Annotated in this window: 153 protein-coding genes, 2 tRNA genes, 4 pseudogenes and 1 riboswitch (2 of these 160 running past the window's edge); of the genes and pseudogenes, 92 read left to right on the top strand and 67 right to left on the bottom strand. The window is 45.2% G+C overall.

Annotated features, from left to right (window positions below; all coding sequences use genetic code 11):
• The 6 genes from ONT19_RS09150 to ONT19_RS09125 all read left to right on the top strand — a co-directional run.
• On the top strand, positions 1-115 hold the 3' end of the coding sequence (locus tag ONT19_RS09150; RefSeq protein ID WP_264952650.1) for a YceD family protein. The gene continues 404 nt to the left of window position 1, outside the view; the window shows 115 of its 519 coding nt (coding positions 405-519); the start codon falls outside the window, past its left edge; the stop codon is at positions 113-115.
• Positions 116-143: 28 nt separating this feature from the next.
• Positions 144-329 carry a 50S ribosomal protein L32 gene (rpmF, locus tag ONT19_RS09145; RefSeq protein WP_006848356.1) on the top strand — a complete coding sequence of 62 codons (186 nt, stop codon included), beginning with the start codon at positions 144-146 and terminating at the stop codon, positions 327-329.
• Positions 329-1,342, top strand: coding sequence for a beta-ketoacyl-ACP synthase III (locus tag ONT19_RS09140; protein WP_006848355.1), 1,014 nt, complete (start codon positions 329-331; stop codon positions 1,340-1,342). Before rpmF ends, ONT19_RS09140 begins: the two co-directional genes overlap by 1 nt.
• 146 nt (positions 1,343-1,488) lie before the next feature.
• A complete protein-coding gene (gene era, locus ONT19_RS09135) occupies positions 1,489-2,370 on the top strand; it encodes a GTPase Era (protein ID WP_006848354.1) in 882 nt (293 codons plus the stop codon).
• Between the two features lie 219 nt (positions 2,371-2,589).
• Positions 2,590-3,903, top strand: a complete 1,314-nt coding sequence (gene der, locus ONT19_RS09130; RefSeq protein ID WP_117694991.1) for a ribosome biogenesis GTPase Der — start codon at positions 2,590-2,592, stop codon at positions 3,901-3,903.
• Between the two features lie 39 nt (positions 3,904-3,942).
• A complete protein-coding gene (locus ONT19_RS09125) occupies positions 3,943-4,341 on the top strand; it encodes a hypothetical protein (RefSeq protein WP_264952651.1) in 399 nt (132 codons plus the stop codon).
• Positions 4,342-4,410: 69 nt separating this feature from the next.
• On the opposite strand, the gene ONT19_RS09120 is transcribed toward ONT19_RS09125, so the two are convergent.
• Positions 4,411-5,184 (bottom strand): ATP-binding cassette domain-containing protein, encoded by a 774-nt coding sequence (locus tag ONT19_RS09120; RefSeq protein WP_144155198.1) that lies wholly within the window; start codon positions 5,182-5,184, stop codon positions 4,411-4,413.
• A 3-nt stretch (positions 5,185-5,187) separates the two neighbouring features.
• A complete protein-coding gene (locus ONT19_RS09115; RefSeq protein ID WP_006848350.1) occupies positions 5,188-5,934 on the bottom strand; it encodes an MlaE family ABC transporter permease in 747 nt (248 codons plus the stop codon).
• A gap of 133 nt (positions 5,935-6,067) precedes the next feature.
• Between ONT19_RS09115 and lptB the strand changes: the two genes are divergently transcribed.
• The 16 genes from lptB to asnS all read left to right on the top strand — a co-directional run bounded on the left by lptB (position 6,068) and on the right by asnS (position 26,669).
• Positions 6,068-6,892 (top strand): LPS export ABC transporter ATP-binding protein, encoded by an 825-nt coding sequence (lptB, locus tag ONT19_RS09110; protein WP_022121319.1) that lies wholly within the window; start codon positions 6,068-6,070, stop codon positions 6,890-6,892.
• Positions 6,893-7,024: 132 nt separating this feature from the next.
• The gene (gene tig / locus ONT19_RS09105) at positions 7,025-8,383 is read left to right on the top strand and encodes a trigger factor (protein WP_264952652.1); all 1,359 of its coding nucleotides are present in this window, start codon (positions 7,025-7,027) and stop codon (positions 8,381-8,383) included.
• A 134-nt stretch (positions 8,384-8,517) separates the two neighbouring features.
• Positions 8,518-9,180: an ATP-dependent Clp endopeptidase proteolytic subunit ClpP gene (gene clpP / locus ONT19_RS09100; protein WP_264952653.1), complete on the top strand. Its 663-nt coding sequence runs from the start codon at positions 8,518-8,520 to the stop codon at positions 9,178-9,180.
• Between the two features lie 65 nt (positions 9,181-9,245).
• Positions 9,246-10,475 (top strand): ATP-dependent Clp protease ATP-binding subunit ClpX, encoded by a 1,230-nt coding sequence (clpX, locus tag ONT19_RS09095; protein WP_006848345.1) that lies wholly within the window; start codon positions 9,246-9,248, stop codon positions 10,473-10,475.
• A gap of 76 nt (positions 10,476-10,551) precedes the next feature.
• Complete coding sequence (gene recQ, locus ONT19_RS09090; protein ID WP_264952655.1) at positions 10,552-12,732, top strand: DNA helicase RecQ; 2,181 nt, start codon at positions 10,552-10,554, stop codon at positions 12,730-12,732.
• A 103-nt stretch (positions 12,733-12,835) separates the two neighbouring features.
• Positions 12,836-14,320 (top strand): IMP dehydrogenase, encoded by a 1,485-nt coding sequence (gene guaB / locus ONT19_RS09085; protein WP_022121322.1) that lies wholly within the window; start codon positions 12,836-12,838, stop codon positions 14,318-14,320.
• Positions 14,321-14,334: 14 nt separating this feature from the next.
• Positions 14,335-15,321, top strand: coding sequence for a peptidylprolyl isomerase (locus tag ONT19_RS09080; protein ID WP_218485079.1), 987 nt, complete (start codon positions 14,335-14,337; stop codon positions 15,319-15,321).
• A gap of 19 nt (positions 15,322-15,340) precedes the next feature.
• Positions 15,341-16,795 carry a peptidylprolyl isomerase gene (locus ONT19_RS09075; protein WP_006848341.1) on the top strand — a complete coding sequence of 485 codons (1,455 nt, stop codon included), beginning with the start codon at positions 15,341-15,343 and terminating at the stop codon, positions 16,793-16,795.
• A 50-nt stretch (positions 16,796-16,845) separates the two neighbouring features.
• Positions 16,846-18,447: an OstA-like protein gene (locus tag ONT19_RS09070; RefSeq protein ID WP_437181807.1), complete on the top strand. Its 1,602-nt coding sequence runs from the start codon at positions 16,846-16,848 to the stop codon at positions 18,445-18,447.
• Positions 18,448-18,489: 42 nt separating this feature from the next.
• Entirely contained in the window at positions 18,490-20,361 is a 1,872-nt protein-coding gene (mutL, locus tag ONT19_RS09065) for a DNA mismatch repair endonuclease MutL (protein ID WP_119229605.1), read from the top strand.
• Positions 20,362-20,512: 151 nt separating this feature from the next.
• On the top strand, positions 20,513-21,685 hold the full coding sequence (locus ONT19_RS09060) for an OmpA family protein (protein ID WP_264952656.1): 1,173 nt from the start codon (positions 20,513-20,515) through the stop codon (positions 21,683-21,685).
• 337 nt (positions 21,686-22,022) lie between these two features.
• Positions 22,023-22,097, top strand: a tRNA-Val gene (locus tag ONT19_RS09055).
• Between the two features lie 50 nt (positions 22,098-22,147).
• Positions 22,148-22,222: transfer RNA gene (locus ONT19_RS09050), tRNA-Val, on the top strand.
• A gap of 129 nt (positions 22,223-22,351) precedes the next feature.
• On the top strand, positions 22,352-23,698 hold the full coding sequence (purB, locus tag ONT19_RS09045; protein ID WP_117587393.1) for an adenylosuccinate lyase: 1,347 nt from the start codon (positions 22,352-22,354) through the stop codon (positions 23,696-23,698).
• Positions 23,699-23,794: 96 nt separating this feature from the next.
• Complete coding sequence (locus ONT19_RS09040; protein ID WP_264952657.1) at positions 23,795-25,225, top strand: pseudouridine synthase; 1,431 nt, start codon at positions 23,795-23,797, stop codon at positions 25,223-25,225.
• Positions 25,226-25,241: 16 nt separating this feature from the next.
• A complete protein-coding gene (gene asnS, locus ONT19_RS09035) occupies positions 25,242-26,669 on the top strand; it encodes an asparagine--tRNA ligase (RefSeq protein ID WP_117587394.1) in 1,428 nt (475 codons plus the stop codon).
• Positions 26,670-26,804: 135 nt separating this feature from the next.
• Here asnS and ONT19_RS09030 read toward each other — a convergent pair whose 3' ends face one another.
• Positions 26,805-28,361 (bottom strand): ATP-binding protein, encoded by a 1,557-nt coding sequence (locus ONT19_RS09030; protein ID WP_117728571.1) that lies wholly within the window; start codon positions 28,359-28,361, stop codon positions 26,805-26,807.
• 410 nt (positions 28,362-28,771) lie between these two features.
• On the opposite strand from ONT19_RS09030, the pseudogene ONT19_RS16395 reads away from it, so the two are divergent.
• A pseudogene (locus ONT19_RS16395) lies at positions 28,772-28,945 on the top strand (amino acid--tRNA ligase-related protein); the annotation flags it as partial.
• 53 nt (positions 28,946-28,998) lie between these two features.
• Here the strand turns inward: ONT19_RS16395 and ONT19_RS09015 are convergent.
• The 7 genes from ONT19_RS09015 to ONT19_RS08985 all read right to left on the bottom strand — a co-directional run bounded on the left by ONT19_RS09015 (position 28,999) and on the right by ONT19_RS08985 (position 37,927).
• A complete protein-coding gene (locus ONT19_RS09015; RefSeq protein WP_118082070.1) occupies positions 28,999-29,457 on the bottom strand; it encodes a DUF1573 domain-containing protein in 459 nt (152 codons plus the stop codon).
• Positions 29,458-29,460: 3 nt separating this feature from the next.
• Positions 29,461-30,606 (bottom strand): OmpA family protein, encoded by a 1,146-nt coding sequence (locus ONT19_RS09010; RefSeq protein WP_264952658.1) that lies wholly within the window; start codon positions 30,604-30,606, stop codon positions 29,461-29,463.
• A gap of 12 nt (positions 30,607-30,618) precedes the next feature.
• Positions 30,619-31,134 (bottom strand): hypothetical protein, encoded by a 516-nt coding sequence (locus tag ONT19_RS09005; RefSeq protein ID WP_117728576.1) that lies wholly within the window; start codon positions 31,132-31,134, stop codon positions 30,619-30,621.
• A gap of 80 nt (positions 31,135-31,214) precedes the next feature.
• Positions 31,215-35,036, bottom strand: coding sequence for a hypothetical protein (locus ONT19_RS09000; protein ID WP_264952660.1), 3,822 nt, complete (start codon positions 35,034-35,036; stop codon positions 31,215-31,217).
• A 463-nt stretch (positions 35,037-35,499) separates the two neighbouring features.
• Positions 35,500-37,080, bottom strand: a complete 1,581-nt coding sequence (gene tnpC / locus ONT19_RS08995; protein ID WP_264952663.1) for an IS66 family transposase — start codon at positions 37,078-37,080, stop codon at positions 35,500-35,502.
• Between the two features lie 101 nt (positions 37,081-37,181).
• A complete protein-coding gene (tnpB, locus tag ONT19_RS08990; protein WP_117588063.1) occupies positions 37,182-37,529 on the bottom strand; it encodes an IS66 family insertion sequence element accessory protein TnpB in 348 nt (115 codons plus the stop codon).
• A complete protein-coding gene (locus tag ONT19_RS08985; RefSeq protein ID WP_185914600.1) occupies positions 37,517-37,927 on the bottom strand; it encodes a hypothetical protein in 411 nt (136 codons plus the stop codon). Before ONT19_RS08985 ends, tnpB begins: the two co-directional genes overlap by 13 nt.
• Positions 37,928-38,665: 738 nt before the next feature.
• Between ONT19_RS08985 and ltrA the strand changes: the two genes are divergently transcribed.
• Entirely contained in the window at positions 38,666-40,072 is a 1,407-nt protein-coding gene (ltrA, locus tag ONT19_RS08980) for a group II intron reverse transcriptase/maturase (protein ID WP_264952662.1), read from the top strand.
• Positions 40,073-40,318: 246 nt separating this feature from the next.
• Here the strand turns inward: ltrA and ONT19_RS08975 are convergent, their stop codons facing one another.
• Entirely contained in the window at positions 40,319-41,365 is a 1,047-nt protein-coding gene (locus ONT19_RS08975) for a tyrosine-type recombinase/integrase (RefSeq protein ID WP_117728580.1), read from the bottom strand.
• A gap of 658 nt (positions 41,366-42,023) precedes the next feature.
• The gene (locus ONT19_RS08970) at positions 42,024-42,929 is read right to left on the bottom strand and encodes an Abi family protein (RefSeq protein WP_264963882.1); all 906 of its coding nucleotides are present in this window, start codon (positions 42,927-42,929) and stop codon (positions 42,024-42,026) included.
• Between the two features lie 727 nt (positions 42,930-43,656).
• Between ONT19_RS08970 and ONT19_RS08965 the strand changes: the two genes are divergently transcribed.
• Complete coding sequence (locus ONT19_RS08965; RefSeq protein WP_264952664.1) at positions 43,657-44,037, top strand: DUF4988 domain-containing protein; 381 nt, start codon at positions 43,657-43,659, stop codon at positions 44,035-44,037.
• A 145-nt stretch (positions 44,038-44,182) separates the two neighbouring features.
• On the opposite strand, the gene ONT19_RS08960 is transcribed toward ONT19_RS08965, so the two are convergent.
• The gene (locus tag ONT19_RS08960) at positions 44,183-45,136 is read right to left on the bottom strand and encodes an IS3 family transposase (protein WP_264952012.1); all 954 of its coding nucleotides are present in this window, start codon (positions 45,134-45,136) and stop codon (positions 44,183-44,185) included.
• Positions 45,137-45,141: 5 nt separating this feature from the next.
• Positions 45,142-45,489 carry a helix-turn-helix domain-containing protein gene (locus ONT19_RS08955; RefSeq protein ID WP_118067409.1) on the bottom strand — a complete coding sequence of 116 codons (348 nt, stop codon included), beginning with the start codon at positions 45,487-45,489 and terminating at the stop codon, positions 45,142-45,144.
• Positions 45,490-45,652: 163 nt separating this feature from the next.
• Here ONT19_RS08955 and ONT19_RS08950 point away from each other — a divergent pair, with 163 nt between their 5' ends.
• From ONT19_RS08950 to ONT19_RS08855, 20 genes are all read left to right on the top strand, one after another.
• Positions 45,653-48,838 carry a collagen-like protein gene (locus ONT19_RS08950; RefSeq protein ID WP_264952665.1) on the top strand — a complete coding sequence of 1,062 codons (3,186 nt, stop codon included), beginning with the start codon at positions 45,653-45,655 and terminating at the stop codon, positions 48,836-48,838.
• A 96-nt stretch (positions 48,839-48,934) separates the two neighbouring features.
• Positions 48,935-49,435: a hypothetical protein gene (locus ONT19_RS08945; protein ID WP_117695021.1), complete on the top strand. Its 501-nt coding sequence runs from the start codon at positions 48,935-48,937 to the stop codon at positions 49,433-49,435.
• A gap of 23 nt (positions 49,436-49,458) precedes the next feature.
• A complete protein-coding gene (locus tag ONT19_RS08940; RefSeq protein ID WP_264952666.1) occupies positions 49,459-51,402 on the top strand; it encodes an Ig-like domain-containing protein in 1,944 nt (647 codons plus the stop codon).
• 112 nt (positions 51,403-51,514) lie between these two features.
• The gene (locus ONT19_RS08935; RefSeq protein WP_203069454.1) at positions 51,515-52,567 is read left to right on the top strand and encodes a transposase; all 1,053 of its coding nucleotides are present in this window, start codon (positions 51,515-51,517) and stop codon (positions 52,565-52,567) included.
• A gap of 266 nt (positions 52,568-52,833) precedes the next feature.
• A complete protein-coding gene (locus ONT19_RS08930; protein WP_007896893.1) occupies positions 52,834-53,880 on the top strand; it encodes an IS110 family transposase in 1,047 nt (348 codons plus the stop codon).
• Between the two features lie 256 nt (positions 53,881-54,136).
• On the top strand, positions 54,137-54,931 hold the full coding sequence (locus ONT19_RS08925) for a hypothetical protein (protein ID WP_264952667.1): 795 nt from the start codon (positions 54,137-54,139) through the stop codon (positions 54,929-54,931).
• A gap of 18 nt (positions 54,932-54,949) precedes the next feature.
• Positions 54,950-56,095, top strand: coding sequence for an OmpA family protein (locus ONT19_RS08920; protein WP_264952668.1), 1,146 nt, complete (start codon positions 54,950-54,952; stop codon positions 56,093-56,095).
• A 185-nt stretch (positions 56,096-56,280) separates the two neighbouring features.
• A complete protein-coding gene (gene trpS, locus ONT19_RS08915; RefSeq protein ID WP_117695026.1) occupies positions 56,281-57,366 on the top strand; it encodes a tryptophan--tRNA ligase in 1,086 nt (361 codons plus the stop codon).
• Positions 57,367-57,554: 188 nt separating this feature from the next.
• On the top strand, positions 57,555-59,408 hold the full coding sequence (locus ONT19_RS08910; protein ID WP_264952669.1) for a transglutaminase domain-containing protein: 1,854 nt from the start codon (positions 57,555-57,557) through the stop codon (positions 59,406-59,408).
• Positions 59,409-59,443: 35 nt separating this feature from the next.
• Positions 59,444-61,594: a DUF3857 domain-containing protein gene (locus ONT19_RS08905; RefSeq protein WP_264952670.1), complete on the top strand. Its 2,151-nt coding sequence runs from the start codon at positions 59,444-59,446 to the stop codon at positions 61,592-61,594.
• 91 nt (positions 61,595-61,685) lie between these two features.
• A complete protein-coding gene (locus tag ONT19_RS08900; protein WP_264952671.1) occupies positions 61,686-62,981 on the top strand; it encodes an MATE family efflux transporter in 1,296 nt (431 codons plus the stop codon).
• A gap of 193 nt (positions 62,982-63,174) precedes the next feature.
• Positions 63,175-63,354 (top strand): tetratricopeptide repeat protein, encoded by a 180-nt coding sequence (locus ONT19_RS08895; RefSeq protein WP_006848323.1) that lies wholly within the window; start codon positions 63,175-63,177, stop codon positions 63,352-63,354.
• 69 nt (positions 63,355-63,423) lie between these two features.
• Positions 63,424-63,654: a 4Fe-4S binding protein gene (locus tag ONT19_RS08890; protein WP_006848322.1), complete on the top strand. Its 231-nt coding sequence runs from the start codon at positions 63,424-63,426 to the stop codon at positions 63,652-63,654.
• Between the two features lie 3 nt (positions 63,655-63,657).
• Positions 63,658-64,740, top strand: a complete 1,083-nt coding sequence (locus tag ONT19_RS08885) for a 3-methyl-2-oxobutanoate dehydrogenase subunit VorB (protein WP_153139915.1) — start codon at positions 63,658-63,660, stop codon at positions 64,738-64,740.
• A complete protein-coding gene (locus ONT19_RS08880; RefSeq protein ID WP_264952672.1) occupies positions 64,737-65,501 on the top strand; it encodes a thiamine pyrophosphate-dependent enzyme in 765 nt (254 codons plus the stop codon). Before ONT19_RS08885 ends, ONT19_RS08880 begins: the two co-directional genes overlap by 4 nt.
• Positions 65,502-65,555: 54 nt before the next feature.
• On the top strand, positions 65,556-66,101 hold the full coding sequence (locus tag ONT19_RS08875; RefSeq protein WP_006848319.1) for a 2-oxoacid:acceptor oxidoreductase family protein: 546 nt from the start codon (positions 65,556-65,558) through the stop codon (positions 66,099-66,101).
• Positions 66,102-66,375: 274 nt separating this feature from the next.
• Positions 66,376-66,657, top strand: coding sequence for a hypothetical protein (locus ONT19_RS08870; RefSeq protein ID WP_153073109.1), 282 nt, complete (start codon positions 66,376-66,378; stop codon positions 66,655-66,657).
• 617 nt (positions 66,658-67,274) lie between these two features.
• Complete coding sequence (locus ONT19_RS08865; protein WP_118067409.1) at positions 67,275-67,622, top strand: helix-turn-helix domain-containing protein; 348 nt, start codon at positions 67,275-67,277, stop codon at positions 67,620-67,622.
• A 5-nt stretch (positions 67,623-67,627) separates the two neighbouring features.
• Positions 67,628-68,581, top strand: coding sequence for an IS3 family transposase (locus ONT19_RS08860; protein ID WP_264952012.1), 954 nt, complete (start codon positions 67,628-67,630; stop codon positions 68,579-68,581).
• A gap of 254 nt (positions 68,582-68,835) precedes the next feature.
• On the top strand, positions 68,836-70,176 hold the full coding sequence (locus ONT19_RS08855; protein WP_218487894.1) for an ATP-binding protein: 1,341 nt from the start codon (positions 68,836-68,838) through the stop codon (positions 70,174-70,176).
• A gap of 91 nt (positions 70,177-70,267) precedes the next feature.
• On the opposite strand, the gene ONT19_RS08850 is transcribed toward ONT19_RS08855, so the two are convergent.
• The 9 genes from ONT19_RS08850 to ONT19_RS08810 all read right to left on the bottom strand — a co-directional run bounded on the left by ONT19_RS08850 (position 70,268) and on the right by ONT19_RS08810 (position 85,870).
• On the bottom strand, positions 70,268-71,041 hold the full coding sequence (locus ONT19_RS08850) for a glycerophosphodiester phosphodiesterase family protein (protein ID WP_022121559.1): 774 nt from the start codon (positions 71,039-71,041) through the stop codon (positions 70,268-70,270).
• 63 nt (positions 71,042-71,104) lie between these two features.
• Entirely contained in the window at positions 71,105-74,281 is a 3,177-nt protein-coding gene (locus ONT19_RS08845; protein WP_217326025.1) for a TonB-dependent receptor, read from the bottom strand.
• A 111-nt stretch (positions 74,282-74,392) separates the two neighbouring features.
• The gene (locus ONT19_RS08840) at positions 74,393-75,067 is read right to left on the bottom strand and encodes a hypothetical protein (RefSeq protein WP_022121557.1); all 675 of its coding nucleotides are present in this window, start codon (positions 75,065-75,067) and stop codon (positions 74,393-74,395) included.
• Between the two features lie 184 nt (positions 75,068-75,251).
• The gene (locus ONT19_RS08835) at positions 75,252-76,094 is read right to left on the bottom strand and encodes a CvfB family protein (RefSeq protein WP_264952673.1); all 843 of its coding nucleotides are present in this window, start codon (positions 76,092-76,094) and stop codon (positions 75,252-75,254) included.
• A gap of 114 nt (positions 76,095-76,208) precedes the next feature.
• Positions 76,209-76,958, bottom strand: coding sequence for an ABC transporter ATP-binding protein (locus ONT19_RS08830; protein ID WP_264952674.1), 750 nt, complete (start codon positions 76,956-76,958; stop codon positions 76,209-76,211).
• Positions 76,959-77,132: 174 nt separating this feature from the next.
• Positions 77,133-78,524 carry a rhamnogalacturonidase gene (locus tag ONT19_RS08825; protein ID WP_264901091.1) on the bottom strand — a complete coding sequence of 464 codons (1,392 nt, stop codon included), beginning with the start codon at positions 78,522-78,524 and terminating at the stop codon, positions 77,133-77,135.
• Between the two features lie 132 nt (positions 78,525-78,656).
• On the bottom strand, positions 78,657-79,784 hold the full coding sequence (locus ONT19_RS08820) for a glycoside hydrolase family 88/105 protein (protein ID WP_264952675.1): 1,128 nt from the start codon (positions 79,782-79,784) through the stop codon (positions 78,657-78,659).
• A gap of 27 nt (positions 79,785-79,811) precedes the next feature.
• A complete protein-coding gene (locus tag ONT19_RS08815; RefSeq protein WP_437183505.1) occupies positions 79,812-82,388 on the bottom strand; it encodes a glycosyl hydrolase in 2,577 nt (858 codons plus the stop codon).
• 374 nt (positions 82,389-82,762) lie between these two features.
• Positions 82,763-85,870, bottom strand: a complete 3,108-nt coding sequence (locus ONT19_RS08810; RefSeq protein WP_264952676.1) for a sugar-binding domain-containing protein — start codon at positions 85,868-85,870, stop codon at positions 82,763-82,765.
• A gap of 303 nt (positions 85,871-86,173) precedes the next feature.
• Here ONT19_RS08810 and rhaD point away from each other — a divergent pair, with 303 nt between their 5' ends.
• Complete coding sequence (gene rhaD / locus ONT19_RS08805; protein ID WP_264952677.1) at positions 86,174-86,983, top strand: rhamnulose-1-phosphate aldolase; 810 nt, start codon at positions 86,174-86,176, stop codon at positions 86,981-86,983.
• A gap of 128 nt (positions 86,984-87,111) precedes the next feature.
• Here rhaD and ONT19_RS08800 read toward each other — a convergent pair whose 3' ends face one another.
• The 4 genes from ONT19_RS08800 to ONT19_RS08785 all read right to left on the bottom strand — a co-directional run bounded on the left by ONT19_RS08800 (position 87,112) and on the right by ONT19_RS08785 (position 92,045).
• Positions 87,112-88,143 (bottom strand): L-rhamnose/proton symporter RhaT, encoded by a 1,032-nt coding sequence (locus ONT19_RS08800; RefSeq protein ID WP_264952678.1) that lies wholly within the window; start codon positions 88,141-88,143, stop codon positions 87,112-87,114.
• A gap of 123 nt (positions 88,144-88,266) precedes the next feature.
• On the bottom strand, positions 88,267-89,520 hold the full coding sequence (locus ONT19_RS08795) for an L-rhamnose isomerase (protein WP_117728593.1): 1,254 nt from the start codon (positions 89,518-89,520) through the stop codon (positions 88,267-88,269).
• Positions 89,521-89,564: 44 nt separating this feature from the next.
• Entirely contained in the window at positions 89,565-91,064 is a 1,500-nt protein-coding gene (gene rhaB / locus ONT19_RS08790) for a rhamnulokinase (protein ID WP_264952679.1), read from the bottom strand.
• 105 nt (positions 91,065-91,169) lie between these two features.
• Positions 91,170-92,045: an AraC family transcriptional regulator gene (locus ONT19_RS08785; RefSeq protein WP_264952680.1), complete on the bottom strand. Its 876-nt coding sequence runs from the start codon at positions 92,043-92,045 to the stop codon at positions 91,170-91,172.
• A 394-nt stretch (positions 92,046-92,439) separates the two neighbouring features.
• Here ONT19_RS08785 and ONT19_RS08780 point away from each other — a divergent pair, with 394 nt between their 5' ends.
• The 7 genes and pseudogenes from ONT19_RS08780 to ONT19_RS08750 all read left to right on the top strand — a co-directional run.
• A complete protein-coding gene (locus ONT19_RS08780; RefSeq protein ID WP_264952681.1) occupies positions 92,440-95,637 on the top strand; it encodes a SusC/RagA family TonB-linked outer membrane protein in 3,198 nt (1,065 codons plus the stop codon).
• Positions 95,638-95,675: 38 nt separating this feature from the next.
• Positions 95,676-97,712: a RagB/SusD family nutrient uptake outer membrane protein gene (locus ONT19_RS08775; protein ID WP_264952682.1), complete on the top strand. Its 2,037-nt coding sequence runs from the start codon at positions 95,676-95,678 to the stop codon at positions 97,710-97,712.
• Between the two features lie 68 nt (positions 97,713-97,780).
• A complete protein-coding gene (locus ONT19_RS08770; RefSeq protein ID WP_264952683.1) occupies positions 97,781-100,606 on the top strand; it encodes a SusC/RagA family TonB-linked outer membrane protein in 2,826 nt (941 codons plus the stop codon).
• 21 nt (positions 100,607-100,627) lie between these two features.
• Positions 100,628-102,406, top strand: coding sequence for a RagB/SusD family nutrient uptake outer membrane protein (locus ONT19_RS08765; RefSeq protein WP_264952684.1), 1,779 nt, complete (start codon positions 100,628-100,630; stop codon positions 102,404-102,406).
• A 70-nt stretch (positions 102,407-102,476) separates the two neighbouring features.
• Positions 102,477-103,517: a hypothetical protein gene (locus tag ONT19_RS08760; RefSeq protein WP_147468740.1), complete on the top strand. Its 1,041-nt coding sequence runs from the start codon at positions 102,477-102,479 to the stop codon at positions 103,515-103,517.
• 55 nt (positions 103,518-103,572) lie between these two features.
• Positions 103,573-105,255 carry a hypothetical protein gene (locus ONT19_RS08755; protein ID WP_264901068.1) on the top strand — a complete coding sequence of 561 codons (1,683 nt, stop codon included), beginning with the start codon at positions 103,573-103,575 and terminating at the stop codon, positions 105,253-105,255.
• Positions 105,256-105,412: 157 nt separating this feature from the next.
• Positions 105,413-105,952 (top strand): annotated as a pseudogene (locus ONT19_RS08750) (RagB/SusD family nutrient uptake outer membrane protein); the annotation flags it as partial.
• 79 nt (positions 105,953-106,031) lie between these two features.
• Here the strand turns inward: ONT19_RS08750 and ONT19_RS08745 are convergent.
• Positions 106,032-110,369, bottom strand: coding sequence for a hybrid sensor histidine kinase/response regulator transcription factor (locus ONT19_RS08745; RefSeq protein WP_264952686.1), 4,338 nt, complete (start codon positions 110,367-110,369; stop codon positions 106,032-106,034).
• Positions 110,370-110,709: 340 nt separating this feature from the next.
• Between ONT19_RS08745 and ONT19_RS08740 the strand changes: the two genes are divergently transcribed.
• From ONT19_RS08740 to ONT19_RS08720, 5 genes are all read left to right on the top strand, one after another.
• Positions 110,710-112,821 carry a rhamnogalacturonan lyase gene (locus ONT19_RS08740; protein ID WP_264952687.1) on the top strand — a complete coding sequence of 704 codons (2,112 nt, stop codon included), beginning with the start codon at positions 110,710-110,712 and terminating at the stop codon, positions 112,819-112,821.
• A gap of 75 nt (positions 112,822-112,896) precedes the next feature.
• Positions 112,897-114,507 carry a rhamnogalacturonan acetylesterase gene (locus ONT19_RS08735; RefSeq protein ID WP_437183504.1) on the top strand — a complete coding sequence of 537 codons (1,611 nt, stop codon included), beginning with the start codon at positions 112,897-112,899 and terminating at the stop codon, positions 114,505-114,507.
• Positions 114,508-114,588: 81 nt separating this feature from the next.
• Positions 114,589-117,603, top strand: a complete 3,015-nt coding sequence (locus tag ONT19_RS08730) for a DUF4450 domain-containing protein (RefSeq protein WP_264952688.1) — start codon at positions 114,589-114,591, stop codon at positions 117,601-117,603.
• A 138-nt stretch (positions 117,604-117,741) separates the two neighbouring features.
• Positions 117,742-118,998: a rhamnogalacturonan acetylesterase gene (locus tag ONT19_RS08725; protein ID WP_264952689.1), complete on the top strand. Its 1,257-nt coding sequence runs from the start codon at positions 117,742-117,744 to the stop codon at positions 118,996-118,998.
• An 81-nt stretch (positions 118,999-119,079) separates the two neighbouring features.
• A complete protein-coding gene (locus ONT19_RS08720) occupies positions 119,080-121,548 on the top strand; it encodes a glycoside hydrolase family 2 TIM barrel-domain containing protein (RefSeq protein ID WP_264952690.1) in 2,469 nt (822 codons plus the stop codon).
• Between the two features lie 61 nt (positions 121,549-121,609).
• Here ONT19_RS08720 and ONT19_RS08715 read toward each other — a convergent pair whose 3' ends face one another.
• The 4 genes from ONT19_RS08715 to ONT19_RS08700 all read right to left on the bottom strand — a co-directional run bounded on the left by ONT19_RS08715 (position 121,610) and on the right by ONT19_RS08700 (position 129,895).
• Complete coding sequence (locus tag ONT19_RS08715) at positions 121,610-123,739, bottom strand: cation:proton antiporter (RefSeq protein ID WP_264952691.1); 2,130 nt, start codon at positions 123,737-123,739, stop codon at positions 121,610-121,612.
• A 232-nt stretch (positions 123,740-123,971) separates the two neighbouring features.
• Positions 123,972-127,154, bottom strand: coding sequence for an efflux RND transporter permease subunit (locus ONT19_RS08710; RefSeq protein WP_264952692.1), 3,183 nt, complete (start codon positions 127,152-127,154; stop codon positions 123,972-123,974).
• 19 nt (positions 127,155-127,173) lie between these two features.
• A complete protein-coding gene (locus ONT19_RS08705; RefSeq protein WP_264952693.1) occupies positions 127,174-128,229 on the bottom strand; it encodes an efflux RND transporter periplasmic adaptor subunit in 1,056 nt (351 codons plus the stop codon).
• 445 nt (positions 128,230-128,674) lie between these two features.
• Entirely contained in the window at positions 128,675-129,895 is a 1,221-nt protein-coding gene (locus ONT19_RS08700; RefSeq protein WP_264952694.1) for a dicarboxylate/amino acid:cation symporter, read from the bottom strand.
• 236 nt (positions 129,896-130,131) lie between these two features.
• On the opposite strand from ONT19_RS08700, the gene ONT19_RS08695 reads away from it, so the two are divergent.
• The 4 genes from ONT19_RS08695 (at position 130,132) to ONT19_RS08680 (ending at position 135,022) form a co-directional block, all read left to right on the top strand.
• Complete coding sequence (locus ONT19_RS08695; protein ID WP_264952695.1) at positions 130,132-131,718, top strand: ATP-binding protein; 1,587 nt, start codon at positions 130,132-130,134, stop codon at positions 131,716-131,718.
• A gap of 474 nt (positions 131,719-132,192) precedes the next feature.
• The gene (locus ONT19_RS08690) at positions 132,193-132,336 is read left to right on the top strand and encodes a protein tyrosine phosphatase (RefSeq protein WP_153079932.1); all 144 of its coding nucleotides are present in this window, start codon (positions 132,193-132,195) and stop codon (positions 132,334-132,336) included.
• A gap of 3 nt (positions 132,337-132,339) precedes the next feature.
• A complete protein-coding gene (locus ONT19_RS08685; protein ID WP_264952696.1) occupies positions 132,340-132,573 on the top strand; it encodes a type II toxin-antitoxin system HicB family antitoxin in 234 nt (77 codons plus the stop codon).
• Positions 132,574-133,591: 1,018 nt separating this feature from the next.
• Positions 133,592-135,022 (top strand): leucine-rich repeat domain-containing protein, encoded by a 1,431-nt coding sequence (locus ONT19_RS08680; protein WP_264952697.1) that lies wholly within the window; start codon positions 133,592-133,594, stop codon positions 135,020-135,022.
• A 132-nt stretch (positions 135,023-135,154) separates the two neighbouring features.
• Here ONT19_RS08680 and ONT19_RS08675 read toward each other — a convergent pair whose 3' ends face one another.
• The 5 genes and pseudogenes from ONT19_RS08675 to ONT19_RS08655 form a co-directional block, all read right to left on the bottom strand.
• Entirely contained in the window at positions 135,155-137,119 is a 1,965-nt protein-coding gene (locus ONT19_RS08675; RefSeq protein WP_264952698.1) for an endonuclease domain-containing protein, read from the bottom strand.
• Positions 137,120-137,864: 745 nt separating this feature from the next.
• Complete coding sequence (locus ONT19_RS08670; RefSeq protein WP_264952112.1) at positions 137,865-138,896, bottom strand: site-specific integrase; 1,032 nt, start codon at positions 138,894-138,896, stop codon at positions 137,865-137,867.
• Positions 138,880-139,884, bottom strand: a complete 1,005-nt coding sequence (locus ONT19_RS08665; RefSeq protein ID WP_264952113.1) for a tyrosine-type recombinase/integrase — start codon at positions 139,882-139,884, stop codon at positions 138,880-138,882. The genes ONT19_RS08670 and ONT19_RS08665 overlap by 17 nt, the downstream gene beginning before the upstream one ends.
• A complete protein-coding gene (locus tag ONT19_RS08660; protein ID WP_264952114.1) occupies positions 139,877-141,085 on the bottom strand; it encodes a site-specific integrase in 1,209 nt (402 codons plus the stop codon). The genes ONT19_RS08665 and ONT19_RS08660 overlap by 8 nt, the downstream gene beginning before the upstream one ends.
• A 175-nt stretch (positions 141,086-141,260) precedes the next feature.
• Positions 141,261-141,935, bottom strand: a pseudogene (locus ONT19_RS08655) (transposase); the annotation flags it as partial.
• Positions 141,936-142,333: 398 nt separating this feature from the next.
• Here ONT19_RS08655 and ONT19_RS08650 point away from each other — a divergent pair.
• Both ONT19_RS08650 and ONT19_RS08645 read left to right on the top strand, forming a co-directional pair.
• On the top strand, positions 142,334-142,897 hold the full coding sequence (locus ONT19_RS08650) for a hypothetical protein (RefSeq protein ID WP_254969930.1): 564 nt from the start codon (positions 142,334-142,336) through the stop codon (positions 142,895-142,897).
• 183 nt (positions 142,898-143,080) lie between these two features.
• Entirely contained in the window at positions 143,081-143,512 is a 432-nt protein-coding gene (locus tag ONT19_RS08645) for a DUF1810 domain-containing protein (RefSeq protein WP_264952699.1), read from the top strand.
• Positions 143,513-143,671: 159 nt separating this feature from the next.
• Here ONT19_RS08645 and ONT19_RS16315 read toward each other — a convergent pair whose 3' ends face one another.
• Positions 143,672-144,001 carry a type II toxin-antitoxin system RelE/ParE family toxin gene (locus ONT19_RS16315; RefSeq protein WP_367399981.1) on the bottom strand — a complete coding sequence of 110 codons (330 nt, stop codon included), beginning with the start codon at positions 143,999-144,001 and terminating at the stop codon, positions 143,672-143,674.
• The gene (locus ONT19_RS08640) at positions 143,995-144,273 is read right to left on the bottom strand and encodes a hypothetical protein (RefSeq protein WP_153086657.1); all 279 of its coding nucleotides are present in this window, start codon (positions 144,271-144,273) and stop codon (positions 143,995-143,997) included. The genes ONT19_RS16315 and ONT19_RS08640 overlap by 7 nt, the downstream gene beginning before the upstream one ends.
• A gap of 222 nt (positions 144,274-144,495) precedes the next feature.
• On the opposite strand from ONT19_RS08640, the gene ONT19_RS08635 reads away from it, so the two are divergent.
• The 8 genes and pseudogenes from ONT19_RS08635 to ONT19_RS08600 all read left to right on the top strand — a co-directional run bounded on the left by ONT19_RS08635 (position 144,496) and on the right by ONT19_RS08600 (position 153,424).
• A complete protein-coding gene (locus tag ONT19_RS08635) occupies positions 144,496-145,278 on the top strand; it encodes a glycoside hydrolase family 25 protein (protein ID WP_264952700.1) in 783 nt (260 codons plus the stop codon).
• A 95-nt stretch (positions 145,279-145,373) separates the two neighbouring features.
• On the top strand, positions 145,374-146,024 hold the full coding sequence (locus ONT19_RS08630; RefSeq protein WP_264952701.1) for a murein L,D-transpeptidase catalytic domain family protein: 651 nt from the start codon (positions 145,374-145,376) through the stop codon (positions 146,022-146,024).
• A 12-nt stretch (positions 146,025-146,036) separates the two neighbouring features.
• Positions 146,037-146,723: a hypothetical protein gene (locus tag ONT19_RS08625; protein WP_264952702.1), complete on the top strand. Its 687-nt coding sequence runs from the start codon at positions 146,037-146,039 to the stop codon at positions 146,721-146,723.
• A 388-nt stretch (positions 146,724-147,111) separates the two neighbouring features.
• Positions 147,112-148,125: an aspartate-semialdehyde dehydrogenase gene (locus ONT19_RS08620; protein WP_117662130.1), complete on the top strand. Its 1,014-nt coding sequence runs from the start codon at positions 147,112-147,114 to the stop codon at positions 148,123-148,125.
• A gap of 106 nt (positions 148,126-148,231) precedes the next feature.
• Positions 148,232-149,293, top strand: a pseudogene (locus ONT19_RS08615) (AAA family ATPase); the annotation flags it as partial.
• A gap of 217 nt (positions 149,294-149,510) precedes the next feature.
• Positions 149,511-150,005, top strand: a complete 495-nt coding sequence (locus tag ONT19_RS08610) for a C-GCAxxG-C-C family protein (protein WP_264913076.1) — start codon at positions 149,511-149,513, stop codon at positions 150,003-150,005.
• A 12-nt stretch (positions 150,006-150,017) separates the two neighbouring features.
• On the top strand, positions 150,018-151,667 hold the full coding sequence (locus ONT19_RS08605) for a vWA domain-containing protein (RefSeq protein ID WP_264952704.1): 1,650 nt from the start codon (positions 150,018-150,020) through the stop codon (positions 151,665-151,667).
• A gap of 278 nt (positions 151,668-151,945) precedes the next feature.
• A complete protein-coding gene (locus ONT19_RS08600) occupies positions 151,946-153,424 on the top strand; it encodes an L-fucose/L-arabinose isomerase family protein (RefSeq protein ID WP_264952706.1) in 1,479 nt (492 codons plus the stop codon).
• Between the two features lie 199 nt (positions 153,425-153,623).
• Here ONT19_RS08600 and ONT19_RS08595 read toward each other — a convergent pair whose 3' ends face one another.
• From ONT19_RS08595 to ONT19_RS08580, 4 genes are all read right to left on the bottom strand, one after another.
• Positions 153,624-154,628 (bottom strand): TerC family protein, encoded by a 1,005-nt coding sequence (locus ONT19_RS08595; protein ID WP_264952707.1) that lies wholly within the window; start codon positions 154,626-154,628, stop codon positions 153,624-153,626.
• Positions 154,629-154,926: 298 nt separating this feature from the next.
• Positions 154,927-155,391, bottom strand: coding sequence for a copper resistance protein NlpE (locus ONT19_RS08590; RefSeq protein WP_006848274.1), 465 nt, complete (start codon positions 155,389-155,391; stop codon positions 154,927-154,929).
• A 149-nt stretch (positions 155,392-155,540) separates the two neighbouring features.
• Complete coding sequence (locus ONT19_RS08585) at positions 155,541-155,834, bottom strand: hypothetical protein (protein WP_117587460.1); 294 nt, start codon at positions 155,832-155,834, stop codon at positions 155,541-155,543.
• Between the two features lie 60 nt (positions 155,835-155,894).
• The gene (locus ONT19_RS08580; RefSeq protein WP_264952708.1) at positions 155,895-157,550 is read right to left on the bottom strand and encodes a carboxylesterase/lipase family protein; all 1,656 of its coding nucleotides are present in this window, start codon (positions 157,548-157,550) and stop codon (positions 155,895-155,897) included.
• A 433-nt stretch (positions 157,551-157,983) separates the two neighbouring features.
• Between ONT19_RS08580 and ONT19_RS08575 the strand changes: the two genes are divergently transcribed.
• The gene (locus ONT19_RS08575) at positions 157,984-159,009 is read left to right on the top strand and encodes a lysylphosphatidylglycerol synthase transmembrane domain-containing protein (RefSeq protein ID WP_264952709.1); all 1,026 of its coding nucleotides are present in this window, start codon (positions 157,984-157,986) and stop codon (positions 159,007-159,009) included.
• A gap of 156 nt (positions 159,010-159,165) precedes the next feature.
• Positions 159,166-160,434: an ATP-binding protein gene (locus ONT19_RS08570; protein ID WP_264952710.1), complete on the top strand. Its 1,269-nt coding sequence runs from the start codon at positions 159,166-159,168 to the stop codon at positions 160,432-160,434.
• Positions 160,435-160,541: 107 nt separating this feature from the next.
• On the opposite strand, the gene ONT19_RS08565 is transcribed toward ONT19_RS08570, so the two are convergent.
• The gene (locus tag ONT19_RS08565; protein WP_264952711.1) at positions 160,542-161,582 is read right to left on the bottom strand and encodes a carbohydrate porin; all 1,041 of its coding nucleotides are present in this window, start codon (positions 161,580-161,582) and stop codon (positions 160,542-160,544) included.
• Between the two features lie 315 nt (positions 161,583-161,897).
• Here ONT19_RS08565 and ONT19_RS08560 point away from each other — a divergent pair, with 315 nt between their 5' ends.
• Positions 161,898-162,371 carry a PaaI family thioesterase gene (locus ONT19_RS08560; protein ID WP_022121659.1) on the top strand — a complete coding sequence of 158 codons (474 nt, stop codon included), beginning with the start codon at positions 161,898-161,900 and terminating at the stop codon, positions 162,369-162,371.
• Between the two features lie 963 nt (positions 162,372-163,334).
• On the opposite strand, the gene ONT19_RS08555 is transcribed toward ONT19_RS08560, so the two are convergent.
• Together ONT19_RS08555 and ONT19_RS08550 are read right to left on the bottom strand one after the other, a co-directional pair.
• On the bottom strand, positions 163,335-165,320 hold the full coding sequence (locus ONT19_RS08555; protein WP_264952712.1) for a heavy metal translocating P-type ATPase: 1,986 nt from the start codon (positions 165,318-165,320) through the stop codon (positions 163,335-163,337).
• 238 nt (positions 165,321-165,558) lie between these two features.
• Entirely contained in the window at positions 165,559-165,996 is a 438-nt protein-coding gene (locus tag ONT19_RS08550; RefSeq protein ID WP_264952713.1) for an Hsp20/alpha crystallin family protein, read from the bottom strand.
• A gap of 324 nt (positions 165,997-166,320) precedes the next feature.
• Here ONT19_RS08550 and xyl3A point away from each other — a divergent pair, with 324 nt between their 5' ends.
• The 3 genes from xyl3A to ONT19_RS08535 all read left to right on the top strand — a co-directional run bounded on the left by xyl3A (position 166,321) and on the right by ONT19_RS08535 (position 173,562).
• Complete coding sequence (xyl3A, locus tag ONT19_RS08545) at positions 166,321-168,987, top strand: xylan 1,4-beta-xylosidase (RefSeq protein WP_264952714.1); 2,667 nt, start codon at positions 166,321-166,323, stop codon at positions 168,985-168,987.
• A gap of 225 nt (positions 168,988-169,212) precedes the next feature.
• On the top strand, positions 169,213-171,867 hold the full coding sequence (locus tag ONT19_RS08540) for a SusC/RagA family TonB-linked outer membrane protein (RefSeq protein ID WP_264953084.1): 2,655 nt from the start codon (positions 169,213-169,215) through the stop codon (positions 171,865-171,867).
• Positions 171,868-171,879: 12 nt separating this feature from the next.
• Positions 171,880-173,562, top strand: coding sequence for a RagB/SusD family nutrient uptake outer membrane protein (locus ONT19_RS08535; RefSeq protein WP_264952715.1), 1,683 nt, complete (start codon positions 171,880-171,882; stop codon positions 173,560-173,562).
• 74 nt (positions 173,563-173,636) lie between these two features.
• Here the strand turns inward: ONT19_RS08535 and ONT19_RS08530 are convergent, their stop codons facing one another.
• Positions 173,637-175,685, bottom strand: a complete 2,049-nt coding sequence (locus ONT19_RS08530) for a TonB-dependent receptor plug domain-containing protein (RefSeq protein ID WP_264952716.1) — start codon at positions 175,683-175,685, stop codon at positions 173,637-173,639.
• Between the two features lie 192 nt (positions 175,686-175,877).
• On the opposite strand from ONT19_RS08530, the gene ONT19_RS08525 reads away from it, so the two are divergent.
• The 3 genes from ONT19_RS08525 to ONT19_RS08515 are packed head-to-tail and all read left to right on the top strand — an operon-like array spanning position 175,878 to position 178,913.
• The gene (locus tag ONT19_RS08525) at positions 175,878-176,603 is read left to right on the top strand and encodes a hypothetical protein (protein WP_118080612.1); all 726 of its coding nucleotides are present in this window, start codon (positions 175,878-175,880) and stop codon (positions 176,601-176,603) included.
• Positions 176,604-176,643: 40 nt separating this feature from the next.
• On the top strand, positions 176,644-178,164 hold the full coding sequence (locus tag ONT19_RS08520; protein WP_264952717.1) for a sensor histidine kinase: 1,521 nt from the start codon (positions 176,644-176,646) through the stop codon (positions 178,162-178,164).
• Positions 178,165-178,181: 17 nt separating this feature from the next.
• Complete coding sequence (locus ONT19_RS08515; RefSeq protein WP_118140128.1) at positions 178,182-178,913, top strand: response regulator transcription factor; 732 nt, start codon at positions 178,182-178,184, stop codon at positions 178,911-178,913.
• A 15-nt stretch (positions 178,914-178,928) separates the two neighbouring features.
• Here the strand turns inward: ONT19_RS08515 and ONT19_RS08510 are convergent, their stop codons facing one another.
• Entirely contained in the window at positions 178,929-179,540 is a 612-nt protein-coding gene (locus ONT19_RS08510; RefSeq protein ID WP_264952719.1) for a hypothetical protein, read from the bottom strand.
• 33 nt (positions 179,541-179,573) lie between these two features.
• On the bottom strand, positions 179,574-179,849 hold the full coding sequence (locus tag ONT19_RS08505; protein WP_006846406.1) for a hypothetical protein: 276 nt from the start codon (positions 179,847-179,849) through the stop codon (positions 179,574-179,576).
• Between the two features lie 234 nt (positions 179,850-180,083).
• Here ONT19_RS08505 and ONT19_RS08500 point away from each other — a divergent pair, with 234 nt between their 5' ends.
• From ONT19_RS08500 to ONT19_RS08485, 4 genes are all read left to right on the top strand, one after another.
• Complete coding sequence (locus tag ONT19_RS08500) at positions 180,084-181,172, top strand: glycerate kinase family protein (protein ID WP_264952720.1); 1,089 nt, start codon at positions 180,084-180,086, stop codon at positions 181,170-181,172.
• Positions 181,173-181,223: 51 nt separating this feature from the next.
• Positions 181,224-181,862 (top strand): HAD family hydrolase, encoded by a 639-nt coding sequence (locus ONT19_RS08495; protein WP_264952721.1) that lies wholly within the window; start codon positions 181,224-181,226, stop codon positions 181,860-181,862.
• An 85-nt stretch (positions 181,863-181,947) separates the two neighbouring features.
• Positions 181,948-182,203: riboswitch (cobalamin riboswitch) on the top strand.
• A 106-nt stretch (positions 182,204-182,309) separates the two neighbouring features.
• Positions 182,310-184,415, top strand: a complete 2,106-nt coding sequence (locus ONT19_RS08490; protein ID WP_264964878.1) for a TonB-dependent receptor plug domain-containing protein — start codon at positions 182,310-182,312, stop codon at positions 184,413-184,415.
• 40 nt (positions 184,416-184,455) lie between these two features.
• On the top strand, positions 184,456-185,625 hold the full coding sequence (locus tag ONT19_RS08485; RefSeq protein ID WP_264952724.1) for a YncE family protein: 1,170 nt from the start codon (positions 184,456-184,458) through the stop codon (positions 185,623-185,625).
• A 581-nt stretch (positions 185,626-186,206) separates the two neighbouring features.
• On the opposite strand, the gene ettA is transcribed toward ONT19_RS08485, so the two are convergent.
• Entirely contained in the window at positions 186,207-187,904 is a 1,698-nt protein-coding gene (gene ettA / locus ONT19_RS08480) for an energy-dependent translational throttle protein EttA (RefSeq protein WP_117662098.1), read from the bottom strand.
• Positions 187,905-188,086: 182 nt separating this feature from the next.
• Between ettA and ONT19_RS08475 the strand changes: the two genes are divergently transcribed.
• Positions 188,087-188,740 carry an MgtC/SapB family protein gene (locus tag ONT19_RS08475; protein WP_264952725.1) on the top strand — a complete coding sequence of 218 codons (654 nt, stop codon included), beginning with the start codon at positions 188,087-188,089 and terminating at the stop codon, positions 188,738-188,740.
• A 116-nt stretch (positions 188,741-188,856) separates the two neighbouring features.
• Here the strand turns inward: ONT19_RS08475 and ONT19_RS08470 are convergent, their stop codons facing one another.
• The 6 genes from ONT19_RS08470 to ONT19_RS08445 all read right to left on the bottom strand — a co-directional run bounded on the left by ONT19_RS08470 (position 188,857) and on the right by ONT19_RS08445 (position 195,146).
• On the bottom strand, positions 188,857-189,582 hold the full coding sequence (locus ONT19_RS08470; RefSeq protein ID WP_264952726.1) for a class I SAM-dependent methyltransferase: 726 nt from the start codon (positions 189,580-189,582) through the stop codon (positions 188,857-188,859).
• Positions 189,583-189,773: 191 nt separating this feature from the next.
• Positions 189,774-190,436: a DUF4476 domain-containing protein gene (locus tag ONT19_RS08465; protein WP_264952727.1), complete on the bottom strand. Its 663-nt coding sequence runs from the start codon at positions 190,434-190,436 to the stop codon at positions 189,774-189,776.
• 191 nt (positions 190,437-190,627) lie between these two features.
• Complete coding sequence (locus tag ONT19_RS08460) at positions 190,628-192,331, bottom strand: acyl-CoA dehydrogenase family protein (RefSeq protein ID WP_264952728.1); 1,704 nt, start codon at positions 192,329-192,331, stop codon at positions 190,628-190,630.
• Between the two features lie 35 nt (positions 192,332-192,366).
• The gene (locus ONT19_RS08455; protein ID WP_006847062.1) at positions 192,367-193,389 is read right to left on the bottom strand and encodes an electron transfer flavoprotein subunit alpha/FixB family protein; all 1,023 of its coding nucleotides are present in this window, start codon (positions 193,387-193,389) and stop codon (positions 192,367-192,369) included.
• A gap of 13 nt (positions 193,390-193,402) precedes the next feature.
• Positions 193,403-194,272 (bottom strand): electron transfer flavoprotein subunit beta/FixA family protein, encoded by an 870-nt coding sequence (locus ONT19_RS08450; RefSeq protein ID WP_006847063.1) that lies wholly within the window; start codon positions 194,270-194,272, stop codon positions 193,403-193,405.
• A gap of 271 nt (positions 194,273-194,543) precedes the next feature.
• On the bottom strand, positions 194,544-195,146 hold the full coding sequence (locus ONT19_RS08445) for a riboflavin synthase (protein WP_117729289.1): 603 nt from the start codon (positions 195,144-195,146) through the stop codon (positions 194,544-194,546).
• A gap of 169 nt (positions 195,147-195,315) precedes the next feature.
• Here ONT19_RS08445 and pepI point away from each other — a divergent pair, with 169 nt between their 5' ends.
• Positions 195,316-196,197: a proline iminopeptidase gene (gene pepI, locus ONT19_RS08440; RefSeq protein ID WP_264952729.1), complete on the top strand. Its 882-nt coding sequence runs from the start codon at positions 195,316-195,318 to the stop codon at positions 196,195-196,197.
• Between the two features lie 11 nt (positions 196,198-196,208).
• Here the strand turns inward: pepI and ONT19_RS08435 are convergent, their stop codons facing one another.
• The 4 genes from ONT19_RS08435 to ONT19_RS08420 all read right to left on the bottom strand — a co-directional run bounded on the left by ONT19_RS08435 (position 196,209) and on the right by ONT19_RS08420 (position 200,314).
• The gene (locus ONT19_RS08435) at positions 196,209-196,529 is read right to left on the bottom strand and encodes an outer membrane beta-barrel protein (RefSeq protein ID WP_118154102.1); all 321 of its coding nucleotides are present in this window, start codon (positions 196,527-196,529) and stop codon (positions 196,209-196,211) included.
• A 141-nt stretch (positions 196,530-196,670) separates the two neighbouring features.
• On the bottom strand, positions 196,671-197,279 hold the full coding sequence (locus tag ONT19_RS08430) for a hypothetical protein (protein ID WP_147329672.1): 609 nt from the start codon (positions 197,277-197,279) through the stop codon (positions 196,671-196,673).
• Positions 197,280-198,181: 902 nt separating this feature from the next.
• Complete coding sequence (locus ONT19_RS08425) at positions 198,182-199,672, bottom strand: RNA-binding domain-containing protein (protein WP_264952730.1); 1,491 nt, start codon at positions 199,670-199,672, stop codon at positions 198,182-198,184.
• Between the two features lie 42 nt (positions 199,673-199,714).
• A complete protein-coding gene (locus ONT19_RS08420) occupies positions 199,715-200,314 on the bottom strand; it encodes an HU family DNA-binding protein (protein WP_118416613.1) in 600 nt (199 codons plus the stop codon).
• 504 nt (positions 200,315-200,818) lie between these two features.
• On the opposite strand from ONT19_RS08420, the gene ONT19_RS08415 reads away from it, so the two are divergent.
• Positions 200,819-202,075 (top strand): ATP-binding protein, encoded by a 1,257-nt coding sequence (locus ONT19_RS08415; protein ID WP_264952731.1) that lies wholly within the window; start codon positions 200,819-200,821, stop codon positions 202,073-202,075.
• Positions 202,076-202,356: 281 nt separating this feature from the next.
• Positions 202,357-203,364: a virulence RhuM family protein gene (locus ONT19_RS08410; RefSeq protein WP_220429172.1), complete on the top strand. Its 1,008-nt coding sequence runs from the start codon at positions 202,357-202,359 to the stop codon at positions 203,362-203,364.
• Between the two features lie 211 nt (positions 203,365-203,575).
• Here the strand turns inward: ONT19_RS08410 and ONT19_RS08405 are convergent, their stop codons facing one another.
• Positions 203,576-206,113: a glycosyl hydrolase 115 family protein gene (locus ONT19_RS08405; RefSeq protein ID WP_264952732.1), complete on the bottom strand. Its 2,538-nt coding sequence runs from the start codon at positions 206,111-206,113 to the stop codon at positions 203,576-203,578.
• Between the two features lie 209 nt (positions 206,114-206,322).
• Here ONT19_RS08405 and dnaG point away from each other — a divergent pair, with 209 nt between their 5' ends.
• Entirely contained in the window at positions 206,323-208,284 is a 1,962-nt protein-coding gene (dnaG, locus tag ONT19_RS08400) for a DNA primase (RefSeq protein ID WP_153092889.1), read from the top strand.
• Positions 208,285-208,353: 69 nt separating this feature from the next.
• A complete protein-coding gene (gene cls / locus ONT19_RS08395) occupies positions 208,354-209,778 on the top strand; it encodes a cardiolipin synthase (protein ID WP_264952734.1) in 1,425 nt (474 codons plus the stop codon).
• A gap of 48 nt (positions 209,779-209,826) precedes the next feature.
• Here the strand turns inward: cls and rsmD are convergent, their stop codons facing one another.
• From rsmD to ONT19_RS08380, 3 genes are read right to left on the bottom strand one after another with little or no spacing between them, the layout of a single operon-like run.
• Positions 209,827-210,396 (bottom strand): 16S rRNA (guanine(966)-N(2))-methyltransferase RsmD, encoded by a 570-nt coding sequence (gene rsmD / locus ONT19_RS08390; protein ID WP_264953085.1) that lies wholly within the window; start codon positions 210,394-210,396, stop codon positions 209,827-209,829.
• Positions 210,397-210,451: 55 nt separating this feature from the next.
• Entirely contained in the window at positions 210,452-211,261 is an 810-nt protein-coding gene (locus tag ONT19_RS08385; protein WP_006847081.1) for a DUF3822 family protein, read from the bottom strand.
• Positions 211,262-211,266: 5 nt separating this feature from the next.
• Positions 211,267-211,746 (bottom strand): hypothetical protein, encoded by a 480-nt coding sequence (locus ONT19_RS08380; RefSeq protein ID WP_117586237.1) that lies wholly within the window; start codon positions 211,744-211,746, stop codon positions 211,267-211,269.
• 77 nt (positions 211,747-211,823) lie between these two features.
• Here ONT19_RS08380 and ONT19_RS08375 point away from each other — a divergent pair, with 77 nt between their 5' ends.
• Entirely contained in the window at positions 211,824-213,353 is a 1,530-nt protein-coding gene (locus ONT19_RS08375) for an ATP-dependent DNA helicase (protein ID WP_264952736.1), read from the top strand.
• Positions 213,354-213,414: 61 nt separating this feature from the next.
• Here the strand turns inward: ONT19_RS08375 and ONT19_RS08370 are convergent, their stop codons facing one another.
• The 3 genes from ONT19_RS08370 to ONT19_RS08360 form a co-directional block, all read right to left on the bottom strand.
• Complete coding sequence (locus ONT19_RS08370) at positions 213,415-214,209, bottom strand: DUF6266 family protein (protein WP_153083755.1); 795 nt, start codon at positions 214,207-214,209, stop codon at positions 213,415-213,417.
• 204 nt (positions 214,210-214,413) lie between these two features.
• Positions 214,414-216,297, bottom strand: coding sequence for a DUF3987 domain-containing protein (locus tag ONT19_RS08365; RefSeq protein WP_264952738.1), 1,884 nt, complete (start codon positions 216,295-216,297; stop codon positions 214,414-214,416).
• A gap of 119 nt (positions 216,298-216,416) precedes the next feature.
• Positions 216,417-216,840 carry the 3' portion of a BT4734/BF3469 family protein gene (locus ONT19_RS08360; RefSeq protein WP_167529920.1) on the bottom strand. It continues 164 nt past the right edge of the window, so only the last 424 of its 588 coding nucleotides appear in the window; the start codon falls outside the window, past its right edge — the gene reads right to left on this strand; the stop codon is at positions 216,417-216,419.

Below are 216,840 nucleotides of genomic sequence, written 5' to 3'. Positions count from 1 at the left end.
ATGCAACCCTGCTATGATTGAAAAGCTCAATAAGCATTCTGCCGCCCGAAGCGGTGAGGAAGAAGAGGAAACTGTAGATCCACGCTGGGAAGCTCTATTGAAATTGAAAAAATAAAAATTAAAATTTTAAACATTTAAAAATTATGGCACATCCTAAAAGAAGACAGTCAAAGACACGTACACTTAAGAGAAGAACTCATGATAAGGCAGTAGCTCCTACATTGGCAGTTTGCCCTAACTGTGGTGCATACTATGTATACCACACTGTTTGCCCTACTTGCGGTTACTATCGTGGTAAGGTTGCAATCGTTAAGGAAGCAGCTGAATAATGGGTAAAATTAATGCTGTAATTACAGGTGTCGGTGGCTACGTGCCAGACTATATCCTCAACAACGAGGAATTGTCTCGCATGGTAGATACTACAGATGAGTGGATTACCACCCGTGTGGGTATCAAAGAGCGCCGCATCCTTACAGAGGAAGGCCTCGGAACCAGCTATCTGGCGCGTAAAGCTGCCAAGCAGTTGATTCAGAAGACTGGCGTTGATCCTGATACAATCGATGCACTGATTGTAACAACCACGACACCTGACTACAAGTTCCCTTCTACAGCATCTATCGTCCTCGGTAAGCTGGGCTTGAAGAATGCTTTTGCATTTGACTTCTCTGCAGCTTGCTGTGGATTCTTGTATACCCTTGATGTTGCTGCAAGCATGATTCAGAGTGGTAGATACAAGAAGATTATTGTGATTGGTGCTGACAAGATGTCTTCATTGGTAGATTACACAGACCGTGCTACTTGTGTTCTCTTCGGAGATGGAGCAGGTGCGGTTTTGGTGGAGGCAACTGAAGAGGAGAACGTTGGTGTTCAGAACTCATACCTTCGTACAGATGGACAAGGTTTGCCTTTCCTTCACATGAAGGCTGGTGGTTCTGTTTGCCCTCCATCACATTTTACAGTTGATCATCGCCTGCACTATCTTTATCAGGAAGGTCGTACTGTATTCCGTTACGCAGTAACAGATATGAGCAACGACGTGATGAAGATCATGGAAATGAACAATCTGAAGGCTGATGATGTGAACTGGGTAATTCCTCACGAGGCTAATCTCCGTATTATCGAGGCAGTAACCAAGCGTGCTGGAATTCCACTTGATAAGGTGGTTGTAAACATCGATCATTATGGAAATACTAGTGCAGCAACAATCCCATTGGCACTCTGGGATGCTGAAAGCCAATTGAAGAAGGGCGATAACGTCATCTTCACAGCATTTGGTGCAGGATTTGTACATGGCGCTTCTTTCTATAAGTGGGCGTATGATGGCGCTGCTTACGGAAAGTAATCTATAAAAATAGGATAGAATAATAATCTATATAAGGAAACGCATCTTTCTTATTTCTCTATAAATAAGTAAGGATGCGTTTCTTTAGCTTAAAAACAATAGAGCTTAACTTCTTGATAGTAAAATTTTGCTAAATTCAATTTTTTATGCATAAAGCTGGTTTCGTTAATATAGTAGGTAACCCTAATGTGGGAAAAAGTACCTTGATGAATCAATTGGTGGGTGAACGTATTAGTATTGCAACTTTTAAGGCTCAGACAACCCGTCATCGTATCATGGGTATTGTGAATACTGATGATATGCAGATTGTATTTTCTGATACTCCTGGTGTTTTGAAGCCTAATTACAAGATGCAGGAGATGATGCTTGCCTTCTCTGAGAGTGCATTGGCGGATGCAGATGTGCTGCTTTATGTGACTGATGTGATAGAAAACCCTGAAAAGAACATGGAATTCTTGGAAAAGGTTAAGAAAATGCAGATTCCTGTACTCTTGCTCATCAACAAGATTGATCAGAGTGATCCGAAGAAGTTGGGTGATATTGTTGAAAAATGGCACTCTTTGTTGCCTAATGCAGAGATTCTTCCTATCTCAGCGAAGAATAAATTCGGAACGGATATGCTCTTGAAGCGCATTAAGGAACTCTTGCCGGAATCTCCTGCTTTCTTTGATAAGGATCAGTTGACAGACAAGCCTGCCCGTTTCTTCGTTTCAGAGATTATCCGAGAAAAGATTTTGCTCTATTATGATAAGGAAATACCTTATTCTGTAGAGGTAAGAGTGGAGCGATTTAAGGAAGATGAAAAACGTATCCACATTAATGCGGTGATTTATGTTGAACGTGATTCTCAAAAGGGTATCATCATCGGGCACCAGGGTATCGCATTGAAAAAGGTGAATACCGAGAGTCGTAAGGCTTTGGAAAAGTTCTTCGACAAGAAAATCTTCTTGGAGACTTTCGTAAAAGTTGATAAGGATTGGCGCAGCTCTCAGAGAGAACTTGATGCCTTTGGATATAATCCGGAATAATTGATAGTTAAGAGTTAATAGTTTAAAGACGCCCTTTAACTATAAACTATCAACTGTAAACTATCAACTAAAATAACTCCTCCCTGAATGTAATCGAGGGAGTGACTCTCGCCAAAAGAGCGAGGGCCGGAGCAAGGTCAGCTTCGGCAAATTATTAACTTGGATGCAGAGACCACATCCTTGAATACCTCCTAAAAGGAAGGAGGATAATGACTGTTTATGGCAAATTTAGTAGCTATTGTAGGACGCCCTAATGTGGGTAAGTCTACTTTATTTAATCGTTTGACTCAATCACGTCGCGCTATCGTTAGTGATACTGCCGGTACTACTCGTGACCGTCAGTATGGTAAGTGCAGTTGGAATGGTAGAGAATTTTCTGTTGTTGATACCGGTGGTTGGGTTGTAAAATCTGATGATATTTTTGAAGATGCTATCCGCAAGCAGGTGCTTGTTGCTACCGAAGAGGCTGACCTGGTTCTCTTCCTGGTAGACGTTAACACGGGCCTTACTGATTGGGATGAGGACGTGGCGCTTATTTTGCGTCGTGCCAAATTGCCTGTTATCCTTGTTGCTAACAAGGTTGATAACAGCGCAGAGTATTATCAGGCTGCTGAGTTCTACAAGTTAGGCTTGGGGGATCCCCAGTGTATCAGTGCAGCTACAGGTGGTGGTACTGGTGATTTGCTTGATATGATTCTGGACAAACTTCAGGACAATCCTGAGGAGGCAATCGAAGAAGATATTCCTCGTTTTGCGGTAGTAGGTCGTCCGAATGCTGGTAAGAGTAGCATTATCAATGCTTTTATCGGTGAGGATCGTAATATCGTGACAGAAATTGCTGGTACTACACGTGATAGTATCTATACCAGATACGATAAGTTTGGTTTCGATTTTTATCTGGTTGATACAGCTGGTATCCGTCGTAAGAACAAGGTAAGCGAAGACTTGGAATTCTATTCTGTGATGCGTTCTATCCGTGCCATCGAGAATAGTGATGTCTGCATCCTGATGCTTGATGCTACCCGTGGTATCGAAACCCAGGATATGAACATCTTCCAGTTGATTCAGAAGAACAACAAGAGTCTGGTGGTTGTAGTAAACAAATGGGATTTGGTTGAGGAGAAGAATCAGAAGGTAATTGATACTTTTGAAAATGCAATCCGTAAGCGTATGGCTCCATTCGTAGACTTTCCTATCATCTTTGCTTCAGCCTTGACTAAGCAGCGTATTTTCCGAGTATTGGAAACAGCCAAGGAAGTTTACCAGAACCGTAAGGCTCATATTGGAACTTCTAAGTTGAATGAGGTGATGTTACCTATTATCGAGGCATATCCTCCACAGAGCATAAAGGGTAAGTATATCAAAATTAAGTATTGCACCCAGTTGCCTAATACAACGATTCCTTCGTTTGTGTTCTATGCAAACTTGCCTCAGTATGTCAAGGAGAACTATCGCCGTTTCCTGGAGAATAAGATTCGTGAGAACTGGTCATTACATGGCTGTCCTATCAACGTCTTCATTCGTCAGAAGTAAATAAATGAAGCGAAGAATGCAGAATCAAAGTGTATAAAAATGAAGAAACTTTTGATTTTTATGATATTCGTGATGGGATTGTTTTTTTCTTCCTGTGGGGAGGAAAAATCTGATCCTGGCTATCTTGCAGGTATTGCAGCCAAGGGATATTATGATTTGCTTTTAGAGGGCAAGTATAAGGAGTTTGTAGATGGTTACAATCAACCTTATCGGTTGCCAAATGGCTATCAGGATCAATTGCTGATGAATGCCAAAATGTTTGTTGAGCAGCAGCAAGATGAACATAAAGGTATGGTTAAGGTGAATGTTCTGAATGCAAAAGCTGATACAGCGCATCATGTTGCTGATGTTTTTTTGCAAGTGGTGTATGGTGACAGTACTAAAGAACAGATTGTGGTACCTATGGTAGAGGTAAAGGATGCCTGGAAAATGAGATAGTATTTATTTTGTAATAAAAAAGCCATCAGCCAGTTTCTGGGCTGATGGCTTTTTTTGAACGATACTGTTTTATTTGTTTTTAGCTTCTTCCAGCTCCACCTCCTTTACTTTGCGGAAGAGATCGGAAGCAAAGACTAAATCGTTGAGTTTCTCGTTTGTTGAGGTCATCACTTCATCTTTGTTGCCTTGCCATTCTTTATGACCTTGGTAGATAAAGCAGATGTTTTCACCAATGCCCATCACCGAATTCATGTCATGGGTGTTGATGATGGTAGTCATATTATAGTCTTTGGTGATGCCTGAAAGCAGTTCATCTATCACAAGTGAGGTCTTTGGATCCAAACCTGAGTTTGGCTCATCGCAGAACAAGTATTTTGGATTCATTACGATGGCACGTGCAATAGCTACTCGTTTCTGCATACCACCCGAGATTTCTCCAGGATATTTCTGCTGAGCCTCTATCAGATTGACGCGGTCAAGGCATTCCTGGGCCCGTTTTACGCGTTCCCTGTAATTCATAGTAGAGAACATATCAAGTGGGAACATGACATTCTCAAGTACATTCAAAGAGTCGAACAGGGCTGCGCTTTGGAAAATCATTCCCATCTCGCGGCGCATCAGAACTTTTTCTTTTTTCGACATCTGGGTGAAGTCACGGTCATCGTAGAGAACTTCGCCACTTGTAGGCTGAAGTAATCCTACGAGATTCTTCATGAGTACGGTCTTTCCGGAACCGCTCTGTCCGATTATCAAATTAGTCTTTCCTGTTTCAAAGGTGACGTTTATATTGTCTAATACAACCTTGTCGCCAAACGACTTGGTGAGATTTCTAACTTCTATCATAGTTTACGAGAGAATTTGAGTGAGGAAAACATCTGAAAACAGAATCAAAACACTAGAACAGACAACAGCATCGGTTGACGATTTTCCAACCTCAACAGATCCACCTTCTACGGTATAACCGAAATAAGAAGATACGCTGGAAATGATGAATGCAAAGAAAAGGCTCTTGATAATGCTCATCCATACAAACCATTGGTTAAATGAATGCTGCAAGCCGAGTGTCAGATCATCTGGTGGTAGGATATGCCCAATATATGCCGTTCCATAGGCGCCGATGATACCCATGCCAGAACTGAAGATAACCAGGAATGGCATGATGGTAACCAAACCGAGAATTTTAGGCAGAATGAGGTAACATGCAGAGTTCACTCCCATGATATCAAGGGCATCAATCTGTTGGGTGACACGCATTGTTCCCAACTCCGAAGCGATATTAGAGCCCACTTTACCTGCGAGAATCAGACACATGATACTTGATGAGAACTCCAAAAGCATGATTTCTCGAGTGGTGTAACCTGAAACCCATCGTGGCATCCATGGACTCTGAATGTTCAATTTCATCTGGATGCAGATAACTGCTCCAATGAAGAAGGATATCAGTAAAACGATACCAATAGAGTCAATACCCAATTGCGACATCTCCTTGATGTATTGTTTCAAGAACATGCGCATGCGCTCAGGACGGGAAAAAGAACGTCCCATCAATATGAGATATTTACCGAAGGTGGTAAGCCATTTTTCTATTAACATGCTATTATAAAACTGAATTTTGCTGCAAAATTAACCAAAATCCTCTAAAAAACTGCAATATTATGAATAGTTTTTGATTTTATAAGCGATATTTCCTTTATTTTTAGTATTTTTGCAGCCAAATTAGCTAATTATGGACGAAATTAACAATAACGAACAGCAAAATCAGAATTCTCTGGTTTTGCGAACAGAGGGATTGGTGAAGCGCTATGGTAAACGAACGGTTGCCAATGGAGTTTCTATCAATGTGAAGCAAGGAGAAATTGTGGGATTACTGGGACCTAATGGTGCTGGTAAGACAACTTCTTTCTATATGACAACTGGACTTGTTGTGCCTAATGAGGGACATGTCTTTCTGGGAGATCAGGAAATTACTGATTTTCCTGTATACAAACGTGCCCGTGCGGGAATCGGATACCTGCCTCAGGAGGCCAGTGTTTTCCGCAAGATGAGTGTTGAGGACAATATACTTTCAGTCTTGGAAATGACAGGAAAACCACGTAGTTATCAGTTGCAGAAGTTAGAGAGTCTTATTAGCGAGTTTCGTCTTAATAAGGTTCGCAAGAACAAGGGTGACCAGCTTTCCGGAGGTGAGCGTCGCCGTACAGAGATAGCCCGTTGCCTGGCTATAGACCCTAAGTTTATCATGCTCGATGAGCCATTTGCTGGTGTTGACCCTATTGCGGTAGAAGATATTCAGCATATTGTATGGCAGTTGAAGTATCGCAATATCGGTATTTTGATTACCGACCATAATGTACAGGAGACTCTGACCATTACAGACAGAGCCTATCTGCTGTTCGAAGGTAAAATCCTTTTTCAGGGCAAACCTGAGGAATTGGCAGAGAATAAGATTGTGCGCGAAAAGTATCTGAGTAACAGTTTTGTGCTCAGAAAGAAGGACTTTCAGCTCATAGATGAGCAAAAAAGAGCCAAAGAAGCAGCGACTGATGGTTAAAAAATCATTTTTTTCTCTTATATATTAGGTATATCCATTAAAAATGTGTAATTTTGCAAGCCAATTGCGGTTATACACGAAAACTGTAGAATTAAAGAAAATATTAACAATAATAAAATAACAAATATCAAGATGAAAATTTCATTTGAAAATCCTGACAAGATTAATGGTCTTTTGACCCTCGTTGTCGAAGAGGAAGATTACAAGAATGATGTCGAGAAGACATTGAAAGATTATCGTAAAAAGGCTAATGTTCCAGGTTTCCGTCCTGGTCAGGCTCCTATGGGTATGATTAAGCGTCAGTTCGGTCCATCTGTAAAAATGGAAGCTATCAACAAGCTCGTTGGTCAGCAGATTTACAAGTATGTACAGGACAACAATATCCAGATGCTCGGTGAGCCTCTCCCATCAGAGAAGCAGGAGCCAGCTGACTTGGAGAATGGTACTTCTTTCACATTTATGTTTGATATCGCTGTTGCTCCAGAGTTCAAGGTAACTCTCAATGGTCGCGACAAGGTTGATTATTATAACATCACAGTTGATGATAAGATTCTCGATCAGCAGATTGATATGTACGCTCAGCGTGCAGGTAGCTATGAGAAGGCTGAGAAGTACGAGGAGAATGACCTTTTGAAGGGTGACTTGCGTGAGCTTGATGAAAATGGCAATACCAAGGAAGGTGGTATCACTGTAGAGGGAGCTATCCTGATGCCTAGCTACATCAAGGTTGACGAGCAGAAGAATCTCTTTAACGATGCTAAGCTCGGTGATGTAATCACATTCAACCCTAAGAAGGCTTATCCAGAGAACGATACTGAGGTTTCTTCACTCCTGAAGATTGAGCGTGAAGCTGTTAAGGACTTGGAGTCAGAGTTCAGCTTCCAGATTACAGAAATCCAGCGTTTCAAGAAGCATGAAATCAACGAAGAGCTCTTTAAGCAGGTTCTCGGTGAGGATACTGACGTGAAGGACGAGGCTGCTTTCCGTGCTAAGATTGCAGAGGGCTTGAAGGCACAGCTCGTTAACGACTCAGATTATAAGTTCATTCTCGACGTTCGCGAGCACTGCGAGAAGAAGGTAGGTGAATTGCAGTTCCCAGATGCACTCTTGAAGCGTATCATGTTGGCTAACAACAAGGATAAGGGCGAGGAGTTCGTAGAGAAGAACTATGCTGAGAGCATCAAGGAGTTGACATGGCATCTTATCAAGGAGCAGCTTATCAAGGCTCAGGATATCAAGGTTGATGACAATGACCTGATGGAGACAGCTAAGGAGGCAGCTCGTGCTCAGTTTGCTCAGTATGGTATGAACAACATTCCTGAGGAGTACATTGAGAACTATGCTAAGGAAATCCTCAAGAAGGGTGACGCTACAGATGCACTTGTAGATCGCTCTATCGACCGTAAGTTGGCTGCAGCTCTGAAAACAGCTGTAAAACTCAACGAAAAGGAGATTTCTGTAGAAGATTTCAACAAGATGATGCAGGAATAACATTTTTTTGAAAAAAAACTTCAAATAAATACGAGGTTATCGACTTTTTTTATTATCTTTGTTCCACCGAACGAGAAATAAGGGTCGATAACCTCTTTTTTCGTATGGTTTAAGACGTAAAATACTATATAGATATGAACGATTTTAGAAAATATGCAACCAAGCATCTTGGTATGAATGGTATGGTGCTTGATGATGTTATTAAGGCACAGGCTCAGTATATGAACCCTTACATCTTGGAGGAGCGTCAGCTGAACGTTACTCAGATGGATGTATTCTCTCGCTTAATGATGGACCGTATCATCTTCCTGGGTACACAGATTGATGACTACACCGCAAATACATTGCAGGCGCAATTGCTGTATCTGGATTCTGTAGATAGTGGCAAAGATATTTCTATCTATTTGAATAGTCCTGGTGGTAGCGTTACTGCCGGTTTGGGTATTTATGATACCATGCAGTTTATCTCTAGCGATGTAGCTACTATCTGTACAGGTATGGCTGCTTCTATGGCTGCCGTGCTGCTTGTTTCTGGTCAGGAGGGTAAGCGTTCAGCTTTGCCTCATAGCCGTGTCATGATTCACCAGCCATTAGGTGGCGTTCAGGGTCAGGCTTCTGATATTGAGATTGAGGCTCGCGAAATCTTGAAGATGAAAAAGGAATTGTATACTATCATTTCTGACCATTCTCATACTCCTTATGATAAGGTTTATGCTGATAGCGACCGTAACTATTGGATGACAGCTGAAGAAGCCAAGGTATATGGAATGATAGATAATGTGTTGGTTCGTAAATAACGAATTGTTTTAAGTAAATATGCGTATATATAATAAGGTGCGCAAGAAGAGATAATAATTATAATATGCCAAAGAAAGTATGTAGCTTCTGTGGAAGATCAGAAAATGAAGTCAGATTACTCATCACGGGTATCAATGGCTTCATTTGCGAAGATTGTGCTAAGCAGGCTTATGAAATTATACAGTCTACAGGGGTATTGGCTCCTAAAGCTGGGGAGGGTAAGTTTGTTCTCAAAGAGGTGCCAAAGCCTGTAGAGATCAAAAAATACCTGGATGAATATATCATCGGTCAGGATCAGGCTAAGCGCAATTTGGCTGTCGCTGTATATAACCACTACAAGCGTTTGCAGCAGCCAAAGGATGAAGATGGTGTAGAAATCGAAAAGAGTAATATCATCATGGTTGGTAGTACCGGTACAGGTAAAACCTTGTTGGCGCGTACAATAGCTAAGATGTTGGATGTTCCTTTCACCATTGTTGATGCCACTGTATTTACTGAAGCAGGTTATGTGGGTGAAGACGTTGAAAGCATCTTGTCGCGTCTGTTGCAGGTTGCTGATTATGATGTGGCTGCAGCAGAAAGGGGCATTGTGTTCATTGATGAGATTGATAAGATAGCCCGCAAAAGCGATAATCCTTCTATCACGCGTGATGTGAGTGGCGAAGGTGTACAGCAGGGATTGTTGAAACTCTTGGAAGGTACCATGGTTAATGTTCCGCCTAAGGGTGGACGCAAGCATCCTGATCAGGATTATATCCATGTAGATACCAAGAATATCCTGTTTATCTGTGGTGGTGCTTTTGATGGTATTGAGCGTAAAATAGCTCAGCGTATGAATACGCACGTAGTAGGCTATAATTCGGTTCAGAATGTAGCTAAGATAGATAAGAAGGATTTGATGCAGTATATCCTTCCACAGGATTTGAAGTCTTTTGGCTTGATACCTGAAATTATCGGCCGTTTGCCTGTGCTTACTTATCTCAATCCGTTGGATAGGGAGGCTTTGCGCAAAATCTTGGTTGAACCTAAGAATTCAATTGTCAAGCAGTATCAGAAATTGTTTGAGATGGATGGCATCAAGTTGAAGTTTGATGAGGAAGCACTCGATTATATCGTAGATAAGGCGGTAGAGTATAAATTGGGTGCTCGCGGACTTCGTTCAATTGTTGAAGCTGTGATGATGGATGCTATGTTTGAGATTCCATCAGAGAAGGTTAAATCATTCACTGTTACGCTGGAGTATGCCAAGCAGCAGTTGGATAAATCTCATCTCGGACAGTTGGAAACAGCATAAATCAGTTGGGCTTTTCGCCCAATTGAATGCTATTTAATCGTATATATAGACATATATAATATAATAATAGGTGGATATGACAGAACAGGTTAATCTTACAGGACAGTTGAAGCATTATTTCGGCTTCGATTCGTTTAAGGGTGATCAAGAGGCAATCATCAGAAATTTGATGAGTGGCAATGATACTTTTGTATTGATGCCTACAGGTGGCGGTAAGAGTTTGTGTTACCAGTTGCCTTCGCTCATTATGGAGGGCACAGCTATTGTGATTTCTCCTCTGATTGCTTTGATGAAGAACCAGGTAGATGTTATTAATGGTTTGAGTGAAAGTGATGGCGTGGCTCATTATCTCAATTCATCATTGAATAAGTCGGCTATTGAGAAGGTGAAGAATGATATTCTCAATGGTACGACCAAACTCCTGTATGTTGCACCTGAATCTTTGACGAAAGAAGATAATGTTGAGTTCCTTAAAACAGTAAAGATTTCGTTCTATGCCATTGATGAGGCTCACTGTATCTCTGAGTGGGGACACGATTTCAGACCAGAGTATCGTCGTATTCGCCCTATTATTAACGAAATAGGTGTTGCACCTGTGATAGCGCTTACAGCTACTGCAACAGATAAGGTACGTACTGATATCAAGAAAAACTTAGGCATCATGGATGCCAAAGAATTCAAGAGTTCTTTTAACCGCCCTAACTTGTATTATGAGGTGCGCCCGAAGAACAAGGATATCGATCGTCAGATCATCATGTTTATTCGTCAACACAAAGGAAAGAGTGGTATTATCTATTGTCTCTCCCGTAAGAAAGTAGAGGAATTGGCAGAGGTATTGAAAGCCAATGAAATCAAAGCAGCTCCTTATCATGCCGGTCTTGATTCGGCTACCCGTTCTCAAACCCAGGATGATTTTCTGATGGAGCGTATTGATGTCATTGTTGCTACTATCGCCTTCGGAATGGGTATCGATAAACCTGATGTCCGTTTTGTTATTCATTATGATATACCCAAGAGCTTGGAAGGTTATTATCAGGAAACGGGTAGAGCTGGCCGTGATGGCGGTGAGGGCATCTGTATCGCCTTTTATGCCCGTAAAGACCTCAGAAAACTGGAGAAGTTTATGGAGAACAAACCTGTAGCAGAACAGGATATCGGCAGACAGTTGTTGCAGGAAACGGCTGCCTATGCAGAATCGTCAGTCTGTCGCAGAAAAATGTTGCTTCATTATTTTGGTGAGGAATATCATGAAGAAAACTGCCATAACTGCGACAACTGCCTGCATCCTACAGAAAAATTCGAGGCTAAGGATGCGCTGCTCGTTGTTTTGGAGTCTGTTGCTGCGGTGAAGGAGAATTTCCGCCAGGAATATATCATCGATTTTGTTAAGGGACGTGCTACTGATGATATCGTTTCTCACAAGCATGATGAACTGGAGGAGTTTGGAGCAGGAGAAGATATGGATGCTAAAGTTTGGAATCCTGTTATCCGTCAGGCGTTGATAGCCGGTTATCTCAAGAAAGATGTAGAGAATTATGGCCTTTTGAAGTTGACAGCTGCGGGTAAGCGTTTCATTAAGAATCCTGAATCATTCATGGTCGTTGCCGATAAGGAATTCTCTGATGATTTTGATGGAGCGCCTCTGAGCGAGCATAATACAGGTGCTTTGGATCAGACACTTTTCTCCATGTTGAAAGACTTGCGTAAGACAGTAGCAAAGAAGCATAAATTGCCGCCTTATGTTATTTTCCAGGATATTTCTCTGGAACAGATGGCAACGATGTATCCTGTAGATATGCAGGAATTGCAGAACATACAGGGAGTTGGAGCCGGTAAGGCAAAGAGGTATGGTAAGGAGTTCTGTAAATTGATCAATCAGTATTGTGAAGAGAATCTGATAGAGCGTCCTGAGGAATTACGTGTCAGGACAGTTGCCAAGAAATCAGTCTTGAAGGTAAGCATCATTCAGAGCATAGACCGCCAGATAGATCTTGATGATTTGGCAGAAGCAAAAGGTTTGGATTTCTCAGAATTGCTTGACGAAATAGAGGCAATCGTTTACAGCGGTACCAAGCTGAATATCGATTATTTCATAGAGGAAGTTGTGGATGATGACCATGTAGATGACATCTACGATTACTTCATGGAGAGCGATACTGATGATTTGAATGCGGCTCAAGATGAATTGGGTGAAGACTACAATGAAGACGAAATTCGACTCGTCAGAATCAAGTTTTTGTCCGAACAAGCCAACTAATCACGTTAAATAGCATTAATAAGGTAAGATTTTCGTGAAAAGCGAACTCTATCTGAGAAATTATTGCTAAATTTGCACGCAATAAATTTTTAAAGGTTACAATATGTCATCATTTGTTGCAGATAAAATTGTAATGGACGGTCTCACTTACGACGACGTCCTTCTTATCCCTGCGTATTCAGAGGTACTACCAAAACAGGTAGAGTTGAAAACCAAGTTCTCTCGTAACATCGAGTTGAACGTTCCATTCGTTACAGCAGCGATGGACACCGTTACCGAGGCTTCAATGGCGATAGCTATCGCTCGTGAAGGTGGTATCGGTGTAATTCACAAGAACATGACCATTGAGGAGCAAGCTCGTCAGGTTGCTATTGTGAAGCGTGCTGAGAATGGTATGATTTATGACCCTGTCACCATCCGTCGTGGCAGTACAGTGAAGGATGCTCTTGATATGATGCATGATTATCATATCGGTGGTATTCCTGTGGTAGATGATGAAAATCATCTTGTAGGTATTGTTACCAACCGTGATCTTCGTTTTGAGCGCCACATGGACAAGAAGATTGATGAGGTAATGACTAGCGAGAATTTGGTTACCACTCACATCCAGACCGACTTGGTTGCTGCTGCTGCCATCCTGCAGGAGAATAAGATTGAGAAACTCCCTGTAGTTGACAACGAGAATCACCTGGTAGGTTTGATTACTTACAAGGACATCACAAAGGCTAAGGACAAACCTATGGCTTGCAAGGATGCCAAGGGACGTCTTCGTGTGGCTGCCGGTGTGGGTGTTACTGTAGATACATTGGATCGTGCCAAGGCTTTGGTTGAGGCTGGTGCTGATGCTATCGTTATCGATACTGCTCATGGTCACTCTAAGGGTGTAATTGAGAAACTCAAGCAAGTTAAGGCTGCCTTCCCACAGGTAGATGTTGTGGTAGGTAATGTGGCTACTGGTGAGGCTGCCAAGTATTTGGTAGAGAATGGTGCTGATGGTGTTAAGGTAGGTATCGGTCCTGGTTCTATCTGTACTACTCGTGTGGTTGCCGGTGTTGGTGTTCCACAGTTGAGTGCTGTTTATGATGTATATTCTGCTCTTAAGGGTACTGGTGTGCCTTTGATAGCTGATGGCGGTCTTCGTTACTCAGGTGATGTTGTGAAGGCTTTGGCTGCCGGTGGTAGCTGCGTCATGATCGGTTCTTTGGTTGCTGGTACCGAGGAGAGTCCTGGTGATACCATTATCTTCAATGGCCGTAAGTTTAAGAGCTATCGTGGTATGGGTTCTTTGGAGGCTATGGAACAGAAGAATGGTTCTAAGGACCGTTACTTCCAGGGTGATACCAAGGATGTCAAGAAATTGGTTCCAGAGGGTATCGCTGGTCGTGTGCCTTACAAGGGAACTGTCCAGGAGGTCATCTACCAGCTGATTGGTGGTTTGCGTTCTGGTATGGGATATTGTGGTGCTGCTACCATCGAGAACTTGCACAATGCCAAGTTCGCTCGTATCACAAATGCAGGTGTGTTGGAGAGTCATCCACATGATATCACTATCACTAGTGAGGCTCCTAACTATAGCCGTCCTGAATAATATAATTAGGAAATATGAAGTTTTATGCACTTATAGCGGCAATGCTCCTTTCGGGGAGCATTGCTTTTGCTCATACCGACCCAATTGTTATGATTATTGATGGTCAATCTGTCAAGAAGTCGGAATTTGAGTACTTTTATCAGAAAAATCATTTGGGAAATACAGTTGATTCTAAAAGTGTCAAGGTGTTTACCGATGGCTTTGTTGATTATAAGCTGAAAGTGCAAGCTGCTAAGGATGCTCATCTCGATACTTTGCCTAATATCAGGCGTGTGTTGAAACGATATGATGATGTCGAGTCATGCGAGTTGATGCCCGATAAAGGCAGTGTTCATGTTGCACATATCCTCTTGAGATTGGGACAGAAAGCATCTTACCGGGAACAGGAGGTGGTGGAAAGAAGAATCGATTCTATTTATCAGGCTCTTTGCAAAGGTGCAGATTTTGCAGACCTGGCAAAAAAGTGTTCTGATGATAAAGGGTCTGCGGTCAATGGGGGGACTTTGGCATGGTTTACAAAAGGTCAGACTGTGCAGGCTTTTGAAAAAGTAGCTTTCTCTCTGCGAAAGGGTGAGATTAGTAGACCGTTTATGTCTGAGTTTGGTTATCATATCGTCAAGTTGCTGGATAAACATGATGATGGTAATCAGAAAAAATATGTTGCTGATGCTAAGGTAGAAAATTGGCGGGGAACCTACCAGCAGCAGGAGGAAGTAGAAAACCTTTTGCTGAATGAAATCTGCCAGCGTAATATTTGGGATAAGGCTGCTGCTGATAAAAAAGGTCTGGCTGCCTTCTATGCCAAGAATAAGAAAAAATACAAATGGGAAATGAAGCGCCTGAAGAAGATGAAGGTTAATCTGCCCCGGAATGGCGAATACCCGGATGTGGTACTTGCTGACTATCAAGACTCGTTAGAGAAACAATGGGTCGCACAATTGAAGAAGAAATATAAGGTGGTGGTTTTCCATAGCATGTTGACCACTCTCAATATACATTAATATATTATAGAAACAATACATGAATACTGGATATAAAATGACAATGGCATTTATAGCCCTGCTGATGATAGTAGGAATAAGTGCTAGTGCAACAAGAGCAAGCCGTAGTGCTTTGGCTCATGAGGCTGATTCTGCAAATATCAAGCAACAAGCTGCTGCCGATTCTCAGAAAATCAATGAGGGTAGTGTGGTTGATGAGGTAATTTGGGTTGTCGGCGATGAGGCTATCCTGAAGTCAGACGTCGAGGTAACCCGTTTGCAGGCTGAGGCTGAAGGTATTAAATATACTGGTGACCCAGACTGTTCTATTCCTGAGCAGATTGCCGTTCAGAAACTGTTTCTCCATCAGGCAGCTATCGATAGTATCGAAGTATCTGAGTCAGAAGTCATGAATGGTATCGACGAACAGATCAACAGTTGGGTTTCCATGATTGGTTCTCGTGAAAAACTGGAGGAGTATCGCAAGCAAAGTATCACCCAGATGCGCCAGCAGATGCATGATGATTTCAAAAACCAACAGCTGATTCAGAAGATGAAGCAGGAACTGGTGAAGGATATCAAGGTGTCTCCAGCTCAGGTACGTAAATACTTTAAGGATTTACCTGCCGACAGTATCCCTTTTGTTCCTACAGAGGTAGAGGTTGAGATTCTTACCATGCAGCCACGTATTCCTCTTGAGGAGATTAACCGTGTGAAAAATCAGTTGCGTGAGTTTACTGACCGTGTGAATAAGGGGGAGACTTCTTTTGCTACTTTGGCTCGTCTTTATTCTGAGGATCCGGGTTCAGCCCGTATGGGTGGCGAGATGGATTATATCGGTAGAGGTATGTTGGATCCTGCGTTTGCAAATGTAGCATTCAATCTTACCGATCCTAAGAAAATCTCAAAGATTGTTGAGTCTGAGTTTGGTTATCATATCATCCAGTTGATTGATAAGCGTGGTGATAAGATTAAGTGTCGCCATATCCTGCTCAAGCCTCAGGTTTCTCAAGATGCAATTGATAAGTCTATCGGCCGTCTGGATTCTATCGGTAATGATATCCGTGCCGCTAAGTTTACCTTTGAGCAGGCTGTTGAAGCATTGTCTGATGATAAGGATACCCGCAACAACAAGGGTTTGATGGCCAATGTTACTCCTGACCAGTCAAGAACTTCCCGCTTCCAGATGAAGGATCTGCCTACCGAGGTTGCCCGTACGGTAGATACAATGAAGGTAGGTGAGGTTTCTGCACCTTTCACGATGGTGAATTCCAAGGGTAAAACCACTTGTGCTTTGGTAAAACTGGTAAGCCGTGTTGACGGACATAGAGCTACTATTACCGAAGATTTTCAGGTGATGAAGGATGTAGTGTTGGCTAAGGAGCGTGCCCAGACCTTGCACGACTGGGTAGTCAATAAAATCAAGCAGACTTATGTTCGTATGAACGATCGCTATAAGGATTGTAAGTTTGAATATCAAGGTTGGATTAAATGATAAATAAAAGATTAAATAATCATATCAGAGGGCATAGAATCATATCGGTTATGGTTCTATGCCTGTTTGGGTTTTGTCTGATGCAAGCCATGCAGGCTCCAAAGAAGCATGCCAGAAAACGCCCTCATGGTGACCGCGTATATCTTTTGCATGCAGATGAATTGTACTATGATATGTTCGGTAATAATCCTGATGCCCAAATATTGAAAGGTAAGGTCTCTTTCTTGCATCAGGGCAGTCATCTTACCTGTGACAGCGCGTATTTCTATCAGGCTTCTAATTCCGTGAAAGCTTTCGGACATGTTCATTACCGGCAGGGTGACACCTTGTCACTCACTTGTAATAGAGCAGAGTATGATGGACAGATGCAGATGATGAGAGCACGCAAGAATGTGGTCTTGCATCATCGTCGGCAGACTTTGCGTACTGATAGCTTGGATTTCGACCGCTTGTATAATATGGCAAACTTCTTTGACGGCGGAACGCTGATTGATGGTAAGGATAAGCTGGTTGCCGATTGGGGTGAGTATCATACCGAAACGCGTGAGGCTAAGTTTGTCTATAATGTCAAGTTGCGCAGCGGCAAGGATGTTGTTACCACCGATACTTTGTATTACGATGTCCGTAAGTCAAAGGCTCACATGGTAGGACCTTCTAAGATTGTTTCCGGTGCAAGTGTTGTCAAGACCGAAAATGGGTATTATGATACCAAGACCGATAGAGCACAGCTTTACGGGCGCTCTACGGTTGTAGATAAAGACAAGACGCTTACGGGTGATACGCTCTATTATGTAAAGGATGGGGAGAGTACCGGATATGGCAATGTGGTTTATGTAGACAAGAAAAATAAAAATTCCCTGACTTGCAATTATCTGCGTTACAACGAGAAAACCGGTAATGGCTTTGCCACCCGCAATCCTGTAGCGATCGACTATTCGCAGAAAGATACCCTTTGGGTTCATTCTGATACCATGCGTATCAATACCTTCCATATCAATACCGATTCGGTATACCGTAAGGTGCATGCTTATCCTAAGGTCCGTGCCTATCGCCTGGATATGCAGGCCATCTGCGATTCCCTGGTTTTCAATTCTCAGGATTCCTGCATGACCATGTATAAGGATCCTATCGTCTGGAATGGAAACCGTCAGTTGCTGGGCGAGAAGATTCTGGTCTTCATGAACGACTCTACCGTTCGTTTTGCCCATGTCATCGGACAGGCGCTGTCTGTAGAGCAGATGCCGGATAGTGTTCATTTCAATCAGATCAGTTCTTCTGAGATGAAATCTTACTTTGAAAAAGGTGAGATTAAACAAGGAGAGTCTATCGGTAATGTGCAGACCATCTATTATATGACGGATGATAAGGACAGTTCGCTCATTGGCTTGAATTATCTGGAGACCGATACCATGCGCATGTATATGGGACCGGGCAGGAAGATGGAGAAAATCTGGACCAATAAGTTTACGTCTACCATGTATCCTATGACGCAGATTCCGCCGGCAAAATATAAACTTAACAATTTTGCCTGGTTCGAGGATTTGCGTCCTAAAGATAAGAATGATATCTTTGTATGGCGTGGTAAATCCAAGGGCTCCGAACTCAAGAACATTAAGCGTCATGAAGCTCCACTTCAGAAACTGACTGACTGATTATAATGAAGCATCATTTTCTTATATGATTAATATTTAGAGATGAGTGATATTATTCAACTTTTACCCGATTCTGTTGCCAATCAGATAGCAGCAGGTGAGGTTATACAGCGTCCGGCTTCAGTTATCAAGGAGCTGGTCGAAAATGCAGTCGATGCGGGTGCCAGGAATATCCATGTCACAGTTACCGATGCTGGTCGTACCAACATCCAGGTGATAGATGATGGAAAAGGTATGTCTGAAACAGATGCTCGTTTGGCTTTCGAACGTCATTCTACTTCCAAAATCCGTAAGGCTGATGATTTGTTTGCTCTTCGCACCATGGGCTTCCGTGGCGAAGCTTTGGCATCAATAGCTGCTGTGGCTCAGGTAGAACTGAAGTCACGACAGGCTACCGACGAGATAGGAACCCTGATACAGATTTCTGGTTCCCGATATGAGAAACAGGAGCCATGCTCCTGTGCTGTGGGAAGCATCTTCTCTGTCAGCAATATCTTTTATAATGTACCCGCGCGAAGAAAGTTCCTGAAGTCCAATTCTACAGAGTTGAACAATATTCTGACGGCTTTCGAGCGGATTGCATTGGTAAATCCTCAAATCACCTTTACTTTACATAGCAATGGTACCGAAGTATTCAATTTGCGTGCCGCTAATTTGCGTCAGCGCATTCTCGATGTCTTCGGCAAGCGTTTCAATCAGGAACTCCTGCCGGTAAATGTAGAAACCACTATGTGTAAGGTGTCTGGATTTGTGGGCAAACCGGAATCTGCCAGAAAGAAAGGTGTGCATCAGTTCTTCTTTGTCAACGGGAGATACATGAAACATCCTTATTTCAATAAGGCTGTGATGGCTGCTTATGACCGTCTGGTTCCTCAGGGTGAACAGGTGCCTTACTTTCTGTATTTTGATGTAGATCCGAAGGATATTGATGTGAATATCCATCCTACGAAGACTGAAATCAAATTCGAGAATGAGCAGGCTATCTGGCAAATCCTCTCGGCTTCGGTCAAGGAGTCCATCGGTATGTTCAATGATGTACCTACCATTGATTTCGATACCGAGGATAAACCGGACATCCCTGTTTATAATCCAGAGATGAGTACGGCTGCTGCGGCACCGAAGATCAGTTTGAATCCTGGTTATAATCCGTTCAAGTCTTCCTCTTCCACAGGAGCAGTTCCTATGGGAGCAGGCTTCTCTGTTCCTAAGTCAAAGCCTCAGGTGGATGAAAAATGGGAACAACTTTATGAAGGACTCAAAGATCAGGATGATGTGCAGGGGATGGAGCAGACCATGGTGTTTTCTGATGATTCTAGTCAGGATAATACGCCAGACAGTATCATTGCAGAGAAATCGCCAGCCCATTATCAGTATAAAGGTAAGTATATCATGACTGCGGTAAAATCGGGATTGATGATTATCGACCAGCATCGCGCCCATGTGCGTGTCTTGTTCGAACAGTATTTGCGCCAGTTGGCTGACCGGACCTTTCATTCACAGAAAGTCCTCTTTCCTGAGGTTGTGCAGTTCCCGATGTCAGAGAAGGTAATCTTTGAAAAGATCCTGCCTGAAATGGAATCGATGGGCTTTGAACTGGAAGATCTTGGAGGCGGAAGCTATGCCGTAAATTCAGTTCCTGGCGGACTTGAAGGATTGAATCCTCTTAAACTGGTACAGGACATGGTTTCTTCTGCAGTAGAAAAGGGCGTATCAGCCATTGATGAAATCAATCAGACTTTGGCTTTGAGTTTGGCTCGCCAGGCTGCAATACCTCAGGGGCAGATATTGAGTAATGAAGAGATGGAGGGGCTGGTGAATGATCTTTTTGCCTGCCAGAATGTCAATTATACGCCCGACGGAAAGTCGGTACTTTGTATCCTCCGTCAGCAGGAAATTGAGCATCTTTTAGGTTAAAAGCAGGGAAAAATCCCGTTTTTCTTAAAAAAGTTAACGAAAAATGCTATTTTTTTTAGAAAATGAAGGTTATTTCAAAAAATAGTATTATCTTTGCTCCGTCATTCAGAAGGTATATATATATATAAATTGATTTTTAAATTATAAAGTTATGAAAAAGTTATTAGCAGTGCTAGCATTGGCTAGCGTAACAATGGGCAGTATGGCTCAGGATGCAGCAACTACTGAGAAGTATAGCGTTGCAACAAATTCTTTCTGGAGCAATTGGTTTGTTCAGGCAAACGTTGCTGGTTCTGCATTCTGGGGCAACCAGGAAGAGGGCAATGGTTTCTCTAAGAGCCCACTCAAGGGTTTCAGAAACAATCTCGGTTTCTCTGTTGCAGTAGGTAAGTGGTTCACACCAGGTCTCGGTCTCCGTACCAAGCTCAATGGCGTTTGGGGCCGTACAGTAGTTTCTGAGAATAAGTCAACAAATGCAAATAAGTATTGGACTTTGAATGAGCAGGTTTTGTTCAATGTTAGCAATATGTTGTGTGGTTACAACGAGGCTCGTGTTTGGGATTGCATCCCTTACGCAGGTTTTGGTATTAACCGTAACATGAGCGCTAACTGCTATGCTCCTGTAGTTGGTGTTGGTATCTTGAACGAGTTCAAGATCAATAAGAAGTGGGCTGTCAACTTCGATGTAAACTATGCATTAGGTGCTAGCGACTATGATGGTTACACAGGTGTATTGGCAGGTGCTAAGCCTAGCACATCTCGCTCTATCGACAAGGTGATTGCAAGACACGACCGTTCTTTGAATGTTGAGGTCGGTGTTACATACAACTTGGGTAAGGCTACTTGGAACAAGGTTCCAGATGTTGACGCTATCAACGCTCTTCATCAGTCAGAACTTGACGCTATCAATGCTAAGTTGAACGATGCTAATGCAGAGAACGACCGTTTGAAGAATCTCTTGAACAACCAGAAGTCTGTAGAGGATAAGGCAGTTAAGGAGTATGTTGCTACTCCAGTTTCTGTATTCTTCAACATCGGCAAGTCTAAGGTTGCTTCTAAGAAGGATCTCGTAAACGTACAGGCTCTCGCTCAGTATGCTAAGGACAACAACGCTAAGTTGGTAGTTAACGGTTATGCTGACAGCGCTACTGGTTCTGCAGCTGTTAACCAGAAGATTTCTAAGGCTCGTGCTGAGAAGGTAGCTGATGAGCTCGTTAAGTTGGGTGTTGCTAAGGAGAACATCGTAGTTAAGGCTAACGGTGGTGTTAAGGATTTGACTCCTGCTTCTTACAACCGTCGTGCAACTGTTCAGGTTGGTGAGTAATTATACAGTATATATAATATAAGGTATAAAAATAGAATAGGGCATTCTTCCTCGTGAAGAATGCCTTTTTTGTTTCTTTGAATTTTTTAAAAAAGAACTTTTCTTTCTCAATAAGTACCTTTTGGGGTTGAATGAGGTTTTGCAGTCCCATCGTAAGTGCTTTCTCTTGGTTGGCTGTTTTTGGCAATTGAAATGCAAAAACTGACCGTTTTTACCCTGAAAATTGAGGAAAAACACCAGAAAATGCACTTTTTTGAAGAAAAAACGAAAAAAGTTGCTGAAAAATTTGGTGGAACCAAAAAATAGTCGTACCTTTGCAACCGCTTACGAAAAGTAAGGGCGCTTAGCTCAGCTGGTTTAGAGCATCTGCCTTACAAGCAGAGGGCCGGCGGTTCGAATCCGTCAGCGCCCACGGGGGTGTTCCCTGTGATTCACTTTTGTGGTTGCAGGGACTTTTTTTAAGGGCGTTTAGCTCAGCTGGTTTAGAGCATCTGCCTTACAAGCAGAGGGTCGGCGGTTCGAATCCGTCAACGCCCACAATGGTGAAGGTCTTTCAACAAATGTTGAGAGACCTTTTTTTATGCTTTTAAATTATTTTATCACTATTTTCTCTGTTTTCTCACGATAATTCATTAATTTTGCACCCTATATATAATACGTATTGTTATGAATTTAGATTTATTGACTGCCATATCACCAATTGATGGTCGTTATAGGGGAAAAACAGAGCAACTCGCTAACTACTTTTCAGAGTATGCTCTCATTCGTTATCGTGTACGCGTAGAGATTGAATACTTCATCACTCTATGCGAGTTACCTTTGCCACAGCTTGCTTCTTTCGACAAGTCGCTGTTCGAACGTCTGCGTGACATTTATCGTAATTTTGACGAAAATGAAGCACAGCGCGTAAAAGACATCGAGAAGATTACCAATCACGATGTAAAAGCTGTAGAGTATTTTATCAAGGAAGAATTTGATAAAATCGGTGGCCTGGATGCTTACAAGGAGTTTATCCATTTTGGTTTGACATCTCAGGATATCAACAACACAAGTGTGCCTCTCTCTGTAAAGGAGGCTTTGGAAGAGTGCTTCAATCCACAGGTAGAAGAGCTGATAGCCCAACTTCAGACTTATGCTGATGAGTGGAAGGATGTGCCTATGCTGGCTAAGACTCACGGACAGCCTGCTTCACCTACCCGCCTGGGCAAGGAAATCATGGTTTATGTTTACCGTCTTACCGAGCAGCTCAATTCTCTCAAGGCTTGCAAGATTACAGCTAAGTTCGGTGGTGCTACCGGTAACTACAATGCTCACCATGTAGCTTATCCACAGTATGACTGGAAAGCATTCGGTAACAAGTTTGTCAGCGAAAAACTCGGTTTGGAACGCGAGCAGTATACCACACAGATCAGTAACTATGACTACCTTGGCGCTATCTTTGACGCCATCCGCCGTATCAACACCATTATCATCGACTTAGACCGTGACTTCTGGATGTATATCTCTATGGATTACTTCAAGCAGAAGATCAAGGCAGGTGAGGTAGGCTCAAGTGCGATGCCTCACAAGGTGAATCCTATCGATTATGAGAACAGTGAAGGTAACCTGGGCATAGCCAATGCCATTCTTCAGTTCCTGGCACAGAAACTTCCGGTTAGCCGCTTGCAGCGCGACCTTACTGACAGTACCGTACTCCGTAACATCGGTGTGCCTCTCGGTCATAGCGTCATTGCTATCCAGAGTACATTGAAGGGCTTGCGTAAACTGATTCTTCACGAGGAGAAACTGCAGGAAGATTTGAATAATACATGGGCAGTTGTAGCTGAGGCTATCCAGACTATCCTTCGCCGTGAGGCATATCCACATCCTTACGAGGCATTGAAGGCGTTGACACGTACCAACCAGCACATGACTGAGGAAACTATTCATGAGTTTATCCAGGGATTGAATGTGAGTGATAGTGTTAAGGCAGAACTGATGGCAATCACACCAAGCAATTATACAGGTATCTAATATACACAAAGGAATTTTGTAGTTTTAGTACATATATATAAAAGTAAAAATTAGATTTATTAACCCAGCCGTGAGGCTATTAAGTATTTTAAGAAAATGGATTCAGAATTTGAAAACAAACCTCAAGATCAGTCTTCTGAGAATGAGAGAACCCGTGAGGGCTACAACCCAGCAGGTGGTTATCAGAAGAGTTATCGACCAGTAGGTCGCACACAGCGTCCTCGTATCAATTCACATCGCGCATACAGCAGCGACAGAAGTAGCAGTAACAGCGAAGGCGGTTTCCGTCCTGAAGGTTTTGGTGCTGGCTTGCAGAGTACAGGCGGCAGCGAGCGTCCACAGCGCAGCAGCTATCAGAGCCGTGGTGGTTATGGTAACAGCAACCGTGGTGGCTACCAGCCACGTCAGCAGGGAGGCTATCAGTCTCGTCCTCAGCAGGGTGGCTATCGTCCTCGTTACAACAATAATGATGAGCAGGGTGGTTATCAGCCTCGTCAGCAGGGTGGCTACCAGCCACGCCAGCAGGGCGGCTACCAGTCTCGTTCTCAGCAGGGTGGTTATGGCAACAACCGTGGTGGTTATGGTCGTCCACAGGGTGGCGGCTATGGCAACAACCGTGGTGGTGGCTATGGTCGTCCTCAGCAGGGTGGTTATGGCAACAACCGTGGCGGTTATGGCCGTCCACAGGGTGGTGGCTATGGCAACAACCGTGGTGGCGGTTTCCGTCAGCACACTCCTGGTTACGATCCAAATGCTAAGTATAGCATGAAGAAGCGTATCGAATATAAGGAGGAGAACATCGACCCAACAGAGCCATTGCGCTTGAACAAGTTCCTCGCCAATGCTGGTGTTTGCTCTCGCCGTGAGGCTGATGAGTTCATCCAGGCAGGTCTGGTAACTGTCAATGGTGAGGTAGTTACCGAGTTGGGTACCAAGATCCTTCGTACCGATGAGGTGAAGTTCCACGACGCTCCTGTAACTTTGGAGAAGAAGGTATACGTATTGCTCAACAAGCCAAAGGATTATGTTACAACCAGCGATGATCCTCAGCAGCGCAAGACTGTGATGGACCTCGTAAAGGATGTTTGTCCTGAGCGTATCTATCCTGTAGGCCGTCTCGACCGTAATACAACAGGTGTACTTCTCTTGACCAACGATGGTGACCTGGCTTCTAAGCTTACTCACCCTAAGTTCCTGAAGAAGAAGGTTTATCACGTTCACCTCGACAAGAACCTGACAGCTCACGATATGGATCAGATCCGTGAGGGTATCACCTTGGAAGATGGTGAAATCAAGGCAGATGCTGTAGAGTATGCTGATGATCGCGACAAGGCACAGGTTGGCATCGAGATTCATAGTGGCAAGAACCGTATCGTGCGCCGTATCTTCGAGAGCCTCGGCTATCGTGTTACCAAACTCGACCGTGTACAGTTCGCAGGTTTGACTAAGAAAAATCTCCGTCGCGGTGACTGGCGCTTCCTTACTGAGAAGGAGGTAGACATGCTCCGCATGGGTGCTTTTGAATAAAACAGAGTAATAAACAATGGAAAAAGTAAAAAGAACTAAAGTTGTAGACTTGCTCAAGAGTACAGCCTACGGCTCAATCGTGAATGTCAAGGGATGGGTTCGTACCCATCGTAGTAGCAAAGCAGTCGATTTTATCGCTCTTAACGATGGTTCTACTATTAATAATATTCAGATAGTAGTCGACCCATCAAAGGTCGATGAAAATCAGCTCCGTCAGATTACTACTGGTGCTTGTATCAGCGCCGTAGGTACGCTGGTAGAAAGCCAGGGTGCCGGACAGAGTGTTGAGATCCAGTGCGAGAGCATCGAAATTTACGGTCTCTGCGGCAGCGACTATCCTATGCAGAAGAAGGGACAGAGCTTCGAATACATGCGTCAGTATGCTCACCTCCGTCTCCGTACCAATACCTTTGGTGCCGTAATGCGTATCCGCCATAACATGGCAATGGCTATCCACACCTACTTCCATGAGCATGGATATTTCTATTTCAATACTCCGCTCATCACAGCCAGCGACTGCGAGGGGGCAGGTCAGATGTTCCAGGTAACTACCAAGAATCTCTACAACCTGAAGAAGACCGAGGATGGCAAAATCGACTATTCTGATGATTTCTTCGGCAAGCAGACTTCATTGACCGTTTCCGGTCAGTTGGAGGGTGAGCTCGGTGCTACAGCACTCGGCGCCATCTATACCTTCGGTCCAACCTTCCGTGCAGAGAACAGTAATACTCCTCGCCACCTGGCTGAGTTCTGGATGGTAGAGCCAGAGGTTGCTTTCCTGGATATGGACGGTTTGATGGAGTTGGAGGAAGACTTCATCAAGTATTGTATCCGTTGGGCACTGGAGCATTGCAAGGACGATCTTGCTTTCTTGAACAAGATGATTGACAAGGGTCTGATTGCCCGTCTGGAAGGCGTATTGAATTCCGACTTCGTTCATCTTCCATATACCGAGGGTATCCGCATCCTTCAGGAGGCTATTGCCAACGGTAAGAAGTTTGAGTTCCCATGCGAGTGGGGTGATGACCTGGCTTCAGAGCATGAGCGTTTCCTCGTAGAGGAGCACTTCAAGCGCCCGGTTATCATGACCAACTATCCTAAGGCTATCAAGGCATTCTATATGAAGATAGACGAGGAGGAGAGTGGTTTCGGTGGCAAGAGCGGTCAGACCGTTCAGGGTACCGACGTACTGTTCCCACAGATTGGTGAGATTATCGGTGGTTCTGTCCGTGAGGAGAGCTATGACAAGCTGATGGGTGAGATTGAGGCTCGCAACATCCCTATGAAGGATATGAACTGGTATCTCGATACCCGTAAGTATGGTTCATGCCCACACGCAGGTTTCGGTCTCGGTTTCGAGCGTCTGATTCTCTTCGTAACCGGTATGCAGAATATCCGCGACGTGATTCCATTCCCACGTACACCAAAGAACGCAGAATTCTAGAATAAATAAATGAAGCCTGTTTCGATGTCCTTCGAAACAGGCTTCATTGCTCTTCGCAAGTACTTGCGATGGTCAACGCAGCTACTTATGATTTTCTTTAATCTATTTCATCTATCTTCTTCTATCTTTTTTCATTTACTCTATCACCCAATCCTCTATGTTTCCCTTTGAAGAGTCGAAGTTGATACCAACTTTCGTTATAGGTTTGTTGCAGAGAGCGAAACGCTGGCGATAGTTTTTGAGATTGATTTGCTGCATTGCAGCCTGAGCACTCTTATCAAGTTTCAGTTCTATGATGTATAAATCTGTTCCAGTCAACAAAACGACATCTACCCTTCCCTTTGGAGTATGCACCTCTACATCTACCAGATAATCGGTGAGGAGCGAGAAGATGATGAAAAGCATCTGCTGATAATGCCCCTCATGATTGGTGACATTGCAATAAGGCACAGTACCCAGAAAATCCTGTAGCAGATGCAAAGCTCCATCCATGTCTTGCTTATCCAAAGCCTGTGCTATGCGACGAGCCGTATTGGTAGTAGCAAGCGTATTACCAGTAACATAAGACGGAATCAAAGCCTTGGTCAACCCTATCTTCACCTCCTTGTTAGGAATATCAAGCGTATAATAGTTGTAATCTCTGTTATAATCCTTGATGGTCAAATAACCACTCTGGTAAAGCAGCGGCATCATTGTAGTCATATCCTCTGTAGGTGCATCAAATTCACTCTCGTCAGCCTCAACACGCGTAATGCCTGTAGGAAGCACATGATATTTACGCATCATATTGATAAGATAGGTTGGCGTACCTGAGGCAAACCAATAAGAACCCAACTTACCCTGAGCGAAGCAATTGAACAGGCTGTAAGGGTTGAAGACATCAGGAGAATAAGCTGAAAAATGATATCCATCATAATTCTCAGTCAACTTATCTAAGGTCTGCTCCTTGGTAAGATGCATTTTTGTAGCCAGCACTTCTATATCTTCTGACAATTGCCCGCAAAGTTCTTCCTTAGTAATCCCCAACATACCAGCATATTCATCATACATGGATACATTGGTGACGTTATTCAATTCACTGAATATACTCACTTGCGAAAACTTAGTAATACCCGTAAAAAAGACAAAACGAAGATAGGCTTCACGCGCCTTCAGCGGGCTGAAGAAATTACGCATGATGTTGCGAAGCTTAACCAACTCCTCTTTTTCGTGAGCCACGTCCAGCAAAGGGGCATCATACTCGTCAATCAGCACTACCACCTTCTTGCCTGTAGTCTGATATAAAGACATAATGAGGTCTTTCAAGCGAAGATTTATATCTATCTTCTCATTATGAAAGCTAAATTTCCGTTCCTGTTCTTCCACCAAATCTATCAGATATCGTTGTAGCTGATCTTCAGACATATACTTTCCTCCACTCATATCCAGATGGATTACAGGATATTCTATCCATTCTTTTTCAAGCTGTTCCATGGCAAGTCCTTTAAACAAGTCTTTCTTACCTTCAAAATAACTTTGCATGGTCGAAACAAGGAGCGACTTTCCAAAACGGCGTGGTCTCCCCACGAAGAAATATGTACCATCAGAATGGGTCATGCGGTAGATATATTCCGTCTTATCTATATAGAGCTTGTCCTCCTTACGGATACGCTCAAAGGTCTGTATTCCCAAAGGATATTGTTTTATAGCCATAAGCGCTTATTTTTTAATACGTTGCAAAGGTACAACAAAATATTGAGAAACTGCAAGAAATGGTGAAAAAATAACAAAATTAGCGGGAGAAGAAAGGGATATCTGAAAGAAAAAACGGGGCATCCCTGAGGAAGCCCCGCCACCAATTTAGTAATTGGTTGTCGCATTATAAACTTACCGTACTACTTAGCGATCATGATCGTTACACGGTTCTCTGCGTTTTCAGCAAAAGGCTGCACACGTGCACCCTTAGATTCTTCTGTAATGCGCTCAGAAGGTATATTATATTTCTTTGTCAGCATCCAAACCACAGCTGCTGCTCGCTTGCCAGCAATGCGGTCGTTGATGACGTCATTGCCTGTACCCTTGTCAGCATAGCCGGTTACTACAACCTTTGCCTCTGTGTTCTTGTTCAGGAAGTCAACCTACTGTTCCCACAGATTAGTGAGATTATCGGTGGTTCTGTCCGTGAGGAGAGTTATGACAAGCTGATGGGTGAGATTGAGGCTCGCAACATCCCTATGAAGGATATGAACTGGTATCTCGATACCCGTAAGTATGGTTCATGCCCACACGCAGTTTTCTATAAAAGTTTATAATTTGATTGTTATTACATAATCAAACATCATGCGAAGAATCATTCTTCACTCTTATCAAAATAACAGCCCTTGATGCTCAACTCCATTGGCTTTTCTGAAGCATTTGAGTATATGTTGATGAACTTTCTAAAAGAACCGTTCAAAAAGCCATTTCCATCATATACTACAATGATAGAATCATACTCGCCTGGCATCAAAGGCTGTGGATTGAATTTGACTTGTGTGCAACCACAATCGCTCTCAGCCTTGTATATGACAAGTGGAGACTTGCCTGCATTCTTGTACTTGAAAGCGTATCTTTTCGTTTCCTTTTCTCGATATTCTCCAAAATCATGTTCTTTCTCAAGAAAGGCTATTGAATTTTTAGCACTTGTTGCATCATTGGCAGCCCCTTGTTTGGAAGGTTGACTGCAACATGTGGCAAGCGCAAGGATAGCTAGCAAGAGAATGGCAGAAATATATTTACCAAACATTTTCATATACATAGGCTTGTTCATACTTTATTTAGCAATCATGATAGAAACACGGTTCATGTTATTCTCAGCAAATGGCTGAACACGAGCACCCTTTGATTCCTCTGTGATGCGCTCAGCAGAAATGCCATAGCGCTTCTCCAACATCCAGACAACGGCAGCAGCACGCTTAGCAGCGATGCGGTCGTTGATGCGCTCGTTACCAGTACCCTTGTCAGCATAGCCGGTTACTACAACCTTTGCCTCTGGGTTCTTTCCAAGGTAGTCAACCACCTCACGGATCTTAGCATCCTCAGCAGGAGCAATCTTGTAAGAATTGATGGTGAAGAAGATATCACGGCGAATCTCCTCTACCTTCTTCTCTACAGGAGCTGGCTTAGGCTCTGGCTTAGGAGCTACATATTCCTGCTTAGGAGCTGGTGCCGGAGCAGGTTCCTCTACCGGCTTAGCCTTCTTGGTATAGCTCTTGCCCAGGTTGATGCGTACACCTGCCAGTGCATTGAAGTACCAGTCAGGGTTATCTGCCTTCTTAGAGTTGTACTTGTCTGAAATCATGTTGGCATTGCCTTCGAGCATGATGCTCACAGCCTTGCTTACCTTGAATTCCAGATCGATACCGGCTCTGCCGTATGGGCGAACCTTCTTTCCCTGCCAGAGATATTCCAGGTTGTAGTCGTTGAGGTTCTCAAGTGTGGCAGCGATGTCGTTTATCTCTTGGTTGCCGCCAGCCCAGTTGATACCACCGCCAGCGAAAGCACTTATATTAAACACACGGCTCGGGTTCCAGCCACAGAAAAGGTTGGAGAGGTTGAACATGAAATCTACACCAGGAGCTATATATTTAAACTTATATTTGGCGTTGTAAGGCTTTTCTCCCACTTTGGAGCGGAAACCAGCCCAGCCGCCCTTGCTCCAGAGTCCGTTCATCTGAGCACGGAGTCCGAAAACTGGAGAGAATTGATAGCCAATAGCTCCCTGAATATTAGGAGAGAGTAAGTCCTTGAACTTAGCCTCGCCCAGTGTATACTGTCCACCTCCCTGAATATCGAGGTAGAAATGCTTCTTAAACTGATACTCGTTTCCATCCTTGTCTGTATAGGTAGCCTGTGCCATGGAATTCATTCCTAAAGAAGCGAGAACGGCTGTTGCCAATAAATATTTATATGATTTCATAATTCTCTAAAATTAGTTTTGAATTTTGGTACCACCCATGTTGTTTGAGTCAGTGATATTGTCAACAGTTGTCAAATACCATCTGTTGTCTTTGCGGATAGGTTTGAGATACAGAGAAATGCTGTTAGGTCTTGTATCGCCTGGCTTCTTTTCAAACAACAAGATATTAACTTTTACGATATTGTCTTTCTCCTCGTTGAACACCAAACGGTCAACGGTGTATTTCACTCCCTGTGCATTGGCCAAGGCATTGCATTGACGCTTGACGAGTTCAGCAGGCAATGGTACAATATCGTTGCCATCTAGATAAGAAAGCATGGAGACAGCTGATTTGATGTCTTTTTGGTTGAGCTTGTCAATGAAGCTATTTACCAAGTACATAACTTCGGATGTGTCCTTGCCCGAAAAAGAATCAACAGGTTGAACGAGATATTGCTGCTCCAGCTGTTTTACGTTCTTTTCTTTTTGACCGCATGATGCGAACATCAAGGCAGCCAATCCGAAAATGAATAATACGATCTTTTTCATAATAATAAATGTTTATTAAGAATAAAAGGGGTGTCAATGAGTTGACACCCCCTCCTTATTTCAAAGATGATCTGTAAATTTTAGTGACGCTTTGCGCCAGAGTTTACAGTCTTGTTGACTGTGATGACAGCCCATACCTTCTGAGTGTAGTCAAGGTTTGTCTTAACACCAGAGGTCCGCAAGTTTGTGTCGCTGTACTTCACATTACCCCAAGCGTACTTCACTGCGATTGGTACGTAGATGTGGAAGATTTGTGCACCACCACCATTGTTTACATAGTTGATCTTACCATAGTTCACGTAATCACCAGCACCCTTAGTCCAGATACCGTTTGGTGATGTACCATGCTGCTCGCTGTTGAAGATCTCCTGGTTATTACCATTGTAAACCTTCAAGTAAGTTGCTGTAGTGATACCATGCTCCATTCTGTAGCTTGTCAAAGAAGGAACTTCGTCAACGATAGGCAACTGAGCGATTTCCTTAGCGTCGGTGAGAGCAGCTGCAGAACGTACAGAGATCGCTTCCATAGCGTCTGAACGGATTTCCTCACGAATTACTGCCAAGTCTGTGATGTTGTAGAACTCATAAGGAACCTGTGCGTTGGTGTTATCAGCGTAATTGCCATTTACCAATACGCTGTAGTCACGCCAATCCTTGATGCTAACCAAGTCTGTCAACTTAACTGACTCCTCCGCATTCAAAGCATCGGTCCAAGTTACATTCTTAGGAGCTACGTTGATTGGACGGAGGAAGCGAACGTTGAACAAGTTGTTCTCAACCAATGGCTGGTAGCAAGGGTCATCAGAGAGAGTTACCTCAAGATAAGCAGTGAATGTCTTATCAATGTTGTTTGTCAAGTAATCGTTCTTGATGTCATTGCCCTTTGCGTCACGACGACCCATGTTGTTGAGGAGGTCGGTAGCAGCGTTGTCATTGATACCCTCATCACCGTAGTAGTGGAGGATAGAGTACTTGCTGTCGTAAGTATTCTGACGAAGTTCAGCGACTGTCTCAGGGTGAGCCAATGCAACACCATCCTGCTCAATTGCAATAATCTTGTGGTTGCTGTCAGAAAGTTTCAAAGTCCAAACAGAACCAGAAGCACCCTTAACATCCCATGTGCCATTTACAGCATCTACAGTAGAGTTTACACCCTTCTTAGGCAATACGAAGCCGAAGTTCAACTCTGTCTTTGCGGTGCCGTCTGCATTATAGAATTTAGAGAACTTATCCTTGTTACCCTCAAGAGTTACAAGTACCTTCTTGTTTCTCCAGTACTCCAACAAGTCCTTGTCAAACTTGTCTGCTGTGAGAGCTATTTGACCATACTCTGCAGGAGTAGGAACGTTAGCGTGAACATCGAGGTCGTTCTCACCACCAGGAACGTATGTAGAGTTCAACTGGAACCAGTGGTGCAAGTCCTTGTTGGCAATCTTACCATACTCGAAGTGGAGCTTCGTAGGAGCGAAGTTCAACTTAACCCAGATAGAAGTACCGTTCAACTTGTGGACGAAGCGTACCCATGTATAGAGAGCCTTGGTATTCTCACCCTTAGAAGCGTAAGAAACGCCAGTTTCCTCCATCAACTTCTTGTAAGAAGCTGCATTCATCTTACCTGCATTAGCATCTGTTGTGAAGTTCCAAACCAATACGTTGGTCTGGTTATCCCAACCCTGACCGCCAGTAGCGTTGTCATGAGGTGTGTACCATACACGACCGTAAGAGTCAGCGTCGTTAACCTTCTTGGTCTTGTCTGCGTCAGAGTAACGTACTGCATACCACTTCTGTGCAGCATTGTACAATGTACCACCATTTGCAACTGTAGGCATTACCGTGTGACCACCCTCAGTCTCAAGATAGTATTCGTTCTCGAAAGTTTGCTTGGTCATACCGTCTGTACCCAACTTAGAGAGTATGAGGTTCTCAACCTGTGACCAAGTCATCTTGCCCTCATCACCACAGTTGAAGTACAAGTCGCCGAGGTTAACCTCAACCTTCATGTCAACAACTGGCTTCTCAACGATACGAACCTTGATGTAACCATAAAGTACGATGTTGCCTTCGCCATCAACCAAGTTTACACGAACCAATGGCTCACGCTCTACAGCTTCCTTAGTTGCAGTCTGGCCCTTGATGGTCTTACCGTCTGCATCAACAGAACGAGGAGCGAATACACCAGAAGTCTTGTCACCAATCTGCTCGAAGTGAGCGGTCTCACTAGTTGTCTCCTCACCGAGGTAATAGTCGATAGGGATGAACTCATAGTGCAAGCCGAGAGCCTCAAGCTCAGCATCGGTCATAGTCTGATCCTTATATGACTTGCCATACTTAGCGAATGTCTCGTAGTCGAAGTGAGTCTCTACGAATGGCTTCAAGTCGATGGTCTCATTATATACTACAGAGTGAGTAGCTGGCATTGTGATAACACCATGCGTCAGGGCATCTGCCGGTGTCTTACCATATTCCTCTAAATTAGTACCATACAAAGTTGTATAAAGGTGGTTGTCACCAATAACACCTGCATGTGGGGCACCGTTGATGAATGTGTTCTGGTCAAGAACTGTCTCAGGAGTGTTATCTGCGAGAGCCTTGAGGATGTACTTAGCAGGAGTTACAACAGCATAGTCAGATGTGATAGTTGTATCCTTCATCTGAGCCTGAAGAGCAATGAATGGCAACTTAGAGCCGTATGCCTGGTTGTCTTCAGCATCTTCCCAACCATTGTTAGGAATTACAGGGTCTATGATTTGATTGCCATTAGAATCCTTGCCCTTTGCCCATTCTGCGAACAAATCATTAACTTTCTTGGTATTGATAGTGAATGGAACGCTCAAAATACCATCAACAACAGTGTTCTTGCCATTGGCAACATATTTAGCCTCTTTTGGAGTAGCGATGGTCTCATCACCAGAACGTGTATATACCTCAGCAAGGTTTGTGAAGAAGCTGAATTGTGCACCTTCCAAGCTTGCTGTTGAAGGATTCATGTGATACTTAGCAATAGCACCGTTCTGCAAGTAAACTTTCTCGCCAGGTCTAGCTGGAACTTTATCGTTTACAGTAGCCTTGATAGTCTTGAATCCTACAGCTGTAGATACTTTGTAATTAAACTCGGTCTTATCACCGAAGGTGTATGTTGCAGGTTCTGCCCAAGGAGCCTCGATACCCTCAAGACCTTCCCAATAGAAGTCTGGTTTGAGAACCAAAGACTTAAGCTGCTTTGCTACCATGACAGTGATGACGTTTGCATCTGCTGCAACTTTGTCAACCTTCTTGCTGATAGCTTCCATTGTATCTTTCAGCTTTTTGATTTCTGTAACGTCACCTGCAGCAGCCTTAGCTTCGTCGATTCCCTTTTGCAACTCAGCAATCTTAGCGTTGTAAGCCTCCAAGTCAACTTTCTTGCCCAACTGGGTTTCGAGTGAACCAATCTTCTCGGTCAACTTGTCAAGAGTCTCCTTCTGCGTATCCAAGTTTGTTTGAGCAGCAGTCACAGCACCATCCAAAGTTTTCAAGGTAGTGCCGATTGTGTTGAGAGAAGAATCAATAGCATCGATTCTTGCAGCAAGCTTTTCGAGGTCAGCCTTGTCTGCCTTACCTGCGATAATGGCGTTCAAGTCATCGATGGCTTTCTGTAACTTCTCTGCAGTTACCAAATTTGCTACCTCGGTCTGAAGAGAATTGAGATCCGCTTTAGTAGCGAAGTTTGCATGTGCTGTTGTTGCATCATTCTTGGCTTGATCCAACGCAGTCTGCAAAGTCTTTAATTGTTCCTGCAAGTCCTTGATTTGCGACGTATTCATGTTGATGTCATCATCGTAGTCCTTACAAGAAGTAAATGTGCTTACCGAGGCAATTGTCAATGCACCCATAAGCAGCGCGCTAAAATACTTTCTTTTCATACGGTAATAATTTATAAAGTTATACGATTTTCCTAGCCTTTCGGCAGGAAGTTATTAATTAATTCTCTATATCGAATCAAGAGTCCCGTTTGATGAAAAGAGTCTGCACTCTTAGAAAAGTTCTTCGTTCTCTTTCAAAGGTCCTCTTAGAAAAGTTATTTTATCGTTCTTATATATCGTGTGGCTTTTTATCGCCACTCAGTTCTTATTGTTTTTGTGATATCTCCAGCCAGGAGATATGATATGGAATCGCAACCCTAAATATTTGTATAAGAGCCAAGTTTTTTTATCAATTTTATTGCCACATTTGCCACACGCATATTAACTTGCTGGTATACAATGGTTTAATGGTGGCAATAGACCCTATTTCTATTGTCACCTTATTGTCACCTATTGTAAGCGTCTCCGCGTTTATACCTTGCATAATTCAAAAAAGCAGTAACAGCTGATTAAACTAATGCTGTTACTGCTTTTTCCATCGGTCAGGAAGTAAGTTTCTATATTTTTCCAATGGGGTATTGGGTTGCCATTCTGCAGTCTTTTCTATTACGTTGCATATGTATTCAAATAGATTAATGCCATTCAGCCTGCATGAGATGGCGATGGAATATAGGATAGCCGCCCGGCTTGCTCCTTCGTGCGAACCAAAGAACATTGAGTTTCTTCTTGATAGTGATATGTACCTCTGGATTCTCTCAATATAGTTGTTATCGAGAGCCGTATCACCTCTTTTGAAGATGTCACAAATGGCATTATATTCATTAAGGGCATAACCGACCGCCTGCGCCAAGGTAGACTTGGGCAGCAAATCCTTTCTGGAAGATATTTCCTCCAGTTTCTCCAATAAATCCTGTAAAATGTCCGGTGCATATGACTGCCGATAGGCTAGATGGTCTTCAACGGTCCATCCATTTACCCCAACCTTATGTTTTTTGTCTTCTCGATAAAATCTGTTGAGGATATCTACGACTTCCTGAGCATCCTTGTCTTCCTTGCCGCAGTCGATGAAATCTCTCTTGACATGCTGTAGGCAGGCGATTCTCATAATGTCAGGATAAGCATCCGACTCCAGTTTCCGGTAAGGAGCATATGCATCACTCTGTATGGTACCTTTATAATCAGAGAATACGTTAAGTATGACCTGCTCAGAGCGTGATCCATCCTCATATACGAAGAAGACAAGTCCCAGTTCAGGCGCACTTACAGCCCAGAGGTAGCCTTTCTTCGACCCCTTGTCTGTAGGCTTTGTCTTGGCTAACAGCACTTTATGGTATGTCTCGTCTGCCGATACATAATCCTGCTGCAACACTACTTGGCAGATAGCCTTATAGAAGTTTTCCAGCACATCGGCACTTCTGGCAATCAGCTTGTTTGCCGTGGCTTTCCTTAACGTAAACCCATTGTCGGCAAAGTATTTGGTAATTCGCTCTACCGGCATGGAATAGATGTATCGCATCTCCAGGAGACCTGCTGCAAAGGAAGGTGAATAGGAAGAATTCAACAACAGAGCCGGCGGAGTCTTCCCCGGATACATGATACTTCCATCCGTATAAGTGTTTATGTGATACACGGTCTTGATGAACTTGATGGGTTCCATGCTGTAACGTATACAGGTACGAGTCCCGAAGAGACGCAACGTCTTCAAAAGCTCTGCATCCATGACTGGATCTATCGTAACATGCACCTCTTTCATCTCGTAATGCATGTCACGTTTGGCACCATTGTTTTTGCGTGCCTTTCTCTTTTCGGCCTGCTCTGTTTTCTTCTTGTCAAATTCCTCCTGGGTCATCGAGGCTTGTGGATTCTTTTCCTGACGTTCGGACTTCTTGCCTGAAACGAGCTTGCCGAGTGCCTTGTTCTGACGATTCGCTTTGTCAATGGCGATTCCTTTCTGGACAAGTAGTTCTTCTAATGACTTTATACGTTCAATGAGTTCGTTGACCTGTGTAGTCAACGAACTCACCGTAGCATTAGCTTGCTGAAGCTGCTCGTTTGCAAGCTGAAGCTGTTCCTTTAAAAGTACTATAATTTCGTCCTTTTTCATAGTGCAAAGGTACGAAAAAATATCGAGATATGCAAGGATTTTCAGATATTTATTTTTACTATCTTGCTGATATACAAGCTATTAAACGCAGTCTTACACACCTAAAGATTAAGCCGTTTTCTATATCTCATACTTTTCAGGCAAATTCCGCTCATGATGGCAGATAGCGTCTTGTAAGGCATTTTGCATTGTTTGCTTTGGGGATCAAAGAATGGTAATTCAAAGGTTCCTCGCTCCAGTCGCTTCTGATACAGCAGGAAACCGTCGCCATCCCATTTGAGCATTTTTACCTGCTGGCGGTTCTTTGAGAAGAAGATGAAGACGGCACCACCGAGTGGCGGCAGCTCCATCTCCGTCCTCACAATCTGGTACAGACCATTTATGCCCATGTTCATTCGGACATATCGCTGGCAGACGTAATACTGGGTATTTTCGTTTAGTCCAAACATAGCATATCCTCCTTTTCATAAAGTTTCATCAGATGCATGACAGATTTGGCGCTACCTTTCTTGATGGTGACTATCGTTCCATTTGGGAAGGTTAGGGTTATGCCAAAAAGATAGTTCTCTGGACAGACGGGTTCGGATGGCATTTCCATGGGAAGGAACATCATCCCAGTGTCCCTGGCTATTGCCTCGGAACATTCCTTACGGGCTTCGGCCTGAAGCAGACGAATCTGCTGTTTGGCTAACCTAACAGAATAACCTTTCTCTGACATCCATCTATGCATCGAGCGATGGCTTACATGCCGTTCCTTTAAAAAAGGAATCAAACTGGCTTTTGGATTATGATTCAAATGAATCTGGAAGGCATTCCATGCCCTCTCATAACGTTCTGTTGCTCTCATAATTTCGTTGCTTTTAAAATTATGGTGCAAAGGTAAGAACTTTTACGATAAAGGGCAAGGTATAAATGCGGAGCCGCTTACCACCTATTGCCACACCCCAGGTATGCCAAAATAGGCATAATTAGCTGATATTCAGGTGTTTCTTGTTTGCTTTTTGTTTTTCTATTCATTGTAACGCTTGGTGCATCGACTGAACAAAACAAGGTTTTTGCGTTCAATATAGCCCCTTTTTTCGTTTTTTTTTCACCAAAAATGGAAGTGAGGCTTACTTTAGATTCAAAAAAGGCTCTTTCGAACTTCAAAAGAGCCTTACTTGATAGTATGCTCGGCATGAGCATTGTCTAATGGGTGCAAGTCCCTAGTAAGCCCTAATAGCGGGAATTACCTAGCCAATGGCAAGGGTGTCCATCGTGAGTTGGAATCTGAAAGAAGCCGGCGGCAAACATCTGACCTAACGTACAGAAACTTCATACAAGGCATATGACCGTGGATTAGATTGCTATACAAATCAAAGTCCCATAGCTATTCGGAACGGTTGGTGTAAATGAAGTGGGTATAAGATGGAAAGACAATGCCCTTATCCGAGGAGGTCTCCCGGACTTGTCGAATAGCTATGTTGCGAAAGGCAAGGAGTAAAGCTAGCCGTGAGAAGTCAGCAGATGTCATAGTAGTGTGCTTTTCGATATAGCGCATGAAGGACAGAACCTATATTAAACGATAGTAATTGAAACATACCTTATGAAAGTAAGAACGCAGAAAACATTGGCAAAAGTTAATGGCTGCCCCCAAAGAGCTAGGACGGAATCCGAATGGTATGGGGGAGCGCAGACTTTCATGTGGATGTGTGAAGACAACATCGTGGAAGTACCATTCGACAAGGAGCACTTGTTGGAGCGAATCCTTAGTCCCGATAACCTGAACCAAGCCTACAAAGCGGTGGTTCGCAACAAGGGATGCGGCGGTATCGACAAGATGTCTTGTGAGGAACTCCTCCCTTGGCTCTTGGCTAACAAGGATTCTCTGATACGTTCCTTGCAGGACGGTTCATACCGTCCGAACCCAGTCCGTCGAGTAGAGATACCGAAGGACAATGGCAAGAAGCGTCTGTTGGGCATCCCCACCGTGGTTGACCGATTGGTGCAACAAGCCATCAACCAAACCTTGACACCCATCTATGAGCGACAGTTCTCGTCACGAAGTTACGGCTTCCGCCCAAGGCGAAGATGCCACGATGCACTTAGGGGAGCGCAGAAGATAATCGACAATGGCTATATATACGTTGTCGATTTAGACTTGGAACGCTTCTTCGACACGGTGAGTCATAGCAAACTCATAGAAATCCTAAGCCGAACCATCAAGGATGGGAGGGTTGTCAGCCTTATACACAAATATCTTCGCAGCGGTGTGATAAACAAGGGCTTGTTCGAGGCAAGTGAGGAGGGAACTCCCCAAGGAGGACCGTTGAGTCCACTGCTGAGCAACATCATGCTCAACGAGTTGGACAAGGAACTCGAACGCAGAGGTCTCCCCTTTGTTCGTTATGCCGATGACTCAATGATATTTTGTAAGTCCAAGCGAGCAGCAATGCGAGTCAAGGAGTCCATCACCAAGTTCATAGAAGGTAAACTATACCTCAAGGTGAACAAGGAGAAGACGGTCGTCTCGTATGTGCGTGGTGTGAAATACCTCGGCTACTCCTTCTATGTATCCAAAGGCAAATGCCAACTGACTGTGCATCCCAAATCCAAAGCAAAGATGAAAGCCAAACTAAAGGAACTTACGAATCGGAGCAATGGATGGGGATATGAAAAATGGAAGCAAAAGCTAGAGGAATACATACGAGGATGGGTGGGGTACTATCATCTTGCAAATATGAAGCAACTGCTCCTTGAAACGGACAAATGGCTGCGCAGACGAATACGCATGTGTATATGGAAGTCTTGGAAGAGAGTCAAGACGAGGATTGCCAACCTTGTAAGGTGTGGTATAGATAAATACCAAGCCTATATGTGGGGCAACAGCCGTCTTGGGTATTGGCGTGTAGCAGACAGTCCTATTTTGAAAATGGCTATCAGCAATGATAGTCTTCGTAAGACAGGGTATGTCACGCTGATGGGTTCGTATCTCGAATGGCACCCAAAGTAGGAACCGCCGTATGCGGAACCGCAAGTACGGTGGTGTGGGAGGTCGGTGAATGCGAAAGTAGGAGGTAAATGCCTCTTATGAGTAACATTTACCTCCTACCCGATTTGGGCAGGATGCTCCTGAAACTGCGTCACGACGTAGCTGTCACTGCGTCGGGACGTAGTTGTTGTTACGTCGTGACGTAGCTACTGCTACGTCGTGACGTAATTTCTCCAGCATCGTTGGCGGAAAAACTCTACCTCCCTCTCATATACTGATAGCTTCGATAAGCATATCGTTGTATCTGTCTATCACATCGTCATTGATACTTTTCAGATAGATGCGCGTGATTTTCTCTGAGTTGTGCCCCATGCTGTCACTTATCACGCTGATGGGGATGTTCTTCTCCTTGGCGATGGTAGCCCAGGAGTGACGGGCGCAGTACATCGTTACTTTCATCGGCATGCCGATGCGCCGGGCAAACTTCTGCAATGCCTTGTTCACCCTACATTGGCGGTAGTGATACTGTTTCCTGACATCGGTGACTATATTCTGGTTAACAATGCCCAGCAGATGTTTGCCGTCGAGTGAAGGGTGGCGGTCTGCAATCTCTTGCATGCAGGGGCGCCATGCTACTCTCAGTTCTTTACCCGTTTTCTTTCTCTTGTATATAAGTTGCCCGTCCTTGATGCTTCCCTTTTCAAGAAAGGCGATATCTACGAACGACATGCCTCGGGTATAGAAACTGAAGAGGAATAGATCTCTCGCCAGCGTTTCCTCCTCGGTGACGGTTGTTGCAGCGACTATCTGATGGATGTTTTCCGCTGTAAGTGCTCTTTTGGCAGTCGGAGGGTTCTTGGTGAAAGAGTGGGCGAAGGGTTTGCGGTCTTCCAGCCCATATTGCTCCAGGGCTTTGTTGTAGATAGCTCGGAGACGCTTCATGTAAAAAGAGATGGTATTCAGCGTGAGACCGTTCTTTCTCAGATAACTCTCGTAATCTTCCATGATGAGGCTGTCGAGTTGGCTAATCAGCAGGTCTTTCTCTTTCCGGAATCTCATGAAACTGCGCAAGGTGCACATATATATATCGGCAGACCGGTATTTGCCATTCTTGTAGAATCGCTGGGTGAGTTCCCTGACATATTCGCTCAGCATCGGACAGACATTCGTATCTTCTTTGGCTATTTGCAGCGCATCATGTTCGCTACCATTCTCTATGACATATCCCAGTGCATTGTTTCTGTTGTTTACTTTGATGACGATTTCTGCATCTTGCCGAATAAGTTCCTGTGGAATTTCTATTCTTAGTATCATTTTTATGTGAATATTATGTTGAATGAAGTGCTTTGTTGTATAACAAATTAGTAAACAGCCAACAAAGTTACGATTAATCTCTGGATTACCCAAAGCTTTTTCCGATATTCACATCAATGCCAGTATATATGATAAGGTATAATGGGCAGCCTGTTTAAGTAAGTAGATGAAATCATGTACGTCATTTAACAAGTTCATACGTTTCATTGAGTCGATAGATATGACTGCGTTGGGTTAAAGATACGACTGCGCTGGGCGGAAGATTCGACTGCGCTGGGTTAAAGATTCGACTTCGTTGGGTGGAAGAGTCAATTTCATTGGCTGAATAATATGGCTGCGTTGGCTGAACGAAGTAGCTCTGTTAGCTGAATGAAGCACTTGAGTTATCAGAATGAGGCGGCTTGGTGTAATACGACTCGCTAGTCTGTTAGGCGCTCGGGGCTTACTGTCCAGCCTTTATTAAAGGTAAAAGAAAGTGCGTCATGGACTGATGACACACCCTCTTTGAAATATTATACTTCTTTCCTATTCTTAAGCACCCAACCTCCGAATTGTATGAAGCTCCTATATATAATAAGGTGTAGGGCCGTTAATTAAAAAGCAGTCGATAGTGAAAAGTTCACTGCCGACAGACTAACTTGTTTTTGAGTCTGTAAAGTTATCTCCATAGGGGCTCGGAAATCCAATTTTCAGGAAAACCCATAGCTGTCGGATCTACCTGTGAATAAGAAGCGAGTAAGGATTTGAGCTTGTTCTTGAAGTCCAAGCCGTATCCCATGGAATCAAGCCAATATGCAATACAACAGGCTATAGCATATACTTTGTTTGCATCTACACCTTCTATGTTCACCCATGCACCACGTAAAGAAGCGCTCATTTGAGGAGCTGTAGAAAGATAACGGTTCCAGAGGCGTGAGTGGTGAGCGCAACAGTTTCTCAAGACAGTTACGCTACGCATCCAGCTTTCCAATACCTCATGCTGAGGAAGATTGAACTGACGAGCTACACGCTTCTTCAATTTCTTGTCACAGAAATTGTAATAGAGTTTTGAAAGCGTACCGAAAGATGCCAGTTCAAGAGTTTTCCATGCTGGTGGGAAAATTGGCTTGTCATAGTTGCGCCTATGCTCCTTGATAAAGTCCTCTTTACTACGTTGAAGCTCTCTGTCTATGGAGTTCATATTCTCAATAAACTTATGTTCGTCATCAGCAAGGCTTGTATCAAAGAACCAAAATGGTCCATGTTCCAATGAGAACTCTTGTATAATTTTTGTGCGCAAAGCTATCTCTAATCGGTGGATAGCTTTGAACATCAAGTCTCTCAACTCCATATCAAAGTTGTAGAGAGCTACGGCATCTTCAAATCTACTATTAAGCTTAAATTGATGTGAAGTTTTATCTGCCTCCATTGGACGAAGGTATTGAACAAAACGAAAATAACTGACCTCTCCAAGAAATTTTGCAGTCTTGGATGAATCAGCAATATTTAAGCCTCTACTTTTTAGTAGTTCTATTTGTTCTGAAATAGAAAGAGCCTGCTTAGTGTATAATCTTAATGTACTCATAAAAAGCAAAAGACCCGCCCTGGTTCGCTGTTCTAATGGGAAGCGTGGCGGATTCTGTTGCTGCAAAAGTACGAATAATCATTGACAATACAAACTTTTTAGCAAGAAAAATCATTCTAAAGTGGATTCTTTAACATATTTATATTTAATAATGCCAAATCTGATCATAGAATCACGTTTTGTCAGTGGAGAAAAGTTTCTAAAAATATCGCTTTGTTTTTTATCTCTTTCCTATTCTTTAGCACCCAACCTCCGAATTGTATGAAGCTCCTATATATAATAAGGTGTAGGACCGCCAATCTCCCCTATATATAATAAGGTGTAGGTTTTATATCGGCAAAATGGAGGAAAACAGGGAAAATGGACGGGTTAGAAGCCCAAAATGGGGGCTATTTTATAAAAAACATAAGAAAATTAGCCTTTTTTGAAAAAAAAATGCTCAAAAACTTGCAAGTTTCGAAAAATATACTTATATTTGCAACATGAAAAATCTCCTGGCTGGAGATATCACAAAAACAATAAGAACTGAGTGGCGATAAAAAGCCACACGATATATAAGAACGATAAAATAACTTTTCTAAGAGGACCTTTGAAAGAGAACGAAGAACTTTTCTAAGAGTGCAGACTCTTTTCATCAAACGGAACTCTTAATTCGATATAGAGAATTAATTAATAACTTCCTGCCGAAAGGCTAGGAAAATCGTATAACTTTATAAATTATTACCGTATGAAAAGAAAGTATTTTAGCGCGCTGCTTATGGGTGCATTGACAATTGCCTCGGTAAGCACATTTACTTCTTGTAAGGACTACGATGATGACATTAGTAATTTGCAACAGCAGATTGATTCTAATGCAAAAGCAATTGAGACCATTCAGAATTTGATTAAGGGTGGTGGTCTTGTTACCGGAGTAACAGAAACTAGTGATGGTATTACTGTAAAGCTCAGTGATGGAAAATCAGTCACTATTTCAAATGGTAAGGATGGCGCTCCTGGTACTGCATGGACTATCGGTGCCGATGGTTACTGGTATGAGAATGGTAAAAAGACAGACAACTTGGCTCGTGGTCCTCAGGGCGAGAAAGGCGAGAAGGGCGATCAAGTGTAGCAGTTCCCCAAAGTGGACACAAAAAATGATTATTAATTATTTATATTTTTAAAAGTACACATATCTATCAAATTTCGTTCCTTTTCATTTGCAAAAGTAGACAATCTCATCCATATTTGCAAGTTTTTCTTTATAAAAGTGAACATTATTCTTTATTTTTCTCATTTCCAGCCATTTTCTTCCGTTCTGTGACGAACTTCGGTGTAGCATTAGCCTCTCGCTTCCCAAAAGTGTCCTTTCTTGGAAGCTCCCCTTTATAAAACCTCTTCCTGTAATTATTTGGCGTATCATAGCCGATAGCACAACATGGTCTTTTCTCATTGTAATAATCCACGTATGCGTCCAAGGCCTCCTCGAACTCCTCTCTTGAATTACATGTCTCAATCTTGAAGTCTATGAACAATTCCTCTTTTATCCATCCGTTGAGGGATTCGTTCACAGGGTTGTCTGTAGGCTTTCCTGCCCTGGACATAGACCTCACAATCAACGTGTCCTTTATCAGCTCATTATAGGCGAGTGAAGCATACACGCTACCTTGGTCCGTATGAAGAACAGTTGGCTCATCTGTGCCCTTCAACAGGTTGATGACATCATTTAGCCCATCAATGTACTGGTCTCTATGTCCACGTCTCTCAGCCACATGCCACGTTAGGATTTCTTTCGTAAAGACATCGAAATACATGGTCAACTCAAAGAAGAACCAAGAGTATTTGATGACTGTCATGTCAGAGACGATAACTTGTCGAGGTCTGTCTACCGTGTCCCACGTGGAATAAATGAGGTTGGGGTACTTATCCTTTACCTTACGTGGTTTGTAATGTATCTTGTGTCTCGTTTGTGACTGAATACCAAGATATTGGAAGCATTTATAAGAGAAATTGTCGCTGATACTCAACTGTAAATTGATTCTTATGTACGCCGCCACCCACCTGTAGCCATGTGTTGGGTGTTCCGAGTGTATGTCCTCAACCACACCCACCATGAACTCACGATTGATCTCACGGGATGAAGGCTCTCTTCTAAGCCACTTGTAATACCCCGACCGACTTACTCCCATCATCTTGCAGATATCCTTGACAGGATACTCGTGCGATAGCATGTCCACTATTTTGAACTCTTCATTTTTAAACGAACATACTCCGTTTGCCCATCCTCGTTCTGCCTCACCAGATATTTTTTTTTGAGCCGTTCATTCTCAATACGCAAGCGTAGGATTTCTCGCTTATACCCCTCCTTGGTTTTGTCAATGCCCTCAGGAAGTATGTTCCCAATCTCAGCATCAGCACGAGCCAACCCCTCTATGCCTGCTTCTTCATATTGCTTCAGCCACTTCTTAAAAGAAGTTTCCGAGACATTGTTTGCCCTGCAGAAATCACCGAGCTTAACTTTGGAGTTTCCCTTGAACTTACGAATCAAGAACTCCTTTTCCAATGGATTTAAATGCTTTGCCATAAAAAGTTTCCTTTCTGGTGAATACTTGACGATAAGATAACCGTGCTTCGGCAAGTTGTGTGCCCTTACGTTCGGGCTACGCCCTCTCTACAGGGCACACAACTCTATCTGCTTGCAAAGGTAATCATTTTCCATCAGTTTTCCACCTTTCTGTGTCTACTTTTTGAGGGGCAGCAAAGGCGTCAAGGGCGACAAGGGCGATCAAGGCGTCAAGGGTGACAAGGGCGATCAAGGCGTCAAGGGTGACAAGGGTGATGCAGGCACAAGCGCATCCGCAGCATCTTATGAGTACTATGTTCCTGATGCAGAATCTGGTTACTTCGATATCTACAAGGATGGCAAGAAGGTAAGACGCAGTGACGTTCAGTTTGTTTCAGAAACTCCAAACTCTATCACCGCTACTTTGGATAAGCAAAACTTGATCCTCACAGGTGTTAAGGGTATTTCTGGTGAAAAGGTCGTTATTTCACTTACTGGTGATTTGACAGGCTTGGTATTCATGCCAAATCTCTACTTGGATGGTATTGAGACTTTGACTTATGACTACTTGCATGGTGAATACTTAGAGCATAAGGAAAATTTGACTGGTCTTAGCCGCTTGACTACTACTGGTGGTGCCCATAAGACAATCACAGGTCTTGATAACTATTTGCCAGACAGATTGAACAATTCGTCAGCCATTGCTCCAGCTACTGCAACTTTGTACAATTATGGTCCTGCTTGGGGTGTTAAGTATCACATGAATCCATCAAATGCTGATATGGCATACGAGGATATTGCGGGCTTCAATCTCCTTGAGCCAACAATCTTGAATTATCATACTCGTGCTACAGCTTCAGTGCTTGGAAATATTACTTCTCCAGAGTTGAACGATGCAGGTAAGGCTCTCTTCAATACTTCTAATGGTATTGTAACAGCAGGTTTGAAGATTCAGCATCCTGAAATGTTGGAACCATTCCCAACTGTTAAAGATAAGAATGAGACAGCTAATACGATTGCTTTGCAGGCAAAGACAGCTGCAAGTACAGTAGCTGAAGGCAAGGTTACTTCTGATTATGCTTTAATTCAGCCACAGAAGGCTTACCTCGAGGCTTTGTACTGGAGATTGAAACCTCATTATGCTGGATTAGGCTTGCCTAATACCCGTATGGGTGACGAAACTGGTATTCCTGTAGATAAGTACTTCGGCACAACTGCTGATGATGTTACCAAGAAGGTTCACGTTTATGACTCACCTCAGGAGGCTTTGGCAGATCCAGATGGTGCAGCTCTTGAACTTTACTATAACAGCGCTGAGGGTATTGATATTGCAAGCTACCTCGGACTCCACATGTTGGTAGAGGATGTTAAGCAGTTTACTCCTGGTACTCCTAATAAGCTTGGTGTTAACCTGAAGGAGATGTCATTAGAAGAAGGTAAGGAATGGGGCTTGACATATCAGTTCAACCTCGTTGAATACAAGGTAGACGGTAACGCAACAATTGATAGCCGTTATGCTAAGTGGGTTAACAAAGACGCTGGTATTCTCCGTGCATGGAATGTTGATGCAAGCGGTAATCCATCTTCAGAGTCTGCTACTTCTATCGACCGTGAGCCATTGGTTCAGGTACTCGTTAAGCGTGGTGACCAGGTGGTTTTGGATGGTTACATCTTGATTCACATTACACGTCAGAACCCTGAGGTTGCTCCTAATAAGGCAATTGATTTGTTGACAAAGGATGCTAAGTTCGACCTCTGCAATGGTATTGATGATTTGAAGACTACATGGGCTCAGTTCTCTGCAACTGTATTGACAGAGGGTCTTGAGAATATGACAAAGAAGGACTTCGATGAGCAGTATACTATTGATGATAAGGGTAATTTCGGTTCTGATGCTGCTGGTAATACTACTAAGGATCTGAAGATGTTCAAGGCTGCTCCTGAGAAGGGTGGTACATACGACGCTGCTGATGATCTTGGTCATATTGAGTACTTCGCTAATACAGAGGGTACAACTAACCATGCGTTTAAGTGGCATTTGTCTGCTGAAGATCTTGAGAAGTTGACTCATGATCAGGCTAATCCTGTTACTGTAACTCGCTATGTACGTTACATTGGTAATGCAAAGGCTAAGTATCCTTACATCTATGTTAAGTTGACTTACAACTTGTCACGTATCAATAAGAACCAGACATTCGGTGAGTTGATTCCTGAGTACTGGAAGGGACTTGATGGTTCTGCAAATGGCAAGGAAGCTGTTATCTTCGATGTTAAGGAGCCTACAGATGGTGGCGATATCTTAGGTATTAGCCGCAAGGTTACTTCTACTTTGAAGGGTAAAGTTGCTAAGTTAGTAGGTCCTCACAAGTATTACTTCGTTCCTGAGCCTGTTGTAGTTGGTGGTTATACAATCACTCCACAGAGCAGTGCTGCTGATACCAAGTGGAACAAGTTGTTCTGCAAGTATATCACTGGCGACTCTCACGTATTCAGCAAGGCTAAGTTGCAGGAAACTCTTGAGGGTTGTGCTATTGACTACGCAGATGGTGCATTCATGAATGAAGATCTCTATGCAGTAAAGGGTACTTCTTATGTTAAAATTGCAACATTGGATCCTGCTACTAGTGAGATTACATTGATAAAGAATGAAACAACAAAGGCTGTCTTGAATGCGATTGGTTATGAGCCTGCGAATGCTAATATCCAGAAGGAGCTCCGCTCTTGGGTAGGTGTTGTAACTAAGAATACTTGTGGTGTAGCTGAGTTTGTTAAGGATGGTATCTTCCTGACATCTTGGGAGCGTCCAATCAACTTGATTGATGTTGCTACAGAGCCACGTATCGATGCTAACACCAATGGTAACGTTATCTACGCTCTTGATCTCTTCAAGTTGTACGACTGGCGTGGTTGGAATACTGCTACTGTTTCTGAGGCAGGTTGTGTAGCTAACCAGAGTAATATGTGGGGTGACCACCTCTGGTTCTGGGGTTACTACAATGTGAAGTCTATTACGATCGATACTACACCTGCTAACGTTGAGACAACTCTTGGCGGCGGTCCTACAATGGATCAGATTAGTGAAGACGTTGAACTCAGATGCGGTAATCCAAACGGTATTGCTACAGCATATAAGAAAAAGGGTCTAGAAACTTACACCTTCGATTTGACACCTTACAACTCTGAAAGTAAGAATGCTGATTTGGCAACCTTCATGGAGGCTAATAAGGCTAAGTTCGGTACTATCTGGTACTACAACAATGGTGTTAACGTAGAAACCTTCAAGGTAAGAGTTCCTATCACTATCGCTTACGAGTGGGGTGAGTTTACTACTAAGGTTGAGTTCACTATCAAGTGTACAATTGGTGATTAAGACATTTATTGAAAAGAAAATTAATAATTAAGCTCTAATTAGAGGGTGTGCCTAAAAGAGCGGCGCACCCTCTTTTTATTTAAAAATGTGACGGGTATGAAAAAAACTATATTATATTCTCTCTTGGCTATATTGGTCTTCTCATTATGCTCATGCGGTGAGAAAAAGAAAAGTCGCGAACAGCAGGTTGATGAATTCAGAAGCGAATTGACTGAAGAAGATACGGCTGCTATGTTGAAACTTTGTGATGATGCCATGGCGCAACTCAAGGCAAAGGATTATAACGCAGTGCTTGCCAATTTGCATGAATATACCGATTCTACGCAAGAAGTGAAACCTCTCACAGAAGAAACAAGACAAAGATATCTTAACAAGTTTAAGATGTTCCCTGTATTGGATTATACACGCGTATATTACTCATTCCAGTTGCAAGGCTGCAATGATGTGAAATATGATGTTACCTTTGCAACGGCAAAACAGGCTGGAACCGCTGAACCGGCAAAGACAGCTTATATGTTCAATCCTGTGAAAGTAGACGGCACTTGGAAACTGTGTGTAAAGACGGCTACTGACGAAATAGATATGAACATGCGCTAATAAAACATTTAAACTTACCTATTATGAAGAAATCATTGTTTGTCATATTACTGGCTTGTGTGTCTGCACCCGGTTGGGCTCAGATACAGCGCACTGCTGTATTTGATTTCAGTCAGCCACTCAGCCTTACTCCTTCCATAACTCCACCTGAAGGTAATAGTAATGAAGTTCCCGTTACTGATAATGTTTTCTCTAATGGCGACATTACTATTGATTTTGAGTGGGGTAATCAGGGATTGGGTACAGCCATCGTTAACTTTACTAACATCTATACTCATGATATCTCCTATTATCTCAAAGTCAGTCAGCAGGCTTTGATGAAAGTGCATGCACCTGTTATCGGACGTCTTGACAGAGTATCTTTCTCCGAAGGTAGTACTGTAGGTGATCTTCGAGTGACAGACGATGAATTAGGAAGTCAGGAAGATGGATACAAGACATGGATTAATGATAAAAAGCAGGATATCCATGACTTAATATACAAAAACAGTTTTTCGAATGCTCAATTAAAAAAGATTACGGTACTCTATACCATGCCGTCTACCATTCTGACAGCTACAGGTGATTTGGAGAATAGCAGTGTTTTAGAGTACTTTGAAAACATGCATCTTACATTCGACCGCAACATGCTGGTTAAAGATGCATCCAAAATCACACTCTCTGATGGAACGAGCAGCCAAACGCTTTCGGCTACTGTAAAAGACAATGTGGTAACCTTATCTGCTGCTAGCCAGATAGCAAAGAATGGTACATATATACTTACGGTTCCTGCAAAGAGTTTTGTTGATAAGGAAGGCTTTGAGAACAAGGAAATGAAATTCTCTTTTGTCATCAAGGCTCCTTTGAGTCCTGTTTCGATTACTCCTGCAGCGGGAACCATTGAAACTTTACCTCTTACTATTGCCGTAGACTTCGGAGAGAAGGTTGGATATGTAGATGAGGCTGCCAGCGTGAAATTACTGAAAGATGGTAACGACTATCTGACAGCAAAGGCTGTCAAGGCATCTGATACGAAAGTTAATTTTGAAATACAGGGCGCTGCAGGTGCTATCTCAAAGATGGGTACTTATAAACTTATTGTGCCTGCTAATGTAGTTTGCAACGACAAGAAGGGCGATGCCGAATGGGAACGCTACAATAAGGCTTTTGATGTAGAATATGTTGTTGTCGGTTCTGCCGCATATTTGAAAGCTCTGAAATTGTTGCAGAATAATTCGGTGGGCTATCCTAAGGTTACCAGTGCCGCTTATGTCGCTTTGAACGAAGTTGTCGGGAATGAGGCATCAACAGATGCAGAATTCAAGGCTGCTATTGATGCTTATTATAATGAAACTGATGTTCTTCTTCCAGAGAACAAGAAGTGGTATAAGATAGCCAGTGTAAATAAGAAGAATGAACGAAAGTATCTTGCCGTAAGTAACAACCAGGTTCAATTGGTAGACAATATTGATGAAGCTTCTGCGTTTGAGGCGTTAGACCATAGTGGAGTCTTCACCTTGGGTGATGCTGATGACAATATGCTGAATGTCAATGGAGTGACAGCTGATGCAGGTGCAGAAGTAAGCAAACTTACAATTGCCAAACTGGATGGTTCTGCTGTACAACTCGAATCGGGGGATGTCTTTGATGCAGACAAAGCATTGGGTACTTTCTCATTCAAGGGATCTTATCCATCTGTAACGGGAAGTTCTAGCGTTGCTTATGCTTTGTGCAATCATGCAGACAAGAAGTATCAGACAGAAGCAGATGTTGCTGCTCCATATTGGCAAAGCAGTCTGACCAGTGCCTTCGAATTCGTTGAGGTTGAAAAACCGGCTGCTGCTATCAAGACCGTAGAGACAGCTTACAAGTTGACACCTGCAATAGTAGGAAGCAATGCCGATCTCCTGACTCTTTCTTTCTTTTACCTTTGCACCCAGGAATCTTTTACCTTTGCACCCAGGAATCAAGTTAGGATATTTGGTTAATGGGTGTTAAGGTGAACTATCTTTCTTTCAAGGTATGCCCTTTCTCATGTCATAGTCCTTATATAATCCAGCCAACTTTCTTGATTCCATTTAACTATTAAATGTCAAAATTATGGATAAAGAACTTTACATAGGCGTGGATGTCTCAAAGCAGACTCTCGACCTTGCTTATTATGACGGAGAAAGCATTGATTGGAAGAAAGCCCATATAAAGGTGAGCAACAACAATGCAGGTTTCAAGAAAATTGGTTCATGGGTGGCAAAGGTAAGCAAGGGGTTTGATATAGTCTTGTTCTGTATGGAATATACAGGACTTTACACCCAAAACTTTAGACTGTGGTTGGAAGAGAAACATTATATTTATAGGATGGTGGAACCTCGCAAGATGCATCGCTTTGAGCCAGACTTGGATGATGGACTGCGTTCGCTCGACCGCATCAAGACTGACGAGCTTGATTCTTTCCGCATAGCCATTTACTGTGAGCAGAACCACAGAAAGATTCTTCGCAACCCATCAAAACTTCCTCCTCCTGTATATTTTAAGTTGAAGAGGCTTTTGGCGGAACGCAAGCAGACAGTCAAGCAGTCAGTCCTTTACAAGCAGCAGCTTCATGATATATGTGCGTATGACACAGATTTGTCTGTGGAACGTAAGAATGGGCAACTTAAAACGCTCAATGATGCACTTAAAGGCATAGACAATGAAATTGACATGTACATAAAAGAAGATGCGGACATCAGCAAGAACTTTTCCCTGCTGACATCAATACCTGGTATTGGGCGTGTTGTCGCACTTGAAACCATTGTCTTGACCGAAAACTTCATGGCAATAGATAACCCACGTAAATACGCTTGCTATATTGGTGTCGCTCCTTTCAAGAAAGAATCTGGTACATCTGTGAGAAAAGGCTCGTCAGTCTCTAAGAAAGGTTTTAAACAGGCAAAGGCAGATTTGTCCATTGCCTGTTTGGTTTGCATGCAGCACATTCCGAACATCAGAGATTACTGGGAACGCAAGAGAAAGGAGAAATGCAGTGGAATAGTGTTTAATGCAATCAAGTTTAAGATGATACTCCGTATGTTTGCCGTTATAAAACGAGGTACTCCGTATGTGGAGACGGACAATTATCGAAATGGGAAAAACAAGCAACCAGGAGTGAACTAACAGTGTTTTAAGACCATCACTATACCATGATAGAGTCTCTTGGTTGCTTTTGGCACTACCTTTGCGAGGAATCCTCAAAAGGAAGGAACTCCAGACAGAGGTAGTGAACTTTTTAATCTTAGGCAAAGCCCTTTCCCTTGATATAGTCTCCTCTGCCCGAAATGTCAGACTCAGTGCCTTTTAGGGAATTAGCTGTCCGTCCCAGCTTTTAAAAGATTTGGCTTATCCTGACATAGAGAGTTCCTTTCGTAAAGCGGTGCAAAGATATGAAAAATAAATCATTTGTAGGCATTGACATCTCTAAAAATGTCATAGATGTATCTATATTTCGTGAGGATACCAACATCAAAATGTTCCCTCATGAGGTGTTCAACAACACTCGCAAGGGATTTGGCGATATGTGCTCATGGCTCAAAAAGAGCCGTGTGGTACTTTCCCAAGCCCTGTTTGGCATGGAATTTACAGGTTGCTACTCCTTGGACTTGGAAAAATTCCTCACGTCCAAGAATTACTCTTTCTGTATGCTTAGTACACGTATAGTAAAACATCATCCTATGGGGACAATAGATAAGCGAGACAAGAATGACTCTGCAAAGATAGCTGACTTCCTCTATCGTTATGATGGCACGGAATGTGCCAAGCCATACAAGTTGCCAAGCAAGGCTATGCAACAATTGAAGCAACTTGTCAATGAGCGTAAGTTCCTTGTGGAGCAACGGACAAACTTTATGAACCGAATGCAGATGTTTGAAACGAAAGAGGATTCTGCCATGTATGAGAGCTACATTAAAAAACTCAATCATGACATTGAGAAGATAGATCAGGAAGAGTGTGAATTAATGTCCAAGGAGGAAGATGTCTTTGACACTTTTCAGAATCTGTTGACGATACCAGGAATTGGTTTTGTCAATGCAACAAACATAATTGCCATCACACGAAACTTTACCGCTTTTGACACAGCTCGGCAATATGCGAGATATGTTGGCGTAGCTCCATGCAGTCACACTTCTGGTACCAGTGTGAAATGGCGTGCCCGACCTTCCGCACACTGTAACGGTCAAGTGAAAGCTGACCTGTCTATGGCGGCATTGAGAGCTGTTGAGTACGATGTGGAAATGCAAATGTTTTATAATCGAAAGTTAGGAGGCAGAAAAGATTCTGATACTAAGCGTAAGGCATTGAATGCCGTCAAGTTTAAGCTCATTTGCAGAATGTTTGCCATAGGCAAGCAAAAGAGAAAATGGGAAGTGTTGAACACCTCTGACGACAGAAAGAACTTACATATTGAAAAGTCCAAAGCAAGTGAACTATGACAATGTACCATTGTCTCTTATAGTCTTGTGAGGACAGATACGGATAACTAATTAGGAATCGAGCAAAAAGCTATTAAAAGAAAGAGTTCCGTATCGTTTTTTTTTTGTAACAGAAAAGTCAAAAAATGTCTTCTTCTGCTACAGGGGTAGGTATGACTATATGCTTTCTGGGGGCTATTTTGCTTATTTTAACACAAAAAAGCTCTCAAAAATTTGGTGATGTCTTAGGAATCATGAGTTGACTCATGTTACAGTAATGAGTGATGCTGATGCCTATATTGCTAATGAGAAGGGGGAGCGTGTGAAAGACGTTACCTTTACTCCGGTAACAGGAAAAGACAATCAGTTTACTGTTGCGTTGACTGACCTGGCAAAGGCTAGCTATCAGCTGGTAATCCCAGAAGGAACCTTCCATTATGAAAAGAATAATAAGGAAGTAAAGACTCAAGCTATCAAGGAAAGCTTTACGATAGGAAAGGGCGGCTCTCCTGAAAATCCAAATCTTAAATCAGATTATTCAATATACCAGATGTTGCCTGATATATCAGGTTTTGTCAAGGATGTTGCATTGAATGGATTCATGATTAAAAACATTGGATACTATGATGGCTTGGTTGCTAATCCTGATAGAGAAGTGAGACTTGCAGTTTACGACAACAACAAGACGATTCGTACAGGACACTTTGAAAGCTATGTAGATCCGGAAGATCCGACAACGCCGACATTGCTGTTAGTCTTTGATACACCGCTAAGAGAAGGTGAATTGAAAGCAGATCTTTACGCTATCGTAATTTTGCAGGGAACCTTCGGAGATACAAACTTTGGAAAGTTCCTTGAGGACAAGACCACAACCCAAGCCAGTGACTGTCATACAAACCCAAGAATGACGATTACAATCGAAGTAGACAATGATAAGGCTACTGGTATCGAACATGTTGTGAATTCTACTGAGAAGAACAATGTAATCTATGATGTCCAGGGACGTAAGGTAAAGCAGATGAACCGTTCTGGTATCTACATTGTGAATGGAAAGAAATTCGTAAAGAAATAAAATTTAATGTAGAAAGTTATGAAATCAATTAAACTGTTCATGGCAACGGCCATGTTAGCCATCGGCTCTACAGCCGCTATGGCGCAAGCATCCTACACAGACAAGGACGGAAACGAATATCAGTTTAAGCGTCACTGGTTCCTGGATGTTCAGGCTGGTGGGCAATATACTTTAGGTGAGGCAAGCTTCTCAGACTTGCTTTCTCCTAACTTCCAGGGTGCCATCGGCTACCAGTTCTCTCCTGTTTTCGGACTCCGTGGTCAGATAAACGGTATCTGGAGTAAGGGCGGATGGAACGGATACAAGGCTACCAAGGACGGTACTCCGTATACCGCCAGCTACAAATGGAAATATGTAGCTCCGGGTGTGGACTTTATGTTCAACCTCTCTAACCTCTTCTGTGGCTGGAACCCGAACCGCGTGTTCAACGCTACTGTCTTCGTAGGTGGTGGTATCAACTGGGCAGGAGCTAACCAGGAGGTAAACGACCTGGCTGCCAACATCAAGAATCAGAGCAACTATCTGCTGGAATATCTCTGGCAGGGAAAGAAGGTTCGCCCTTACGGCAGAGCTGGTATCGACCTGGAATTCAAGGTAAGCAAGGCTGTGAGCATCATGCTCGAAGGCAATGCCAACATGATTTCAGACAAGTACAACTCTAAGAAGGCAGATAACCCTGACTGGTACTTCAATGCACTGGCAGGTGTACGCATCAACCTGGGCAAGAGCTATACCAAGAAGGCTAAGCCGGTAGAGGAACCTGCTCCGGCACCAGCTCCTAAGCAGGAATATGTAGCTCCTAAGCCAGAGCCTAAGCCAGCTCCTGTAGAGAAGAAGATAGAGGAGATTCGCCGTGACATCTTCTTCACCATCAATTCTTGCAAGATTGCTCCTGCTGAGGATACTAAGATCCGTGAGGTGGTTGACTACCTTGGAAAGAACCCAGAGGCAAAGGTTGTAGTAACCGGCTATGCGGACAAGGGTACAGGCAATGACGTCATCAACGACCGCATCGCTGCCAAGCGAACTGCAGCTGTGGTTTGGATGCTGACAAAGAAATATAATATACCTTCTGAGCGCATTACAGAAGAATCTAAGGGTGCACGTGTGCAGCCTTTTGCTGAAAACGCAAAGAACCGTGTAACGATCATGATCGCTAAGTAGTACGGTAAGTTTATAATGCGACAATCAATTATTTTAATTGGTGGCGGGGCATCCTCAGGATGCCCCGTTTTTCGTTCTGATATCCCTTCCTTCTCCTGCTCATTTTGTTATTTTTTCACCATTTCTTGCAGTTTCTCAATATTTTGTTGTACCTTTGCACAAAAATAATAATAAATTGCAAGAAAATGGGAAAGATTATATTGACGGGCGACCGTCCTACAGGTAAACTTCACCTGGGTCATTACATCGGCTCTCTGCAGCGCCGAGTACAACTTCAGAACGCTGGCGACTTCGACAGAATGTTCGTTTTCATGGCTGATGTTCAGGCTTTGACTGATAATGCCGACAATCCTGAGAAGATTCGCCAGAACATTACAGAGGTGGCTCTCGACTATCTCTCTGCGGGCCTCGACCCACAGAAGTGTACACTCTATATCCAGAGTATGATTCCTGAGTTGGCTGAGTTGACTACCTATCTGATGAACCTCATCAGCGTATCTCGTGTTCAGCGTAACCCAACCGTGAAGACTGAGATTAAGATGCGTAACTTCGAGGCAAACATTCCGCTCGGTTTCTTCTGCTATCCTGTGAGTCAGGCTGCCGACATCACCGCTTTCAAGGCTACAACCGTGCCTGCCGGTGAGGACCAGGAGCCTATGCTGGAGGTAACCCGCGAGTTGGTTCGCCGTTTCAACCAGACTTATGCACCTGTATTGGTAGAGCCGGAGATTCTGCTTCCAGAGATTGCCTGCTGCCGTCGTCTTCCAGGAACTGACGGTAAGGAGAAGATGAGTAAGAGTCTCGGTAACTGTATCTACATGAGCGACGATGAGAAGACCGTTTGGAAGAAGGTGAAGAAGATGTCTAACGGTGAGCCACGTATGAGCATGGAAGAGCCAGGTCATCTGGAGGGCAATGCCGTGTTCACTTATCTTGAGGCATTCTCTACACCAGAGGACTTTGCTGAGTTCTGGCCTGAGTTCAAGACTTTGGATGAGTTGAAGGAGCAGTATGTGAAGGGTGGTATCGGTGACGGCACCTGCAAGAAGTTTCTGAACAGCGTCATCAACAAGATGCTCGACCCAATCCGTGCCCGCCGTCATGAGTTTGAACAGGATATTCCTGAGGTATTCAACATCCTGAAGAAGGGTAGCGAGGATGCCCGCGAGTTTGCAGCCCAGACCATGGATGAGGTTCGCAAGGCTATGCGTATCGACTATTTCAGCGATGCTGCCTATATTGAGGAGCAGGCTGCGAAATTTAAGGTTTGATAATGATGTAAAAGATAGAAATATAAAGTGAAAAGGCAAAAGTTATCGTCAGCTGGTAACTTTTGTCTTTTTTATATTATTATGATATGTTTTTAACGCAAAAAACAAAATAATTTCTTTTCTTATCCTTTGTTCTCGTTTTTTTTTCTTATTTTTGCAAACAGAATAAATAAAAGAAGCAGAGTATAATGAAAATGAGAAAAATGCTCCAATACAGACTTGCTGATTTAGATAGTATGCTGGTATTGCTCTTCGCTTTTTTGCAACCCATCTCGGCTCAAAAAGCTGATGACAATGTGCATATATTGCAATGCAATGATAGATACGTCTTCAAAACTGATGACGCAGGTAAGACTATTGTTGTTAACACTACGGATTATGAGTATGGTGTAACCCAATATTCCGCTCTAGTTCAACCATGTGCTTATTACGGAGAGTTTATTCGTTTGGACAAGGCACAGTGTAAGGGGTATGCACAATACAAGTCAGCCATTCCTCGTAATGTCTTTTACGATGATACCAAGATTTGCTACTTTAGCTATCAGATTCCAAAGGTTGGCAAGACTCTGAAGGCTTCTTTTACCCGAACCTATCTCAATCCTATTTATTTCACAACTATTCCTTTGTGTGAAGCTAATTATGTAGAGCATAAGAAGATAGAGGTAATCAAGCCAAAAGCCTTCCAGCAGTTTCGGATAAAAGAATATAATCTTCCTGCTGGTATAGAGAAAAGTACTACATGTAATGCAGAGGGAGATTCCGTTTTTACTTATGTGATTCATTCCTTACCTGCACAGCTGATAGAACCTAATTCTCCATCTTGGGGATATAGTGCTCCTCATCTCTTGGTGTTGGGAGCATTCCAAAGTCTGCAAGATATGTTTGTCTGGTCTCATCAGTTGGCTAATGTGGATTGCTCAATTCCTAATCAGGAAGAAATACTAAGAGAGATACAGAAAGGGGCAAAAAACGATTATGACAAGATAGCCAATACTTATGCCTGGGTACAGCAGAATATCAGATATTTGGCTTTTGAGGCAGGCATTTCTGCCCATCAACCGGCAACACCTGCTGAAACTATTCGTAAGCGTTATGGTGATTGCAAGGCTATGGCTCTTTTGCTCAAAACCTTGCTCAAGGCGCAAGGCTTTGATGCTCGTCAAACGGATATAGGGACATGGGATGTACCTTATTCTTTGCAGGAAAATCCTTCTATTGCATCTATTGATCATGCGATATGTACGGTTTTCTATCAGGGAAAGCCATATTATCTGGATGCTACGAATCCATATGTTCCTCTAGGCTATGTGCCAGACAATATACAAGGAAGGATGGCTTTGGTAGAAGACGCAGATAGCTTTCGTATGAATAAGTTACCTGAGCTGGCTGCTGATTCTTGCTTTTCTTCTATAACATATCAGACAACCTTAGAATCTGGGGATGATGGAAACTACGATATAAAGGGAAAATTGTACTCTAAATGGAAGGGCGATATGAAGTCTTGGATACTAGTGGGGAATGACGCTACGGCACAAGATGAAAAAGAGAAGGCCTTGGTGGCAGCGATGGGGGGTGATGAACGATTGGATAAGATTGGGGATATAGTGATGACGGGAAATCGTCCTCGGGATGAGTCTTTGAATATCACTGCTTTTTTTATGAAAAAGGGAGCTGGGCAACTGGTTGACGGTAGTGTTTATTTAGATGCCAATCTCGATGAGAGCCTTTTTCTGACTCCAGTGGATACAACCAAACGGGTTTCCGATTACATGATAGACTTGCGGTCTAAGGAAGTACGTGATGTAAAGATTTTGATTCCAGAGAAAATGGAGGTCAGTAGTCTCCCCGCACCTTATCAGATTCATACAGCATGGGTTGATTTTTGTCGCACTTATTCTCAAACAGGCAATCTGATTGTTATGCATAAGGAGTGTGTAATACACCACAGACGTGTTCCGCGAAGCGAAATCCCTGCTTGGAATAAGATTATAAGTGATTGGGGAGCAGCTTGTAATGAGCAAGTAGTATTAAAGGAAAAATGAGTTAAATGTATTATTCATAGTCAAAAAGTTGAATTATGGGAAAGATTAAAGTAATCCGAGTTGTCTTCAGTATTCTGTTGGTACAGCTCTTGACGTTGTCAGTGAATGCTGACGAGAAAGCTGATTATTTGAAGTTGGCGCAAAAGGTGCGGCAAGAAGTTTGGAGCAGTACGCCTGCTGACTTTCAAAAACGAACGGTTCCCGACAGATACAAGAATGCTTCGGCCGTCATACTATCTTATTATCGGGAGTTGAGCACGGATTATTATCGTAAGGCAACGGCTGATCTGGTGCTCAATCTTCGCCTTACTCGTCAGATAGACTGTACGGATATGGAGCGTATGTTAATTCAAATTAATGACAAAAAGGCGTTGAAGGATTATTCTGAGTTTACTTTCAAGACGAAAAGTAGAAAGTGGACCTGGGGATATCATCATAAAACGCAAACGGTGCTTGGCATTCGTGTTATAAAGAAGAATGGTAACGTACAGGAAGTAAGTTTAGATGACTATGTAGATGTCAAGGAAGGCAAAAATGACAAGGACTTGAGTCAGAAGATAGCTGTGCCTGGTTTGGAAGTGGGAGATTGTATTGATGTCTTTTCTCTAGACCAAATAGATACACAGGAACAACAGCTGGATCCTTTCTATTTTGTTCTTCGTCAAGACGAACCTGTCCTTTATACCAAGGTTCACTGTGTGCTAGACCAAAGTCTTGCCACCGTCTATCGGACGATGAATGGTGCCCCTGATTTTACTCAGACCACAGACAAGGACAAAAATGCAGTGCTTGATATGGTTATGGATAAGCCGATAGATGCAGAATCATCCATTTGGTATAATTCTTTGGAGCAGTCACCTTTTATAGAGATGTATATTACCCCGACCAAGGCTAAAGTGGCAGTAGTAGAGAAGGCTATGCGCAAAAAAGGTGTTCGAGGCAATCCTGATGTAACACCAATCCTGCAAGACGATTGGAAATTGCTGAAATCTTATGTGTCTAAGGGGGGATATTCTCCTGCTGGTCTTCCTAGTACGTATAAGAGCGTCTTCAAGTCTGCCAAAAAAGAGGGGATGTCTGCCGAGGAGAAAGCTGACCGTATTTATTCTTTTGAGTATGTTAGTGGGGGAGCTTCTCAGAGGGTTTTTAATACAGTGGCTAATTATTTGCGTAAATTGGGTGTGGAAATAGAAATGGGCATTACCACTCCGTTTGGTGCATTGCCTGTTGATAAACTGATTAATTATAATTCGACATCTTGGTTCTTCCGCCTTAAGGGAACTGATGTGTACTACTTCCCTGGGACTTATCCTAAGGTTGCTTCCGAGATACCTTATATATATCAAGGAAGAAAGGCGTATATGCAAGATTCCGAGGAACAAATAACGATACCTGTGAGTCAAGCTGAAGACAATAAGTCGGTGAATGATATGGTGGTTAAACTTGATGGTACTAAACTTGATATCAGTAGGAAGGTAACTTATTCGGGTGAACAGAAAATGTACGGTCAGTCTTTGGTGAGTCCTGATAACACGCTTTTTGGTTCAAGCCAACTTGAAGCTTATTGGCGATATTTGAAATACGACGACAAAGATCCGTACTCTTGTTATACTAAGAAGGAATCTGCAGAATTAAAAGGAGCTTTCAATGAATATCGGAAAAATGCCATAGATCCGTTTAAGGCTGAAATCAGTAGTTATCACGATGGTGATCCTGTGCAAGTCGGTGGCTATGGAGTAGATTGCGTGGGAATCCGTCGAGATAGTTCTAACTTTGTTTATCATGTAGATTATGTGATGGATGGAATGGTGAAACGCGCTGGAAATAACTATTTGTTGTCGGTAGGTAAGTTAATAGGAAGTTCGTTGAAACTAGAAGGCAAGGATCGAGAGCGTATCGATGATGTTTGGCGCAAGATGGCGTTTGTTGATGAATGGAATATAGAGATTCCGTTGCCGCAAGGATATAAGGTCTCTGCTGAAGCATTAAAGAAGATTGAGACTTCGGTGGCTAATGAGTGTGGAGAATTCACGGTTAAGGCTACCGCTGGAAATGAAAGTGTAAAAGTGTATGTGCGCAAATGTTTTGCTCATAGAGTGGAACCTGTCTCAAACTGGAGCAAACTGTTGGCTTTGGTTGACGCTTGTAGCGCTTTCGCTGATAAGCAGATGGTAATAGCGAAATGAATGTAAGTTTATTGAGTATATTTTTAAATTCTAAAAGATGTGGTTACAGCTTGAAGGTCATATACCAGTAAAACTAAATGAGGTTTAAGAATTGAAAAAGGTGAATAAACGAATATTACAATTAGCGGTGCCGTCGATAATATCCAATATCACGGTACCGCTTTTGGGTTTGGTTGATGTCGCTATCGTCGGGCATATCGGCGATGCAGCGTATATCGGAGCCATTGCCGTGGGCTCGATGCTCTTCAATGTCATCTACTGGCTTTTCGGATTCCTGAGAATGGGAACCAGCGGAATGACTTCGCAGGCTTTGGGAAGGAGAGATTTGGCTGAGGTGCTGAGGCTCCTGGTGCGCTCTCTGAGTATCGGTGTGGGAATAGGAGTGCTGTTCTTCGTTCTTCAGAAATGGCTGATAGGCTGCGGACTGTGGGCGATGTCGCCGGAAGCGGATGTCGTGGAACTGGTACGGAGATACTGTTATGTCTGTATCTGGGGAGCCCCGGCAGTGCTCGGACTCTACGGATTTACGGGCTGGTTTATCGGTATGCAGAACACGCGCATTCCGATGATGGTATCGCTGACGCAGAATGTGGTTAACATCATAGCCTCTCTGCTGCTGGTCTTTGTCGGCGGTATGACGGTAGAAGGTGTGGCGCTCGGAACGGTCATTGCCCAATGGTGGGGATTCCTGATGGCATGTCTGTTTTATCGCATCTGTTATCGCCGGTTAAGCAAGTATGACTATCGCCGGCATCTCTTTGCTGCTGAACCGCTGAAGCAGTTTTTCTCGCTCAATAAGGATATCTTTCTCCGCACCCTCTGTCTGGTGGCGGTAAACCTCTTTTTTACGGCGGCAGGTTCCAGGGAGAGTACCATCGTGCTGGCTGTGAATACGCTGCTGATGACGCTCTTTACCATCTTCTCTTATTTTATGGATGGTTTTGCTTATGCGGCAGAGGCGTTGAGCGGCAAGTATTACGGAGCCCGAAACATGGGGGCATTCCGCGAGGTGGTTAGAAGAACGATGGGTTTTGGAGCTGTCGTGGCAGTAGGTTTCACCTTATTATATATAGTGGGTGGCGAGAATTTCCTCTCTTTGCTCACGAGCGATAAGCAGGTGATAGCTGCATCGGGCGAATATTTCTGGTGGGCTGTGCTGATTCCGCTGTCTGGCATGTCGGCATTCGTCTTCGATGGCATCTTTGTAGGTATCACCCAGTCTAAGTCGATGCTCTGTTCTACTGCCGTAGCCTCGGCTTCGTTCTTCGGTCTGTTCTTCGGCTTGCATCCTTTCCTGGGCAATCATGCCCTGTGGTTGGCCTTCATTCTCTACCTTCTGTTGAGGGGAATCGTACTGTTCGTCATTTATCGTAAAAAACTGCGGTAAATGACGAATTGTGTTTTTATAGAATATTTTAGTAGAAATAATGCACATCTTTCATAAAAATTGCACACTGAATTATAGTGTGCGCATTTTTGTGAAAAACTACATTAATATAGTTTAAATCTTAGGCTTATATTCTTTTTCTTAGCCGAAAATTAGTAATTTCGCAGAGCAAAACTTAAAAAGAAAAGAGTAAATGACAGCAGAAGAATATTATCAGCAAGGTAACGCCTGGCGCAAGCAGGGTGACTTTAAGCGTGCCCTCGACTGCTATATGGAGGCCATTGCCCTCGATCCGGAGAGTCCTGCCGTAGCAGCCAAGGAGATGCTGGATGATATCATGAGCTTTTATTGCAAAGACTACTACAATCCATAACAACCGACATGTGGACAGCAGGAGCTTTGTTTACTCCAATGGTAAAGATAATTAGTAAGAAATTAGAATATGAGTAAGATTAAAGGGGCTATTGTAGTCGACACCGGGCGTTGCAAGGGATGCTCGCTCTGTGTGGAGGCTTGTCCTCAGCATGTCATCGCATTGGCAGAGAAAAAAGTCAATGTGCATGGTTACCGTTATGTAGAGGCAGCTGTACCTGATGCGTGTGTTGGTTGCACTTCGTGCGCCATCGTGTGTCCGGACGGCTGTATCACTGTTTATCGTAAGAAGGAGGACTAAATAATGGCAAATCAGGAAGTTACATTAATGAAAGGCAATGAGGCGATAGCCCATGCCTGTATCAGATGTGGTGCGGATGGTTTCTTCGGCTATCCTATCACACCTCAAAGTGAGATTATAGAGACGCTGGCTCTGCTCAAGCCATGGGAAACATCAGGTATGGTGGTTCTGCAGGCTGAGAGTGAGGTGGCGGCTATCAACATGGTTTATGGTGGCGCCGGTGCCGGTAAGCGTGTCATTACCACTTCTTCAAGTCCGGGTGTGGCTTTGATGCAAGAGGGTATCTCTTACATGGCAGGTGCTGAGATTCCGGGCGTTATCGTCAATGTGCAGCGTGGCGGTCCGGGTCTGGGTACCATCCAACCATCCCAGAGTGATTATTTCCAGGCTACCCGCGGTGGTGGTAATGGCGACTATAATGTGATTGTGCTGGCTCCTGCTTCTGTTCAGGAGATGGCTGATTTCGTTGATCTCGCCTTTACGCTTGCCTTTAAGTATCGCAATCCTGCGATGATTCTGAGCGATGGTGTCATTGGTCAGATGATGGAGAAGGTGGTTCTGCCTCCTGTCAAGCCTCGACGTACCGAGGAGGAGATTGCCAGGGAGTGTCCTTGGGCTACCATCGGCCGTCCGAAGAGTCGTCCTGTCAACATCATGACCTCTCTGGAACTCAAGCCTGAGGTGATGGAGGAGCGCAATATTGCTCTTCAGGAGAAATACAGAAAAATCCGTGAAACCGAGGTTCGTTATGAAACCGAGCAGATGGATGATGCCGACTATGTTATCGTAGCCTTCGGTAGTGCGGCACGTATTGCCGAGAAGAGCATCGAGAGTGCGCGTGAGCAGGGCATCAAGGTAGGATTGTTCCGTCCTATCACCCTCTGGCCTTTCCCTGAAAAGGAGATTCATGAACTTGCCAAGACCAAGAAGGGCATTCTGGTTGTAGAAATCAATGCCGGTCAGATGGTTCAGGATGTGCGACTGGCTGTGAATGGTCAGACTCCTGTGGAGCACTTTGGTCGTCTGGGCGGTATCGTACCTGAGCCGGAGGAAATCGTTGAAGCATTAAAGAAGTTAATAAAATGAATGATATAATTTCACCAGAGAATCTGGTATATAAGAAGCCTACGCTGATGAACGATACCCCGATGCACTATTGCCCGGGGTGTTCGCATGGCGTAGTTCATAAGCTCGTTGCCGAGGTTATAGAGGAGATGGGCATGGAGGATAAGACGGTAGGCGTATGTCCGGTGGGCTGCGCTGTCTTTGCTTATCGCTATTTGGATATTGACTGGCAGGAGGCTGCTCATGGTCGTGCACCTGCTGTAGCTACGGGTATCAAGCGCTTGTGGCCTGATCGTCTCGTCTTCACTTATCAGGGCGATGGCGACCTGGCTTGCATCGGTACCTGCGAAACTATCCACGCCCTGAACCGTGGTGAGCATATCGCCATCATCTTCATCAATAATGCCATCTATGGTATGACCGGCGGACAGATGGCGCCAACCACCCTGTTGGGTCAGAAGACTGCTACCTGTCCTTATGGTAGAGATGCTGATCTTCATGGTTATCCACTCAATATTACCGAGTTGGCAAGCCATCTGCAGGGTACTTGTTATGTAACCCGCCAGAGTGTGGAGACCGTGGCAAGCATCAAGAAGGCAAAGAAGGCTATCCGCAAGGCGTTCGAGGCAAGCATGCAGGGCAAGGGTTCCAGCCTGGTAGAGATTGTTTCTACTTGCAACAGCGGTTGGAAACTCTCACCTGTTGAGGCTAACAAGTGGATGGAAGATAACATGTTTAAGCAGTATCCTAAGGGTGACCTGAAGGATACAACGAACATGTAATGTTGAATGTTGAATGTTGAATGTTGAATTTGGCATTTACAAAAGATTAGAACAATGAAGACAGAAATCATTATATCCGGTTTTGGCGGTCAGGGCGTTCTCTCTATGGGAAAGATTCTGGCTTATTCAGGACTGATGGAGGATAAGGAGGTAACCTGGATGCCTGCTTACGGACCAGAGCAGCGTGGCGGTACAGCCAATGTAACGGTCATTGTGAGCGACAGTCGCATCTCTTCGCCTATCCTGAGCCATTATGATGTAGCCATCGTGCTCAACCAGCCGTCGCTCGACAAGTTTGAGCCGAAGATTAAGCCAGGCGGCATCCTGATTTATGATGGCTATGGTGTGATGAATCCTCCACAGCGCAAGGACATCACCATTTATCGCATTGATGCGATGGACAAGGCTGCCGAGATGAAAAACTCCAAGGTGTTCAATATGATTGTTTTGGGCGGTCTGCTGAAGGTTTGTCCTGTTGTGAGCACCGATGGTTTGAACAAGGCGCTTTACAAGTCATTGCCAGAGCGCCATCATGGTTTGATTCCACTGAACATGCAGGCAGTGGAAGAGGGAATGAAGATTATCGAAAAGGTAGATTAAATTCAATCATCAGTATAGATAAGGGAGCGGGCTGCGTTGCGATGCAGTTCGCTCCCTTGTTTTATTAGGCTGGGTTGAAAAGGAAAATAAAAGAATGATGCAAATAGCACGATGCAGATTACATGATCCAATTTGCATCATATCGTGTACTGCATTCAAAATCTGGTATTGATAGTTTTTTTCGTATCTTAAACTAAAGAAAGTTGTTCTTTTCCTTGGCATTTCCAATTCTTTTCCTTAATTTTGTGGCGTTAATTTAAAAGAAAGGAATAATATGGAAACGATTAATATTCAGTTTCAAGTACCTTCTACAGGTCAATATACGCTTGACGAATTTGTCGCTAAGCTCAAAGACTATGCTGAAAAATTAGCCAGTTCTATCTCCAAATCAGGAAACAGTTATCAGGAAACTTATATGAGCCAGGCAGAGCAGGAAGCCTATGTGGCAGAAAGTCTCAACCGTGCTCTTGATGAACTGGAAGCCCATAAGAAGAATGGGACTAAGCCGATGGATGCTCGTGAATTGTTGAGAAGACTTCGGGAAGAGGAGGCGTAGTATGAAGGTTAAAATTTATACGGAAAAAGAATTTGAGCGACAACTTAGAAAGCTTTCCAAGCACTTATAATCTTTATCAGGAAGGAGATTCCGTTATCATTGATTTGTTGACAATCTATGATAAAGGAGAAATCTCTAATATCTCTGATGAGTTTATCAGTTTTTTGCTTGATAAACGCAAAAATGGATAATACGCAGAATTTGTAGATTGTGTAATTTCGGAACTTCATAGTATTTCATAACGTATAGTTATGAATATTGTTTTGGATACCAATTGCCTTGTTATTGCAATTTCAAGGCAAAGCGAATACCATCAAGTATGGTAAGATTTTCTTGCTGGTAAATTGATTATCAAGGATCATACGATGGCTGCCCTTGGTTTGGGCGGTAAACCGTATAAGAAAATAAAGGTGACGCATCTTTGGGGAACTGCTACACATTTGCTGCCCCTCAAAAAGTAGACACAGAAAGGTGGAAAACTGATGGAAAATGATTACCTTTGCAAGCAGATAGAGTTGTGTGCCCTGTAGAGAGGGCGTAGCCCGAACGTAAGGGCACACAACTTGCCGAAGCACGGTTATCTTATCGTCAAGTATTCACCAGAAAGGAAACTTTTTATGGCAAAGCATTTAAATCCATTGGAAAAGGAGTTCTTGATTCGTAAGTTCAAGGGAAACTCCAAAGTTAAGCTCGGTGATTTCTGCAGGGCAAACAATGTCTCGGAAACTTCTTTTAAGAAGTGGCTGAAGCAATATGAAGAAGCAGGCATAGAGGGGTTGGCTCGTGCTGATGCTGAGATTGGGAACATACTTCCTGAGGGCATTGACAAAACCAAGGAGGGGTATAAGCGAGAAATCCTACGCTTGCGTATTGAGAATGAACGGCTCAAAAAAAAATATCTGGTGAGGCAGAACGAGGATGGGCAAACGGAGTATGTTCGTTTAAAAATGAAGAGTTCAAAATAGTGGACATGCTATCGCACGAGTATCCTGTCAAGGATATCTGCAAGATGATGGGAGTAAGTCGGTCGGGGTATTACAAGTGGCTTAGAAGAGAGCCTTCATCCCGTGAGATCAATCGTGAGTTCATGGTGGGTGTGGTTGAGGACATACACTCGGAACACCCAACACATGGCTACAGGTGGGTGGCGGCGTACATAAGAATCAATTTACAGTTGAGTATCAGCGACAATTTCTCTTATAAATGCTTCCAATATCTTGGTATTCAGTCACAAACGAGACACAAGATACATTACAAACCACGTAAGGTAAAGGATAAGTACCCCAACCTCATTTATTCCACGTGGGACACGGTAGACAGACCTCGACAAGTTATCGTCTCTGACATGACAGTCATCAAATACTCTTGGTTCTTCTTTGAGTTGACCATGTATTTCGATGTCTTTACGAAAGAAATCCTAACGTGGCATGTGGCTGAGAGACGTGGACATAGAGACCAGTACATTGATGGGCTAAATGATGTCATCAACCTGTTGAAGGGCACAGATGAGCCAACTGTTCTTCATACGGACCAAGGTAGCGTGTATGCTTCACTCGCCTATAATGAGCTGATAAAGGACACGTTGATTGTGAGGTCTATGTCCAGGGCAGGAAAGCCTACAGACAACCCTGTGAACGAATCCCTCAACGGATGGATAAAAGAGGAATTGTTCATAGACTTCAAGATTGAGACATGTAATTCAAGAGAGGAGTTCGAGGAGGCCTTGGACGCATACGTGGATTATTACAATGAGAAAAGACCATGTTGTGCTATCGGCTATGATACGCCAAATAATTACAGGAAGAGGTTTTATAAAGGGGAGCTTCCAAGAAAGGACACTTTTGGGAAGCGAGAGGCTAATGCTACACCGAAGTTCGTCACAGAACGGAAGAAAATGGCTGGAAATGAGAAAAATAAAGAATAATGTTCACTTTTATAAAGAAAAACTTGCAAATATGGATGAGATTGTCTACTTTTGCAAATGAAAAGGAACGAAATTTGATAGATATGTGTACTTTTAAAAATATAAATAATTAATAATCATTTTTTGTGTCCACTTTGGGGAACTGCTACAATTATATGCCTAGTTGCCCCTGATTTACAACAAACTTTAACGCTGTTGCCGCTGATTTGCGACAAAAAAGTAGTATCTTTGCCCCTGATTTGAAACAAATGCGTATGTTTAGACGAAATATCATCAGTAAACTGGAGGCTTGGAAGCAAGACAAAAAGCATAAGCCCCTTATCCTGAGAGGAGCTCGACAGGTTGGTAAGACAACTGTGGTCAATGAGTTTGGCTCTCAGTTTGATAATTATCTATATTTCAATCTGGAAAGAAATGAGAATGCCAAGTTGTTCGAGATGGAGATTCCTTTAGACGACCTGGTGAATATGCTGTATGCCAGTGTCGGTAAGGTTAAGAAAGAAGGAACTACCCTTGTTTTCATCGACGAGATTCAGAATTCTCCTAAAACCATAGCACTTCTTAGGTATTTCTATGAACAGAGACCTGATTTGTATGTTATTGCAGCTGGCAGTCTGTTGGAGAATCTGGTGGATGTTAAAGTCAGTTTCCCTGTGGGAAGAGTACAGTATCTGGCTTTGCGACCTTGTTCGTTTTCTGAGTTCCTGGGGGCTATCGGCAAGTATAATCTGCTTGCCGTACTCTCGCAGAAGGCAGAATATACGGTTGCCTTCCATGAACAGTTGATGCATCTTTTCAATCAATATACTATTGTGGGAGGGATGCCTGAAGCAGTGCAGCAGTATGCTGAAACCCAAGATGTCATTGGTATCGAAGATGTTTATGAAACTCTGGTGCAAGCCTATAAGGATGATTCTGAAAAATACGTCAGAGGCAATAAGCTGACGGATGTGGTGAGATTTATCCTCTCTTATGGTTGGGCTTTTTCGGGTGAGACCATTACGTTAGGTAACTTTGCCAATTCTGGCTATAAGTCAAGAGAGGTGGGCGAGGCATTTAGATTGCTGGAGAAGGCAATGCTTCTGGAGCTGGTTTACCCAGTGTCTTCTACCCAGTTGCCGATTATTCCTGAGACCAAACGAATGCCAAAACTCATCTGGTTTGATACGGGATTGGTGAACTATCAGGCGGGAATCAGAAAGGAAATCATTGGCTCTACCGATATGGTGGACAGTTGGCGTGGGCATATTGCAGAACAAATAACGGCTCAGGAGTTATTGGCTTTGGAAGATAGGGTGGGACAGCATCGCTCGTTTTGGGCAAAGCCGAATAACGGTGCAGAGATTGATTTCATTTTTACTCATAACTCCAAGCTTTATCCGATAGAGGTAAAGAGTGGAACCAATGCCCATCTCCGTTCTCTCCAAGTATTTATGGATAGTTCGGAAGTTAATATAGCCATTCGTATCTGGTCAAAGCCTTATTCTATAGATAAGGTCAAGACCATTCATGGCAAGGAGTTTACGTTGATTAATCTTCCGTTTTATCTGATAGGTAATTTGCGGAACGTATTGGATGCTGTAGTAGAAGAATGAGTGATAGATACAAAAACAAAAGAATTCAGCAAATTAGCATCTTGGCTATTTGCTGAATTCTCAATTCATATTCTATTTTTCCTTTTATTCTTTACTTGAAGCTGAGCTTGCCTTCGGCAATCTTCTTGGCTTCTTCTGGCTTGTTGGTGGTTATGAAGTCAACGCCGGAATCTACGCATTTCTGAATCTCCTTCATCTGGTCGATGGTCCATACATTCACCTTCATGCCCAGGTCGTGACTCTCTTTAATCCAGTTCGGATTTTTGAGGAGGGCACCACCATAGTAGTCGATGCCGGCAAAGCCTTTCTGTTTGATGACTTTGGGAGCCACGTCGCTGCCCAGATAGTAAACCCGGGCTTGTGGGTTCAGCTTTACGAGTTCCTCGCAGGCATGCATGCTGAAGGAGATGTAATCCACCTGCTTCTCCATGCCGGTTGCCTTTACCAAATCAAGGCAAGCCTTTACGCATCTGTCTTCACGCTCAGGAGTCTGATGGGCCTTGATTTCCAGAATCAGCTGCATGGGAGCAAGCTTCTTGCCTGCCTCCAGATAACTCTTCAGCGTGGCGATAGGCTCACCGTTGGCAAGTTTCAGATTCTTGATGTCGGCATACTTGGCGTTCTCGATGATTATGCCATGGATGTCGTCGTCATGGTTTACCACCACGGTGCCGTCTGTGGTGATGTGTACGTCAAACTCGCTTCCCCAAACATCAGCCTTCTTGGCATTCTGCATGGCAGCGATGGAGTTCTGGGCTGCACCCTGACTGTTCCAATGGCCACGATGGGCTATCACCTTTACTTGAGCCATGGCGGAAGATGCCAAAAGCATCATTCCGCACAATATCATACTAGTCTTCTTCATATTCTTCTTTAAAAAACTTCTAATAACGTCTGAAAACGTCTGAGATAACTTCTAAAAATCTGTTTAAAATCTGTATCTTATACCCAACTGGCACTGGTAAGGATTACCATTGCCACCAGCTACGCCGGCGTTGGTATTTACGGCATACTTATACTGCTTCTTCTCCTGGTCGAAACCTGTGATGTAATAGAGAGGAACGTTAGAGAGGTTCTTGCCTACACCCCAGTCTTTGTTGAGAAGGTTGGCCACATTGAATACATCCAGTGAAACTTCCAGGGCATGGGTCTTGTAAAGCTTGAATGCCTTCTCCAAGTGAAGGTCGAAGGTGCCGTAGAAACCATTTACGCCGCCATTGCGCTCAGCCATCTTGCCATAGTTGCTCTGCAAATACTCCTTGAACTTCTTCTCCACCTTAGGGTTAGCCATCAGGGTTTCGAAGCCCTTGCGGATGCCTGCATCGGTGTTAGGGTCGTTAGGGTCGAAGATATAGGCGAGGTCGTTGGTTGCCACGAAGTCACCATTCACGTTGCCACCTACGATGGTAGAGTAGCGGGTGCCGCCGATGCCAGAGAAGCGGATACCTGCCTGGATGCCCCAGAAGGTTGGTGCTGTTCCGTAAACCACCAGCTTGTGGCGGAACTGACCGTTACCATAGCTCAGCTGACTCATGTCGCGTGGGTCATCCTTCACCATCTTTACCAGTGTTGAGGTGTTTGCCACGTCGCCATTATAGGTGTTGTTGTCCTTTACGCTGTTCCATGTATAGCTGAATGAGAGGAATCCATCCTTGAAGTATCTCCAGCTACCGTCGATGACGAAGGCAAACTGGTTTACCTTTCCGATGGTGTTAAGCTCCAGTACACGACCTATCTCCTTGGTCTTTCTGCCTTCCAGCCAGTTGGTGTTGCCCTTGGCATCGATGGTGTTGGCAGGCACATAGACGCCACGTCCACCTTCGTTTTCCAATCTGAAGTAAGGCTCATCCACCATGTTCTTGTCGATATAGAGATAGTTGTGGCGAGCCAGAGTCATGTATCCTGCTACGCCCATCTTGAATCGGTCGCTGAAGTAGTGGGTATACGATAGGTTTGCCTTGTAGATGGTTGGCACCTTGGAGCCCTCCTTGTTGCAGTTGATGGTGACGAGCTTCTCTACATTTGGATTCTTCAGCAGATCAGCACCCGGAGTTGTGGCTGGGTTCTGACGATAGCTTGGGAAGTTAGGAGTAGGGATGAGGCTCGCATCCTGGGTATCGATGGTTACGATGCGGCTTCCGTCGAACACCTGACTGTTTACCGTGGCGTAGTTGTTGATGTCTGATGCAAAGATACCGCCACCAAGCTTCAGAATATCGGTATGCTTGTTGTTGATATCCCACTGCAACTGTAATCTTGGCTGTACCAGGAAGAGACCGATGCCCTTGTCGGTTCTTACACCGAGAAGACGGTCGGCTGGCTCGTAGTAGTTGCCGTGGTCAAGATAGGAAGCGTTGTCGATGCGTACGCCGGCTGTGAGGTCGAAGCCCTCGAAGAGCTGGGTGTGCAACTGACCGTAGATACCTGCGTTTACGATGCGCTGGGTTACCTTCTGGTTCTTTTCGCCTTCTACCATATATACGTCGCGGGCATATCGGTAAGGGGTCATGTTGTTGAAACTGTCGAGTCCCTTGAAGTAGAAACGTCCGTTGGTTTCGCTGCCATAGAGTGAGGAGAGGTGAGAATACATCACGTCCAAGCCCAGGGTATAGTTGATCTTGCCTGCATTGATGAGCAGGTTATCTACAAACTGATATACGTTGTCGTGGAAATTCTCTGGGGTGAATCGCTGTCCGCCTATCTGGATGTTGGTCATCAAGGTCTTTCCATCTACTTCCGATGCTACGTTCTGCACGATGGCACGTGGGATGGTGCCGTTAGGCAGGAGACTGTTTGCCTTGGTCTCTTCCATCGAATACATCCATTGCACTTTCGCCTCGTTGGTAATCTTTGGTCCGAATACGCTGCGGAGAGATGCCATCAAGCTGTTGTCTGCGGTGTTGCAGTCGGAGTAAGACTCCAGGAAGTTGATGGTGGTATTGTCACCTTGGCTATATGGCTGCTTGTTGATGTTCAGGTTGTTGCGAACACTGAGCAGATTGGTTGGGTTGATCTGCCAGTCGATGCGTGCGAACACGGAGTTGGTGTTTGATTTCTTGTCAAACGAACCGTACTCCGGCTGGTTAGGCAGCCCGTATTTATCTTTTGCTATCTGGGTGAAGGCATCAAGTGTAGCTTGCGACAGATTGTATCTGCTTTCATCCGATGCTCCATGAATGTCGGCGATGCGCAATGGCTTGGTGTCCTGCTGATGATCCCATGCCACGAAGAAATGCAGGCGGTCTTTGATGATAGGTCCACCCAGCGAGAAACCATACTGATAGGTGGAGAAATCAGAGGTACGCTTGTTGCCGAGGATGTCGTACTGGCTGGCGAGCCAGTCGGTGCGGAGATAGGAGAATGCCGAACCCTTGAGGGTGTTGGTACCCGATTGGGTTACGGCGTTAATGAGTCCGCCACCTGCACGGCCATAGGTTACATCATAGGCATTGGTTACCACCTTAAACTCTCTCACGGCCTCCATGGTCATGGCGTAAGGACTGCCTTTTCTGGTATTGGCAGCACCGCCGGAGATAGGGTTCTTGGATGACATGCCATCGATGTTGAAACCGGTGGAAGAGGCAAGCTGACCGCTGAGGTTCATGCCGTTGCTCAGCGGAGAGAGGTCGATGAGCGAAGTGAAGTTACGTCCGTTTACAGGCAGTTTCTTGATGTCCTGCGCTGTAACGCTGGTTGATGCTCCCTCGTTATCCACGTTCTTCTTCAGAGAGTTTGCCACCACTTCAATCTCTTTCAATTCCTGGCTCTGGTCGCTCATGGTGAAGTCAACACGCAGCATATCGCCCTGGTTGAGCGAATAGCCTGTGCGCTTCTGGTCACCATAACCGATGTATTTGGCGGTGATGGTGTAAGGCGAACCGAGTGGAATTTCTCGGATGGTATAGTTTCCGTTGGCATCAGTGGCAGCGGAAACGGTGAAACCTGTAGACTCGTTCTTTACGGTTACCAAGGCACCGATTACAGGTTCTTTGGTGTTATCCACAATCTTTCCTGTAACGGTGGCACGGGTGTTCTGTGCAAAGAGGCACGTGGTGCTACCAGCCGCCAACAGCGCTGCTGTGGCGACAAATCGAATTGAATTCATAAAATACAATCTTTGGTTTATAAAAGTTTATCGTGATTCTGCCGAATATCATAGAATTCTTCTATTCCTATTTCCTAAAAGAATTCTTCTGCTATTTCCTGAATACGTTTTTTACTTTCTCATAGCTGTGAGTGTACTCTCCACGTCGTTGAGCATTTTTGCAGTACTCTTGCGGCTAGCCTTGAGCATCTGCTGTTCCGACTGTGGGTTGATGGATGTGAAGTAATTGCTACCCTGTGCCAATTTCTTCTTGTTGCCATCATAGAGTGAATAGTTCACGTAGTGGAAGATGGTCTTGAAAGGCTCTTCCTGATACTTGAGATAGTGATTGTCGAGGAGGAGGAGATAATCGGCTCCTGCCTGGTCGAGCATGCCACGGAGTTGGGTGGCATTGACGAATGTAAGGTCAGATGACTGGTTCTCGCCTTCGCCTGTGGTCTTGATATCCTCCAGAATGTCGTGGTAGGTGCCCTGAATGGCATTACCGTCTACATAGGTGAAGTTTGCCTTTGATTTCTGGGCAAGTTGTGCGAGGTTGTCTTCTATCACCTTATTATATATGTAGCATACGCTGTCTGGGTTGATCTGCGTATCCTCTGCCAGCATATCAGTAACGAAATAGTTTGATTTCACGTTGTCTTGAGCGCCTATCACGAGTACGCGATGGGCTTTTACTGCGTTGCTGGTGGCATTGCTTTCCAATTCTGGTGTGCCAGCCATCATGTTGCTGCTAACGAGCATGGTCATCATCAGCAAACTACCTTTTGTAAATGTTTTCTTTCTCATTCTTCTTCTTCTTTTCTATGATAATCTTTTCTGGTTGCAAAGGTAGGGGTATTAGATTACAGGAGAAATGCAATGGTGATACAATGCTTTGAATAAATTGTTTCAAAAAAATGAAGGTGGAACATCGGGTTCGATGCTCCACCTTTTATATATATACCTTATTATATATACATCTAAAAAATCTTTATTCTGCCAATCGGATGCTCATCGGGCTTACGGTGATGAGGCGCTTCTTGTATAAATCGCCCACGGCACGCTTGTAAACCTTCTTGCTCACGTGGAAACGCTCGTAGATGTCGTCGGCCTCGCTCTTGTCGCCAAGGTTACACTCGCCGTCGTTGTCCAGGAGATACTGGTAGAGGGTTTCGGCGAAATCGGCAGTCTGCTGGATGCCGGTCTTCTGCAGGGTGACATCTATCTTTCCGTCAGGACGAATTCTTCCGATGTAGCCCTTCATCTTGTCACCGGTATGGATGTACTGGAAAATCTGGTCCTGATAGAGGAGACCCGGATACTGGTTGTCGATGATAACCTTGAAGCCGAGATCGGTCTTCTGCCAGATGAGGAGATCTACCTCATCGCCATGCTTGTAGTGAGGATGGTCTTCGTTGAGATAACGCTCAATCTTGGCAGAGGCAACGATGCGATAGCTCTCCTCGTCGATGTGGATATGCACGATGTAGGAGTTGCCGAGCACCATACGTTTCTTCTGCTCGCGGAATGGGCAGAAGATGTCCTTCATTAGCCCCCAACCCAGAAAGGCTCCGTATTCGTTGACCCATTTCACTTCGAGATAGGCGAAATCGCCCACCTTTGCCAAAGGGGTTTCGGTGGTTGCTATGAGGCGCTCTTCCTGGTCGAGATAGATGAAGACATCCAGCTCGTCGCCGATGCCTGCGTCTTCAGGTACGTAGCGGGATGGAAGGAGGATTTCTCCCTCGTCACCACCATCGAGATACAGACCGAAATCAACTTTCTTTACGATGCGAAGGCGATTGTAATCGCCGAGTTTTATCTTTTTTGCCATATCATATTATTTTCGAGAATATAAAATGCTTTTGCCCTTACAGGGCGACAGGTTTGCGTCCGTAATTACCCAGGGTGTTGCCCTGGGCTAGGGGCTTCTGCCCTTTCAGGGCGTTTAGATGCAATCTATGGATGAGTCTGGTTCTTCTGCAGAAACTTCTTTATTGTTATCAGCAGTTTCTTTCTGGCTATCAGCAGCTCCTGCTTCCACCGTCTTCTCAATCATTCCATCCTTGAGATGGATGGTGCGGTCGGTGATGGCAGCAAGGCTCTCATCATGAGTTACGATGACGAAAGTCTGACCGAACTTGTCTCTGAGGTCGAAGAAGAGCTGGTGAAGCTCAGCCTTGTTCTTGGTGTCGAGACTTCCTGATGGCTCATCGGCAAGGATGACGGCAGGATTATTGACCAAAGCTCTCGCCACGGCTACACGCTGTTTCTCACCACCGGATAACTCGGCAGGCTTGTGACTGGCTCTATCGCTCAAGCCCATGAACGCCAGTAACTCCTCGGCACGCTCCTTGGCTTCCTTGCGGCTCTTGCCAGCAATGAAGGAAGGAATCATGATGTTCTCCAGGGCGGTGAACTCTGGTAGAAGCTGATGGAACTGGAAGACGAAACCGAGATGCTGGTTGCGGAAATCGCTCAGTTTCTTGGTGCTGAGGCTGCTTACATCGATGCCATCAACCATGATGCTGCCACTATCAGGCTTGTCGAGGGTACCGATAATCTGGAGGAGTGTAGTCTTGCCGGCACCACTAGGACCGACGATACTTACCACCTCGCCCTTGTCAATATGCAGGTCGATGCCCTTAAGCACCTGCAGGAAGCCGAAGCTCTTGGTTATACCTTTTATATCTATCATTTTCTTACTCAAAATTATTTTGCAGGCAAAATTAAGCAAAATATTTGGAAATGCCTAATTTTAAGAGATAAAAAGAAATAAGGAGGGATATAAAAAAACAAAACGCGCCTTATTCTTGCAAATTAAGCTCGTTTCAGTACTCAATTCTGTATTACTTTCTATAAAATGTATGTGTTATTTCAACCCATCGGCATCGCCGGTGGTCTTCAATCCGTTGCTCTTTTCTCTAGGGGTGATGTTCACCTTCTTTGCCACGGTATTCTCAATAAGGTTGGCATCAAAGGCCATCTTCTTATCGGTACAGTTGATGTTCTCGAAGGTGAAATCTACCAGACGATATTTCTCGCTCTTACCCACATCGAAGAAGTTGTCGCAATCCATCTGGATATTCTTCATTGTGATGTTGTTGCACTGGCTCAGAGGCATGTCCTTGCGATCGCCTGGCTTGAAGAACTGCTTCCATGGGCGGATGACGAGGAAGCTGCCTGTAGTGCCCTGGATGTTATCCACCATTACGTACTCGTAATGCTGAGGAGTATCAGGGCGCATCTTCAGCCAGAGTACGCGCTGTGCATTGCCCACCTTGGTGTTGCGTAATACGATGTTGCGGTCTTTCACGCTCTCGCTGCCGAGGGTTAAGCAGCCGTGCACTCTTCCGTAGTTACAGTTCTGGATGAGCACGTTATATACAGGACCATTCTCTGGTGCCTGGTCTGCCCAGGTGCCCTTACCGCCCTTGATGGCGATGGCATCATCGTTTACGCTCATGTAGCAGCCATCCACCAGCACATCGTGGCATACATCGATGTCGATGGCATCGCTACTTGGTGCCCGCATGCCACTGGTAGGGGCGAAGATGGTGCAGCCCAGGAAGCGGACATGGTCGCAACGGTAGATGTGGTTGGTCCAGAACGGACTGTTCTGGATATGTACATCCTGCAAGGTTACGTTGCTTGAGTTGCTGATATAGACGAGGCGGGGACGCTGTGCATCCTTGTTGGTGCATTCACGGTTCCAGGTGCGACGAATCCAGAACTCCTCCCAATAGTGATAACCGTTGCCATCGATGGTACCCGGACCGGCGATGGTAAAGCCATCACATTTGTCGGCATTGATGAATGCCGAGAAGTATTTGCAGGTCTCGCCCTCGATGCGGGTTTCTACCACTGGGAAGTTGGCGATGCGATCGCTACCTTTCAGTTTTCCGCCTTCCGAAACATAGAGATGAGTCTTTGGACGGAAGAAGAGGGCACCGCTCTGATAGGTTCCGGCAGGCACCACGATAACGCCACCGCCATCTTGGGCAGCACGGTCGATAACAGCCTGGATGGCCTTGGTCTGAATCAGGGTGCTATCCGTTTTCACGCCATAGTCGGTGAGAACGTATTTCTTGCCCAGGGTATCCACGTTCACCTTCTGGGCGTTGCTGAACCAGGCATCCATCTTTGTGCCATCAGGCCAAAGTTCGGTTTGTGCCTTCTTTGCTTTCTTCTGTTTCTTTGCGGCGTTGGCGCTTAGTGGCGAAAACGCCACCAGGCAAGCCATCAGCCAGATATATTTCTTCATGATTTGTTTTCTTTTTTAGCTTTAAAACTTAGACTTGGGGACCAGCGATGGAATCGCTGGGAACGGTGGCGGAAGGGGGAGGTTCTTTTTTACCCTTTTACCTTTTTACCCTTTTACCTTTAAAAAGCCTTTTTACCTTTTTACTTTTAAAAGCTTGTAATACTCTGCAGCACCAAGCAGGAGGCAACCTGTGCCGTAGTCCTCGAAATCAGGAACGGAGGTGAAGGTGACAGGCTGGCCAGCTGATGGCTCCTTTCCGGTGCCTTGGTTATAGCCGATGAAACCATCCTCGTGAACGGATGCGGCAAGAGCCTTCCATGCCTTGTCCATCGCCTTCTGATAGGTGGCTCTAGGAAGAATGCCCTGCTGAACACCCCATGCCATACCATAGAGGAAGAGACCTGTACCGGTCATCTCAGGACCGCCATAGTTGGCAGGACAGACGAGGCTTACGTTCCAGTAGCCATCCTTGCGCTGGCATTTCAGAATAGCCTGGCTCATAGAGATGAAATCCTTCTTCAGATACTGATAGTACTTGTCGGTCTTTGGCAAAGTCTCCATCACGCGGACCAGGGCTGCATATACCCAACCGTTGCCACGGCTCCAATAGCAGTTGCTGCCATCCTTCTCCTTGTAAGGTGGCACGTAATCCTTGTCTCTCCACCAGAGACCCTCTTTCTTGTTGAAGAGACCATTAGCCAGTGTATCACGGCTCCATTTATAGGAATTCATCGCATAATCCAGATACTTGCGCTCGCCAGTAATCTTGGCATACTTGGCGTAGGCAGGCATTGCCATCTGGATAGCGTCAATCCAAGTCCAATAATTCACACGCTTGGTGCTCATCTGATGGTCCAGGTTCTCCTTCACCTTGCTCAAGTCCTTCTTGCCGCCTGTCTGAACGTAGCGATCCATGTAGGTTTGCTGGCAGCACTGGTTGTCGGCATCGGTATCGTTTACGCTGCCACGGGCAGTCCACTTGTGATAATCCGCCCACTTATCGGTGTAGTCGAGATAGTGCTGCTGAGGGTCAATCTCGTAAAGCGCCATCAATCCCTCGTAATACACGGCACGTGTCCAAAGATTGCTGGTACGCTTTTTCTTCACGAAAGTGTCGATGGTTGGATCACTGTACTTCGTCATGAAGTAGTTGTTGGTTCGATGGGCTACCTCCAGGATTTCATTTTGCAATGCGGTCTGGGCAGACATTGAGGTCAAGCCCATGAGCATGCAGAGCGATGATAAGATCAGTTTCTTCATTTGTCTTGTTATTAATGTTATGATTATTTACTTGATTTCTACGAGTTTCACGGTACTGTTCAGTCCGCTTGACACAGGAGTCCAGTTCTCGTAGGTGGTCTTCTTGTAGTTGATATCCACCACGTTGATATCCTTCATCTTGCGCCACTTAACACCCTGACGGTCCATTTCGGCGATGCGGTTGGCTGGAAGGTTGGTTACCTCGATACGGATGGTGTTCTTGCCCTTGTTGAGCGCATCCTTGCAGTTTAGGATATATGGTACAGCCCAGGCGCAACCTATATATTTATTATTGACATAGACACGGGCACTCTCGCGAACATCACCCAGGTCGATGGTCCACTGCTTCTTGGCATCATCCTTCGATAGCTTGATGGTGGTTTCGTAAACACCTGTTCCCATCATCACCTTCGCCTTTTCACTGAGACCTTCCCAAGACTTTACGCCCTTCAGGTTGAAGGTTTCGCCCACCTTAGGAGCATCTTCGGTGAATGACAGTTTCCAGGCATTCTCTGTCAGGTCGATGGTCTTGCTATCTGCAGCAGCGATGGCTTCCTTTTCGTTCACCTTCACCTTGGAACCGAGTTTCCACTCATTCACGGGTTTATTCGATGTGATGAGGATGCGGCTCTCGCCACTCTTCAGGTTCAGCTGGATACCCTTGTCGCCGATGGTTGCCTCATGGTATTCGCCCGTCATAGGGTTGTACCAGATGCCATGCTTCTCGTTCACGGCCAAAGCCACGCTAGAAGCGATGTCCTTGCTAGTGAGGTTGGCGATGAAGTAATGATGACCGATGCTGTTGGCACGGCGAATCATCTTCAAGCCCAGGTCCTTTCTTATCAGTTCCGGTTTTGCCGCCTGTTCCATTGCTTTGATATTATCGCCTTTGATAATCTTGGCGCCTTGTGATTTCAATTCTGATATGTGCTCAATCACATCGCTTGGCATGATGTTGTTGCCAGGAATGATGATACCTCTGTATCGGGTTCCGGCAGCCGTTTCAATCATGCCGTTCTTAAAGGTACACGTGCGAAGGTACTTGTCGCTGATGTAGTCGCAGTCGAATCCTGCCTTGTCGATGTCGAGAATCACCTTGATGAATTCAGGTGCTTTCTTCGCCATGCTGTGGATATCGAATTGCATCAGCCAGTTTTTGGTATCCTTGCGCCACATATCTCTTACTGGCAGATAAACCAGGAAATCATTGTCTGGCTGTCCCCACTGCAGATAGGTTTGGCAATTGGTGATGTATTTCATCAGTTCCGGAGCATCGCGCCAGATGCTGTTGGTAGGACTCATATCTACCGAAGCATAGAATTTCCAGCCTGGCCATGTATCGTTTTTAGGCGAATAGGCGGTGCCATGGAAGAACATGTGGTTTACGCCGGCGCAGAACATCAGGTCCATATCCGGTTTCATCTGGCTCAGGGATGTGCGGAAGTGCTCGGTGAGCCAGGTGAAGGTTTCGCTGGATGTATATTTCTTTCCGGTGATGTGCGCAGCCGATGGAGCATATTTTAGCATGCTGAGGTCGCTGAAGTTAGGACGGGTCTTTCTCGGATCCTTGCGCAGTCCCTTGATGCCGAAATCGGTCAGTCCGAAGCCTTCAATTTCCGGAATGTCAACGGCTGCATAGCAGTCGATGAGGTTGGCAGGTGAACCGTGTGCCTGGTTTCGGGTGATGGCACCACGCTTGTTTGCCCATTTGGTCCACTGTTCGGTGAAGTTATGGAGCAGCATGTCGCCCAGGGTTTCACGGTAATCGCTTACCACCACAGCATCGCCATCGAGGAACTCAGGGAACTTATCCTGCAGTTTATATCCGTGATATTTCTCGAATTCCGTCAGGAGATTAGGTGTCCAGTTGGCGCCATACACCTCGTAGCTGTCGTTGAAGAAGGTATGAGGATATGGAGTCTTCGATGCCACGAAGGCGCTGTCGATGTGCTGCAGATAATTGGCCACGGCAGTAGAATCGAAATGGTCGATAACGTATCCCTCTCCTCCAGGTGCGGCACGCTTTACCTTCTGACGGGTGCGGCTTTCATAGAGAGCGATGACGCGTTTCTTGTATTTTTCACCTTCCATAGGGAATGCCTTGATGACCTTCAGTTTGGCGAAGGCACGTTCTTTCAGTGGCACGTTGAATTCTATCTCCATCAGTTTCTGCTTCACATCCACGATGGTATCTACGAACACCGCCTTGCATGCTGCTTCGCTGATAGGTACCCAAGGACCACCGAAAGGCCAGCCTGTTCCGGTGGCCATATCCGTCTCGATGCCCACCTGCTTGTTTTCCTTCTCAACAAATTTGAGCATATCCATCCATTTAGGCGAGAGATAAGGAATATCGTTCTTGTCGTTGCCCTGTACGCCATAGAGCGGTGTGATTTCCACGGCACCGATACCCGCCTTGGCGTATTCGTCAAGGTTCCATTTCAGGTTTTCCTTATCCACGGCAGATCCCATCCACCACCATCTTACGCCTGGTTTGGCTTCCTGCGTAGGGGTAGGGAGCAACTGTGCCTGGCAGTTGAGTGATGACATCAATGCCATAGCAAAGGATAATCCTATGAATTTATGATTTCTTTTATAGTTCATCATATTGGGTTTTATTAAGTTGTTCTTAATTGTTTATTCTTCGTTTGCAAAGATAGCGAAAAATACCCAATAATAGCAGTATTATGATTCTTAAAAATGTAAAATAGTACAAATATGCTAGGTGTTTTGCCAAAAAATCAAGGAATTACACACAAAAGAAGACCTCGCAAAATGCAAGGTATTAAAAAAGGTAAGGTGGTCATCGGCTGATGATCACCTTACCTTTTGATGGTTCTATCTGAATCAGATATTTTTCGTCTTTATATTTGACGGGAATGTTCTTGCCAGCCTGCCTTAGTTGTGAGTGATTTGGTTACAAAAAAGAAAGCTAGTTGCTCAGCAAAGGCAACTAGCTTTTTTTATAAACTCTCCTGCTATTTATTCTTTTTATTCTTGAGAAAATCAATCTCTACGATTCTCAATACCGGTTTGCCCTTCTTGATTCCTATGAAATCGAGGGTGCTTGCCTTGCCACCCGCCAGCTCCTTGGTGTCGCTGAGCTGGGTCTTGCTCTTGGCATCGCCTATCATCCTGATGGTGATATCCTTCGCCTTCACTGGCTTGTCTATCTTGATATGAACATAGCCGAGGCAGGCGTAGGTGTAACCCTCCCAAACCTTCTTCTTACCGGCAAAGATGGCGAGCGGATACATCTTGTCTCTCCAGCCCGTAAGTTTCACGGTGATTTCGTCTACCTTCTTTTTCTTGGTAAACAGATAGGTGATCCATGTATTCTCAGGCTTGCCATCGCTCTTCCATTCTGTAGTCTCATCGTCATCGAAAGTTTTCTGGGCATCTTCCTGGTTTACGCCAGCCACGGCACCGGTGATATCAATGGTCTCCTTGATATCGGTATAGGATGGGGTAGATGGCGTTTCGCCACGAGAGAGATCTCCCTTTAGAGTCATCTGAGGCAAATAGTGTTCGATATCTACCTTATTTGTCTTTAAATCGATGCTTGCCACGCCCTTGATGCCATCAGCACCAGCGCAAATCTTGATATCGCCAGGATTTACGGTACTGCGTATCAGAACTCTGTTCACGCCGCATTCTACAGGTAAATCAATCTTTCCGATGTAATTATCGAAGGTATTGTCGCTATCTGTTGAATCGAGAATATCAGCTGCCTTCTGTTCTGCTGTCTCGTTCTTATCTACCACGAGGCTCTGATTCTTGGCTGCAAGTGCCTTTTGGGTTTCCTCGTTAGGAGTTGCCAATCCGCCAATCCATTCCATTTCGCCCTGATAGTTGAAGTGGATGGTTCGGTTGTCGAGTGGACAGCGTCTGCCCTGCTTATCTACCACCTCTACCTGGATGAGCGCCATGTCGGCACCATCAGCCTTGAAACCTTCCGGATTCTGGATGCTGGTGAGCTTGATGTGATGAGGCTTGCCCGCAGTTTCGATGGCATAACGGCTTGTTTCTTTCTTGGTCTTGGCATCTTTTGATTTCTTATCAGACTTATCGTATGTATAAGCAACAGCTTCAATCTTTCCAGCCTCGAAAGGTACATTCTTCCAGGTGAAGAGCCACTGGTTGCTGCGTTCGCCCATGCCCAGACTCTTGCCGTTGGTGAAGAGTTCTACCTCGTCGCCGGTACTTACCACATATTCTGTCTGCTTGATGGTTCCTGGCTTGTAGTTCCAGTGACCCACGATATAGGTGGCATCTTTTTTAGGAGATACCCAGCCATTCCACATTACCTGATGAGCAAAGAAGGCATCCTTCGGAATGCGCATCGCATCGGTCACACCGCTCGAACGGTAGTTGGCCTCACCACGATGATGGGTGTTGGTATCCGAGAAGATGATCTTGGTACCGCCATCGCTTACTCTTTTGCCGGTGCCCGGACGCTCCTGCCAGTATTCGAACCAGCGCTCTACCATGCTTGCTGCAAAGGTATCCATGTTGTGATTGTATTCGAAGGCAGGCTTGCCACGATACAATGGTCCGTCGCCTTCCTTATGGTAAGGATAGCTCTGCTCATCCCAGTATTTACGCAAACCCTCGTCGCGATGATACTCCATCGACCACATCGGGTGCTTCTTACTCTTGTTGATGTAAAGCATCTCGCCGCCATATTCAGCCTCGTTGATGTTGAGCATCTCTCGGCTGCCGCTGGCTCTGCCTCCGTGAGGGTCGAACTCATCGCGGATGGCTTTCATCTGTAGCATGTGCTCGCGGCTCACGCCCTTGTTTCCGCTTTCATAGAAGATGATGCTAGGGTTGTTGCGGTTGTAGATGATGGCTTCCTTCATCAGTTCCAGGCGCTGTTCCCATCTGCGGTCGAAGACATCCTTCTCTGCATCACCTGCTGGCATCGCCTGAATCAGTCCCACACGGTCGCAGCTCTCGATATCCTGTTTCCAAGGGCAGACGTGCATCCAGCGAACCAGGTTACCGCCTGATTCTACCATCAGTTTGTTACTGTAGTCGCTCAACCAGGCAGGAACGCTCATACCCACGCCAGGCCACTCGTTGGAGGTGCGCTGCGCATAGCCGTGCATCATGATGGCACGGTCGTTGAGATAGAACTTGCCTTCACCGAACTGGGTCTTGCGGAAACCGGTCTTGGTCACCACATCATCAATCTTGCTTCCGTCATCCGCCTTCAAGAGGGTCTTCACGGTGTAGAGGTATCCATATCCCCAGCTCCAGAAGTGAGCATTGTTCAGGAGTCCGCTCACTTTTACTGTCTTGGTTTCGCCTGTCTTCAAGGTATATCTTTCGCCCTCAAAATGGCCCACTTCCTTGCCGTCAGCGTCCAGAATCTTGGCGAAGAAGCGGAAAGAGCGAGACTTGGAATCCTCATTCCTTATCTGCGATTCTGCATTCACCGTTACCTTCTTTCCTGCAATATCATAGTTGCTGCCATAGATATAGATACCTGTGGTCTTGAGATTATTGTAGAGCGGAAGAGTCTGGTAGAGTTTGTCGGTGATGTGGAGGAACACATTCTTTGGAATACCGCCATAGTTGGCATTGAAGTTCTTGTCGTTCCACTGGAAACGCTGACCGCTGGTGCGCTCACGATAGTTCCAGGAGTTATCCACACGTACGGCTATGACGTTTTCACCTTTTATAATATAAGGTGTCAGGTCGAATCCGCTTGCCATCACACCATTCTCGGTATATCCCACTTTCTTGCCATTGAGCCAGATGTCGGCACCGAAGCGCACGCCCTCAAACTCGATGAAATACTTGCGGTCGCCCACTTCTTGGATATGGAAGTGCTTGCGATACCACATGATGGTGTCGCTGAGGTGTTCGATAGAAACCTTGAACGCTTCTTTCTCGTTAAAGGCACGAGGCAGCGTAATCTGTTTCCAACCGGCATCCTTGTAGTTTGCCTGTTCTGCTCTCGGGAAGTCGCCCACCTTGAGCAACCATCCTCCATTGAAATTGAGCTTTGTTCTTTCCACTGCATTCATCTGGCAGAGCGAGATGAAAGCGAGTAGAAGTAGAAATAGTCTTTTTCTCATTCTAATGATGTTTTGATTGTTTTGTTGCATTATTATTATTGTGATATTATTATTGCGTTATTATTATGGTGCAAAATTACGAAAAAAAAACGATGTTTTTTTGTTCTTCCATTCAAAATTTTGTGTTTTTGTCCGCCATTTGTTTTTGGGGGATGATGGAAGATAGAAAGCCTCTTCTGTAATCAGTAAATGATGCAAAGATGCCAAATGTCATAGCAGAAATATCAAAAGAATAGGGTGGATATGGAGAAAAATGATTACTTTTGCAGCAGAAATTTTAAACAAGCTAATAACAAGATTAATATGAATAGTGTTTTAGAAGGTCGTCCTGCCTTGAAAAAGGAGGTCGAGAAGATTGCTGAAGTTGCCGGTTATCTCTGGCAGAATGGTTGGGCTGAGCGTAATGGTGGTAACATCACCGTGAACATCACCGACTTGGTAGATGACGAAATCAAGGCTCTGCCTGCTATCAGCGAAGTAAAGCAGACTGGTACAGCATTACCTGCATTGAAGGGCTGCTACTTCTTCTGCAAGGGAACAGGCAAGCGCATGCGCGACTTGGCTCGCTGGCCTATGGAGAATGGTTCTATCATCCGCATCCTGGACGATTGCGCCAGCTATGTTATCATCGCTGATAATCCTGTAATGCCAACATCTGAGTTGCCAAGCCACTTGAGCGTTCATGCCCGTCTCATCGAGAAGGGTTCTAATTACAAGGCTACCGTTCATACTCATCCTATCGAGCTTATCGCTATGAGCCACAATAAGAAGTTCATGGGCAAGGATGTGTTGAGCAATCTGCTTTGGAGTATGATTCCAGAAACCAAGGCGTTCTGTCCACTCGGTTTGGGTATTGTTCCTTATCAGTTGCCAGGCAGTTTGAAACTTGCTGAGGAGACCTTGAAGGAGTTGGAGGATTATGATGTAGTGATGTGGGAGAAGCATGGCGTCTTTGCCAAGGGCTTGGATGTGATGGATGCCTTCGACCAGATTGACGTACTCTCTAAGAGCGCCAAGATCTACATTGATTCCAAGTGTATGGGATTTGAGCCTGATGGTATGAGCCAGGAGGAAATGGCAGAGATGACCAAGGCTTTCAATTTGCCAAGATAAATAGATTTATAGATAAAATATAAGTTATTAGTTTTAAAGATTGTTTTCTATAAGAATTTTTGGTTTAGATAATTAAGTTTAGTAAAAAGACCCCGAGCATTGTGAAATACTCGGGGTCCTCTTTTTTGTTATATAAGTTGTGGCAAGAAACTTGAGATAATCAAGACGATGATGCCGACGATTAATACGGCGATGGTCTTCTTTGAGCAGCCCTTCCATTCCTTTAGGATGATGCCCCATACATTAGAGAATACTACGTTGAGCGCCATCAGAATGCAGAACGAAAGCGTCATGAGGGTAGGAGATTCGGTAAGGAACCCTTTGCCCAGTGACAGTCCGAAGAACTGACTGTACCACAAGGCACCTGCCAAGGCACAATAGAGAATGTTATTGCTCCAAACCTCCTGGTTCTTGTAATCGCTCCAGGTATGATTCTTGGTGTTCTGATAGAAACAGTAGATGGCATTGGTGATGAAACCACCTAGGGTAACCAGGAAGGTGGCAGGCAAAGTCTTGTACATATCGGGAGTGAATGTACCGAAATGGATGTCGGAACCGAAGGCAAGGCCAACGTTGAAACATCCGCTCATGAAACCAGCCAGCAAGGCGATGGCAAGACCCTTAGGGAAGTTGAAGTCCTTTACTGCCGCCTTCTTCTCTTCTTTTGAGAGTGATGAAGCCTTCATACTGCCAGCTACTCCTATGATAGCGATACCGAGCAGGGTAACCACTACGCCGAGTATCACGCTGAAGGTGAGCGATGAAAGGGCGTTCATTTCAGGAAAGAAGATGTTGAGCAATACAGGTCCCATGATGGTGCCTAGACCTGCACAAGTTCCCAGGGCGATGCTCTGTCCCAATGCTACACCCAGGTAACGCATGGAAAGACCGAAGGTCAGTCCGCCTACGCCCCAGAGTACACCGAAGAGCATGGTCATCGCTACGTTGAAGCCATAACCGTCGAATAATTCAAAGAAGGAATGTCCGCTAGGTACAGCGAGCATAGCGCCGAAAAAAGGCAAAATAAGCCATGCGAACACACCCTGAACTATCCAGTATGATTCCCAACTCCAATCTTTGATCTTGTTGATAGGAACGTAGCAGCTGGACTGGCAGAATGCACCGATGGCTATGATGAAAAGTCCTATTAATATTTCCATATTGTTTAGTAATTAAGTGAAGAGCGAAAAGTGAAGAGTGAAGAATTCATGTGCTTTTTAGCCATAAGACTATTGAATTCTTCGTTCTTCACTCTTCACTTAAACTCGTTCTTCGTTTTTCACTTACTTGCGGTTAGCAAGTACTTCTGCTTCGTACTTCTCGATGTCAGCGATGTACTCCTCGCCAACAGGGATGTTGTTCTTCAAGTTGAAGTAATCATATACTGCACCGAATGGCAATGTCTTCTCTTCCTCGAGGAGAGCCAGACGCTGGAAGAGCTTGCCCTCGTCCTCGTACTTGCGGAGGGTATCGAGTGGCTCAAGGAATGCCTGCAACAATGACTTCTGGGCTGCACGTACACCGATGATGTAAGCTCCGATGCGGTTGATAGAACCGTCGAAGTAGTCGAGACCGATGTGAGCACGGTCGAGTGCGTTGGCACGAACCAACTCTGAGAAGAGGTTGCGTGTATTGTCGTCGAAGAGTGTTACGTGGTCTGAATCCCAGTGCATTGGGCGAGATACGTGGAGCATCAACTCAGGAACGAAGAGCAGGAGTGCTGAAACGGCATCCGATACGTTCTCTGTTGGCTCATAGTGACCTGTATCCAGGGTATACATCACGTTGTTCTTAGCGCAGTAGCCAGCGTAGAAGTCGTGAGAACCTACGGTGTAAGCCTCCAAGCCGATACCGAAGAGCTTAGCCTCCAGGCAAGACTTCATGTTTGGCAACTCCTCTGCCAGAATCTCATCAAGAGAGTTTTTCAAGATCTCGCGATAGCGACCCTTCTCTACGGTGATATCCTTGGAACCATCGTGTACCCAGATGTTCATGATACACGGGTCGTTCTGGAACTTACCCATAGCGTCTGCGATACGGCGGCAACGCTTGGTGTGCTCAATCCAGAACTCGCGGATAGCTGGGTCAGGATTTGACAATGAGAGACTGCCGCTCTTTGGGTGAGAGAAAGAAGTAGAGTTGAAGTCGAGCTTCATGTTCTGCTCCTTAGCCCACTGCATCCAACCTGTAAACTGATCTACGGTTACCTCGTTGCGGTCGATCTGCTTGCCACCGAACTCACCATAAATCTCATGAAGATTGAGACGGAAAGTACCAGCCAGGAGAGAGTTCACCTTCTCGATGTCCTGACGGAGTTCGTCGATGTTGCGAGCCTTTCCAGGATAGTTACCTGTGCTCTGGATACCACCAGAAGCAGCCTCGCCGCGCTCGAAGCCAACCACATCGTCAGCCTGCCAGCAGTGCAGAGAGATTGGAGTCTTCTCCAAAGTCTCAATAGCCTTGTCTGTATCTACACCCAGAGCAGCATAGCGCTCCTTAGCAATCTCATAATTCTTTAAAATCAAATCTGCTTTCATTGTTTTTTATGTATTTTGTTGTTATTGTTTATTTTTTTACTTTTTTACCCTTTTACCTTTAAATACTTTTCGTAAGCCGCATCCCATGCCTCTTTGTCTTGTGGCTCGAATTTCTTGAGCTCCAGCGAGTTGGCGATGATCTGACGCATCTCCCAGATATCCTTAACCAAACCAGAAGCCTTCGCTTGGAGCATGATGTTGCCGATGGCGGTGCCTTCCTGAGGACCAGCCAATACGGTAACACCGCAACTGTTGGCTGTAAACTGGTTGAGATATTGATTGAGCGAACCGCCACCGATGATGTGGAGCACGTTGAGGTCGATGTCGGCGAAATCCTTCAGCCATGTAAATACCTGGCGATAGCGGAGAGCAAGACTCTCGAAGATGCAGCGGCAGAATTCGCCATAGTTCTGAGGAACGTGCTGACCGGTTTTTTCGCAATACTGCTTAATCGCCTCTACCATGCTCGATGGGTTGGCAAAGCATGCATCGTCCGGATAGATGATGCTTTGGAAGGCAGGCTGCTTCATGGCTTCAGCTATCAGTTCTGCATGGCCCAGGCAAGTCATATCTTTCTGGTTGGCAGCAGCTTCGTCTTTCCATTCCTTGCGGCAACGCTCGTAAATCCACATGCCGCAGATGTTCTTCAGGAATCGGGTAGTGCCCTCAATGCCACCCTCGTTGGTGAAGTTGAGCTCATAGCTCTTCTCGTTGATGATGGCGTTCTTGGTCTCGATGCCCATCAGGCTCCAGGTTCCTGAACTCAAATAGGCAAACTCCTCGTTCTTGGCAGGAACGGCTGCTACGGCACTGGCTGTATCATGACCTGCTACTGCGATGACGGGAACGGCATTCAGTCCTGTTATCTTCTGTACCTCTTCGGTCAGTGTGCCGATGATGGTAGCAGGATGGGTCATCTTGCCAAACTGTTCTCTCTTCAATCCGATACTTTCCACAAGGTCGATGTCGAAATCGCCGGTCATCGGATTCAGAATCTGAGAAGTAGATGCTACGGTATATTCGCAGATGGCGTTGCCGGTGAGCATATAGCTCAGTGCATCAGGGATGAAGAGAATCTTGTCGGCATTCTCCAGAGCCACGTTTCCTGCCTTGCGCATGGCATACATCTGGAACAATGAGTTGAAATTCATAAACTGGATGCCGGTCTTTTCGTAAACCTTCTCCTTGCTGATTTTCTCATCAAAGTATTTCTCCATGATGCCCATGGTATGAGGGTCGCGATACGCCATCGGGTTGCGTAGGATATCTCCGTTCTTGTCTACATATACAAAGTCGCATCCCCAGGTATCAATACCGATGCTCTGGATGTGGATGCCACGCTGTGCTACGAGTTTCAATCCTTTGATAATCTCAAAGTAGAGGGCGTAGATATCCCAATAGAAGTGACCGCCTGTTTCGATCAGGTTGTTGTCGAAACGGGTCAGCTCCTCTAAGTCAAACTTGCCGTCTGACAAGCTTCCTACTATGGTTCTTCCGCTGGTAGCACCTAAGTCTACCGCGAAGAAGTATTTCTTTTGTTCCATTATGAATTTTGTCTTTAAGTTGCTGTTATTTGTTCACGTTTGCAAAGGTAGACCAAAAAAGGGATATGGAACAAGAGAAATTGATTTTAGAGCCTTATTTTTTGACTATCTCGTCATATTTCTGAAATCTGATGGCTTCATGCCCGTCTGAATTTTGAATTTGGCAGAGAAATAGTCAGGCGATTCGAAATTGAGCCGGTATGCAATCTCCTTGATGCTCTCGTCGGTGGTAGACAGCAGTTCTTTGGCTCTCTGCAGTTTCAGATTCTGCTGATAGAGGGCGGGAGCGAATCCGGTATGCTCCTTGAAGAGCTTGCGGAAAGAAGAGTAGCTGATGCCCAGTTCCTGCGCAATCTCCTGGATGGTGAGCGTATCTTCAAGCGATTCTCGGATACGCAAACGGGCTTTATTGATCATGTCAACATGCTTGGTATCCTTGCTCAACACGATATTTCTCTCCAGAGAATACATTTTGCCTATCAGATGGTTTACGATACCCGCCATAGTCTGTTGTGCAAAAGCAACCTCTTCCTGTGCGGTTTTGTAAGCCTCTTCGTAGAGAGCGATAATCTCGTTACTGTAACCTACATGGTAGATTGGCTTTTCAGGAGAAAGAAACCCTGCTTTCACGCGGTCGTCGATGTTCTTGCCCTTGAAGCCGATCCAATAGCTTTTCCAACCCTTGGTGCCTGATGGATGATAGCTATGCCATTCACCGGGAAAGAGCAGGAAGATGTCTCCAGCCTTGATCTTTGTTTCCGGGAGATGGGCAGAACAGAACACTCCTTCGCCTTCCGGCTGGTAGAGAAGCTGGTATTCATCGAGGGTTCTTCCCTTCTGGAGATCGAAGTAATATCCATCGGCATGACCCTTGGTAGGATATTCTTCTCCCGGGGCGATTTCTTCCCGTCCCACGGTGCTGATGGTGAGACCCCATTCGGCGTCTCTTTCTGTTGCTAAAAGGTATTTACTGGTTTGCATAATGCATTGTTTTGTTTCTGGATTTTGCCTCCTGGCTCATCTTCTGGTGCTATTGCTTCCAGAGCCATTTAGCTTATTCATCGGCAAAATTACGCAAAAAAATCCACTATACCTTATTATATATGCAAAAAAGTATGTACTTTGTGCTGAAATGTATAAAAAACAAATATTCGGATAATAATAATGATACTTGAACGATTTTATTATATGAAAAACAAGGTTATTTGATAGTTTTGCAGCAGAAATCCTTTTAGAATAGGATTTGCAACTAACAAAGCGAGATCATCAATCGCAAAGCAAGATAATTGAAATCCTAAAAAACAACATTATTCTAAAGCTGGAAGCAAGATGGTCGAACCGAAAAAAATAAAATCTTAACGTCATAATAAACAAAATGAATAACAAGCTATTTATGAAAAGTTCGGCAGTGCCTGCAACTTTGTTTTGCACGGCATTGATGCTTGCCCCTCTTTGCGGAGGCGCAGGTTCTGCTAAAGCGACTACGGCTATAGCTCAGCAAACAGGTATCGTAAAAGGTACAGTGGTTGATGCCAATGGTGAAGCCGTTATTGGAGCTAGTGTTATCATCGAGGGACAGAAAGTTACCCAGGGTACAGTAACAGACTTTGATGGTAACTTCTCTCTCAACGTGAAGCCAGGTGCCAAGTTGAAGATCAGTTACATTGGATTCGTATCCCAGACTGTGGTTGCCAAAAACGGCATGCAGGTGGTCTTGAAAGAAGAGGCTACTTCCCTCAAGGCTGTAGAAGTGGTTGCCTATGGTGTACAGAAGAAGGTTACTGTTACCGGTGCCCTCTCCAGCGTGAAGAGCGAAGACCTGGTCCGTACCCCTGTTGGTAATGTCAACAATGTGCTCGGTGGTCAGCTTTCGGGTGTTACCACCGTACAGTATTCCGGTGAGCCGGGTTCAGATGCTGCGAGCGTATTTGTTCGTGGTAAGGCATCTTTCAATGGTGCCGACCCTTTGGTTCAGGTGGATGGTGTAGAGCGAAGCATGAGCGATGTGGATCCTGAGGAAATCGAGAGCATCACCGTTTTGAAGGATGCTTCTGCCACAGCCGTATTCGGTGTGCGTGGTGCCAACGGTGTGATCCTGATTACCACCAAGCGTGGTCAGGAGGGTAAGACCAAGATCAGCGGTTCTACTTCATGGGGAATCCTGACTCCTACCAAGATGGTAGAGCAGGCAAACAGCTACGAGTATGCTACCTTCCATAATATGATGCGCCAGAATTCGCATGGCAAGAATGGTGATCCGTTGAGTCCTCAGTTCTCTGATGTCGTTATCCAGAAGTTCAAGGATGGAAGTGATCCTGTCCGTTTCCCTAGCACCTTGTGGGCTGAATACATTATGAAGGATGCTACTATGCAGAGTAAACACAATCTGAATATCAGCGGTGGTACAAAGACGGCACGCTACTTCATCAATGTTGGTTACTATACTCAGGGTGGTCTGTTCAAGGAGTTTGGTCAGGATTACGATTTCGGTTATCAGTATAACAGTTTCAACTACCGTGCCAACCTCGACCTGGATGTCACCAAGACAACCACCATCTCCTTCAATCTGGCAGGTAAGGTAGATAATGCCAACAAGCCATATTCTGGTCAGGGATCATCTGGTCTGATCAACGAGGCTTATCAGGCTACTCCATTCTCCAGTCCTGGTATCATCAATGGCAGATACATCGCTACCGAGACCCAGTATGAGGATTGCGGTACCGACCAGCTTCCTTTCGTGGGGGGGAGCGGTATTACCTATTTCGGCAATAATGATGTGAATGGCGGTTTCATGAAGACTACCAACAACAAGCTGCAGTTCGACCTCCAGTTGAAGCAGAAGCTCGATGTGATTACCAAGGGTCTCTCTTTCAAGATGAAGGCTTCCTACAATGGTGCCTACGCCATCAATAAGAATGCATACGCCAAGAAGGCTACCTATACCCCTGTACTCCAGGACGACGGTACCTATAAATATAAGAAATATGGTAACGAAGAGCAGTTGAAGTATGAAGAGAAGACCGGTCGCAGTCGTTACTGGTATTTTGAGGCAGGTCTTAACTATAACCGTTCCTTCGGTTTGAACAATGTGGGTGCCATCCTGCTCTACAATCAGGACAGCAGCTATTATCCGAGCACCTATACCAATGTGCCTCACCGCCAGGTAGGTCTGGTAGGTCGTGTTACCTACGACTGGAACAACCGCTATATGGCAGAGTTCAACGTGGGTTACAATGGTTCCGAGAACTTTGCTCCGGGCAAGCGTTACGGAACCTTCCCAGCAATGTCTGTGGGTTGGGTAGTCAGCGATGAGCCATTCTTCAAGCCGCTCACCAAGGCAGTAAGCTTCCTGAAGCTTCGTGCCAGCTACGGTCTGGTAGGTAATGCTAATCTGAACGGTAATCGCTTTATGTACACCGCCGATCCTTTCGCCATCAATAATGGTAATGTTTCTACCCGTGATGGATATGGATACATCTTCGGTGTTAACAACACTACCGTATGGAAGGGAGCCTACGAGATGGCGCGCCACAATGCCGACATCACCTGGGAGCACGCCTATAAGCAGGACTATGGTATCGACATCAACTTCCTGAAGGATAAGCTCCGTGGTAGCTTCGATTACTACTACGAGCACCGTACCGACATCATGATGATTGACAACAATGTACCTACCATCATCGGTTTCAAGATGCCTTACACCAACGATGGTGAGGTGAACAGCTGGGGATGGGAAGCATCCCTGAAGTGGCAGGACAAGATAGGCAAGAACTTCAGATATTGGGCAGGTGTCAACCTCTCTTACAACCAGAATGAGCTGATCAACAATGGTGAGGCTCTGCAGCCAGAGGCTTATCAGATGGCAAAGAACCATCGTCTGGGTGCCCGCAGCATGTATCAGTTCTGGCGTTATTACGACGAGCAGACACCGGCACTCTATGAGAAGACTTTCGGCGAGAAATTCCCTACCCAGCTGGTAGAGAACATCCAGCCTGGTGATGCCGTGTATGTGGATTTGAATCACGATGGAAAGATAGACCGGAACGATATGACCCGCGACCTGGGCTATACCGATGATCCTGAGTATATGGTTGGTCTGAACCTCGGATTCAGCTACAAGGGATGGTCTGTCAATACTCAGTGGACGGGTGCCTGGAACGTGAGCCGTATGCTGGATGGTGTGTTCCGCATGCCATTCTACAACAAGACCTCTAACACTATGGGTGGACTCCTGAAGTATGTGGTGGAGAACAGCTGGACAGCCGATAATCCATCCCAGAGTGCGAAGTATCCACGTGCATCATGGGATGCCTGGGACAACAACTACGCCACTTCTACCCTCTATGAGAAGGATGCGAAGTATCTGCGCCTGAAGACCCTGCAGATTTCCTACGATTTCAACGCTCCGTTCATGAAGCGCATGGGTATGAACCAGTTGCAGCTGGCATTCAGCGGTTACAACCTCCTTACCTTCACTCCTTATATCTGGGGTGATCCTGAGGCACGTGCTACCACTGCACCATCCTATCCATTGCAGCGTACCTATATGCTGTCTTTGAAGGTGGGCTTCTAATATATTACACATTAATATATATAAATAAGGTAAATACAATGAAACTTAACAATATATTCAGAGGAATCGTTCTTTCGGCCGTTATCGGTTCTGCGGTGACGGGTTGTACAGAGCAGATCAAGTTTGGAGATTCCTTCATCGAAAAGACTCCGGGTGGCGATGTTACCATTGATACCATCTTCAATAGTGCAGAATATACCCAGCAGTTCTTGACCGGTATTTATAAGAACCAGTACTACGGTCTGCCTTTCAAGGCGGGTGACGGTAACTCCCACAGTTACTTTAGTGGTCAGATTGAGGCAATGTCAGACTGCTGGCACAATCCTACATCTAAAGTTGCTATCTATAATTTGGTGTATGATGATTACATGACAGCAGCCAGCAGCAACGCCATCTATGGTTTTGACAAGGAGAACATCTGGGAGATGGTGCATGCCTGCTACCTCCTGATGGAGAATATCGACCGTGTGCCTGATATGGATGAGGCTACCAAAAAGCAGTATGTGGCTGAGGCGAAGTGCCTGATTGCATCTTCCTACTTCAACCTCTTCCGCATGTACGGCGGTCTGCCTCTGGTTACTCACTCATACGATGTAAACGGAGATAAGCTGGATGCGCCACGTGCTTCGGTAGAGAAGACACTCAATTTCATCCTCAAGCTGTATGATGAGGCTATCAATTCCGGAGCCCTTCCTTTTGCTTATTCTGATGATGATGTCACTACCATGAAGGCACACTGGACCAAGGCGGCTGCCATGGCGATGAAGTGCCGTGTACTGCAGTTTGCTGCTTCTCCATTGTTCAACGACGACCAGCCATATTACAGCGGCAAGTATTCCATGGAGAATGTGAGTCAGGACAGTCTGGCTTGGATGGGGGGCAAGAAGCCTGAGTTGTGGCAGCAGTGCAAGAAGGCATGTGAAGACTTCTTCAATGAGAATGCCAACAACGGCAATCCTTACCATCTCGTAGAGCCTACAGCCCAGACTACCGAGGCTTATCGCTTTGCCTATCGCTTTGCGTATATCAGCCAGGCTAGTCCGGAGGTCATCTTCGAGACCCGCGTTACTGACAACAACCACAACTCCAAGTATTGCTGGGCGGCACGTCAGTATATGCGTACCCTCGACCGCCAGGCTTATTGTCCTACCCAGGAGTTTGTAGAGATGTTCCCATGGGCTGATGGAAAGCCATTCAACTGGGAGGAGACCGAGAAGGCTGGCGAATTGGACCACATGTTCATCAAGGGTGATAGAAAGGTTGGCAAGCAGGAGCTGCAGAACGTGAAATACACCCGCGACCCTCGTCTTTACGAAACAGTAAGTGTGAACGGTCAGCGTGACAAGGTGAATGTGGGCGACGGCAAGTCAACCGGTCAGAATGTAGAGTTGTATGTGGGTGGTACCAATGCCGGTACAGATCCAAAAAATTGTGTGGGTGCTTTTGCTACAGGCTATTTCCATAACAAGTATATTGCCGACGGAATCACCGGTTCAGCCTACGAGCGCGAGAAGCCACACTGGGTAGAGATGCGTCTTTCCGACCTCTATCTCATCTATGCAGAGGCTCTGCTTCAGGCTGACGGCAACAATGTCAAGGCTTTGGAATACATCGACAAGATCCGTGCCCGTGTAGGTTTGAAGGGACTTGCAGAATGCAACCCATCAGAGAATCTTACCACCAACAAGGATAATCTCCTGGAAGAGTTGCTGCGCGAGCGTGCCTGCGAGCTGGGATTCGAGAACACCCGTTTCTTCGATATGAAGCGCTATAAGAGAGCCGACCTCTTCAGCCGCACGCTCCATCGTCTGGTCATCTATCGCCAGGTGAAGGATGATGCTACGGGCAAGTGGGAGACCACTACCAACAAATGGTATAATGGCGACAGAACCAACAAGAAGCTGAATAAGAACAATGATGCCTGGTATGAGCCATCTCATTTTGAGTATAAGCGCCTGCCTATCACCACGGGAGCCCGTGCATGGTGGAATGGATTCGATGTAAAGTGGTATCTGTTCCCATTCCCACAGACCGAGGTGTTGAAGGGTTATCTCGTTCAGAACCCAGGCTGGTAATCCCGCCGGAGGTTATCTCTTGAGTAAAGGTTACTTGATTAAAGTTACAGATTAAAAAAGTAAATTCGATGAAAAATAATAAGAATGCTGTACTGATGGCGATGGCTCTCCTGAGCCTGCCAGCTTCAGCACAAGTCAAAATAGATACCATTGCTCCTCATCGCTATGCGGCTCAGAGCATCGATGTGGGTGCCAATGTGAACTTCTCCCGCGAACAGTCAACTTCAGCAGTGTCTGTCATCACCAGCGAGAGTACCAACAAGCGCAGCGCCAAGAATATCGGCAACTCTATCCTGGGACAGGGTTCCGGCCTGATTTCGCTGCAGAATTCCGGCAACTATGCCGGCATCAATCCTACCTTCTACATCCGCGGCATGCAGAGTCTGGATGGCAATACCCCACTTTTCGTGGTAGATGGTATCGAGCGTGATATCCAGTATATCTCTGCCGAGGAAGTGGAGAGCGTATCCGTATTGAAGGATGCTGCTGCCACTGCACTCTATGGCTACAAGGGTGCCAACGGCGTGGTGCTCATCACTACCAAACGCGGTAAGTTCAATTCCAAGGAAATCAAGGTGAATCTGGACCATGCCATCAATTTCATGGCTCACAAGCCTAAGTTCGTGGATGCGCAGACCTATGCCAAGGCGATGAACGAGGCTTATGCCAACGACGGCTTCGAGAACCCTAGATATACCCAGGAAGAGGTGGATGCCTTCGGATCAGGCAAATATCCTTATCTCTATCCTAACGTTAACTGGGTGGATGAAACCTTCCGCAACCACAGCGTTACCAATATGCTCAACGCTTCGTTTACGGGCGGTGGCGAGAAGTTCAAGTACTATGCCTTGCTCGACCTGCAGTATGACAATGGTTTCGTGAAGAATCCGGATACCCACGAGGGATATTCTACCAATAATAAATATGTGAAGGGCAACCTGCGCATGAATATGGATATGATTCTCTCGAAGAATACTACCATGAAGGTGAACCTCCTGGGTGTGCTCGCCGAGTCGAATGCTCCAGGCAATTCTGCCAAGTTGTGGGATATGGTCTATGGCCTGCCTTCTGCTGCCTTCGCCGTGAAGGGCGAGGATGGCAAGTGGGGTGGTAACTCTACCTGGGCGGGTACCGTTAACCCTGTGGCGCAGTCGCAGGATGCCGGTTACTCCAGAAATCACAACCGTGGTATCTATACCGACCTCACTATCCGCCAGGAACTCCCTGCGGTATTGAAGGGTCTGGCTGTTCAGGGCCGCATCGCTTACGACCATTTCTCCAACATCTACGAGAATTATAGCAAGACATACGTATATGGAAGTCCTACGGTAGTCGACTGGTTGGATGGCAAACCTCAGTTGGGCAAGGCATTCACGGGTGGTTCTGAGAGCGATCTCGGTGCCTCTATCTCCACCAACAGCTTCACCCGCCGTTTCCATGCCGATGCCAGTGCCGACTATCAGAATACCTTCGACGCCCACAGCATCTACAGCCAGTTGAAGTACGATTACGAGTTCAGCGATGAGTTTGCCATCAACAGTACGCTCTATCGCCAGAACATCAGCTGGTACACCCACTATGGTCTGCTCGATCGCTACTTCCTCGACCTTGCCCTGGTAGAATCCGGTTCCAACCGTCTGGCTCCTGGCAGCAAGTGGGCATTGTCGCCTACGGTATCAGCAGCCTGGGTACTCTCCAAGGAGAACTTCATGAAGAATCTCAACTGGGTGGATTTCCTCAAGCTCCGTGCGTCCTACGGCATCATTCAGACCGACATCCTGCCTTCGAGCGGATGGATGTACTATATGCAGCAGTATCAGACAACTGGTGGTACCTATCCGTTCAACAGCGGTTTCCAGAGCGATTTCGGCAGAACCTATCTTGATGCCATTGCCACTTCCGGTCTGACCCGTGAGAAGGCAGCCAAGTTCAATGCCGGAGTAGATGCCACCCTCTTCGGTGGTCTCGATTTCAGCTTTGATGGTTTCTACCAGCGCCGTTCCAACATCTGGGTATCTACCGCAGGCAAGTATTCTTCAGAGTTGGGTGTGGATGCTCCATACGAGGGCGATGGTATCGTGGATAGCTGGGGTTGGGAGGCAAGTCTCGACTACAACAAGCAGATTGGCGAAGTGAAGTTCAACATCGGTGCCAACATCGATTACTATCGCAGCCAGATCAAGGAGCAGGATGAGGCTCCTAAGCTCTATCCTAACCTGGTAAGCACCGGCCATCGCGTAAGCCAGCTCTTCGGCTACAAGGCTATCGGCTTCTTCAAGGACCAGGCTGACATCGATGCTTCCAAGCCACAGCTTCTGGGCAGCACTCCTCGTCCGGGCGACATCAAGTATGAGGATGTGAACGGTGACGGACAGATTGATACCAACGACAAGACTGCCATCGGATATTCTACCGTGGCTCCAGAAATCTACTACAATATCCATTTGGGAGTAGAGTGGAAGGGACTGGGTATTGATGCGATGTTCCAGGGCACAGGCCGTTATAGCGGCGTGCTTTCTACCAAGAGTATGTACAAGCCGCTGGTGGGCAACACCACCATCTCTCAGTACTACTACGACAATCGCTGGACTCCTGAGACAGCCGGCACAGCCAAGTTCCCGGCGCTGAGCTCAACCAGCAATGCCAACAACTACAATACAAACACCCTCTGGATGTTTGACCGCTCATTCTTCAAGCTTCGCAACATCGAGGTTTATTACAACTTCCCTAAGGCGATGCTCGCCAAGACCAAGCTCCTGAATGCAGCCAAGTTGTATGTACGTGGTGTAGATTTGTTTAGCTTCGACCATCTCGATGAGTCAGATCCTGAGGTATTCGGTGCAACCAATCCTCTGAATCGCAGTATCGTGGCTGGTTTGTCAGTAACATTCTAATTATCTTAAAGTAGAACAATAATGAAAACAAATAAATTAGTATATGGTCTGTTCGGACTCTTGGCGCTGGCATCTTGCAGCGATAAGATGGATTACAGCGAGACGGTAGTCAAGGATAAGGATTATGTGATTCAGACCTTCGAGAAGGTGGGTGGTTTCATGACCGATATCTACAATTATGCAGACTATGATTATGGTCAGAACTTTGGCGGAGGCATGCTTGCCTCTGCCACCGACGAGAGTGTTTACTCCGTGAGCGGTACCAGCATCGAGACCTTCTATAACGGCAGCTGGAGCCCATCCAACGCCCAGGGTTCGCTCTGGCGCAATATGTATAAGGGCATCAAGACCTGCAATGTGGTATTGAAGGATTTCCAGGACTTGAAGTTCGAGGATTTCGAGCTCAATGCCGACTATCAGCAGCAGATGTTCCGTTACGAGAACTATAAGTGGGAGGCCCGCTTCTGGCGTGCTTACTTCTATTTCAATCTCGTTCGCCAGTATGGTGGTGTGCCTGTCATCGACCCTGAGATGGCGGCAGCTGATGTCAACAATCAGCCTCGCAAGTCATCTGATGAGGTGTTCCAGTACATCTTCGATGAATGTGATGCCGTAAAGGACAGCATCATCAAGGATTACTCTGACCTGGGAAGCATGGCTCTGAGTACTGCCGAGGATGGACGTGCCAACAACCTGACCGTTCTTGCCCTCAAGGCTCGTGCAGCGCTCTATTGGGCAAGTCCGCTCTTCAATCCTTCAGGCGATAAGGAGCGTTACCACAAGGCTGCTCTCTATACCAAGGAATTGCTGGATGCCTGCGAGGCAAGAGGCATGAAGCTCGCTGCCAAGTATGCTGATCTCTGGTCAACCAATAATTACAAGGATGCCGACAAGAAGTGCGAGATCATCTTCGGTCGCCGTATCTATGGTAGCAAGATTTCTTCTACCGATCCATCAGATAATGTAGTAGAGAGCTACAACTATCCGTTTGGTATCGATATGGCAAAGGCTAGTTATTCTGCTTCCGGTAGAAACTGTCCATCCCAGAACCTGGTGGATGCCTACGAGATGAAGGCTACGGGTAAGGGTATCAATGAGGCTGGCAGTGGTTATGATGAGCAGAATCCTTACGCTGGCCGTGACCCTCGCTTCGAGCTGACCATTGCCAAGAATGGTGATGTATGGCCTACTGCAGCCAACTATAAGAAGGCTGCTCTCCAGACCTATTATGGCGGTGTGAATGCCGAGCCATTGGTGGGTGCTACTCCTACGGGTTACTATCTGAAGAAGTTGCTGCATGGTGATATCGACCTTACTTCAAAGACCAAGAAGCAGGGCGACTATCATACCTGGGTTACCTATCGTCTGGGTGAGTTCTATCTCAACTATGCTGAGGCTGCATTCAAGTATCTGGGCAGTGCCACTGCTACGAGTGCCGATCTCCCTATGTCGGCAGACGAGGCTGTAGATAAGATTCGCAAGCGTGCCGGTATGCCTGATTTCCCTACTTCGTTGAGCAATGATGAGTGGTGGAGCAAGTATCAGAACGAGCGTATGGTAGAGTTGGCTTTCGAGGGTCATCGCTTCTGGGATGTACGCCGATGGAAGGAGGCAGACAAGTTCTTCAAGAACATTCAGGAGATGAAGATTACCAGGAACGATGATGGTTCCTTCACCTATACCCGTGAAACCGTACAGCGCCAGTGGGATGACAAGATGTATCTCTTCCCTATTCCTAACGACGTGATGCTGAAGCACGAGAAATATGGTCAGAAGTGGGAGCAGAATCCTGGCTGGTAACAAAAACAATTATAATATACTATTGGCTAAGGCGTAAAAACCTTAGCCGATAACTTAAACAGTAACGATTATGAAAGTATATAGTTTTTTTGAAAAATATGTATTAGTCCTTTTGGGCATCCTTGTTTTCGCCTCTTGCTCTGACGATGATAATGCTGGCGTGATGAGCAGCAAGGTGATGCTGAACCAAGAGTTGGTTGCTTCCAATTATAGTTTTATTTGGAATGGTGTTACCTCTCCTCGCAAGGATGACGTCAAGGCTAAGTTTGAGGCGGTAGAAGGAGATTCTACCAAGATGAAGATGACCATCTCTGGTATCGTTCCTTCATCTGATGATGACATTCAGTTGGTTGTGGATGTTCTTCCACAGGCTGATGAAATCCAGTATCAGGGAAAGGTCGAGAATTCCGATTACGACATGACCGTGAGTGGTGTCTATTTCCCATCGAGATCTAGTGTAGGTCATTACTTCAAACTGAAGGTGGTATATAATGTTGTTAAAGAAGCTTTGCTAAAACAACCCTTTACTTTTAATTTCAAAAAAGTTTGTACTGCTGTAAAGAGTGGCGATGCAAGATTTATGACAATTGACGGCGTGGAATATGCTTATTCACAACTTGCAGAAAGTACATTGTCTGGTATGTCAAATCTTTATGCAAAGACAGATTCTGTAGCAAAGTTGACTTTCTCTAATGATGGCAAGTTGACAATAGATATGTTGAGCAATAATAAAGGTGAAACTGTGTCTTCTAATCTAATGACGATAAAGTATTGGCTTACGAATCAAAGTCATGACATGATTCTGGAATTTACGAAAGCGCAGGCAGAGTCTTTTACTGCTAAGTTCTTGAATGTGGGTACTCCAGATGTAGAAAGGCTGTTCACTAAATATAAATCAGAAGATAAGTATATATTGAGAGCTGCTTACGATGTAGATGGTAAGTTGGCTATTATGTTGAATAGTCCATATAATGCAAATGCGATGGATTTGTATGTTCGAGGAAAGTTCGCAGATGTAAAAGATGAATTACTTAAAAAACAAACTTTGGCATTCTTGGATATATTGAAAGAATATCCAAATGTTTGGGGATTGTATTTCGTTTCTGAATAAATAACATGGCATGCTTGTTTTTTGAAACGGGCATGCCCTTTAAAAAAGAGAATAAATGAGAACGTTTAAATATTATCTGTTGTTTTTGATTTTCCTTTCTTCTTGTAGTGTTGACAATATTGTTGATCATCAGACTTTGTCATTTGAAAAGTGTGACTCAACAAATGGCAAAGTTGCATATCCCAATAGATGGAATAATTTAACAAGAAGTTCTGTTGTCACGTCAAGCTGGGAAAAATGGGAAACTGTGCAATTGGCTTCTGGTAGTTATGTTCATACTCCATGGAATAAGAAAATCACTTCTGGTACTATACCTTATGAAATCCGTACCGATATTCTTCCGAGTGATGGATGGGATTTAATAGCTCATACGGTGAATGGATATGGAGAAAATGGTATGAATTATTTGATTTTTCATAATCATTATACAGGAATACTAAAGATATTTTATTATTTAGAGCAAAATAGCTCAAATTTACAAAATACAGCAATATGGAAGCTTCATTTTGAAAATCCTCAATCCTTTTTGGCCTTTACTGGTGAATATGCTCGATTGTCTACAGATAAATCTGTGCGAGATATTTATTTAAGTAATATTACGAGTGACGATTCTAGAGGTTTTAATGTTGGGTGGAATTGTTTTCAGGTAGAATTGGCTTATGATCCAGATTTTACAGAGGGTAGCTTGCAAATTATACCGATGTCGATGACAACTTCATCAATAAAACTTGATGGCAAACTTAATTCTAAGACAAAGGGTACTGTTATATCTACTACGACATCTAATCCATTGAATGGAGTGGTCAAAGGTGTTGCAAGTTTAGTTGGAAATACTGCCAAAGATTGGGTTTCAGATCAAGTAAAGGATGCCAACTTTGGAGATGATGTGAAAAAGTCTCTTAGCAGTGGGGCTGGTTCTTTAGTTACCTCTGCTGTGGGAGCTGCTTTAGGTTCTTTTATTGGATCGTTTTCCAAGACAACTCAAACCACTCAATCTGTTCAGTTGAATACTGTAGGAACTGTAGAATTAGAAGGTGAGATGAAAACATTGCAAACAGGATTGATTGTGCCTTTGTCTATGTCTATATCTGTGAAAAATGTTGGGCGATTAGGAGTTTGGTGCCTTACGAAGAAGCCTGCTGTTCTTGTAAATCCTTATGTGGTTTTAGAAAAGCAAAATATTGGGATTCCATTTTGGTTCGATTATAGGATGTATGCTAGTACTGATTGGGACAATAGAGAGTATGTTGTCTTTAATCCTGATTTGGTTTCTAGGTTAGGTGGTTCTAATCCTGCTCGAGTTAGGGTGGAAACTCAAATAGGTGGTCCTTGTGTTCAAAATGCTTTTGGTACCAAATATTCTGATCACGGTATGGTGGATTTTATTACAAATGGTAATTGGCTATATGGCAAAACATACACAATGGGAAATTCATATTATCTTGTTACTTTACCTTTTTGGGATGAAGATGGTAACGTTATAGATGACATGGATATTTCACAAGCTCCAATTGAAACTTATATACCAACTACGCCTGATGGTCTTCCTGGAGCTCGTTCAGAGTTTGATACATTTTCAGATTTCATTTCTCTGTTTAACATAAAGATAAATACAAAAGAAGGTAACATGGTTTCTTTATATCACAAGTTTGTTCCTTATTTAAAATGGGATTATTCTCGTTTTGATGACCACCTGTATTTAGAAGAATATCCTAATGTTCCTATCGTAAAAAAATAATGTTTTTTGAAAAGGTGTTCAATGATTATTATAAAATACTAACTCGTTGGTAAGTGTTTGCGAGTTTGTATGTTGAAAGCTAAATATACTACAGTCTATAAATTGTGTCACTGTGATTCTCGCTTCGAGCTGACCATCGCCAAGAATGGTGATCTGTGGCACTCCTACGGGTTACTATCTGAAGAAGTTGCTGCATGGTGATATCGACCTTACTTCAAAGACCAAGAAGCAGGGCGACTATCATACCTGGGTTACCTATCGTCTGGGTGAGTTCTATCTCAACTATGCTGAGGCTGCATTCAAGTATCTGGGCAGTGCCACTGCTACGAGTGCCGATCTCCCTATGTCGGCAGACGAGGCTGTAGATAAGATTCGCCAGCGTGCCGGAATGCCTGATTTCCCTACTTCGTTGAGCAATGATGAGTGGTGGAGCAAGTATCAGAACGAGCGCATGGTAGAGCTTGCCTTCGAGGGTCATCGCTTCTGGGATGTACGCCGCTGGAAGGAGGCTGACAAGTTCTTCAAGAACATTCAGGAGATGAAGATTACCAGGAATGATGATGGTTCCTTCACCTATACCCGTGAAACCGTACAGCGCCAGTGGGATGACAAGATGTATCTCTTCCCAATTCCTAACGACGTGATGCTGAAACATGAAAAATATGGACAGAAGTGGGAGCAGAATCCTGGCTGGTAATAGGATGATTATAAGAATAAAAAAAACTCGTTGGTATTTGCCAACGAGTTTTTTTTGTAATCTATTTGGCAGGCAATCTTTACTTGCCATACTTGCTAGGCGCTATTCCATACTTGTTCTTGAAGCACTTATAGAAATAGGTGGCATCGGAGAAACCAACCTTCTCGCTGATTTCTGATACCGTGTATTCGCCTTCCAGCAGGAGCTTGGCGGCAATGCGCAGGCGCTCGTTCTGGATATAGATGTTTGGCGAAACACCCATGATGCTCTTCGTGCGGTTATATACCGTGGTTCTGCCCAGGCAGAGCAGCTCGGCAAGGCGGTCTACATTGAAGTTGTTGTCGCCGATATGCTGTGCCACGATTGCCTCCAGCTTGTCCTTGAACTTCTTGTCGAGGGTTGACATCAGGAGGGTTGGCTCATTCTTCTTGAGCTCCTTCACAGGCTTGATCAGGATAGCTTCTCCGCCTGACGTCTGCTCTGGGTTCTCTTGCGGAGCATTCTCCTGCAGGGTCTCTTCCTGAAGCTTCGCCTTCTCTTCAGCCTGCTGTTTCGCCTTCAGGTCCATAGCCACAAACTGCAGGGCTCGGGCGATGAGGAGCTTGAAGTTGCAAGGCTTCACCATATAGTCATCTACGAAGTTCTTGTATGCCTTCAGTATATGGCTGGTATCATCAAAGGCGGTCAGCATGATGACCGGGATATTCTGCGTCTCCGGATCCGCCTTCATGTTGCTTACAATCTCGTAGCCGCTCATTTCCGGCAACTGGATGTCGCTGATGAGCAGGGCTGGCTTAATCTTCCGGATGTTCTCGTAACCCGTCTTTCCGTTCATGAATGTTTCTACATGGAAATAGACCGACAGCTCCGACTTGATCTGTTCCAGCATGTCCGGATCGTCTTCTATCACCATCACGGTAACGTTGTTGATGGCTTTCGGAGTCATCTCCTTCACGATCATGTCTATCTCGTCCTTGTCGATGCTGTGCCCGTCCAGCGCCTTCTTCTCGATGATATCCTCCGGCTGATACTTGCCGGCATCGTCTGGCAGGGCAAGGCAGAAGCGGCTGCCTCCGAGATTCCGGGAACGCTGATAGGTGAGCGAACCCTTGTGGATTTCTGCCATCTGATGCGCCGTAAAGAGACCGATGCCCATACCGCCCTTGGAAGCATAGCCGTGCATGAATGGCTTGAAGAGGTCAGCCTCTCTTTCCGGCTTGATGCCCGGACCGTTGTCTTCTACCGAGAAGAATACGATGTCGTTCTCCAAATAGAGTCTTACGCTGATGATGCCCCTGTCCGGGGTATATTTCACGGCGTTGCTCAGCAGGTTATAGACGATGGTTTCCACCTTTTCCTGGTCGAAGAGCATCTCATGCCTGCTAGTCCACGGAGTGAAACTCATGCTGACGTCCTTCTGCTTGGCTATGGTATAGAAATCATTGTAGATGCTTCGCACGAAACCGATGATTTCGCCCTTTTCTACATTCAGCTTCATATTGCCCGTATTGATCTTGCGGAACTCCATCAGCTGGTTGATGAGTCGCTGCAGTCGCTTGGTTCCTCTGGAGAGGGTATAGATATTGTTCTTGGAAGCATAGCCTTCTCCCTTGGTCATCATCTTTTCCACGGCACTCTGGATGATGGCGAGCGGGGTGCGGAACTCATGAGAGATATGGGTGAAGAAGTTGATTCGGAAGTCAGACATCTGTTTCTCCAAAGCAATCTGCTGGTTCAGTTCGAAGTTTCTCAGCCATGAACGGTAATAGGGCACTCCGGCTCCGCTGATGATGAGCAGATAGATGCACCACGCCCATACCGTATTGTACCAAGGCTGGCAGATGGTGATGTGCAGCAGGGTTTCCTCGCTCCACTGGTTGCTGCCTATACGGGTACGGATGTGTAGGGTGTAGCTGCCAGGGTTCAGGTCGCTGAACTCGGCATGGTTGATGCTGGTCATCGGGCGCCAAGTATTGTCTATTCCTTCCATATAGTACTGGTATATCGCATCCTGGATGTGCGGATAATCGAAGTTGGAAAAGTGGATGTTGAACGAATTCTTGTCGTGTGGCAGGCTGATTTCCCGTGTATAGTTCAGCGCCTTGGTTAGGAATTGTTCGTTTTCTGCTTCGTATATCGAGATACCGTTGATGGAGAGGTCGGTGATGACTGCCTTCATGTGGGCTGGCGGCATACTGATGGTGCGGGATGGCTGGATGAAGATCATACCGTCGGATACACCGAATACCAGTCTGCCATCATTCAGCTTGGTGGCGCAGTTCTCCGTAAAGTTGTTGCTGAAGATGGTGCGTCCTATCTGGAACGAACGGATATCATTAGTCTTGGCGTTGAGACGGGAGATTCCTTCCTCTGTACCAATCCAGATATTGCCGTAGTTGTCTTCCTCCAGCGAGCGGGTATTGTTGTCGGTGAGTCCTTTGCTGGTATCAAACAGCTCGTATTTCAGTTCCCCGGTCTTCTCGTTGTAGCTGCATTTCAGTATACCTCCTGTTGCTGCAAACCATAGTTTTCCGTCATGTGCCTCGATGCCGCAATTGATTTCGCTTACCGGCAGCTTTTCGTTTTCATCGCTGAAGCGGAGGAACTTCTGGGCTGTAATCTTCTTTTCTACAGTATTCACCATCAGGATGCCATTGTTGCTGCATATCCAGAGTCTGCCTTTGTGGTCCAGAAGCAGATCATGGATTTGGGCTTCCTTGCCGTTTGCATTCAGAAACTGCTCGAATTTCCGTGGCTGCTGCCCCGTAGTCTGTGGGGTGATGAGCAGACCTTCTCCCCAGGTGGCAATCCAGGCTCTTCCCTGCTTGTCGAAGATGGTCTTGTAGAAGGATGCGCTTGGAGCATAGTGGTTCTTCTCATATTTCCAATATCTTACATTGTCAATGTAGATGCCGTCGCCCTTGGTGGCTATCCATTTCTTGCCCTGCGGGTCGATGGCATAGTCATAGACGCAGGCGTCGGTCTGCATTTCCAACGAACGCTGTTGGGTTTTGGCATCATAGATGTAAGTTATGTTGGCACGGGTAGTGACGGCGAGCTTGTCATTGCCTATGTTGCTGATATGGCGCACGTAGTTGCTCCATTCCCGGTTGATATTTGGTTCTATCTTGACATGCTCTGTGTTGAGATCCTTTAGTTCACGGCAGCAATATACGCCCTCTCCCGTACAGATCCAGATGCATCCGCTTCGGTCGATGAATACGCTCAGCAGGAAGTTGGAGTGGAAGAGTGAATTCTTGTCAGCTGTTGAGAAGTGCTGGAGTTCATCTTCCTTCCGGTTGTAGATGAAGAGTCCGTTACCATAAGATACGATATATACATTTCCGTTGGCATCTTCGGCAGCCACGAAGTTCTTGTCTCTACTGTTGATGTAAGCCTTGTCGTCCAGCAGATGGAATTTCTTATAGAGTTTTCCATTCTTGCTGAACAGGTAGGCGTTTCCCTTCTTGTCGTAAAGAAACTCATAGGATTTGAGAAAAAATTTCGACATGGCATTCGGTATCTGGATGGCTGGCTTGTGGAAGATGCCGGTTTTCAGGTTCATGGCGAAAGTTTCTTCCTGGGTAAAGATATACCATTCTCCCTGCCAGAAGAAGGAGGCGCGCGATTTACCCACATATCCCACCATGGATGGAAGATGGGATTTCCGGACGAGTTTGCCCGAGTTGTCATAAAGGAAGGCATCGCCCTTGTCGGTCAGCACGGCAATATGATTGCCGTCAGTAGTCAGGGTGATGATGTGCTGGTTCTTGAGCATCAGATGGCTCTTGCCATCAGGGGTGATGCGGTTAAGACCTTTATCGGATGCGATCCATACATTCTGTTTGGCGTCTTCTGTCATCTGTAGCTGATGATCGCCTATCAGTTTGCCATTCTTTGTAGTATAATCTGTGGCGTGAAACTTCCCGTTGCTATAGGTCAGGTATCTGGCTCCGAAATCCCCGGAAAAGAGCCACATGCCATTCTGGCTCTTGAATCGGTTTTTCAAGAGCGCAGCATTCTCCTTATCGAAATAATTGGAGAAATGAGCTGTTTCCAGGTCGAAGCAGCAGAGGATGTTGGATGGATTGTAGCCCCAGATGAGTCCGTGTTTCTCGTCGTTGATGAGCTGGGAGATGGAGTGGTGACTCTTTTGCCCGGAGTTCTTGCTGAGATAGGTGAAGTTGATAAACTGATAGCCATCATATCGGCTCATACCATTCGGGGTACCGAGCCAGATAAATCCATCTCTATCCTGGATGATATCGTTCACCGTATTGCACGACAAGCCATCCTTAGCCGAGAGTCGCTTCCCGTCTAATTTGATGCTGCCGAATGCCTGCAGAGGCAGCAGCCAAATGCTGATGATTCCTGCTATATAGAATAAAATGTAGAATGTCTTTTTGTTTCTTTTCATTTGATAGGTCGTTTGATTTTTCTGCAAAAATACGATAAAATCCTTAGACTACAAAACAAAAAGAAAGAGAAAATGTAATGTGAAAAGCAAAAAATGGGCAAAAGGCAAAAAATAAAGGTGAATGGTCAAAATATAAAGTATAGTCGGCAAGAATAAGTGTATTTTTGCTTTGACATCTCCCGGTAGAAGGTATCGCTTTTTTCTTCTCATACAGAAAACTGTAAGAATGGAATAATGGAAATTGTATGATAGTTCGCTTCTTTGGATAATATTACTAGGTAGATGAATCGGATTATGTGTACTTTTGTAGCAGAATATAAAACAATAAACAACTATCATCATGCAAATCAAACAAATGTTATTTCCGATGATGAGTATGGTGCTGAGTATGGCTCCCTGCTCTCATCTCCATGCACAAGGACAGACTCCGGTATCGCAGATGGAGAAGCTGGACCGTGGCTTGGTGGCTTTGCCTGCCCAGAACCAGGGAATCTTCCTCAGTTGGCGATTGCTGGGTACGGATAGCAAACACGTATGCTTCGATGTGGAGAGGGATGGAAAGATAATCGCCCATCAGGTGAAGCTGACCAATTATACAGACCGGAAAGGTTCCTCTGCCAATACTTATCGGATCATCACTTATCAGAAAGAACCCAGGATGGATGCTCCGGCTGAAAGAGAAGTTTCGAAGGCGGTGAAGCCATGGAACGATCTCTATCGCTCCATGCCCATCAACCGTCCTGCCGGCGGTGTCACTCCCGATGGAAAATCCTACGAATATACCCCCAACGACTGTAGCGTGGGCGATGTGGATGGGGATGGAGAATACGAAATCATCCTGAAATGGAACCCAACCAATTCGCATGACAATTCGCATGACGGCTATACGGGAGAAGTCATCTTCGACTGCTATAAGCTGGATGGAACCCAACTCTGGCGCATCAATCTGGGTAAGAATATCCGTGCCGGTGCTCACTATACCCAGTTCCTGGTCTATGATTTCGATGGCGATGGCAAGGCGGAGATGATCTGCAAGACATCGACGGGTTCGGTAGATGCCAAGGGAAAGTTTGTGAGCGATGCGGCTACGGATGCCGGAATCCGAGAACTGGACAATGCTGCCGATTATCGCAATTCGAGAGGTCGCATTATGGCAGGTCCCGAACTGCTTACAGTCTTTAATGGCGAAACCGGAAAGGCGATGCATACCATCTGGTATCAGCCCAACCGATCCTTCGGTACAGGCCGGCAGGTGGAAGAGGGAGAGCATCTGGAGAACGGATTTCCTGCCTATTCTTCAGTCTGGGGCGATAAGAACAACTATGGCAACCGCGGCGAGCGATACCTTGCCGGTGTGGCTTTCCTGGAGGGTGCCGACAAGCAGCCAAGTGCCGTGATGTGCCGTGGCTATTATACCCGTTCTTATCTCTGGGCGATAGATTTCGACGGAAAGGAACTCAAGACCAAATGGCTCCATGCTTCGCTGACTCCCAACGACTGGAAGGTAACCGATACCGATGGAAAGGTACTGAAGGAGGCTCGTGGATGTAAGAATACGGCTTATGCCCAGGGTACTCACAGTCTGGCTGTGGGCGATGTGGATGGGGATGGATGTGACGAGATTACCTACGGATCTGCAGCCATCAACCATGATGGAACCTTGTTGTATTCTACCGGATTGGGACATGGCGATGCGCAGCATCTTGCTGATCTGGATCCCGACCGACCGGGATTGGAATATTATATGGTACACGAAGAATATCCCTATGGTTCTGATCTGCGAGATGCACGAACAGGCGAAATCCTGTTCCGTACACTCGATAAGGATGATACCGGAAGAGGATTGGCTGCTGATATCGATGCCCAGCATCGGGGATATGAACTTTGGTGTTCGGATGCTCCTGTTGTAAGAGACATCAAGGGTAAGACTGTTTCGGCAGAAACATCTTTATCCTATAAGAAGAATCATGAAGCTGATCATTTCAGAAGTAATGAGAAAACGAGTTTCAAAGCTGTTTCCAGAATGCCGGCAATGAACTTCCGGATTTATTGGGATGGCGACTTGCAGGATGAACTTCTGGCAAACGGCCGTCCTCCTCATTTCCCTCCTTATCTCCAGAAATGGAACGGAAAGGAAGCGGTGGCGTTGCCTTTGAGCAATGGCAAGCAACTGTATGAGATGGGCAACTCGGTGAGTTGTAACTGGTCGAAGGCAACTCCTAATCTGCAGGCTGATCTCTTCGGAGACTGGAGAGAGGAAGTTATCTATTGGGATGAGAGCGATGCATCGCATCTCAATATCTTCACCACCAATATTCCGACAGAATATCGGGTTCCAACTCTGATGCACGAGCATATCTATCGTATGGGAGTGGCTTGGCAGAATGTGGGATATAATCAACCTCCTCATCTGGGATATTATCTGCCTGATCATGCAGAAAGGATTAAGTGAAGAGTGATGAACGAAGAGTGAAGAATTCTCTTGTATATAATCTAACGATAATAATTTGATAAAAATACGTAGCTAATGAAAAGAATATTATTTGCCTTCTCATTGATAGCGGCAACAACTGCTTCTTTTGCCCAGGTGGCAAAACCAATGGAAGATGTCAACAAAGTTATCGACAATACTGCGGATAGTCTGAACAAGGCGATGACCGCACGAATCCAACCGGGAACCAGCCGCAGTGGCAACAACCCTGTGCTCTTCCTGATAGGTAACTCTACTATGCGCAATGGTACACTGGGTAATGGTAACAACGGCCAGTGGGGCTGGGGATACTACGAGCATGAGTTCTTCGATGCCAACAAGATTACGGTAGAGAACCAGGCGCTCGGAGGTATGAGCAGCCGCACCTTCTATAACCGTCTCTGGCCGGATGTGCGTAAGGGCATCAAGGCTGGCGACTGGGTGATCATCTCCATCGGTCATAACGACAATGGTCCATACGATAGCGGTAGAGCACGTGCCAGCATCCCTGGTATCGGCAAGGATTCACTCAACGTCACCATCAAGGAGACTGGCGTCAAGGAAACCGTTTATACCTATGGCGAATACATGCGTAAATACATCAACGACTGTAAGTCCTTGGGTGCTCATCCTATCCTGATGTCGTTGACTCCACGTGATGCCTACGATGAGAACGACAAGATAGTTCGTGTCAACAAGACCTTCGGATTGTGGGCAAAGCAGGTGGCTGAGCAGGAGCATGTACCTTTTGTTGATTTGAATGAGATTTCTGCAGCTAAGCTTGATAGCTATGGTCATTGGAAGGAGAAGTATCATTTCTTTAAAGATCATATCCACACCTCCCGTTTCGGAGCGATGATGAATGCCCGGTCGGCAGCAGAAGGATTGGCTGAAAGCAAGGATCCTGAGCTGGCTCCTTTGCAGGCGATGATGATCAATGTGGCTTTGCCTGTGGAAAATTTTAAACGTGAACCAGGCAAACCGGTTGTCTTCTTCACAGGCGACAGCACCGTAAAAAATGCCGATAAGGATGAAGACGGCATGTGGGGCTGGGCATCTCAGGCTTACACCATCTTCAATCCTAAGAAGATTACCTGTGTGAATGCAGCCAAGGCGGGTCGCAGTTCCCGTTCTTATCTCAATGAGGGAAGATGGGATAAGGTATATAACAGTCTTCAGCCGGGCGACTACGTACTCATCGAGTTTGGTCATAATGACATCTGTTCTATGACCGATAAGAAGATGCGTGGTTCCATACCTAGTTCCAAGGATACCTGCCATGTCTACCAAATGGAAGAAAGCAAGCAGTATGAGGTGGTTTATTCTTTCGGCTGGTACCTGAAGAAGTTCATCCAGGATGTGCGTGAGAAGGGAGCTACTCCAATTCTCGTTTCCCTGACTCCTCGCAACGAGTGGGCTCATGGCAAGATGGAGCGTCGTAACGATAGCTACGGAAAGTGGTATCGTGAGGTGGTAGCCGAAACGGGCGTTGCTTTCCTCGACCTCCACAACATCGCTGCCGATTCTTACGATAAGATAGGCAAGGATAAGGTGAAGGCATATTACAAGAAGGATCATACCCACACCAGTCTGAAGGGTGCACGGCACAATGCAAGGTGCGTGGCTAAGGGGTTGAAGAAGATGAAGAGTCCATTGGCAAAATTTTGAAATAAGAAAAACCTGAGCCGTGATAAAATAAAATGCCCGTTTTCGGGTTTATAAATATAAAAACAAAGGTTTGAAAACGTTATGAAAAATAAGATTTCTAAAATAGGAATGCTCAGTGCGCTGGCGTTATCTTGTACTCTCACGATGGGAGCGCGAGATATCGTACAGCGCACTGCTCATTATATGCCCGAAGGTAATGCCTTCGTCTGTGTGAATGGCAGCAGCCGTTATACCCGTGCTCTCTATGGCAGTACGGCTGAATGGCGGTTAGAAACCAGCGACCGCCCTGTCTTTGCCACCTACAAGAAGAACCAGACGGGCAATATCCGCTTCCGGATTTCGAATGGGGAACAGATGATGTGGCTCGATGAGGCTGAATACTGCAAGGCGAGTTATGAGGCAGGACGCCGTAACTATCTCCTGAAAGACAGGCGATGGGGAAAGGGTGAACTCGATATTTCCGTTCTGGCTTTTCCTGATACAGAAGGAGCTGTCTGGCGTTTTACTGTTCGTGGATTCGATAACAGAAAACTGAAGGTAGAGGCAGTCTTGAGCCAGACCGCTGTTCCTAAACCAGTCCGTTCGGGTGATATCGGAAGTTTCCTGAAACCAGGAACCTTTGAACCTGCCACATCAGAAACGTCAGTTCTCGGGTCTGTATCCAGGCTTTCTCCCGGTTCCATCTTTTATTTCTCGGTAGATGGAGAAAACCAGCTTTCTACTGCTGAAAATGCGAAGATGCAGTCCCGGTATGATGCAGCAGAGCAATGGCGTAACAAACTTGCTTCATCTGTCGTCTTCCATACCCCCGATGCCTATATCAATCCGATAGGTGGCGCTCTGGTCATGGCTGCCGATGGTGCCTGGGACGGGAAGGTTTGGCAGCATGGAGCTGTGGGCTGGCGCATGTCTTTGCCCGGCTGGCGAGGTGCCTATATGGGCGATTTCCTCGGCATGCAGGATAGACAGCGTATCCATTTTGCTGCATACGCCAAAAGTCAGGTAACCGATGTGCCGGTTACCGAACCGCATCTCATGGACGAGAAGAACAACCTGGCGCGCGGTACCTATAAATGGGGTACTCCTATGTATAGTAACGGCTATATCTGCAGAAATCCGGAGAAGAACAACCAGTTTCATCATTACGACATGAACCTTGTGTTTATAGATGAACTGCTTTGGCACTTCCAGTTTGATGCAGATACGGCTTATATGCGCAAGATGTGGCCTGTCATCAAGAGTCATCTAGCTTGGGAAAAGCAGGCTTGGGATCCCGACAATGATGGCCTTTATGATGCTTATTGCTGTATCTGGGCGAGCGATGCCCTGCAATACAACAGCGGTGCCGTGACCCATTCTTCCGCCTATAACTATCGGGCTAATCTTCTGGCAGCTCGCATCGCCGGAATCATCGGTGAGAATCCGGGGCCTTATCGGGAGGAAGCTGATAGAATTCTGAAAGCTATGAACGAAAGATTATGGCTGAAGGATTCCGGGCATTGGGCTGAGTATCAGGATTTCATAGGCTTGAAGCGTGTGCATCGGGATGCGGCTCTTTGGAGCATCTATACTCCGATAGATTGTGGAGTGGGAACTCCTGTACAGAACTATCAGGCAACCAGATATATCGACCGGCATATTCCGCACATCCCTTATATATATAATAAGGTGGAATATCAGACCCTGAGCACTTCTGACTGGGCTCCTTACGAATGGAGCATCAACAATGTGGCGATGGCTGAAGTGATGCATACCGTTCTGGCTTACTATCAGGCGGGAAGAACGGAAGAGGCTTATCAGTTGCTGAAGGCAAATATTCTCGACTTCATGTATCTTGGCAGCAGTCCTGCCAACTTCGGACAGTTATCGAAGATGGATGTTGCCACAGGTGAAGGCTATCGTGATTTTGCCGATGTTACCGGCATCTCGTCCCGTGCCCTTATCCAAGGCTTGTATGGTATCACACCTAACGCTTTGGAGGGTGAGTGTATCCTCCGTCCGGGATTTCCTGCTGCCTGGGATAGTGCTTCGGTGCATACTCCTTATCTCGATTATTCGTTTAAGCGGGTGAACGGGAAGGAAATTTTCGAAATCAGACAGAACTTCAAGCAGCCTTTGAAGATTGTGATTCGTCAGAATATGGGAGAAGGAAAGTATCTGGATACTGCTTTCTCTACCGAAAAGGTACAGCATATTGAATTGCCGGTAGTCAAGCCTGAGAAAGAAGAGAAAAGAACGTTGAAATGTGCATATACGTTGGCGGAAAGCATCGCAGAGCAATCTGTAGATGTCTGGGCTTCTACCAAGGGCGTGGGTAACGACTTTGACGAAGTAAAACCGGAAGAGTGCCGATGGGTGAACATGGACAAGGTGTTTAATGCAAACGTAAGCGACATCTTCAAGAACCAGTATCTATCGCCTCGTTCGCCATATACTACACTCTGTGTGCCAACCCAGGGCATCGGTGACTGGTGTTCTACCAAGAAGACGGCTCATGTTGATGATACGAAGTTCAGAAGTCTTATCAAGGATGGTGTGTTCTGGGCACACGTAGATGGCGATTTGCCGTTCCGCTCTCCAAAGGAAGGTAAGAATATCGTTTATACTTCTCTCTGGGACAACTATCCGGACAGCATCTCTGTCATGTTGAGAGGCAAGGCTTCTCATGCTTATCTCCTGATGGCTGGTTCTACCAATCCGATGCAGTATGCTATAGAAAATGCAGTGGTAAGAGTAGAATATGCTGATGGAACCAGGGATGAACTGATGCTAACTCCACCGGTTAACTGGTGTCCGATAGAGCAGGATTTTTTGGAGAATGCCACTGCCTTCCCGCAGCCGGAACTTCGTCCTTATCGCATAGGTCTGGCATCGGGCAAGGTGAGTCGTCATCTCTTCCGTGATCTTCATCTGGAAGTCAACAAAAACATGGCAGATGTGCCTGGTTTCAAGAAAGCCGTGGCAGAAATAGAGGGTGGAGCTGCGATATTGCTCGACATGCCTCTGGATGCAAGGAAGAAATTGAAGCGTTTCACTTTAAGGGCGCTGAGCAACGAGGTGGTTGTCGGATTAATGGGAATTACCCTGCAGAAATAGACAGGAATAATAGTTTTTGAACGATTTTTATATAAGAAGGATAAAAAGCATAATATCTTTTTGTCCTTTTTATGTATCTTTGCTCTCGAAATTCAATCATAGCCAAGATGAATGACAACAACAGAAAAAATAATTTATATGAAAACTAGAAATTTTTTATTTACCAGCCTGCTGGCGCTAGCTTCTACTGTAGCCGTCAATGCCCAGACTTTTGATATTGATATATTGAAGGTGCAGCCTGTCTATTCCGCAGAGAAGGGGCAGGGATATGACATCGTGGCTGCACCAAAAGCTAAGAGTAATGCCCCTTTCTTCTATTCTGTGAAGGTGGCAGATGGCAACTATAAGGTCACCGTGGTGCTCGGTTCTAAGAAGAAAGCAGGCAAGACTGTGGTTCGTGCCGAGAACCGAAGACTGATGCTCGATGAGGTGAGTACCAGGAAGGGGGAGTTCAAGACTTTCTCCTTCGTCGTGAACAAGCGTTCTCCTTATATTACCGATAAAATGAACGTAAAAATCAAACCTCGCGAGAAGGAGACGTTTACCTGGGATGAGAAGCTGACCTTGGAGTTTACTGGTGCTGCCCCAGCTGTAAAGAGCATCAAGGTGGAACCGGCTCCTGCTGAAACCACCACCGTTTTCCTCTGCGGCAACTCTACGGTAGTAGATCAGTTTCCAGAGCCATACGCTTCCTGGGGACAGATGGTGACTCGCTGGTTTGGTCCGGAGGTGGCTATCTCAAACCATGCCGAAAGCGGATTGACAGCAGGTTCCTTCCTTGCTTCCAACCGTCTGGACAAGGTGCTGGCGATGATGAAGAAGGGCGACTACGTGATTTGTGAGTTCGGACATAACGACCAGAAGGAGAAGTCTGCAGGCAGTGGTGCCTGGTATAACTTCTCTTATAATCTGAAGAAGTTCATCGATGAGGTCCGCAAGAAGGGTGGCAACATCATCTTCGTAACTCCTACTCAGCGTCGCTTCTTCGATGAGGCTACCCATAGCAAGATTCAGGAGACTCATAAGGATTATCCTGATGCCATGAGAGCTGTGGCAAAGAGAGAGGATGTTCCTGTCATTGAACTCCACGATATGACCCGCACTTTCTTCGAGACTTTGGGTTATGAGAACAGCAAGAAGTTGCTGGTTCACTATCCGGCAAATACTTATCCAAACCAGCCTAAGGCTTTGGAGGATAACACCCACTTCAATCCATACGGAGCCTACGAGGTGGCTAAGATGGTGGTAATGGGAATGAAGCAGCTCAATCTGCCTATCGTGAAGTATCTACGCAGTGACTGGAAAGACTACAATCCTGCCCAGCCAGATGATTTCAATCAATTCGTGTGGTATCCATCTGTGAATCAGAATGTAACCAAGCCGGACGGAAATTAGTACTTTGAACTTTGAGCTTTGAACATTGAACTTTATGATTAGTTCTTTTTGGTTCAAAATCTCATATTAAATGAATTTGACATGAATAAAAAGACAATACTTTTCGCCTCGTTGCTATTGGGCGGTTTGCCTTTGATGGGAACCCTTTCGACTGAAGCTGCGGTGCGCGATACAATCAGCATCAACCAGGGATGGCAGTTTCATCGTGGTGATGTGAAGAATATTGCTGAGTTGAAGTCAACTCAAAGTGGGGATGATGTGGTGAATCTGCCTCATGATTTCCTGATCGGACAGGATTGGGTAGCTCCAGATGCCAGTGAGCGACCAGATAATAGCGATGCGGGCAGCAATGTGCGCAGCCGATTGAGTCCGCGTGGCTTTAAGGAGATGGGCATTGGCTGGTATCGCTATCAGTTGACTCCGAAAGATGAATGGAAGGGAAAGCGCATCGTGCTCGACTTCCAGGGTATCATGCTGGTAGGAGATGTTTATCTCAATGGTCAGCGTATCGGAGGTACCGATTATGGTTACCTCGGTTTTGATATCGACCTCAGTAAACTCCTGAAATGGGGCGAGGCTAACGAGATAACCGTCAAGGCAGATACCCGCAATCCTAATAATTCCCGCTGGTTTACGGGTGCCGGTCTCTATCGTGATGTCAATCTCATCATCACCGACAAGGATCTGTACTTCCCTCGCCATCCGCTCTTTATCCGCACCCAGGATAACAAAGAGGTGAAAATCAAGGCAGAGATTATCAACCAGCAGAAGCTGGCAAAAGAACAGGGAAAGGCTGTTATTCCTGTAGAGGTTCGTATTCTGGATGCCGATGGCAAGGTGGTGGCTCAACAGAAGAATAACATCGATTTCAATGCCAAATGGCGTGATAGAGAATATGAGTTGCCTGCCATCTCTCTGGAGAATGCCCAACTGTGGTCGCCAGATACACCTTATTTATATACTGCCGAGGTGACACTTTATGACAACGAAGGCAACATTGCTGACCAGATTAAGGAGCCGTTTGGTGTGCGCACCATCGAAATCGTTCCGCAGAAGGGCTTGCTGGTGAATGGCAAGAAGGTCTTGCTGAAGGGCTATGCCAATCATCATACCCTCGGTGCCTTGGGTGCTGCTGCTTATCCGCGTGCCATCGAGAAGCGGCTGAAACTGATGAAGGAATTCGGCATGAACCATATCCGCACCTCTCATAATCCATACAGCGAGGATTTCCTGAAGCTCTGCGATAAGTATGGCATCTTGGTGGTGGATGAACTTTACGACAAATGGCTTACTCAGTATGCCGGCGGCAGAGTGGAATGGGAGAGCCTCTGGCAGAAGGATATTCCGGAGTGGGTGAAGCGAGACAGAAATCATCCGTCGGTCATCCTCTGGAGTCTGGGAAATGAATTGCAGCAATACAGCAACCTGCCTTTTAATGATTGGGGCGTGACGGCTTATAAACTCCAGAAGGAATTGCTGCACCGTTATGATGATACCCGATTGACGACCGTTGCCATGCATCCCCGCTACCGCAACATCGAGACAGATTCTATCCCTGCTGATTTGGCGGTGGCTACCGAGGTAAACTCCTACAACTATCGTTATATGTACTTCCCTGGTGACATGAAGCGCTATCCTGAAAAGACCTTCTATCAGAGCGAGGCGAGTGTAGCTGCGATGGGACCAAACTTCTATGAGATGGATCTCGACAAGGTGTTGGGCCTGGCTTATTGGGGAGCCATCGATTACCTGGGCGAGAGTATGGGATGGCCTGTCAAGGGATGGAACCAGGGTGTGTTCGATCTTTCTCTCCAGCCAAAGCCGGATGCTTATTTCGTGAAGAGTATGTTTAAGGATGATCCAACCGTTCACATCGGTGTCATCGAGAAGTCGGGTGGCAACATCCAGTGGAATGGCATCAATGTTTCTGCCGGAAAGCTCTCAGAAAACTGGAACCGTGAGGCAGGCGAGCAGGTTTCGCTCTATACCTATACCAATGGCGACGAGGTGGAACTCTTCCTCAATGGCAAGAGTCTGGGTGTGAAGAAGAACAGTAACGACCCTAAGCTCCGTGCCCGAATCAAGTGGGACAACATCGCCTATGCACCGGGTGTGCTTCTGGCTGTAGCTAGAAAGAACGGCAAGGTGGTGGCTCGCCATCAGATAGAGACTACGGGCGAGGCTGTGGCTCTGAAGCTGGTTCCGGATATAGAGACCTGGCATGCTGATGGTAAGGATCTGATGCATGTTCGCATCTATGCGGTGGATAAAAAGGGCAGAAGAGTGCTGAACGTGAAGGATGCCAAGGCATTCGACAAGTTAACCTTCACCGTGAAGGGCGATGCGAATATCGTGGCGGTGGATAATGGAAACATCGCATCTGATGAGCTTCATATCGGAAAGACCCAGTTGGAGAAGTCCATCCAGCGTCATCTCTTTCAGGGATCCGCCCTCGTGATATTGCGCGCCGGTGATAAGCCGGGAAAGATAGAACTCTCGGTAGCGGGAGAAAAGATGAAAGCTAAGAAGTTGGTTTTGAATACGAAATAAATATGAAAAAAGGTCGCCAAAATGCTGGCGACCTTTTTTAGTAGTATCCTCTGTTTTCTCTTTATTTTCTGAATTTCTTAAACCATTGCAGGAATGATTCGTAAGCACTGATCTCTTCCTGATGCTGAGGCTCAGCGAAGGTAAGCTGGTCGCCGTAGGAATCACCATGCTGGTCGGGGAAGATAATCATCAGGTTGGTACCTGAGAAGTATTTCGTTATTTCCTCCGGCAGACGCTCCAGTGCTGTCTTGTAAGATACGGTTCCCTTACGGGCGGTTACTACCACGAACAGGTGATCTGGAGATATCTGCGAAGCCAGCTGTGGCAACTCGTTCCAGTGAATCATCTGGGTATAATCAGCACGCACTTCCGGATGCCGGTTCTTGATATATTCATTGATGAGCGCCAGACTCTCTTCTCTGCCATGAAACTGAATGCGGCAGTCGAGGTTGCCGGCAAGTCGGGCTAGGCGTTCCAGCCAGCGGTAGAAACCCGGCTCAAACTCTGCTCTCGAAGGTACGGCTACCCGTATTCTTCTCAATGTATTCAACGGCTGTCTGATGCGTGCCATGATAATCTGTCGGCTCAATCCGTTGAAGAGACTCTGGTGGAATTCTCCCCAGAACTTCGGCGAAACCTCAGGATGCATGTGCATTCCGATGATAATCTCAGAACATTGGAACTCGTTGAAGGCATGCTTGATGCCGTTGGCGATGTTGGCGGCAATACGAACCTGGGTCTGCGTCATCACATCGGTGGCAGCAGCCAGCTGACTGCAATGTTCCAGAAGTCGTCTTCCCTGTTCCTGGTTGTATCGCATGTCCTTGTCTTCATATACCACATTCAGGCAGATGAGTCCCCTGTTCAGTTTCTGGTTTCTCACCAGAAACGCCAGACTCATCAGGTTGTCAGCATATTCAGGATATTTCACCGGAATCAGAATCTTCTCATCGCTCACCTTCTTGTCGTCTTCCGCATCAGGCAGTTCCTTGTCTCTCAGGATAATCTTCTGCGAAGACCGGTCGATAAGGATGGATGAGATGATGCAGGTAATCAGAATCATCATAACCACACCGTTGAGCATATCATCGTTGACGAGGTAAGTGCCCGGTGCTACGAGCAGATGCATACCCACCATCACCATGGCGATACTTCCGGCAGCATGAGCCGAAGTGAGTCCGAACATCATGTGACCCGAAGAAAGTGGCAATCGGAAACCCAAACAGGCGATATAGGCTGCGATGGCTTTGCCCAGGGTTCCGAAGAAGGCGATGCAGAACACGACCCATAGAATATGACTGCCCTGAAACAGCAGATTGATATTGATCAGCATGCCCACACCTATCAGGAAATAAGGAATGAAGAGGGCATTGCCGATAAACTCGAGGCGGTTCATCAGTGGCGAAACATGCGGAATGTATCTGTTTAATATCAGACCGGCGAAGAAAGCACCGAAAACGCCCTCGATGCCCACTATCTGCGAAAGTGCCGCACTCATAAAGAGCATTGAAAGTACGAAGATAAACTGCATCACTGCATCGCTGTATCTTCGCAAGAACCATCTTGTAAGTCGGGGAATCAGCATGATCATCACGCCACAATAGACAGCAAACTTGAGGGTGAAGAATACCCAGAACAGTATGCCGTCATGCTTGCTGAACGATGCTACCAGTCCGGCAAGCATTATCAGGGCTATGAGCAGCGAAATCATGCTCGACCCCACACTCAGCGTAACGCTCGGTTTCTGTTGCAGTCCGTATCTCGAAACGATAGGATAGGCAATCAGCGTATTGGATGCCATGATGCAGCTCAGCAGGAAGGAAGCCTTGGCAGAGTAGTGGAGCAGCCAGATGCTCATGCCATAGGTGAGGAAGAACGGAATAAAACAGGTGAGCAGACCATAGATAAGCAGTCGCGACTTGTTCTTTTTCATGCCTTCCATATCCATCTCCAGGGCAGCGAGGAACATGATGTAATAGAGTCCCACCTTTCCGAAGAGTTCAAACGAAGAGTCGCGCTCCAGGATATTCAGTCCGTATTTGCCTATGAGCACACCTGCCAGCACCATACCGATGATGTGCGGGATACGGAGTTTACCCATGATGATAGGGGCAAAGAGGATGATGAGGAGCACTACGAAGAATATCAACGTAGGGTCTGTGATAGGGAAGTATTGAGCGATATGGAACATAGGCTTTCTCCTTTTTTGTTATACTTAAAGAGGGATTTCTGCATCAGCATTCATCCCTCCCTTTCTGTTTTTGACTGCAAAAGTACGAATAAATCTTGAAAGCACAAAGTTTTTCTGCCCTTATCCTACTATCATGGTGACATTTTTGCAATTTGTGAACCCGAAAACGGGTGCACCGATGCCTATTGGCATCACAACCGATGAGAACGAAGTGTTTAATACACAGGGGTAGTTACTGCTTCCTCAAACTATACTTGCCGTGCTTGTCGAACACGAGCCAATAGAGCACAGGCAGGATGGTGGCGATGAGTACCATCGAGATAAGCGTACCGAAGAAGATAACGGCTCCCATTGGCGACCACAGCGTATTGTTCTCTACCATCATAGGCAGTACGCCTACCGAGGCGGCTGCCGATGTAAGGAAGATAGGGCGCATGCGGCGCTCGCCAGCCTGAAAGGCGGCTTCCTTTACCGATAACCCCTTGTCGCGGCGCAGTTCCTCGGCATAGTCGAGCATGATGATGCCGTTTCTTACCAGGATACCCATCAGGCTCACTATGCCTAATATGCAGGTAAGACTCACGTCGAAACCCGTAACCAGAAGGCCTATCGCTGCACCGAAGATGCAGAGCGACATGGACGAGAGATTCACCAGTGCCAGACTGATGCGCTTGAAATGGAAGAGCAGGATGAAGAAGATGATCAAGGCTGCTATCATCACGCCCGATGTAACCTGAGGAAGGGTTTCGGCATCCTTTTCTGCCATACCGCCAATCTCCCAATCAAGACTGGAATCTAGCGGGAGTTTGGATACTTCCTGCTTCAGTTCGTTGGCCAATCGGTTGGCATTGAATCCCCTTAAAGGTTCACCTATGATAGAGATGGTACGCACGCCGTTTCTGCGTATGATGCTGCCGTCGTGCCAGTCGGGCGAAATCTTAGCCAGCTGGCGGAGTGGAACGCTCGATGTTCCTCCCATCACGGGGATGTATTCATTGGCAAGGTCGCTGTCGTTTTCCGATTTCAGAACCATCTTCACCGGATAGTCGCCTTCCCAAAGGGTGGCCATTGGGATGCCATCGCCAAAATGAATGGCAAGGTCGGCAGAGAGTATGGTCTTGTTCACACCCAGCCGGTTGGCCTCGGTAGCATCTGGAGTTACCCTGATGCCAGGCAGGGGCTCTTCGTAGTTGGTACGAATCAGGTTGATGCCTTCTATCTTGTGCATGCAGGCTTCTATCTTCCTGGCGGCAGCCTTCAGGTCGCCCATGCTGTCGCCGCTCACTCTTACTTCGATAGGGTAGGTGGCGTTGTTGTAATCCATCTGCTTGAAGCGGATGTAGCAGTCGGGAAAATAGTTGGAGTATCGGTCGGCATATCGGTCGAGTACCTCTTCTGTGGCATCGTTATCTACCGTATTCACGATAAACTGTGCAAAGTTCTCACCGCCAATCTGTGGCGCATAGGTGGTGTGGAAACGGGGTGAACCCTGACCAACAAACGTGGTTACAGCTGTTACCTGCGGGTCGCGCTGCAGAATGTGGGCCATAGAATCTGCCACCTGTGCGGTTCTTGCAGCGGTGGTTCCGCTAGGCAGATAGAACTCTACGGCAAACTGGTTTCTCTCGGCGATAGGCATCATTCTCTGCGGAAGATGTACGAAGATGATGGCTCCGGTGCTCACCAGCATGATGCCCACAGCGAGGGTGGTGCGTGGAAAGGCGAAACAGCGTTTCAGCAACCAGGTGTACCCCATCTGCAGATAGTCGAGCGGCTTTTTGCGGGCGTTGGGCTTGTGCTGGCTGCTGATGCCCTGGTGAATCACCATATACTGTAAATAAGGTGTGAGCAGCAGCGAAACCATGAGCGAGATGCTCAGGATGATGAACATGGCCCAGGGGAATGATTTTACGAAATCGCCCATGTCGCCATGCATGGTAAAGAGGAATGGAAAGAAGGTGAGCGAGATGCTGAGCGTGGCAGAAAGCACCGACATGAAGAACTCTCTAGGAGCGGCGATGGCTGCATGCCAGCGCGACATGCCATGGCCCAGCTTCTCCATGTAGTTGTCGATGATAACCACGGAATCATCCACCACCATACCCAGTGTTACGATGAGGGCAGCCAGTGTAACGGTGTTCAGCTCCATGCCGAAAAGATAGAATATGCCCAACGACGAGAAGATGGTGATAGGGATGCTGAGGGCTGATACCTCTGCTACGCGGCGCGGCATGAGCAGGATGACCACGATGATGACGGAGATGACCGATATGAGCAGCTCACGCAGGAAGTTTAGCACCGATTCGCTTACCACCTTGCTCTGGTCGGTAATGGTATTGATGTGTACATCGCCGGGCAGGGACTGTTCAAAATCATCCATCATCTTGTGTACGTCTCTTCCCATCTTCACGATGTCGTTTCCCGGTCGCATTTCAATGGATAGGAGCACGCATTTGTTGCCGTTGCTCTTGATGTATTTATTCAGTTTCGGATATTCTCTTTTAATCTGTGCGATGTCCTTCAGGCGCACTATGTTGCCCTTGGGGTCGGAATATACGATTTGTTCTGCCACATCCCGCTCGTTGTTGTAGGAGTCGGTGATGTGGATGGGCAGGTTGAGGTTGCCCATCTCCAGGTTTCCGCTCATGGTGGTGAAGCCCTGCAGGGCAAGGTCGTTCAGAATCTTATAGGGGCCGATGCCGTATTTGGCCAGCTTGTTCTGGTCCAGGCAGATGCTTATCTGTTCGTTTTCCAGTCCGTAGGTTCGCAGGTTCGAGATGGCATCAATGCGGCGCAGTCTGTCCTTCAGCTGGTCTATGTATGTATTCAGTTCCCTATAGGTTTTCTGCTTGCTTTCCATCGTGATGAGCAGGGCAGAGGTATCGGCGATGTCATCCACAGCCTGCAGGGCAAGGACACCCGTAGGAAGGGAGCTCTTGAAGGCCTGTAGGCCATGCTTGAACTTGCTCCAGAAGGCATCCCGGTCCTCCACGTCGTCGTTGAGTTCCAGGAACACGATCAGCATGCCGTCCTTACTCTGGGTATAGGTCTTTTTCTTGTTCACCTCCTTGTATCCGAAGATGAAGTTCTCCAGCGGTTTAGTCACCCGTTCTTCCACCTCTCCGGATGTAGCGCCCGGATATACGGCTACGCAGGCACCCTGCCTGATGGTGAATTGCGGCATCTCCTGCTTGGGCATGATGCAGATGCCGAGTATGCCTAGAAATACGAGCATGCCCATCAGAAGCATCACGATGTTGTGGTTGCACATCGCCGACTCGATGAACGAGCGCTTGATGATGCGGTTGGGCTTCCTGGTGATGCGTGCCTTGATGTGGTCGCGAAGGGCGGTGTCTCTCTCCGGCTTTTTGGAATCCTCCGGTTTGTTTGTCTCTAGCCTTGTCTCTTGATTCATATCTTTTCCCTCCACTTTTTTATCGGTTATCGCTTTTTGCTGTATCTACATTCATTCCTTCCGAAACTTTCTGCTGGCCATTGATGATAACCTGGTCGCCAGCCTTCAGTCCCGAAAGGATGACGATGCCGTCGCCTTCGAAATCGCCGGTAGTTACGGGTTGCTGATGTGCCTTTCCGTTTACCACGGTCCATACGAATCGGGAGTTATCTACATCCAGTTCAATGCTTTGTGGCGGAACGGTGATGTGGGATGGGGTAGCAGCGCTACCCTGCACCTGGGCGTTGCATACCATGCCTGGGAGCAGACGGCCCTGCGGATTGGTGATGCCCACCTTGACATCGTAGGTATGCGAGATGGGGTTGGCATCGATGCCTTTTTCTGAAATCGTTCCCCGGAAAATGGCACCCGAAAGAGCGGCTACCGTCAGTTTCACCTTGTCGCCCACGTGCAGATGAGATATTTCAGCTTCGGGTACGGATATCTTGGCGTTGACTTGTGCCACATTGGCGAGTTTCAGCACAGGCTGTCCGGGGAGCACGTAGGTTCCCAAGTCCACGTTCTTGGCAGCGATGACACCTGCAAAAGGAGCTGTGAGGGTAGAGTGGGAGAGTTGCTGGCGGGCGATGCTTTCAGCCGCCTTTGCCTGTTCCAGTTTGCTTTCTATCTCCACCCATTTCATATCCGAGATGGTTCCCGACTGGTGCAGGGGCAGGAATCTTCTGTAGGCATCCTGCGCCTGTTTCAGGGTGGTGAGTGTTGCCCGGTGAGCCTCCTTCACGGTGGTAGGGTTGATGGTGGCGAGCAGCTGTCCCTTGCTCACTCTATCTCCTTCTTCCACCCGTATGGAAGTGATGTTTCCGGCTATCTCGAAACTGAGTGTAGATCCCATCTTTTCCTCGATGGTTCCCACATAGTCTTTCGTTCCCCTCAGGTTTGTATTCCCCACGGAGATAGTCTCAACTTTCACGTTTTTCTTCTCTGGCTTGCTGGATTTTTCGGTGCATCCCGCCAGCATCATACAGCTGATAATGAATGCGACAAGCCATCCCGTTATAACATCTTTCTGTTTCATATTGATTACATTTTGTTGTTTTTTGAAAAGATAATGCAAAGGTATGAATTTTAGCTGAATGCATGGGGAAAATAGGATTAAAAAAGATAAAAAAAACAGTTCTTCTTCTTTTACTACGATTTCCACGCTGTTCATAGTTTCAATCACGTCTTTCATGGAAACTACGTCTCTGATGCATCCAACCGAACAATCTACACCTTAGACCGAGGGTTGAGTCGACTTGCTCACAAAGCTCTTGGCGACTATGGACCACTTGGTGTAAAGGTAAGCAACGATGATTTCTTGCAGTAATGACCCCAAAGGTACAAAAAAAGGCTAGTCCATTACCAGGACTAGCCCTCCGTTTTAATTATTTTCTAGGGTGCAATGAAATGTCATCCAGAAAGCTGCTTAGCACGTTATGAGTGATTACTTTACCTCAATGTGCTTAACATCGTCTTTTTTTTCAAGTGGACTCTTTCTTCAAGTCCTTATCCACCATGGCACAGACACAGGAATCAGACCATACGTTTTCTGCCGTTTCAATCATGTCGATAATGGTATAGATTGGCAGGATGATGCCCATGATGCCGATAGGAGCATTGATACCGGACATCAGAGATAGGGTAAGGAAATAACATCCCATCGGTACTCCTGCATTACCCACTGCTGAGATAACTGAAATGAAGAGCCAGAGAATCATCGTAGTCCAAGGTAAAGGCATTCCTCCATTTTGCATCAGGAATAAGGAGGTTACGAGGATAAATGCAGCGCAACCATTCATGTTGATGGTAGTACAGATAGGTAATACGAAGCGGGAAACCTGATTGGAAACTCCCAGCCTGTCTTCTGCTGTCTGCATCGTTACCGGCAACGTAGCAGCAGAACTCTTTGTAAACAGAGCCATTAATACTGCCGGCATCATCTTGCCCAGTGTACGCACAGGATTCAAGCCTCTTGCCAAGAGGAAGAGCGGGAGGATGATGAAGAATTGAATGACATTACCTCCCAGGATAACAGCTACGTACTTTCCTAGAGAAGCCATCACGATACCCGCAGAGAACTGGGCTGAGAGTTGTGCTGCAAAGGCAACGATACCCAGAGGCAGAGCCCAGATTAATCCATGAATCAGCATGAAGAGCAAATCCTGTAATCCAAACAATCCCTTCATCACGACTTCTTTCTTATCGCTTGATGGCATCTTGGCCAAAGCAATACCTGCTGCTGCCGCCAAAATCAATATAGAGAGTACATTTCCTTCGGCAAACGGCTTGATGATGTTGTTGGGTATTACCCCAAGAATATGGTCATAATAGCTGGTTTCTCCCAGCTTTTGGGGAACATCCGCCATACCGCTCTGTACCAAGGCTGTAGGTAAATTGCCTGGAGAAACGATGTTGTAGAGCACCAGTCCCACTGCTGCAGCTGCTATCGTTGTGAGCAGGGTGTAGGTGATGGCGTGGCGGAATATCTTACCGGTATCTGCCTGGTTGCCCAAGGATGCCAGGGTTGTGATAACTGCCAAGGCTATGGTTGGTACTGCCAGAAGCTGGAATAAGCGGGTATAGACCGTGGCTATGAAGTTCATCAGACCATCCAGCCAGCTGATGCCGAATATCCCCAAGATGGCGCCTACTATCAAAGCGCCAATCCATAGTACCAGCTGCCGGGTTTGCTTATTCTTCACTCCTTTTTGCTTACTGCAGCCAGCATTGCTATCTGGCTGTCTATTTCCAATATTATTCATTGTTTCTACCATGATTTTAAACTATTATTTTCAAAAGGCAAAGGTATTATTTTTTTTCCTTGTCAACAATCCCACAAATATGGTATTTTGCAATCTCGTTATTTTTTTCGGGCTATTCCTTTGCTTGTATCATTATTTTTTGTAACTTTGCCGAAAGAATTTAAAAAGGCAGCAATATGAAATATCCTATAGGAATACAAGACTTCGAACAAATCATAGAAGGTGATTATGTTTATCTCGATAAGACGGCATTGGTCTATGACTTAGTGACTAATGGTAAAATATACTTTCTGTGTCGTCCTAGACGATTCGGAAAGTCGTTGCTCGTATCTACCTTGAAATGCTATTTCGAGGGTAAGAAGGAACTTTTTAAAGGGCTTGCCATCGACAAGCTGGAGAAGGAGTGGAAGCAATATCCTGTGTTTCATCTTTCTTTTGGTGGTCAAAACTTTGTAGAGCCTTATGCGTTAGACAAAGTGTTGGAGGAGTTTGTTGCCATGGCAGAACGTATCTATGGGCGTGAGGAGTTGGCCGAGACTTTAGGTAGTCGCTTTAAGGCTGTGTTAGGGAATGCTCATAAGAAAACAGGAATGAGAGCTGTCGTACTCATTGATGAATATGACAAGCCTTTGCTTGATGTGATGGATATGGATATTTCTGTGCAGAATGAATATGGAAAGATGACTTTGGAGGATTATAATCGTAATCTGCTCAAAGGCGTATATTCTGTGTTTAAGGAAGCTGATGATGACCTGCAGTTTGTTTTACTCACGGGTGTCACAAAGTTCTCGCAGGTAAGCGTGTTCAGTGGTTTCAATCAGCCTAACGACATCAGTATGGACGAGCATTACGAGGCACTTTGTGGAATTACGGAAGATGAATTGTATTCTACCTTTGATGAACAAATCAAGGCGATGGCCGTGAGATACAAGACGACGGAGGAAGGGATGAAATACAAACTGAAGAGGAAGTTTGATGGTTATCACTTCAGTCCCAATATGCTTGATATCTATAATCCTTTCAGCATCTTGAATGCTTTGAGTAAGAAGATCCTGGCAGATTATTGGTTCCGCACCGGTTCGCCAACTTATCTGGTTCGCCTATTGTCTCATTTTGATGAGAACATTAATGAGATGGTGAACAGGTTTTATCCTACGAGTAGTTTTATCGACTACAAGGCAGATGTGGAAGCACCGTTGCCTATGATTTATCAGAGCGGTTATCTCACCATTAAAGATTGGAATATGGATACCGATTCCTATCTTCTGGATTTCCCGAATGATGAAGTGAGGAGCGGTTTCCTGACGTTGGTAGCTTCCAGTTATCTGAAGCCATCGAAGTCAACGGATGCCTGGATTATTCAGGTAGTAGATGTGATGTCGAAGGGAGATTGCCATCAGTTGGAGAATCTGATGACTTCCTTCTTTGCCAGCATTCCTTATAACCAGCGTCGTAAGGACGATGAACGCGAGAAGGAACGTTACTTCCAATACACCTTTTATCTCGTATTGAGAATGATCAGCTGCTTCACGGTCTTCATCGAAAAGCAGCAAAGCGAAGGTAGGGTAGATTGTGTGGTTGAGACTCCGAACTATATCTACATCTTCGAGTTCAAGCGTGATGGTTCGGCAGAGGAAGCTCTGAAGCAGATAGAGGATATGGGCTATGCCAGGGAATATGCAGCAGATGGCAGAAAGATTTATCAGATAGGCTGCAACTTCTCGTCGAAGACGGGAACCATTGATGGGTGGAAAATGAAGTAAGTAATCCGTAAGAATATCCCGAAGATGTAGTGATGTGGCGTTGTTAAGAATGAAACTTTTTTACATTAGCTTGCCTGAGATTCTCGTATTTTCAGATGCTTATTGTTTCTTTGAGAATATCACAAATATGAGGAGAATAGAAACTCGTTGATAATCAGATATTTGTGATTTCTTGACAAGATGGTACCGTTGAGGAAAATCTATAGTTGTACGACTATAACCCCTATAGTTGTACAACCATAATTCTACAGTTGTACAACCATAGCATGTATAGTCGTACAACTGTAACTTTATAGTCGTACAACTATAGGTCTTATTCTTAATATAGAGCAGAAAACAAGGATTTCCAGCCTCTCAATCCTCTTGTTTTTATCGCTAGATTCAAAACTTGCAGGTATATGAATTTTGGTTATAAATATTGACGGGAGGTATTTTTGCAATTGTAATTTGAACTAAAAAAAGGAGGAATAAAGAATGAATACAACAAAGTTAACAAGAGAAGAAGCGTTGCGCCGTTGGAATGCTTCTAAGGAAACCAAGCGTAAGATGGTTGAAAAGCTAGAAACCTTGGCAAGAAATAGCTGTCTTGAACGGGGAGATTTGGAAAATTTAAAGTAGTACATGATGGAAAAGGTTATTGTTGACGTTGCGTGGTGCGACAGAAATTATGGCGGTTCTCTTGGTAGTAATGTACCTGGAGCGGTGGTTTTTACAGCGCCAACTTTTGAAGCTTTGCAAAAGGAGGCAAAGGAAAGTCTGGAGTTTCATATTGAAGGCCTTATGGAAATTGGGGAAGATGTTCCCGAATGGCTGAAGAATGGGGATTATGAGTTTGAGTATAATATTATAAGATAAGATCAATTGTGTGTCTGATTTAACAAAGAGGGTGTGTCATAAGTTAATGATTCACCCTTTTTTGTTTGTTGGAATGTTGCTGATATGTTGTTGGAAAACATAGTATAAGTTGTTAGAAAAGATAGTATATGTTTTTGAGTTAGTTAGTATCTCCGGTCGCACAACAGCTGTTGTGCGCTTGCATATCAGCTGATATGCGTTTGCACAACAGGTGATGTGCATGCGTAGGTCAACTGTTATGCGCCAACTGTAATTTAGACTTATGACGCCTCCTCTTTGTCATTTGATACATACAGAATGGCATTTCATACAAGGTAGGTTTTGATATTTGGAGGATAGAAAAGTTTGAGGTATATAGGCATCGGAGCCGTCATGAAATAGGAATGTGGAAGTGCTATCTTTTTGGCAGTGGCGCCATCCGATGCCTTTTTCTTATCCTTTTCAGAAAAATCAAGTTCTTCCGATAAAAAAGTGGCTAAAAGTTTGGCAGTATCAAGAATATTGCTTACTTTTGCGGTCAGAGTTGGAGTAGACGGAAAAGAATGGCTGCGATGAAGACTCAAATGAATGAGCGTATTGAACGTTAGTCTTGAAATAGAGATGTGGAAATTTCAAAATTCAACTATGACGAACTGCAATACGGCTCACGCTAGGGGATTATTGTATTCTTTTCTCTTTAAGGGGAAGGTATCGATATACCTTTTGGCGTGGGCTATTGTTAGTTGCTAGTTGAAAGGTCTTTCCACAACCTCTATTTCGGCGACAGAACAATAGTCCCACGCCATTTCATTTAAATTTAGTTACTAATGCAACTTCTGGGAACAAGTTGGGAATCGAGGTATACTTATGGTATTGGAAAAATATATTATGTCAACATTCAATCCAACCATTTGGATATTCGTTATTGAATAATCTGATATTGTTGAATTAGTAAAATATTTATTTATGGGACATTTTACGTTTAAAAACGGACAGGCTAAGCCTATCAGCCCACAACTCTTTTAAGAGCTTTATTATTATGGTGGTTATGCTCGTTCTGACCACTAGTAGTGCATTTGCTGAAGAAATAGATGGTCTAAATTACAAATTAGATTCAGAGACAAAGACAGCAATACTCATACCTAAAACGAATGGAAAATATGCTGGAGATATTGTTGTTCCTGGAAAAATAAAAGGCACAGATGGAGCGGAATATTCTGTTGTAACTTTAGGAGCAGAATGTTTTAGTGCCTGTTATAACTTGAGTTCCATCACAATTCCTTCAACTGTAACGGTAATTGGTGTTCGTTGCTTCAAGGAATGTGGTAGCTTAACTTCTATAGTCATTTCTTCATCTGTTACATCATTGGGGTATGAATGTTTCTATGGTTGCAGTAGTTTAGTTTCAATAATTATTCCCTCATCAGTAACTTCTTTGGATTGGAGTTGTTTTTGGGATTGCAAAAGCTTAACTTCAATAACCATTCCGCCATCTGTAACATCGTTGAGTAAAGCTTGTTTCTATGGTTGCAGTAGTTTAGTTTCAATAATTATTCCCTCATCAGTAACTTCTTTGGATTGGAGTTGTTTTTGGGATTGCAAAAGCTTAACTTCAATAACCATTCCGCCATCTGTAACATCGTTGAGTAAAGCTTGTTTCTATGGGTGCAGTAGTTTGACTTCAATAACCATTCCTGCATCCGTAACATCTATTGGTTCTTTATGTTTTGCGTATTGCACTAGTTTGACTTCCATTACTATTCCCGCATCAGTAAAATGGATAGGAGAATATAGTACCTTCATAAACAGTGTAAAACTTAATACAATTTTTTTTAAAGGTGTACCACCAACATGTGATTACTCTAGCATGGGGTTGTCAAACTATATAGGAATAAAAGTCCCAGCGGAATATCTTCAGGATTCTAAGAAAACTTTCGGCTCTGATTTTATTAATATATCTGCCTGGAATCCAAACGAATCTGGTGATGACGATAAACCTGTTACCCCATGTGCCACTCCATCAATCTTTTATGGTGCAGGAAAATTAAAGTTCTCTAGCGAAACAGCAGGAGCAAAGTATCACTATACTATCAGTGATAAGGATATGGCTACAGATGCACTTTGCGAAGACGGTAATGTATCTCTTTCAGCAGCTTATGACATATCTGTATATGCAACAGCTGATGGCTATTCTGCATCCGAAAAGGCTAAGGCAACACTATATTGGGTCAATGCCAACCTGGAAATACAACCAACATCTATCAGGCTAGAACCCGTGGCGTTGTGGCTTCCGCTCATGATGGCATCGTCTGCATTTCGGGTCTTGATAATGGCGAGGTGGTTAAGTTTTATGCAGCTGATGGCAAGCTTATCGGCTCATCTTCTGCCGTTGACGGTACCGCATCCTGCGCTGTATCAGAAACCATGGTTATTGCAAAATTTGGTGATAATACAATCAAGGTTGCAGTAAAATAAACTATTGTAGATAAAAAATAAAGAGTTTGATGCACTGAAAATGTGCGTCAAACTCTTTATTTGAATTCGTACTGCCTGCGTCTTGGTTTATATGTTAAAGATGGGGTCCTAAAATCACATTTTATTTCTATCTATTTTTTAGCATTATAAAATAACGCAAGATTCTTCGCCACCAAGATACTTTTTTGCCTGTTTGGGCAGAAAATGATAATTCTTGTACTTCTTCCCTTTGCAAGTCTGACTCATTCTGAGATTTTATTTCCGCTCTAACACGTTTTTCTGATTCTGTCAGTTGTTTTGGGAATGTTTCACCACTATTTGGGACAGACTTTTGCACAATGTCTAAACCTAAATATTTCGACCTCTCATTTGCTGCTATCATTTGACGGGCCTCTTCAAGTGACCAATGTCTTTCGGAGACAATTTGTTCATTTAAAGGTTTTTTTTCAGGCAAATACGTAGAATCAATTGATGACAAAACATCTTCGACTACTTTTAAACAACCTTTAGGATAAAGTGTAATCTGTCTCTCTGAAAAACGAATAACAATCCACCCATGGTCAACAAAATATTTATTCCTCTTTTGGTCATTATCACATTCGATATAATGAATTGGTTCGTTATTAACAGAATAAGGTTCGTCAATCTCTATATCAATATGAACATGAGGATGTCCCTGATGAACAATAGCAATATCGGGTTCATAACATAAGTCTCTGTCATTTACCAAACCAATATCAGATCTGACCTCATAAGGATCTTTTATGAATCGAGAAAGCATTTTTTCAAATGAATCTTCTTGAATTCCACGATTGTAAACTCTTTTTTGTATTCTATAGGGCATGATTGGTGTTTCCATAATAGGTAAGCATATAAAAGGATACATACTGTAGGAAGAGTACTTATCATACCTAACATTAAAATCAACATATTCAATAGATGAGGTTGACTCAGAAACTGATTTTGAAAAATCACTATTTCTGAATCTATGGCGATATTCTTCTAAATCTATATCCTCAACATATATGTCATTTATTTCTGATTCTATAGCCTCTGGTGTTGGTTTATATTTCTTCTCTTCTATCTGCATTCTTTGATATATTGGATCATATCCTTTAATATAAACCCAATTACCATATTCGTCAACTTTCGATACTAAACAAAAAGCCCACACTTGAGAATCTTTATAATGATAACCATATTTATCTGTCCTAATCTGACGATTCTCACCTATTATTTGATAACTAGGTTGAAAAGAAAGATTACAAAAAATATTATGTCCCCATAAAATGCCCAGTGGTAAGCCTTCACTATTATACTCGGGAATATTTACAGAACGACCTTGGTATGGTAGTAACTCTGAAGCCCAAACAGAGTCACATAGTTCATAATCTATAGTGTCAGGTTCATATACACAATGCTCATTATAAAGGTTTACACGAAAATGTTTTCTGTCTGGTTGAACTCGAACATTATATAGTTTATATACACTTTCACTTTGTAACTTCTTATTTTTATTACTCTTATCAGACATACTTTTATCAAATTCCGAGCGAGAAACACAAGGAAATGATGTTGCAGAAAACGGTAAATAATAGCGTTTACGTATTCTATCGGCAATATCTGCTAAACATCTTCTATCATCACGAGCGCAAAATACAGATATTTCAGTATAGACTATGGGGAGTAAATCATTAAGAGAAATAGGACCATTTAACGTCATTCCATCAGGAATTTGTCCAGTATAAAAGTCTTCATATTCTACAGCATTATATTTTACAGTTCTGATACCGCTGTAGAAATTATTGAATTTTCTCACGTATTTTCCATTAAGAATAAATTTAGATACGTTACCATAGATAAAACGTAATTCCTCAGGTAACAGCACACAATTATCTATTTGAAATTTTAGGTTATTGCCATGAATGTAGTCTTTAAACTTCGTGACATAAGAATCATCTAAAATTTCAGCTAATATTGGTCCTTCTAAAATATGCTCTGTACTCTTAACTACAGCTAATATGTAATCAGATATAATGCCATTAAATAAGCCTTTACAGAGCCTTAATTTAAATATTTCAAACTTCTCCATAAAAGTAAATCTATTTTTTCTCTTGACTATAAACTTCTCCAACCATAAGAATAATCAGATTTTCTGTTTGGCAACCTGCCATTAACTGACCATTGCGAATAATCTGTTCGTAAGCCAATCATCATGAAGTTAGCGGACAATCATATCCGTTTTGTCGGTAAAGGTACAAAAAATATTGATACGTTGACTCTTTTTTCTTAAATATCGACTACAAAAGTACAAATTTTCTGGATTTCCTATCTGCACAGCAACAAAAATGCCATCAGATTATCTGATGACCTGCCGATTTAAAATTGTGTTTATTGTATCAATAGTTCGTTAATAATTCAATAATGTGCTAAGCAGCTATACGCTGTAAGCACGAGAGATCTTTGAAAATTTTGCTAATTAAAGTTCGGTTCGGGGTGTACCCGCTTGCTTTAAAAATTCGTTTCACCAGATAAATGTTGGTCACCAGTGACTTAAATGAAGACATAGAATATTCCATTCCCATCTCCTTCATAGTTACCCTGGCAACATTTAGTGATGTGAACGAAGCATTGAAAGCAAAATCGAGTTTCCACTTATCACGAGCCTGGCAGTCCATAAGACCAGTATAGCCTTTGGCGTCACGAAAGTAATTATGAGAAGCTTTACATAATTACTTTTATGACAAGAATAACATTATGAGAAGTGAATGGAAAAGTATTATTGAAGATCAGAACTTTAGGAGAATGCTTCTCCGTTCGACTTCTCATAATGATAACTATTTCTTCAGACCTCTGAGCCAATCTCTGAGATTTTTATTGTTTTCCCAAGATTTATCAGCCTCTCGGTTAGGTGTGAGATCTGTATACGCCTTTTCGAACGCCTCACGTTTTGCTTTAGAGTCTGCACGAGCATAAATGTCCGTTGTTTGAATAGAGACATGTCCTAGCAAATCTCTAATATAAATAAGGTTGACTCCAGCCTGTAGAAGATGCATAGCTCGACTATGACGTATAGAGTGACAACTAATCCTTTGCGGAATAAGTTCTGGAGACACCTTCCTTGCCATGTTTGCATAAGTACAAAGAATGTATGTGATACCCTCACGCGTTAGCTTTTCATTTCTGCCATTATAGAAAAGTGGAGACGCAGCTTTGTTGCAATCGTTAAGATGATTCTCTTCCATATATTCACATAGAATTGACACCTGTTCCTTTACAAGCGGTACTATTCGTGCTTTGCGTCCTTTTCCGAACAGACGTATGGTATATGGCTCATGGGTTATGCGCACACTATCCACAGTAAGATCTGCTATTTCAGAGACTCTTGCTCCCGTATCATACATTAGTGAGAGTAAAGCGAGATTTCTTCGGCCTCTCCAAGTTGATGTATCAGGCTGAGCCAGCAACAACTTGATACCTTCTATTGTCAGGTAGTTAAGTGTTGTCCCTGATGTTTTTATGGCTTTAATAGTTAGGATCTTTTGCCATTCTTCTATCATTTCTATGACGCTATATTGCAAGTAATGACAAAAAGAATGAATGGCAGCAAGCCGATAGTTACGTGTCGCTGCAGAGCATTTTCGCTTGTTAAGTAGCCATTCGAGATACTCGGTTACACTTACTCTCGTGAGATGTTTCAATTGCAATTTTTCAACTGTGATTCCTTTAATATCTTTCATGAAGTCAATAAATTGTACAAATGCATCTCTATAGGAGGATATGGTGTTAGGGCTTACATTACGCTCATGAGGCAGGTATTCTACCAGAAAGCGGCTTAAATGTTTGGCAAAGTCAGTCGTCGTAGTCATAGGCTTTACATATCTTTGGATAGACAAAAGCGTTGATTTCAGAACATTGCTCTTCCAATTCTGGATACATGTTGCATGTGAGGCGAACATACTGCTCTGTCGCTTTCAGCGAGTGATGTCCCAGGCATGTTGAGAGAATTGGCAAACTGGCATACAAGTCCATTCCTTTGTGCCCCATCTGTACAAGAGCATGTACTGCATTCGTATGTCGCAGGTCGTGAACGCGTGGTCCATGATGATTCCCCTTATGGGGAATTCCGCATGTGTCCAGCAATTTGCGCAGATGCTGATATACACTATTAGCCTTGATGCTAGTCCCGTCCGATTTTACAAACAAAAAACCATTTCCTGCAGCTATGTCTTTGATGGGCATATTGTTTCTATACTCCATATAAGATGTAAGTACCGTCTTCATCGACTCACATAAAGGTACGATCCTTTCACTTCCGTTCTTGGTTTTATCTAAGCGAATGTAACCTTCATCCAGATGAACATGTTTGTTGCGGATGGAAAGAGCCTCAGATATACGCATTCCTGTACTATATAGTAAACGAAGAAGAGCTGGCATGGCTATGAGAGCTGTACCCATGCGTATGTCATATAGTCTATATTCGTCCGCTGCAGAAAAGATTGCGCCAATCTGCTCCTTTGTGAATATATACGGAGTAAAATCAGACTTCGGTTGCTTGGGCATTCGTGGAATGAAGCATACACAGCCACACCTGCACATCAGTCTTGTCAATTGACACCATACGGAACATTTGGAATATAAAGTTCTGTCACAGTCCGCCACACGTGTAGCTCTCCACTTTTTGAAGAACACCTCTTTGATATGAGGATCCTTTAGGCACTCTGCATTGGCAAAGTCGTCAATCTCTTTCAATATCCATCTGGTACGCAACGCACTGATTCCTGCAGATATTTTAATGTCAAGAAGATGATTCATATATGAGGCTAACACGCTGGAATATTTAAATTGCTCAGCCATAGAACGCACCTCCTCTCTGTTTGTAAAAGGCATCTGGAACTGGCGGTACAGGAATGGCACACTCTATCAAAGACTTTATGTCAATCTTAAGATAAGTGAGAGTTGTTTCCGTACTGCGATGCCCTAGCGATTCGGATATGACAGGTAACGTCGTGCCTTTCTCAAGCATGACGCTTGCAAGAGAATGACGTAGAGAATGTGGACCATGATGCTTGGCCGATACATCTATTCCGGATTTACAGATGATGTTGTTTATTGCAGAGCATACCATACTTTTGGTTGCTGGCACATAAGGTGCCTTGCAAGAAAGAAATACATTCTGTGAAACTGTCTGAGGTCTTCCATGCTGCAAGTAATCTATGATGGCATTACCAACATCCGCAAGCAATGGCAACTCTATGACCTTTCCGGTCTTATGCATCACAAGGGTTAGTACATTGTTGTCCCAGTCTATATTAGAGAACTGTAGGTTGGCTATGTCCGAAGCTCGCAACCCCAAACGTGATGCAAGTAATAACATTGCATAGTTTCTCTTGCCAACGCCGCTGCTTCTATTCACGGAGTTCTCTACTATATTTACCTCTGCTGCTGTGTAAAACGAAGGAATACGCTCTTTCTTGCGCAGCTTATATGTGTCAAACAGACCATCAAACCTTCCATCTACAATATGCTCCGCTTTCCAGAAACGAAAGAGGACACGCAGGGCAGAAACTATGTTTACCTTGTTGGTCGGATGGGACGAGACAAACGACAAGATGTGTTTATCCGCAATCTCGGACACACTGTTGACACCACTGAGATTGAGATGAGTTAAGAACTCGCTTAGATACAAACGATAGTCATTTATAGTCACCAGACTTCTACGAAGAGAAGTAAGATGGATGATGAGTTTTTCCATCTCCATGCCAATCTTCCCATCGAGGGTATGGAAAACAGGAGTGAAACAACGCTTACGTATAAGCCCTAACGAAAGCATATCGTCAAGGACTTGAATACTGCGAATCATTTCACGCTCCTGGTGACGAATCTCACCATAATGATGACAGGTTGACAGGAACTCTTCACCAATAGAAGGGGAATAATTCTCAATGTCGTGAGCCGACATGTAGTGGACGATGCCTTTACGCCATAGACATTTATACACAGATATTCTATTCTCTGTGTAACAATGGTCTTCAAAGTACTTGATGCATCGATCCATTAGGACTTGAATCTTTACTTCTTGCATAATATATAATATTTAGTTTTGGGGCTTATGCCCTATACTGTAATATAACGTTATGAGAAGTATTTATGATAAGTTTTTGCTGTAAAATTCATATAATCAACAATTTTTCACAGGTCAAATCTGTCTAACTTGACATAATGATATTCTTGTCATAAAAGCAAAATTCGATCTGGAACCTGGTCCTATAATAAAGAAGTACCTCTTCACCTGAAAGTGAGGTGTCTGTAGAGAAGAATAGTTTCTTCTTGCCATTCGGCATCTACCAGATGACAAGTCTAACTTTACACTTGAGTGCCTTGGGATAACGCTTAATGACGCTGATATAGAAATCTACCATAGTCTTGTTTCTAAGACTCAGTTCTTTATTATTTAGCGACTGGTGGGCTCTTAACATCATGCAGTCTTTGGTATCAATATCAATGAGTCCAATACCCATGATTTCGAGACCATGTTTAACAGACTGTGCACATCCCGACCAAAAACGACCGATATGTGGAGTTTTCTTGCCAGCTTTGCTGATGTAGCTGGGATCAATGGCAATAGCCCATCTTCCCTGTTTACCAAAGAAGCGCTTGGCAAGTGAGACATTAAGTTTGAGCCAATCAATGCACTTCGACTTTTTCAAGCCGAATGCGTTGCGATAGGTTTGTTCAACATGCGAGCCATACCTCCCCATTTGGGTGAAATTTATCTTTCTTGGTATTACCATGAACAAAATTATCACCTCGATGAGTATTTTCTCGAAACTTTTTGTTATCTTTGCAGCTGAATCTTCAACTGCATCTTTAAAGATATCCATATATTGGTCAAGTCCTGTATTCATGTAATATTGTATTTGTCGTGATCTACAAAGTTACTGAAAATCAGCGACTTGATCAACTTTTTATAGTTGAATTTTTATAAGCGTTTCTTAATATAAGTTATTGATTTACAGATAATTAAATGTTAATTTAACGCAGTGTTGAGATAAGGGTGAATTAAAATAATCAATAGGCTAGTTGACTACCGATTATTGTCTAATTTTGCAAAATTGATGCTTGATAGGCAATGTCAAGCATCAGTTTTGCCATTTTATATTTCCAGCACATCTTTTATACATTTATCCCTTATTTTTCTTTGTAGTTTCGGATAAATTCTTTATCTTTGCCCCTAGAAAACAACTTCTGAGGTTTAATGGCTGTGTAGGTACAAATGAAATAGTAATCAATAATGAATAAAATTATGGAAAAAGAATGGTTTAATGGTTTTGTAGCCAATGGCTTGCAATTTAGATTGGATGGTTCTATGATAAACGACTTTGGCGTTACATATCATATTGGCGTAAAAAATATCTCTGGGCACCTTGTAGAGATAGAGGATCGTGTATATTTTCGATTTGATTATAAGAAAGTGCGTAAGAGAAATGAGTTCGGTCAATATTATCTCGAAATGGGAAATGTTATTCCTTATGCAGAAGTATGGGATTATGTACATTTGCTAGATATGCAAACACAGAAACTTGTATTTGGAAGTAAAGCTCAATTGATGCCGGGCGAGGAGTATCTTGTCAAGATTCATTGGAATGGAGCCAAAGAGTTAAAGCAAGATGAATCGTATTTTACCGAATGTGCTAACGATATATTGTCGGCACATGATTTCAAGTATCTACAGTTGAGAATTAGCAATTTCGTAAATATGACTATCTGCCCTTCGGATAAGGAGAAAGATTATTCTTGGTATATTTCCAGTAAAGAAGTTTGTGAGAATTATGGGGTGTATGTTCCCGTATCTTCTACTTCTAAATAAGGTGAAGGTTATTGCTCCCTATCCATCTGCGAACGGAACTGCTGTAGAATTTAATAAAACGTTAAAACAAGGATGAATTTTTTGAAATTAAGTGTCACTTTTGTGAAGTCTTTGAGTGCTTTATTCGTTCCCGGTAAATGCCCCAAACGAATTGATCATGAGAAAATTGTCGCTGGTGAAAGCTTGGCGTCCGATTCTACATCTTCGGACATTATCGGATATCTAAAGGCTCAGCAGCCACACTATGATCTCTTGCGTTTTCTGGATGCACAGGAGTTTGCCTATACCCAGGCTTTAAGTGAACTGAAAGGAGGTAGAAAACAAAGCCATTGGATATGGTATATCTTCCCACAGCAGAAGGGGCTCGGACATAGTTACAATTCAAAATACTATGGCTTGGATGGCGAGGGTGAAGCCAGAGCCTATGTTGAACATGAGATTCTGGGTGACAGACTCCGTCAATGCTGCAAGGTGCTCTTGCTCCACAAGGGTAAGGACATCAAATATATCATGGGAAGCGGAATAGACGTGCTGAAGCTCAAAACTTCTATGTGTCTCTTCAATAAAGTGAGTCCTAATGATGTGTTTGAGGAAGTATTGGATGCTTTCTTTTAAAAACGTTCAGAAAAGTCTTTATCAGGGAACAATAATGTAAAGTAATATACGCAACTATATTTTCCCCATCGACGATAAGGATTATGGTGGTGGTGAAATGGTAGAAGATAAAAATATAGCGAGCAAAAGGGGGGAATCCCTCCTTTGCTCGCTAAGTTTTTATAGTTTCCTTTTGAATTGTCTCAATAATGCTTGTTGAGAACGTTTGGTGTACCAAATGTCAGCAATAACGATTTCGTCACGATCTTTGTCGTAGCGATAAATGAGCTTGAAGTTGTCCATAAGCAGTGCGCTACGATAATCTCGATGAAAATCTTTCAGAATAGGCTCTGGAGAATATGACAAAGGGAACATAATGAGACGAGTGTATATGGCCTCAAGTTCCTTTTTCCATCTCAAAACGCATTTCCTTCCAAACTCATCCCTAGCATATTCGATACAATAGCGTATGTCTTCTTGGGTTGGTGGTAATACTCGTATCTTTACCATTCGAATTCGTTTTTGAAATCGGCCATCATTTCTAGAAAGTCAACAGCGTTGCCTGTTCTTGCATATTCTTCTTCACGAGCTAAGACATGATTCACCAACTCGTCATTATTGCATGGTGTCATAAAAGGATATTCTTCGGATTCGTTATGAGCCTCTGTTGCATATTCGTGACGATAGGCAACTGTAGGTTCTTGAACAGTACAGCTATCCTCGAAAAAGCGTTGGGCTTTATCGTTTAGTCGTTCTTTTGAGTTTGACATTATTTTAGTCATATTGTAATCCTCCTTAATTTTGGTTACTCTTATTTGTTGCAAAATTACGATTAATATTTGAAAGTACCAAAGTTTTTTTTGCTTTTCTTATGAATAATCCTAAAGAATTTGAGTTTCGTACTTTCAGTCCCCCATTTCATACAATTATCCCCCAACTTTCTATGCTGTTTCGGATAAATTCACTATCTTTGTCCCCTGAAAACAACTAAAAGATAAAATATAATGAAGAAAGGATTAAAATATACTTTGGTTTCCTTAGGCAGCCTGGTTGTTTTGGCTGGTATGGGGCTGGGAATCATGTATGTGGTGTCGCCATATAAGGTGAAGCGATGGTTAGGCATCGCTTCATCTTATTCTGATGTGTTCGTTGATAGATTGAAAGGGCAACCTTATACGCATGGCGGATATGACGGCATTGATGTATCGAAACACAATGGAGTTATCAAGTGGAAGGAAATAGCGAAGAACAAGCGAATCAAGTTCGTTTATATCAGAGCTACACATGGTAAGGGATATGTGGATCGACATTATCGCCGAAATATCAGACTGGCTCGTAAATATGGGTTGAAGGTGGAATCTTATCATCTGATGTCTGCCGGCTCTTCAGTAACTGCTCAGTTCCTGGATTTCCAAAAGATGGTGAAGAAGAGTGAACAGGACTTGATTCCTGTATTGGATGTGGAGGAGAAAGGCATCCAGGGAAGATGGAAGGGACGACAGCTGCAGGATAGCATACAGGTGTTTGCTGACTTGGTGAAGAAACACTATGGCAAGTATCCTATCATCTATAGCAACGAGAGCTTCTATAATAAGGAGATGGGGGCGAAGTTCAATCGTTATTATCTCTTCATCGCCAATTATAACTCCCGACAACCCTCTATCGACGGCAGAGGAAAGTGCAATATCTGGCAGTATTCAGAAACCGGACATTTGCATGGTATTGGAGAAAGGGTAGATTTAAGCAGATTCATGAATGGTACAACCATCAAGGATTTGATGTTGTAGACAATGATGATTTCATACACATAAGCGAGTATTTGATACAATCCACGTATGGATAGCATCATTACTTGCTTATTTTTTTCTACTTTTGCATTATTATGAAGAAGTTATTGATTATATTGGGAATACTGGTTCTGCTTGTCATCGGTGTTCTTTTCGTTCCACCTATTTATAATAGGTTCACAAAACCGTTTTTTAAGAATACGGTGGATGCTAAAGAGTGGTATCATCAGGTGGATTGTGAGAATCTGACGCAAGTAAGAGATTATTGCGACAGACGAGGATACAGTAAGGATTACTATATCCTCGTGGATTTCTCCAAACCATCTGGCAAGAAGAGGTTCTTTATCTATGACTTGCAGCGTGGCAAAAGAGTAATGAGCAGCTATTGCATGCATGGAAGTGGTAAGGGAAATACAGCAGCCCAACCAAAGTTCAGTAATAACCCTGGAAGTGGATGCACGAGTCTTGGAAGATATGTCATGATAAGAAAAGGTGGAATGAAGTTCAAAAACTGCGTTCGCCTTCGAGGGCTCGACAAGAGCAATTATCTGGCAGAAGCCCGTGGTATCCTGATTCATTCTGCTGGCAAGGTGACAAGGTTCTCCGGTGGAAAGGAGTATATTCCGCTAGGAACAGAGAGCCGTGGCTGCTTTACTGTATCAAGGAGCTGCGTGGAGAAAGTGATGCAGATATACAAGGAATCTTCCAAGAGAAGACCTATATTGATTTATGCAAAATACAAATAAAAAGAATATTCTATGAAGAAGTTATTGCTGTTTATTGCTGGAATCTCAATCCTGTTTTTAGCAGGTTGTTACAATGGAAATCAGAGTCATGGCAATGAGGGAATGGGAGATAGTCTCCCTGCAGATCCTCCATTGGGTTATGTAATTGAGTTAAAACCTTTGGGAAATTTCTCACATCAGGAGGCAGAACAGTTGAGAGAAGAACTCGTGAAGCAGTTGGGTATCATTTTCAATACGAAACCAAAGGCTTGGGTGGAGGCATCTGTATTTGTTGGAGACAAGAAAGAAATACCTGCCTCATGTCTCTACAAACCAAGAAACAGGTATTGGGCTGGGAAAATCCTGAAAATGTTGCATGAAGAGCATGGAGGTAATGATGAAATCGTAACGATAGGTTTGACGCATCGAGACATCTCTACTTCTATTCATGGACAATACAACTATGGAATCATGGGATTGAGTTTCCGGCCTGGTGACGCCTGTGTGGTTTCAACCTTCCGATTGAAACGAAAGGATGACTTATGGAAAGTAACAATCCATGAGTTCCTGCATTCTCGCGGTTTGCCGCATTGTAAGACGAATGCCCCTAAGTGCCTGATGCAGGATGCCCATGGCAAGAATACCTTTTACATGAAACATGGGTTGTGCGAGGATTGCAAGAAATCTTTGAGGATGATTATGACTCATCAAGAGAGATAATTCAATTTTCCTGCACTCTATCGTGCCTTGAATATAATCCAAGGCACGATTTCCTGATATTTTTTATGAGGATGCTTGCATTCTTCTTTTGAACTGCCAAACGTAATAGCGACTATTTTTCTCCATTTTTCTGCATATTCTTGCAGAAAAGTAAGCAAAAATGATAAATTTGCAGCAAAAAGTAATAATTTTTGGGAATTTATGCTTGATATTGTAGAAAAAGTCTTAACTTTGCAGCGGATTTGAGAAAATAAGCAGTTTCCGGCTATCAGAAAATGAGAAATCATGAAGCTATCAGAAAATGAGGAATCATGAAGATGATAAGGAGGCTGGCTTTCTCTTCCACAGTTTACACTTATAACAACTTTATAAATTAAAAGATTCGATTATGAAAGTAGCAATTGTTGGTGCAAGTGGCGCAGTAGGACAGGAATTCCTGCGTATCCTTGCTGAGAGAAATTTCCCTATGGATGATTTGGTGTTGTTTGGTTCTGAGCGTTCTGCCGGACGAAAATACAACTTCAAGGGAAAGGACTATGAGGTCAAACTTTTGCAGCATAACGATGACTTTAAAGATGTCGATATTGCTTTCACATCTGCTGGTGGCGGCACTTCAGAAGAGTTTGCCGAGACTATCACCAAGTATGGTGCCGTGATGATTGATAACTCTAGCGCATTCCGTATGTGCGACGACGTGCCTCTGGTTGTGCCTGAGGTAAATGCTGAGGATGCCCTGAACCGCCCTCGCAACATCATCGCCAACCCTAACTGTACCACCATCATGATGGTAGTAGTGTTGAAGCCTATCGATGACTTAAGCCATATCAAGAAGATTCATATCTCTTCTTACCAGAGTGCTTCAGGTGCCGGTGCTGCTGCCATGGCTGAACTTGAGCAGCAGTATAAGGATATCATCGAGACCGGTAAAACTGAGCATATCAATAAGTTCCCTCATCAGTTGGCATACAATGTCATCCCACAGATTGACAAGATGACTCCTAACGATTACACCAAGGAGGAGATGAAGATGTATAACGAGACCCGCAAGATTATGCACTCTGATGTTCGCACCAGTGCTACCTGCGTTCGCGTTTCTTCACTCCGTTCTCACTCAGAGAGTGTTTGGTTTGAGACTGAGAAGCCATTGGCAGTAGAGGACATCCGCAAGGCTTTGGAGGCTGCTCCAGGCGTAACTGTAAAGGATGATGCCCAGAACTACGTTTATCCAATGCCATTGGAGAGTGCCGGTAAGGACGATGTATATGTAGGTCGTATCCGCAAGGATTTGGCTGATGACAATGGTAACACATTGTGGTTGACTGGCGACCAGATTCGTAAGGGTGCTGCCCTGAACGCTGTTCAGATTGCTGAGTACTTGATTAAGGTGGGCAACGTAAAGTAAGCCATACCTTATTTATATAAAAGAATATGAGGAAGTTAAGGGATAATGAATTTTATCTCTTAACTTCTTTTTGTCTTTATATGATTCTGAATAGAAAAGTAAGAATATGCTTGAAAGATTCAAACAATTACTCGGTGAGATGAACCGGGGCATTTATGAGAAGGAGACGGAGATATCGCTCTCGCTCCTGGCAGCTCTGGCAGGTGAGAGTATCATCCTGCTGGGACCTCCGGGTGTGGCTAAGAGTATGGTAGCCAGACAGTTGAAAACGGCATTCAGGGATGCTCAGAGCTTTGAGTATCTGATGTCGCGATTCTCTACACCCGATGAAATCTTCGGTCCGGTGAGCATTCAGAAACTGAAGACTTCGGATACTTACGAGCGTGCGGTGGAGGGTTATCTGCCTACAGCCGATGTGGTTTTCCTGGATGAAATCTGGAAGGCGGGACCTGCTATCCAGAACACGCTCCTTACGGTGATTAACGAGAAAATCTTCAGAAACGGCAATCGAGAAATGCATCTTCCTCTGAAGCTTCTCGTGGCTGCAAGCAATGAGTTGCCGGCTAAGGGAGAAGGACTGGAGGCGCTCTGGGACCGATTCGTTATCAGAATAGAAAGCCGACCGATTAAGCTGGAGAAGAATTTCCGGGCGATGCTGCTGGAGGCTCCCACGGATTTCTTAGGTCCCACAGATTTCACAGATTCCACAGATTCTTCTGGTTCTATGGGGAAATCTGATTCCGCAGATTTTTCTGATTTGAAGATTACTGCTGAGGAGTATGCTGAATGGGCGGAGAAAATCTGTAAGATTGGCGTGAAGGAGGAGGTGCTTGATGCAATTTCCGCCATCCGTAAATCTCTGAGAGCCGTGAATGTGGATGAGGCTGCCGAGCGCAGAAATATCTATGTGAGTGACCGAAGATGGAAGAATATCGTCCGCCTGCTTCGCACTTCTGCCTTTATGCAGGATAGGGAAGAGGTGGATATCTGCGATTTGCTTCCTATCTACCATTGTCTGTGGCAGGAGCCGGAAGAGCGGGATGCTATCCGAAACATCGTGATCCGTGCCCTCTTTTCTCCTTTTGCAGATAAACTCGTGGAGATGAAGAATGCGCTTGCTGAGGACATCAAATATCATCGTGTACGCAGGAATCCGGAGGATGGCAGGGATTACGAAGGGGAGATAGAAACTCTTTCGGATGGCTTGAGCTCGCTGGAAAGGCAGTTGGGCGAGAATCTCTTCGCATCTGCTGATGATAAGGCGGAAATATCGGCTTATCTCCGTGATTTCTATAAGGAGCTGGCGTTTACCCGTCAGGATACGATGAAACTTTATGAGGTTTAATCGCCTCCTATTACATTATTATATATAGAAGACTCTAAACATGATGAATGAACAGAAAATATTGACTCCAGAGTTGGAGGCGCGTGTTCACCGGGCTGTGGATAACTTTATGCAAGGCTATGGCTGCTGCCAGTCGGTAGTGGCTGCCTTTGCCGATTTATATGGTCTTGATGATGAGATGGCGAAGCGCATAGGTGCCGGCTTCGGTGGTGGAGTAGGCAGAATGAGAATGATGTGTGGTGCTGTTTCGGGCATCGTGGTGCTCGTTGGCTTGGATTGCGGACAGACCGAGGGGGATGACCGTGAGGGCAAGTCGGCCTGCTATAAGGTGGTGCAGGATTTGCTCGCCAAATCGAAGGAGCAGAATGGTAGTATCATCTGTGCCGAAATCCTCGGCTTGAAGGGCCACGAGAAAGCGCAGTCCAGCTATGTGGCTTCGGCAAGAACGGCAGAATATTACAAGTCTCGCCCTTGCGCAGCCAAAGTAGAGAGTGCTGCAAGAATCTTCGCAGAATATCTGATGGAGAAAAAATAAGGATTTACTCCTATGAAATACCAGAATAACAAGGATTTGGCGGAGGCACAGTATTACTTGAAGATGCTGGATGACTTCTGCAAGTCGGGACAGGTGAAGATTCCTGATCCGACAGGCACCGCCATGCCTTGGAATTTGAAGGAAGACCCGCTGAAGGATTATCTTATTCATCTCTTTACTCTGAAAGTAACGATTCCGGAAACTGGCGAAGAGGTGCAGAAATTCGTGCGCCAGGTGGTGAACAGCAAAATCAAGAGCAAGGTATTCTATGATTGTGTGGGAAAATTCATCGTGGAATGCGTCCATCACATGCGGTTCCAGCGCCAGCGTGCCTGGACCGAGAGTCATCGGGCTGATGATGTGCTCGATTGGGCTCCCTTCAAGCGGATGGATGAGCAGGTGTGGCTCCCCTTGCTCGACCAGCTGGAACAGGAACATGCTGAAGATGGGTTCGATAAGCCTTTCTTCCTCAAGCTGATGACTGGAGACGGGGCTTCGAAACCCGAAAACTGGGAAAGGCTGGTAAGAGACTGGAAGGTCTGCATCGACCATCAGGTATTGAACAAGCTGAAGGACTTCATCTCCCTGCGCCAGAACAACTTCGAAACAGGACTGGTGCGCATGATGGACCAGATAACCCGCAACATGAAGACGAAGGGCGTTTCGGAACAGCGCGCCGTACAAGCCTGGGAACTGATGACGAACGGATGGACTGAAACGGAGTTTGAACGCCGTCTGAACCAGGTGAAGATTCAGGATAAATACCCCGAAATCAAGGAGATTGTGGCGAAGATGGGACGAGTAGCCGATGCTAACGGCATAGACCGGCTCACCATCGCATCGGGCGTAGAGATGAAGATGGAGCATTCAGCGGGTAGCGATATTGAGGGCATTACCGTGGGCGATGATCTCAACTCCCTTCTCCCGCTTGAACTGGCACAGTACAGCGATGAAGATATGGAGGGCCTCTTTATATATAAGTATCGCACGCGAAGACTCCAGACCTTCCGTTATAAGAGCGAAATGTCGAAACCATCCCGCAAACTGGGCTTTACCCATGCCTCCCGCAAGGGTCCGATGATTGTCTGCCTGGACACCTCAGCCAGCATGTATGGCACGCCTGAAAGGATATCCTCAACACTCATCTCTCTGCTGGAAGAGACGGCAGAAGATCTGGAGCGAGACTGCTTCCTGATAGATTTCTCCGTCAGTACCCGTGCCATCGACCTGATGGCGAAGCGGAAGGCAGAGCGCCTGAAGAGAATCGGAATCACTATGATGGAATCAGCCGAAGCAGATGCAGCTCCTTCCGACGGAGATGGACAGGCGCATACCGGGCGAGGCATCCGGCGGCAGCCTACCACAACCCACCTTCCATTTATCGGAGGCGGAACATCGGCAAAGAAGATGATGACCCAGATGTTCGACCTTCTCGACAACGATGGTCTTCATTACGTGAATGCCGATGTGCTTTGGATTACCGACTTCCTGATTCCAGATCCGCCACAGCAGCTGTTGTCGAGATTCCGGGAATACAAGGAGACGGGTACCCGATTCTATGGCATCCGCATCGTGCGTGATGATGACAAGGAGCCGAACAGCTGGAAGGAGTACTTCAATCAGATTTATACCATCCGGTACCGCCCGCTGCGAAGATATTAAAGAAGATGTTAAGGCAGAAAAAGGGTATCAGATGATAATAGAGACATGTATGAAATGTATCAAGAACTTTATCATATGTTACATTTGGCGCAGAATTTCGGTTTTGCGCCATTTTTTTGAATTAAAAATTCCTTAAAACGCTTGGTGATACAAAATATATTTGTACCTTTGTGCTCGGAACAATGAATAATTGTCAACCGAACAAACTCAAAAATGAATCAATAAGAATCAATAAATATAAGCAATTTATACAAAAACTTAAGTAATAAACTAAAATTATGGTAAGCAACAACATTCCACAAGTAAAGCTCGGTATTATTGCCGTTAGCCGTGACTGTTTTCCAATCGCGCTTTCTACTCAGCGCCGTGAGAACATCGTAAAAGAGTACAAGGGTGAAATCTTCAACTGCCAGACTACAGTTGAGAACGAGAAAGATATGCTCAAGGCTTTGGGCGAAGTGAAAGAGCAGGGCTGCAACGCTTTGGTTGTATTCCTCGGTAACTTCGGTCCTGAGACTCCTGAGACTTTGATTGCAAAGAACTTCGATGGTCCTTGCATGTTTGTTGCAGCTGCAGAGGGTGACGGCGACATGATCAATGGTCGTGGCGACGCTTACTGCGGTATGCTCAACTGCTCTTACAACCTTGGCATGCGCCACCTGAAGGGTTACATCCCTGAGTATCCTGTAGGTACAGCAGAGGAAGTAGCTAAGATGATTCTGGACTTCGTACCAGTAGCTCGCGTTATCCTCGGTTTGAAGGGTTTGAAGATTATCACCTTCGGTCCACGTCCACAGGACTTCTTCGCTTGCAACGCTCCTATCAAGGGCTTGTACGAACTCGGTGTTGAGATTGAGGAGAATTCAGAGCTCGACCTTCTCGTAGCTTACAAGGAGCATGAGAACGACCCACGTATCGATGAGGTTTGCGCTGATATGGCCAAGGAGATGGGCGAGGGATGCTACTATCCTGATCTCAGCCGCAGAATGGCACAGTTTGAGTTGACATTGCTCGACTGGGCAGAGGCTCACAAGGGTTCTCGCCAGTATGTAGCATTCGCTGACAAGTGCTGGCCTGCATTCCCAAGCCAGTTCGGTTTCGAGCCTTGCTATGTAAACAGCCGTCTCGTTAGCCGCGGCATTCCTGTAGCTTGCGAGGTTGATGTCTATGGTGCGCTCTCAGAGTACATCGGTATGTGTGCTTCTGACGATACCGTTACATTGCTCGATATCAACAACTCAGTTCCTCAGTATATCTATGATGAGGACATCAAGGGCAAGTACGATTATAAGTTGACTGATACCTTCATGGGCTTCCACTGCGGTAACACTCCACAGTGCAAGATGTGCTCTAGCCGTAAGATTAAGTATCAGCTCATCCAGAACCGTTTGTTGGAGAATGGTGGTAAACCAGACTTCACCCGTGGTACCTTGGAGGGTGATATCGCAGCTTCTGACATCACATTCTACCGTCTGCAGTGCGATTCAGAGGGCAACCTCCGCAGCTACATCGCAGAGGGTGAGGTTCTCGATGTTCCTACCCGTTCATTCGGTGGTATCGGTATCTTCGCCATCAACGAGATGGGCCGCTTCTATCGTCACGTATTGATTCAGAAGGGTTATCCACACCACGGAGCCGTAGCATTCTCTCACGTAGGTAAGACCTTGTTCGAGGTATTCAAGTATCTCGGCATCAAGGATATCGCTTACAACCAGCCAGCTAGTCTGCCTTACCCAACAGAGAATCCTTGGAAGTAAATTGAGTGAAGAGAGAAGAGTGAAGAAACAAAGTTCGGCGGCCGAAGGGAAAGCCAATTCATTTGCTCTTCTTTCTAAACTGAGTTCATAAAAGATAAGGGCGATTGCTTATCCCTTGCGTGGGGAATAGCAATCGCCCTTTTTATGTTTTCCTGGAAGGAGATTACCTGATGATAATCTCCTTCCAAGAATGGTTTGCTTATTTCGTATTTTCCAACGCTTCCTGTTTCTGCGGAATCACCACCGAAGCCCCGATGCTGACGAGCAGTACGAGGATGATGAATACCAGCGAACTGACTGCATCAATCTCGAAGAAATCGTGGATGAGCATCTTCACACCGATGAACACCAGCAGCACACTCACACCCACCTTCAGATAGCGGAACTTGTCTGCTATCGCTGCCAGCAGGAAGAAGAGGGCACGCAAGCCCAGGATGGCGAAGATATTCGAGAAGAACACCACGAATGGGTCGAGCGATACCGAGAAAACGGCTGGGATGCTGTCGAAGGCGAAAATCAGGTCGCAGAACTCGATGAATACCACCGTCATCACCAGCGGACCCAGATGCAGGCGCTTCTGCATGAACTTCACTACCGGATGCTCCAGAGCATTGATTTCCTCCTTCTTGTTCCTGTTGAGGAACATCTTGGCACCGCTGTAAACCAGGAATCCTCCGAATACGAGTAAAATCCAGGCGAACCGGCTGATGAGCGCAGCACCCGCGAAGATGAAGATGAAGCGCAGCACGATGGCTCCCAGAATACCCCAGTTCAGTACGTGCTGGTAATCTTTCTTGTCTACTCCGAACGAGGTGAAAATCATCATCATCACGAAGAGATTATCTACCGAGAGCGTTTTCTCTATCAGATAACCCGAGATGTAGGAGATGGTCATATAGTGCCGGTATTGCTGCAGACTCCCCTCATAGTCGTTCGGGTCCAGTTTGAGATGCGAAGCATAGCGCGAGGCTATCAGCTTCAGGTCGTCGAAGTTCTCTATGCCGTGTACCATGTCGCCATGAAAATAGATGAATACGGCGAAGGCGAGCGCTAGAATAATCCATACAGCCGTCCATGAACCGGCTTCCTTGATAGACACCACATGTGCCTTTCGGTCGATGACCAGCATGTCTAATACGAGTATGGCGGCGATGAAAATCACGAATCCCACCAAAAACATCGATTCAGTAAAAACATGTTCCATTTTTCTTTATCCTTAATCTATTTAGTATATACCATTGAATCTTAAAATCATTTCATCTGTTAGAAACGTGGGCGCAAAATTAGGAAAAATATCTGGAATAGCGAAGGTTCCGGTGCAAAACTTAATTGATTTTAACTTGAAAGGCAGGAATGTAACAGGTTTGTAATAATGGCGCTGTGAGAACCGGCAAAAAAGGCGTTTTAAAGGTAAAAGGGTAAAAAAGTAAAAAGGTAAAAAGAGCCTAGCGGAATGTTACGCTAGGGTGCTCTTTTTACCCTTTTATCTTTTAAAGGCTCTTTTACCTTTTCTTAGTCAGCACATAGTGCTTAGCCATGGCGCCTTCAGGCTCATTGCCCAGCGAATCGGTCATGATGAGGCTGTTGGCATCCTTTACCTTGTAGTAAGATGTCTCGCCACTCGATGGACGGGTGATTTCTACCACGTTGTTAGCCAATACCTTGAAGATACCGCTCGCTTCGTCGTGACCATCCTTGCGCTCCAGATAGTCGGCTGAGTACTGGTAGGTGCTGTCGGCGTTGAGCGTCAAAACGGTCTTGATGCCCGGACAGTCGGCAGCAGGGAGAGTTCCCTCGTAGGTGCCGGCGATGGAATCGAGAATGACATCGTTGGAATTGAGCGAATCATTTTCAGCATAACTGAGGCTATCCTGGTCAGCCCCCTGGCTATTTGTCTTCTTGCCATTGCAGGAGACAACTGACAATGCAGCGATGACGGCTGCTGTCAAAACTAATTTCTTTTTCATACTATACTGCTTTTTAATTGTTACTTATTTACGGAATCTCTTCTCTTAGAGAGCACTTCCCCGAGAAGGATTTCTCTTCGCAAAAATAGTGTTTTATTCTGATATCCGCAAGTTTTACACAGAAAATTATAGAATATTATACTATTTTCTTAATTGATGATGACTGGCACAATCTCTTCTTCGCTAGGCCAATGAGGCAGATAGAAGAGCGGGCGAGGGGTGCCGCCCAAGCCCGTCCAGTCTATCTGTTTCACAAAGTCGAAATCGGGAGGACCGAAGTCGAAACTTCTGCCGTAGAGCACGATGGCGCCTCTGCCTTCATCTATCTTCCACAAACCGCCCCCGTAGGTGCATTGCTCGCCGGGTGACAGCATGTCACGGTGAAGATAGACACGCCCGAACTTCAGTACTCCGTCTCTGTTGATAATGAATTTCTGAAACATCTCTATTTCTGGTTTATTCAATGAAATCTGTATTCCGATTGATTCAATGTAATGAGAGAATTATTTCTTCTTCCAAAACAGTTTGTCTATGAAATCATAGCGCTTCTCCATCTGGGCATCAGTTTTTACGACGGTATTCACGTCTATCTGAAGCACAGGGGCTACTGCCTTGCCGTTGGTGGATGGCCACTCAGGCAGACCCAGACCATTCGGATTGCCGGTCTTTACGAAATTGACGTAATACTGGTTGAAGATGTCGCTGATCATATAATCCTCCGGCTGCCAGTTGAACACGCGGTTGGTTGGCAATGTACCCATTGCATACTCGATGTCGGCAGAATGAACGGCTCCCTTGTCTTGTGGCGCAGGAGCCGCATCTTCCTTGGCATCTACCACGCCGCCAGCCAATGCTGCCACCTTGCCCTTGATGGCCATAGCAGGACGAGGATGGCAATAGCGGTAGCGGTAAACAGGCTGTCCGCCTGTCAGCTTGTGCATGTTGCCCCACTTCCATGTAGAATAATCGAGGAAGATATCCGAAGCTAGGTTCACGCCCGGCTGCTCCAATACATCCTTATCACTGTTGATACCGTAGAGGCGGAAGAGTTCTTCGATGTTCTCTTCTCCAAATGTAGCCTTGGCACCCGCCTTCAGATTCTCGACGGTAGGTTGTTTGCCCATCAATACGGCTGCAGGAGTCATCTCCTGGTTGTTACCGCCAATGAGCAGAGGTACCTTGGTCTGCTCGCCCTTGGCAAATACCTCTACAGGCTGTTCTTTCATAAAATATCCGTCGATATTATAGACAGGAACCGCTCTTACTTCCGCCAGCTTCATCAATTCCTCGGCAGGAAGGGCACGAAGTTCGTTGAGGTTCTTCATTCCAACCTTCTTTCCCACCTTCTTGCCGTTTTTCTTACCCATCTTCTCGGCTATTTTCTGGGCAAGCTGCACTCCTTTCTCCTCGGCTTCCTTCTGTGTAGCCACCTTCTTGAATCCCATCACTGAACCACTGGAACCCATTGCCTGCGCAAAGAGTCCCTGACAGAGAGGGGAAGCCATCAGAGCGCTGACCGACATGGAACCTGCCGATTCGCCTACGATGGTGATGCGGTTAGGGTCGCCGCCGAAAGCCTCGATGTTATCCTTTACCCACTGGATGGCAGCCACCTGGTCCATGAATCCATAGTTGCCGGAACCCTTGTAGGATGTTTCCTTAGAGAGCTGTGGGTGGGCGAAGAATCCGAAGATGCCCTCACGATAGTTGGCTGTGATGGAGATGATGCCCTTGCGTGCCATCGCATCGCCCGCATATCGAGGTTCGCTTCCGCTACCTGCCATCAATCCTCCGCCGTTGAAATAAATGAGTACCGGCAGATGCTCCTTCATGGTCTTTGCCGGTGTCCATATATTAAGGTAGAGGCAATCCTCGCTGTTGGTCTTCGTTCCGAAGTTCATATCGCCGAAGAGAGGTTCCTGCATCGGGTTCGGTCCGAACTCCTTGGCCTCGCGAACGCCCTGCCATTTCTGTACAGGCTGCGGAGCCTTCCAGCGGAGATTTCCTACCGGAGGGGCAGCGAACGGAATACCCTTGAATACTGTGATGCCTGAGAGGTCTTTTCCTTCGAGGATACCTTCGGCAGTCGTTACCTGAGTCTGCGCCATCATTCCCATAGCAGGGAGCAGGAAGGCGATTGATAAGAGTAGTTTTTTCATATCGTAAATCTGTTAGTTTTGCAATAATACTGCAAATATAATCAAAATATCGTTACCTTGTTTTATTCAGTCCCATTTTTTAAATCTTTTTGTAAAAAGGCAATGCTTTCACTCTTCTTTCATTTCTTTGTAACACGAAAGTAACATCCTTTAAATACCTTTGCAGCGGTATAAAGCATTACAGTATTATCCGCAAAACTCCTTTCGGCAATTCGCTGACGATTGATTTGGTAAAGGCGGCGATAGACGGCGAGCAGTTGGGTGCAGATGAACTATACGGCAGCCGCGGAGACTCTGGTGCGCTCTTGGGAGGACATTGCTGTAGAAGTTTTGGACAGATATCAGCATTTAATTGACAGACAACAAAATAGATTAGCCATTTAATCGTTATATTACTATATATAATAAGGTATAGTTTTATTTTGAGAGTAATATGAAAAAATGGCATTTATGGTTGGCGGCTTCCATCGGACTGGTGGTCATCGTTGGAATGATGATTCGGGAGTTTGATGTGGAAGTTCTGAGCAGGATAGATTTGTCTCCCAGGTTCTTTCTGGGAGTAGTAATGGGCGTGTTGCTCTTTGCGGTCCAGAATCTGATGCTCACCCTCCGTTTCCGTCATCTCTGCCAGCGTAAGTTATCTGTAGCCGAGGCGTTCCGCATCAATGTGCTCTGTGAGTTTACTTCTGCCGTCACTCCTTCGGCGGTGGGGGGAAGTGGATTGGCTTTTGTCTATCTCAATCGCGAGGGAGTTTCTATGGGTAGAAGTATCTTCACCATGTTTGCAGCCCTGCTGGCTGATGAGGCTTTTCTTGCCATCAGTTGCGTGTTGCTCTATTTCTGTGTTCCATCGCATCTCTTGTTCAGCTTGGCTGATGGAGTGGGGATTTCTGCGGATGCTACGAACGAATGGATTAAGGGCGGAGTGCAGGTTATTTTCATCGTCAGCACCCTTATCGTTGCTGTCTGGACGGTCATCCTCTACCTCTTGTTGTTGCATCGTCCTCAGATTCTGGGCTGGGTATTGAAGGGATGCTGCAAGATTCCTTTCCTTCGCAGATTCCTGCCCAAGGTAGAGAAGTTTTCCGAGGAGATGACGATGGCTTCGGAGGAGGCAAAGCTGGAGGGCGGAAGATTCTGGCTGCAGCTGATGGGTTATACTTCCTTGGCGTGGCTGTCGAGATTCGCCATCGTGGTAGCTATTCTCATTGCCTTCCATTGTCAGGGCAACATGCTGGTGGCTTGGTGCCGCCAATGGGTGATGTGGATGATTTCCATTCTGAGTCCTACGCCTGGCGGAAGTGGCGTGGCAGAGTTGATGTTCCGCCTTTATTATGCCGATTTCCTGCCCGATGCCTCAGTAGCCATCCTTGCCGCCATGCTCTGGCGCGCCATCTTCTATTACCCTTTCCTGGTGATGGGCACCCTGGTCTTGCCGAAATGGATAGCAAGGAAATAAGATTGAAAAAATCTCGATACTTCAAAATTTTCGTCCATAGACGAAAACAATGATGGAAATAAGGAGATTTTCGTCTACAGACGAAAATCTTGTTAAAAACAGAGATATTTTCGTCTATACACGAAAAAAATGCTATCTTTGCACAAAAATTCGAGTATGAACGAAAATATAGAATCAGTAAAGAAGTATAATCTTTGGTTCGGTAACACCATCGATTGTGGTTTTCCTCGTCCGCTTTATACCGAAAGTGTCGCTTCATATCTTGGCAGTAAGGTGGTGAAGGTACTTACGGGTCAACGACGTGTGGGAAAAAGTTATATATTGCGTCAAACTGCCATGCATCTTGTGCAACAGGGGATCAGCAGCAATAATATTGTCTTTATCAACCGAGAACTGACGGCGTTCGATTTTATAGAGAACTATAAGGATTTGGACAATTTTATCCGTCTGTACCGGGAGGAATTAAAGCCTGAAGGACGAATCTACATCTTTATAGATGAAGTGCAGGATATTGATGGTTGGGAACGTGTAGTCAACTCGCTGTCTCAGGATTATACTGAAGATTACGAGATATTTATCACAGGTTCTAATTCAAAGATGTTCTCAGGAGAATTATCCACTCTTCTATCTGGTAGATATGTGGAATTTCACATATTCCCGTTGTCTTACGGGGAATATGCTAGCATTCATCAGCTCCCTGTCGGCAGAGAGAGTTATTTGACGTATATGGCTGATGGAGGTTATCCTGAACTCGTGCATTTCCAGTCTTCCGATGTAAAGCGTAACTATATTTCGGGATTGAAGGATACGGTATTACTGAAAGACATCATACGCAGATATACGATTCGCGATGTAAGACTGCTCGAAGATTTGTTTGCCTATCTGGTTAATAATTCTTCCAATCTTCTTTCTGTTACCAATATTACCAACTTTATAAAAAGCAAAGGACGCAAGACTTCGTATGATACAGTATCTCTATATTTGGGATATATAGAAGAAGTTTTTCTTGCACATCGTGCTTTGCGCTACAATATCAAAGGGAAGGAGATCCTTTCTGGCAGTTGTAAATACTATATGAACGATTTGTCGTTTAAAAATTATCTCTATGCCGGATTCGGATATGGAGCTGGGTATCTGATGGAGAATCTTGTTTATCTAGAGTTGTTGCGTCATGGATATGATGTATATGTGGGTAGCATTAAGGATAAAGAGGTTGATTTCGTTGCCATCAAAAACGATCGTACCATATATGTACAAGCCACTTATATGCTTATAGATGAGCAGACCATAGAGCGTGAATATGCTCCGCTGGAATGTATAGCAGATAACTATGAAAAAGTTGTAGTGTCGCTTGATGATCTCCAGTTGCCTTCTCGCAAGGGTATTACGCATGTAAGGGCATGGGAATTGTCTCAGATGCTATAGTTTCATTCCGAATAGTGGGTAGCTGTTATTTTACCATATAAAAAAGGTGTACATCGTTTGTTTTTTGAAGTCAAACGATGTACACTTTTTGCTAAATTTCTCTTCCTTTAGAAATTTACATAGAGTCGGGCACTGAGCGCCGTGAAATCTCCATTGTCGTTTTTGATGTATTGGAACGATGGCTGAAGGGAGATGGATTCCGTCAGCTGTCTTTTCCACGTTACTTCCATAGAATATTCCGAACCCTGCAGGAAGCGGGCGTACTGGCCTGACAATCCGCACTCGTTCTTATCGTCCTGATAGGCACCGCCAAGTTCGGCGTATCGGTAGCAGGCATTCTGATGACTGGTGTTCTCGGAATATTGCACCATGCACGAAATGTTCTTGTCTCCTGACTTCCAAACACTCTGCTCTCCGTAAACCCACCAGGCACAGGTGATCTTGCCCTTGGATTCATCGGCAGAAACCATTTCGCCATCCTCGTTTATCGGATATTGACGGGTATGAACGGCAGCACCTGCAAAATATTTCCCACCTTTATCGTTGTATTCCAACTGCGACATATTGAAGATTCCATCCTTCTTCGGGCGGACCAGAAAGGGATTGTCGTGAGCTTTCCAACCATTATATCCTGCACCATTATACAGACTGTTTCTGAATGTCCATTTTCCCTTGGTTACATCAAAGTAAAGGGTCAAGCCCGAATACGGATAGTTGGCTATCGGATAGCTGGAAGCAACGGTAGGAAAAATTCCTTCAGAACTGTTCAGGAAAAGATCCGTAACATCAGAGGTAAAGAAATCCTCGTTCACATTCCTCACACCCACAAACAGATGGCCCGAATTCCACTCGTGCATGTAGCCCAGCACGGCAAGCATAGCGAAATTATTATCCGCATTTATGTTCGAAAATCCCTGCCAGTCATCAATAATGCCATCGTTGGTCTTTGCCACATGCAGCGTAGCCGCCTCGAACGAATCCTTTCCTTTTCCTATAGGAACACTCAGTTCCAATCTCAGCTGATTGATCAGATTCGTATTTTTGTTCATGTCCCATTGCCATTCAGAAATATATTGTCCGTTAAAGCTCTGAGCATAAGCAAGGCAAATATTGATGCAGCCTAAAATAATAAAAATAATTCTCTTCATTTTCTTTATGTTTTTGTATAATTTCTTGTTCACTTGCCCGCCGCCTGCGAGCATCTTTCTAATTCACGCTGCAAAGATACTTGATATTTTAAAATCCTGCAATACTTAATAATTAGTATTTTTATTTAGTCTAAATAGATAAGTACTCTTTGTCATCCTCATTTCTAGGTATTGTGGTTCTCTTATATGGATGGAAGGTTCTGTTCAGTCCTTATTTTTAGGTATTAAATGGCTACCAACAATAATATTTTTTAAAAACTTTGTCTTATCAGATATATATTCGTACCTTTGCATCGTTTTAAAAAAAGTTAGAAAATGAAGAAGATATTAAATCCATATTTGAACAAGGAGGGTTACAACTGCGTTTGCTGTGCCCCAAACAATCCTGTAGGATTGCATCTTGAGTTTTGGGAAGAGGGTGAGGATGTGCTTACCATCTGGAATCCCGGCGAGAATTACCAGGGCTGGATCAATACCCTGCATGGCGGAATCATCAGTATGCTGATGGATGAAGTGGCAGGCTGGGTTATCAACCGCAAACTGCAGACAACGGGTGTGACGATGCAGCTCAACGTGAAATACAAGAAGCCTGTGATGACCACCGATTCGCAGATTACGGTGCGTGGTCACATCGCCAGTCAGCGCCGTAATATCGTCACCATCCACCTGACTCTGGAGAACTCTAAAGGCGAGGTTTGTGATGAGGGCGAAGCCATCTACTTTACCTTTGGTCCTGATAAAGCCAAGGAGATGGGATTCGACAGCTGCAAGGTAGAGGGGGAGGAATAACTCTCCCCACTTGTTTGTAATGCTGGAGTCTTTCTTGAAGTTTTGAAAGTTCTTAAAGTTGATCATGCTCAGTCTGCGTTTAAGAGTTCCTTGAATCACAATTCCCCAGAAAGCCGTTTCCTGCCCATTTTTGTGGTCTTCATTGATGACCGGCGCCTGCCATCTATTAAGACCAGCCTCGGTCGTCATAGATGACCGATTTTGGGCACAAGAAGACTGTTCTTTCGATTGCCGGTGCAAAGATACAAAAATTCTAAGCAGAAAGCAAGCTTTTTCCGGTAGAATGTTGGAAAATAGTGCGTAAGTAGCTGATGTGTAGAGGTATAAGTGTTTTTGATTTGTGCATCTGATTGCAAAAGCTGCCTTTGAAATCGTTTTTTGATGTTGGGAAAGCGGTCATTTTCGGTCACGGTCATTTTCGGTCATTTTCAAAAATGATTCGGTCATTTGGGTCTATAGTATATATAAATATATTTATATAATACTATAGGGGGAGATTTGCGCCCCCGAAAACGAAAATGACCGAAAATGACCGTGACCGAAAATGACCGGATTAGGCTTCTGATAGTTATTCGAGAAGAAGAGATGGATGATTGTAATATTATGGTAATCAGCAAATTAGCTTATATTATAGTTTCGGCTTGTACCATGTTTTGTATTGTAGGAACAGCACATATTCATCTTCTCTCTACCCCAGTTTTCTTGCTTTTTTACTAGAATCTTGACAAAAATATATCAAGAAATTCCTCGTTTTTCCCCTTTCATCCTACCTTTTACCCCTCTTATTTTAGCTTTCTGAAGGGGTGGAAAGTGCCATCGGAACCACTTTTTCTTGCTCCTAAGAGCATTTTTCTCCTTCTTTCTCTGTAAAAAAGGTGTATTTTGGTATGCTTGAAAGGGAGGAAAATATAATAATGGCAGGTTCCAAATTAACGCATCAGGAACCTGCCATTTTCTTTCATTTTACGCCAATCTCAGTCTCAGCGAATTAAGCACTACGCTTACGCTGGAGAAGGCCATCAGGGCACTTGCCCACATTGGGGTTATCTGGAAATCAATGCCGAAGATATGAAGGGCGCCGGCTGCCAACGGGATGCAGATGATATTGTAGATGAACGCCCAGAAGAGATTCTGCCAAATCATGTGAACCGTCTTCTTGCTCAGTTTTACGGCTTCCGGAAGTGCCAAAAGGTCGTCGCTCATCAGTGTAATCTGCGCCACATCCATCGCCACATCCGTTCCCTTTCCTATCGCCATGCTCACGTTGGCAAGGGCCAAAGCCTGGGTGTCGTTGATTCCGTCGCCCACCATCGCTACCTGCTTGCCTTCGTCCTGAAGTTTCTTTACCAATGCCTGCTTGTCGCCAGGCAGCACCTTGCTCTGGTAATGCTTGATGCCGGCTTTCTCTGCCCAGTAGTGAGCCGCTTCCTCCTTGTCGCCACTCATCATATAGACCTCTATTCCCCTTTCCTGCAACTGCTTCATTGCTTCCTGGGCATGAGGCTTGAGGGTCTCTCTCGTCTCCAGATCCAAATCCTCCTGCTTGGTGAAATCGATATTCTGGTTAGGAATGGTGAGGGTGCCGGTCTTGTCGATGACGAGGGCGTTGATCTTGTGGAGATTCTCCAGTGCCGACGCGTCCTTGATGAGAATCTGCGTCTGCGCCGCCTTGCCGATGCCCACCATCAGGGCGGTAGGAGTAGCTAAGCCCATGGCGCAAGGACAGGCGATGACCAATACGGCTACGGCTGAAAGAATGGCCTGCGGAAGAGCAGCGTTGCCGCCTATCAGCCACCATATTATAAAGGTGATAAGGGCGATGGCTGCCACGGCTGGAACGAAAATCAGAGCCGCCTTATCCACGATGCGCTGCACGGGTGCCTTACTGCCCTGTGCCTCCTGAACCATGCGGATGATGTGTGCCAGGGCGGTGTTCTCGCCAATCTGCTTGGCTCTCATGCGGAGCTTTCCCTGACTCGGAATGGTGCCAGCCAGCACGTTGTCGCCTGCCTTTTTCATCGCCGGAGTCGGTTCGCCGCTAATCATCGCTTCATCTACATAGGCAGCATCGGGAGTCATGAAACTCTCTGCCTGGGTAACCACGCCATCTACCGGAATCTTTTCGCCGGCTCTTACCTCTATCATGTCGCCTATCTGAATGGTGGAAATCGGAACTTCCTCCATCTTGTAGTCGTTTGTGCCTTCTATCTTCTCGTAAGTCACCAGTCGGGCGGTTTTCGGCTGCATTCCCATCAGTTGTCGGATGCTGCTCGCCGTACTGTCCTTTGCCTTTTCTTCCAGGCATCTGCCGGTCAGCACGAAGGTGATAATCATCACGGAAGCATCAAAATAAGTGTGCCATTCTATGCCTCTCGCTCCCCATACCATTTCTCCGAAGAAGGTGTTGAAGGTGCTGAAGAGGAAGGCGATGAGGGTGCTGAGTGCTACGAGCGAATCCATGTTTGCCGTATGATGCAGGAGCTGCTTCCAGGCGGAAACATAAAACTGTTTGCCGCAGTAGAGCAGGTTGGCGAGTGCCAGAAGCAGACAGATCTGGTTGGCGAAGGAACTGGTATGATGAGCCGAGGCAACGCCATCTGAAATCATATTCTGTTCCATACCCATGGAAATCCAGCCCATGGAGAAACACATGGTCAGGATGGCGAAGAGCCAGGAAGCCAGGGTTCGGCGGCGCAGGAGGGTGAACTCACGGCGGTTGATTTCCTCCACGCTTCTGTCGTTTTCGATAACGAGGTCGTATCCGGCGTTGCTGATTTCCCGTTTCATATCTTCCAGAGAAATGATGTCGGGGTTATAGTCTACCAGGGCAGTTCGGCTCGCCAGGGAAACCGAGGCGGAGTTGATGCCTTCTAGCGACTGCAGCTTCTTTTCTACATTGGCAGAGCATACGCTGCAAGCCATGCCTATTACTGGAATTGTTTTCTTCATCTGTTTCTTATATAAATGTTCTGAATTCTATAAGCAGAAGCTTTCATATCTGCTTTTCTGCCTGCAAAATTACATATTAATTATGGAAGAAAAAAGATTTATGGTAAAAAACTTTCGGCTGCTCCATGAAAATCATGATAATAAGGTAGATGAAAAATGCGATGTTTCAGGTAAGGGCACAAAAAAAGGCAGGTTCCAAATTGCTTTGGAATCTGCCTCCATCATTTATGGGAGATGATTATTTGACTTCGATGTTCTTTGTTGTCTTAGCCTCCTCCTTAGGAGTAAGCTTTGGAATCTTGACCTCGAGTATACCATCAGCTACCTTTGCTGAAATCTTTTCACGATCAGCATCCTCAGGCAGCGTATAACACTGCTGGTAGTTGCTGTAAGAGAATTCGCGGCGCAGATAGTGCTCGTGCTTGTCTTCATCCTTGTGTTCCATCTTGTTCTCGATGGCGATGTTCAGATTACCATCGTTATCGATGTTTACACGAACCCACTCTTTCTTCAAACCAGGAGCTGCAACCTCCATGATGTAATTCTTATCTGTCTCCTTGATGTTAATGGCAGGAGCAGTAGCATTCATACGTGACATTACTTCGGTATTGAATAAAGTATCATCAAAGAAGTTACTCAACCAATCTGAATCATTATTTCTACGTGCTAACAACATAATTAAAACCTCCAAATTTTATTTTACTCGTCCTCTCGGTTCCTTACGGCTCCGTCGGGATTTCTGCTTGTTAATATTCTTGTTATTTTTTTGCTTTCGCCTCGAAACTCCGTTGTTCTTCCGAACCCCTTTATCTTTTGGCTTCAGCTTTCACTCTCTGTTTTTGCAACTTATGTGCCAGCGGACTGAAAGTGGTAATGTTGGCACGAAAGGATAAATATTTTAAACTTTTCTGCCAGATGATGCGGTTATCTCAACAAAAAAGTGTAACTTTGTCACCAACTTGAAAATCAAAGCATAAATCGAATAAATAATATAAGATCAATGAAGAAACAACTATTTTCTATGGCGATGCTGATGGCGATATCGCTTTCTGCCAGCGCACAGCAGCTTCTTCCTTATCAGAATGCCAACCTTTCTGCTGAGGCTAGAGCCAACGATTTGCTTTCCCGTCTTACCCTGGAAGAGAAGACGAAGTTGATGATGGATACTTCTCCGGCTATCGCCCGATTGGGCATTCCGCAGTTTCAATGGTGGAACGAGGCGCTGCATGGAGTGGGAAGAAACGGATTTGTTACCGTTTTTCCTATCACGATGCACATGGCGGCTTCGTGGGACGATACCTTATTATATAAGGTGTTTACTGCCGTGAGCGATGAGGCAAGAGCCAAGGCGCAGGAGGCGAAGAAGAGCGGCAACATCAAGCGCTACCAGAGTCTGAGCTTCTGGACTCCGAACATCAATATCTTCCGCGACCCACGATGGGGGCGTGGACAGGAAACTTATGGAGAAGATCCTTATCTGACCACAAGAATGGGACTTGCCGTGGTGAATGGATTGCAGGGACAGACCTTCGAAGGCAAACCGATGTCGGCTCCGGGAGTTCTGGCTACGCCTTCCTCACAGGCTCCCCAATACGTCAAGCTCCTAGCCTGTGCCAAGCATTTTGCCGTACATAGCGGTCCGGAGTGGAACAGGCACAGTTTCAATGTAGAGGATTTGCCTGAGCGGGATTTGTGGGAGACTTATCTGCCTGCCTTCAAATCGCTGGTGCAGGATGGAAATGTGGCAGAGGTGATGTGCGCCTATCAGCGGATTGACGGAGCGCCATGCTGCAGCAATGCCCGATATGAACGTCAGATTCTTCGTGATGAATGGGGATTCAAGGGATTGATTACTTCCGATTGCGGAGCCATCAACGACTTTTATGTGCCTGGCCGACATGGTACGGCGAAGACTCCGGCTGAGGCTACGGCGCAGGCAATTGGTGCCGGAACCGACGTGGAATGCGGAAGCGTTTACCGTTCGCTTCCTGAGGCGGTGAAGACGGGAATGATCAGCGAGGAAAAGGTGAACGAGAGCTTGAAGCGCCTGCTGATAGCCCGTTTCCGCCTGGGTGATTTCGATCAGGACGAGAACGTGCCTTGGACTCAGATTCCATCTTCCGTCATCGCCAGCAAGGCGCATAAGGATTTGGCAGAGAAGATGGCAGAAGAGGGAATCGTGCTTCTTCAGAACCGGAACAATCTCCTGCCGATGAAATCAGCAGGAATGAAGATAGTCGTGATGGGGCCGAATGCCAACGATTCCATCATGCAGTGGGGCAACTATTCGGGTTATCCTACTTCTACCACAACCATCCTGCAGGGCATCAGAAAATATGTAAAGGATGCCAAGTATATTCCTGCCTGCACGTTGACCGGAAATGAGGTGACGGAAAGCAAATTCAATCTCCTGACTTCTACTGATGGCAGCAAGGGTATGAAGGCTACTTATTGGAACAATTCTGAGATGAAGGGCGAGCCGGTGGCTACAGCCATGATGACTTCGCCTATCAACCAGAGCAATGGCGGAAATACCGTCTTTGCACCAGGCGTGAACCTTACCAATTTCTCTGCCCGATACGAGGGCGTATTTACTCCGGAAAAGGATGAAACCTTGAATATCAAAATGGGGTGCGATGATGGTTACCGGCTCATCATTGATGGCGATACGGTGGCGGATGTATGGAAGGGACGTGCCCGTGTACAGATGCTCAACAAGCCAATCTCTGTAAAGGCTGGAAAGCCGGTGAAAATTCAGGTGGATTATTTCCAGAAGACCGATATGGCGGTGATGCAGTTTGACATTGTGAAGAACTATACGCCAACCGAGTCTCAGCTTCTGGCTGAGGTTGGCGATGCTGACGTGGTGGTATTCGTAGGTGGAATCTCTCCTAGTCTTGAGGGTGAGGAGATGAAGGTTTCTGAGCCGGGTTTCAAGGGTGGCGACAGAACCGACATCGAGTTGCCTCAGGCTCAACGCAAGGTGATGGAGATGCTGCATCGGGCTGGCAAGCGAGTGGTGTTCGTCAACTGTTCGGGCAGTGCCATCGCCATGGTTCCTGAAACAGAGAATGCGGAGTCTATCCTTCAGGCTTGGTATCCGGGCGAACGGGGTGGAGAAGCCGTGGCAAAGGTTCTCTTCGGTGAGGTGAATCCATCGGGCAAGCTTCCGGTAACCTTCTATAAGAGTACTTCCGATCTTCCTGATTTCCTTGATTATACGATGAAGAATCGTACCTACCGTTATTTCAAGGGCGAAGCTCTCTTCCCATTCGGTCATGGATTGAGCTATACATCTTATGAATATGGAAAGCCGGCATTGAAGAAAGTGAAGAATGAAGAACGAAAAGTGAAGAATTCTTCGGCTTATTCCTTGAACTTCTCTTTATCTAATAAAGGTAATAGGGAAGGAACGGAAGTAGCGCAGGTTTACATCCGTAGAATGGATGATGCTGAGGGACCTATCAAGACCCTGAAAGCCTTCAAGCGCATTACTTTGAAAGCGGGCGAAAAGCAGCAGGTAACCATCAGTCTGCTTCGCCAGAGTTTCGAGGGTTGGGATTCCCAGACCAATACCATGCGTGTGGTTCCCGGCAAATATCAGATCTTCGTAGGTGGTTCGAGTGCTGAGGCTGCGAAGAATGTGATAGAAGTGAAAGTGAAATAAAATGCTAATATAAAGAGAAAGCTCGTTAAGATTTTGAACGTCTTGGCGAGCTTTTCTTCTGTCTTAACTCTTAAGCCTGCGTTTTTTTGAAGTTTTTTCAAGGAAATGGACTTTAAATCACTCTTTTTTATTATATTTGCAATCGAAAATCGATTTGAACCTTGACTAAATGATGAAATAGTTATGGAACAGAACTTAAAAAACATATTTTATGCGATGGGTGCGATGATTCTTGCACCCCAAACCCTCTGTGCTCAGTCTGTGAACATCGAGGGCCTAGACTCCTTGCGCTTATCAGGTTCGGTGGGTGTAGTGGAGCCTGAACTTCTGAAGAAGGGTGTGCTCAATAATGCCCTGGATGCCTTGAGCGGACAGACGGCAGGTGTTAACGTCACTACCAATGGTCTTGACCGTATTGCTATGTTGAACTCCGTCCGGGTTCGCGGTACAACTTCTATCATGGGCGGCAATGATCCTCTGGTGATTATTGATGGTGTTACTTCTGATGTGGCGACGCTTGCTACAATCTATCCCGCCGATATCGAGAGCTTTACAGTACTGAAGAATGCCAGCGAAACGGCACTCTATGGTTCCCGTGGTGCTTCGGGCGTTATCCAGGTAAAGACCAAGAAGGGTACGGGTAAGGGATTTCAGATTTCTTACGAGGGAAACTATGGTATAGAGGCGATGTACAAAAGTATGGAGATGCTCAATGCCGCCGAATACATAGCTGCTGCACAGAAGTATGGGCTGGAGTATAACAATAAGGGATATGATACCAATTTCCGCAAGGCGATTACCCGAACCGGAAACATTCAGAACCATTATCTGGCCTTCAGCGGTGGCACTCCGCAGAGCAACTACCGCGCTTCTTTTGGCTATATCGACCATAACACGATTATTCGGAGCAAGGGCTATCGTAATCTGGTGGCTAAGATTGATGTCACCCAGAAGGCATTTGGCGATAAACTGACGGGAGATTTCGGCGTGTTCGGTTCGTCTTTCAAGAACAATGATATCTTCGACAGTCAGATGCTTTTCTATTCTGCCGATGCCATGAATCCTACTTATCCTTATGATAAGCTGAACGGCAGTTGGGTGAAGAATGGGGCTGCATCTCAGGTGAATCCTCCCGGTGCCTTGCTCAAGGAGCGTAATGATACGAAGAACATGAACTTCAATGCTCATCTGAAGTTGAACTATGATATGACAAATTCTCTGAGTGTTTCTGCCTTCGGAGCATACAGTTATGCTTCCAACGAGAACAATCAGTTCTGTCCTACCTGGGTTTGGGCGCAGGGCAATCTCTATCGTGGGGAGTTCAAGAGCGAGGACTGGCTTGCCAATGTATCGTTTAACTATCAGCATTCGTGGGAAATCCACAATCTGAAGGCAATGGTGGGTGCTGAATATCAGAAGGATATCCGAACGGGATTCTGGACTTCTGCGAAGGGAATCACCAACAACGACATGTATTACCATAACATAGGTGCTGCTGCATCACGGCCTTTCGGTGGGACAGACAGTAATTACGAAGATCCGACCCTGGCTTCTGTGATGGGCAATGTCGACTACACCTTATATAATAAGTATAATCTTTCGGTTTCCATGCGTGGCGATGGTTCTTCGATGGTGGGCAATGACCATACCTGGGGTTTCTTCCCATCCGTCTCTCTTTCCTGGGATATGAAGCAGGAGAAATGGCTCCGTTCTCTCCAGAAAATTACCATGCTGAAACTGCGTACGGGCTATGGACGCTCAGGTAATCTTGGCGGAATATCTTCTTATACCACTTTGAATACGGTGCGGCAGAATGGTATTGTTTCGGTGAACAGTTCTCCTACGGTTACGATGGGAATGATTAGCAATAACAATCCTGATCTGAAGTGGGAAACCCGCGCTACCTGGAATATTGGAGCTGATTTGGGATTGTGGAACAACCGGCTGGTTCTGACGGCAGAATATTACTATTCCAAGACCACCGACATGCTCTATGCCTATGATGTGCCGGTTCCGCCTTTTGCCTATGATAAACTGTTGGCAAACCTGGGTTCTATGAGCAACCAGGGTTTGGAGGTCGGCGTTTCCTTCACTCCTATCCAGAAGAAGGACATGGAACTGAATATCAATATGAATCTCTCCTGGCAGAAGAACAAACTCCTCTCGCTGAGTGGTGAATATGACGGAATGCAGATGTCGGCAGCCGATATTACTGCGATGGGTGCCTTGTCGGGTGCCGGTCAGCATGGTGGTTACAACAATGTGGTCTATCAGATAGTTGGTCAGCCTTTGGGTGTATTCTATCTTCCTCATTGCAAGGGAATTATAGAAGATGGAAATGGGCATTGTCGCTATGATATCGAAGATTTGGACAAGAACGGAACCGTAGATTTGAGTGATGGCGGTGACAGATATATTGCCGGTCAGGCTACTCCTAAGGTAACGTTGGGTTCCAATATCAGTTTCCGTTATCGCGACTGGTATCTTTCATTGCAGATGAACGGAGCCTTCGGACATAAGATATTCAATGGTACGGGCTTAGCCTACACCAATATGTCGAGTTTCCCGGATTATAATGTGCTGAAGGGAGCTCCTGAGAAGAATATCGTTGACCAGAATGTTTCTGATTATTGGCTGGAGAAGGGCGATTATCTCAACTTAGAGAATCTCACGCTGGGCTATGATATCCCTATCCGAAAGGGCGTGGTGCAGTCGCTCAGAGTTTCGGCGAGTGTCAACAATCTTGCCACCATCAGCAGTTACAGCGGCTTGACTCCGATGATTAACAGCTACGTGGTGAATAGTACGATGGGTATTGATGATAAGCGGACTTATCCTGTTTACAGAACCTTCTCATTGGGTTTAAGTGTTCAATTCTAAAATCAGAAAGTTATGAAACGATATAGATTTTTATTTCTGCTGCTGGCGGCATTGTCTATGACATCCTGTCTGGACGAACATCCTAAGGATCAGTTGGACGAGGATGCCATCTATGGCTCTGCATCTGATATTTATATCAATGCAGTGGCTTCGCTCTATAATTATATAGGTGGAGCTAACGAGAGTGAGGGCATCCAGGGCACCTGCCGTGGCATTTATGATTATAATACGCTGACCACCGATGAGGCGATGATTCCGATTCGAGGCGGCGACTGGTATGATGGTGGCCTCTGGAATGCCATGTACCAGCATCGGTGGAGTGCCGATGACCAGTCTCTTTATGATACGTGGAAGTACCTTTATAAGGTTATCGTGCTGGCTAATAAGTCTTTGGATATTATCAGCAACAAGTCGGCCCTGCTTTCTGCCGCACAGCAGGAGGAATATCGGGCTGAGATAAGAGCCATCCGGGCTATGTTCTATTACTATGCTATGGACATGTTCGGTCGGGTTCCATTGGTCCTTTCCAGTGCAGAACAGCTCCATTCCAGCCTGTTCCAAGGTCAGACAGATCGCAGTTCTATCTTCCAGTTTGTCTTTCAGGAGTTGCAGCAGGTATTGCCTTCACTTCCCGACCAGCACAGCAATAAGGAAGGCAATTATTATGGTCGCATCACCCAGCCGGTAGTCAACTTTCTGTTGGCGAAGTTGGCTTTGAATGCAGAAATCTATATGTATGATGACTGGACCCAGGGTTATGCGAGCCGTCCGAAGGGAAGTGCTATTCATTTCTCTGTGCCAGCTTCTGATGCCTCTTTGCGCAATGGCGATAAGGTGAACTGCAGGAAGTTGAATGCCTGGGAAACCTGCATTTATTATTGTGATAAACTGGCAGAAGAAGGCTATGACCTGGAGTCGGATGATTCATTCAATTTCTCTACGCATAATGAGACATCGAAGGAGAATATCTTCACGATTCCGATGGATAAGAATATCTATACCAACCAGTTCCATTATCTCTTCCGCTCTTACCATTATACGCATGGCGGTGTCTTGGGATGGGGAAGTGAGAATGGTACCTGTGCCACGATTTCTACGATGAAAGCCAATCATTATGGCGAGGTTGATGAAGATGCCCGTTGCAAGATGAACTTTGTGGCGGGAGTGGTAAAGGTAGATGGTCATGAACTGCTGATGGATAATGGAAAGCCGTTGGAATATCAGCCTTTTGAAGTGGCTCAAAACCTGACCAACAGTAAGTTTGTCAAGACGGCTGGAGCGAGGATGGCGAAGTATGAGGTGGATAGAACCTCTTATATGGACGGCAAGTTGCAGAGTAACGACATAGTTCTTTTCCGATATGCAGATGCTTTATTGATGAAGGCAGAGGCAAAGGTCCGAAACGGAGAGAATGGTGATGAGGAGTTGAATAGGATTCGTGCCCGTGTGGGAATGCCTTACCGTAAGGCTACGCTCAATAACATTCTGGAAGAGCGGTTGCTGGAGTTGGTATGGGAAGGATGGCGTCGTCAGGATCTCATCCGTTTCGGCAAATTCACCGGTGCCTACGATCTCCGTACGCCTCTTCAGGGTGAATCCTCCGGCTACACCACTGTCTTCCCGATTCCTCAGAAATGCATCGATTTAAATTCTGAATTGGTACAGAATAAGGGATATGTCAATATTTTGAAGTAAAGAAACTTGAATAGAGTATATGAAACGAGAAAAGCTCGCCAGGACTTTGAGGGTCTTGGTGAGCATTTCTCGTTTTATTTCCCGAATCTGGAAGTATCTACTTCTTCATGCTGCTTGGCCTTGTAGCCGCCGAAACGATAGATGAGGGAGAGGCCGATGATTCTGCCAAAGTACATTTTGTTGATGACGTGCTGACCTCGATAGGTGTCGTGCAGATGGTTGTCGCCTGTCTCGAAGATATCGTTGCAGTAGGCTTTCAGCTGGAACTTGTCATCCTTGAGAGGCTTCCAGGTGAGGGCTGCGTTGAGATAGCCAGAGGCTGGGATGTCGATGATTCCTTGGATGGCGTCGGTATGAACGGAAGCATCGAGGTTGAGAAGCACATGCTTGCCAAAGAGAAAAGTGCCGTTCCACTGGGCTTGACAGAACCATTTGCTGCGGTCGAATGGAAGATCATAGAAGTGGGAATTCTTGTCGTTCTGATATACGCCAGTGAAGGTAAGGCGATTCTGCCACCAGTTGCCTATGTTGATTGGGGCTGTGAGCATCAAGCCTACCTGGTTTACATGGTCGAAGTTGACATGCTTGTATTCCATCTCCTTCTTCTTGTCGCTCTGGTAAGGAAGCTGACGAAATTCATCTTTCGAGTTGTTGAAGAAGAGACTTGCCACGTATCTGCTGTGCAGAATGTAGGTAAGCGAGAGGCTGAGGTCTCGTGATGGCTTCAACGTCGGGTTTCCAACAATCTTTCCATATCCGCCCACATTATAGGTGGTGAAGTTCTTCACCGACCAATAAGTAGGGTAGTCTCTGTCGCAATCCAAGTTGAATTGGATGACGTGTCCTGCCTTAGGAAGATAGGTGATGGAGAGTGTAGGGAAGATGTTCCACTCATTCCAGATTGGGGTGTGGTAATATTCTTCCATGAGCGATGCTTCCATCGTGAGTTTTTGTCCGAATGACTTGCTGGCTCCGACGTAGAAACTCATTTGGTCTTCGTTTTGAATGGTGTTGCCATCAGAAGACTTGTTGTTGTTTTCCTGCGAACTCTTGTCTCTTGATGTGGTGTAATTGATGCCGTAGTTCAAGCCCCAGTCTTTTCCTAAGTCGTGCTCCTGCTTGAGGTAAGCGTGCCATTTGTCGATTCGCTGCTGGCTTGTGATGTCGTAAATCTCATCGTAGAGACTGCTTTTTAGCCATTGTTCATCCGGTGAATTATAATAGGTGTATTCTGCTCCTGCCGAGAAACCGAATGGTGTGGAGTAATCCAGGCGGAAGTTGTGAAACTGACTCTTGGCATGGATTCTGAGAAGGGATGTGAAATCGCCATCATCCTCTGAAGTTCCTCTCGTGTTATTGAGTTGTGAGGTGTAGGCAAAGCTGAGTTGATGATCCTTTGCCAGATGATAGTTGATTCCCAGTCGGATGTTGTGGTTGAGATGACGTTTGATATTGTCGCTATGTGTAGAGAAGGCATAGGAAGTGCCATCAGTCAAGGTGTGGGCAAACTCATTTTCATAGTAATAATATCTCTTGCCATGACCGAAGGAATAGAGCATGTCTATTTCCCATTTCTTGTTGGTGAAGAGCAAGGAGGCGCGCTCTGTGTAACTGTTGCGGTTCTGGTGGGTGTAGCCGCTGAAGAACTCGCCTTGCAGGGAGTGAAAGCCTGTGTTGTGCTTCAGCAGGAGGTTGATGACCTGTCCCTTTACCTGATAGCGGGCTGGGGCTGAATAGATGACTTCGGCGTTGGCGATGCGGCTGGTAGGAATCGTTTTCAGAAGCGAATAGAGCTGCTCGCTCGTCATGGTGGTAGCCTTGCCGTCTATCATCACGGTTACGGATTGGGCGTTGAGAGTCAAGGCTTCATCTTGTTCGCTCACGCCAGGCAGTTGCTTGATGGCTTCATAGGCATTATCCACCGGATGGTTTTTGATGAGTTGAGGCAGGTCATAGGTCAATGCTGCTCCTTTCACCTTTACGATAGGTCGGTTGCCTTTTACCATCACATCAGGGAGGGAATGGATAATGCTGTCCATTTTCAGGGAATCATTTCTGTTTCCTTGTGCCCAGCCGGCAAGACTGATGGCCAGGCAAGCGCTTAATATAACCAATCTTTTCATATTCTTCTTATCTTTTTATCGTTCTTTCGGAAAAAACTCCCGATTTCGGTTGCAAAAGTACTGTAAAAATCTCGTGTCAGCAAGGAATTTTGATTATCAAGTCTTGTCAGAAGTGTTATTTAGTCTTATCAAATCAGAAATAATTCCCTGAAAAGTATCTTACTTATCTTCTTTTTTATTACTTTTGCAAGCATGAAAGAGAAACGAAGAATATTCATATTGACAGTTATGGCTTGCTTTTGTACATTGGTAATGCAAGCACAGGAAGTGAGGAGTGTTTCTTTGGATTCCATTCCGAAGGCATCTTTACCTAAGGAAGGTATGTCGTTGGAACATTCTCGTCCTTCGCTCGGTGGATTTCCTGTACTTCAAGGCAAATCTTATTACTCTGAATCGAATGCACCTTGGATGTCGGAAGAAGGAAAACCTTTGGAGATTGCGCCGAATGCAATACCTCATATTTCTCTTCTTTCCCCGAATTTGGGTACGATGGCGGTATATTCTTCGGGTATTGAAGTCCCAGGACTGATGAATAGGCAGACTGCAGGGGTTGTTTATCAACAAAATTTCGGGCGTTTTGTTTTTTCTCCTTATGTCGGGATAGAAAAGATAAACACGGGAGTATATGGATTTGGCAATCTCACCAAAGCTTCTTTTGGTGGACGAATGGCTTATCAAGTAAACGACTGGCTCACAGTGGGATTCTATGGACAATATGTTCCAACGAAAACTTCTGACCCTCGAAGCGTCATCATGTCTCCTTTCAATCCCAAGAGCAGCTATGGTGGCTTCATGGAAGTGATGTTCAATCAACATTGGGGGATAGGAGCCAAGATGGGACGAGAGTTTGCGCCACAAAAGAATGGTAAATGGGGATGGAAGAATACCACGGAGGTTTATCCGATTTTCAGAAAATGAGTATTGAATTCATCTGGAAAAATCTTTAATAAAGGAAAGAATGAAGTTACATCTTAAATACATAGTTACGCTCGTCATCACGGCTCTGGTCTGCATCTTCGCATATCAGACCTATTGGCTCGTGGGGCTTTATCAGTCTCAGGAAAAGGAGGTTGAGGCAAAAATCAAGGGTGGAATGGAGTACGCTCACTTCATGGAGATGAAGAAGCGAATCGAACGATTGCGCAATGATGATAAAGGGCCTCATAGACAACTGACGGGTTCTGTTGCTTTTTCTATGGATGAAGACGATGATATTGATCAAAAGGTAAAGGTTAAAAAGGTTCGTGGAGGAAAGATCGTTCAGTCTGTTCAAACAACTTTTACCAAGCACGAGAAGCGTCGTGAAGATGACAAGGACCAGGAATTGATGATGATGATGTCGGGCAAGCTGGCAACTATGGTGCAACAAGCGCTGTTTGGCAAATTGAATGAAATCGCCAAACCTGACATCAATGACTATGACAGTGCATGGGTTGCCAAGATGCTTTCAGACAGTTTGTTGGTGGGCGATGATATTCATCCGCTTCCGCATCAGATTAAGCTTTTTGCAGGAAAGAAGGTTTTGGCGAAAGTGACGACGAAGGGGTATGTGCCTTCCGCCAATGCCAAGCAATACCAATATGTGGTTTGTAATGAGGGGGAGGCGAATGAGGAGAAATATGTCCTCACCCTAGAACCGCTTACGATGACTGTGCTCAGCCAGATGGCAGGCATCCTTGCCACATCGCTCTTCATCATGCTCATCCTGGCTTTCGTCTTCTGGTTCCTGATTCATGCGATGCTCAAGCAGAAGACGCTTGATGAGATGAAGAGTGATTTCACCAATAATATCACGCACGAATTGAAGACTCCGATAGCCGTAGCCTATGCTGCCACCGACTCCCTGCTGAACTACGGAATGCTCCAGCATCCTGATAAGGCGCGCAAGTATCTCACCATCGCCCAGGAGCAGTTGCAGACGCTCAGCGGATTGGTGGAACAGATTCTGTCGATGAGTATGGAACGACGGAAATCGATGCTTCTCAATATCGTGGAAGTTCCAATGAAGGAGGTGATTGAACCGTTAATCTCCCAGCATCAGCTGAAAGTGAAATCAGGAGAAAAAACGGATAAAAAGGTGAATATTTCGTTGTCCGTAGAACCGGAAAATCTGATGGTTCATGCCGACCGGATGCATTTCTCAAACATCGTGAGCAATCTCATAGACAATGCCATCAAGTATTCTGAAGATAGCGTGAATATAGAAATCAAGGCTTTCCAAAAAGCCGAGGATGAAGTGCTGGTTTCCGTATCAGATAATGGAATAGGTATTGCCCACGATAAATTGCCTTATATTTTCGACAAGTTCTATCGGGTGACGGATGGCAATAAATATACGGTCAAGGGCTATGGTCTCGGCCTTTTCTATGTCAAGAGCCTGATGGAGAAAATGGGCGGTTCTGTTTCCGTAGAAAGCGATCCGGGAAAAGGAAGCTGCTTTACCCTGCATTTTCTTAAAGGTAAAAAGGTAAAAAAGTAAAAAGTAAAAAAGAAACTATGAATAAGATAAAAGTATTACTGGTAGAAGACGAAACATCCTTGGCGATGATTCTGAGCGACACCTTGGAGGCGCAGGGCTTCGAGATGCGCACGGCGCATGATGGCGAAGAGGGGCTTCGTATGTTCGATGAACAGAAGCCTGATGTGCTGGTTGCGGATGTGATGATGCCCAAAATGGATGGTTTCGAGATGGTGCGCCGTATCCGCAAGACAGATTCCCGTACTCCTGTGCTTTTCCTCACGGCTCGTTCGGCGGTGAATGATGTGGTAGAGGGATTTGAATTGGGTGGCAATGATTATCTGAAGAAGCCGTTTGCCATCCAGGAGCTCATCGTCCGTATTAAGTCGCTTTGTCATCGGGCTTCTGCAGGAAATATTTCTTCTGAAGAACAGGAAGGGGGGAATGTTTCTCCTGATAATCCGGATGCTGCTGATCAATGGCTCTCCATCGGTCGTTATCGCCTGAATGTTACCAGTCAGATTCTGCAGTTGGATGGTAAAGATACAGAACTGTCACATCGTGAATCCGAAATCCTTCGCATGCTTGTGGAGAGCAAGAACAATGTGGTAGAGAGCAAGGATATTCTCCTGCAACTCTGGGGCGATGACAGCTTCTTCAATTCCCGCAGTCTCCATGTTTTCATCACCAAGCTCCGCCACAAGTTATCTGCCGATGAAAATATCAGAATCATCAATGTGAGGGGGATTGGGTATAAAATGATTTGCTAGAATCTTGTAAAAGAACTATTCTTCCTCGCCATCAACAAGCGCATCGAATGCTTCTTTGAAGTATTTGTCGAACCACTCGGCTGGGTGATCTGTTATCTGATGCTTGCCTGATTTCTCGATGTGAATGGCAACAATGTCGCCAAAATCGGAAGTGCCATCAATGAAAAGAATGTTTTCAAAAAGTGGTAGAGAGGCTTTTACTCGTTTGATGCCTTCCGTGAAGTTATATTCTATCACGTCTTGGTTTACATTATGACCGCCCATTGTGTATCTTTGGATAACACGAGATAGAGAATCTTCTTTCGAGGATAAGCCGAAAAAGATGAGGCTGATTTTATAACCTGCATCTTTAAAATCCTGAACAAGATTGACTGGCAAATCTGTAGAGAAGTTCGTTTCGAAAGCAAAATTCTTGTTTTGTGAAATGGCTTCTTCTTTTTCTTTCATCAATGAAGAGATAACAGTTCCATCTATCCATCGCTCTATCCAATCAGGATGTTCGTTTCGAAGAGACATTGCTAGAAGGTCTCCGTCAAAAGCTTTTACTGTAGAATAAAATATTCCAAGCCTACTTTTGCTAGCTCCATTTGGACCGGCTATAATTGTAAATTCAGGTCTTCTTTTCATAATCTTAATAGAAAAATAGGTGTTACGAAGTAATTAATGGAGTAAGTAACTCATTTTCCCCTTTCCTGGAGCTGCAACTTGTTTTATGATAGTATATTCGCGTGTCGCAAAATCAAGAGTTGCTTCTACATCGCTTCCATCAGGATTAGCAAGATAGGTTTTTCCGTTTTCAAAATACGGCACGGAAATGCCTTTCGCCCACGCTTCCAGGTAGATCCGTTCCACCTCATCGTGTACGGCATTGTTGATTTCCCGAATCGTCTTGCCATTCGAGAGTCGCCAACCTTCTATTTCTTCATATTTGCACATAAGCCTTTAACCTTTAGAAAACCTTTGAAAAATCTACTGCAAAAATACGAGGAATCTTTTTAATAGCCAAATGTTTTAACCTCTTTTTTCTATCAGCTCTTATCTGAAACATCTGTTTTTGAAAGTTTTTCCCAAAAAGGTTTGTGGTTTCAGGAATAATGGCTAATTTTGCGGGCTGAAAGGGGAATCACTTGATAGGCGATGATTCTTGGAATGATATAATATAAATAGAATATGGATAGGAAAAATGATGGTCTCAGACTGATGGATGGGGCTGGATATAAGAAGATAATAATTGCTTGCGACTCTTATAAGGGTTGCCTTTCGAGCAGAGAGGTGAATGAGGCGATTGCTTCGGGAATAAAGGAATGGAATGCGGATGATGCTTCTCCCGAAATTATTACCCTGGAAATGAGTGATGGGGGAGAGGGTATGCTCGATGCTTTCCTCTCGGCGATGAAGGGAGAGCGAGTGAAGATTCATGCCCATGATGCGCTGATGAGATGGATTGAGGCGGAATACGGAATCGTGGATGATACGGCGATTATCGAGATTGCGCAGACCGCAGGACTGGCTCTGATAGAGCCTGAACAGCGCAACCCGATGAAGGCTACTTCCTGGGGCGTGGGCGAGATGATTATGAATGCTTATCGCCGAGGTGTGCGCCATTTCATCGTGGGATTGGGCGGAAGTGCCACATCCGATTGCGGCATTGGAATGCTCAAGGCGATGGGCGATGACTGGAAGAAGATTCGCGGGGAATGCAGCTTTGTGCTGGCTTCAGATGTTACCAATCCGCTCTGTGGCGAAAATGGGGCGGCTCATGTTTTTGCCCCTCAGAAGGGAACTGATGCTAAGATGGTGCAGATGTTGGATGATAGGGCGAGGAAGTTTGCCGAGGTAAGTACCAAGCATTTCGGATATGATAGAAGTGAGGCTCCTGGGGCTGGTGCAGCCGGCGGACTGGGCTATGCTTTCCTGCAATATTTCAATGCAGAAGCACGACCTGGGGCTGAGTTGCTTTTAGAGAAAATAGAGGTTGATGTGCTCATTCAGGATGCTGATCTCGTGATTACGGGCGAAGGTCATAGCGACCGTCAGACCTTGATGGGGAAGTTGCCGCAAAGAATTCTTGAGCATGTTACCAATCAGAAAATATGGCTAGTATCGGGCGGAGTTAGCGATAGAAAGGCTATGCTGGATGCAGGATTTGATAGAGTTGTTCAGGTTACTCCTGAAGAAATGCCATTGGATGAGGCGATGAAGCCAGAAGTGGCTCGTAATAACATAATAAAGGCAATTCGTGAGCAATTTGCTTTGTAGTTTCAGTTATAATCTGTACCTTTGTGACCGTTTTCAAATAAGGTAAGAATAATGAAGTATATAATTTTTGATTTTGATGGAACCATCGGCGATTCGCAGAGTCTCATAGTGAAGACCCTGCAGGATACGATGCGTGCAAGAAAACTGGAAGTGAAATCGGATGAGGCTTGTGCCAAGACCATCGGTCTTCGATTGGATGAGGCCTTCGTTTCGCTCTTTGGAATGAGTGCTGAGGAGGGAATGGAATGCGCAGCAACCTATCGCGAGATTTTCCTGGAGAACAAGAAAACGATGATCGTGCAGCCCTTCCCTCATGTAATAGAAACCCTGAGAGAGTTGCATCGCTGTGGGTTTGTATTGGGTATGGCCAGCAGTCGAAACCATTGCTCGCTGGATGGATACGTGCATCAGATGCAGCTGGAAGATATTTTCTCTTCCATTGTTGCAGGCGATGATGTGGAGCATGCGAAGCCAGCACCCGATATGGTCTTCAAGGCATTGAAGGAGATGAAGGGAACGGCAGATGAAACCCTTGTAGTGGGCGATATGACCTTCGATGTAGATATGGCGCATCATGCCGGCTGCAAGGCCTGTGCCGTGACTTATGGCAACGGAACCCGCCAACAGCTCGCCTCTGCCGAATGGATCATCGATGATTTCGCAGAACTCCTGGAAATCGTAAAAGAATAAACTGAACTCTGAATAAAAAGATATTTTTATCCTTGCTGGAATAAAAAAGCGGATAAAGTTATCTTTTTATTCATTTTTTTATAGTACCTTTGCACCCGCAATTGGTTCGCTGCCACTTCCTGCCGCCTCAGGCAAGATGAGTGCGTAGTGATTAAAAGGGAATCGGGTGAGAAGCCCGGACAGTCCCGCTGCTGTAAGCGTCTTATTGCGGCAAGCACCATGGTCACTGACATTTTTTCGGGAAGACCGCTTGCCATGAGTTTTGCATCTTTTTATGTTTACATAGAGTGAGATGCGGGGAGGACGCAAGTCAGAAGACCTGCCGTTGCCATCGGAAACAATATGATGAAAGAGTGTCTTTAGGATAAGAGATTCCGATGATTCTATCCAACCCCGTGGGATGGGTTCGTGATGGAGACACAGATAATAATATAAAAAATAGAATGAATGAAGGCATTGGGGATATTTTGTCTCGGTGGCTTGCTACTATTGTATGCACAAGTGGGTATGGGGCAAGATACCATTCGTACCGAGTACTTGCAGGAAGTAAAAGTGAATGCTCGGCAGCACCGGATACTTACGAGCACATCGCCTCTCCAACTTTTGGACAAGGGGGATATGTTGAGGCTCGGAGTTACGGATATGGCCGACGCTTTGCACCGCATGCCAGGTATCAATCTGCGCGACTATGGTGGGGCAGGAGGAATGAAGACGGTAGCTGTGCGTGGATTCGGAGCGGGACATACGGGAGTGAGTTACGATGGTGTGCTGCTCAGCGAATGTCAGGGCGGCGAAATTGATGTGTCCCGTTATTCGCTCGACCAAGTGCAGACATTGCGACTCACCATTGGTGACAACGACGACATCTTCATCTCGGCCCGGCAAGCCTCGGTGGCAGCTTTGCTTGCCATCGAGACCATGAGCGAGATTCCCATCGACAAGCAGCCTCACCTCTCTACTCAGTTGCAGGTGGGGTCCTTCGGATATATCTCGCCTTATCTGCGCTATGTGCAGAGGTTGTCAGATAGGTTCACCCTCCAGGCGATGGGTGAGTATACCTATGCCGAAAACAACTATCCTTTCATCTTGCACAATGGTAAATATACTACCCATGAGCGAAGAACCAACAGTCGTATGAACTCTGGGCATGGCGAACTAAATATGCACTGGATGATGGGCAGACGAGCCGATGGCATGAGCCGGAGCCAATTGTGGGCAAAGCTCTACTATTATGACAACGACCGACAGTTGCCTGGCATCGTGAGATATTATACCAATGTAACAGCCGAACAGTTGCACGACCGCAACGCCTTTGCTCAGGCGAGGTGGCAAGCCAGAAGTCTTGATGACCATTGGATGCTGAAGGTGCAAGCCAAGATGAACTGGGCGAGCTCTGCCTATCAGGACACGCTCGTGGCAAATCGGCGCAATGATGCTACCTACTGGCAGAGGGAATATTATACTTCGGCAGCACTGATGTGGATGCCGGATGATAGCTGGGCGCTAGATTACTCTGCCGACTGGATGATGAACTCGCTCAACAGCACCCTCGCCACCGATCTGCGACCTCATCGACATGGCATCCTGCAGTCGCTCTCTGCCCGATATGCGAAGGGAAGATGGGTAGCTCTTGCCAGGATGCTGGTTTCGGTTTACCTCAACAGCGTGGGGCGCAAGATAGAGACTCAGCAAGGCAGCGCCAATCCTACCAAAGCAGGACAGGCTGCCAAGGATGCACGCCGGCTTTCGCCATCGCTTTCGCTTTCTTATCGGCTCCTGGGGAATGGTACTGCCAGCGATGAGCTTTATCTCAGGGCTTCGTACAAGGACATCTTCCGGGTTCCTACTTTCAACGAGAACTATTTCTTCCATTATGGAAGTTCAGATCTGAAGCCTGAGAAAACCCGACAGTTGAATGTCGGGCTTACGTGGAAAAAAACTTCTTCTGGAGATGGGGGAAACGGCGAATCCCTACGTTACAAGGGATGGAATGTTCAAGCAACGCTGGACGGCTACTGCAATCGGGTGACCGACAAGATTGTGGGCGTTCCTTACAATATGTTCGTTTGGCGTACCGTAAACCTGTCACGGGTTGATGTCGTTGGCGTGGATGCTTCTTTGCGTGGCACTTGGCAGATGGCTCCGGGGCAGCAACTCTCGCTGCAAGGGTCGTATAGCTACCAGCATGTGGTGAACCATACCGACCGCTCGTCCAGATATTATGGCAATCAAGTAGCCTATATCCCTTTGCACTCGGGCAGTATTGCCTTGGGGTGGGAGAATCCCTGGATGAATGTCTCGCTCCATGGACAGGGAATGAGCAAGCGATGGGCCAACAATGAGCACTATGACGGCACCGAAGTGGATGGCTACTGGGATATGGGGTTGACGCTCTATCGTCAACTGGACGGACTGAGTCTCTGGGGAAAATCCCTGAGAGGCGTGAAGGTCAGGATGGATGTGAAGAACCTGCTGGCAAAGCAGTATGAACTCGTGGGACATTATCCGATGCCTCGCCGCAGCTGGATGTTAAGCATCGGATATAACTTCTAGATAGTAACAAATTAGATTCAAATATAAACAGAAAAAGAAAATGAAAAAGTATTTATTAGGTTTGGCGGTGCTCTTGATGGGCACTGCAGTGATGACATCATGCGATCCTGCCGAAGACTATCCTGAGACTTATCTCCAGGTGTATAGTACGGGCGCTTACGTTGTGAATGCTGGTAACATGGGTAGCAATATCGAGAGCTCTCTCACAGCTATCGACTATGCTTCAAGCACAGCCACACAGAACGTATTCAAGGCTGCTAACGGTCGTTCGCTCGGTAATACCGCCAATGATGGCATCGTATATGGCAATAAGATTTATCTCGCCGTAGACCAGAGCAACACCATCGAGGTAATCGACAAGAATACCAAGAAGAGCATCAAGCAAATCAAGACCACAGAGTTGCTGGGCAATGCCGAGGGCGCCGAGCCTCGCCATATTATCGCTGACGGTGGCAAGGTTTATTTTACCACATACGGTGGATATGTGGCTGCCGTGGACACCACAAGCTTTGCTCTTCAAAAGAAGTGGCAGGTGGGCAGCTATCCTGAGGGCTTGGTCATCGGTAAAGGCAATCTCTATGTGGCTAACAGCAACTATGGTGCTGGTGGTGGCAACATCTCTTGCATCAACCTTTCCAACGACAATGTAGAGACAAAGAATATCGAGGGCGTGAACAATCCTACCAGCATTTATTATGCTGCTGGCCTTTTGTATGTTCTTGACAACCCTGTATATGGACCTGCTCCTGACTATGCGGCCACTGGCGAGAATTCCCTGCGCACCGTGAGTTTCGCCGAGGGCAAGTCACAGAAGGTGGCAGATGGCAACTATGCTGTATGCGTAACCACTGGTGCTGCAACAACAGCACGTACGAGTGTGGAGGTGGTTCGTCCTCATTTCTTCGTGCTCAATACACCTTATGGCGGAACTCCTAGCGTGAGTGTGCTCGTAGCAGGAAGTACGCAAGCACAGGCGATGACGCTCTCAGAGATGCCTGTGAGCCCATGCGGCATCTTCGCCGACCCATTGAATGGTCATATCTTTGTGCTCTCTTATAAAATGGGCGATAATGGCTATGCCGACTATAATGGTAACGGCTATGTAGTGGAGTATGACAGCGCTGGTCAGAAGCAGCATGAGTATGCGACTGGTGTAGGTTCTTGCGCTATGTTCTTTGACTCTGCCTACAAGACTGCATACACAGAATAAAATGTCGCGAGACAGATGATTATATAATTCATCCAATCCATGGGGAAGTGTCGTTTCGGCGCTTCCCTTTTTTTTGTGTCGGGCATGCTGTTTTATATATATTGCGCCAAAGAATTGTCATATTGCCATACTGATAGGTTATCTCTTTGATTACGAATGTGTTATGTGTATGGCAATTCTCTGTTCTTCGGTTCTATCTGCCATATATTGCCATAAAAACAGCGAAATATAGGTGTTTTAGAGGGATTTTGGGGTGAAAACTAAGAGAGCATTGAGCAAAAATCCTTTTTTTCGGTTCAATGCTTGGCTTTTTCATTTGTTTTTTTGCAATTTAACTGACGACATAGAAGAAATTACGTCCCGACGTAGCATCTGATACGTCCCGACGTAATAATCATTATGTCGCGACGTACAGCCAGATACGTCGCGACGCAGTTTCCTGAACGTCCTGGTTGCATCTGGTAAAGCTTTTGAAAACGGCTGCATAGAAACAAAAAAGGTGTGTCTTAAGGCAAAGACACACCTTTTCTTTTGTTTTTTATTGTTTCAGAACCGAGTTCTTCTTTATCTTTTTCGAATCTTTATTCCTCCATCAACTTGCGGTAGCGACCCTTCTTGATCTCTGTATCGCCAAGGCGGCGCGCCTTGTTGATTTCATACTCAGAATAGCTGCCCTCAAAGAAGAAGACCTCACCATTGCCCTCGAAGGCAAGAATGTGGGTACAGATTCGGTCGAGGAACCAGCGGTCGTGGCTGATTACCACAGCACAACCGGCAAATGCCTCCAAACCTTCCTCCAAGGCACGGAGGGTGTTCACGTCGATATCGTTGGTAGGCTCATCGAGGAGCAATACATTACCCTCCTGCTTCAATGCCAAAGCCAACTGCAGGCGGTTGCGCTCACCACCCGAGAGAACACTGCAGAGCTTGCTTTGGTCGGTGCCCGAGAAGTTGAAGCGGCTGATATAAGCACGTGCATTCACATCTCTTCCACCCAGACGCAAGGTTTCGTTGCCCTGAGAAATCACCTCGTAAACAGTCTTCTGAGGGTCGATGTCCTTGTGCTGCTGGTCAACATAAGCCAGCTTCACGGTCTCACCCACCTCGAATGTACCGCCATCAGCCTGCTCCAAGCCCATGATGAGGCGGAAGAGGGTAGTCTTGCCGGCTCCGTTAGGACCAATCACACCTACGATGCCGTTAGGAGGAAGCATGAAGTTGAGGTCGTTGAAGAGAACCTTTTCGCCGAACGCCTTCTTTACATGCTGAGCCTCAATCACCTTGTTACCCAGACGAGGACCGTTAGGGATGAAGATTTCCAGCTTCTCCTCGCGCTCCTTCTGCTCCTGGTTGAGCATCTGCTCGTAAGAGTTCAGACGAGCCTTACCCTTAGCCTGACGGGCCTTAGGTGCCATGCGAACCCATTCCAACTCACGTTCCAATGTCTTGCGGCGCTTAGAGGCAGTCTTCTCCTCCTGAATCATTCGCTTGGTCTTCTGGTCGAGCCATGAAGAGTAGTTGCCCTTCCATGGAATACCCTCGCCACGGTCCAACTCCAGAATCCACTCGCTCACGTCATCGAGAAAGTAGCGGTCGTGGGTTACGGCGATGACGGTACCCTCATACTGCTGCAGGTGCTGCTCCAGCCAGTCGATGCTCTCAGCATCCAGGTGGTTGGTAGGCTCATCGAGCAGGAGCACGTCCGGCTTCTGCAGGAGCAGGCGGCAGAGAGCCACGCGACGGCGCTCACCACCCGAGAGATTGGTAACAGGCCAATCGCCAGGAGGACAATGCAGGGCAGCCATCGCACGCTCCAGCTTGGAGTCGATATTCCAGGCATCGGTAGCATCAATGATATCCTGCACCTCAGCCTGACGCTGCATCAGCTTGTCCATCTTATCAGGGTCTCCGTAATATTCTTCGAGACCGAACTTATTGTTGATGTCCTCGTATTCTGCGAGTGCATCATAGATTTTCTGCACACCCTCCATCACGTTTTCCTTCACGGTCTTGTTCTCGTCGAGCGGAGGATCCTGAGGCAAGTAGCCCACAGAGTAGCCTGGGCTCCAAACCACCTCACCCTGGGTAGGTTGCTCAAGTCCTGCGATGATTTTCATCAACGTAGATTTACCGGCACCGTTCAAACCGATGATACCGATTTTTGCTCCGTAGAAGAACGATAGGTAGATGTTCTTCAGTATCTGTTTCTGGTTTTGTGGGATAATCTTAGATACGCCCACCATTGAGAAGATAATCTTCTTGTCGTCAACTGTTGCCATGGATATAAATAAATGTGTATTTGTGAATAAATTGCCGAAATAGGCACTAACAGTTGCAAAGATACATTATTTTTTTGAAATTCTCGCCTTTCTTTCAAAGAAAAGTTGTATATTTGCATTGATAACATCAAATAGAGGCATTTTGTGATGCTTCTTTCATCTTTTAAAAAGAAAGGATATTTATGGATGCAACCTATATAGACCTGACTGTTCGTCTGTCTCTCGCCCTGCTTTTAGGAGGTGCGATAGGCATTGAGCGAGAATATCGTGCCAAGGAGGCAGGTTTCCGTACTCACTTTCTCGTGGCATTGGGAAGTGCGCTTTTCTGTGTGGTTTCGCAGTATGGATTCGGATTTGACTTAAAGGATTCTTCCCGTGTGGCTGCGCAGGTGGTTTCGGGCATTGGATTTCTGGGCGCCGGAACGATTATCTTCCAGAAGAACGTGGTGAGAGGATTGACTACTGCTGCTGGCTTGTGGGTGACGGCAGCCATCGGTCTGGCGTGCGGTACGGGAATGTATGTAGCTGCAGCTATTACCACGGCGATGGTGCTGCTGGGACTGGAAGTATTGAACTACTGGATTCCGCAGTTGGGAACAACTACCATCGACTTGACCTTCACTGCGCCATCTCGTGAAAGCGTGAAGGAATTTATCAGGCAAATCAGGCAGAAAGGTCTGGAAGTTCATTCCTATGAGCTGAAAGAGCGTCGCTACTCGAAGGAGGAATTCCTGGAAGCGAACATAGAAATCAAGGCGAAGCGCGATTTCCACACCATGGAGATTCTTGATTACATGAACGAGTTCTCAGATGTCACGATTTCAACGATAAAATAAAATAGGTTAGGAGGAAAAAAGTGAAGGAGCCAAGAACATTTATCTTAGCTCCTTCACTTTTTTATGATGTTTTTTAGAAAATCCTTTTATGAAATTTCAAAAATCTTTTGAAATAATTAGAAAATTCTCGCCAGATAGTCGTAGTGCTCGCCTTCTGCCACGAGTTCACCATGCAACCCGCAGGTTTCGGCAATGGACTTGAGTAATGGGAAATCCACGTAGAGCCAGTTGAAGCGGTCGCCCTTTACATCCTTGTAGATCATCTGATAATCCACTTCACCATAGTAGGCACCATTCAGATTGATGTCGAAACTTCCGTCTTCATTCTCGTAGATATATTTGAGGTCAGAGGAATCGATGAGAATCTGTCCGCCCTTGTTGAGCAAAGCCTTGAGACGGTTGAAGAGGGTAGGGAGATGTTCTATCTTTCCGGCGATACCCGTTCCGTTCATCAGAAGGAGGATGGTATCGAACCCTGTTTCCAGATGTTCATCGAAAAGATTGATGCATTCCGCATCCATCACTCCTCTCAGTTCCATCGCTTCGCAGCTCAGAGGAGAAATATCAATCGCTTTTACCTCCAAGCCCTTCTCCTGCAGGGCGAGCGTATGGCAGCCGCTGCCGGCTCCGATATCCAGTACACGCCCTTTTGTGAGTTGCAAGGCCTTCTGCTCCAGCATCGGCATCTCCTCAACTTTTCTGAAGAGATGTTTCACCGGCATTTCGTCCTCTTCGAACATAGAAGAGAGCACACGTAATCTTCCTGTTCTTCCCGATTTCTGATAATCAAGGATAGCAGCGCCCATCGGGTCTTTGTCTTTTGATAATATCTTTGTATTCATTTGTTTTGCAATTTATGTATCGAGTAACCATTTCCATACAGGTATTACTTCTTTTTGAATCATAACTCAATATTGTTTAATTGATTTTACAAAAATACAACTATTTTGTTAAACCGACTAAACAATATGCATAATTTAACATGAAAGTCTCTTATATCATAGCTGATATCATTTTTTAAGATACTAGATAATTATCTGCTGCTTCTTAATATTTCTCCTACCTTTTGCTTCTCGCTGTCGAAGCTGAATAGCTGATAGATGACAATGACATTCTGTGGGTCCACGATATGCGGTGCCATCAGTTTGAGGGCTTTCATCTTGCTGTCACCAAAAGTGAATATATTCATCATGCTGACGGCTTGGGCACAAGAATAATAGCATCCGAGGCTAGCCACTTCTATCAGGTCGAACTTGTTGTCATCAAAGCTTGCCTTCTTCACCTTATTATATAGTTTGAAGAAGGACGCATCATCGAGACAATAGCCGTAATCCATTCTGCCATCAGGATCACATCTTCCATCGTAGAGGGGTGGAGTTGGGTGTGGCTGCTGTACATTCGATGTTTGGCTGTTTAGTTCTATGATTTTTGTATCGTACTGCACAACCTTTCCGTTTCTGTCGAAGAAGACCGTGATGTACTTGGAATCTCCAGACAGATAATTATATTTGTCATATTCCCATTTGTCCCCATACATGTCGAAACTGGTGAGCTTAGGTTTTCCAAGAATGGCTATTACTTCCTGCTTGGTCATTCCCCGCTCCACGTTTCTTTTTCCTTTAGCCGAAGCCGAGAGGCATACGGCAAACATCAATATGGTTGTGGCGATAAGCGCCATCACTTCATTTCTTTTCATAAGCGATACTGTTTTTATAAGTTATTATATTGTTTTATGGTTGCAAAAGTACAGCTTTCTTTTGAAATAAAAAGAGAAGAATTCCCTAAAGTAGAAGGGAAAATCCCTATCTTTGTATAGAAAAGAAAAATCCGTGGACAAGAAAAATTTCCTGCCCACGGACTTTTTATATAATATTTGTAATGATAATCTTATGCCTTGAAGCTCTCCAAGTCTTCTGCCTTGAAGTTCTGGATGTATGCTGAATGACCGAGAACTTCCTCCTCTGCCATGCGAACATATACGTTGGCACTCTTGGCAAACATCTCTGGAGCCTTGGTAGCATCGTCGAGGATGAGGAGAGACATTACGATGTCGCCAGTCATGTTGTAGAGACGGCGAGCCAGGAAGTCGTGAACTGCCTGATCGTTTGCCTCCTTCACCTTGTTCATGGCTGCCTCGTAAAGTTCTACGAGCTTAGCAACACGCTCCTTCAATGCCTTCAAATCATCTGAAACCTCGTTCTCCAACATCTCCTTGATTATGCTGAGATAAGTGCCGTTGGTGATGTAGCGGATAGCTGCTACTACCTGAAGCTGGGTGGTACCCTCGTAGATAGAGAAGATGCGGGCATCACGGAACAGGCGCTGGCACTTGTACTCCATGATGAAACCAGAACCACCGTGAATGCTGATGGCATCGTATGCATTCTGGTTGGCATACTCTGAGTTCATACCCTTAGCCAATGGAGTAAATGCATCAGCCAAGCGGGTGTATTTCTTCATCTCCTGACGCTCCTCTGGAGTGAGCTTAGTGTCGCGGGCGATGTCTTCCAAAGCCTTGTAGATATCTACGTAGCGAGCGCAGCAGTAGAGGAGTGAACGGCCTGCATCCAACTTAGCCTTCATTCTTGAAAGCATGTCGTATACAGCTGGGAAGTTGATGATCTTCTCACCAAACTGAGCACGCTCCTTGGCATAGGCCAAACCCTCATTGTAAGCCTCCTGCTCAACACCTACACTCTGAGCTGCAATACCCAGACGGGCACCATTCATGAGAGCCATCACGTACTTAATCAAACCGAGACGGGTGTTACCGCAAAGCTCTGCCTTGGCATTCTTGTAAACCAACTCGCAGGTAGGAGAACCGTGAATACCCAACTTGTGCTCGATGTGACGAACGGTTACGCCACCATCACGCTTGTCGTAGATGAACATAGAAAGACCACGACCATCCTTGGTGCCTTCTTCAGAACGAGCCAGAACCAAGTGGATGTCTGAGTCACCATTGGTGATAAAACGCTTCACACCGTTCAGACGCCATGTGCCGTCCTCATCCTGTGTAGCCTTCAGCATTACGCGCTGCAAGTCAGAACCTGCATCAGGCTCAGTCAAGTCCATACTCATGGTCTCGCCTGCGCAGATGCGAGGGATGTACTTCTGGCGCTGCTCCTCAGAACCGAACTCATAGAGTGTATCGATACAGCTCTGGAGCGACCAGATGTTCTGGAAACCGGCATCGGCAGCAGCGATAATCTCTGAAGCCATAGAGAAGATGGCGTTAGGCAAGTTCAAACCGCCGTAACGACGAGGCATTGACAAGCCCCAGAGGCCAGCCTTGCGGGTAGCATCGAGGTTCTCGAATGTCTTGCTGGCATAGATCATGCGACCGTTCTCCAGGTGTGGACCTTCGAGGTCAACATCCTCAGAGTTTGGTTCGATGATGTTAGCAGCTACATCGCCGGTAATATCCAGCAATCGCTTGTAGTTCTCGATGGCATCCTCGTAGTTTACTGGAGCATCTTCAAACTGGTCTTTTTCTACATAATTTCTTTCCTTCAAGTCCACAACACGCTTCATGAGCGGATGATTCAAGTGGAACTCTATTTCAGGATGGTCTGTATAATAATTAGCCATTTTGCTTTTCTTATTTAAATAATGTGTAATGCAGATTACTTAGAATTCTGCTTGTAGTACTTGATGAGCTTAGGAACCACATCCTCAACATTGCCGTTGATAACGTAGTCGGCAATCTTGTTGATTGGAGCATCAGGATCGTTGTTTACAGAGATGATGATGCCTGAATCCTGCATACCGGCGATGTGCTGAATCTGACCAGAGATTCCGCAGGCGATATAAACCTTAGGATGAACGGTAACACCAGTCTGACCAATCTGACGGTCGTGATCTACCCAGCCTGCATCTACGGCAGCACGGGAAGCACCTACCTCACCATGGAGGAGATGAGCCAACTCGAAGAGCTGGTCGAAGCCTTCCTTGCTTCCTACGCCATAACCGCCGGCTACGACGATGGCAGACCCCTTCAGGTTGTGCTTGGCAGCCTCTACGTGGTGGTCGAGTACCTTTACTACGAAGTCCTCAGCAGGAACATACTTGCTTACCTCAGGGTAAACTACTTCCTTCTTGCACTCACCCTCGTAGATGCTCTTCTGCATCACGCCAGAGCGGACTGTAGCCATCTGTGGACGGTGGTCTGGATTTACGATAGTAGCCACGATGTTACCACCGAAGGCAGGACGAATCTGATAGAGCAGACCCTCGTAGTGCTTGCCGCTCTTCTTATCGTCGTAATCACCGATTTCAAGCTCTGTACAGTCGGCGGTAAGACCGCTGGTCAATGAAGAAGAAACACGAGGACCGAGGTCGCGACCGATAACGGTAGCACCCATCAATGCAATCTGAGGCTTCTCCTCCTTGAAGAGGTTGACGAGAATGTCTGTATGAGGAGCTGAAGTATATGGGAACAATCCCTCAGCATCGAAAACAAATAATTTATCTACACCATAAGGGAGAATCTGATCCTCTACCTGACCCTTGATGCCGGTACCTGCTACGATGGCATGGAGCTCCACGCCCTGCTGGTTAGCGAGCTTACGACCCTTGGTGAGCAATTCCTGAGATACTTCGGCAACGGTTGTGCCTTCTACCTCGCAATATACAAATACGTTGTTCATTGTCTTTTCAAAATTATCCGATAATACTTTCGTTCAACAATTCCTTCATCAGTCCGTCGATGTCTTCATCGCTGCTGGTCAAGGTCTTGCTTTCCTTAGCCTGGAACACGATGTTCTTCACGGCCTTCACCTTGGTAGGTGAACCGCTCAGACCGCACTGTGCAGGGTCGCCATCTACATCGGCAACGCTCCACTGGTTCAGAGTGAGGTAAGGGCGCTCTTCATAGAGGTTGGCCCAAGGCTCATCACCCTTGCGCTCCATAGGGCAGGTAGCGTATTTATATTTCATTACGAGCTTCACGTTGCATGGGCGACATGGAGCAGCACTTCCGTTTACAGTGATAACCAATGGCAATGGAGCCTCAACAGTCTCCACACCACCATCAATGAGGCGGCGTATAGTAGCCTTGCCATCCTCTACCTTGAGGATTTCCTCTGCGTAGGTTACCTGGTTCAATCCCAACTTCTGAGCCACCTGCGGACCTACCTGGGCTGTATCACCATCGATAGCCTGACGACCACCGATCACGATGTCAACGTCACCAATCTTCTGGATACCAGTAGCAAGGGCATAGGAAGTAGCCAATGTATCAGCACCGGCAAAGAGACGGTCGGTAAGCAACCAACCCGTATCAGCACCACGATAAAGACCCTGGCGGATGATTTCTCCAGCACGTGGAGGACCCATGGTCAAAATACCAACTGTAGAACCTGGATTCTGCTCTTTCAATCGGAGAGCCTGCTCCAATGCGTTCAAATCTTCAGGATTGAAGATTGCAGGAAGGGCAGCGCGATTTACTGTGCCTTCGGCGGTCATCGCATCCTTACCCACATTTCTTGTGTCAGGTACTTGCTTGGCAAGTACTACGATTTTTAAACTCATATTTTTAAAAATGGTTATTGTTATAATTTCCTAAGTTTGTTAGTGCTCAGTACTCAAGTTGTACGTCGTCTAGTGCGATTGTTAGACTTGCTATCGTCTAATAAGTTACTGTCCAATGTTCAATTTGGGACAAAACACGGGGGCAAAAGTAACACTTTTTTATGGCTTACGCAAATATTTTATAAAAAAAATGCCCATTTAGTCTTGCTTTGTGCGCAAAACGCAAGAAATGTGCAAGTTTTTTAGAACGTCCGTACTTAACTTTGCTGGCTTATTCAAAGCTCTTGAGTCGAGCGATATATTTGCCCAGAATGTCGAATTCGATATTCACTACCGTTCCCACTTCGATGTCGCAGAAGTTGGTATTCTCTCTGGTATAAGGAATGATAGCAACGGTAAATGTGTTGTCTGTAGGATCACAGACGGTGAGCGAAACGCCGTTAACGGTAACGCTGCCTTTGTCCACCGTGAAATAGCCTTTTCTTGCCATTTCCTTGTTGAGCTCATATTCGAAAGTAAAATAAGTAGAGCCATCAGCGTCTTTCATTGCGATACATTTGGCAGTCTCGTCCACGTGTCCCTGTACGATATGACCATCCAGACGGCCGTTCATCACCATAGAACGCTCTACGTTCACCTTGTCGCCTACCTTGAGCAGTCCCAGATTGCTGCGGTCCAGGGTTTCCTTCATGGCGGTAACAGTATAGGTACCGTCTTTTATTTCCACTACGGTGAGGCAGACGCCGTTGTGCGCCACGCTCTGGTCGATGCCGAGTTCATCTACGAACGAACATTTCAGGGTAAAGTCGATGTTCTCCTTATCCTGCTTAATCGCCACAACAGTGGCCATTTCTTCTACGATTCCACTAAACATATACTCTATTTTTATTTGGTTTCATTATTATTTAAACTGCAAAGATATTGCATTAGCTTGAAGCAACCAAATTATTTAAGTTCTTTTGATAAAATAATCGAGATATATTTGTTTAATTGCCATATTTTTTATATTTTTGCACATTATAATATATAAACATTTGAAGACAATGGAAATCAAGGAAGGATATATGCCCTTCATGGGCTATCAAACATATTATCGTATCGTAGGTAAAACAGAGGAGGGCAAGAGCCCTATCATCCTCTTGCATGGTGGACCAGGCAGTACCCACAACTATTTCGAACTATTGGATAGAGTAGCGGAATCAGGAAGAGCTGTCATCATGTACGACCAGTTGGGCTGTGGCAACTCATTTGTGGAGGGACATCCCGAACTCTGGACTCCTGAGACTTGGCTCAACGAACTTTGTTCACTCATCGACTATCTCCACATCGACCATTTTCATCTCTTAGGACAGTCGTGGGGTGGCATGCTCGCCATCATCTATCTGATAGAGAAGCAAGCAAAGGGCGTGAAGTCAGCCATCCTCAGCAGCACCCTTTCGAGCAGCAAACTGTGGGCAAGTGAGCAACATCGTATGATTAAGTTTATGTCGGAGGAAGACCAGCGTGCCATTGCCGAGGCTGAGGCGAAGGATGACTTTTCGAGCGAGGCGTATGCCAAGGCGAATGAGCACTTCATGCTCTTGCATTGTGCCAGTGAGGTGACGGAGGATAGTCCAGAGTGTCTTCGCCGGAAGAAGCGTGCTGGTGCTGAGGCTTATCTCCATGGTTGGGGACCAAACGAATACACTCCTACAGGTACGCTCCGTGATTATGATTACACCGACCGCCTTGGCGAGATTCAAGTGCCTTGCTTGGTGATGAGTGGCACCAATGACCTCTGTACTCCATTGGTGGCAAAGACCCTCTATGATGGTATCCAAGATTCCAAGTGGCATCTCTTCGTAGGGGCAAGACATATGCCTTTCGCCGAGCAAAACGATGAGTATTGCCAGGTGCTGGAAGAATGGTTGGAGGAGAAAGATTAGGCTCTTTAGAATTATTTGAAGCGATTCAATTCCTCATTACCAGCACCTTGACCCTTGTATCGACTTCTTGACGTATTGAAGTTATACTGGAATGTCAAGAGCAAGGAACGGATATCGCTAGTGCTGCTTTGCCAAAACGTAACATCCTTATTGTAGAATCGTATGTCACGATTGCTTTTGTTGAAGATGTCGTTAGCTTCAAGCGTAACCGAGAAACGATTCTTGCAGAAAGCCTTGTAAAGCTTGGCATTGAGGCTAGAGGAAGAACTGAGCTGCATGTTCTCCTTGTTTCCACGGCTGTTCCATTTAAACTCTTTATTAAAGTAAACGATTTATAAGTTGTCCATAATTAAAAAACTGTGTCAAACTACATTTATTGTAGTTTGACACAGTTTAGTTTACACTCTCGAATTTTATTTTATTTTTCCCTTTCAAGCAAAGTTATTTAGTTGTGTTTTAAGCCATTAGAACTCTTATTTCTTAAAATATTCTTCCTTTAATTCTCTCTCTACGCTTAGAGGTGGATGATTATATATCTGCAAACGACATACTTCATTCGGTATTTTTTCATAAGATGGTGTATTTTCTATCCATATAAGGTGATTATCATCTATAGAATAGAGGTATTTTGTATCCGGTGTAGTTATATAATCACTAATATTTTTAACATAAAGTCTATTTGCTTTTTCATTATACATATAAGGTAATATGACACTTCCTATTTTTTGTGGCGGAATAAAATATAATAATCTAAAAGAAGTTTTCTTACGAATTTTATAAAAACCAGTACATATATCTCCAACGATGTCTCCAACTTTTAAACTGTCTAATATTACATTTGATTTGCCAATAATATATGTTTTCTGCCATTGCCAAATTCTTTCATTATCCATATATTTATTTAAAGAGTTTAAAGCTACTTTCGGTAAAATGAAATAGTTTTTGCCTTTATATACTTGCATTCTAAAATGAATATTCTCAGAAGGAATATCTATCTTTAACTTTGTCTTTGAATACCTTTTAGAAAACGATTGGAAAAAAGGAATAGACATTATGCAAAGAATGATTATCACTCTTTGCATAATGTCTATTTTATTTTTGGGGAGAAATATTAACATAAGCAGATATGTTAGAATTACTGAGCTCTCTTAAAAAAGGGGGCTCTGTTAGTGTAATGTAAATAAAATAAGGTGTACAAATCTGTGAGCTGGAACATGGCACCATTGTTCTTGTTGCCGAAAGCATTGTATTTTCTGATGAAGTCACAACTTATCAAATCATTGAAGGCTTCGGTCAACTTTCCACCAGAAGTGAGTTTTTAGGATTTCATGATGTCCTCACGGCTCATTCCAATTTTCTTCTTGGCTAATCTCCAACAAGTTGATTTCTCGCTTTCTTCCTATTATATTTTGCTGCATATCTTTTGTCGTTTTGATGATGGGGCAAAGATACTATAAAATATCGAAAACTGAGCAGAAAAAGATAGAAAAGTGCCGATACTGGTGCCAAAAGTCGATTTTTTTAAGCACTTTTGGCACCAGTATCGGCACTTTTTGCAGAATTGTTGTTGCTTTTGTGACTTCTATAGTGTTGGCTTCATAATGAAAATTAGCATTTTTTCTTGATGCTTTTGCATGTCATCGGCATTCCACTCATACCCAAATTCTCGCTTGCTGCCAGTCTTGATGCCTTCATCGTAATTGTCCTTGGCATACCTGTAGCATGATTCTGAATTTCTATGGATCTACGTTTATCACTGCATCCCAAAGTAGTGAAGAATCTTTCTCGAAGAGATGAACTTTATTTTTATTCTTTTTTGTGACATAGTTACCAACATGGTTACCGACATAGTTACTATAGCTCTGTTACTAGCTCTGTTACTATTTCGTGAAAAGTAACAGAGCTAGTAATTGCTGACTCTGTCGTTGACTATATCGTTGACACTGTCGTTCTGTATCAAAACAAAACGACAGAGTCGGATTGTTTATATTGTCTCCAAGAACAACAAACCCTTTTTGGTTGTTCTGTATTGCTGTTTAGGGCTTGTCGGCTTGTCAGGAACCGTAAGTTCCAGATAATCATGTTTGAGCAGTGGCTCGATGAATGCTTTGAAGTTCCATTGTTGATACGTAACACCAATTAAATCGTATATTTCCTTTCTGTATTTTGGTTCTTTGCAGAACTTAAGGATGGATACAACTTTGTCTGTTGCATCTGTATATGTATTATCACCTTCAGCTCTGTTAGTAGCTCTGTTAGTAGCTCTGTTAGTAGCTCTGTTAGTAGCTCTGTCATTATCCAACCAAAAAGTGACAGTGCTGGTACAAATATCACTCTCAAAAGTCACGTCATTTCCTGTGATTTCCTTCCACTCATTCATCATGTCGAAACCATAACCGATGGTTTCTGATAGATTTACCAGTCTGAATATCTTGGCGATAATCGGGTTGCGAGGATTGGAATAGAGATGGTTGCCCAGTTGGGATATAGGCACAGGATAGCCACCGGCATTGAAGAACTCGACTCTGTCGGTATAGATATGAATGCAGGAGTGAATGGTGCTGAATGGATCGAAGTGAGAGAGCATATTGACTAATGCTTCTCGCAAAATCTTAAACTGCGAGCGATCTTCCACATTGAAACCCTCATCGTTCATCATGAAAGGCGTATCCACGATGAGGCGCAGTCTCCTGATCATAATCTGAAAATACTCCCAAAGGTTCTCTTGCTCGGGAATGCGGTAGGTATAGCGGGTTCGGGCTTCTCTTACACTTCTACCTGGAATCTCCACCAAATCCATCCAAAACGTCGGTACATAATGACGAACCCATTCTTCTTTGCCGAAACACATCAAACCACCATAGTTCAGATGCCCTTCATTATCGGCGATGCCGATGCGCTTGCAGAAGTCGGCGATGTCATTGCTTATCAGATTGGGACGAGGACTGTATAGCTTGAAGTAATTACGATAGTCACGAATGGTGTCCTCATTGAGCATGGAGAGGTCTGAGTCTAAGAGTATTTGCTCAGACTTGATGCCGAATGATTGGTTATGAAACATGGCGGTTATCTCGCCATTGGTAGCTCGCTGGTCTCCACTGCCGAATCGGATGAATGTATTCTGTGGATTGTTATAGTAGATAGGCTTGTGGGGTGATGAGGCAATATGAAATGCCAAGACCTTATGCCCATCTATATGATAGAGCATGCTCTTGGCATCGACTGGCTCATTGAATTTCTGAGAACGCAAGGTGCCCAGGAAGTCTTGTTCCAACTTCTCTGCATTGTCAACTCCGGAGATTTCAAACTTCTTGCCATTCTGCTTTACTCCAAGCACTATCCATCCGCCGGAAGTGTTGGCGAATGCACTTACGGTTTCCCATATATTCTTAGGGAGTTCGCTCTTGGTCTCCTTAGCCTCGAAGTCCTCCCATTCGATGTCGTTGATTCTATCTATCAGCTCTTCCTTTGTCATAATAATGATGATTAAATTGAAATATAGAATTTCTTCCTCCCTTCACTTCAAGAAATAGATAGGAGCATGCTGGGTGCCTTCCTTCTCCATGATGCCTTTCTCGCAGAAATGGTTGAGCCACTTCTGTGCCATGTAAGGAGTCAAGCCAAAGAGGATGCGCAGGATGCGAGTGGTGATATAGCGGTTCTCCTGGAGATACTCCTTGATTTTCGCCAATAGCTTTTCCTCAGAGTATTTTGTGGATTGGTTGGAATAGCGAGAGCGGACGAAATGGACGTTGCGCTGTACTTCCTCCATTAGCTTACCTTCTGGACGGAAGTTGATGCCAGTGATGCGTACTTCCTTGCCCGTAATCTTCTTGTCGGGATTTTCTTCAGGCGTCTCCAGACTTGCCGACATGGAGAAGTAGCCTATCTCTGGGATATAAAAGCGGCGCCCCATGGAGAATTCTTCCACCAAAAGGTCATGAAGTTCTGCCAACACCGCAGCCACATCTCCCTTGGTGAGTGAGCAGCGATTCTGGATTTTCTCTTGCAGTTGCTTCTCGGTCATAGGTTCATGCTGCACGATTCGAACGTATTGGCGCTTTTCTCCTGTGCCCTGGGCATTGTTGAGCATGTAAATGTCGTATTTCAGTTCCATATTTCTTGTTGTTTAATGGTTCGTTGTTTTCTATATTCTTTGTCTTCTATGAAAGATGATGCAAATATATATAATAATGTGATAACTTGTATGTTTTGGTGTAAAATATTAGGTTTATTTATACATTGGTATATGTCGTGTGATTATACGGCATTTGTCATCCGGTCGTATGATTAGTGTCGTATAATCGCATGACAAATGTCATGCAATTACAAATAAGGGTTTCTTGCATCGTTATAATTGCTTTCTTGCATCGTTATAATTGCTTCCTAGCATCGTTATGGTTGCTTCCTTGCATCATATAAGTCGCAACATTGTTACCATCCATCTTACCCTTGTCAGTTTCAAGAAATACTCATTCGGAATGAGCGGTTTTGCCCTGAATTACTCATTCTGAATGAGCAAAAATGATAGAAATTACTCATTCAGAATGAACAAAAATGAAGATTTATTTGGTTGTTTACTTAAAAAATCGTATTTTTGCAAGCAAATAAATGATTGAACATGAAAGAGTTATTAAAGCAAATTATATTTGAGCAGCAGGAATACTGCAAGAATATAGCACAAGATACTGTGCCGAGAGACATAGAGGAAGAGTGGCTTACCACAACGGAGATACTGATTATTACTGGTATAAGACGTTGTGGAAAGTCTGTTTTGCTTCAGCAAATGCGCAGCAAATTGCCGGAGCAAGACTTCTTTTTCAATTTTGATGATGAGCGACTGGTCAACTTTACTGTGGCAGATTTCCAAACATTGCAAGAATGTTTCTTCGAACTCTTTGGTGAGCAGCATACCTATTATTTTGATGAGATACAGAATGTGAAGGGCTGGGAGACCTTTGTGCGCCGTCTCTACAACGAAGGCAATAAGGTGATTGTAACTGGATCAAATGCCCGAATGCTGAGTAGAGAGTTTGGCACTCATCTCACGGGGCGTTATATCGCAGTGGAGATTTTCCCTTTTTCCTTTCAAGAATACTTGCAGTTAGCAAAGGTGCAGCTGGAAGCCAAGGACTTTTATCTAACCAGCAAGCGTGCCATTCTCTTGGGGCATTTCAAGGAGTATTTGGAGAAAGGTGGATTTCCTAAGTATCTCCAGTCGCCATCCACTCGTTATCTCTCGTCACTCTACGATAGCATCATCTTCCGTGATGTGATGGCTCGTAATGGGTTGACCAATGATAAGGAGATGCAGGAACTCATCTTTTATCTTGCCAGCAATGCCACGAAGCGCATTACCTATACCTCACTGGGTAAGATAGTGGGAATCCGTCATTCGGAAACTGTCAAAAACTATTTGGAGTACATCGAGCAAACCTATATGATATTCCAGCTCATGAAGTATTCGCCATCGGTAAAGGTGCAGATGCTGAACCCGAAGAAGATTTACTTCATCGACAATGCCATCGTGAGTCGCATCGGCTTCAATGCCACTGACAATATGGGAGTGAAGTTGGAAAACATCGTGTTCATCGAGTTGAAACGCCGCGGATATGATGTTTTCTATCATGCAGATAAGAAGGAGTGCGACTTTGTTGTAAGAGAGGGTATGAGAATCATGAAGGCTTATCAGGTGACGATAGACATGAATGATGAGAAAACTCGTAAGCGAGAAATCGAGGGGCTGATGGAAGCCATGAATGCTTATGGCTTGGCTGAGGGATATATTCTTACGATGGAGGAGAAGGAAGAGCTTGAGATAGATGGCAAGCAGGTTCATGTTCTTCCTACGTGGGAATGGATGTTGAGAGAGAAGTGAAATAGAAAAAAGTGATCCTAATGTCGGGACTGTTGTTGCTTATCAGAATGGTGACATCCTGCTTTCAAAGAAAGGAAATGGAAATATAATAATGTCTAAGCATAAGTCATACAAGAATATCATTTTTTGACTTAGATAATAACAAAGACGAAACAATGATGAATAATAATATAAAATGTCCAAAGTGCAATTCAGACAATGTGCAGACAGAGGGTGTACTGCATCTTTGCTTGGATTGTGGCTATAAATGGGAGGACGCACCCCAAACTGATTTGGGAGAAATGATCATCTACCAATCTGATGATGGCGTGAAGCTTGATGTGAGATTGGAGAATAAGACGGTTTGGCTAAATGTGGAACAGATAGCAGAGCTTTTCAATAAAGGGCGCTCTACTATCAATGAGCACATATTGAATATATTCAAGGAAGGAGAATTGGATGAAAAAGTGGTTTGTCGGAAATTCCGACAGACCACTCAGCATGGTGCTATGGCAGGAAAAACCCAAAGCAAAGAAGTGAAGTTCTATAACCTTGATGTTATCATATCTGTGGGCTATCGTGTAAAATCTATTCAAGGCACACGTTTCCGTCAATGGGCTACAGAGCGACTGAATGAGTACATCGTAAAAGGGTTTACGATGGACGATGAACGACTCAAAAATCTTGGTGGTGGCAACTATTGGAAAGAGTTGCTTGACCGTATCCGTGATATTCGTTCGTCAGAAAAGGTGCTCTATCGACAAGTTCTGGACATCTATGCCACAAGTGTTGACTATGACCCTCGAACTGATGCCTCAAAGCTTTTCTTTAAAATCGTGCAAAATAAATTGCACTATGCTGCTCATGGGCATACTGCGGCAGAAGTTATCTATGAGCGTGCGGATGCCGACAAACCATTTATGGGCTTGACGACATTTGAGGGCGAACTACCAGCTATCAAAGACATCAAAATAGCCAAGAACTATCTGAAAGAAAATGAGCTGAAGATACTCAATAATCTTGTTTCCGGTTATTTTGACTTTGCCGAGATTATGGCAATGGAGCATCGCCCAGTCTATATGATGGATTATGTGAAACAACTTGATACTATCCTGCAATCCACAGGGCGACCTTTGTTGAAGGGGTCGGGAAGTATCAGCCATGAAGAGGCAATGGACAAAGCTATAGCTGAGTATCGAAAATATCAGGTAAAGGTATTAACTCCAGTAGAGGAGGCTTATCTTGAATCCATCAATGCTTTGGGAAAAATTGCAAAGCGCAAGGGAAGACAATCGGGGGAAAATCATTAATGTAACGTTCTGATGAGAATCATGTAACCTCTTACTTCCCTTAACTTCCCCACATGCGAAAGTTCAGTATAAAAATGTTCATCTGACAGGAGAGTCTAATCCCCAGCCTGCTTGAGAAAAAAGGCTGGGGATTTCTGATCTTACATCACAGTAAATTCCGGATAAATAGTTATTCAACGTATATAAACTGGCAGGTTTGTATGCAGCCAGTCTAAATCACCTTGACTCTCTTTTTTCCTTCTCTTCCATCAATCACGATTTTCTCGAAGACGATGGCTGGGTCGTTAGGAGTGAGGGTGAGGGTGTGGATGCTATCGGATGAGGCTGGCAGCTCTAGCTCTATCACCTTGTCCACGATGCGAGTGGCTATCGTTGGATAATAGATATTGTAGATGTTCTCCGGCTTCTCGTTCAAATCTTTGTTGAAGTTAACCTCTACAGGAGAAGCGCCATCTAAACTTACACCATAGGTTAAGCCGCCCTTGTTGAGATAATCCAAGGTTGATTTGGTAATCACATGAATGCGAACCTTCTGCTTGCCATTAAATGCCTTGCCATCCGAAGTTTTGCTAATTTGCATCTTAAACTTGTAAGTGATGCTGGCTCCCTTTACACTCTTGGTATATGGCATCAGAGTCATTGCCGATACGCTCTTGCCCATGAATGGGATCTCTGTCCATTTTGCCTCGGTAGCATCCGTCTTGCTGCTATAATAAGGTGCTTCGATTTCTACCACGCCATCATTGCCAGCTATCACCGTTTCATTAGAAGATGTTGATACCCGGAAGAGCTTAGGACAGGTGTCCTTCTCGAAGGCATCGTTCCATGAGGTGTAGCCGATGTGCTTCTGCGTCATCATGCCGTTCCATTTGCCACCAGCCATCTTGTGGTTGTATTCATCGCAAATCAAAGAGTCTCTCTTGAAATGGTTCTCGCATTCATCCGCCCAGATGTTCGCCTTCGGGTTGCCCTGCTCATAGAGCTGATTGTTCATCGCTTGGGCAAAGTACATCTGGTGCAGATTGCTCATCACTTCGATAGGGAAGAGGATGATCTGACGGTAGGCGTCATGATAGGCTGCTGGCAGACAGTTGTACTGGCGCAAGGCATCGGCTTCTATCTTCAGATACTGGTTCACCACTTCCTGCCATTCGCCGTTTTCCAGGCTGTAGGTGTTTTTGTCGAGCATCTCTGGGGTGCAGCGACCATTGTACTTGCAGATGAGGTTGAGTAATCTTGCTGCCTCGTCAGCTTGCTCCTCGCCAAACTGCTGGGCGCACCAGTCGCGGGTATGACGGGTGATGTTGTTTACATCGTATTTACGTGGATTCCAAGCCATGTCCATAAACTGGCTGATAGGATATTCCATCGGCTTGAGGTCGCCCACGTTGAGAATCCAGAGACGGTCAATGCCATTCTCGTAAGCAAGCGTCAACTGCTCCCAAGGATTTTGCACAGGAGTAACGTTGAGCATCTTTGAGTTTCTTGGAGCACCTACGTAATCTACGTGATAGTATAAGCCCCAACCGCCTTTGTGCTTGCGTTCCTTGGCATTCGGCACACGGCGCACGTTACCCCAGTTGTCATCGCAGAGCAGGAGGGTTACGTCATCTGGCACCTTCATACCCTTGTCGTAGTAATCCAATACCTCTTTATATAGTGCCCAAACCTGTGGGGTTTCGCTTGCCTTCTTTCCGGTTACGTCAGCGATAATCTTACGCTGGTCGTTGATGATGTTGGTCATCAGCTTTGTATCAGCTTTGTCGCTCATCGCCTCGTCGCCGTCGCCACGCATGCCGATGGTTACAATCTGTTCGGTACCCTTCATTCGCTCAATGCCTTCACGGAAGAACTTCTGCAGGTTTGCCTTGTTCTTCTGATAGTTCCAAGGTCCCCATCCCTTTCGGTTGCGGGCGTATTCCTGATGGTTACGTGCCATCGGCTCATGATGGGAAGTACTCATCACTACGCCCATCTCATCTGCCGTCTTCTCGTTTTCAGGGTCATCGGCATAGAAAGCCCAGCCCCACATGGCGGGCCACATCATGTTACCTCTCAGTCGCAATACCAGTTCGAAGACGCGCTGATAGAAACGGTGGTCGCCATATCCGGTGCCGTAGGTGTTCTTTACCCAAGAGGTGAGGCAGGGAGCTTCATCGTTGAGGAAGATGCCGCGATAGCGTACGGCTGGTTCACCATCTGTATAGATTCCCTTGTTTACGAAAATGGAATCGTGATGCTCTACAGGTACGTCTGCCCAGTCATACCAAGGCGATACGCCCATCTGCTGCGAGAGTTCGTAGATGCCGTAGATGGTGCCTCGTCGGTCGCTGCCAGCAATGACGAGCTGACCATCTATGAGCGTGATGATAAACTTTTCACGTTTGCCCTTCAGCAGATTTCCGTTGATGCGCTTCTGTTTCACCAGTTGGTCGATGGCTGCAGAATGGCCGATGGTGCCTACGAGGATAGCTGGTCGGGCTGTGTCGGCTTTTTTCAGAAAACCGGCATCCGAGGTGAGGGTGGCTGTGGCTCCACTCACACTTTTGATATCTTTCAGCAGGGCATGAGCAGCATAGCTCACTCCTTTGCAGTCGTTGGTGTCCATGTAGATTTCTACCCGGTTATTGGCATTCAGCAGCAAGTCTCCTTGCTTGAAATTTACAAATCTGTCGGCTGCGCTCATGCTGATTGTTGAGAGCAGGGCAGCGCCAGCCAGGAATGTTTGCTTGATGTTGTTTAGTTTCATGTTTATTTATTTTGTTGTTATTTTATCCGATTGTCAGCAATGTGTTTTTGCCGGTTGCAAAGATAGCCAAAACTATCCGAATGTACCTTTTTTTATGTAAACTTTAGTTTTTAATATGTTTCATTTTTACTTTTCTGTCCGTTTCTCTTTGTGTTTTCAAAGAAAAATAGTAATTTTGCATAGTAAAAACAGAAAAAAGAATATATATAATGATAGACAGACCGACGATAGCAAAAATTATGGATGCCACCAAGATAGAAGAGGTGGTATCTGAGTTTGTTACGCTCAAGAAGCGTGGCATCAATTATGTCGGCTTGTGTCCTTTTCATAACGATTCCAATCCATCTTTCTCTGTATCTCCAACAAGAGGTATCTGTCATTGCTTTACCTGTGGAAAGGGAGGCAATGCAATCAACTTTCTGATGGAACTGGAACAGATGACCTATCCCGATGCTCTTCGCTGGCTCGCCAAGAAATATAAAATAGAGATTCAGGAACGGGAACTGACCAATGAAGAAAAACAGCGTGAGAGCGAAAGAGAATCCATGTTTATCGTCAACGATTGGGCGGCGAAATATTTTCAGGATATTCTCCTGCATGATGTGGATGGTATCGCTATCGGTATGGCCTATTTCCGAGGAAGAGGTTTCAGAGATGATATCATCAGAAAATTCCAGTTGGGTTTTGCGCTCCCTAAGCGTACTGCTCTTGCTGAAGCGGCTAAGGCGGCTGGCTATAATCCGAAATATCTGGTTGATACGGGACTCTGCTTCAAGGTGGATAAGGACGAAGCCGGCAATAAGTCGGGTGAGGATAAAATTCTTGACCGTTTCTCGGGCAGAGCCATCTTCCCCTGGTTCAGCGTGAGCGGCAAGGTGGTGGCTTTTGGCGGACGAGTGCTCGACAGCAGAACCAAGGGCATCAGCCAGAAATATGTCAACTCGCCTGATAGCGTTATCTATCATAAGGAGCGCGAACTCTATGGACTCTATCAGGCCAAGAAGGCGATAGCCAAGGAGGATTGTGTCTTTATGGTGGAAGGATATACCGATGTTATCTCGATGCATCAGTGTGGCATCGAAAATGTAGTGGCCAACTCGGGTACAGCGCTGAGCGTGCATCAGATTAGATTGCTGCACCGCTTTACCAGTAATATCGTTCTTCTCTATGACGGCGATAATGCGGGTATTCATGCTGCGCTGAGAGGTACCGATATGCTGCTCGAAGAAGAGATGAACGTAAAGGTGCTCTTCCTCCCTGACGGCAATGACCCTGACAGTTTCGCCCGCAGTCATTCGGCAGAGGAATTCAGAAGATATATTCAGGAGAATCAGACCGACTTCATACAGTTTAAGACCGATATTCTGCTACGCGGCGTAACAGACCCTGTAAAGCGAAGCCAGGCTATCAACTCGATTGTAGAGAGTATCTCGAAAATCAAGAATCAGATAACACGCGCTTCTTATATCACCGACTGTTCTCACCGTTTGGGCGTGAACGAGGCAATTATCGTGAATGCCTTGAACAATTTTGTGCGCAACGGTATGAGTGAGCAGGTAAAGGCAGAGCGACGTGCAGCGGGATTGAAAGATTCGACTGTAGCGGCAGCGCAGCAGGCGCAATCGGTGATGAGAGCGGTTACCCCACTGGATAAACTTCTGGAAGTAGAAGGACTTCTGGTACAGTTGATTATTCATCATGGCGACCAGCTCATCACGGTACAGGATGTAGACGGAAATGATGTGGAGGTAGCTGTGGCCCAGTATATCAGTCTTGATTTGGGTGGAGATGGCTTTAAGTTTCATAATGATTTATATAATCAGATTATGCAGGAGGCTGTGGAGCATCTCGAAAAAGAAGATGATTTTGTCGCCGAAACTTATTTTGCCAATCATCCGAATCCGGAAATCAGCAGGTTGGCAGGTTTGCCTACAGGTGACCAGGAGGTATCTACGGCTAGTCTGCAGATGAAGATGAGCGCCGATAAACTCCGTCAGTTTGTCTTTAAAGACATCTTGAGCTTCCGCACTCATTATATTGCTCAGCGTATTATTGAGGTTCAGCAGGAGTTTGCCAAGAATCCGACCAATCGTGAACTGCTGCAGGAGTTTATGAAACTCAAGCAGATGAACACGCTTCTGGCGAGTCAGGCAAACAATATCTTCAATTAACCGGAACTCCTGTCGTGTGGGGAGGAACTCTGTAATGAAGTATTAGAGATTTAAAAGGAGAAATGCTATATGATTTATTTTCACTGGATATATCTGTTGCTTTATGTCGTGATAACCGTTCCGGCTATCATCACCGTCTTGATGGACAATCGTCAGCCCGCCAAGACGATGGCATGGATATTGGTCTTCTTCTTCATCCCCTTTGTGGGTATCATCTTCTATTTCTTCTTCGGACAGAATACCCGCAAGGAACGGCTTATCAGCGACCGCAGCATGGACCAGCTCACCAAGCGCTCCATGCTCGAGTTCGTAGAGCAGGAGAATCTTCACCTGCCAGACAGCAATAAACCGCTGATGAATCTCTTTGCCAACCAGAGTTGGGCGCTGCCTTTTAAAGATAATCAGGTGGATATTTATACTGATGGCTATGATTTCTTCCTTACCTTATTATATAATATAGGACAGGCAAAGCATCATATTCATCTCGATACCTATATCTTCGAAGCCGATGCCTTGGGATATCTGATAGCTGATGCCTTGATTGATAAGGCGGAGCAGGGAGTAGAGGTGCGACTGATTTATGATGATGTAGGCTGCTGGAAGGTGAAGAATGAATTCTTTGAACGTATGCGTGATGCAGGCATTGATGTACATTCGTTCATGCCAGTCCGCTTTCCGGCTTTTACGAGTAAGGTAAACTATCGTAACCACCGCAAACTCTGTGTCATAGATGGTAAGGTGGGCTTTATCGGCGGCATGAATATAGCTCTGCGCTATGTGAAGGGTGATAAGAAACAGGCTTGGCGCGATACGCATCTCCGTATTGAGGGCGGTGGCGTTTACGCCATTCAGAGAGCCTTTCTGGTAGACTGGTATTTCGTAGACCGTACATTAGTTACCAATCGTCAGTATTATCCGCCGGTCAGTGCGCATATCCGCAACAATTGTCTCGTACAGATAGTTACGAGCAGTCCTATCAGTCCTTGGCCTGATATCATGCAGGGCTATGTCCGCATCCTGCTTCAGGCCCGGAAGTATGTGTATATGGAAACGCCTTATTTCCTGCCGACCGAACCTGTATTGTTTGCCATGAGAACAGCAGCTCTGGCGGGTGTGGATATTCGTCTGATGTTGCCCCGTCATGCTGATGCCAAACTGGTTGAGTGGGCATCACGTTCGTATGTGATGGAGGCGATAGAGGCTGGCGTAAAGGTTTATCTCTATACGGCAGGCTTTAATCATAGTAAATTGCTGGTGAGCGATGATAATCTCTGTACGATAGGCAGTACGAATATCGATTTCCGAAGTTTTGAGAATAATTTCGAAGCGAATGCGTTCTTCTTTGATGAGGGGATGGCGCAGCGCGTGAAGGCTGTCTATCTGCGGGATGAGGCGAAGAGTATCCTGGTAGATGATGTATCTTATTTCGTAAAACGTCCGTTCCTGCAGCGTCTTTTCGAGAGTACGGTAAGATTACTCTCGCCGCTGTTATAACGAATAAATCCCCGTTTGCATCTTGTCTGGTGCAAACGGGGATTTTTTCTATCTGAATATTGAGAAGTTTACGCTTCCGTAACTTCTGTGCTCCAGAAATCGTGGATGCTCGGAGAAATCATAGTCTTTGCCATGCTCAAAGACGAAGATGCCTCCTTCGTTGAGATAGTCACCATTCAGAACGAGGTCTGGAATCTGCGGCAACTCCTTCAGAGCGTATGGAGGATCGGCAAAGATAAAGTCAAACTTCTGCTTGCAGGTCTTCAGAAAACGGAATACATCACCACGAATCAGAATATCTTTGTCTTCGCCCAACTTCTGAAAACATTGGCGTATGAAGTTGGCATGATCGCGGTCGGCCTCTACGCTAATTACCCGGCTGCAGCCTCGTGATACCAGTTCGAGCGAAATGCTGCCCGTGCCGGCAAAGAGGTCGAGGGCAGAGGTATCTTCAAAATCAATATATCCCTGCAGCACATTAAAGATGTTCTCCTTTGCAAAATCTGTTGTCGGACGTGCCTTAAACGAACGTGGAATGTCGAAATGGCGTCCCTTATATAGTCCTGTTATGATTCTCATATTTACTTTGAACTTTGAATGTTGAACATTGAACTTTATGATAAGCTATTCTGTTGAATTCTTAACTATCAACTTTTAACTATCAACTCTTGTCTTACTTACTTAAGTACAGCGCCATTAAATCGAATGGCAGACCTTTAATCTCTGTGATGGGCGCACGGTTGAATTCGGCGGCAGGATTCAGAATGAAGGTCTTCTTGATATAGAGTTTCGTGTTGTAGAGGAACCAGTCCTTATCCGGAACATTGCCTGATACATGCAACTCATCCTGCATCTGGTTGAATCCTAACTGCTTCCATACATAGAGAATGAAATAGAGGGCATCCTTGGCATGCTCGGCATTGAACGAGTTGAAGAATTTGAAACGGTTCTTCTCGAAACCGAAAACGTCCAGCTTCTTGTCGTGGAAATAAACATAGAGCTTGCGGTGAATGCCGGTGAAACTGCGATGATGCAGATAGTGCCACATCGGTTGCATGATAGGTGTGAAGCGGACATCCTTGAAGTTGTCTTCTACCACCATCTTCAAATCCTTGTTGATAGGGAATACCGCTACCGCATTCAGTTCCGGCTGCACTCTGTAGAGAATGGCATCGCTGTTATGACTGTTGAAGGCATGCTGATAGAGCACATCGATATCCTCTTCATGAAATTCTTCGATAGGAACCAGCAGGATAGGCGAATCGAGATATACGCGTACCTTCTGGTATCCCCGCTGCAGGAGAGTACTCTCCTTGAAAGCCTGACGCAAGTTGGCTGCCATCGAAACACCACTCTTTACTGTATAAGGTTCATAGATGAGCTGATGCTCAGCTTCACGGTCAACTACCGAAAAGCTGAGAGTGTTTCTGCTCACGCGGATGGTGAGTCGTGCTTGCTGAATGTTGTTACCTTTTATTTGCATATCTGTTACCAATTACCTGCGTTGTTATTATCTGTCGTTAAATCGCCTATCTTGAGTCCGGGATAGTTGCCGGCATAGTTGGCCTCCTCTATCTTCTGCTGGATGGAACCTTCATCGAGTCCGTCGAGGAAGGTTTCATAACCGGCCCCACATTCCATCACCGGAATCTGCTTACCGCTTTTTCCTACGATAACCGTGGCAGCAAGTGTAAACTTCTTACCGTCGGCATAAGGAATGTATTGGGCATCTTCCTGTAAGTACTTGCCTTTTACCAGTGTCGGAAAATCGCCTGTATATACGCCGTGTTTCGCCTTGTATTTCTCTTCAGCCTGACGTATCTGCATCAGTTTCTCCTTCACCTCTGCTTCTCTGCTAGCCATGGCTTTCTGGAAGCGGATGGGCTGGCTTACACTCAGAATACAGAGTAGCATCATGATGATGACGCATGCTCCCAAAATATAATTATTCTTTATTCTTTTTCTCATTTCAAAAAGTATTATTACTTTTGCACAGCAAATAGGTGCAGTAAATTTTCTGCAAAGATACTAAAAGTTTTCGAAATATGAACATTGAAGAGTTAAAATATCAGATATTACAGCAATTTGGCTTTCCGCCAACCCCAGAACAGGCTCAGGCGCTCGATGTTTTCGTGCAGTTTATGACGGATAGTAATCCTCATGCTGTGATGATTCTCCGGGGTAGTGCGGGTACCGGTAAGACATCGCTTTCGGGTGCTATCGTCCGTACGCTCTGTGCCGTTCGCCAGAAGGTGATGCTCCTTGCTCCTACGGGTAGGGCGGCTAAGGTCTTCTCTCTGAACAGCGGGATGCCTGCCTATACCATTCATCGCCGCATCTATCGCGAAAAGGCGTTTGCCGGAGTGGATGGACAGTTCAATCTCAATGATAATCTCTATACTGATACGCTTTTTATGGTAGATGAGGCTTCGATGATTGCCAATCTGGGATTGGGCGGAACCACCTTTGGCAGCGGTTGTCTGCTAGATGATCTGGTTCATTTTGTGTATCAGGGACGTAACGACCGGCTTTTGTTGATTGGCGATAAGGCACAGTTGCCTCCTGTTGGTGAGGAAGAATCACCAGCTCTTTCTGCTGCGATGCTCCAGGGATATGGACTGTCGGTTTATGAGTGCGATTTGAACGAAGTAGTCCGTCAGAGTCAGCAGTCGGGTATTCTATTTAATGCTACCCGTATCCGCCAGATGATTACCCACGATGACATTACCCAACTGCCTAAAATCCGTTTCTCCGGTTTCTCGGATATCAGGGAGATGCCGGGCGCAGAACTCATCGAGGCACTTGGCGACAGCTATCATCAGGTAGGACTTGACGATACCATTGTGGTGACTCGTAGCAACAAGCGCGCCAACATCTTCAACCAGGGCATCCGCAACATGGTGCTTGATAGGGAAGAGGAACTCGAGAGTGGCGACATGCTGATGATTGTGAAGAACAATTATTATTGGATGGAGGAAGAAAGAAAGAAGATAAAGGAAAGGCAATTAAGTGAAGAACGAAAAGTGAAGAGTGAAAAATTTAATACTTTAGCTAATCATACAGTTCAAAGTAACGAAGTTCCAAGTCATGAGATTCCTGCTTTCTTGGCTAATGGAGATAGGGCGAAGGTGATGAAGGTGAGCCGTCGCATCGACCTCTACGGCTTTCATTTTGCCACCCTTCTGTTGAAATTCCCCGATTATGACAATTATGAACTGGAGGCTACGGTATTGCTGGATACCTTGACGAGTGAGGCTCCTGCTTTGACCCATGATCAGCAAGAGCAGCTTTTCCATAAGATAGAGGAAGATTATCAGGACATACCACTGAAGGCAGACCGTATGAAGGCAATCCGGCAAGACCCATATTTCAATGCTCTGCAAGTGAAGTTTGCCTATGCCGTTACCTGTCATAAAGCGCAGGGTGGACAGTGGTCGCATGTTTATGTAGACCAGGGCTATATGACGGATGATATGCTTACTCCCGATTATATCCATTGGCTCTATACTGCTTTCACCCGTGCCACCGAAATGCTATATCTGGTGAATTGGCCAAATACACAGATAGAAGGATGAAGATAACAAAAAGAGGGTGTGTCATAAGTCTGTGACACACCCTCTTTGTTTAGAAATGAGGTTACTCTAGACCATCGTCACCGCTTCCTTCGCTAGGATTTGTTGGGGTGGTAGTGCTGCTGTCGCCATTGTCACCCTTGTTAGAACCCTCGTTTGGTTTGTTCTTGTCGATGACACCGTCGTTGTAGAGGATGCCGTTGGCACCTTGCTCCACACTGCCATCGCTCTTCACGTCACCTACATACACAGAGTTGCTCACGCTTGAGTTTTGCACTGAGGCAAAGGCGATGTAGCAGGAGAGAAGGTCGTCAGACCAATCGACAGGGAGTTTCAACACAGTTTTGCAATCTATACGACTCGCATCTTCGGTGGTGAATACTGCCTCGCCCTTTGTGAAATTGTAGACGAGAGGCATGGCGAAATCGTCGATGCTGGCGTGGCTCTCGTCAGAGTTGTCCTCCCAGGAAAAGGTCGCCACGTTGCTTGCCACTTTCACCGTGCAGAAACGGCCCGGCATCAAGGAGCCGCTACTCACCAATACCTTGCTAGGGTCGATACCAAAGGCGGGATACTTGCCTGCCATGCAGTTGCGCACGGTGTGGCTCATGGCCGCATTGGTGGCTGTCTGGTGCTGGGTGTAGTTGCGGAAACCCACTTTCAAATAGGCTGTCATCACTTTGACAAACTTCTGTGCCATACCAAACTTGATGCGCTGTGACATCTGTTTCTCGGTACGAGGGTTCTTGATACTCTGGGCCTTGCCACGCATGTAAGCCATGCCCTTCCAACTACCACCAACTACTGTTCCTACGGTTCCATTGAATCCACCAAGGATACCTTGTTTAATTTTTCCCATAATCTTGTTCCTTTCTTTAATATTAAATTGTTAAACACTAAATGAATTCTATCTTTATCCCCTCAAAACTAAGTTTCTCGGAGCATGTATAGACTTGGTACGGAGCAGGTACGGAGAGGGTACAGAGCAAGTCTTGTCGCCGTTGAGCTAAATCATGGTCCGTAGCCCTCGTTTCCTAACCACATTGCAAAGATACTACTTTTTTCAGCACTTTCCAAGCATCGGTAGGAGGCTGCGCTCGTCTGCGTTTTGTTGCTTAACCTTCTCATATTCGCCGTTTCCTGTTCGTTTGCATAGACCGTGCTTGTTGACATATTCGCCTACATATTTCTCGGCTGTGCGCTGAGGAATGCCAAGCTTTTTTCCGATAGAAAGAACCGTTTGGCGATTGAACTTGTCGGGAAGGTTCTCGAAGAGTCTTTCGCTCTTAGGGCTTAGTTTGATTCCCAATGTTCCGTCTTCCTCCTTGTTTGGCATAAGCGTGGCAAAGATTTTTGCGGCGTGCTGCATCAGTGTGTCGGCGATGGTTATGGCATTGTCCAAGTCTTCGTCTCGGCAAATAATGGAGGTTGTTGCATTCTCAGAGATGGAGGTTGTGGAACTTTCGGAAAGCGTTTCCTCCAATCTTGCGATACTCAAAACCATGGCGATGCGGAAGGTGCTCAGTCCCAGTCGGTAGATGCTTGCCACAAAGTCTCTGCCCAACATGTTCTTGTATTCCTCCACTAGGCTCTCGAAGTATTTGTTGAATTGCTCACCTTGTGCATCAGTCAGTTCAAACAGGATGTCATTCGAGTAGGACTGACCAGTCTTTGGCTTCATACTCTTGCTAGCAACCAAATGCTGATGGATGCGGAACACACGCTTGCCGATGGTTTCCATTTCCTCGTCGATGGTGCGCTTAGCCTTGCTGAACACGTTGTGCCATTTGGCAGGAATATCCACCTTCATGAAGAGAAAGCGGGAGAAAAGTCCGTTCTCAGGTGAAGGGATGAGGTTGTTCACCTGTCCTGGTGTACCTGTGAGATAGACCGTCCATTTAGGGTTGTGAATCTCCACGTGCTCGTTCTCCTTGCGACGTCGATAGGTGATGTCCTCATGATGGAAACCCTTGCGCAGACCATCGGAGAAATTGCCATAGTCGCTCTTGAGGGTGTTGGCGAGCGAATCAGCCTCAGTCTCGAAGGTGATCCCTTGGTCGTGGTTGTCGTGGAGGGCTTGGTAGATAGCGGTAGAGGAACAGTTGGCTGGTATCAACATTGAGCGATAAGGCGGTTCCTTGGGCATAGGCATGGCAACGGACTTTTTGTTGCCCAAGGCACGCAGGTCAGCGAGTTGCTGTTGGTAATCGTCCACCTCCTGTTTATTGGCCTCACGTATTTCTTGCTCTATAGGACTCACCAGCTTGAGGCAAGCAGAGGTACGTCCTTTGCCGCTGGCTGCGTTTGCCACGAGGAAGGTGAAGAGGTTAGGATATACTCGCATGTCATCATAGATGGCGAAGACCTCTGGGAAGGCTCCGCTCAGAATGGTGATGGAGGCAAGCAAGAGCATGTCTTTCTCGGTAGGTGTCTTGCCCAAGGTTGTGATGTCCTTGAAGATTGGGGGCAAGTTGGTGGCTACTTTGTCGCTGAAGGTTGGCAGAGGGATGGGTTCTTCTGTGTTTGCATCATTTGCAGAGTTTGCAAGGTTTGCATCATTTGCAATGTTTGTAGAGATTGCGTTTTTTGTGCTGTTAGCAACTCCCATGGTAATGTTAACCCCTGCTTCCTTGGCATAACCGAAGAAAGAAGCAATGCTGATGCCAGAATGGTTGCTGTTGGAATTGAGTCGCTTGATACAGTCGTCATAGAGCTTGTCGCATTCCTTGTGGTTGTAATCGGCATTGAATCGACTGATGGCGTGGAAGAAGCTTCTGCCTTCTTCGCCCATTTCGAGCGAGATACCAAAGGCGATGTTGCGCCAACGGTTATAGCCTGCGGTGATGTCGATACCCATCTCTACGATACGATTGGTCACTGTGCGGATTTGTTCCGCAGTATTGATGTTAGCCCATTGCTTTGGGCTGAATGATTTATTTATTGTCATAAATGTAATCTCCTTATTTTTTTGATGTTTTTAATAACGTTATGATGCCATTTGAAAGGCATTTGAATTGGCTTTCCCTTCGGCCGCCGAACGCTGTTTCTTCACTCTTCGTTCTTCACTTAAAAAGGGCATACGAGTGGGTTCACGTAACAATGTCGGTCGTAGGGTAGGAAACAGGCTCGGCTCACGTTTTTGCAAGCAGGGTCAATGTCCACTCCATAGTTCAATCGAATGTAGTTTTGCAGAGCAAGAAACCAAGTTGCATGGTCAGCCTCTTGCAAGTCTATTGCTACGATGAGCTTCAGTCCATCACCCGAAGGACTGCGGAAGGCCAGTTCCAGTTCGAAGTTTTCCTTCATCACCTCATCGTGTATGAATTGCTGCTTGAGGTCTTCCACCTGTTCGTAACCGATGTGGTCGATGTCGATGCAGAGCAGACTGGAGTGCTGGATGAGACCTTGGTCGTTGCGACTGCTGAAGGTGCCGCTTGCTAGGATGTAGTCAAACTCCTTTGCCTTGAAAGCCTTGCGCTCTTTCTCGTCG

Origin of the sequence: Segatella copri, from assembly GCF_026015625.1 — a bacterium.
In the GTDB taxonomy this organism is placed as follows: domain Bacteria; phylum Bacteroidota; class Bacteroidia; order Bacteroidales; family Bacteroidaceae; genus Prevotella; species Prevotella copri_H.
The sequence above is the reverse complement of the archived record's forward strand: the minus strand, read 5'-3'. Positions and strand labels throughout refer to the sequence as shown.

Excerpts from the sequence above, each read along its gene's own strand:
- rpmF (WP_006848356.1), top strand. The coding sequence starts at position 144 with ATGGCACATCCTAAAAGAAGACAGTCAAAGACACGTACACTTAAGAGA.
- ONT19_RS09140 (WP_006848355.1), top strand. The coding sequence starts at position 329 with ATGGGTAAAATTAATGCTGTAATTACAGGTGTCGGTGGCTACGTGCCA.
- era (WP_006848354.1), top strand. The coding sequence starts at position 1,489 with ATGCATAAAGCTGGTTTCGTTAATATAGTAGGTAACCCTAATGTGGGA.
- der (WP_117694991.1), top strand. The coding sequence starts at position 2,590 with ATGGCAAATTTAGTAGCTATTGTAGGACGCCCTAATGTGGGTAAGTCT.
- ONT19_RS09125 (WP_264952651.1), top strand. The coding sequence starts at position 3,943 with ATGAAGAAACTTTTGATTTTTATGATATTCGTGATGGGATTGTTTTTT.
- ONT19_RS09120 (WP_144155198.1), bottom strand. The coding sequence starts at position 5,184 with ATGATAGAAGTTAGAAATCTCACCAAGTCGTTTGGCGACAAGGTTGTA.
- ONT19_RS09115 (WP_006848350.1), bottom strand. The coding sequence starts at position 5,934 with ATGTTAATAGAAAAATGGCTTACCACCTTCGGTAAATATCTCATATTG.
- lptB (WP_022121319.1), top strand. The coding sequence starts at position 6,068 with ATGGACGAAATTAACAATAACGAACAGCAAAATCAGAATTCTCTGGTT.
- tig (WP_264952652.1), top strand. The coding sequence starts at position 7,025 with ATGAAAATTTCATTTGAAAATCCTGACAAGATTAATGGTCTTTTGACC.
- clpP (WP_264952653.1), top strand. The coding sequence starts at position 8,518 with ATGAACGATTTTAGAAAATATGCAACCAAGCATCTTGGTATGAATGGT.
- clpX (WP_006848345.1), top strand. The coding sequence starts at position 9,246 with ATGCCAAAGAAAGTATGTAGCTTCTGTGGAAGATCAGAAAATGAAGTC.
- recQ (WP_264952655.1), top strand. The coding sequence starts at position 10,552 with ATGACAGAACAGGTTAATCTTACAGGACAGTTGAAGCATTATTTCGGC.
- guaB (WP_022121322.1), top strand. The coding sequence starts at position 12,836 with ATGTCATCATTTGTTGCAGATAAAATTGTAATGGACGGTCTCACTTAC.
- ONT19_RS09080 (WP_218485079.1), top strand. The coding sequence starts at position 14,335 with ATGAAGTTTTATGCACTTATAGCGGCAATGCTCCTTTCGGGGAGCATT.
- ONT19_RS09075 (WP_006848341.1), top strand. The coding sequence starts at position 15,341 with ATGAATACTGGATATAAAATGACAATGGCATTTATAGCCCTGCTGATG.
- ONT19_RS09070 (WP_437181807.1), top strand. The coding sequence starts at position 16,846 with ATGGTTCTATGCCTGTTTGGGTTTTGTCTGATGCAAGCCATGCAGGCT.
- mutL (WP_119229605.1), top strand. The coding sequence starts at position 18,490 with ATGAGTGATATTATTCAACTTTTACCCGATTCTGTTGCCAATCAGATA.
- ONT19_RS09060 (WP_264952656.1), top strand. The coding sequence starts at position 20,513 with ATGAAAAAGTTATTAGCAGTGCTAGCATTGGCTAGCGTAACAATGGGC.
- purB (WP_117587393.1), top strand. The coding sequence starts at position 22,352 with ATGAATTTAGATTTATTGACTGCCATATCACCAATTGATGGTCGTTAT.
- ONT19_RS09040 (WP_264952657.1), top strand. The coding sequence starts at position 23,795 with ATGGATTCAGAATTTGAAAACAAACCTCAAGATCAGTCTTCTGAGAAT.
- asnS (WP_117587394.1), top strand. The coding sequence starts at position 25,242 with ATGGAAAAAGTAAAAAGAACTAAAGTTGTAGACTTGCTCAAGAGTACA.
- ONT19_RS09030 (WP_117728571.1), bottom strand. The coding sequence starts at position 28,361 with ATGGCTATAAAACAATATCCTTTGGGAATACAGACCTTTGAGCGTATC.
- ONT19_RS09015 (WP_118082070.1), bottom strand. The coding sequence starts at position 29,457 with ATGAACAAGCCTATGTATATGAAAATGTTTGGTAAATATATTTCTGCC.
- ONT19_RS09010 (WP_264952658.1), bottom strand. The coding sequence starts at position 30,606 with ATGAAATCATATAAATATTTATTGGCAACAGCCGTTCTCGCTTCTTTA.
- ONT19_RS09005 (WP_117728576.1), bottom strand. The coding sequence starts at position 31,134 with ATGAAAAAGATCGTATTATTCATTTTCGGATTGGCTGCCTTGATGTTC.
- ONT19_RS09000 (WP_264952660.1), bottom strand. The coding sequence starts at position 35,036 with ATGAAAAGAAAGTATTTTAGCGCGCTGCTTATGGGTGCATTGACAATT.
- tnpC (WP_264952663.1), bottom strand. The coding sequence starts at position 37,080 with ATGAAAAAGGACGAAATTATAGTACTTTTAAAGGAACAGCTTCAGCTT.
- tnpB (WP_117588063.1), bottom strand. The coding sequence starts at position 37,529 with ATGTTTGGACTAAACGAAAATACCCAGTATTACGTCTGCCAGCGATAT.
- ONT19_RS08985 (WP_185914600.1), bottom strand. The coding sequence starts at position 37,927 with ATGAGAGCAACAGAACGTTATGAGAGGGCATGGAATGCCTTCCAGATT.
- ltrA (WP_264952662.1), top strand. The coding sequence starts at position 38,666 with ATGAAAGTAAGAACGCAGAAAACATTGGCAAAAGTTAATGGCTGCCCC.
- ONT19_RS08975 (WP_117728580.1), bottom strand. The coding sequence starts at position 41,365 with ATGATACTAAGAATAGAAATTCCACAGGAACTTATTCGGCAAGATGCA.
- ONT19_RS08970 (WP_264963882.1), bottom strand. The coding sequence starts at position 42,929 with ATGAGTACATTAAGATTATACACTAAGCAGGCTCTTTCTATTTCAGAA.
- ONT19_RS08965 (WP_264952664.1), top strand. The coding sequence starts at position 43,657 with ATGAAAAGAAAGTATTTTAGCGCGCTGCTTATGGGTGCATTGACAATT.
- ONT19_RS08960 (WP_264952012.1), bottom strand. The coding sequence starts at position 45,136 with ATGCTATCGCACGAGTATCCTGTCAAGGATATCTGCAAGATGATGGGA.
- ONT19_RS08955 (WP_118067409.1), bottom strand. The coding sequence starts at position 45,489 with ATGGCAAAGCATTTAAATCCATTGGAAAAGGAGTTCTTGATTCGTAAG.
- ONT19_RS08945 (WP_117695021.1), top strand. The coding sequence starts at position 48,935 with ATGAAAAAAACTATATTATATTCTCTCTTGGCTATATTGGTCTTCTCA.
- ONT19_RS08940 (WP_264952666.1), top strand. The coding sequence starts at position 49,459 with ATGAAGAAATCATTGTTTGTCATATTACTGGCTTGTGTGTCTGCACCC.
- ONT19_RS08935 (WP_203069454.1), top strand. The coding sequence starts at position 51,515 with ATGGATAAAGAACTTTACATAGGCGTGGATGTCTCAAAGCAGACTCTC.
- ONT19_RS08930 (WP_007896893.1), top strand. The coding sequence starts at position 52,834 with ATGAAAAATAAATCATTTGTAGGCATTGACATCTCTAAAAATGTCATA.
- ONT19_RS08925 (WP_264952667.1), top strand. The coding sequence starts at position 54,137 with ATGAGTGATGCTGATGCCTATATTGCTAATGAGAAGGGGGAGCGTGTG.
- ONT19_RS08920 (WP_264952668.1), top strand. The coding sequence starts at position 54,950 with ATGAAATCAATTAAACTGTTCATGGCAACGGCCATGTTAGCCATCGGC.
- trpS (WP_117695026.1), top strand. The coding sequence starts at position 56,281 with ATGGGAAAGATTATATTGACGGGCGACCGTCCTACAGGTAAACTTCAC.
- ONT19_RS08910 (WP_264952669.1), top strand. The coding sequence starts at position 57,555 with ATGAAAATGAGAAAAATGCTCCAATACAGACTTGCTGATTTAGATAGT.
- ONT19_RS08905 (WP_264952670.1), top strand. The coding sequence starts at position 59,444 with ATGGGAAAGATTAAAGTAATCCGAGTTGTCTTCAGTATTCTGTTGGTA.
- ONT19_RS08895 (WP_006848323.1), top strand. The coding sequence starts at position 63,175 with ATGACAGCAGAAGAATATTATCAGCAAGGTAACGCCTGGCGCAAGCAG.
- ONT19_RS08890 (WP_006848322.1), top strand. The coding sequence starts at position 63,424 with ATGAGTAAGATTAAAGGGGCTATTGTAGTCGACACCGGGCGTTGCAAG.
- ONT19_RS08885 (WP_153139915.1), top strand. The coding sequence starts at position 63,658 with ATGGCAAATCAGGAAGTTACATTAATGAAAGGCAATGAGGCGATAGCC.
- ONT19_RS08880 (WP_264952672.1), top strand. The coding sequence starts at position 64,737 with ATGAATGATATAATTTCACCAGAGAATCTGGTATATAAGAAGCCTACG.
- ONT19_RS08875 (WP_006848319.1), top strand. The coding sequence starts at position 65,556 with ATGAAGACAGAAATCATTATATCCGGTTTTGGCGGTCAGGGCGTTCTC.
- ONT19_RS08870 (WP_153073109.1), top strand. The coding sequence starts at position 66,376 with ATGGAAACGATTAATATTCAGTTTCAAGTACCTTCTACAGGTCAATAT.
- ONT19_RS08865 (WP_118067409.1), top strand. The coding sequence starts at position 67,275 with ATGGCAAAGCATTTAAATCCATTGGAAAAGGAGTTCTTGATTCGTAAG.
- ONT19_RS08860 (WP_264952012.1), top strand. The coding sequence starts at position 67,628 with ATGCTATCGCACGAGTATCCTGTCAAGGATATCTGCAAGATGATGGGA.
- ONT19_RS08855 (WP_218487894.1), top strand. The coding sequence starts at position 68,836 with ATGTTTAGACGAAATATCATCAGTAAACTGGAGGCTTGGAAGCAAGAC.
- ONT19_RS08850 (WP_022121559.1), bottom strand. The coding sequence starts at position 71,041 with ATGAAGAAGACTAGTATGATATTGTGCGGAATGATGCTTTTGGCATCT.
- ONT19_RS08845 (WP_217326025.1), bottom strand. The coding sequence starts at position 74,281 with ATGAATTCAATTCGATTTGTCGCCACAGCAGCGCTGTTGGCGGCTGGT.
- ONT19_RS08840 (WP_022121557.1), bottom strand. The coding sequence starts at position 75,067 with ATGAGAAAGAAAACATTTACAAAAGGTAGTTTGCTGATGATGACCATG.
- ONT19_RS08835 (WP_264952673.1), bottom strand. The coding sequence starts at position 76,094 with ATGGCAAAAAAGATAAAACTCGGCGATTACAATCGCCTTCGCATCGTA.
- ONT19_RS08830 (WP_264952674.1), bottom strand. The coding sequence starts at position 76,958 with ATGATAGATATAAAAGGTATAACCAAGAGCTTCGGCTTCCTGCAGGTG.
- ONT19_RS08825 (WP_264901091.1), bottom strand. The coding sequence starts at position 78,524 with ATGAAGAAATATATCTGGCTGATGGCTTGCCTGGTGGCGTTTTCGCCA.
- ONT19_RS08820 (WP_264952675.1), bottom strand. The coding sequence starts at position 79,784 with ATGAAGAAACTGATCTTATCATCGCTCTGCATGCTCATGGGCTTGACC.
- ONT19_RS08815 (WP_437183505.1), bottom strand. The coding sequence starts at position 82,388 with ATGAACTATAAAAGAAATCATAAATTCATAGGATTATCCTTTGCTATG.
- ONT19_RS08810 (WP_264952676.1), bottom strand. The coding sequence starts at position 85,870 with ATGAGAAAAAGACTATTTCTACTTCTACTCGCTTTCATCTCGCTCTGC.
- rhaD (WP_264952677.1), top strand. The coding sequence starts at position 86,174 with ATGAATAGTGTTTTAGAAGGTCGTCCTGCCTTGAAAAAGGAGGTCGAG.
- ONT19_RS08800 (WP_264952678.1), bottom strand. The coding sequence starts at position 88,143 with ATGGAAATATTAATAGGACTTTTCATCATAGCCATCGGTGCATTCTGC.
- ONT19_RS08795 (WP_117728593.1), bottom strand. The coding sequence starts at position 89,520 with ATGAAAGCAGATTTGATTTTAAAGAATTATGAGATTGCTAAGGAGCGC.
- rhaB (WP_264952679.1), bottom strand. The coding sequence starts at position 91,064 with ATGGAACAAAAGAAATACTTCTTCGCGGTAGACTTAGGTGCTACCAGC.
- ONT19_RS08785 (WP_264952680.1), bottom strand. The coding sequence starts at position 92,045 with ATGCAAACCAGTAAATACCTTTTAGCAACAGAAAGAGACGCCGAATGG.
- ONT19_RS08780 (WP_264952681.1), top strand. The coding sequence starts at position 92,440 with ATGAATAACAAGCTATTTATGAAAAGTTCGGCAGTGCCTGCAACTTTG.
- ONT19_RS08775 (WP_264952682.1), top strand. The coding sequence starts at position 95,676 with ATGAAACTTAACAATATATTCAGAGGAATCGTTCTTTCGGCCGTTATC.
- ONT19_RS08770 (WP_264952683.1), top strand. The coding sequence starts at position 97,781 with ATGAAAAATAATAAGAATGCTGTACTGATGGCGATGGCTCTCCTGAGC.
- ONT19_RS08765 (WP_264952684.1), top strand. The coding sequence starts at position 100,628 with ATGAAAACAAATAAATTAGTATATGGTCTGTTCGGACTCTTGGCGCTG.
- ONT19_RS08760 (WP_147468740.1), top strand. The coding sequence starts at position 102,477 with ATGAAAGTATATAGTTTTTTTGAAAAATATGTATTAGTCCTTTTGGGC.
- ONT19_RS08755 (WP_264901068.1), top strand. The coding sequence starts at position 103,573 with ATGAGAACGTTTAAATATTATCTGTTGTTTTTGATTTTCCTTTCTTCT.
- ONT19_RS08745 (WP_264952686.1), bottom strand. The coding sequence starts at position 110,369 with ATGAAAAGAAACAAAAAGACATTCTACATTTTATTCTATATAGCAGGA.
- ONT19_RS08740 (WP_264952687.1), top strand. The coding sequence starts at position 110,710 with ATGCAAATCAAACAAATGTTATTTCCGATGATGAGTATGGTGCTGAGT.
- ONT19_RS08735 (WP_437183504.1), top strand. The coding sequence starts at position 112,897 with ATGAAAAGAATATTATTTGCCTTCTCATTGATAGCGGCAACAACTGCT.
- ONT19_RS08730 (WP_264952688.1), top strand. The coding sequence starts at position 114,589 with ATGAAAAATAAGATTTCTAAAATAGGAATGCTCAGTGCGCTGGCGTTA.
- ONT19_RS08725 (WP_264952689.1), top strand. The coding sequence starts at position 117,742 with ATGAAAACTAGAAATTTTTTATTTACCAGCCTGCTGGCGCTAGCTTCT.
- ONT19_RS08720 (WP_264952690.1), top strand. The coding sequence starts at position 119,080 with ATGAATAAAAAGACAATACTTTTCGCCTCGTTGCTATTGGGCGGTTTG.
- ONT19_RS08715 (WP_264952691.1), bottom strand. The coding sequence starts at position 123,739 with ATGTTCCATATCGCTCAATACTTCCCTATCACAGACCCTACGTTGATA.
- ONT19_RS08710 (WP_264952692.1), bottom strand. The coding sequence starts at position 127,154 with ATGAATCAAGAGACAAGGCTAGAGACAAACAAACCGGAGGATTCCAAA.
- ONT19_RS08705 (WP_264952693.1), bottom strand. The coding sequence starts at position 128,229 with ATGAAACAGAAAGATGTTATAACGGGATGGCTTGTCGCATTCATTATC.
- ONT19_RS08695 (WP_264952695.1), top strand. The coding sequence starts at position 130,132 with ATGAAATATCCTATAGGAATACAAGACTTCGAACAAATCATAGAAGGT.
- ONT19_RS08690 (WP_153079932.1), top strand. The coding sequence starts at position 132,193 with ATGAATACAACAAAGTTAACAAGAGAAGAAGCGTTGCGCCGTTGGAAT.
- ONT19_RS08685 (WP_264952696.1), top strand. The coding sequence starts at position 132,340 with ATGATGGAAAAGGTTATTGTTGACGTTGCGTGGTGCGACAGAAATTAT.
- ONT19_RS08680 (WP_264952697.1), top strand. The coding sequence starts at position 133,592 with ATGGTGGTTATGCTCGTTCTGACCACTAGTAGTGCATTTGCTGAAGAA.
- ONT19_RS08675 (WP_264952698.1), bottom strand. The coding sequence starts at position 137,119 with ATGGAGAAGTTTGAAATATTTAAATTAAGGCTCTGTAAAGGCTTATTT.
- ONT19_RS08670 (WP_264952112.1), bottom strand. The coding sequence starts at position 138,896 with ATGACTACGACGACTGACTTTGCCAAACATTTAAGCCGCTTTCTGGTA.
- ONT19_RS08665 (WP_264952113.1), bottom strand. The coding sequence starts at position 139,884 with ATGGCTGAGCAATTTAAATATTCCAGCGTGTTAGCCTCATATATGAAT.
- ONT19_RS08660 (WP_264952114.1), bottom strand. The coding sequence starts at position 141,085 with ATGGATCGATGCATCAAGTACTTTGAAGACCATTGTTACACAGAGAAT.
- ONT19_RS08650 (WP_254969930.1), top strand. The coding sequence starts at position 142,334 with ATGGAAAAAGAATGGTTTAATGGTTTTGTAGCCAATGGCTTGCAATTT.
- ONT19_RS16315 (WP_367399981.1), bottom strand. The coding sequence starts at position 144,001 with ATGGTAAAGATACGAGTATTACCACCAACCCAAGAAGACATACGCTAT.
- ONT19_RS08640 (WP_153086657.1), bottom strand. The coding sequence starts at position 144,273 with ATGACTAAAATAATGTCAAACTCAAAAGAACGACTAAACGATAAAGCC.
- ONT19_RS08635 (WP_264952700.1), top strand. The coding sequence starts at position 144,496 with ATGAAGAAAGGATTAAAATATACTTTGGTTTCCTTAGGCAGCCTGGTT.
- ONT19_RS08630 (WP_264952701.1), top strand. The coding sequence starts at position 145,374 with ATGAAGAAGTTATTGATTATATTGGGAATACTGGTTCTGCTTGTCATC.
- ONT19_RS08625 (WP_264952702.1), top strand. The coding sequence starts at position 146,037 with ATGAAGAAGTTATTGCTGTTTATTGCTGGAATCTCAATCCTGTTTTTA.
- ONT19_RS08620 (WP_117662130.1), top strand. The coding sequence starts at position 147,112 with ATGAAAGTAGCAATTGTTGGTGCAAGTGGCGCAGTAGGACAGGAATTC.
- ONT19_RS08610 (WP_264913076.1), top strand. The coding sequence starts at position 149,511 with ATGATGAATGAACAGAAAATATTGACTCCAGAGTTGGAGGCGCGTGTT.
- ONT19_RS08605 (WP_264952704.1), top strand. The coding sequence starts at position 150,018 with ATGAAATACCAGAATAACAAGGATTTGGCGGAGGCACAGTATTACTTG.
- ONT19_RS08600 (WP_264952706.1), top strand. The coding sequence starts at position 151,946 with ATGGTAAGCAACAACATTCCACAAGTAAAGCTCGGTATTATTGCCGTT.
- ONT19_RS08595 (WP_264952707.1), bottom strand. The coding sequence starts at position 154,628 with ATGGAACATGTTTTTACTGAATCGATGTTTTTGGTGGGATTCGTGATT.
- ONT19_RS08590 (WP_006848274.1), bottom strand. The coding sequence starts at position 155,391 with ATGAAAAAGAAATTAGTTTTGACAGCAGCCGTCATCGCTGCATTGTCA.
- ONT19_RS08585 (WP_117587460.1), bottom strand. The coding sequence starts at position 155,834 with ATGTTTCAGAAATTCATTATCAACAGAGACGGAGTACTGAAGTTCGGG.
- ONT19_RS08580 (WP_264952708.1), bottom strand. The coding sequence starts at position 157,550 with ATGAAAAAACTACTCTTATCAATCGCCTTCCTGCTCCCTGCTATGGGA.
- ONT19_RS08575 (WP_264952709.1), top strand. The coding sequence starts at position 157,984 with ATGAAAAAATGGCATTTATGGTTGGCGGCTTCCATCGGACTGGTGGTC.
- ONT19_RS08570 (WP_264952710.1), top strand. The coding sequence starts at position 159,166 with ATGAACGAAAATATAGAATCAGTAAAGAAGTATAATCTTTGGTTCGGT.
- ONT19_RS08565 (WP_264952711.1), bottom strand. The coding sequence starts at position 161,582 with ATGAAGAGAATTATTTTTATTATTTTAGGCTGCATCAATATTTGCCTT.
- ONT19_RS08560 (WP_022121659.1), top strand. The coding sequence starts at position 161,898 with ATGAAGAAGATATTAAATCCATATTTGAACAAGGAGGGTTACAACTGC.
- ONT19_RS08555 (WP_264952712.1), bottom strand. The coding sequence starts at position 165,320 with ATGAAGAAAACAATTCCAGTAATAGGCATGGCTTGCAGCGTATGCTCT.
- ONT19_RS08550 (WP_264952713.1), bottom strand. The coding sequence starts at position 165,996 with ATGTTGTTAGCACGTAGAAATAATGATTCAGATTGGTTGAGTAACTTC.
- xyl3A (WP_264952714.1), top strand. The coding sequence starts at position 166,321 with ATGAAGAAACAACTATTTTCTATGGCGATGCTGATGGCGATATCGCTT.
- ONT19_RS08540 (WP_264953084.1), top strand. The coding sequence starts at position 169,213 with ATGATTCTTGCACCCCAAACCCTCTGTGCTCAGTCTGTGAACATCGAG.
- ONT19_RS08535 (WP_264952715.1), top strand. The coding sequence starts at position 171,880 with ATGAAACGATATAGATTTTTATTTCTGCTGCTGGCGGCATTGTCTATG.
- ONT19_RS08530 (WP_264952716.1), bottom strand. The coding sequence starts at position 175,685 with ATGAAAAGATTGGTTATATTAAGCGCTTGCCTGGCCATCAGTCTTGCC.
- ONT19_RS08525 (WP_118080612.1), top strand. The coding sequence starts at position 175,878 with ATGAAAGAGAAACGAAGAATATTCATATTGACAGTTATGGCTTGCTTT.
- ONT19_RS08520 (WP_264952717.1), top strand. The coding sequence starts at position 176,644 with ATGAAGTTACATCTTAAATACATAGTTACGCTCGTCATCACGGCTCTG.
- ONT19_RS08515 (WP_118140128.1), top strand. The coding sequence starts at position 178,182 with ATGAATAAGATAAAAGTATTACTGGTAGAAGACGAAACATCCTTGGCG.
- ONT19_RS08510 (WP_264952719.1), bottom strand. The coding sequence starts at position 179,540 with ATGAAAAGAAGACCTGAATTTACAATTATAGCCGGTCCAAATGGAGCT.
- ONT19_RS08505 (WP_006846406.1), bottom strand. The coding sequence starts at position 179,849 with ATGTGCAAATATGAAGAAATAGAAGGTTGGCGACTCTCGAATGGCAAG.
- ONT19_RS08500 (WP_264952720.1), top strand. The coding sequence starts at position 180,084 with ATGGATAGGAAAAATGATGGTCTCAGACTGATGGATGGGGCTGGATAT.
- ONT19_RS08495 (WP_264952721.1), top strand. The coding sequence starts at position 181,224 with ATGAAGTATATAATTTTTGATTTTGATGGAACCATCGGCGATTCGCAG.
- ONT19_RS08490 (WP_264964878.1), top strand. The coding sequence starts at position 182,310 with ATGAAGGCATTGGGGATATTTTGTCTCGGTGGCTTGCTACTATTGTAT.
- ONT19_RS08485 (WP_264952724.1), top strand. The coding sequence starts at position 184,456 with ATGAAAAAGTATTTATTAGGTTTGGCGGTGCTCTTGATGGGCACTGCA.
- ettA (WP_117662098.1), bottom strand. The coding sequence starts at position 187,904 with ATGGCAACAGTTGACGACAAGAAGATTATCTTCTCAATGGTGGGCGTA.
- ONT19_RS08475 (WP_264952725.1), top strand. The coding sequence starts at position 188,087 with ATGGATGCAACCTATATAGACCTGACTGTTCGTCTGTCTCTCGCCCTG.
- ONT19_RS08470 (WP_264952726.1), bottom strand. The coding sequence starts at position 189,582 with ATGAATACAAAGATATTATCAAAAGACAAAGACCCGATGGGCGCTGCT.
- ONT19_RS08465 (WP_264952727.1), bottom strand. The coding sequence starts at position 190,436 with ATGAAAAGAAATGAAGTGATGGCGCTTATCGCCACAACCATATTGATG.
- ONT19_RS08460 (WP_264952728.1), bottom strand. The coding sequence starts at position 192,331 with ATGGCTAATTATTATACAGACCATCCTGAAATAGAGTTCCACTTGAAT.
- ONT19_RS08455 (WP_006847062.1), bottom strand. The coding sequence starts at position 193,389 with ATGAACAACGTATTTGTATATTGCGAGGTAGAAGGCACAACCGTTGCC.
- ONT19_RS08450 (WP_006847063.1), bottom strand. The coding sequence starts at position 194,272 with ATGAGTTTAAAAATCGTAGTACTTGCCAAGCAAGTACCTGACACAAGA.
- ONT19_RS08445 (WP_117729289.1), bottom strand. The coding sequence starts at position 195,146 with ATGTTTAGTGGAATCGTAGAAGAAATGGCCACTGTTGTGGCGATTAAG.
- pepI (WP_264952729.1), top strand. The coding sequence starts at position 195,316 with ATGGAAATCAAGGAAGGATATATGCCCTTCATGGGCTATCAAACATAT.
- ONT19_RS08430 (WP_147329672.1), bottom strand. The coding sequence starts at position 197,279 with ATGCAAAGAGTGATAATCATTCTTTGCATAATGTCTATTCCTTTTTTC.
- ONT19_RS08425 (WP_264952730.1), bottom strand. The coding sequence starts at position 199,672 with ATGACAAAGGAAGAGCTGATAGATAGAATCAACGACATCGAATGGGAG.
- ONT19_RS08420 (WP_118416613.1), bottom strand. The coding sequence starts at position 200,314 with ATGGAACTGAAATACGACATTTACATGCTCAACAATGCCCAGGGCACA.
- ONT19_RS08415 (WP_264952731.1), top strand. The coding sequence starts at position 200,819 with ATGAAAGAGTTATTAAAGCAAATTATATTTGAGCAGCAGGAATACTGC.
- ONT19_RS08410 (WP_220429172.1), top strand. The coding sequence starts at position 202,357 with ATGATCATCTACCAATCTGATGATGGCGTGAAGCTTGATGTGAGATTG.
- ONT19_RS08405 (WP_264952732.1), bottom strand. The coding sequence starts at position 206,113 with ATGAAACTAAACAACATCAAGCAAACATTCCTGGCTGGCGCTGCCCTG.
- dnaG (WP_153092889.1), top strand. The coding sequence starts at position 206,323 with ATGATAGACAGACCGACGATAGCAAAAATTATGGATGCCACCAAGATA.
- cls (WP_264952734.1), top strand. The coding sequence starts at position 208,354 with ATGATTTATTTTCACTGGATATATCTGTTGCTTTATGTCGTGATAACC.
- ONT19_RS08385 (WP_006847081.1), bottom strand. The coding sequence starts at position 211,261 with ATGCAAATAAAAGGTAACAACATTCAGCAAGCACGACTCACCATCCGC.
- ONT19_RS08380 (WP_117586237.1), bottom strand. The coding sequence starts at position 211,746 with ATGAGAAAAAGAATAAAGAATAATTATATTTTGGGAGCATGCGTCATC.
- ONT19_RS08375 (WP_264952736.1), top strand. The coding sequence starts at position 211,824 with ATGAACATTGAAGAGTTAAAATATCAGATATTACAGCAATTTGGCTTT.
- ONT19_RS08370 (WP_153083755.1), bottom strand. The coding sequence starts at position 214,209 with ATGGGAAAAATTAAACAAGGTATCCTTGGTGGATTCAATGGAACCGTA.
- ONT19_RS08365 (WP_264952738.1), bottom strand. The coding sequence starts at position 216,297 with ATGACAATAAATAAATCATTCAGCCCAAAGCAATGGGCTAACATCAAT.